The organism is Rhizobium lentis (genome assembly GCF_014200175.1).
In the GTDB taxonomy this organism is placed as follows: domain Bacteria; phylum Pseudomonadota; class Alphaproteobacteria; order Rhizobiales; family Rhizobiaceae; genus Rhizobium; species Rhizobium mulingense.
On sequence record NZ_JACHBD010000009.1, the window covers coordinates 113056 to 320801 of the forward strand.

183 protein-coding genes and 17 pseudogenes (1 of these 200 running past the window's edge) are annotated in these 207746 nt (G+C 60.6%); 101 read left to right on the plus strand and 99 right to left on the minus strand.

Features of this window, described 5'->3' with window-relative positions; translation table 11 throughout:
* Window positions 1-82, minus strand: the 5' portion of a protein-coding gene (locus tag GGI60_RS20985; RefSeq protein WP_183918464.1) for a DUF4173 domain-containing protein. Its footprint begins 1415 nt before the window's first position; only the first 82 of its 1497 coding nucleotides appear in the window; its start codon is at window positions 80-82; its stop codon lies beyond the left edge, outside the window.
* A 380-nt stretch (window positions 83-462) separates the two neighbouring features.
* On the minus strand, window positions 463-651 hold the full coding sequence (locus tag GGI60_RS32120) for a hypothetical protein (protein WP_096763924.1): 189 nt from the start codon (window positions 649-651) through the stop codon (window positions 463-465).
* Window positions 652-826: 175 nt separating this feature from the next.
* On the opposite strand from GGI60_RS32120, the pseudogene GGI60_RS20990 reads away from it, so the two are divergent.
* The 4 genes and pseudogenes from GGI60_RS20990 to catE all read left to right on the plus strand — a co-directional run.
* Window positions 827-1160 (plus strand): annotated as a pseudogene (locus GGI60_RS20990) (DDE-type integrase/transposase/recombinase); the annotation flags it as partial.
* 330 nt (window positions 1161-1490) lie between these two features.
* Window positions 1491-3492 (plus strand): annotated as a pseudogene (locus GGI60_RS20995) (AI-2E family transporter).
* Between the two features lie 423 nt (window positions 3493-3915).
* A complete protein-coding gene (locus GGI60_RS21000) occupies window positions 3916-4422 on the plus strand; it encodes a ferritin-like domain-containing protein (RefSeq protein WP_183918462.1) in 507 nt (168 codons plus the stop codon).
* A gap of 89 nt (window positions 4423-4511) precedes the next feature.
* Entirely contained in the window at window positions 4512-6659 is a 2148-nt protein-coding gene (gene catE, locus GGI60_RS21005; RefSeq protein ID WP_183918461.1) for a catalase C, read from the plus strand.
* 296 nt (window positions 6660-6955) lie between these two features.
* Here catE and GGI60_RS21010 read toward each other — a convergent pair whose 3' ends face one another.
* Window positions 6956-8122 carry a PAS domain-containing sensor histidine kinase gene (locus GGI60_RS21010; RefSeq protein WP_183918460.1) on the minus strand — a complete coding sequence of 389 codons (1167 nt, stop codon included), beginning with the start codon at window positions 8120-8122 and terminating at the stop codon, window positions 6956-6958.
* A gap of 31 nt (window positions 8123-8153) precedes the next feature.
* The gene (locus GGI60_RS21015) at window positions 8154-8942 is read right to left on the minus strand and encodes an alpha/beta fold hydrolase (RefSeq protein WP_096763920.1); all 789 of its coding nucleotides are present in this window, start codon (window positions 8940-8942) and stop codon (window positions 8154-8156) included.
* Window positions 8943-9173: 231 nt separating this feature from the next.
* Between GGI60_RS21015 and GGI60_RS21020 the strand changes: the two are divergent.
* A pseudogene (locus GGI60_RS21020) lies at window positions 9174-9491 on the plus strand (IS6 family transposase); the annotation flags it as partial.
* A 168-nt stretch (window positions 9492-9659) separates the two neighbouring features.
* On the opposite strand, the gene GGI60_RS21025 reads toward GGI60_RS21020, so the two are convergent.
* On the minus strand, window positions 9660-10376 hold the full coding sequence (locus GGI60_RS21025) for an Ig-like domain-containing protein (protein WP_183918459.1): 717 nt from the start codon (window positions 10374-10376) through the stop codon (window positions 9660-9662).
* A 637-nt stretch (window positions 10377-11013) separates the two neighbouring features.
* Here GGI60_RS21025 and rpsU point away from each other — a divergent pair.
* Window positions 11014-11246 (plus strand): annotated as a pseudogene (gene rpsU, locus GGI60_RS21030) (30S ribosomal protein S21).
* Between the two features lie 23 nt (window positions 11247-11269).
* Complete coding sequence (locus GGI60_RS21035; protein WP_183918458.1) at window positions 11270-11464, plus strand: hypothetical protein; 195 nt, start codon at window positions 11270-11272, stop codon at window positions 11462-11464.
* Between the two features lie 320 nt (window positions 11465-11784).
* On the opposite strand, the gene GGI60_RS21040 is transcribed toward GGI60_RS21035, so the two are convergent.
* Window positions 11785-12696: a LysR family transcriptional regulator gene (locus GGI60_RS21040; protein ID WP_183918457.1), complete on the minus strand. Its 912-nt coding sequence runs from the start codon at window positions 12694-12696 to the stop codon at window positions 11785-11787.
* A 97-nt stretch (window positions 12697-12793) separates the two neighbouring features.
* Here GGI60_RS21040 and GGI60_RS21045 point away from each other — a divergent pair, with 97 nt between their 5' ends.
* Window positions 12794-13669: an aldo/keto reductase family oxidoreductase gene (locus GGI60_RS21045; RefSeq protein ID WP_183918456.1), complete on the plus strand. Its 876-nt coding sequence runs from the start codon at window positions 12794-12796 to the stop codon at window positions 13667-13669.
* A 162-nt stretch (window positions 13670-13831) separates the two neighbouring features.
* On the opposite strand, the gene GGI60_RS21050 is transcribed toward GGI60_RS21045, so the two are convergent.
* The 8 genes from GGI60_RS21050 to GGI60_RS21085 form a co-directional block, all read right to left on the minus strand.
* Window positions 13832-14023 carry a hypothetical protein gene (locus tag GGI60_RS21050; protein ID WP_183918455.1) on the minus strand — a complete coding sequence of 64 codons (192 nt, stop codon included), beginning with the start codon at window positions 14021-14023 and terminating at the stop codon, window positions 13832-13834.
* Between the two features lie 219 nt (window positions 14024-14242).
* Entirely contained in the window at window positions 14243-15157 is a 915-nt protein-coding gene (ppk2, locus tag GGI60_RS21055; RefSeq protein WP_183918454.1) for a polyphosphate kinase 2, read from the minus strand.
* A 108-nt stretch (window positions 15158-15265) separates the two neighbouring features.
* Window positions 15266-16918, minus strand: a complete 1653-nt coding sequence (locus GGI60_RS21060; protein ID WP_183918453.1) for a GMC oxidoreductase — start codon at window positions 16916-16918, stop codon at window positions 15266-15268.
* An 84-nt stretch (window positions 16919-17002) separates the two neighbouring features.
* Window positions 17003-18085 (minus strand): ABC transporter ATP-binding protein, encoded by a 1083-nt coding sequence (locus tag GGI60_RS21065; protein ID WP_183918452.1) that lies wholly within the window; start codon window positions 18083-18085, stop codon window positions 17003-17005.
* 7 nt (window positions 18086-18092) lie between these two features.
* A complete protein-coding gene (locus GGI60_RS21070; protein ID WP_183918451.1) occupies window positions 18093-18977 on the minus strand; it encodes a carbohydrate ABC transporter permease in 885 nt (294 codons plus the stop codon).
* A complete protein-coding gene (locus GGI60_RS21075) occupies window positions 18977-19864 on the minus strand; it encodes a carbohydrate ABC transporter permease (RefSeq protein ID WP_183934850.1) in 888 nt (295 codons plus the stop codon). Before GGI60_RS21075 ends, GGI60_RS21070 begins: the two co-directional genes overlap by 1 nt.
* A gap of 103 nt (window positions 19865-19967) precedes the next feature.
* Complete coding sequence (locus GGI60_RS21080) at window positions 19968-21200, minus strand: ABC transporter substrate-binding protein (RefSeq protein ID WP_183918449.1); 1233 nt, start codon at window positions 21198-21200, stop codon at window positions 19968-19970.
* 58 nt (window positions 21201-21258) lie between these two features.
* Window positions 21259-22212: a sugar phosphate isomerase/epimerase family protein gene (locus GGI60_RS21085; protein WP_183918448.1), complete on the minus strand. Its 954-nt coding sequence runs from the start codon at window positions 22210-22212 to the stop codon at window positions 21259-21261.
* A 218-nt stretch (window positions 22213-22430) separates the two neighbouring features.
* Between GGI60_RS21085 and GGI60_RS21090 the strand changes: the two genes are divergently transcribed.
* The 10 genes from GGI60_RS21090 (at window position 22431) to GGI60_RS21135 (ending at window position 30336) form a co-directional block, all read left to right on the plus strand.
* Window positions 22431-23501 carry a LacI family DNA-binding transcriptional regulator gene (locus GGI60_RS21090; RefSeq protein ID WP_183918447.1) on the plus strand — a complete coding sequence of 357 codons (1071 nt, stop codon included), beginning with the start codon at window positions 22431-22433 and terminating at the stop codon, window positions 23499-23501.
* A gap of 96 nt (window positions 23502-23597) precedes the next feature.
* Complete coding sequence (locus GGI60_RS21095) at window positions 23598-23876, plus strand: CopG family ribbon-helix-helix protein (RefSeq protein ID WP_064685089.1); 279 nt, start codon at window positions 23598-23600, stop codon at window positions 23874-23876.
* Window positions 23864-24154, plus strand: a complete 291-nt coding sequence (locus GGI60_RS21100) for a type II toxin-antitoxin system RelE/ParE family toxin (RefSeq protein WP_183918446.1) — start codon at window positions 23864-23866, stop codon at window positions 24152-24154. The genes GGI60_RS21095 and GGI60_RS21100 overlap by 13 nt, the downstream gene beginning before the upstream one ends.
* A gap of 198 nt (window positions 24155-24352) precedes the next feature.
* Window positions 24353-24784 carry an acetyl-CoA carboxylase biotin carboxyl carrier protein subunit gene (locus GGI60_RS21105; RefSeq protein WP_183918445.1) on the plus strand — a complete coding sequence of 144 codons (432 nt, stop codon included), beginning with the start codon at window positions 24353-24355 and terminating at the stop codon, window positions 24782-24784.
* The gene (accC, locus tag GGI60_RS21110; RefSeq protein ID WP_183918444.1) at window positions 24784-26178 is read left to right on the plus strand and encodes an acetyl-CoA carboxylase biotin carboxylase subunit; all 1395 of its coding nucleotides are present in this window, start codon (window positions 24784-24786) and stop codon (window positions 26176-26178) included. Before GGI60_RS21105 ends, accC begins: the two co-directional genes overlap by 1 nt.
* The gene (locus GGI60_RS21115; protein WP_183918443.1) at window positions 26175-26585 is read left to right on the plus strand and encodes an acetyl-CoA carboxylase; all 411 of its coding nucleotides are present in this window, start codon (window positions 26175-26177) and stop codon (window positions 26583-26585) included. The genes accC and GGI60_RS21115 overlap by 4 nt, the downstream gene beginning before the upstream one ends.
* Window positions 26585-27292: a 5-oxoprolinase subunit PxpB gene (gene pxpB / locus GGI60_RS21120; RefSeq protein WP_183918564.1), complete on the plus strand. Its 708-nt coding sequence runs from the start codon at window positions 26585-26587 to the stop codon at window positions 27290-27292. Before GGI60_RS21115 ends, pxpB begins: the two co-directional genes overlap by 1 nt.
* Window positions 27289-28284, plus strand: a complete 996-nt coding sequence (locus GGI60_RS21125) for a biotin-dependent carboxyltransferase family protein (protein WP_183918442.1) — start codon at window positions 27289-27291, stop codon at window positions 28282-28284. Before pxpB ends, GGI60_RS21125 begins: the two co-directional genes overlap by 4 nt.
* A gap of 21 nt (window positions 28285-28305) precedes the next feature.
* Complete coding sequence (locus tag GGI60_RS21130; RefSeq protein ID WP_183918441.1) at window positions 28306-29073, plus strand: 5-oxoprolinase subunit PxpA; 768 nt, start codon at window positions 28306-28308, stop codon at window positions 29071-29073.
* Window positions 29074-29133: 60 nt separating this feature from the next.
* Window positions 29134-30336, plus strand: a complete 1203-nt coding sequence (locus tag GGI60_RS21135) for a pyridoxal phosphate-dependent aminotransferase (RefSeq protein ID WP_183918440.1) — start codon at window positions 29134-29136, stop codon at window positions 30334-30336.
* Between the two features lie 6 nt (window positions 30337-30342).
* Here the strand turns inward: GGI60_RS21135 and nac are convergent, their stop codons facing one another.
* Entirely contained in the window at window positions 30343-31248 is a 906-nt protein-coding gene (nac, locus tag GGI60_RS21140; RefSeq protein ID WP_183918439.1) for a nitrogen assimilation transcriptional regulator NAC, read from the minus strand.
* 233 nt (window positions 31249-31481) lie between these two features.
* Between nac and GGI60_RS21145 the strand changes: the two genes are divergently transcribed.
* The 7 genes from GGI60_RS21145 to GGI60_RS21175 all read left to right on the plus strand — a co-directional run bounded on the left by GGI60_RS21145 (window position 31482) and on the right by GGI60_RS21175 (window position 37377).
* Window positions 31482-32255, plus strand: a complete 774-nt coding sequence (locus GGI60_RS21145; protein ID WP_183918438.1) for an SDR family oxidoreductase — start codon at window positions 31482-31484, stop codon at window positions 32253-32255.
* A complete protein-coding gene (locus GGI60_RS21150) occupies window positions 32252-32959 on the plus strand; it encodes an amino acid ABC transporter permease (RefSeq protein ID WP_183918437.1) in 708 nt (235 codons plus the stop codon). Before GGI60_RS21145 ends, GGI60_RS21150 begins: the two co-directional genes overlap by 4 nt.
* The gene (locus GGI60_RS21155; protein WP_097664939.1) at window positions 32956-33711 is read left to right on the plus strand and encodes an amino acid ABC transporter permease; all 756 of its coding nucleotides are present in this window, start codon (window positions 32956-32958) and stop codon (window positions 33709-33711) included. Before GGI60_RS21150 ends, GGI60_RS21155 begins: the two co-directional genes overlap by 4 nt.
* Window positions 33708-34472, plus strand: coding sequence for an amino acid ABC transporter ATP-binding protein (locus GGI60_RS21160; RefSeq protein WP_183918436.1), 765 nt, complete (start codon window positions 33708-33710; stop codon window positions 34470-34472). The genes GGI60_RS21155 and GGI60_RS21160 overlap by 4 nt, the downstream gene beginning before the upstream one ends.
* 32 nt (window positions 34473-34504) lie before the next feature.
* Entirely contained in the window at window positions 34505-35341 is an 837-nt protein-coding gene (locus GGI60_RS21165) for an ABC transporter substrate-binding protein (protein ID WP_183918435.1), read from the plus strand.
* An 88-nt stretch (window positions 35342-35429) separates the two neighbouring features.
* Window positions 35430-36104, plus strand: a complete 675-nt coding sequence (locus GGI60_RS21170) for a 4-carboxy-4-hydroxy-2-oxoadipate aldolase/oxaloacetate decarboxylase (protein ID WP_183918434.1) — start codon at window positions 35430-35432, stop codon at window positions 36102-36104.
* An 88-nt stretch (window positions 36105-36192) separates the two neighbouring features.
* Complete coding sequence (locus GGI60_RS21175; RefSeq protein ID WP_183918433.1) at window positions 36193-37377, plus strand: hypothetical protein; 1185 nt, start codon at window positions 36193-36195, stop codon at window positions 37375-37377.
* Here GGI60_RS21175 and GGI60_RS21180 read toward each other — a convergent pair.
* The 8 genes from GGI60_RS21180 to GGI60_RS21215 are packed head-to-tail and all read right to left on the minus strand — an operon-like array spanning window position 37374 to window position 45560.
* Window positions 37374-38387, minus strand: coding sequence for a succinylglutamate desuccinylase/aspartoacylase family protein (locus tag GGI60_RS21180; RefSeq protein ID WP_183918432.1), 1014 nt, complete (start codon window positions 38385-38387; stop codon window positions 37374-37376). The two genes, GGI60_RS21175 and GGI60_RS21180, sit on opposite strands and share 4 nt — an antisense overlap.
* Before the next feature lie 30 nt (window positions 38388-38417).
* Entirely contained in the window at window positions 38418-38762 is a 345-nt protein-coding gene (locus tag GGI60_RS21185; protein ID WP_020922890.1) for a RidA family protein, read from the minus strand.
* A gap of 35 nt (window positions 38763-38797) precedes the next feature.
* Complete coding sequence (locus GGI60_RS21190; RefSeq protein WP_183918431.1) at window positions 38798-40108, minus strand: alanine racemase; 1311 nt, start codon at window positions 40106-40108, stop codon at window positions 38798-38800.
* On the minus strand, window positions 40101-41057 hold the full coding sequence (locus GGI60_RS21195; protein WP_183918430.1) for an amidohydrolase family protein: 957 nt from the start codon (window positions 41055-41057) through the stop codon (window positions 40101-40103). The genes GGI60_RS21190 and GGI60_RS21195 overlap by 8 nt, the downstream gene beginning before the upstream one ends.
* Entirely contained in the window at window positions 41054-41995 is a 942-nt protein-coding gene (locus tag GGI60_RS21200) for an ABC transporter permease (protein WP_183918429.1), read from the minus strand. The genes GGI60_RS21195 and GGI60_RS21200 overlap by 4 nt, the downstream gene beginning before the upstream one ends.
* Window positions 41992-42954, minus strand: a complete 963-nt coding sequence (locus tag GGI60_RS21205) for an ABC transporter permease (protein ID WP_183918428.1) — start codon at window positions 42952-42954, stop codon at window positions 41992-41994. The genes GGI60_RS21200 and GGI60_RS21205 overlap by 4 nt, the downstream gene beginning before the upstream one ends.
* Window positions 42951-44465, minus strand: coding sequence for a sugar ABC transporter ATP-binding protein (locus GGI60_RS21210; RefSeq protein WP_183918427.1), 1515 nt, complete (start codon window positions 44463-44465; stop codon window positions 42951-42953). The genes GGI60_RS21205 and GGI60_RS21210 overlap by 4 nt, the downstream gene beginning before the upstream one ends.
* 21 nt (window positions 44466-44486) lie before the next feature.
* Window positions 44487-45560 carry an ABC transporter substrate-binding protein gene (locus GGI60_RS21215; RefSeq protein ID WP_183918426.1) on the minus strand — a complete coding sequence of 358 codons (1074 nt, stop codon included), beginning with the start codon at window positions 45558-45560 and terminating at the stop codon, window positions 44487-44489.
* A gap of 249 nt (window positions 45561-45809) precedes the next feature.
* Between GGI60_RS21215 and GGI60_RS21220 the strand changes: the two genes are divergently transcribed.
* From GGI60_RS21220 to GGI60_RS21240, 5 genes are all read left to right on the plus strand, one after another.
* Window positions 45810-46595, plus strand: coding sequence for an IclR family transcriptional regulator (locus GGI60_RS21220; RefSeq protein WP_183918425.1), 786 nt, complete (start codon window positions 45810-45812; stop codon window positions 46593-46595).
* Between the two features lie 313 nt (window positions 46596-46908).
* The gene (locus tag GGI60_RS21225) at window positions 46909-48261 is read left to right on the plus strand and encodes an LLM class flavin-dependent oxidoreductase (protein WP_183918424.1); all 1353 of its coding nucleotides are present in this window, start codon (window positions 46909-46911) and stop codon (window positions 48259-48261) included.
* Between the two features lie 10 nt (window positions 48262-48271).
* Window positions 48272-49123 (plus strand): ABC transporter permease, encoded by an 852-nt coding sequence (locus tag GGI60_RS21230; protein WP_183918423.1) that lies wholly within the window; start codon window positions 48272-48274, stop codon window positions 49121-49123.
* Window positions 49124-49158: 35 nt separating this feature from the next.
* Window positions 49159-50142, plus strand: a complete 984-nt coding sequence (locus GGI60_RS21235) for an ABC transporter substrate-binding protein (protein WP_183918422.1) — start codon at window positions 49159-49161, stop codon at window positions 50140-50142.
* Window positions 50143-50151: 9 nt separating this feature from the next.
* The gene (locus GGI60_RS21240; RefSeq protein ID WP_183918421.1) at window positions 50152-50922 is read left to right on the plus strand and encodes an ABC transporter ATP-binding protein; all 771 of its coding nucleotides are present in this window, start codon (window positions 50152-50154) and stop codon (window positions 50920-50922) included.
* A gap of 82 nt (window positions 50923-51004) precedes the next feature.
* On the opposite strand, the gene GGI60_RS21245 is transcribed toward GGI60_RS21240, so the two are convergent.
* On the minus strand, window positions 51005-52819 hold the full coding sequence (locus GGI60_RS21245) for a chloride channel protein (protein WP_183918420.1): 1815 nt from the start codon (window positions 52817-52819) through the stop codon (window positions 51005-51007).
* Window positions 52820-53070: 251 nt separating this feature from the next.
* On the opposite strand from GGI60_RS21245, the gene GGI60_RS21250 reads away from it, so the two are divergent.
* The gene (locus tag GGI60_RS21250) at window positions 53071-53505 is read left to right on the plus strand and encodes a MarR family winged helix-turn-helix transcriptional regulator (protein WP_183918419.1); all 435 of its coding nucleotides are present in this window, start codon (window positions 53071-53073) and stop codon (window positions 53503-53505) included.
* An 18-nt stretch (window positions 53506-53523) separates the two neighbouring features.
* Here the strand turns inward: GGI60_RS21250 and GGI60_RS21255 are convergent, their stop codons facing one another.
* The 5 genes from GGI60_RS21255 to GGI60_RS21275 all read right to left on the minus strand — a co-directional run bounded on the left by GGI60_RS21255 (window position 53524) and on the right by GGI60_RS21275 (window position 57554).
* Window positions 53524-54432 carry a homocysteine S-methyltransferase family protein gene (locus GGI60_RS21255; RefSeq protein WP_183918418.1) on the minus strand — a complete coding sequence of 303 codons (909 nt, stop codon included), beginning with the start codon at window positions 54430-54432 and terminating at the stop codon, window positions 53524-53526.
* Between the two features lie 77 nt (window positions 54433-54509).
* Window positions 54510-55199, minus strand: coding sequence for an ABC transporter permease (locus GGI60_RS21260; protein ID WP_183918417.1), 690 nt, complete (start codon window positions 55197-55199; stop codon window positions 54510-54512).
* 15 nt (window positions 55200-55214) lie between these two features.
* On the minus strand, window positions 55215-55940 hold the full coding sequence (locus tag GGI60_RS21265; protein ID WP_183918416.1) for an ABC transporter permease: 726 nt from the start codon (window positions 55938-55940) through the stop codon (window positions 55215-55217).
* 12 nt (window positions 55941-55952) lie between these two features.
* Window positions 55953-56726 carry a transporter substrate-binding domain-containing protein gene (locus GGI60_RS21270; protein ID WP_183918415.1) on the minus strand — a complete coding sequence of 258 codons (774 nt, stop codon included), beginning with the start codon at window positions 56724-56726 and terminating at the stop codon, window positions 55953-55955.
* Between the two features lie 48 nt (window positions 56727-56774).
* The gene (locus GGI60_RS21275; RefSeq protein WP_183918414.1) at window positions 56775-57554 is read right to left on the minus strand and encodes an ABC transporter ATP-binding protein; all 780 of its coding nucleotides are present in this window, start codon (window positions 57552-57554) and stop codon (window positions 56775-56777) included.
* A gap of 162 nt (window positions 57555-57716) precedes the next feature.
* On the opposite strand from GGI60_RS21275, the gene GGI60_RS21280 reads away from it, so the two are divergent.
* The 5 genes from GGI60_RS21280 to mctP all read left to right on the plus strand — a co-directional run bounded on the left by GGI60_RS21280 (window position 57717) and on the right by mctP (window position 62217).
* The gene (locus GGI60_RS21280) at window positions 57717-58181 is read left to right on the plus strand and encodes an Lrp/AsnC family transcriptional regulator (protein WP_010029817.1); all 465 of its coding nucleotides are present in this window, start codon (window positions 57717-57719) and stop codon (window positions 58179-58181) included.
* Between the two features lie 73 nt (window positions 58182-58254).
* The gene (locus GGI60_RS21285) at window positions 58255-59640 is read left to right on the plus strand and encodes a cache domain-containing protein (RefSeq protein ID WP_183918413.1); all 1386 of its coding nucleotides are present in this window, start codon (window positions 58255-58257) and stop codon (window positions 59638-59640) included.
* A complete protein-coding gene (locus GGI60_RS21290) occupies window positions 59637-60308 on the plus strand; it encodes a response regulator (RefSeq protein WP_183918412.1) in 672 nt (223 codons plus the stop codon). Before GGI60_RS21285 ends, GGI60_RS21290 begins: the two co-directional genes overlap by 4 nt.
* Window positions 60309-60554: 246 nt before the next feature.
* Window positions 60555-60752 carry a DUF3311 domain-containing protein gene (locus GGI60_RS21295; protein WP_183918411.1) on the plus strand — a complete coding sequence of 66 codons (198 nt, stop codon included), beginning with the start codon at window positions 60555-60557 and terminating at the stop codon, window positions 60750-60752.
* Window positions 60742-62217: a sodium:solute symporter family monocarboxylate transporter gene (mctP, locus tag GGI60_RS21300; protein WP_183918410.1), complete on the plus strand. Its 1476-nt coding sequence runs from the start codon at window positions 60742-60744 to the stop codon at window positions 62215-62217. Before GGI60_RS21295 ends, mctP begins: the two co-directional genes overlap by 11 nt.
* 67 nt (window positions 62218-62284) lie before the next feature.
* On the opposite strand, the gene GGI60_RS21305 is transcribed toward mctP, so the two are convergent.
* From GGI60_RS21305 to GGI60_RS21340, 8 genes are all read right to left on the minus strand, one after another.
* Window positions 62285-64255 (minus strand): methyl-accepting chemotaxis protein, encoded by a 1971-nt coding sequence (locus tag GGI60_RS21305; RefSeq protein ID WP_183918409.1) that lies wholly within the window; start codon window positions 64253-64255, stop codon window positions 62285-62287.
* A gap of 658 nt (window positions 64256-64913) precedes the next feature.
* The gene (locus GGI60_RS21310) at window positions 64914-65252 is read right to left on the minus strand and encodes a hypothetical protein (protein WP_097580874.1); all 339 of its coding nucleotides are present in this window, start codon (window positions 65250-65252) and stop codon (window positions 64914-64916) included.
* A gap of 91 nt (window positions 65253-65343) precedes the next feature.
* Window positions 65344-66441 carry a substrate-binding domain-containing protein gene (locus GGI60_RS21315; protein ID WP_183918408.1) on the minus strand — a complete coding sequence of 366 codons (1098 nt, stop codon included), beginning with the start codon at window positions 66439-66441 and terminating at the stop codon, window positions 65344-65346.
* Between the two features lie 50 nt (window positions 66442-66491).
* The gene (locus GGI60_RS21320) at window positions 66492-67532 is read right to left on the minus strand and encodes an ABC transporter permease (RefSeq protein ID WP_097606077.1); all 1041 of its coding nucleotides are present in this window, start codon (window positions 67530-67532) and stop codon (window positions 66492-66494) included.
* An 18-nt stretch (window positions 67533-67550) separates the two neighbouring features.
* The gene (locus GGI60_RS21325; protein ID WP_183918407.1) at window positions 67551-69047 is read right to left on the minus strand and encodes a sugar ABC transporter ATP-binding protein; all 1497 of its coding nucleotides are present in this window, start codon (window positions 69045-69047) and stop codon (window positions 67551-67553) included.
* A 104-nt stretch (window positions 69048-69151) separates the two neighbouring features.
* Window positions 69152-70045, minus strand: a complete 894-nt coding sequence (locus GGI60_RS21330) for an NAD(P)-dependent oxidoreductase (RefSeq protein ID WP_183918406.1) — start codon at window positions 70043-70045, stop codon at window positions 69152-69154.
* On the minus strand, window positions 70035-70589 hold the full coding sequence (locus GGI60_RS21335; RefSeq protein WP_183918563.1) for a gluconokinase: 555 nt from the start codon (window positions 70587-70589) through the stop codon (window positions 70035-70037). The genes GGI60_RS21330 and GGI60_RS21335 overlap by 11 nt, the downstream gene beginning before the upstream one ends.
* Before the next feature lie 13 nt (window positions 70590-70602).
* Window positions 70603-71367 (minus strand): SDR family oxidoreductase, encoded by a 765-nt coding sequence (locus GGI60_RS21340; protein WP_011427770.1) that lies wholly within the window; start codon window positions 71365-71367, stop codon window positions 70603-70605.
* 134 nt (window positions 71368-71501) lie between these two features.
* On the opposite strand from GGI60_RS21340, the gene GGI60_RS21345 reads away from it, so the two are divergent.
* Window positions 71502-72443 carry a 2-hydroxyacid dehydrogenase gene (locus GGI60_RS21345; RefSeq protein ID WP_183918405.1) on the plus strand — a complete coding sequence of 314 codons (942 nt, stop codon included), beginning with the start codon at window positions 71502-71504 and terminating at the stop codon, window positions 72441-72443.
* A 10-nt stretch (window positions 72444-72453) separates the two neighbouring features.
* Window positions 72454-73485 carry an L-idonate 5-dehydrogenase gene (locus tag GGI60_RS21350; RefSeq protein ID WP_183918404.1) on the plus strand — a complete coding sequence of 344 codons (1032 nt, stop codon included), beginning with the start codon at window positions 72454-72456 and terminating at the stop codon, window positions 73483-73485.
* A gap of 11 nt (window positions 73486-73496) precedes the next feature.
* On the opposite strand, the gene GGI60_RS21355 is transcribed toward GGI60_RS21350, so the two are convergent.
* A complete protein-coding gene (locus GGI60_RS21355; RefSeq protein ID WP_183918562.1) occupies window positions 73497-74567 on the minus strand; it encodes a LacI family DNA-binding transcriptional regulator in 1071 nt (356 codons plus the stop codon).
* A gap of 177 nt (window positions 74568-74744) precedes the next feature.
* On the opposite strand from GGI60_RS21355, the gene GGI60_RS21360 reads away from it, so the two are divergent.
* The 3 genes from GGI60_RS21360 (at window position 74745) to GGI60_RS21370 (ending at window position 76899) form a co-directional block, all read left to right on the plus strand.
* Complete coding sequence (locus tag GGI60_RS21360) at window positions 74745-75698, plus strand: SMP-30/gluconolactonase/LRE family protein (protein WP_183918403.1); 954 nt, start codon at window positions 74745-74747, stop codon at window positions 75696-75698.
* A 146-nt stretch (window positions 75699-75844) separates the two neighbouring features.
* Window positions 75845-76306 carry a mobile mystery protein A gene (locus tag GGI60_RS21365; protein ID WP_183918561.1) on the plus strand — a complete coding sequence of 154 codons (462 nt, stop codon included), beginning with the start codon at window positions 75845-75847 and terminating at the stop codon, window positions 76304-76306.
* Window positions 76303-76899: a mobile mystery protein B gene (locus tag GGI60_RS21370; RefSeq protein WP_183918402.1), complete on the plus strand. Its 597-nt coding sequence runs from the start codon at window positions 76303-76305 to the stop codon at window positions 76897-76899. The genes GGI60_RS21365 and GGI60_RS21370 overlap by 4 nt, the downstream gene beginning before the upstream one ends.
* Before the next feature lie 87 nt (window positions 76900-76986).
* Here GGI60_RS21370 and GGI60_RS21375 read toward each other — a convergent pair whose 3' ends face one another.
* Both GGI60_RS21375 and GGI60_RS21380 read right to left on the minus strand, forming a co-directional pair.
* Window positions 76987-79074, minus strand: coding sequence for a vWA domain-containing protein (locus GGI60_RS21375; protein ID WP_183918401.1), 2088 nt, complete (start codon window positions 79072-79074; stop codon window positions 76987-76989).
* Window positions 79071-79595: an RNA polymerase sigma factor gene (locus GGI60_RS21380; protein WP_183918400.1), complete on the minus strand. Its 525-nt coding sequence runs from the start codon at window positions 79593-79595 to the stop codon at window positions 79071-79073. Before GGI60_RS21380 ends, GGI60_RS21375 begins: the two co-directional genes overlap by 4 nt.
* Before the next feature lie 243 nt (window positions 79596-79838).
* Here GGI60_RS21380 and GGI60_RS21385 point away from each other — a divergent pair, with 243 nt between their 5' ends.
* Window positions 79839-80750, plus strand: coding sequence for an alpha/beta hydrolase (locus tag GGI60_RS21385; protein WP_183918399.1), 912 nt, complete (start codon window positions 79839-79841; stop codon window positions 80748-80750).
* Window positions 80751-80753: 3 nt separating this feature from the next.
* Here GGI60_RS21385 and GGI60_RS21390 read toward each other — a convergent pair whose 3' ends face one another.
* The 10 genes from GGI60_RS21390 to GGI60_RS21435 all read right to left on the minus strand — a co-directional run bounded on the left by GGI60_RS21390 (window position 80754) and on the right by GGI60_RS21435 (window position 94450).
* On the minus strand, window positions 80754-82757 hold the full coding sequence (locus tag GGI60_RS21390; RefSeq protein ID WP_183918398.1) for a CocE/NonD family hydrolase: 2004 nt from the start codon (window positions 82755-82757) through the stop codon (window positions 80754-80756).
* Window positions 82758-82769: 12 nt separating this feature from the next.
* The gene (locus GGI60_RS21395) at window positions 82770-84401 is read right to left on the minus strand and encodes an ABC transporter ATP-binding protein (protein WP_183918397.1); all 1632 of its coding nucleotides are present in this window, start codon (window positions 84399-84401) and stop codon (window positions 82770-82772) included.
* Window positions 84394-85221 carry an ABC transporter permease gene (locus GGI60_RS21400; protein ID WP_183918396.1) on the minus strand — a complete coding sequence of 276 codons (828 nt, stop codon included), beginning with the start codon at window positions 85219-85221 and terminating at the stop codon, window positions 84394-84396. The genes GGI60_RS21395 and GGI60_RS21400 overlap by 8 nt, the downstream gene beginning before the upstream one ends.
* Window positions 85218-86225, minus strand: a complete 1008-nt coding sequence (locus GGI60_RS21405; protein ID WP_183918395.1) for an ABC transporter permease — start codon at window positions 86223-86225, stop codon at window positions 85218-85220. Before GGI60_RS21405 ends, GGI60_RS21400 begins: the two co-directional genes overlap by 4 nt.
* A 97-nt stretch (window positions 86226-86322) precedes the next feature.
* On the minus strand, window positions 86323-87912 hold the full coding sequence (locus tag GGI60_RS21410; protein WP_183918394.1) for an ABC transporter substrate-binding protein: 1590 nt from the start codon (window positions 87910-87912) through the stop codon (window positions 86323-86325).
* Between the two features lie 118 nt (window positions 87913-88030).
* Window positions 88031-88813, minus strand: a complete 783-nt coding sequence (locus GGI60_RS21415) for a carnitinyl-CoA dehydratase (RefSeq protein ID WP_183918393.1) — start codon at window positions 88811-88813, stop codon at window positions 88031-88033.
* Between the two features lie 7 nt (window positions 88814-88820).
* A complete protein-coding gene (locus GGI60_RS21420; RefSeq protein WP_183918392.1) occupies window positions 88821-90875 on the minus strand; it encodes an acetate--CoA ligase family protein in 2055 nt (684 codons plus the stop codon).
* A gap of 4 nt (window positions 90876-90879) precedes the next feature.
* Window positions 90880-92040: an acyl-CoA dehydrogenase family protein gene (locus GGI60_RS21425; RefSeq protein ID WP_183918391.1), complete on the minus strand. Its 1161-nt coding sequence runs from the start codon at window positions 92038-92040 to the stop codon at window positions 90880-90882.
* Window positions 92041-92049: 9 nt separating this feature from the next.
* Window positions 92050-93540: a carnitine 3-dehydrogenase gene (locus GGI60_RS21430; protein WP_183918389.1), complete on the minus strand. Its 1491-nt coding sequence runs from the start codon at window positions 93538-93540 to the stop codon at window positions 92050-92052.
* 7 nt (window positions 93541-93547) lie between these two features.
* A complete protein-coding gene (locus tag GGI60_RS21435; protein WP_183918387.1) occupies window positions 93548-94450 on the minus strand; it encodes a 3-keto-5-aminohexanoate cleavage protein in 903 nt (300 codons plus the stop codon).
* 104 nt (window positions 94451-94554) lie between these two features.
* Between GGI60_RS21435 and GGI60_RS21440 the strand changes: the two genes are divergently transcribed.
* Entirely contained in the window at window positions 94555-95544 is a 990-nt protein-coding gene (locus tag GGI60_RS21440; protein WP_183918385.1) for a GlxA family transcriptional regulator, read from the plus strand.
* On the opposite strand, the gene GGI60_RS21445 is transcribed toward GGI60_RS21440, so the two are convergent.
* A complete protein-coding gene (locus GGI60_RS21445) occupies window positions 95522-96394 on the minus strand; it encodes a LysR substrate-binding domain-containing protein (RefSeq protein WP_183918383.1) in 873 nt (290 codons plus the stop codon). The genes GGI60_RS21440 and GGI60_RS21445 overlap by 23 nt on opposite strands.
* Window positions 96395-96505: 111 nt before the next feature.
* Here GGI60_RS21445 and GGI60_RS21450 point away from each other — a divergent pair, with 111 nt between their 5' ends.
* Window positions 96506-97411, plus strand: a complete 906-nt coding sequence (locus GGI60_RS21450) for a DMT family transporter (RefSeq protein WP_183918381.1) — start codon at window positions 96506-96508, stop codon at window positions 97409-97411.
* Between the two features lie 165 nt (window positions 97412-97576).
* Here the strand turns inward: GGI60_RS21450 and GGI60_RS21455 are convergent, their stop codons facing one another.
* A complete protein-coding gene (locus GGI60_RS21455; protein WP_183918379.1) occupies window positions 97577-98011 on the minus strand; it encodes a hypothetical protein in 435 nt (144 codons plus the stop codon).
* A gap of 614 nt (window positions 98012-98625) precedes the next feature.
* Between GGI60_RS21455 and fdhA the strand changes: the two genes are divergently transcribed.
* On the plus strand, window positions 98626-99816 hold the full coding sequence (fdhA, locus tag GGI60_RS21460; RefSeq protein WP_004674667.1) for a formaldehyde dehydrogenase, glutathione-independent: 1191 nt from the start codon (window positions 98626-98628) through the stop codon (window positions 99814-99816).
* Window positions 99817-99926: 110 nt separating this feature from the next.
* Here the strand turns inward: fdhA and GGI60_RS21465 are convergent, their stop codons facing one another.
* Window positions 99927-100730 carry a transporter substrate-binding domain-containing protein gene (locus GGI60_RS21465; RefSeq protein WP_183918560.1) on the minus strand — a complete coding sequence of 268 codons (804 nt, stop codon included), beginning with the start codon at window positions 100728-100730 and terminating at the stop codon, window positions 99927-99929.
* A 124-nt stretch (window positions 100731-100854) separates the two neighbouring features.
* Here GGI60_RS21465 and GGI60_RS21470 point away from each other — a divergent pair, with 124 nt between their 5' ends.
* The 3 genes from GGI60_RS21470 (at window position 100855) to GGI60_RS21480 (ending at window position 104223) form a co-directional block, all read left to right on the plus strand.
* Window positions 100855-103227, plus strand: coding sequence for a bifunctional diguanylate cyclase/phosphodiesterase (locus GGI60_RS21470; RefSeq protein WP_183918377.1), 2373 nt, complete (start codon window positions 100855-100857; stop codon window positions 103225-103227).
* A gap of 139 nt (window positions 103228-103366) precedes the next feature.
* Window positions 103367-103951: a cysteine hydrolase family protein gene (locus GGI60_RS21475; protein ID WP_183918375.1), complete on the plus strand. Its 585-nt coding sequence runs from the start codon at window positions 103367-103369 to the stop codon at window positions 103949-103951.
* A 35-nt stretch (window positions 103952-103986) separates the two neighbouring features.
* Window positions 103987-104223 (plus strand): hypothetical protein, encoded by a 237-nt coding sequence (locus tag GGI60_RS21480; RefSeq protein ID WP_183918373.1) that lies wholly within the window; start codon window positions 103987-103989, stop codon window positions 104221-104223.
* A 271-nt stretch (window positions 104224-104494) separates the two neighbouring features.
* Here GGI60_RS21480 and GGI60_RS21485 read toward each other — a convergent pair whose 3' ends face one another.
* Window positions 104495-104947: a hypothetical protein gene (locus GGI60_RS21485; protein WP_246720448.1), complete on the minus strand. Its 453-nt coding sequence runs from the start codon at window positions 104945-104947 to the stop codon at window positions 104495-104497.
* A 226-nt stretch (window positions 104948-105173) separates the two neighbouring features.
* The gene (locus GGI60_RS21490; protein WP_183918371.1) at window positions 105174-106241 is read right to left on the minus strand and encodes an ABC transporter ATP-binding protein; all 1068 of its coding nucleotides are present in this window, start codon (window positions 106239-106241) and stop codon (window positions 105174-105176) included.
* 332 nt (window positions 106242-106573) lie between these two features.
* On the opposite strand from GGI60_RS21490, the gene GGI60_RS21495 reads away from it, so the two are divergent.
* The 6 genes from GGI60_RS21495 (at window position 106574) to GGI60_RS21520 (ending at window position 112792) form a co-directional block, all read left to right on the plus strand.
* On the plus strand, window positions 106574-108214 hold the full coding sequence (locus GGI60_RS21495; protein ID WP_183918369.1) for an extracellular solute-binding protein: 1641 nt from the start codon (window positions 106574-106576) through the stop codon (window positions 108212-108214).
* Between the two features lie 72 nt (window positions 108215-108286).
* Window positions 108287-109405, plus strand: coding sequence for a carbohydrate ABC transporter permease (locus GGI60_RS21500; RefSeq protein WP_183918367.1), 1119 nt, complete (start codon window positions 108287-108289; stop codon window positions 109403-109405).
* A complete protein-coding gene (locus GGI60_RS21505; protein WP_183918365.1) occupies window positions 109405-110316 on the plus strand; it encodes a carbohydrate ABC transporter permease in 912 nt (303 codons plus the stop codon). Before GGI60_RS21500 ends, GGI60_RS21505 begins: the two co-directional genes overlap by 1 nt.
* A 16-nt stretch (window positions 110317-110332) precedes the next feature.
* Window positions 110333-111361 (plus strand): LacI family DNA-binding transcriptional regulator, encoded by a 1029-nt coding sequence (locus GGI60_RS21510; protein ID WP_183918363.1) that lies wholly within the window; start codon window positions 110333-110335, stop codon window positions 111359-111361.
* Window positions 111362-111404: 43 nt separating this feature from the next.
* Window positions 111405-111866, plus strand: a complete 462-nt coding sequence (locus tag GGI60_RS21515) for an RbsD/FucU family protein (RefSeq protein ID WP_183918361.1) — start codon at window positions 111405-111407, stop codon at window positions 111864-111866.
* Window positions 111863-112792, plus strand: coding sequence for a ribokinase (locus GGI60_RS21520; RefSeq protein ID WP_183918359.1), 930 nt, complete (start codon window positions 111863-111865; stop codon window positions 112790-112792). Before GGI60_RS21515 ends, GGI60_RS21520 begins: the two co-directional genes overlap by 4 nt.
* A gap of 140 nt (window positions 112793-112932) precedes the next feature.
* On the opposite strand, the gene GGI60_RS21525 is transcribed toward GGI60_RS21520, so the two are convergent.
* The 5 genes from GGI60_RS21525 to GGI60_RS21545 all read right to left on the minus strand — a co-directional run bounded on the left by GGI60_RS21525 (window position 112933) and on the right by GGI60_RS21545 (window position 118291).
* Complete coding sequence (locus GGI60_RS21525) at window positions 112933-113847, minus strand: SMP-30/gluconolactonase/LRE family protein (RefSeq protein ID WP_183918357.1); 915 nt, start codon at window positions 113845-113847, stop codon at window positions 112933-112935.
* A 14-nt stretch (window positions 113848-113861) separates the two neighbouring features.
* Window positions 113862-114812 (minus strand): ABC transporter permease, encoded by a 951-nt coding sequence (locus GGI60_RS21530; RefSeq protein ID WP_064686536.1) that lies wholly within the window; start codon window positions 114810-114812, stop codon window positions 113862-113864.
* Complete coding sequence (locus tag GGI60_RS21535; protein ID WP_183918355.1) at window positions 114809-115756, minus strand: ABC transporter permease; 948 nt, start codon at window positions 115754-115756, stop codon at window positions 114809-114811. Before GGI60_RS21535 ends, GGI60_RS21530 begins: the two co-directional genes overlap by 4 nt.
* Window positions 115753-117204: a sugar ABC transporter ATP-binding protein gene (locus GGI60_RS21540; RefSeq protein ID WP_183918353.1), complete on the minus strand. Its 1452-nt coding sequence runs from the start codon at window positions 117202-117204 to the stop codon at window positions 115753-115755. Before GGI60_RS21540 ends, GGI60_RS21535 begins: the two co-directional genes overlap by 4 nt.
* Before the next feature lie 70 nt (window positions 117205-117274).
* Window positions 117275-118291: an ABC transporter substrate-binding protein gene (locus GGI60_RS21545; protein WP_183918352.1), complete on the minus strand. Its 1017-nt coding sequence runs from the start codon at window positions 118289-118291 to the stop codon at window positions 117275-117277.
* 277 nt (window positions 118292-118568) lie between these two features.
* Between GGI60_RS21545 and GGI60_RS21550 the strand changes: the two genes are divergently transcribed.
* Window positions 118569-119813, plus strand: coding sequence for a sensor histidine kinase (locus tag GGI60_RS21550; protein ID WP_183918350.1), 1245 nt, complete (start codon window positions 118569-118571; stop codon window positions 119811-119813).
* Between the two features lie 20 nt (window positions 119814-119833).
* Window positions 119834-120556 (plus strand): response regulator transcription factor, encoded by a 723-nt coding sequence (locus GGI60_RS21555; protein WP_097665023.1) that lies wholly within the window; start codon window positions 119834-119836, stop codon window positions 120554-120556.
* 44 nt (window positions 120557-120600) lie between these two features.
* Here the strand turns inward: GGI60_RS21555 and GGI60_RS21560 are convergent, their stop codons facing one another.
* From GGI60_RS21560 to GGI60_RS21580, 5 genes are read right to left on the minus strand one after another with little or no spacing between them, the layout of a single operon-like run.
* Window positions 120601-121326 (minus strand): ribonuclease activity regulator RraA, encoded by a 726-nt coding sequence (locus GGI60_RS21560; protein ID WP_183918348.1) that lies wholly within the window; start codon window positions 121324-121326, stop codon window positions 120601-120603.
* 13 nt (window positions 121327-121339) lie between these two features.
* Complete coding sequence (gene araD / locus GGI60_RS21565) at window positions 121340-123076, minus strand: L-arabinonate dehydratase (RefSeq protein ID WP_183918346.1); 1737 nt, start codon at window positions 123074-123076, stop codon at window positions 121340-121342.
* A gap of 38 nt (window positions 123077-123114) precedes the next feature.
* The gene (locus GGI60_RS21570; RefSeq protein WP_183918344.1) at window positions 123115-123984 is read right to left on the minus strand and encodes an ABC transporter permease; all 870 of its coding nucleotides are present in this window, start codon (window positions 123982-123984) and stop codon (window positions 123115-123117) included.
* 4 nt (window positions 123985-123988) lie between these two features.
* Window positions 123989-124807, minus strand: a complete 819-nt coding sequence (locus GGI60_RS21575) for an ABC transporter ATP-binding protein (RefSeq protein ID WP_183918342.1) — start codon at window positions 124805-124807, stop codon at window positions 123989-123991.
* 56 nt (window positions 124808-124863) lie between these two features.
* Window positions 124864-125868, minus strand: a complete 1005-nt coding sequence (locus tag GGI60_RS21580) for an ABC transporter substrate-binding protein (RefSeq protein ID WP_183918340.1) — start codon at window positions 125866-125868, stop codon at window positions 124864-124866.
* A gap of 143 nt (window positions 125869-126011) precedes the next feature.
* On the opposite strand from GGI60_RS21580, the gene GGI60_RS21585 reads away from it, so the two are divergent.
* Entirely contained in the window at window positions 126012-126704 is a 693-nt protein-coding gene (locus GGI60_RS21585) for a GntR family transcriptional regulator (RefSeq protein WP_183918338.1), read from the plus strand.
* A 175-nt stretch (window positions 126705-126879) separates the two neighbouring features.
* Here the strand turns inward: GGI60_RS21585 and GGI60_RS21590 are convergent, their stop codons facing one another.
* From GGI60_RS21590 to GGI60_RS21600, 3 genes are all read right to left on the minus strand, one after another.
* Window positions 126880-127164: a hypothetical protein gene (locus GGI60_RS21590; RefSeq protein ID WP_183918336.1), complete on the minus strand. Its 285-nt coding sequence runs from the start codon at window positions 127162-127164 to the stop codon at window positions 126880-126882.
* 133 nt (window positions 127165-127297) lie between these two features.
* Complete coding sequence (locus GGI60_RS21595; RefSeq protein WP_183918334.1) at window positions 127298-129301, minus strand: CocE/NonD family hydrolase; 2004 nt, start codon at window positions 129299-129301, stop codon at window positions 127298-127300.
* A 17-nt stretch (window positions 129302-129318) separates the two neighbouring features.
* A complete protein-coding gene (locus GGI60_RS21600) occupies window positions 129319-130899 on the minus strand; it encodes an ABC transporter substrate-binding protein (protein ID WP_183918332.1) in 1581 nt (526 codons plus the stop codon).
* A 122-nt stretch (window positions 130900-131021) separates the two neighbouring features.
* On the opposite strand from GGI60_RS21600, the gene GGI60_RS21605 reads away from it, so the two are divergent.
* Entirely contained in the window at window positions 131022-131807 is a 786-nt protein-coding gene (locus tag GGI60_RS21605; protein ID WP_183918331.1) for a helix-turn-helix transcriptional regulator, read from the plus strand.
* Window positions 131808-132161: 354 nt separating this feature from the next.
* Here the strand turns inward: GGI60_RS21605 and GGI60_RS21610 are convergent.
* The 7 genes and pseudogenes from GGI60_RS21610 to GGI60_RS21640 all read right to left on the minus strand — a co-directional run.
* A pseudogene (locus tag GGI60_RS21610) lies at window positions 132162-132491 on the minus strand (transposase); the annotation flags it as partial.
* A 106-nt stretch (window positions 132492-132597) separates the two neighbouring features.
* Window positions 132598-134286 (minus strand): glycoside hydrolase family 32 protein, encoded by a 1689-nt coding sequence (locus GGI60_RS21615; protein WP_183918329.1) that lies wholly within the window; start codon window positions 134284-134286, stop codon window positions 132598-132600.
* 186 nt (window positions 134287-134472) lie between these two features.
* Window positions 134473-135831, minus strand: a complete 1359-nt coding sequence (locus GGI60_RS21620; RefSeq protein ID WP_183918327.1) for a NosD domain-containing protein — start codon at window positions 135829-135831, stop codon at window positions 134473-134475.
* A gap of 113 nt (window positions 135832-135944) precedes the next feature.
* A complete protein-coding gene (locus GGI60_RS21625) occupies window positions 135945-137087 on the minus strand; it encodes an ABC transporter ATP-binding protein (RefSeq protein WP_183918325.1) in 1143 nt (380 codons plus the stop codon).
* A 10-nt stretch (window positions 137088-137097) separates the two neighbouring features.
* On the minus strand, window positions 137098-137934 hold the full coding sequence (locus GGI60_RS21630; RefSeq protein ID WP_183918323.1) for a carbohydrate ABC transporter permease: 837 nt from the start codon (window positions 137932-137934) through the stop codon (window positions 137098-137100).
* Window positions 137927-138808 (minus strand): carbohydrate ABC transporter permease, encoded by an 882-nt coding sequence (locus GGI60_RS21635; protein WP_183918321.1) that lies wholly within the window; start codon window positions 138806-138808, stop codon window positions 137927-137929. The genes GGI60_RS21630 and GGI60_RS21635 overlap by 8 nt, the downstream gene beginning before the upstream one ends.
* A gap of 68 nt (window positions 138809-138876) precedes the next feature.
* Window positions 138877-140136, minus strand: a complete 1260-nt coding sequence (locus tag GGI60_RS21640; RefSeq protein ID WP_183918319.1) for a sugar ABC transporter substrate-binding protein — start codon at window positions 140134-140136, stop codon at window positions 138877-138879.
* A gap of 169 nt (window positions 140137-140305) precedes the next feature.
* Here GGI60_RS21640 and GGI60_RS21645 point away from each other — a divergent pair, with 169 nt between their 5' ends.
* Complete coding sequence (locus GGI60_RS21645; protein ID WP_183918317.1) at window positions 140306-141322, plus strand: LacI family DNA-binding transcriptional regulator; 1017 nt, start codon at window positions 140306-140308, stop codon at window positions 141320-141322.
* 319 nt (window positions 141323-141641) lie between these two features.
* Here the strand turns inward: GGI60_RS21645 and GGI60_RS21650 are convergent, their stop codons facing one another.
* Complete coding sequence (locus GGI60_RS21650; RefSeq protein ID WP_183918315.1) at window positions 141642-142025, minus strand: type II toxin-antitoxin system VapC family toxin; 384 nt, start codon at window positions 142023-142025, stop codon at window positions 141642-141644.
* Window positions 142022-142222 (minus strand): type II toxin-antitoxin system VapB family antitoxin, encoded by a 201-nt coding sequence (locus GGI60_RS21655; protein WP_183918313.1) that lies wholly within the window; start codon window positions 142220-142222, stop codon window positions 142022-142024. The genes GGI60_RS21650 and GGI60_RS21655 overlap by 4 nt, the downstream gene beginning before the upstream one ends.
* A 203-nt stretch (window positions 142223-142425) precedes the next feature.
* Between GGI60_RS21655 and GGI60_RS32635 the strand changes: the two are divergent.
* A pseudogene (locus tag GGI60_RS32635) lies at window positions 142426-142558 on the plus strand (sulfite exporter TauE/SafE family protein); the annotation flags it as partial.
* Window positions 142559-142680: 122 nt separating this feature from the next.
* Here the strand turns inward: GGI60_RS32635 and aqpZ are convergent.
* Entirely contained in the window at window positions 142681-143406 is a 726-nt protein-coding gene (aqpZ, locus tag GGI60_RS21660; protein WP_183918311.1) for an aquaporin Z, read from the minus strand.
* A gap of 276 nt (window positions 143407-143682) precedes the next feature.
* On the opposite strand from aqpZ, the pseudogene GGI60_RS32125 reads away from it, so the two are divergent.
* Window positions 143683-143844 (plus strand): annotated as a pseudogene (locus GGI60_RS32125) (IS6 family transposase); the annotation flags it as partial.
* 161 nt (window positions 143845-144005) lie between these two features.
* Here GGI60_RS32125 and GGI60_RS21670 read toward each other — a convergent pair.
* Window positions 144006-144884: a LysR family transcriptional regulator gene (locus GGI60_RS21670; protein WP_183918309.1), complete on the minus strand. Its 879-nt coding sequence runs from the start codon at window positions 144882-144884 to the stop codon at window positions 144006-144008.
* Between the two features lie 324 nt (window positions 144885-145208).
* Here GGI60_RS21670 and GGI60_RS21675 point away from each other — a divergent pair, with 324 nt between their 5' ends.
* The 17 genes and pseudogenes from GGI60_RS21675 to GGI60_RS21750 all read left to right on the plus strand — a co-directional run bounded on the left by GGI60_RS21675 (window position 145209) and on the right by GGI60_RS21750 (window position 161501).
* Window positions 145209-146459: a ribulose-bisphosphate carboxylase large subunit family protein gene (locus tag GGI60_RS21675; protein WP_183918558.1), complete on the plus strand. Its 1251-nt coding sequence runs from the start codon at window positions 145209-145211 to the stop codon at window positions 146457-146459.
* On the plus strand, window positions 146456-147796 hold the full coding sequence (locus GGI60_RS21680) for a four-carbon acid sugar kinase family protein (RefSeq protein WP_183918307.1): 1341 nt from the start codon (window positions 146456-146458) through the stop codon (window positions 147794-147796). The genes GGI60_RS21675 and GGI60_RS21680 overlap by 4 nt, the downstream gene beginning before the upstream one ends.
* A gap of 25 nt (window positions 147797-147821) precedes the next feature.
* Window positions 147822-148442, plus strand: a complete 621-nt coding sequence (locus GGI60_RS21685; protein WP_246720458.1) for an SDR family NAD(P)-dependent oxidoreductase — start codon at window positions 147822-147824, stop codon at window positions 148440-148442.
* A gap of 163 nt (window positions 148443-148605) precedes the next feature.
* Complete coding sequence (locus GGI60_RS21690) at window positions 148606-149616, plus strand: 2-keto-3-deoxygluconate permease (protein ID WP_210314560.1); 1011 nt, start codon at window positions 148606-148608, stop codon at window positions 149614-149616.
* Window positions 149617-150101: 485 nt separating this feature from the next.
* Entirely contained in the window at window positions 150102-151673 is a 1572-nt protein-coding gene (locus tag GGI60_RS21695; RefSeq protein ID WP_183918305.1) for a sugar ABC transporter ATP-binding protein, read from the plus strand.
* Window positions 151670-152875, plus strand: a complete 1206-nt coding sequence (locus GGI60_RS21700) for a sugar ABC transporter permease (RefSeq protein ID WP_183918303.1) — start codon at window positions 151670-151672, stop codon at window positions 152873-152875. The genes GGI60_RS21695 and GGI60_RS21700 overlap by 4 nt, the downstream gene beginning before the upstream one ends.
* On the plus strand, window positions 152826-153989 hold the full coding sequence (locus GGI60_RS21705; protein WP_183934851.1) for a substrate-binding domain-containing protein: 1164 nt from the start codon (window positions 152826-152828) through the stop codon (window positions 153987-153989). Before GGI60_RS21700 ends, GGI60_RS21705 begins: the two co-directional genes overlap by 50 nt.
* Before the next feature lie 93 nt (window positions 153990-154082).
* Complete coding sequence (locus tag GGI60_RS21710) at window positions 154083-154850, plus strand: cyclase family protein (protein WP_183918299.1); 768 nt, start codon at window positions 154083-154085, stop codon at window positions 154848-154850.
* Between the two features lie 402 nt (window positions 154851-155252).
* The gene (locus tag GGI60_RS32640; RefSeq protein WP_312865363.1) at window positions 155253-155693 is read left to right on the plus strand and encodes a GntR family transcriptional regulator; all 441 of its coding nucleotides are present in this window, start codon (window positions 155253-155255) and stop codon (window positions 155691-155693) included.
* Window positions 155692-155894: pseudogene (locus GGI60_RS32130) on the plus strand (alkene reductase); the annotation flags it as partial. The gene GGI60_RS32640 and the pseudogene GGI60_RS32130, both read left to right, overlap by 2 nt.
* A gap of 17 nt (window positions 155895-155911) precedes the next feature.
* Window positions 155912-156426 (plus strand): annotated as a pseudogene (locus GGI60_RS21720) (NADP-dependent oxidoreductase); the annotation flags it as partial.
* Between the two features lie 370 nt (window positions 156427-156796).
* Window positions 156797-157459: a class I SAM-dependent methyltransferase gene (locus GGI60_RS21725; RefSeq protein ID WP_183918294.1), complete on the plus strand. Its 663-nt coding sequence runs from the start codon at window positions 156797-156799 to the stop codon at window positions 157457-157459.
* Between the two features lie 734 nt (window positions 157460-158193).
* Window positions 158194-158865, plus strand: a complete 672-nt coding sequence (locus tag GGI60_RS21730; RefSeq protein ID WP_183918292.1) for a transcriptional regulator — start codon at window positions 158194-158196, stop codon at window positions 158863-158865.
* Window positions 158866-158990: 125 nt separating this feature from the next.
* A complete protein-coding gene (locus GGI60_RS21735; protein WP_183918290.1) occupies window positions 158991-159545 on the plus strand; it encodes a hypothetical protein in 555 nt (184 codons plus the stop codon).
* A 293-nt stretch (window positions 159546-159838) separates the two neighbouring features.
* Window positions 159839-160973: pseudogene (locus GGI60_RS21740) on the plus strand (IS3 family transposase).
* 57 nt (window positions 160974-161030) lie between these two features.
* Entirely contained in the window at window positions 161031-161108 is a 78-nt protein-coding gene (locus tag GGI60_RS32795) for an HNH/ENDO VII family nuclease (RefSeq protein ID WP_183918556.1), read from the plus strand.
* A 12-nt stretch (window positions 161109-161120) separates the two neighbouring features.
* On the plus strand, window positions 161121-161501 hold the full coding sequence (locus GGI60_RS21750; protein WP_210314559.1) for an SMI1/KNR4 family protein: 381 nt from the start codon (window positions 161121-161123) through the stop codon (window positions 161499-161501).
* Window positions 161502-162291: 790 nt separating this feature from the next.
* Here the strand turns inward: GGI60_RS21750 and GGI60_RS21755 are convergent.
* The 3 genes from GGI60_RS21755 to GGI60_RS21765 all read right to left on the minus strand — a co-directional run bounded on the left by GGI60_RS21755 (window position 162292) and on the right by GGI60_RS21765 (window position 165559).
* A complete protein-coding gene (locus GGI60_RS21755; RefSeq protein ID WP_183918288.1) occupies window positions 162292-164193 on the minus strand; it encodes a potassium transporter Kup in 1902 nt (633 codons plus the stop codon).
* A gap of 230 nt (window positions 164194-164423) precedes the next feature.
* Window positions 164424-164633 carry a response regulator gene (locus GGI60_RS21760; protein ID WP_183918286.1) on the minus strand — a complete coding sequence of 70 codons (210 nt, stop codon included), beginning with the start codon at window positions 164631-164633 and terminating at the stop codon, window positions 164424-164426.
* Between the two features lie 53 nt (window positions 164634-164686).
* A complete protein-coding gene (locus tag GGI60_RS21765) occupies window positions 164687-165559 on the minus strand; it encodes a LysR substrate-binding domain-containing protein (protein WP_183918284.1) in 873 nt (290 codons plus the stop codon).
* Window positions 165560-165699: 140 nt separating this feature from the next.
* Here GGI60_RS21765 and GGI60_RS21770 point away from each other — a divergent pair, with 140 nt between their 5' ends.
* From GGI60_RS21770 to GGI60_RS21815, 10 genes are all read left to right on the plus strand, one after another.
* Window positions 165700-166461: an SDR family NAD(P)-dependent oxidoreductase gene (locus GGI60_RS21770; RefSeq protein WP_012490214.1), complete on the plus strand. Its 762-nt coding sequence runs from the start codon at window positions 165700-165702 to the stop codon at window positions 166459-166461.
* Window positions 166462-166484: 23 nt separating this feature from the next.
* Window positions 166485-167324 carry a transketolase gene (locus tag GGI60_RS21775; protein WP_183918283.1) on the plus strand — a complete coding sequence of 280 codons (840 nt, stop codon included), beginning with the start codon at window positions 166485-166487 and terminating at the stop codon, window positions 167322-167324.
* The gene (locus tag GGI60_RS21780) at window positions 167321-168394 is read left to right on the plus strand and encodes a transketolase family protein (RefSeq protein ID WP_183918282.1); all 1074 of its coding nucleotides are present in this window, start codon (window positions 167321-167323) and stop codon (window positions 168392-168394) included. Before GGI60_RS21775 ends, GGI60_RS21780 begins: the two co-directional genes overlap by 4 nt.
* Window positions 168395-168417: 23 nt before the next feature.
* On the plus strand, window positions 168418-169425 hold the full coding sequence (locus GGI60_RS21785; RefSeq protein ID WP_183918281.1) for a TRAP transporter substrate-binding protein: 1008 nt from the start codon (window positions 168418-168420) through the stop codon (window positions 169423-169425).
* Between the two features lie 26 nt (window positions 169426-169451).
* Window positions 169452-169982: a TRAP transporter small permease gene (locus GGI60_RS21790; RefSeq protein WP_183918280.1), complete on the plus strand. Its 531-nt coding sequence runs from the start codon at window positions 169452-169454 to the stop codon at window positions 169980-169982.
* Entirely contained in the window at window positions 169979-171238 is a 1260-nt protein-coding gene (locus GGI60_RS21795; RefSeq protein ID WP_012490211.1) for a TRAP transporter large permease subunit, read from the plus strand. Before GGI60_RS21790 ends, GGI60_RS21795 begins: the two co-directional genes overlap by 4 nt.
* A 10-nt stretch (window positions 171239-171248) precedes the next feature.
* The gene (locus GGI60_RS21800; protein WP_183934852.1) at window positions 171249-172751 is read left to right on the plus strand and encodes a sugar ABC transporter ATP-binding protein; all 1503 of its coding nucleotides are present in this window, start codon (window positions 171249-171251) and stop codon (window positions 172749-172751) included.
* Window positions 172748-173758 (plus strand): ABC transporter permease, encoded by a 1011-nt coding sequence (locus GGI60_RS21805; protein WP_183918278.1) that lies wholly within the window; start codon window positions 172748-172750, stop codon window positions 173756-173758. Before GGI60_RS21800 ends, GGI60_RS21805 begins: the two co-directional genes overlap by 4 nt.
* Before the next feature lie 40 nt (window positions 173759-173798).
* Window positions 173799-174776 (plus strand): substrate-binding domain-containing protein, encoded by a 978-nt coding sequence (locus tag GGI60_RS21810; RefSeq protein WP_183918276.1) that lies wholly within the window; start codon window positions 173799-173801, stop codon window positions 174774-174776.
* Window positions 174777-174841: 65 nt separating this feature from the next.
* Window positions 174842-175735 (plus strand): amidohydrolase family protein, encoded by an 894-nt coding sequence (locus tag GGI60_RS21815; protein WP_183918275.1) that lies wholly within the window; start codon window positions 174842-174844, stop codon window positions 175733-175735.
* A gap of 307 nt (window positions 175736-176042) precedes the next feature.
* Here GGI60_RS21815 and GGI60_RS21820 read toward each other — a convergent pair whose 3' ends face one another.
* Genes GGI60_RS21820 through GGI60_RS21835 form a run of 4 tightly spaced genes read right to left on the minus strand, consistent with a single transcriptional unit; the run spans window position 176043 to window position 180061 of the window.
* Window positions 176043-176654: a 2'-5' RNA ligase family protein gene (locus tag GGI60_RS21820; RefSeq protein ID WP_183918273.1), complete on the minus strand. Its 612-nt coding sequence runs from the start codon at window positions 176652-176654 to the stop codon at window positions 176043-176045.
* A 43-nt stretch (window positions 176655-176697) separates the two neighbouring features.
* Window positions 176698-177198 (minus strand): NUDIX hydrolase, encoded by a 501-nt coding sequence (locus tag GGI60_RS21825; protein WP_246720449.1) that lies wholly within the window; start codon window positions 177196-177198, stop codon window positions 176698-176700.
* A 32-nt stretch (window positions 177199-177230) separates the two neighbouring features.
* On the minus strand, window positions 177231-179324 hold the full coding sequence (locus tag GGI60_RS21830) for an ATP-binding protein (protein WP_183918271.1): 2094 nt from the start codon (window positions 179322-179324) through the stop codon (window positions 177231-177233).
* Window positions 179321-180061, minus strand: a complete 741-nt coding sequence (locus tag GGI60_RS21835; protein ID WP_183918269.1) for a response regulator — start codon at window positions 180059-180061, stop codon at window positions 179321-179323. The genes GGI60_RS21830 and GGI60_RS21835 overlap by 4 nt, the downstream gene beginning before the upstream one ends.
* A gap of 216 nt (window positions 180062-180277) precedes the next feature.
* Here GGI60_RS21835 and GGI60_RS21840 point away from each other — a divergent pair, with 216 nt between their 5' ends.
* The 6 genes and pseudogenes from GGI60_RS21840 to GGI60_RS21865 form a co-directional block, all read left to right on the plus strand.
* Complete coding sequence (locus GGI60_RS21840) at window positions 180278-181300, plus strand: ABC transporter substrate-binding protein (RefSeq protein ID WP_183918267.1); 1023 nt, start codon at window positions 180278-180280, stop codon at window positions 181298-181300.
* A gap of 120 nt (window positions 181301-181420) precedes the next feature.
* Complete coding sequence (locus GGI60_RS21845) at window positions 181421-182449, plus strand: ABC transporter substrate-binding protein (RefSeq protein ID WP_183918265.1); 1029 nt, start codon at window positions 181421-181423, stop codon at window positions 182447-182449.
* 68 nt (window positions 182450-182517) lie between these two features.
* Window positions 182518-184740, plus strand: a complete 2223-nt coding sequence (locus tag GGI60_RS21850) for an ABC transporter permease (protein WP_183918263.1) — start codon at window positions 182518-182520, stop codon at window positions 184738-184740.
* A complete protein-coding gene (locus tag GGI60_RS21855; protein WP_183918261.1) occupies window positions 184737-185798 on the plus strand; it encodes an ABC transporter ATP-binding protein in 1062 nt (353 codons plus the stop codon). Before GGI60_RS21850 ends, GGI60_RS21855 begins: the two co-directional genes overlap by 4 nt.
* A 31-nt stretch (window positions 185799-185829) precedes the next feature.
* On the plus strand, window positions 185830-186651 hold the full coding sequence (locus tag GGI60_RS21860; RefSeq protein WP_183918554.1) for an inositol monophosphatase family protein: 822 nt from the start codon (window positions 185830-185832) through the stop codon (window positions 186649-186651).
* A 33-nt stretch (window positions 186652-186684) separates the two neighbouring features.
* Window positions 186685-187000: pseudogene (locus GGI60_RS21865) on the plus strand (hypothetical protein); the annotation flags it as partial.
* A 184-nt stretch (window positions 187001-187184) separates the two neighbouring features.
* Here the strand turns inward: GGI60_RS21865 and GGI60_RS21870 are convergent.
* The 8 genes and pseudogenes from GGI60_RS21870 to soxR all read right to left on the minus strand — a co-directional run bounded on the left by GGI60_RS21870 (window position 187185) and on the right by soxR (window position 192294).
* Window positions 187185-187352 carry a PfkB family carbohydrate kinase gene (locus GGI60_RS21870; protein ID WP_183918553.1) on the minus strand — a complete coding sequence of 56 codons (168 nt, stop codon included), beginning with the start codon at window positions 187350-187352 and terminating at the stop codon, window positions 187185-187187.
* Entirely contained in the window at window positions 187334-188155 is an 822-nt protein-coding gene (locus tag GGI60_RS32645; RefSeq protein ID WP_312862812.1) for an IS6 family transposase, read from the minus strand. Before GGI60_RS32645 ends, GGI60_RS21870 begins: the two co-directional genes overlap by 19 nt.
* A 539-nt stretch (window positions 188156-188694) precedes the next feature.
* Window positions 188695-188789: pseudogene (locus GGI60_RS32135) on the minus strand (cold-shock protein); the annotation flags it as partial.
* Between the two features lie 215 nt (window positions 188790-189004).
* Window positions 189005-189397 (minus strand): ester cyclase, encoded by a 393-nt coding sequence (locus tag GGI60_RS21880; protein WP_210314618.1) that lies wholly within the window; start codon window positions 189395-189397, stop codon window positions 189005-189007.
* An 18-nt stretch (window positions 189398-189415) separates the two neighbouring features.
* A complete protein-coding gene (locus GGI60_RS21885; RefSeq protein ID WP_183918257.1) occupies window positions 189416-190009 on the minus strand; it encodes an alpha/beta fold hydrolase in 594 nt (197 codons plus the stop codon).
* Between the two features lie 488 nt (window positions 190010-190497).
* Window positions 190498-190941, minus strand: coding sequence for a TA system VapC family ribonuclease toxin (locus GGI60_RS21890; RefSeq protein WP_183918255.1), 444 nt, complete (start codon window positions 190939-190941; stop codon window positions 190498-190500).
* A complete protein-coding gene (locus GGI60_RS21895; protein ID WP_183918552.1) occupies window positions 190938-191165 on the minus strand; it encodes a CopG family transcriptional regulator in 228 nt (75 codons plus the stop codon). Before GGI60_RS21895 ends, GGI60_RS21890 begins: the two co-directional genes overlap by 4 nt.
* A gap of 694 nt (window positions 191166-191859) precedes the next feature.
* A complete protein-coding gene (gene soxR / locus GGI60_RS21900; protein ID WP_183918253.1) occupies window positions 191860-192294 on the minus strand; it encodes a redox-sensitive transcriptional activator SoxR in 435 nt (144 codons plus the stop codon).
* 85 nt (window positions 192295-192379) lie between these two features.
* Between soxR and GGI60_RS21905 the strand changes: the two genes are divergently transcribed.
* Together GGI60_RS21905 and GGI60_RS21910 are read left to right on the plus strand one after the other, a co-directional pair.
* A complete protein-coding gene (locus tag GGI60_RS21905; protein WP_183918251.1) occupies window positions 192380-193102 on the plus strand; it encodes an SDR family NAD(P)-dependent oxidoreductase in 723 nt (240 codons plus the stop codon).
* Window positions 193099-194160, plus strand: a complete 1062-nt coding sequence (locus GGI60_RS21910; protein ID WP_183918249.1) for an S-adenosylmethionine:tRNA ribosyltransferase-isomerase — start codon at window positions 193099-193101, stop codon at window positions 194158-194160. The genes GGI60_RS21905 and GGI60_RS21910 overlap by 4 nt, the downstream gene beginning before the upstream one ends.
* Here GGI60_RS21910 and GGI60_RS32800 read toward each other — a convergent pair whose 3' ends face one another.
* Window positions 194161-194418: a GNAT family N-acetyltransferase gene (locus GGI60_RS32800; protein WP_183918247.1), complete on the minus strand. Its 258-nt coding sequence runs from the start codon at window positions 194416-194418 to the stop codon at window positions 194161-194163.
* 27 nt (window positions 194419-194445) lie between these two features.
* Between GGI60_RS32800 and GGI60_RS32510 the strand changes: the two are divergent.
* The 4 genes and pseudogenes from GGI60_RS32510 to GGI60_RS21935 all read left to right on the plus strand — a co-directional run.
* A pseudogene (locus tag GGI60_RS32510) lies at window positions 194446-194670 on the plus strand (LysE family translocator); the annotation flags it as partial.
* A 75-nt stretch (window positions 194671-194745) separates the two neighbouring features.
* Window positions 194746-194868: pseudogene (locus GGI60_RS21925) on the plus strand (IS3 family transposase); the annotation flags it as partial.
* A 460-nt stretch (window positions 194869-195328) separates the two neighbouring features.
* Window positions 195329-195636 (plus strand): annotated as a pseudogene (locus GGI60_RS21930) (hypothetical protein); the annotation flags it as partial.
* A gap of 21 nt (window positions 195637-195657) precedes the next feature.
* Window positions 195658-196338: a peroxiredoxin-like family protein gene (locus tag GGI60_RS21935; protein ID WP_183918245.1), complete on the plus strand. Its 681-nt coding sequence runs from the start codon at window positions 195658-195660 to the stop codon at window positions 196336-196338.
* 407 nt (window positions 196339-196745) lie between these two features.
* On the opposite strand, the pseudogene GGI60_RS21940 reads toward GGI60_RS21935, so the two are convergent.
* Window positions 196746-196916, minus strand: a pseudogene (locus tag GGI60_RS21940) (DAK2 domain-containing protein); the annotation flags it as partial.
* Between the two features lie 1458 nt (window positions 196917-198374).
* On the opposite strand from GGI60_RS21940, the gene GGI60_RS21945 reads away from it, so the two are divergent.
* A complete protein-coding gene (locus GGI60_RS21945) occupies window positions 198375-198926 on the plus strand; it encodes a DUF1003 domain-containing protein (protein WP_183918243.1) in 552 nt (183 codons plus the stop codon).
* A 462-nt stretch (window positions 198927-199388) separates the two neighbouring features.
* Here the strand turns inward: GGI60_RS21945 and GGI60_RS21950 are convergent.
* The 3 genes and pseudogenes from GGI60_RS21950 to GGI60_RS21960 all read right to left on the minus strand — a co-directional run bounded on the left by GGI60_RS21950 (window position 199389) and on the right by GGI60_RS21960 (window position 206490).
* Window positions 199389-199603, minus strand: a pseudogene (locus tag GGI60_RS21950) (hypothetical protein).
* Window positions 199604-199863: 260 nt separating this feature from the next.
* Window positions 199864-200490, minus strand: a complete 627-nt coding sequence (locus GGI60_RS21955) for a response regulator transcription factor (RefSeq protein WP_183918241.1) — start codon at window positions 200488-200490, stop codon at window positions 199864-199866.
* Window positions 200491-200541: 51 nt separating this feature from the next.
* Window positions 200542-206490 carry an AAA family ATPase gene (locus GGI60_RS21960; protein ID WP_183918239.1) on the minus strand — a complete coding sequence of 1983 codons (5949 nt, stop codon included), beginning with the start codon at window positions 206488-206490 and terminating at the stop codon, window positions 200542-200544.
* Window positions 206491-207746 lie beyond the last annotated feature (1256 nt).

Sequence of the window (207746 nt, forward strand, 5' to 3'; positions counted from 1 at the left end):
CCACCAGCGCAAGCAGGGCCACGGGACGGCCACCGCCGCGTTTGATCGGCATCGGCTCTGTCAAAATATCGGCTGTATCCATTGCTGCTCCTCTTGCAAAGGCCGGGTTGAGATCACGATGAGCCTCGTGTCCGATCTCGCTGCGGCAGGCGCGTTTTGAGACCCGTCCGTCAGCCACCAGCCGTCATTACGGAGGCGATCCGGTAAAGCGAAGGGTGCGGGACGGGGCGGGTTGCTGTTCTTGCTCATGGCAGGAAGATGGCGCGCCGGATTGCAGATTTTGTGCAAAAAGCGAGGAGCAATTCAGGAAATTGCCCCTAAGCGCCGCGCGTCCGTTGAGACGCGCAGAGGACGCTGCCACATTAAGCAGCCGCCCGTGAACGCAAGGTCAGGACCTAGGTCGGGGCGTATGTCGGCGCCGCTCGTGTTCCGCAAGCAAGGGGGAAGGAATTAAGAAGGACACTATCGGAATCGCTGTGCACGTCTGGCATTGTGCAGCAGCTCGCAGGCTGTCGCGAAGGGCCCGAAAAGTTTGAGCAGCATCGCTTGTTCCTCGGCATCTATATAGTGACGAGCGCAGAATTCCGTGACGGACCAAACTTTCATCAGATCGTCCGTTTCGATTTGCCTGGGTTCGATGTGTTCAGTCAACGGCGTGTCCTCCGAGCATCAAGACTACGCCCCCGAGGATTTTATAAGAACTAGCTAAAAAGGATTACGAGCAACTATATCTAAGGCGATGTCACGTTGTCTGCAGCTTAACGGTTGGCGGAAAGCAGGGATGAGCTCGCCGACGATCAGCTACAAGAACCGCCGCTTTCCACCGCAGGCTGCCAAGCGATTGCTGGTCAGGCCGCTGAAGAAGAAGGGCCTGTCGCCGAAGCGCATCGTCAGCGACAAACTGCGCTCATATGGAGCAGCAAGGCGCGATCGAATGCCCGGGCGTCGAACATCGCTCACATAAAGGCGTGAACAATCGTGCGGAAAATTCCCATCTGACGCTCCGAAAACGAGAGCGGGTGATGCAGGGTTTCCGATCTGTCGAAGGCTTGCAACGTTTCATCTCGGTCTTTTCCGCAGGCAGAAATCTTTTCGCCCCGCACCGTAAACGCTCAGCCCTGGACCCCCGCATTCATCGGATTCGCGCAATGGCGCAGTGAAAAGCTGTGACCGCAGCAGCTGTCTGAGTTCAAGTGAAGCGCTTCATGCGTCCTCAGTCAAGCAACGTGACAATGCCCTCTCGGCAGCTCGCTCGCACACATTTCCCCCCATGGCCAAGGAGCAAACCTAGACGGGTCAACTATCGTGAAGAAAACCGGCAGTGCTCGTCGTGACATTTGTTGCGGCTTTTTGCTGTACGTCCTCTTTGCCCGTGCGGTCACCTCCGCACACGACGGCATAAAGGCAGTCAAGTGAGGTACGTCGCAACCATTGCCGAGGCCACACTGCGCCCTAATTGCAAAGACTTGGCGAGAGCGACCGGTGCATCGATGTCTTCGAGTAACGCCAAAGATCACGGAGGCGGAATTGGAAAATGACCTCGGCCCCCGTCGCGTCTATTCGACCTCGCCATCCTCCCCTTCACGCATGCCTGCCTTCGCGAGTGTCCTCGCTGTTATTGCTATTCTGTATTTCGGCAAGGAAGTACTTCTTCCTCTAGCAATCGCGGTCCTGTTGACGTTCGCCTTGGCTCCCATTTCCTCTCGTCTTCGAAAGCTTGGCCTGCCTCGTATTCCGGCGGTCATCATCACTGTCGTGCTCGCTTTTCTTGTCCTCGTCCTGTTCGGGCTTGTCGTAGCGGGACACATTGCCGAAGTCGCCCAGAACCTTCCGGCCTACCAGGGCAACATCATTGCAAAAATCCGGTCTCTCCAGGAAAGTGGAACGGACAGCGGTATTGTGCGGCGCCTGACATCCGTCGTTGAAAGCGTCGGTCGTGAGCTCAGCAATGCGGAGGAGCGCCCAGTTGCTCCCGGTAACGCATCAAGACCAAGAGAGCCCGTGCTCGTCGAGATATTCGCGCCGAGCAGACCAATTGAAACGCTTACTAGCCTGATTGGTCCTCTGCTTGGCCCCATCGCCTCATTGGGTTTGATCGTCGTCGTCGTAATATTCATGCTGTTAGAGCGGGAAGAGCTTCGCGATCGCTTTATCCGGCTCGTTGGCTATGGCGATCTGCATCGCACAACAGAAGCCATCCAGGAGGCGGGAAGCCGCGTCGCGCGGTATCTTCTTATGCAGTTGGTGGTGAACTGCGCTTACGGCGTTCCATTGGCGCTCGGACTGTGGGCGGTCGGCATACCAAATCCAGCGCTCTGGGGGATGCTGGCCATCGTCCTTCGATTTGTCCCCTATATCGGCCCTGTCATCGCGACAGTTCTGCCGCTGTTCCTGGCCTTTGCAGTCGACCCTGGCTGGAGCCTTGTTCTCTGGGTTGCGGCCATTTTCGTCGTGCTGGAATTGACCAGCAACAATGTCATCGAGCCCTGGCTCTATGGTTCTCGTACCGGACTCTCTCCGCTGGCAATCATCGTCGCGGCGATTTTTTGGGCATGGCTGTGGGGCCCAGTCGGTCTTGTCCTGTCCACGCCATTGACGGTGTGTCTTGCAGTCCTGGGACGGTACGTCCCGCAGTTCGAGTTCCTTGAGGTGGTTTTTGGTAGTGACCCGGTGCTCGATCCCAAGGAGCGGCTGTACCAGCGGCTCCTTGCCGGCGATCCGGACGAGGCGACCGATTACGCTGAGGAATTCCTTGAGGAGGATTATCTCGAGGACTACTACGGCAAGGTTGCCATTCCCGCCCTTCTACTGGCGGAGAAAGATAGGCGTCGAGGCGTGTTGACCGCGGAGCAGATGGAACAGGTGTTCGGGACCGCCATCACGCTAGTCTCGAACCTTGCGGAAATCGCGCAGGAAGAAGAACAAGAAGAAGAGGAAGAGGAAGAACAGAAGGAGAAGGAATCATCGGCAGGTCGGCCCAGCACCCTGCCGAAAGAAGGCAATGAAAATGAAAGCGAACTCCCTGACGGACGTGGCAAGACCGTCTTCTGCATCGGAGGCAGGGGTCCGCTCGACGACGCGTCGGCTGCGATGCTCGCCCAGGTTCTTCAGGTACAGGGAGCCGAGGTGGTCGCAGCGAGGCATTCTGACATCCCCAATCGGCGCGCCATGAGCCTCGTTCCGAAACAATCGAACGCCATCGTGGTTTGCTTCCTCAACGAGGACTCGGCACGGCACGCCAGCATACTTATTCGTCGGTTCAAGCGCATATACCCGGCCATTCGCGTCGGCGCGGTCCTTTGGGTGGAAAACCAGGAGGCAAGGCAACCGCCTACGCCTCGGGAGGCAGATTTCGTTGCCACGACCTTGACCTCAGCTGCCTGCGAGGCACTCGCCGATGCACCAGCATCATTGGTGACCCCCGCGCGCAAGATTCGTACCAGGCGATCCTCGAAAAAGACAGGCATGACCGCCGCGCAGTCCGGGATTTAGCGGGAAACTCCTGGCGGCGTCAAGCGGCCGGTGAGAACAAGCTAATCATAAGAATAGCACATTCACCGGTGGAAGACTCGCAGCCGTCACGTTCTAGAAAACGATCTCATTGTCCTCCGCAGTGATTAAGTCGCTGCCTGATTCTGTGGAGGTCGCCAATAGCGCTGTCGTCGAGCAAGACCAGATCGTCGTTCTCGAAGTGAGGATTAATGAGGTCGACCGGCAATGGTGGGCTGATTACCGCAACGCACTGGAGGGAGGCTTCGTCAGGAGAGTCGTTATATGGGATGCAAATCAAGAGGTTATGAGGAGCGGCTAACTGGGGGATCGCAGGGGTCGCCAGCGCTGTGGCCCTCAAGGAACTTCGACCAACTTCAAGAGTTAGTCTGGTCCCCACACTCGAAACGGTAATCGGATTCGCCCATGGCTATGGAAAAAACACTCAATGACCTCTTCCTCGACACTCTCAAAGACATCTATTTTGCCGAAAAGCAAATCCTGAAAGCTCTGCCCAAGATGGCGCGCGCGGCGCAAGCGGAAGAAGGCAAGGCCGGTTTCCTGCAGCACCGCGATGAAACTCAAGGCCAGATCCAACGCCTAGAACAGGTGTTCGAGCTTCTCGGAAAGCCTGCCCGCGGTAAGACCTGCGAAGCCATCCAGGGGATTATCGCTGAAGGCGAAGAGATCATGGAAGAATACAAGGGAACCGCAGCGCTCGACGCCGGTCTCATCTCCTCGGCGCAGTCCGTCGAGCACTACGAGATCGCCCGCTACGGCACCCTGAAATCCTGGGCAAGGCAGCTGGGCCTCAACGACGCGATCCCGCTGCTGGATGCAAACCTTCAGGAAGAGATTGCCACCGACCAGAAGCTGACAGCGCTCGGTGAAGCCTCGGCAAATCCCAAGGGCTCGCAGAAGAAGGCCAGCTAAGCCTTGGTCCTCCTAATCAGGCCGCCTTTTGAAGGCGGCTTTTTCATTTGAGCATGCCTTCCCCCAACAGACGTTACGGAGGACTCCCCATGGCCAAGAAGACGACGGCTTCCAAAGCAAGCCCTAAACTGGCGACCGCCACAATCCACGACCAGAAGCTCCATCGAGGTCAAGGCGGCGAACTCCATCAGTTCGCGGAGGACGGTCAACCCCTCCTGACGACCGCTCAGGGCGGACCTGTCGCCGACGATCAGAACACGCTGCGTCTCGGCGCCCGTGGTCCTGCCCTCATCGACGATTTTCACTTCCGAGAGAAGATCTTCCACTTCGACCACGAACGGATTCCCGAGCGCGTCGTCCATGCCCGCGGCTATGGAGCCCACGGGTTCTTCGAAACATATGAATCCCTAGCGAGCTATACGCGAGCCGACCTCTTCCAGCGGCACGGCGAGAAGACACCGGCCTTCGTCCGCTTTTCCACCGTCGCCGGCAACAAGGGCTCCGCCGATCTCGCGCGCGACGTTCGCGGCTTCGCCGTCAAGCTTTATACGCAGGAGGGCAACTGGGATCTCGTCGGCAACAACATTCCGGTATTCTTCATTCAGGACGCCGTCAAGTTTCCCGACATTATTCATGCCGCCAAGCAGGAGCCGGACCGGGCTTTCCCCCAAGCGCAGACCGCCCATGACAATTTCTGGGACTTTATCAGCCTGACACCGGAAAGCATGCACATGGTCATGTGGATCATGTCGGACCGCACGATCCCCCGCTCCTTCCGCTTCATGGAAGGCTTCGGCGTGCATACCTTCCGGTTCGTGAATGCCAAGGACGAATCAACTTTCGTCAAGTTTCACTGGAAACCGAAGCTGGGCCTTCAGTCGGTGGCCTGGAACGAGGCGGTCAAGATCAACGGCGCCGATCCGGATTTCCATCGCCGTGACCTCTGGCAGTCGATCCAGTCAGGCAACTTTCCGGAATGGGAACTGTGCGTCCAACTCTTCGACCAAGAGTTCGCCGACAGCTTCGACTTCGACGTGCTCGATCCGACCAAGATCATTCCCGAGGAAATTTTGCCGGTCCAGCCGATCGGCCGCCTTGTTCTCAACAGAATGCCCGACAACTTCTTCGCGGAAACCGAGCAGGTGGCGTTCATGACCCAGAACGTGCCGCCGGGGATCGACTTCAGCAACGATCCGCTGCTGCAGGGCCGCAACTTCTCTTATCTCGACACGCAGCTGAAGCGCCTCGGTGGTCCGAACTTCACCCATCTGCCGATCAACGCCCCGAAGTGTCCGTTCCACAACTTCCAGCAGGACGGCCACATGGCAATGCGCAACCCGGTCGGTCGAACCAATTACCAACCGAATTCGCGCAACGGGGGGCCGCGGGAGTCGCCGGTCCAAGGCTATCGGCACTTCGCGTCTGAGGAACGGGGTCCGAAGGTCCGGCTCCGTCCCGAAAGCTTTGCCGATCACTATAGCCAGGCACGGCAATTCTATATCAGCCAGACGCCGCCGGAACAGCGGCACATCGCCATGGCCCTGACATTCGAACTCAGCAAGGTTGAAATGCCGGTCATCCGTGAACGCATGGTGGCTCATCTCCTCAACATCGACGAGACGTTGGCAACAACCGTTGCCCAGAAGCTCGGCTTCCAATCCATGCCGAAGCCTGCGGATGCGGCGATGCCGACCCGTCAGGATCTCGAGCCTTCGCCGGCCCTCAGCATCGTTGAGCGCGGCCCCAAGCGATTCGAAGGGCGCAAGCTGGGCATTTTGATCACCGACGGTGTGGACGCATCGCTTTTGAACGGTCTGACCACGGCGATCGCTAAAGAAAAGGCCGTATGCGAGCTGATAGCACCAAAGGTCGGTGGCGTGACGGCCTCCGATGGTACCTGGATCGAGGCCCACCATATGATCGACGGTGGTCCATCGGTCCTCTTTGATGCGGTTGCGTTGTTGACCTCTCCGGCAGCAATGGGTGACCTTGTCAACGAAGCTGCCGCGCGCGACTTTGTCGCCGACGCCTTCCAGCATTGCAAATTCATCGGCTACGACCAGTCGGCACTGCCTCTCCTGGAAAAGGCCGGCGTCGCCAATGCGCTCGATGAGGGTGTCCTTGCCCTGCCAGGCGAGGAAGGCCTTTCCACTTTCGTGGCGGAGCTTGGCAAGCTGCGCGTCTGGGGTCGCGAGCCTTCCGTGAAACTCGGCAAGGCGACCTCACCATCTGCATGATCGACAGATTGAGGGGCGCGGAGACGCCGCGCACCTCAACAACGTCCAAGCCCGCGAATACGAAGTGGGAGGCCGAGAACTGATGTGTAAGCTGTGCCTGCGGCTTGGCGAACAATGCCAGCTATTTTAACGGCGCTAGCGCAATGCGGGGCACGGTAACCCGAACGCAAAGGCCGTTCGACTGCCATTCGCACCAAGTATTCGCATGGAAGCCCTGGCGATGGCCGGCGCCACGTCTTTCCGTGCCACCCTCGAGTCGTTCCCGCCTTTGTCGCGCAAATTTTCTGCTGCCGCTGTTAAACCGGCATCCGGAACAGGAATGCGGTATGGTTGTCGTCGGAGTGGACCTCAAGCCTACCGCCATGGCTTCGAGCAATCTCGTATGAGATGAACAGACCAAGGCCAAGCCCCTGCTTCTCCGCAGAGCTTGTGACCCGGAAGAAGGGCTCGAACAGGTGGTCCTTTACGTGCTTGGGGATCGGTTTGCCCTCATTCGCAACCGTTATCAGGATTTCATTCAGGGCCGATGCCGCGACGACCGTCACCGGCCGGTCGGGGGCCCCATGCGCCAATGCGTTACCCAGCAGGTTGGATACCAGCTGAGCGACCCGGCCGCCGTCACAACGTACCTCGATCTCGATATCAAGCGAGCTCTGGATGTCTCGGCCGGGATGTGCGGTCTGTAATTCGTGGACAACCTGCTCAAGCACGGCCCGCAAGTCGGTCGGGTTCGGATTGATAGCGATGCCTTGCCCAGCTCTGCAGCGCGCAAGGTCGAGCATGTCTCGGATCAGGCTGGACATGCGCTCGGTACTTTGGCTCATCATCGTCAGAACGCGCCGTGCCTTGTCGGTCTGAGGTTCCCGCGACAGAATGTTGAGCCCTCCTGAAATCGACGCGAGCGGATTGCGCAGATCATGGCCCAGGATTGCGACAAACTGCTCCCTTAAGCGAGCCACCTCCTTTTCCGCAAGCAGCCCTTGCTCAAGCTGGAGCCGCTCGGCAATACCTGCATCGATACGCTCTTCCAGAGTTCTGTTCAGGTCCGCGAGCTCTCGGCGGGCTCGGTCGGCGGCGTTCTTCGCGTCCACCAGGTCGCGCTCGTATCGCCGTCGATCCGCCGCCTGAAACAGGGTTATGCGCGTAAACTGAACACCTCCGTCGCTCGATCGGCGTTCGGCCGCATTGGCCAGAACAGGCAGCTTCCGCCCGTCCGGACCGACGAGGTCCAGTGCGACTTCATTGAAGTACCCCTGCATTCGCAACAAAGGAGCAAAGTGTGTCTCGTAGAAAATCTTGCCTGGCACGTTCAGCAGATCGTAAAACCGCTTGCCGAGGAGCTCAAAACTCTGCGTACCCAACCATCCTGCAAGCGTTCGATTGACTTTTACGATCACGCCGTCAGCTGAGAGGGAGACGTAGCCACACGGGGCATTCTCGTAGAGGTCGTCCAGATCCTCCATGGTGCCCTCCAGCCCTCCTTGAGGCCCAGCCTTACACAAAGGCTTTGATCGCGGAAATAACCTGAGCAGGCGCGCTCAAGTTCGGACAATGCCCTGTTGCGTTGATCACGATCATTTCCCCGTTCGGCAGATGGTCCCGCACATACTCCCCCACCCCCTGCTGGGCGATGACATCCTGCTTGCTTTGGATCACGAGCGCCCGTGCCTGGCAGCGTGGAAGGTCCGCTCTATTGTCGGACAGAAAGGTGACGCGCGCAAACGCCTTGGCAATATCCGGGTCGGTACGGCAAAAACTGTTCACAAGCTCTTCGCTGAGCTCGGGGCGATCAGGGTTGCCCATGATTACGGGGCCCATGGCGGCAGACCATCCCATGTGATTATCGTCCAGGAACTCAAGCAGCTCCTCAATCTGTTCCCGCGTGAAGCCACCCTCATATCCTTCTTCGTTGATATAGCGGGGCGATGGTCCAATCAGGACAAGCTCGCTGAACAGATCAGGTGCGTCGATTGAGGCGAGAATGCCGATCATCGCGCTGACGGAATGTGCAACGAATACGCCACCTGTGATATCCAGTGCCTGACCTATCTGGACGATATCAGCCGCGTAGCCTGCAAGGCTGGAATACTTGGCATTCTCATAGGCGCCGAGGTCGGACTTGCCGCACCCGACATGGTCGAAGAGGACGACCTTGTAGTCCTGTTCAAAGGCCGGCGTGACATGCCGCCACATGTTCTGGTCGCAGCCGAAGCCGTGAGCAAAGACCATGGCACGCCGTCCTTCACCCCGCACGGTGACATTGTTCCTTGCGATGACCGACATAATCCCTCCGACTTGGGTACAAGCGCGTGGGCTTCCTGCCACCACACGCAGTGGAACATAGGAACATTATCGGCAGCGTCGAGTGCCTTAACCCTTTGGCCAAAACTCGGTGGTCTGTCCGTATCCCCAAGGTAGAATGATAATGCGAAGCACCGGAATAAGCATGCGGTCGCCTGTTCATACCACGTGGAACCGATGTGACGTTGTCTGCAGCTTAACGGTTGAGGGATAATGGGCGAGGATGAGCTCGCCGACGATCAGCTACAAGAACCACCGCTTTCCACCGCAAATCATCGCCCATGCGGTGTGGCTGTACTTCCAGTTTCCATTGAGCCTGCGGCTGGTCGAAGGAAATGCTGTTGGAGCGGGGCATTGTCGGATCTTACGAAACGATCCGGCGATGGGGCCGGCGGGGCGGCTTATGCCAAGCAGTTGCGTAGAAAGAAGCCGTCGCAAAAGTATATCTGGCATTTGGACGAGGTGGTGGTGTCCATCGGCGGCCGGAAACATTGGCTTTGGCGCGCCGTTGACCAAGACGGCTACGTTCTGGCGCAGCGGAAAGCAGTGACCGCAGCAACTGTCTGAGTTCAAGGGAAGCGCTTCATGCGTCCTCAAACAACGTGACAACGCCCTCTCCAAGAAGGATATATGAGGAACGCGGATGCGAAAACGCCCGCCGATCGTGCGGCGGGCGTCTTGTCTCATTGATGCTTCAGATCAAACACCGACGCCGTCGGGATGAGCGTCCGTGCCGAGGATATTGAGCGTTACCTTGGCAGTGTCCGTATGGCCTTCGCCGTCGGAGATCTTGTAGTAGCGGAGAACTTCCGTGTAGGTCACGCCTGCATCCAGATCGGCCGTCAGGTCGTAGGTGAACGTGCCGTCCGACTTGACATGGAACATGCCATACGTGCCGGCAACGTCGGTTACGGCGTCGGCAGCGGCGCCTACCTTGGTGCTCAGGAACTCGCGCAGGAACATCTTGCCGTTGTCGCCGGCAATGTCGTTGTCCAAAACGTTGCCGCCGATGGCCTGGCCTTCGGTGAAGTGGTAGGTGTCATCGACCGCAACCGGCTTGATCTGAGTCACGCCCTGGATGTTCAGGGTGAACAGGCCCATGTCGGTGTGACCGGCGCCGTCGGAGATCTTGTAGGAAACTTTTTCGACCAGCGTCTCACCATGGGTGAAACCGATCTTGGCGGCGTCGCTCAGAACATAGGTGTAGCTGCCGTCGGCCTTGACGAAGAACGTGCCGTAGTCGCCATGGATTTCGGTGACCTGACCGGCCTGCTTGGCGCCGACCGACTGCTGGTCGAAGGCGCGCAAGAACAGGTGGCCGTTGTCTGAGGAATCGTTGGACAGAAGATTTCCGGAAATTACGTCGGTTTCTTGAAAAGTCGCACTATCATCAGTTGCGTGAACCGGGGAAGCCATTAGTTTCTCCTAAAATTGTATTTCTGTGGGTCATTTTGACCTTCGCGAGCGACTTCTTTTAACAACTTATTAATCATGCAAGTCAATGGGGTATTTAACGCAAGTTTAACATTCATCCATAACGTGCATGAACGTTTTAGGAAGCGACCAATACGTTATTAAATCCAATCAAATTTGAACCAATTTCGACCAATTTACACCCGGTAAACTTGAAGGAACTGCTCCGTGACTATGTGGCGGCCGTGCTCTTCTGACGCAGCTTCTATCCCGGCTGCACACCGTTGCAATCCTTGACACCGGCACCTACCTCAGAGCGCAATCGATCTCACCGGACACAAGCAGTGCCGATACGGGAATGAACGCAAATGGATCGGCGGAATGCGCCATCCGGACGGCCCATGGGCAATCGCAGCAGCAAGATGATTCCGGCTACGGCCGTTGGAGGATTTCTTTTTGAACCCAAAAAATATGGCGACTGCGGCTGCGGTCGTTGATCGGCCGGCGCCAGGGGCGCGATGCTGTCCCATTGCTGGAGCGTGAAGGGCATTCGCCTTCTAAGCCGCCATGAATGCAGGCCTGATTACCTGATAACGCGGCTGACGGAGATCGGCCCACCATCCAAACAAGGAGAATGCGAATGCAGGTACTCGTCAGAGACAACAACGTCGATCAAGCCCTGAGGGCGTTGAAAAAGAAATGCAGCGCGAAGGGCTGTTCCGCGAAATGAAGGAGTGGCGCGCCTATGAGAAGCCCTCGGAACGCCGCGTCAGAGAACAAGCTCAGGCGATCAGCCGGCAGCGCAAGGCCGCACGCAAGAAGATGCAGCGCGAAGGACTCCCGACCGAACGGAAGCAGGTGGTAGTGCGTTAACAGCTTTCCCGAAAGGATAGACAATGGACGAATTGAATAGCCTTGTCATTTCAGAAGAACGCCTCGAGGATTGCCGTGATGTGGTCGAGCCGGATCTGCAAGACCTGATCCAGCGTGCGCTGACATCGGGCTTTTCAAGGGAGGAAATCCTCATAGCCGTCAGCGAACTGGTCGCAGAAGACTTCGCAATGGTCATGGAAACTCCAAGCGTGCATTGAGGAACGAATGGTGACGGTGACGGTGCAAAAGGATGTCTTTGGTGTGGCCGAGAACCGCCTTCCGAAGGGGTTTCGATATTCTTCGGATATCGAACCCCGGATCTGCAGCGTTCCGTTCTCGAAGCGATACCGGCCTGTCGTTTAGAGCCTTCGACTTCCATGGGTTCGAAGGCAACCGCAGGACGGTTTCCTTCGGCTGAAAATACGACTCGACAGAGCATCAGGAAAGCAGAGGCGATATCGTTATTGCTGCCGCCTATTCGTGAGGTCGCCGCAGGTTTCACGGGCATGTTCTCGTGACCGACGCCGGGCAACTTCGTTCAAGCCGGGTTAGCTGACGCCTTGACGAAATCGATGAAGGCGCGGAGCGGTGCCGGCACCAGGCGCCGTCCCGGATAATAGAGAAACGGCCCGGAAAAGCGCTGCCACCACGGTTCGAGAATGGGCTCGAGAAGCCCACTGTCAAAATGCGGGCGCAACCAGTCTTCGAAAATGCTGATCACGCCCGTGCCCGCTATGGCGGCGTCGACAGACAGATCGGTCGCCCCGCCGACCTTGACGATCAATGGCCCTGTTGGTTCGACCCGTACCACTTCGCCGTCCCGTTCATATTCCCAAGGCGTCGTCAGCGCACCGCTGTCAAACCGGCCCAGCAGGCAGGCATGGCCGAGGAGTTCGCTCGGATGTTGCGGCCGGCCATGGCGGTCGAGATAGTCGGGGGACGCGGCAGTGGCAAAGCGCTGCTGGCGCGGCCCGATCGCTATTGCGATCATATCCTGCTCCAGCCGCTCGTCGTAACGAATGCCGGCGTCGCATCCTGCAGCAAGCACGTCGACGAAGCTCTCCTCGGCGACGATCTCGAGGCGGATATCGGGATAGGCGGCGAGGAATGGCGGAACGATGGCCGGTAGCACCAGGCGCGCCGCGCTGACCGGCACGTTGAGCCGCAGAGAACCGGCCGGCCTGTCGCGAAATCGGTTGACCACGTCGAGCGCGGCCTCCACCTCCGTCAAAGCAGGGCCAAGGCGTTCCAGCAGGCCTTTGCCCGCTTCGGTTGGAACGACGCTGCGCGTCGTGCGGTTGAGCAGTCTGACCCCGAGCTCAGCCTCCAGGCGACGCACCGCTTCACTGAGAAAAGAGGCGCTGCTGCCACTGGCCCGCGCCGCTTCGCGAAAACCGCCGGCCCGCGCCACGGCGAGAAAGGCATTGAGATCACTCAAATCTGCTTTCATTGTTCGCTACTCCGCACGGCCTGTACGGATTGTACCCGATTATCACACGCTCCGCCAAGGCGTAGTCTCGGCCTCACCTCTTGAAAGGAGTGAGATCATGTCCATTATCGATGAGGCCGGCAGCTTCAATCTCGGCGACCGCAACGTGAAGCGACTTGGCTATGGCGCCATGCAGCTCGCCGGGCACGGCGTATTCGGCCCGCCCAGGGATCGTGGCGCCGCGCTTGCGGTGCTGCGCGAGGCGGTCGCCAGCGGTGTCAATCACATCGATACCAGCGATTTCTACGGTCCGCACGTCACCAACCAGATCATCCGCGAGGCCCTCCACCCCTATCGCGATGATCTCGTCATCGTCACCAAGGTCGGCGCCAGGCGCGGCACGGACGGATCCTGGATTCCGGCTTTCTCGCGCGATGAGCTGACGCAGGCGGTACAAGACAACCTCCGCAATCTCGGCCTTGACGTGCTTGACGTCGTCAACCTCAGGATCATGTTCGACGTGCATGGCCCGGCTGAAGGGTCGATAGAAGCGCCGCTGACGGTGCTTGCAGATCTCCAACGACAAGGCTTGGTCCGCCACGTGGGCTTAAGCAATGCCACATCGAGACAGATCGCCGAGGGGCGCGGAATCACCGACATTGTCTGCGTGCAGAACCAGTACAATCTGGCACATCGGGCAGACGATCGCCTGATCGACGAACTCTCCCGCGAGGGTACTGCCTATGTGCCGTTCTTCCCGCTCGGGGGCTTTACTCCGCTGCAGTCCTCGACGCTCTCCAATGTTGCCGCACGCCTCGACGCGACACCCATGCAGGTGGCACTCGCCTGGCTGCTGCGTCGCGCGCCCAACATCCTGCTGATCCCCGGCACCTCCTCCGTTGGCCATCTCAGGGAAAACCTCGCCGCCGCCGGCCTCGTGCTGCCCGATGAAGCCATCGAGGAAATGAACCGGATGGCCGATATCGCTGCCTGACGGCATGTGATGGCCGCAGACGGTCTACCGTTACGCCACGCCTCGCGCGGCTAGCCGGCGGACTGCGGATTATCGATGTTTCGGCAAGCCGACTGATCGTGATCCGATGCGCGGCCAGGTCAAAACTTCAAGACGCTTCTGCCTCGGCAAGTCGCTTGATCATCAGGACGACTTTCCGGTGATAAGTTCATAGGCCACGAAGGCCGCCGACATCGTCAGAAAAACCCCGATTGCCAGGGGATAATTGGCCGCCGTATTCGGATCGGTTAACTTGGGAATGCCGATCACGGCGCCGGCCGCCAAGACGGCCGACAATGCGACCTCTTGGATAATCAGCTTCGAACGACGTGTCATGATCGACCTCCTGTTGCCAGATGAGCTTGGTCCATCGCCTCACCCGAGCAAGGCTAGAGCAAACAGAACGGGTATCGAGATAAAATCCACAATTTTTGCGCGGCAAGCACCTGCTGATGGTTGGCAAGCTTGGTGCGCCTCGTGGTTTATACAGAAGGGTCCAGGGACCATGCGACCCCTGGCTTCATGCTCCGGGAGCCGATCCGGCGCGGCTATGCTTCAATAGCGCTCTGGTACCAACATTTCAGCCGGAACCGGCGCCCTAATGTAATCATCATGGCGGATGCGATCCGGCAACTCGATTTCCGGTTTCGGCACATCCTCGTAAGGGATCTGCTCGAGAAGATGGGCGATGCAGTTCAGCCGCGCCCGTTTCTTGTCCACGGCCTGCACCACCCACCAAGGCGCCTCCTTGGTGTGCGTGCGCGCCAGCATTTCTTCCTTGGCTTTGGTATATTCCTCCCAATGGACACGGCTTTCCATGTCCATCGGTGAAAGCTTCCACTGCTTCAGCGGATCGTGGATACGCATTTTGAAGCGGAATTCCTGCTCCTCGTCGGTGATCGAGAACCAGTATTTGATCAGCACGATGCCGGAGCGGACGAGCATGCGCTCGAATTCCGGCACCGAGCGGAAGAATTCCTCGAGCTCGTCGGGGGTGCAGAACCCCATCACGCGCTCGACGCCGGCGCGGTTGTACCAGCTGCGGTCAAAGAGCACGATCTCGCCGGCTGTGGGCAGGTGCGGAACGTAACGCTGGAAATACCATTGATGGCGCTCACGCTCGGTCGGGGCGGGCAGTGCGACGGTGCGGCAGACGCGCGGATTGAGCCTCTGGGTGACGCGCTTGATCGCGCCGCCCTTGCCAGCCGAATCCCGGCCCTCGAAAAGCACCACCACCTTCAGCTTCTTGTGCTGGACCCAATCCTGCAGCCGCACCAGTTCGTGCTGCAGCCGGAAGAGTTCGCGGAAGTAGATCTTTCGCTCGAGCGTCTGCTCGGCAGGTTCCGACATTCCCTCGGCGACCAGATCGTCTAGGCGGTCTTCCTCCATCTGCATTTCCAGCTCCTCATCGAAGCTGTCTGCGATTTCGGCCTTTATGCGGTCGAGTTGGTCCTGCGGTGTTTGAGCCATGGTTTTTTCCTTCCTGTTGTTTTGACAGGAGCATGTCAGTACGAAGGCTATATGACGGCCACTGATCGAGCTGAAACGGTTACGCCCGTCTCTCGTTCCAACTGCAGCTTAGAGCTGCCCCGCCCGATATCGATCGGCAAGGTTTCGGCAGGCGCGGATCGTCAGGGCCATGACGGTAAGCGTCGTGCCCGCGATGCCGCTGCCGGGGAAGGCGCTGGCGTCGGTAACGATGAGGTTTGGGGCATCCCAGACCTGGTTGTAGGGGTTGAGCACCGACGCTTCTGGGCTTTCACCCATGCGCGCACCGCCGGTTTCATGGATGGCCGCGCCCATGCACATGGTCTTGCGGAACCATGTGCGGAACATGAAGCGGCTGAAGGCGTCCGTGTCGGGAAAGGCGCCCTTGCCCATCTCCTTGAGGCCGGTGGGCGAGCCGATGAATTCGAGCTCACCACCGACTTCGCTCACCATGGTGATCAGCGTTTCCTCCTGCTGGCGAAGCAACGCCTGCTCCTCCGCCTGCATGACGCAGCGGATATGCGGCACGGGAATGTTCCAGGCGTCTCTGCGCCTGGCATCGAGGGTGATGCGGTTGTCGGCATAAGGCAGCATGCGGCCGAAGCCGAAGAAGGCGAGACGCGCATCGGTGTCCCCGGAAACAGGCGCCCGGCCGACGCTGCCCTGGTAGTCAAAATCGCCGCGGGCCGCGTCACCCTCGCCGAAACGGGGGATGAAGATCCCACCCGAGGGATTGTAGAACGGGTCGGTCGGAGCGGATTCGTCGGGCGCCCAACCTTTCGCCTTCGAAAAAGATCCGAAGGCGAGGCAGGGAAGCTGATCCATGAAATAGCGGCCGAGAACGCCTGAGCTATTTCCGAGGCCGTCGGGATGTTGGGCCGAGGCCGAATTGAGGAGCAGCCGCACGCTCTCGATCGGCGAGGCCGACAGCACCACCGTCGCGGCACGGGCCATCGATATCTCACCCGTATTGCGGTCGATGAATTCCGCGCCGGTTGCGCGGCCGGTTTTCTCATCCGTCGTGATGCGGCGAACGACGGCGTCGTAGCGGACCGTCAGCCGGCCGGTGGCCTTGGCATCCTTAAGCGGCCGCGGCATGCGTTCGGCGTCCGGCGCGATGTAGCGCCAGGAAACGACGCGCCTCTGCGGCCAACGGCTTTCAACCGCTTGCTTGAAGATCTGTTCGGCGGGCGTCAGACCCGCCGGATTGGCATAGATCCCGTCCGGCAGCGTCGGCACATCGTCCTTGTTGCCGTAGAGCCCGAGATAGGTCTCCACTTCGTCGTAGAACGGCGTGAGCTCGTCATAGGAGAGCGGCCAGTCGACGCCCTTTCCAGAGCGCGACCGGATCTTGAAATCGTCGTCGGTCCAGCGCAGCAGCACGCGGCCGAAACTGTGCAGACGCCCGCCGCCCTGGCGGCCGCGGATCCACAGGAAAGGCTCGCCCTTCGGCGTCGTATAGGGGTTCTTGCGGTCGTTGACGAAGAAGTGGCTGAAGCGCTCTGTAAAGAAGGCCGCGCGCGCCTGGATCGGCTGCCCCTTGATCGTGGCGCGCGCACGCTCCCAGATATTGATGCTGCTGGCGGGCGCCTTCTTGCGCGCCGGGTCGAAATCCCCAGGCCCAACGGCCGGACCGGCCTCCAGAAGCAACACCGACAGCCCTTGCGCCGTCAGTTCTTTGACCGCGAAGGAACCCGCCGCGCCGGAGCCGATCACCAGCGCATCATAGACGATCTCAGACATGTCTTTCCAAATCCTGTTCTGGAGCAATTGCTCAAAGCGGAGGGCAGCGCGCCGGCGATTGCGAGAAAACCAAGGGGCGGCCCATCAGAGCCGCGACCCGTCGGCGCCGAAGAGCGACGCCTTGGCGATATCGAGCCCGGGAGCCACGGCGTCGCCCGGCTGCAGGGCCACATCGCCCATCAGCCTGAGCGAGAGGCTTTGATCGGCCCAGTCGAACCAGACGACCGCGTCAGACCCCATCGGCTCGACAACGGAAACGCGGCCGGAAATGGTGGGCAGGCTACCTGCCGCTCCGTCGAGCACGAGATGCTCGGGGCGAAAGCCGAGCGTTGCCGGTCCTTCCGCCGCTGCTGCTTGAAAGGAATAACCGGAGAGATCGACGGCAAGCCCCTTGCTTCGAAAGATTAGCGCGCCGTGGCCCCGTTCGATCCGGCCCTCGACGAAGTTCATCGCCGGCGCGCCGATGAAACCGGCAACGAAGAGATTGGTCGGGCGGCGATAGATTTCGGCCGGCGAGGCAAGCTGCTGGATGACGCCGTCGCGCATGATAGCGATGCGATCGGCAAGGGTCAGGGCCTCGACCTGATCATGGGTCACGTAGATCATGGTGTTGCCGAGGCGCTGATGCAGCTTCTTGATCTCGACGCGCAATTCGTTGCGCAGCTTAGCGTCAAGGTTCGACAGCGGTTCATCGAAGAGGAAGACATCGACTTCGCGCACCAGCGCCCGGCCGATGGCGACGCGCTGGCGCTGGCCGCCGGAGAGCTCGGCAGGGCGTCTGTCGAGCAGTGTGTCGAGATGGAGAAGCGCGGCGGTACGGGCGACACGGGCCTCGATCTCGGCCTTCGGCAGACCGGCGACGCGAAGGCCGAAGGAAAGGTTCTTGCGAACCGACATGCGCGGGTAGAGCGCGTAGGACTGGAAGACCATGCCGATGCCGCGGTCTTTCGGTTCCTCCCAGCTGACGTTCTTGCCCGAGATCCAGATCTCGCCGGCAACGATCTCCTGCAGGCCGGCAATGGCGTTCAGCAGAGTGGACTTGCCGCAGCCCGAAGGGCCGAGCAGCACCAGGAACTCCTGCGGGGCAATATCGATCGACATTTTTTCGATCACCGTATGGTGGCCATAGGCGATCTTCAGATCCTTGACGGAGACGGCGGATTGCATGGAAGCGTTACCCCTTGACTGCGCCGGCTGCGATGCCACGCACGAACCAGCGGCCGGACAGGAAATAGATGGCAAGCGGGACGATGGCGGTCAGGATCGTCGCCGCCATGTTCACATTGTAGGTGCGCTCGCCCATCGTGGTGTTGACGATATTGTTGAGCTGGACGGTCATCGGCAGATTATCGCGCCCGGCGAAGACGAGGCCGAGCAGGAAGTCATTCCAGATGCCGGTAAATTGCAGCATCGAAACGACGACCACCATCGGCACGGCGATCGGCAGCATGATCTCGAAAAAGATGCGCCAGAAGCCGGCGCCGTCGACGCGCGCCGCCTTACAGAGCTCTTCCGGCACGCTGACGAAATAGTTGCGGAAGAGTAGCGTCACCAGCGGCAGGCCGAAGATGACATGCACGAGAATGATGCCGGCAAGCGAATTGTAGAGCTCGATATTCGCCATCGCCCGGACCATCGGATAGAGGAAGATCTGGTAGGGGATGAGGCCGCCGGCCATCAGCAGGCCGAAGAGCAGGTTTGCCCCGCGCGGCCGCCAGAGCGACAGCGCATAGCCGTTGACGGCGCCGATGAAGACCGAGAGCGCGACCGCGGGAAGGGTTATTGCCACCGAATTCCAGAAGCCACTCCGAATGCCGACGCAGACGGTTCCCATGCAGGCGCCTGACCAGGCGGTCGCCCAGGCGGAGAAATCGAGCTTGGCCGGCAGCGCGAAGATCTGTCCGAGCCGGATTTCGTCCATCGATTTCAGAGAGGTGACGACCATGGTGTAGAGCGGCAGAAGGAAGAAAAGTGCTGCGACGACCAGGAAGGTGTATAGGCCGATGCGCCCGGCGGTGAGCCGTGCCGGCTTCGGGCCGTTCGGATAAGGAGCGGCCATCAGGCGGCTCCCTTCGCTCTGGCGCGCATATGCATCGCATAGCGGAAAGGGGCGACCGCGATGATCACGCCGAGGACGAGCACCGTCGCGCCAGCTGTGGCAAGTCCGAGGTTCTGACGCCCGAACAGATTGTCCATGATGAATTCCGCGGGCACCTCAGTCGCATTGCCGGGGCCGCCATTCGTCATGGCGACGACGATGTCGTAGGTCTTGATCACGCCCATGGCGAGCAGCATGCCGGCCGCCGCCAGCGCCGGCCCGAGCTGAGGCAGGATGATCGAGACATAGATCCGCCAGACCGGAATGCCGTCGATCCGCGCCGCCTTCCATTGCTCGGCCTCGATGCCGCGCATGCCGGCAAGCGCGATGACCATGACCAGCCCCGCACCCTGCCAGATGCCGGCGAGCACCAACGCGTAGATCGCCATGTCGCGATTGACCACCCAGTCGAGCACGAAGCTATCCCAACCGAGCGAACGCATACTCGCCTGGATACCGAGCGTCGGATTGAGCATCCATTGCCAGATCAGCCCGGTCACGACGAAGGACATGGCGTAGGGATAAAGGAATATTGTCCTGAAGGCGCTTTCGAAGCGGATCTTGCGGTCGAGCGCTGCGGCCAGCAGAAAGCCGAGCAGCAGACAGCCGACGACGTAAAGGACGCCGAAGACCAGCACGTTCTGCAGAGAAGCGAGCCATTTGGCGGAAGAGAAGAGCTTCGAATACTGCGCAAGGCCGACATAGGTCGAGGATGGGAAAAGCGTCGAATTGGTGAAGGACAGGCGGATCGACCACGCCATGGTGCCGATGAAGACCACTACCGCGACGAACCATGTCGGCAGCAGAGCGATAGTGGCGGATGAGTTAGGCTTGCGTTTGAAGGACATCGGCCAGAGCTCGTCGACAGATGAAAGGGGCGCGCGCCGCCGCCGCGCGATGGCAGCGGCCGGCAGCCGTAACGTCGGATCAAACCGTCGCCACGGCACTATCCTATTCGAAAATGGCGAAGAAGTTCTCGGCCGCGGAGGCTGGGTCATTCGATCCGCCGCTCCAGAATTCGTCGACGTAGTCGTCGAGCGCGCCGACCTGCTGGGGTGTGAGCACAATCGCCTGGTCCGGCACGATCGCGCCCGCAGCCATCAGCTCCGCCCCCTTCCGGGCACAGACATCGAGCTTCGATTTGTCGACGTCGGTGCGCATGGGCACCGCGCCCTTCTTCAGCGCGAACTCGACCTGGACGGCAGGATCCATGACGACCTCGGCGAGAAGTTTCTGCGCCTTGTCGGTCGCGGCATTGTTGGTCTTCGGGAACCAGAGCGAGTCGGCGATATAGACCATGCCCTTCGACTCCGGCGCAATCATGCAGCCATAATCCTTGCCCGGCTCCTTGCCGGCGACGGTGAATTCGCCCTTGGCCCAGTCGCCCATGAACTGCGCGCCGGCCTTGGCGGTGATCAGCATGGCCGTTGCGTCGTTCCAGTTACGGCCGGCTGCACCGGCGTCGACATAAGCGCGCAGCTTGCCGAGGATTTCCAGGGTCTTCTTCACACCCTCGACGGAAGCCTCGCTTTTATCCTTGTCGACATAGATCTTCAGGAAGCCGTCGATCCCGACCTGCGACAGCAGGATCATGTTGAAAACCTTAGTCTGCTGCCAGGGCTGACCGCCCCAGGCAACCGGAACCACGCCGGCAGCCTTCAGCTTGTCGAGATCGGCGAAGAACGCGTCCCAGCTCTTGGGCTCCTCGGCGATGCCGGCCTTGTCGAAGGCTTCCTTGGAATAGAAGACCCAGCTTTCGCCATGGGCACCCGTCGGCGCCAGATAGACCTTGCCGTCATAGGAAATGAGATCGGTGATCGATTTCGGCAGGACGTCGGCCCATTTGCCGGCGGCAGCCACATCATCGATCGGGTTGAACAGGCCTTGGCCGACGAAATCCGCAGCCGCAAGGCCGATGACGCCCTGTTTGGCGCCAGGCGCATCGCCGGCGACGATCCGGTTCTGGAAGGCGGCATCGGCCGCGCCGAAACCGGCGATCGAGGAATCCTTCCAGACGCCGCCGCGCTTTTCGAATTCGGTTTTGATGACGTTCAAGGCCGCCGCTTCGCCGCCCGACGTCCAGGACGACATCATCTCGATTGTCGGCTTGTCCTCGGCCCGTGCCGAAGCACAGAGGCCGGCAACTGCCGCACCGGCAAGAAAAAGTTTCATCATGATCTTCATTGTTCCACCTCTTGAAAATGCCCTCTTTGCGGGGCGTTTGTCGTCTTCGGAATGATTGTCAGCGATAGATCGGCAGGAGCGCCTGCCGGACGAGCGTCAGCCCATTGGCGATGTCGCGGACGGGATCCGGCGCGGCATCGAGTTCGAGGATCGCCCAGCCTTCATAGCCGCGGTCGCGCAGCAGCCGGATCCAGGCCGGCCAGTCGACCCGCCCGAGGCCGAAGCCGCAGAAATAGGGGCGGTGGCGATCATGGATATGCTTGTCGATCGGGGTGTCGGCGGGCATGGGGCCGATCGCATCCTTCCAATGGGCGATGATCATCCGCTCGTGATGCCGATCGACGAGTTGGACGGGATCGGAGCCGGCAACGATGATATGGGCCGTATCCGGGCACATATGCACATAGGCGGGATCGGTCAGAAGCATCATCAGGTCGACGTCACGCGCGTCGGCAAAAATCGAATGCGCCTCGGTATGCAGCGCCAGCCGCACGCCCCTGGCATAGAGCGTCGCGCCGAGACGGTTCAGAAAGTCGGCAATCACCTTGGCGCGGTCGAAATCATGAAACTGCACCGGCTGGGCGCCAAGCGTCTGGCGAAGCGGGGCACCGATCACCATGATGTCGCTGCCGCAGGGTTTCAAGAAGTCGGCATAACGTTCCGCCTTGTCAATCAGCGCGTGCTGGGCCTCGGGGTCGGTAAAGTCGCCCGCTGCCTCAAGCTCGGCGAAGAAGCCGCTGCAGAGCGTCAGGCCGCGGCTTGTCAGCTCGGCTGCGAAAGAGTCGACGGAGCCATAAGTCTTGATCGCATCCTGCCAGTTGAAGGGAGAGAAGGTCAGCTCGACACCGGTAACGCCGGATGCCTGGACGCTGTCGAGGATCTTGTCCCAGAAGGCACGCGGTTCGGCGCGCGCATAGGCAACGATCGCATCATCGCTATCAACGCCCCAGAAGCCTTGATGAAAGAACGTCACGAGATCGACGCCGAAGCGCAGCCTTTCGGCAGTAGCCATAGTCCACCCATTTCAGGCACGACCTACCGGCGTGCGGAAGGGCAGATCCGCATCCAATAAGTCATGGATTTCAACGCATTAAGAAATGGCAATCGTTTGCCATTAGAAGATGATAGCCAAGCTGTTTTTTTTGGCAAGCGATTTTTGGCAAACGTTTGCTATAAGACAGCACATATTTTAGAGTTTCAGATCGAAGCATCCGATGGAAAGAAATAGACTTGAATAAAAACAAGGATGTAATGGGAGAAGAACCATCAGGGGCCTTGATGGCGGATGTCGCGCGGCTCGCCGGCGTTGCCATATCAACGGTCAGCCGGGCGCTCGCCAACCCCGGGCGGGTCAATGAAAAGACGCGCGCCAAGATCAACGCTGCAGCCAAGCAGCTCGGCTATACGCCCAATGCAATGGCCCGGAACCTCAGGGTCGGCAAATCCAACATCATTATGATCATTCTGCCCGGATCGCTCTATTACGGCGTCTCGCAGATCATTCCGCAGGTCCTGCAGAGCATCAACAAATCGCTGATCCAAGGCGGCTACAATCTGATGATCGCCAACCTCGATCGCGACGAGATTTCCGAGCGGCACATTCTCGACCTTGCCTTCGGCGGCAGCGTGCGCGGAGCCATCATCCTGTCGTCGAAGCTTCCGGAGGTCGATGGGCGCTCGCTGGCAAATTCCGGTCTGCCGATCGTTTCGATGCTGCTCGACATGAGCGACGCGGGCCTGCAGAGCGTCATTACCAACGACCGCGAGGCTGTGCGCGACGTCACCGCCGAACTGATCCGGCTGGGCCATCGGCGGTTCTTCTATCTTGCGGGACCTGAAGGCAATTATCATGACGTCGAGCGCTATGGCGGCGTGCTGGAAGCGCTTGAGGCAGCCGGCCTGTCGAAGCAGGCAGTGCATCGCTCGGGCGGACGTCTCGATTATCAGCATGGTTTCGATATCGGCGTGCAGGCGGCAGACGATTTCGCTGGGTTGGCCGAGAAACCAACGGCGGTCATCGCCACCAGCGATGACATGGCCATTTCATTCGTCAGCCGCATCCGGCGCGCCGGCTTGAGCATTCCCGATGATCTTTCCGTCGTCTCCTTCGACGGCTCCCCGGTCTGCGAATTCTCCTCGCCGCCGCTCTCGACGATCGAGCAGCCGGTGGAAGAGATGGGGCGCGCGGCAGTGGAACTCCTGCTCGACGCCATTGGCCAGAGGCAAAACCCGGCCTCCGTGCGCACCGTCGTCCGCAGCAAGCTCATCCTGCGGGAGAGCATCGCGCCTCCGAAGACTTGACGATGGCAGAACTCCTTCATGAATTCATTCATGGACAAACAGGGCAAGGAAGCCTAAATTAGCGTCAGGTATTACCTCTGGCTAAGGAGTTGCCTCATGGCATCGCCGACCTCGCTCAAGCTCGATGATGAGCTGAAGGGCCGCGTCCAACAATTGGCCGAGGCTCGCCGCCGCTCGTCCCACTGGATCATGCGCGAAGCCATTGCGCAATATGTCGAGCGCGAGGAGAAGCGCGAGACGCTGCGGCAGGAGACGCTTGACGCCTGGAATGAATTTGAAGCGACGGGACTGCACGTCACCGGCGTCGAGGTCGAAAAGTGGCTTTCGACCTGGGGAACTGACGACGAGTTGTCCGCCCCCGAATGCCACAAGTAATCTTCTCCCCGGCCGCAATCCGCGACCTCGAGCGGCTGCGAGAGTTCTTGCGCCCAAAAAATCCGTTAGTCGCCAGGCGGGCGGGCGAAACTATTCTCAAAGGCGTGAGCCTCCTCGGCGCACATCCCCATATGGGACGCCTCATCGAAGACCTGCCCGAGCAATACCGGGAATGGCTCATCGATTTCGGAGAGAGCGGATACGTCGCGCGTTATCGTGTGGATGGCGACATTTTGACGATCCTCGCCGTGCGGCACCAGAAGGAAGCAGGGTTCTGATCCGGGCTCCGAGGTTCCGTCGGCCGGTTGGGAAATTTGCAAGCGTCTGGTGATATGGCCGCCCACAGGGCGCCAAGTGCACTCCATCAAAACTTCGTCTGACCCCATCAGCCGGCGCGTCGTGCTACGAAATTCACGACGCCGGGCGATCTGAAAATTCAGGTCTGCGCGGTGGAATTTGAAATTCCGAGCACGCACATGGACCTCTCGAAGATCAAGACGCTGATCGACTTTGTCGGACGATCGAATATTACCGAGCTGACCGTGACGGAAAAGGACGTGACGGTTCGGATTTTCCGCGCGTCGCCGGGAGAGGTCGCTGTTGCCGAGCCTTCGCAAGACCCTGGATCGAAAATAAGCCTTGTCTCCGATGCGCCTTCGAGCGTCGAGAAAACCTCCTATGCGGTGAAGGCGCCCGTCTTTGGCGTCCTGCACCGGGCGCCGGCGCCCGGCGAGCCGCCATTCGTCGCGATCGGCGACGCGGTGGAGGAAGGGCAGACCCTGTTCATCATCGAGGCGATGAAGGTCTTCAATACGATCGCCGCGCCGCGATCCGGGCGCATCACGCACCTGACCGATATCGACAATGGCGACGTCGAGACCGGCGACCTGCTGGCGGAGATCGCCTGATGCCGGAAACATCTGAACAATCCGCTGCTTCAGGACGCCGTTTCGACACGGTCCTCATCGCCAATCGCGGCGAGATCGCCGCCCGGATAGAGCGCGCCTGCCACGAACTCGGCCTGAAGACGGTCGCCATCTGCTCCGAGGCGGACCGGCAAGCGCCTTACATCAAGACCGCAGACCATTTTCTCTGCATCGGCCCTTCGACCGCGGGCAAGAGCTATCTCAATCAGGATGCCATTCTTCTCGCCGCACGCCTGACCGGCGCGGGCGCCATCCATCCCGGTTATGGTTTTCTGTCTGAGAACGCCGCATTCGCCGACGCCATCGAAAAGGCCGGGCTGACCTTCATCGGGCCGACGGCATCATCGATCGCAACCATGGGCGACAAGATCGCGGCGAAGCGGGCGATGATGGCGGCCGGCGTCCCCTGCGTTCCCGGTCCCGATAGCGCACTGCCCGACGACCCGGCCGCAATCGAGCGCATCGCGCTGGAGATCGGCTATCCCGTCATCGTCAAGGCGTCAGGGGGCGGTGGCGGACGCGGCATGCGCGTCGTGCCGAAGGCCGATCAGCTGCATGAAGCGATCGCGCTGACCCGGGAAGAGGCGCGCAAGGCCTTCGGCTCGCCCTCCCTCTATATGGAAAAGTTCCTCCAGCATCCGCGCCATATCGAGATCCAGGTTCTTTGCGACGATCACCGCAATGCCGTGTGGCTGGGGCATCGCGACTGCTCGATGCAGCGCCGCCATCAGAAGGTGGTGGAGGAGGCGCCGGCGCCGGGGATCGCGCCCGAAATCATCCAGCCGGTCGGCATGGCCTGCGTAGAGGCTTGCCGCCAGATCGGCTACCGCGGTGTCGGCACCTTCGAATTCCTCTATGAGGACGGCGCCTTCTATTTCATCGAGATGAACACGCGGCTTCAGGTCGAACATCCCGTCACCGAGATGACGAGCGGGGTCGATATCGTCCAGGCGCAGATAAGAGCGGCCCAGGGCGACGTTCTGGACCTCGCCCAGAGCGATGTCACCTGCGACGGCCACTCTTTCGAATGCCGCATCAACGCCGAGGATCCCGATACATTCCTGCCGTCGGCAGGCGTCGTCACTCATCTCGCTTTGCCGCAGGGGCCGGGCATCCGGGTCGATACGCATATTCATCCCGGCTACAGGGTCTCGCCCTATTACGACTCGCTGATCGCCAAGCTGATCGTCCACGCGCCGACGCGGGCGAAAGCGATGGCCAGAATGTGCGAGGCGCTTGCCGGCACCGAAATCGAAGGCATCGCCACCAATATCCCCTTCCTGCGCGCCCTATTCGAGGACCACGCATTCGCGCGCGGTGAGACCGATATCCACTATCTCGAGCAATGGCTGAAACTGAGGAGGACGGCGGCATGAGCGCCATCGACTTCAGCGATCCCGCAACCATTGCATTCCTCACCGATGCGCTGACGGCCGCCGGCGTGGGGGGCCTCGAAATCTCCCGGCTGGACCGGAAGCTTCGCATCGTCATTTCAGGGGAGGGCGGCGCGCAGGTAGCCGCACTCCGCGCCCCGGGCTCCCCAACTGTCGTCGTGACGGCGCCGCTGGCGGGGCATTTCTGCGCCGAACATCCGGCCGCCGCCGTCACGCCCCAAACTCTGCCGCGCTCCGTATCCGACGCCGATCTCCTCGGCTTCATCAGGGTCGGGCATGTGCTGCTTCCCCTTCGCGCCCGCCGCTCCGGCGTCTTGACCAGACTGCTCGCCGAGCCCGGCGCCCTGGTCGGCTTCGGTGACCCTCTGTTCGAAATCGAGCTGCCATGATGATCGCCACGACGAACAGACATGCCTCGCCACGCGAAATCGTTCCGGCCACCCAAAACCGGGCGCGGGTTTCCTCGATCGGGGCCAGATCCTTCCTGCTCGAGGCGCCGGGCGATTTCGATCTTGCCGCGCAACGGCGGATCTGGGCCCTGTCTCAGACGGTGAGAGGCTGGGCGGACGTTGCCGAAAATATTCCCGGGATGACCAACCTGCTGGTGATCTTCAAGGAGACGCCCGAAGATCCCGATGCTGTGGTCGCCCGGTTGCTGGAGGCATGGGAGAATGCGCAGAGCATCGATCTCAACGGCAAGACCATCGAGATTCCCGTCCATTACGGCGGCGAACATGCGAGCGATCTTCCGGCCCTTTGCGATCTCTCGGGCTTAAGCGACCGCGAGGTCGTCCGCATCCATCATGAAGCCATCTACCGCGTCTTCGCCTTGGGCAGCGCGCCGGGCTTCGGTTATCTGCATGGCCTCGATCCGCGCATCTACATGCCGCGAAAGACCGTGCCGTCGCTGAAGATGCCGAAGGGCTGCGTGACGATCGGCGGCATGCAGACCGGCGTCGCCATGCTGACCGGCCCCAATGGCTGGAACTCCATCGGCTTTGCGACGCTTGAGATGTTCGACCCCACCGCGCCGTCCCCCGCCATGATGGCGCCCGGAGATACGGTGCGGTTCCTGCCGGCAAGGATCGAGCTATGATCGAGATCTTGGAAACCGGGCCCTTCAACACGGTGCAGGATCTCGGACGTCCCGGCTACCGCGACATCGGTGTGTCGGCGAGCGGCGCGATGGATCCGCTCGCGGTCAGGATCGGCAATAGTCTCGTCGGCAATGACGAGAATGCGGCTGTGATCGAGGTGCAGACCTTCCCGTTCAGCCTGCGTTTCGAGCGGCGCGCCGTCTTTGCCGTGACCGGCGCCGACGGTCATCCTCACCTCGACGGATCGGAACTCATTCCCTGGTGCGCCTATATGGCAGAGCCCGGTCAGGTTCTCGAACTGAAGCAACCCCCGCGGCTGGCGCGCGCCTATATTTCGGTCGGCGGCGGGCTGGATATTCCAGTTGTCATGGGGTCGCGCAGCACGTCGCTGCGCGGCGGCTTCGGCGGCAATGCGGGCCGGCCGCTGGCGAAAGGCGATCGGATCGCGGTCGGCGAGGATGCGGAGATTGCCATGCTGTCGGCCACGGGCCTCGCCGTCGTCGAGCCGGCCGTGGCACTGCGCGACGTCTTCCCGGCGCCCGTCGACGACACCTTGCCGATCCGTGCCCTGCCTGCCGGCGAGCACGATCTTTTCGCCGGCGCCGGCGAAGCCTTCTGGGGCCAGACCTGGCGGATTTCCTCGCGCAGCGACCGCACGGGCTACCGTCTGTCCGGCGAGCCGATCACGCCGACCGCCTCCATCGAGATGCGCTCCCACGGCGTCGTGCCCGGCGTCATTCAAGTTCCGCCCGGCGGCGAACCCATCGTGCAGATGAGCGATGCGAATACCGCCGGCGGCTATCCGAAGGTCGCCGGCGTGATCGAATGCGACCTCTGGCGGCTCGGGCAGGCCCGCATCGGCGCCCGCCTGAAATTCATCCGGTCGACGCATGCGGAGGCGCGCGCAGTCGAACAGGCCGTCGCCCGCTATGTCGAGGATGTCAGGCTGACATCCGGGATGGTCAAGCGCGCCCTGAAGGCGATGGCCTAAGGTAAGCGAAAGGAGGAACTGATGAAGATCGATCTGAATTCCGACATGGGCGAGGGATTTGGTCCCTACCGGCTGTGCGACGACGAAGCGATGATGAAAATCGTCTCCTCGGCCAACATCGCCTGCGGTTTCCACGGCGGCGACCCCGATACGATGGGGCGGATGGTGCGGCTGGCAAAACAGAATGGCGTCGGCATCGGCGCCCATCCCGGCTTGCCCGACCGGCTGGGCTTCGGCCGGCGCGAAATACCCTTTCAGGCGGACGAGCTTCGCCAGCAGATGCTCTACCAGCTCGGCGCGCTGATCGCGATCGCCAGAGCCGAGCGGGTCGCGGTCTCCCATATCAGTTTTCATGCGGCCATGGGCAATATGGTCAACCGCGATCCTCTCCTCGCCGACCTGATGATGGATGCGATCGTAACCGTCGATCCCAGTCTCGTTGTCTTCGTCACCTCAGGCAGCGAGATCGAACAGGCGGCCAAACGCGCGCGCCTGAAAACGCTGGCGCTTTTCCTTGCGGACCGGGCCTATGACGCCGGCGGGAGGCTTGTTGCGCGAGGGCTGCCCGGCGCCGTCATCAAGGACGAGACCGCTGTGCGCGCCCGTGTGCGAAAATTCCTCCTCGACGGCAGCATCGAGACCATCGACGGCGGCGTGATCGCCATGCCGGCGCGTTCCATCCTCGTTCACAGCGACACGCCGGGCGCCCTCGAGCTTGCCGGCATCGTGCGCGGCGAGATCGAAGCCACGGGCGCCACCCTCGCACCTGCCGCCGACCTCGCCGACTGACGCAATCCCGATCGCCCGCCGACGATCTTTATTCCAATCCCTCACCGAAGGACCATTCCGATGTCCGTGATCGCCGACCGTCTGAAAAACGTTTCCATATCCGCATCCGCCGCCATGACCCAGCGCGCCCGGGAATTGGCCGCCAAAGGGATCAAGGTCGTCAGCCTCTCCTCCGGGGAGCCGGATTTCCCCACCCCGGCGCATGCGATCGAAGCGGCCCATGCGGCAGCCCTTGCCGGCGATACGAAATATCCGCCGATGGACGGCACCCCGGCGCTCAAATCCGCCATCATCAGGAAGTTCAAGCGCGACAACAATCTCGACTACGATGCCAGCCAGATCGTCGTCTCGGGCGGCGGCAAGCAGGTGATCTTCAACGCCATGCTGGCGACCTGCAACCCCGGCGACGAGGTCGTCATTCCCACACCCTCCTGGGTCAGCTATGCCGACATCGTCAAATTCGCCGGCGGCGTGCCGGTTGCCGTCCCCTGCAACGAGCAGGCCGGCTTCAAGCTGCGCCCGGAGGATCTGGAGGCGGCGATCACGCCGCGCACCAAATGGCTCTTCCTGAATTTCCCGAACAACCCGACCGGAGCAGCCTGCTCCCGGGCGGAGATGGCCGCCATCGCCGAGGTCATGCTGCGCCATCCCAATGTCTGGATCATGACCGACGACATCTACGAACACCTGGTCTACGACGACTTCCAGTTCTGCACGATCGCGGAGGTCGAGCCGAGACTATACGACCGCGTCCTGACGATGAACGGCGTCTCCAAGGCCTATGCAATGACCGGCTGGCGGCTCGGATTCTGCGCCGGATCGAAAGAATTGATCTCGGCTATCAGCAACGTCAACGGCCAGAATGGCGGCGGCATCGCGACGCTGACCCAGGCGGCGGCGACCGCGGCGCTGGACGGGCCCCAGGATCTTCTGAACGAGCGCGCCGCTATTTATAAGACGCGACGCGACTTCGTTCTCGACAAATTGTCGGAGGTGGAAGGGCTGCGCTGCCATCGCCCCGAGGGCGCCTTCTACATCTATCCCAACATATCGGGGCTGATCGGCAGGACCAGCAAGGGCGGACGCAAGATCGAGAGCGACGTCGATTTCGTCATGGCGCTGGTGGAGGAGCATCACGTCGCGACCGTGCAAGGCGCAGCTTACGGAATGAGCCCCTTCTTTCGCATTTCCTACGCGACAAGCATGGAAAAACTCGCCGACGGCTGCGCGCGGATCGCCCAATTCTGCAAGAACATGCGCTGACAGCTATTAACCCTTCAACCTCGCCGTCAACTCGAGAAGGATGTCTCGGACGGCAAGGGCCGGTTCCGACAGGGGGTTCTGGTCGGAAACGCAAAGCGACAGGGTTTCTTCGATCCGCGGCGAGACGAGCCGGCAGATCAGCGGCTCGCTCGATTCCGAGACGATGCGATCGGCAATCGCCTTCGGCATGATCGTCGCGCCGAGACCGCTGCCGACCGCGCGGGCGAGCGTTCGGACGATCTCGACTTCCGCCACGACCTTCAAATTGGTGCGCGTGCGGGTGAAAGCGGTGTCGACCGCTCGGCGGACGAAATTATAGGCTGGCGGCAACAGCAGCGGTATTCCGTCGAGAGCGTTGACCGGAACGGGTTTCGCATCCGCTTCGATGGCAAAATCGCGATGGGCGACCAGGAAAAACTCTTCGCTGAGGATCGGTTCGAACCGCACGCCCTTGATCGGCCCGGTTCCATGCAGAAGCGCCATCTCCAGCCGGCCGTTCATGATCATCTGGCTGTAGGTCTGGCCGACGCTTTCGGTCAGGTGCAGTAGAATACCGGGATGCCGTTTCCGGGTTTCCGCCAGCAGATCGACCGAAAGCGTCGCCGCGCTGCTGAACGGCACAAGGCCGACCGAGACGCGCCCGGCAAGCGAATTGCCGGCGGCCGATGCATCGGCCTGCGCCTGCTCCATCTGCCGGAGGATGATCTGCGCATGGCGATACACCGCGTGTCCGGCATCCGTCATGCTGACGCCCTGCTGGCTGCGGATCAGCAGCTTGTGGCCGAAATGCTCCTCAAGTGCTGCAAGCTGCTGGCTGAGCGCCGGCTGGGCGATGTGCAAAAGATCCGCAGCTCGTGTGATGCTGCCGCTGTCGACGATCACGATGAAGGATTTGAGGCGTCTGATGTCCATGGGGATCGGGGTACCATACTGATCTCAGGATGGCATGTTTGCAGAGGCGCATTGCTTTTGCAACGCGACGCGGCCTGAAGCGAGGCCGCGAAAAAATACCCACGTCACCGCTTTTCTCTTCTTCGGCAGGCCGCCCCCGCTCCATAACCGTTGCTTATTGCTCCAGAGATAATCGGTCTTAGGCAAGGGGTTAAAGCTTCGCTACTGTCTTCATCAACCACAAGGGAACGACAATGCCATTCTCCGACTACAAGACCGCACTCGTGACCGGCGCATCCTCCGGGATCGGCGCAGCCGTGGTTGAGCGGCTTCGCCGGGAGAACATCGAAGTCCATGCCGTTGCCCGCAGTGCCCAAGCGCTGCAGCAGCTCGCCGAGCGCACGGGCTGCATTACCCATACCATCGATGTGACCGATCGGCCGGCGATCGCCGAGCTCGCGGGCCAGGTGGAGTTCGACATTCTCGTCAACAATGCAGGCGTCGACCGGCCGAAGAAATTCCTGGAAGCCGACGAAGGCGATATCGATCTTCTGGTCGACGTCAATCTGCGGGCGGTTCTGCACATCTGCCGCCTCGTCGTGCCGGGCATGGTGGCGCGCGACCGCGGCCACGTCATCAACATCTCGTCGATCGCCGGCGCCTATAATTTCGGCGGCAATTCCTCCTATCACGCCACCAAGGCCGGCGTGAGCATGCTATCCAACCAGCTGCGCATCGATGCTTTCGGCAAGCGGGTGCGGGTTACCGAAATCTGCCCAGGCCGGGTCGCCACCGATATTTTCAATCACGTCCACGGCGATGACCCCAGCATCCGTGAACGGTTCATCGATGGTTTCGAGCTGCCGCAGGCGGCCGATATCGCCGACGCGATCGCCTTCGCCATAGCAGCTCCCGTCGCCGTCAACATCGGACATATGGAGATCACCCCGACGCTGCAGGTCATGGGCGGACTCCAGACCGCAAGGCCGCAGCCGAAGACGGATCCATCCGGGGAGCCAACGCCGTGAGCGGTTTCGACCTTTCGGCAATCCTCGGAAATTCCGACTATGCCGCCATGCTGCTGCATGGCATCCAGATGACCTTCATCATCTATGCCGGCTCCTGGTCGCTGGCGATGGTACTCGCCCTGCTGCTGCTCGGCGTGCGGCTGTCGCCCTTCCGCTTCGGCAATCCGTTGGTCGCCGCTTACGTATCCTACCACCGCAACGTCCCCACCCTGGTGCAGCTGATGCTGTGGTATTTCGGGATTTTCACGCTGATGCCGAACGGGGTCGCGACATGGCTGGCAAGCCATAACGCCGAGGCAATCTTCGCGGTGATCGGGCTCGGGCTCTGCCAGGCAGCCTATTTCAGCGAAGATCTTCGCTCCGGCGTGCGCTCGGTCAGCGACGGCCAGATGCAGGCCGCGCGCGCCCTCGGCCACGGTTATGTCTCGGCGATGCGCTTCGTCATCATGCCGCAGGGCGTGCGCAACGCGCTGCCGCCGCTCATTAATCACAGCGTTTCCCTGTTCAAGAACAGCAGTCTCGCCGTCGTCATCGGCGCCTCGGAATTGACGCATGCCGTCAAGGAAATCGAAAACCTCAGCTTCCGCACCTTCGAGATCTACCTGATCGGCACGGTTCTCTACCTCTTCTTCTCGCTGATCATCATGAGCGTCGGCGCCTATCTGTCGATGCGCGCCGATCCTGCTAGGAGTGCGCGCGCATGATCCAGGACATGATCGCCATCGTCCGAGACTACTGGCTGCTGCTCCTGATTGGCCAATATCCGAACGGACCGCTCGGCGGGCTCGCCAACACGCTGATCCTTTCGGCGCTGAGCATCACCCTCGCTTTTCCGGCCAGTATCCTCTTCGCGCTCGCACGCCTCTCCAAGTCGCCGCTGCTGCGCTGGCCGGTCACGGCACTTGTCTATTTCACCCGGGGCGTGCCGCTGTTGATGCTCATCCTGTGGAGTTATTTCCTGGTTCCGCTGCTGACCGGCGCCGACGTGCCGAGCTTCGTCACGATGCTGACGACGCTGGTGGTCTACCAGAGCGCCTTCCTCAGCGAAGTTGTCCGTGCCGGCATCGTCGCGCTGGGACCGGGCCAGATGGATGCGGCGCGGGCGCTCGGCCACGGCTACATGGGCGCGATGCGCTACATCATCCTGCCGCAGGCGCTCTACAACATGATCCCGAGCATCATCTCCACCTTCGTCTCGACGATCAAGGACACGACACTCGGCTATGTCATCAACGTGCCTGATCTGACCTTTGCGGCAAGCCAGGTCAACAACCAGCTGCTGACGCAGCCCTTCCAGGTCTTCCTCATCCTGGCGATCGTCTACTTCATCATCTGCTGGACGCTCACCTACTTCGCCAATCGCCTCGAGCGGCGCATCACCCGGCGGCGTGCGGGACTTCTCGTGCCCGCCGCTGCCGTGGTCACGCCGTCGAAAATCGTATCGGAGCAGCTATGACGATGTCCGTTTCAACGCAGGAATCGCAGACGATCAGGCTTTCCCAGGTCTGCAAGAGCTACGGCGACTATCCGGTCCTCAAGGATATCGACGCGCGGGTGGCACGCGGCGAAGTCGTGGTCATTTGCGGACCGTCCGGTTCGGGAAAATCGACGCTGATCCGCACGATCAATCGCCTCGAGGAGATCAACAGCGGATCGATCACACTCGACGGGCAGAACATTCATGCCGCCATGCGGGCAAAGGAACTCAACGCGATGCGCAGCCGGATCGGCTTCGTGTTTCAGAACTTCAACCTGTTTCCGCATCTCTCGGTCGCCGAAAACGTCTCGATGTCGCCGATCCGGGTGAAGGGCATGGCACCCGGGCTCGCGCATGAAAAGGCCCTCAAGCTCCTCGATCGGGTCGGCCTCGCCGACAAGGCCCGGGCCTATCCCGGTCAGCTATCGGGCGGCCAGCAGCAGCGGGTAGCGATCGCCCGCGCCCTTGCCATGGAACCGCCGGTGATGCTGTTCGACGAGCCGACGAGCGCGCTCGATCCCGAAATGGTCGGCGAGGTGCTCGCCGTCATGAAGAGCCTCGCCGCCGAAGGCATGACCATGCTCTGCGTCACCCACGAAATGGGTTTCGCGCGCGAGGTCGCCGACCGGATCTGGTTCATCGATGCCGGCCAGATCATCGAAACGGCGACGCCAAAGGAATTCTTCAGCAATCCGCGCCATCCCCGGGCTCAGCGTTTCCTCGCTGATCTCAGGCACTGATTACCAAGCACCAAAAACAAAGGAGAACAGCAATGAACTGGAAATACCTAAGCCTCACCGTCGCATTTGCCGGCATGGCGGCCGCTGTGCCCGCCAAAGCCGATCAGCTCGACAATATCATGTCGGCAAAAACGCTGCGCTGCGCGACGTTCGCCGACGTTCCCCCCTTCGCCTCGCCCGATCCGAAGACCCGTGAAATGGCCGGTTTCGACGTCGATCTCTGCGGCGCCATCGCCAAGATATTGGGCGTCAAGGCCGAGATCAAGCCGGTTTCGGTCGAGGCGCGCGTACCCGAGGTCAAGCTTGGTCGCGTCGACATCACCGTGGCCAACCTTGCCTATACGCTGAGCCGCGCCGAGCAAATCCAATTCAGCGATCCCTATTATCTCGCCAAGGAAATGCTGATCGTGCCGGCCGACGATGCCGGCAAGACGAAGGCCGATTACGCCGGCCAGCGCATCGCTTCGACCAAGGGATCGACATCCGAAATGTCGATCAAGCTCAACAAATCCGAGCCGCTGACATTCCAGGACACCGCTTCTGCCTATCTCGCCGTCCAGCAGGGCAAGGCGCGCGGCATGGTCGCCAACACCATGACGACGACCAAGTTCGTCAATGAATCGAAGAGCAAGGGCAAGCAAATGCGGATGATCGAGGAGCCGATGCTCTATCAACCGATCGGCATCGGCATGGCCAAGGATCAGCCGAAGCTGACGGCCAAGATCAACGAAATCCTGCACAAGCTCGATGAGTCTGGCGAGATCAACAAGATCTGGGACAAGTGGCTCGGCCCGAATACCGAATACAAGATGAGCCGCACCGACAAGGTCGTGCCGCTCGCGCAGCTGAAATTCGACCCGATCCCGTAGACCGACCGGTCTCGGAACCTCCCGAAGACATTCAACCGAGACAAGACGGCGGGATTTGCCCGCCGTCTACGAACGATGTGAGGCACCCATGATTCATATAAAAGACATCGCTGAACGGCCCAGCAAAGCTGACATCGAGGCCGTTTCGAAATTTTCGCCGGCGACCATCCACGAAGCCCAGGGGCGCCGCGGCGCACTTTCCTCCCGCCTCAAGCCCGTCGACTACCGCATGAAACTGTGCGGCCCGGCATTCACGGTCAAATGCGCGCCACGCGACAACATCATGCTGCAGCTCGCCATCAACTATGCAAAGCCCGGCGACATCATCGTCGTCTCGGCCGGCGAGTACGAAGAGGCCGGCTCCTTCGGCGATGTGCTCGCCAATGCCTGCCTTGCCAAGGGCACCGGCGGTCTCGTCACCGATACCGGCGTGCGCGACACGCTGCAGCTGCGGGAACTCGGTTTCCCCGTCTTCTCGCTCAGCGTCTGCATCAAGGGCACGGTGAAGGAGACAATTGCGGCAGTGAACGACCCGATCATCATCGGCGGCGAAACCATCAACCCCGGCGACATCATCGTCGGAGATGCCGACGGCCTGGTAGTCGTGCGCAGGCAGGAAGCGCGGGAAGCAGCGAGGCTTTCGCAGGCTCGCGAGGATGCCGAAGCCGCCTACATCGCCGCCTACAAGGCAGGGAAATCGGTCATTGAGGTCAGCAATCTGGCGCCGGTGCTGAAAGCCAAAGGCCTCGTCGTCGATATTTGACAGGGAGCGGGCCTGAGCGCGCACAGTCACTCTGGACACTATTATGGACGCATGTTCTATAAAGTGGACAGATTAATCGGAGCGGGCCATGCATCTTTCCATGTGGACTTACCCCTGGGATATCCAGGACCAGGGGCTCGATAGGATTGCCGCCGAGTTTCGCAACCGCGCCGGCCTCAACACGATCAGCATGGCGACTTCCTATCATGCGGGCCGCTTCCTCCAGCCGCGCAGCCCGCGGCAGAAGGCCTATTTTCCCGAGGACGGGACGGTCTACTTTCGGCCGGACGAGAGCCTGTGGCAGGATAAGCTGATCCGGCCGCTGACGGCGGCGAATGTCACCGAGCGCGGCGACATGCTGGAGGCGCTGACCAGGGGACGCGGCGTGACGGGTCTCAAGGTCTCCTGCTGGACGGTCTGCCTCCACAATAGCCGTCTCGGCATGCTGCATCCCGACCATGTGACGCGGAACGCCTTCGGCAATGCCAACTATTACAATCTCTGCCCCTCCAGCCCGGCGGCGCGGGCCTATGCCGTCACCCTCGTGCGCGACATCACCATGAATTACCGGCCGGATATGGTCGAACTCGAGAGCCCGAACTTCATGGGCTTCGCGCATGAATACCACCATGAGAAGGACGGCGTCGGCCTGAATGCCGAAGACGATTTCCTGCTGTCGCTCTGCTTCTGCGACCATTGCACGGCGCGCGCGGCGAGTGCCGGTGTACCGGCCGAAGGCGCGCGCCGAACGGTTGCGCGTTTCATCGCCGAACTCTGCGAACGAGCCGTTCCGGAACGGCAGTTCCCGGAATTTCCGGCAGCAGGCATCGATGCCTTCCGCGACCACCCCGATCTGCATGCCTATCTCGCCTGGCGCAGCGAACCGGTGACCAGCCTCATCGGCGAGATCAAGGCGGCGGCCGATCCGGCGAGCCGGATCGTACTGATCGACCTGAAGGACGGCTGGCTCGGCGGCGTCGATCTTGCAGCCGTCGGCAAGATCTGCGACGGGGCGATCCTCTGCTGCTACGACATGGAGCCGAATGCGATCGGCGATGTCATCCGCACCGGCCGGGCGGCGATCGGCCCGGAAAAATTCCTCGGTGTCGGCTTGCGTGTCTTCTATCCCGAGGTCGGTGAAGCCGCTGTCCTGGCCGCCCGCGCCAAGGCCGCCGTCGACGCCGGCGCCGACGGCGTGAACTTCTACAATTACGGCCTGATCCCGGCAAAACGTCTCGACTGGGTCAAGGCGGCAGTCGACGCGATCAGCTAAGCGGCAATCGGTTCGGCGACTTGGATCAGGCAGTCGCCGGCCTGGCTGTCGCAATGCAGCCGGTGGGAAATGACGATGCCGTCCTCGGCAAAGCGCAGCTCTTCCTCCGGCTGCTCCAGGCGTTCCAGATCGTGATACCATCCGGCCAGTTCGCCGGCCGAAACGATCGCGCCAAGGACTGCGGCCGGCTCGAACCAGCCTCTGCGGTCGGCATAGATGCCCTGGCTGTGCCGGGAGAGCGACAGCAGCTGCAGCGGGCCCGGCTCGGCGAGCGGCGTGCGAGAGAGGACCGGATGCCCGACAATGCCGAGCGTCACGAGCAGCCGGTCGATTGCCGCCGCCGTGAACGCCATCGTCGCGGGCGTCACGGTTGCGCCGCCGCCGAATTCGCCGGAAAGACCGATGACACCGGCCCTTGCCGCAGCTCCCATCGATGTCGGCGCCGCACGCCCATTGTTGGCGATGAAGGCATGCGACGCGCCCAGTGCCCGCATCAGCGCGACGGACCGCTCGAAGCGTGTGGCGTCGGCCTGCCGCTCAATCAACGTGCAGGGCAAGTGCGCCATCGACGTGCCGCCCGAATGCAGATCAAAGACGACGTCGTGGCGCGGGAAGAGTTCGTGTTCGAGGAAATGCGCCAGGCGCGCCGTCGGCACTCCCGCGGGATCGCCGGGAAAAGCCCGGTTGAGGTTGCCGCCGTCGAAGGGCGAGCAGCGTTTGGCCGCCATCACCGCCGGCAGGTTCGCCATCGGCAGGATGGTGACGGCGCCACTTATGTCAGCGACGTCAAGCAGGCGCATCAGCCGTCCGAGCTGCAGTTCGCCCTCATATTCGTCGCCATGGTTGCCGGCCATCAAGAGCAGGGACGGCCCCTCGCCATTTCTGAGGCGAAGGATCGGAACGCGGATCTGATAATAAGGCGAACGGTCGATCGAATAGGGAATGGCGAGATAGCCGGCTTGGCGGCCCTCGCGCGAAAAGTCGATCGGATTGACGAGACCGCTGTGCATGATGTCTCCAGTTCGGGCGCTTGCCTTCGATCAAAGGGCGGCGACCGCGGTCATTTCGACACGCAGGTCCGGGTCGGCCAGGCGGGCTTCGGTGCAGGCACGGGCCGGCGGGTTTTCGATGTCGATCCAGCTGTCATAAACGCCGTTCATCGCCTCGAAATCGGTAATCGCCGGCAGGAAGACGTTAACGGCGAGGAGACGCGAGCGATCGGTCCCCGCTTCCTTCAAAAGGGCGTCGATCTTGCCGAGCACATCACGGGTCTGCTCCTCGATATCAGCCTTGCGGTTTTCCGCAACCTGGCCGGCAATATAGACGAGACCGCCATAGCTGACAGCCTGGCTCATACGCGAGCCCTTCTGATAACGCTGGATCATGCAGGTTTTCCTTTTCTTGGTTTTACAGGGAGAATTCAGCCGAAGCTGGTCAGATAGGCTGCCGTCACCGAATGATCCGGATCGAGGCCATAAAGGATCGCATGCCGGTCAAGGCAGGTGCAGGGATGCGAGATGCCGAACTCGATGACATCGCCCACGGCAACGTCGCTGTCATCGGCAAGCGCCATGAAGGCGTGCTGATCATTGAGGCGGAAAACTCTCGCGCCTTCGAGATCGGCGAGATACGCGCCATTGCGATAGAGTGCCAAGGGCCGCGGCAGGCCTTGGTCCATCGCCACATCCCGCATGCCCATGCCTGCAATCGCAAGCCCTGGCTCCGGCCGCGACAGGACCTCCGCCCAGACTCTGAGCGCCGGACGGAAACCTGCCGCCGCGGAGACGATTTCGCCGCCGATGCGAAAGCCGCCGCGCGCATCGAGACCGGCAAGGCCACGTTCATAGATGCCATGATCGTGAAAGAAAATAGCGCCGCTGCGCAGCACGAGCCGGCAGACTGGGTCAGCGGCGACGGCGGCTGCAAGCCGTGCCACCACGATGTCGAAAAACACCGAACCGCCTGATGTGACGAGGAGCGGCCGTTCGCTGCCGATGCGGGCGCGGATCCTCGGCAGGAAATCGGCCGTCATCGCCATCAGCGCGTCGATACGATGCATCGTTTCTTCCGGATCGGCGGTCGCGGCCGCACCCTCATAGGCGGCAATGCCGCTCAGCCGGAAGGCCGGCGTCTCCGCGGCCAGGATCGTATCGAGGATCGCGGCGGCGGCATCGGCGCTGCGGAGACCAGCGCGGCCGGCGCCGAATTCCACCATAAGGCCGAGAGGCGGCAGATCCGTGCGTTCCAGCCAGGCGGAGGCAAGAGCCTCGATCAGTGCCGTCGAATCCACGAAGACATGGAGCTCCGCATCGGGATAATGGCCGAGCAGGGCCGCAAGCCGGCAGGCGGCCGCAGCCCCGCCGATCTCGTTGGCGAGGATCAGCCGGCGCTGTCCGGCCTTCAGCAGCACGGCGGCTTGGCGGATATCGGCGACGGTCGTTCCCCAGGCGCCGGCCGAACGAAGCATGTCCGCCAGCGCCGTCGACATCGGCGTTTTGGCGTGCGGGGCAATCTCGGCACCATTGCTCTTCACATACGCCATCATCAGTTCGACATTCCCGACGAAGGCCTGCCGGTCGAGCGAGATCAGCGGCAGCGCCATCTTACCGTCATAGGGTTTCCACCCCTGCTGCCCGATGGCAGCAGGCGAAAGCGGCGGATGGCCTGGTGGAAAGCCGCGCGTCCGCTCGTCGATCAGCATGTTTTCGTTTGCGGCACGAAGATCAGACATGGGAGCCTCTCCCGATCTCCGGCGATTCAGCGATGCCGAGGCGATAGGTTTCGTTGGCGGTGGCAAAGAACAAAGCGCGCTGCTCGTCATAAGAAAGCGCAGCGGCGACCGTGCGGAAGACCTGATAGACCTCATCGAACGAAGCGTGCAGCCCTGCGACCGGAAAGTCGCTGGCAAACATCGCACGCGCGGGGCCAAAACAATCGAGGCAATGTTCGATCACCGGCCGCAGGCTTTCGAGCGTCCACGCATGGTCATAGGCGACGAGGTCGGAAATCTTCAAGCGAATGTTCGCTTGCCTGCCGAGCGCCCGCAAGCCGCTGCGCCAGAGCGCCATGCCGTCTTCTGTCCGGTCAAGTGGGCTGCCGCCGTGGTTGAGGACGAAAAGCGTTTCGGGAAAGGCCCGCACGAGATCGAGCGCCTTGTCCATCTGCCAGGGATAGAGCATCAGGTCGAAGACCAGTCCGAGCCGCGTGGCATGGGCAAGCCCCGCCCGCCAGGCAGGATCGGTCATGCGGTCCGGACTAGATGCAAAACGCTTCTCTACATCGGGATGCCAGCTCAGAATATCGCGGATGCCGACGACGTTGGGGTTTTCCGCCTCCGCCTCGAGCAGGCGTGCGGCATCCGGGCCGTCGAGGGGAACGCGCGCGATATAACGGTGCGCCACGCCGGAGCTGCGGTCGAGACTATCCAGCCATCGGCTCTCTTCCAGCGGGTAGGCAACCGACCAGCCGGCCTCCACATGCACCGTCGCAACGACGTTCTGTTGCGCGGCATCGGCGCGATAATCGGCGATGCCGTAATCGTGCAGGATCGGTCCGAGGTTTCCGACCGCCATCTCCTCGCCGGAAACCCGTGCCTTCTCAAGCCAGGGATGGCGCTGCAGGCTGAGATCCCAGAGATGGTGGTGCGGGTCGATCACCGGCCCGTCATAGCACTTCGTCATCGGCGCGCCTCGCGGCCGGAAACGAGCAGCAGGGCGAGGATCAGCGTGCCGAACATGATCGAGCGCCAGCCGGGCGAGGCGTTGACGACGGTGATCAGCGCCGTCGTGGTGACGAGCAGGATCGCTCCCGGAATGGTGCCGGCATAGGTGCCGCGGCCGCCGAGGATGGAGGTGCCGCCGAGCACGACGGCGGCGATCGAGGTCAGCAGATAGGGGTCACCGATGCCGACATAGCCTTGCCGGTTCATCCCCAACACGAGAATGCCCGCAAGCCCGGCGAAGGAGCCGGACAAGGTGTGGACGATCAGCGTATTGCGGGTGACGCTGACGCCGGAAAGCCGGGCGGCGAGCGGGTTTGCCCCGAGTGCGAGGAAACGCGCGCCGATCGGCATGCGGTGGACGAGCAGCAGGACGACGATTGAGACGGCGAGCCACAGAATGATGCCCGAGGGAATGCCAAGCGGCCTCGCCTGGCCGAGCAGAATGACGGCCGGATTGCTGACGGTGACGGCGCTGCCGCCGGCGACGATGACGAGCAGGCCCTGCAGGAAGGTCGCCATGGCAAGCGTCATGATAATCGGCGGCACGCGAAGATAGGCAGCGCCCGCACCGTTCATCAAACCGATGCCGGTGGCGATGGCAAGGGCCGCCGCGATGCCGGCAACGCCGGTCGGATCCCAGGCGGGCGAAATCAGCGGCAGCAGGATCGCCGTGACGGTGATAACAGCGCCGACCGAAAGATCGATGCCGCCCATCAGGATGACGAGCGTCTGCCCGGCCGCGACGATGCCGATCACCGCGGCGAGTTCGAGGAGGTAGCGCAGATGGCCATAGGCGCCGAAACCGCGCAAGGTGAAGCTTGCGACGATCCAGACGAGCGCGACCAGCAGGAAGGTCAGCAGCGGCGGATTGCGAAACGCGGATCTGACGATGTTCATCGCCTTGCCCTCCATACGCCGAGAAGCTCCGGAACGGCGACCGCCCCTACGATGATCAATCCTTGCGCGACATATTGCGCAACCGGCGGGAAGCCGAGAAAGAACATCACGTTGATCATCACCGAGAGCAGCAGGCTGCCACAGATCGCGCCGCGCATCGTGCCTTTGCCGCCGAGGAAGCCGACGCCGCCGAGAACGGCGGCGGCGATCGAGTTCAGCGTGAAGGGCGTGCCGATGACCGGATCGCCCGAGCCGGTCTGCGCCGCGACGAAAAGGCCGGTCAGTGCCGCAAGCAGACCCGACAGCGCGAAGGCTGCAACCTTCACCCGTTCAACCGGGACGCCGGAACGGAATGCGCCGAGCGGGTTGTCGCCGGCCGCATAGATGCCAAGGCCGAGCGGCGTTGCGAGAAAGACCTTCCAGAGCATGAGGATCGCGACCAGCAGCAGGAAGGCGACGGGCGTGTGGCCGGCAAGCACCGTCGACAGCCAATCGGGAATGAACCCGCCCGGCCGCGGCAGCAGGATCAGAGCGACGCCGCTGATGATGAAGGAGCCGGCGAGCGTGACGATGATCGCAGGAAGCCTCAGATATGTGACGATCGCGCCGATGACGGCGCCGATCGAAAGGCCGGCGAGTGCGACCGCCAGAATGCCGGCGGGCACGCCGAGCGCCCCTTGCATCGTCGTCGCCGCGATCACCGCGCCGAGGCTGACCAGCGGGCCGATCGCCAAGGTGATGCCGCCATTCAGCATCAGCAGCGCCTGCGCCATTGTGACGAGCGCGAGCGGGAACCAGTTCTGCGTGAACTTGGAAAAGCCGCCGATGGTCAGGATGCCGGGAAAGAGCAGCGCATAGAGGATGAGGAAACCAGCGACGACGAGATAGAGGCCGGCGAGGCCGCGGTTGCGGCGCAGCTGAATCGAACCGTAGAGCCGGGATGACGAAATCGTGCTCATGCCGCCTCTCCCTGCGTCGTGGCCGCAATACCCATGGCCGCGCCGACGATCGCGCCTTCGCTGATCGCATGCTGCGACAGTGTTGCCGCGACCCGCCCCTCGCGCAGAACCACGACGCGGTCGCAGAGATGCACGAGCTCCGGCGTATCGGAACTGACGAGAATGACGAGCCGTCCTTCGGCGGCGAAGCCGCGCAGCATCAGGTAGATTTCCCGCTTGGTCTCGATGTCGACGCCGCGCGTCGGATCGTTGAGCAGCAGAACGGAGGGATCGAGCGGCAGCCATTTGGCAAGCGCCACCTTCTGCTGGTTGCCGCCGGAAAGCGCCTGCACCGGGCGGGCCGTATCGCCCTTGATGGTCAGCCGCCGGGCGAGATCGGCCACCAGTCCACTTTCCGCCGTCAGGTCGCGCAGGCCCTTGCGGGCGAGCCGTCCGAGCGAGGGCAGGATGAGATTGGCGGCAATGGAATGCGGCAACACCAGCCCCTCATGTTTGCGGTCGGCAGGCACATAGACGATGCCCGCCGCGTTCGCCGCACCGACATCGGCGGGCAGGCCGGGTTTGCCTGATACTTCCGCCCGGGTGGCAGAAGCGGGAATCGCGCCGTAGAGGCCGAGCAGCAGGTCTTCCTGCCCTTGTCCCACCAGCCCGCCAATGCCGACGATCTCGCCGGCGCGGGCGGAGAAAGCGACGTCACGCACCATGCCGGCCGAAAAACCTTCGACGCTGATGCACATCGCACCGGGTGCCGCGGCCGGGCGCGGCGGGAACAGGTCACCGGTCTCGCGGCCGACCATCAGGCGCACCAGACCCTCGCCGTCGATGCCGGACAGCGACTGATCCGCCGTGACGACGCCATCCTTCAGCACGGTGACATGCGAGCAGAGCGCCTGCACCTCGTTGAGGCGGTGGGAGATATAAAGAAGCGCCGTGCCGCGCTCTCTCAGAGTCTCGATCAGCCGGGCAAGAATGCCGGCTTCATGGGCGGAGAGCGACGAGGTCGGTTCGTCCAAAATGAGCACGCGCGGCTTGCGGAACAGCGCCTTGGCGATCTCGACCATCTGACGGCGGCCGAGCGCGAGATCGGCGACCGGCATGTCGAGCTGCTCGGTCAGTCCGACCATGTCGCAGACCTCTCTTACGCCGCGATGCAGCGCTCGATAATCGATGAGACCGAACCGGCGCGGAAAGGCGCCGGTCCCGATGTTTTCGGCAATCGACAGGCTGGCCGTCAGGCTCAGCTCCTGTTGAACCACGGCGATGCCGGCGGCGCGCGCCACCGCCGGGCTGAAGCGCCCGACGGACCTGCCGTCGATAACGATGGATCCGCTGTCCGGCTGGAGAGCGCCGGACAGGAGATTGATCAACGTCGACTTGCCGGCGCCGTTTTCGCCGAGCAGGGCATGCACCCTGCCCGGCAGAAGGGCGATGTCGACGCCCTTCAGAACGGGATTGCCGAAAAATCCCTTGAACACCTGCCGGGCTTCCAGCAGGGGCGTTTCTTCCGTCATGACGGCATTCCTCAATCCGGATTACTTGGTGGCAAGCAGCTTGTCGAAGAGCGCCTTGTCGTAATCCGAGTAGATATAACCGTCAGCCGGGAACTTGTCGGCCCGGGCGAGGTAGCTGCCGATCGTGCTATCGTCGATGACGGGCAGCGGCACCTTGACGAAGGCGGGGACATCCTTGCCTTGCAGCGCCTGCACGGCGGTGTATACGGAAAGTGCACCGAGCCAGTTCGGCTGCATCGTCGCCCAGCCCTTCAAGCCCTTCTCCTTCCACAGTTCCAGGAACTGCCGGGCATTTTCGCCGGTTGTCGGCACCTGGTCGCGTCCCTGGCGCTCGAAGGCGAGGACGGAACCAGCCGACAGCGCCCCGCCGAGCGACAGCACACCGTCGATCTCGGGATTGGCGAACAGCAGGCTGGTCATCGCTTCCTGTGCGGGCGCGACGTTATATTCGGTATTGGTCTCGGTAATCACCTGCAGACCCGGATTGGCGTCGAGGACCGGCTGGGCGCCCTTGCGGCGATCATCGCTGACCGAAATGCCGGCCGGGCCGTTCATGATGATGATCTTGCCCTTGCCGCCGAGCTGGCTGACCATCCATTTCGCGGCGGTGGCGCCCCATTCGTTGGAATCGGTGTTGATCTTCGCCGTGACCTTGTCGGTGTTCACAAGACTGTCGAAGTTGACGACGGCGATGCCCTTGTCGCAGGCATCCGATATGACGCGGTCGAGCGCGTTGGAGGAGCCGGCGATGACGACGATGGCGTCGACATTGGCATCGATCATCGACTGAATATGCTGGATCTGCGTCTGGGCGTTGCCCTGCGCGTCGGTAATCATCAGGTCCTTCACCAGGCCTGCTTTCTTCAACTCATCTACCTCGGCCTTGATGGTGCCTTCGGTCTGCTTCATCCAGGTCGGCACCGAATAGATGTTCGCCCAGCCGATCGTATAGGGCGCCTTCCTGTCTCCCTTGATGCAATTGGCGGCGGCCGAGGCCGTGCCGGCCGAAAAGGCAAGCAGGGTGGCTGCGGCCGCAGCGCCGGCGAGAAGACGGCGACGCAGTGAAACGGAAATGCTTTCTTCAAAATTCTTCATGTCGATCCCCTTTTTGCGGCAGCGCTGGCGGCTTGCCATTTGTTTTTGTCCGCTATATTGTACATATGATCTTTATACCGGACGCGCCGATCTTATGCCGTTTTTTTCACCCCGCAAGAGGGGTGGGAAAATTTCATTTGCGAAGCATGACGGGATCGATTGACAGACGCTGCAGACGGTTTGAAAAGCTTGGCCGGACAAGAACAGAGCCCGACAAGAACAGGGCCTAAGAAGAACGGATTGACAGTGATGGATGCAGTTCAGGACGAAGCAGCCGGCAAGCGCGCCCGAGGGCTCGACCGTGCCTTCGAGATCCTCGACTTCCTGCGCCAGAAACGGCAGGCCTTGAAGCCGAATGAAATCGCCGCGCAGATCGGTGCGCCGCGCTCATCGGTCTACGAACTCGTCAACCTGCTGCTGAGCAATGGCATTCTCGAATTCACCGGCGGCGAGGGGCGCGTCTATCTCGGCCGCAAGCTTTATTTTCTCGGCGCCGCCTATGAGAACCATTTCGATTTCACCCGCGAATGCGAGGCGACGCTGGAACGGCTTGCCGACGAGACACGGGAGACGGCGCAATTCTGCATGCTGGATGGCAACAGATATACGGTCGTGCGCATGCGCGAGGGCGCGCGGCCGTTCCGCATCTCGACGGATGTCGGACAATCGGTGCCGATCCCGTGGACCGCGTCAGGCCGTCTGCTCGTCGCGCATCTGGCGGATGAGGAAATCTTGAGCTTTATTCCGCCGCAGGATTTCCGCCTGCCGGGCGGCGAATGGCTCGAGCCCCAGACCTTCATCGCCGAGGTGCGCCAGGCCGAGCGTGAAGGTCTCTTTACCTTCAACAGTATCGTCGACAGCTTCACCCATTGTTTTGCCGTGCCGGTGCGTGGCGAGGAAGGCCATGCTGCCGCAACGCTCTGCCTCGTCACGCCGCGCGACGACGGCATTGCCAACCGGGACCGCTACCTCGACTGCCTGAAGAAGGCGGCCGCCGGCCTGGAGCATGCCCCGGCCCGGCCAAGACGGGGCTGACGCCTTGTTATAAGCAGGCATATCTGTCGGCGCGCCGGTGCCTCCGCAGGCCTTCAGCGACACCCGCTAAACGCTGCTGCACCCGCCTGACATGGCTACTTAGCGACCGGGCGCAAGACGCCATCTTGCAGCGGACGCCGATCTCCGATTTCCACATTTCCCCCGATCCCGCAAAACTATTCACTCCTCACCCAAATTTTAGAAATTAAGTTTCTCTATAAAATCTATGGAGAACGTACCCTAAGTCCTGACAGCCAAACTGACCTCGGCCCCGGAATGGCGGAGCCGCTGGCGGCAAACGGAGAGGACGAAAATGACACGGAAAATCAGGCTTGGGGCATTTCTTCCTGGTGGCGGGCAGCATGTTGCATCCTGGCGCCACCCCGACCAGCCGGCCGATGGCGCCACCAGTTTCGAATTTCACAAAAAGCTTGCTTTGACAGCCGAACGCGGCCTCTTCGACGCCTATTTCCTGGCCGACGGGCTGGCAGTCGGTTTCGGCGGCGCCCGTGAAGGCGGCAACGCCCGCGTCGCGGGCTTCGAGCCCGTCACGCTGTTCTCCGCGCTCGCGCCCCTGACCACGCATCTCGGCTTCATCGCAACGTCGTCGACCACCTATGAGGAACCTTACACCACCGCCCGCAAGTTCGCTTCCCTCGACCTGATCTCGGATGGGCGCGCTGGCTGGAACGTCGTCACTACGACAGGCGACCTCACGGCGCAGAATTTCAATCGCGATACCCAGCTTCCCCATGCAGAGCGCTATCGCCGCGCCGCCGAGCACGTCGACGTCGTCCGCAAACTCTGGGAAAGCTTCGAGGACGACGCCTTCATCCGCGACAAGGAGACCGGCGTGTTCTTCGACCCCGCGAAGCTGCACGACACCGACCATCGCGGCGAACATTTCAGCGTGCGCGGCCCGCTCAACGTGTCGCGCTCGCCGCAGGGCCATCCGGTCATCGTGCAGGCCGGGCAGTCCGAAGACGGGCGCGGGCTTGCTGCAGCAACGGCCGAGGTGATCTTCACCGCCCACCAGCACATCGAAACCGCCCAGGAATTCTACCGGGATATCAAGGCACGTGCCCGCGGCCTCGGCCGCAACCCCGATCACATCCTGGTCATGCCCGGCATTTCCGCCTTCGTCGGCAGAACCGAAGCGGAGGCGCGAGAGAAGTACGACCGTCTGACGTCACTCATCGTCGAAGAAGATGGGATCGGTCTCCTCAACGGCCTGACCGGCGGCACGCTCGACCTGCACGGCTACGACCTCGACGGGCCACTGCCGCCGGCGCCGCCGACCGAAGGCATGAAGAGCCGCCAGGCTCTCATCCGCCAGATCGCCGACGAAAACAATTTCACCATCCGCCAGCTCTATCAGTGGATCGCGTCGGCCCGCGGTCACTACACCATCGTCGGCACGGCCGAACAGATCGCCGACACGCTGCAGCAATGGTTCGAGAACGAAGCTGCCGACGGCTTCAACATTCTGCCGCCCTGGCTGCCGACGGCCCTCGACGACTTCGTCGATCTGGTCATCCCGGAACTGCAGCGCCGCGGCTTGTTCCGCACGGCCTATGAGGGCAGGACGCTGCGGGAAAATCTCGGCCTGCCTTTCCCGGTCAATCGATGGGCTGCCGGACGTGCGGCTCTCCAGGCAGCAGAGTGAGGAGCGACCCATGGCCTATGAAATCAACCAGACCCTCCCGAGAAGCTTCAGCCGCCTGAAGAGCGGCGAAAGCAATACGCCCACTTTCGCATCGCATGTGCGCAGTGTGCTCGCATCCCTTCTGCCGCGCTACGGTCTGCTGATCGCCTTCCTCGCACTCTGGCAGGTGTCGAGCACCAGGGGCTGGATCAATCCCGCCATCTTCCCGCCTTTGAACGTGATCCTGTCGGCTCTCTGGACCAACCTCGCCAATGGCGCGCTGCTCGATGATATTGTCATCAGCCTGCAGCGGTCCGGCACCGCCTTCGCCTTCGCCGTTGTGGTCGGCATTCCGCTCGGCCTGTTCATGGGCCAGTTTCGGGCTGTCGAGCAAGCGCTCGATCCGATCCTGCAGCTCTTCCGCCAGACCTCGGCGCTGGCGCTCTATCCAGTCTTCATCCTGCTGCTCGGCCTCGGCGAAACATCCAAGATATTCGTGATCTTCTGGGCGACGCTGTTTCCGGTGCTGCTCGCCACGATCGGCGGCGTCAAGGAGGTGGACAGGAAGCTTATCGAGATGGCGCGGACCTATGGCGCCGGACCGCTGACCATCTTCCGCCGCGTCATCCTGCCGGCCTCGGTGCCTGCGATCTTCGTAGGCCTGCGCCTTTCGGCGACGACGGCGCTTCTGCTGCTGATCGCCGCCGAGATGATCGGCGCCAACAAGGGCATCGGCTTCCAGGTGATGAACGCCCAGTACAATTTCCAGATCCCGCTGATGTTTGCGGCGATCCTGCTGCTCGCCTTCCTTGGCCTGGCCGCAAACGGGCTGCTCGTTCTCCTGCAGCGCAGCCTCTGCCGCTGGTCGCAGCCGAACGCCTGACTGCTTCCTCCTATTTTCTTCCGAAAGGACTTTCCATGACCTTCCATCCCCGCAACCTTCTCCTGCCGGCCGTGATCGCTCTCGGTCTTGCCACACCGGCCGCTGCCGCCGACGCAGTGAAACTGCGCTATCTCGCGAGTCAGGGCGGTCTTGCCGCCCATGAACTCGCCGAAGCGCTCGGTTATTTCAAGGACACCGGCATCACGTTTGAGAATGTCGGCTACGCCCAGGGCGGCCCGGCCTCTCTCATCGCTCTGGCATCCGGGGACGTGGAGATCGGCAGCGCCGCCACCTCCGCCGTCTTGAATTCGATCATCGGCGGCAATGATTTCGTCGCCGCCTATCCGTCGAACGGCATCAATGACGAGGTGCAGTCGACCTTCTATGTCCTGGAAGACAGCCCGATCAAAAGCATCAAGGACATTGCCGGCAAAAGCATCGCCGTCAACACGCTCGGCGCCCATCTCGATTACACCATCCGCGAAGCCCTGCATTCCGTCGGCCTGCCGAGCGACTCCGCCAACCAGGTCGTCGTTCCCGGGCCGCAGCTCGAGCAGGTGCTGCGCTCCAAGCAGGTCGATATCGCCGCTTTCGGCTATTGGCAGACGACCTTTGAGGGTGCGGCGCTGAAGAACGGGGGCCTGCGTGCGGTCTTCGATGATACCGACGTGCTTGGCGACATCGCCGGCGGCTTCGTGGTCCTGCGCCGCGATTTCATTCAGCAGCATCCCGAGGCCGCGAAGATCTTCGTCGAGCAATCGGCCCGCGCACTCGACTATGCCCGCGAACATCCCGAGGAAACCAAGAAAATTCTGGCCAAGGCGCTCAGCGAACGCGGCGAGAACCCTGATATTGCGCAGTATTTCCGCGGCTACGGCGTGCGCGCCGGCGGCCTGCCGGTCGAGCGCGACATCCAGTTCTGGATCGACGTCCTGGTTCGTGAAGGCAAGCTGAAGCATGGCCAGCTGGTTGCCAAGAACATCATCTATACGGCCGATGCCAAGCCGGCAAGCAACTGAGGAACCGCAATGAGCCTCGCCCAGGACATTCGCCGCGGAGAGGTGACGATCCGTCACCTCTCCAAATCCTACAAGCTGAACGGCAGCCATCTGCAGGTTCTGAAAGATATCAACCTTCACATCCGCTCCGGCGAAAGCCTCGCCATCGTCGGCGCCAGCGGTTCGGGCAAGACGACCCTGCTCAGGGTTCTCGCCGGACTTGAGGATTCCGATACCGGAGAGGTCCTGGTCGACGGCAAGGCAATAAGAGGCGTCGGCGCCGAACGCGCCGTCATCTTCCAGGAGCCGCGCCTTCTTCCCTGGCTTGATGTCCTTGGCAACGTCGCCTTCGGGCTGGAAACGAGAGGTCTGACCCGCGAGCAGGCGAGGGCGCGGGCTCGTCACTACGTCAAGCTCGTCGGCCTGCAGCAATTCGAGGCGGCTTATCCCCGGCAGCTGTCCGGCGGCATGGCGCAGCGCGTCGGCATCGCCCGAGCGCTTGCCGTTCAACCGGAAATCTTGCTGCTCGACGAACCGCTCGGCGCGCTCGACGCGATGACCAAGATCGGCATGCAGCAGGAGCTCGCGCGGATCTGGCGCGACGAGGATGTGACGACCATTCTCGTCACACACGATCTCGAGGAGGCGATCTATCTCGCTGACCGGATACTGATCCTGCCGCGGGAAAAGGGCGCCGAGCCGCGCCTGATCGACATCGATCTGCCGCGCCCGCGCGACCGCAGCGCGCCGGAATTCGTCCGCTATCGCGAACAGCTGCTGAACCTGTTCGGGCTGCATTGAAGGCGGCAGACGCAAACGCGTGCCGCATGGGACCTGATCATGCGACGCGCGGCAGTTGCGGCAGCGATGAAACCGGCGCGCGCTACTGCAACCTGCTCCTGGGCCCTGCAGCGAGGTAAGGCCGACGGTCCAGTTCTGCGGACCTCAGTGAACTGCGCAGCCGCAGCAGATCCTTGCGCGCGATCAAGCCGCACAGTCTGCCCGAAGGCGGATCAACGATCGGAATACGGCCATTGTCCGTCGACAGCATTAAATCGGCAATGAAGGCGACAGTATCGTCAGGATGCCCGACGGGAACGGAATTATCTGTGACGGTTTCACCAAGCGTCTGGGCCGCGATATCAGGTTTTCCCTGCCAGAGCAGAATATCGGCCCTCGATACGATGCCAGTCAACTTGGCTGCCGCATCGACCACCGGATAGATCCGATGGGTCTTCGGCCGTGAGGCGAAGAAATCGCATGCTTCCCCGACCGTCATGGTAACGGGAAGCGTGTCGACGTCGCTGATCATGATCTCCCTTGCCCGGGAGAGCTCGAACGGATCAACGCCGTATTCGCGGGTGATGTGCTGTCCACGGCGTGCGATTTTTTCGGTGAGGATCGAGCGGCGCAAGAGAAGGACCGTGACGGCATAGGCCACAACCGTTGCGGCGAGCAGGGGAACCAGCGTGCTGACGTCGCCGGTAATCTCCATCGCAAAGAAGGTGCCGGTGAGCGGTGCGCGCATGGTTCCGCCCATCATCGCGGCCATTCCGAGCAACGCCCAGAAGCCGGGATCGTTGCCAGGCATGATCAGCCCGACCAGCCATCCGAGAGCGCCGCCGAAAATCAGGAGCGGCGCGAGCACGCCGCCCGAAGTGCCGGACGATAGGGCAAACAGCCAGATAATCGTCTTCACCAGCAGGATCGACAGCACGGCCGGCGCAAGCAGCCGGTTGTTAAGTAGCCCGTCAATGATGTCGTAGCCGACGCCCATGGCCCTCGGTTCGATCAGGCCACCGAGACCGATGACGAGGCCGCCGAGCGCGGGCCACCACATCCAGTGGATCGGCAAGGCTTCAAACAGGTCCTCGATCTTGTAGAGCAGCGTCGTCAGCAAGCCGGATTGCAGGCCTGACATGATCCCCATCGCCGCGCAGGCGAAAATCCCCCACCAGGGCAAGGTCATCTGGAAATGGGTCGGGAATAGCGGACCGGTGCCGAAGAGCAGCGGACGCCAGCAGATCGACACACAGGCGGCGACCGCGACGGGAATGAAGCTGCGCGGCTTCCATTCGAACAGCAGCAGTTCGACCGCCAGCATGACCGCGGCGATCGGCGAGCCGAAGATCGCCGTCATGCCGGCGGCCGCACCCGCGACGAGCAGCGTCTTTCGCTCGGCGGCACTCATGTGAAAGAACTGGGCGAAGAGCGAGCCGATCGCCCCGCCGGTCATGATGATCGGCCCTTCGGCGCCGAACGGGCCGCCCGTTCCGATCGAGATCGCCGAGGACAGCGGCTTCAGGACCGCGACCTTCGGCGACATCCGGCTGCCGCCGATCAGGATGGCTTCGATCGCCTCGGGAATGCCGTGGCCGCGGATCTTCTCGGACCCAAAGCGGGCCATCAAGCCTATGACAAGCCCGCCGAGCGGCGGCACCAGCACCACCCACAGCGAGCGCGGCACGGCGGCGAGAGAAGCGGGCTGAATGCCGATCTGCCCGAACCAGATGACATTGGTCACAAGCGCGATCAGACTGACGAGGCACCAGGCCGCAAAGGCGCCGGCACTGCCGACGACGATGGACATCCCGACCAGCAGGAGGACCCGCCTGTCGGTGGTGAAATCGCCGGCCTCGCGCCGGGAAAGACCGCCGGTGAAATCATGCGGCCGGTTGCTGGGATGATGCTGCGCCATGGAAGCCTCTGCTGCGGAAAAGGGTTTGCTTGAGTGGGGTCATTATATCGTGATACGATATAAATCAACGGACGAAAGCGAGAAGACGAAAATGTCTCCGACGATGCCTCACTTGACCGGCCGGCGGCTGCCCATTTATTCGAGATCGGCAAAAGAATTCGCGCACAGAAGCCGGTGTCGCGCGTTGCCCCGACACCGAGGCACGGCAGCCGAGCAGGGTCGCTTCACACAAGCGGCAGAGGAGAATGAGTGTGAGGAAACCCCCGCCGCCGCTCAGACAGGAAGATTACGAGGCGCTCGCCGACCTCAGGTTCGCGCTTCGTCAGTTCATGGACTTCAGCGCGTCAGCCGCCCAGTCGGAAGGACTGCCCGTGCAGCAGCACCAGGCGCTGCTGGCGATCAAGGGACAACGCGGCGAAGCGATGACCATCGGCATGCTGGCCGAGCGGTTGATCATCGCGCCGCATACGGCGACCGAGCTCGTCGGGCGGCTGTCGGATGCCGGACTGGTTGAACGCCATGCCGACCCGACCGACAGGCGTCGTCAGACGCTCTTCCTGACCGAGAAGGCCGACGAGCTTCTGACGCGGTTGAGCGCCGTCCACCTTTCGGAAATCAGGGTGATGGCGCCGAAGTTGATCGAGCTTCTGCTCGAGCTCCAGAAGACGGCGCCGAAAGGGGAGTGAACAAAGCCACGCCGCGGCTTACCGTGAAAGTGTTTTTCCGAGACGATGGATATGGGCGGCGCCGATGCCGCAGCAGCCGCCAATGATCGTCGCTCCGGCTTCGGCCCAGGAGCAGGCAAAACGCGAATAGGCATCATCGTCCAGATCGTCGCGGGTATCGTGCAGGCCTTCATTGGCGGCCGATGCGCCCTGTTCGCCTTCGAAGGCGTTGGCATAGACGCCGATTTCGATCCGGGCGTTCGCCTTGCGGAACACGCGCGCCGCCGTCTCGACGGCGCCTCGCATGACTTCGGGCTTGCTGCAATTGAACAGGAAGGCTTCGGCACCTGACGAAACCGCCCAGGAGGCTGCCTCCTCGACGGTTTCACAGGAGCGGAGCTTCGGCTCGCCGCTTTCGATGTCCGCTTCATCATCGGCCAGCGTGAAGGAAATCCAGAAGGGTTTGCCTGATGCCGACACCGCCTCGCGGACGGCCTTGCCCTCGGCGATGAGACTCAACGTCTCGCCGAGCCATATGTCGACGAAGGGGTCGAGGTTTTCGACCAGCACCTTGAGATAATCCTGCACCCGCTCAGGCTGAAAATTCTGCGGTTCGTAGGAACCGAAGATCGGCGGCAGCGAACCGGCAACCAGCACCTTGCGGTCGATGACGGCATCGGCCGCCTCGCGCGCCAAGCGGCCGGCGAGACGGATCAGCGCCGCCCCCTCCGTCTGGAACCGGTCTTCGCCGATATGGAAGGGCACCAGCGCATAGCTGTTCGTCGTGATGATCTCGGAGCCGGCGGCGATGAATTCCTTATGCACGTCGCGGACGATATCCGGCGAATTGATCAGCGCCAGCGCCGACCATTCCGGCTGCTTCAATTCGGCGCCGAGCCGCAGCAATTCGCGGCTCATGCCGCCGTCGAGAATTCGTGTGGTGCTCATGAAGAGATCTCCATTCGGGCTGTCGCGCCGCTACCGGCGGCGGGCTTTAAAAAACAAAGTGAGAAACGTCCGTCCGCTTAACGTCGGACCGGCGCTTGCGCTTCGAGACCTCGAAAGACGCGGGCGATGACGGCGGTCAGGGCGAGATAGAAAAGGGTGACGACAAGCAGCGGCTCATAGACCAGCAGCGTGTCCTGGCGAACCTTGTTGGCCACGGCATAGAGATCCATCACCGTCACCGTAAAGGCGAGCGGCGTCGCCTTGAGCTGCATGACGATCTCTCCGGCTATCGTCGGCAGCGCGATGCGGATGGCGCGCGGCAGCCAGATACGGCGGGTCAGCTTCCAGGGCGACATGCCGAAGGCCCGGCCGGCTTCGAGCTCGCCCTTGGGAACGGCAAGCAGCGCGCCGCGCAAAACCTCCGCCTCGTAAGCCGCATAGTTCAGCGTGAAGCTGACCGCGGCGAAGAAGAAGCCCTCGCGCAGGATCGGCCAGAACAGGCTCTGGCGGATGCCGGGAACCATCGGCAGCAGCGAGCCGACGCCGTAATAGAGAAGCCACAGCTGGATCAGCAGCGGCGTGCCGCGGAAGAAGGTGCAATAGCCGCGGGCGGCGAGCCGCGCCAGCCTGCCGCCGCTGACCTGCGCGAAGGCGAGGCCGATGGCGATGATGAAACCAAAGACCACTGAGATGACCAGCAGCGACACCGTCTGCCAGGCGCCGGTCAGAAGAAGCGGCCAGTAGGAAGAGATCCAGGTGAAACTCATTTGGCGCGGCTTTCTTCAGGCAAGGCGCGGCTGTCCCCGCCGCACCCGCCCCTCGATCAGCTTGAAAGCGAGGTTGGAAACGAGCGTGACCGCGAGATAGAGAAAGGCCGAGGCGAGGAAGAACACGAAGTAATGCTTGGTGCTTGCCCCAGCGAGGCGGGTGGCGAGCGCCAGTTCCTGGTATCCAACAACCGCGACCAGCGCGCTGTCCTTGGTGACCGACATCCACAGATTGGCAAGACCCGGCAGCGCGTTCGGCAAGAGCGCCGGCAGCAGGACGCGGCGGAACCGCAGCATCGGTCCCATGCCGAAGGCCTTCGCCGCTTCGATCTGACCGGTGGGAATGGCGAGGATCGCGCCGCGCAGCACCTCCGTCATATAGGCGCCCTGCACGAAGCCTAGCACGGCGACGGCCGCAACGAAGCCGTTCACTTCGACCGGCGGCAGCTCCAATGCCGCCAGCAGTCGGTTGAGGCCGTCGGTGCCGGCATAATAGAGCCCGACGATCAGGATCAGCTCGGGAACGGCACGAATGACGGTGGTGTAGAGATCCAGCAGCAGGCGGAGCGCGCGATTGCCCGATAGCTTTCCAAGCGCGCCGCCTGTGCCGAGCAGCAGGCCGACCGCGAAGGCGCAGGCGGAGATGGCGACCGTGGAGACCGCACCTGCCAAAAGAACGCCACCCCATCCCGGAGGATAGGGAGACAGCAGGTCCAGAATGCCTTGTTGCGCGGTCGCCATCGCCGGGATTGCTTACTTCGCGCCGTAGATATCGAAGTCGAAGTATTTCTTGGTGATGGCGTCATACTGGCCGTTGGCGCGAACTGCAGCGATTGCCGCATTGAGCTTGGCTTTCAGCTCCGTATCTTCCTTGCGCAGACCGCCGGAAACGCCGGCTCCGAGAATTTCCTTGTCGTCGGCGACATCACCCATCTTGGCGCAGCAATCCTTGCCGCCGTCGCTTTTCAGGAAAGCGTCGAGCGCCAGCGAATCGCCGAAGACGTAGTCGATGCGGCCGGAGGCGAGATCCTGGAACGCCTCGTCGAGCGTCTGGTAGGTCTTTTCGTCGGCAGCCTCGGCAAAGTATTTCTTGTAATATTCAGACTGGATCGTCGACACCTGGATGCCGATGGTCTTGCCCTTTACATCCTCGGCCGTGGCGCCCGGCTTCTGGTCCTTGGGACCGATCAGGGTGCTCGGCGTGTTGTAATATTTGTCGGTGAAGTCGATCACCTTCGAACGTTCCGCCGTGTTCGACATCGACGACCAGATCACGTCGAATTTCTTGCTCTGAAGAGCCGGAATGAGACCATCCCAGGAAATGTCGACGATCGAGCATTTCTCCTTCATCTCCGCGCAGACGGCGTTCATCAGGTCGATTTCCCATCCGTGCCACTCACCCGAAGCGTCCTTGGCGAAGAAGGGCGGATAGGATTCGTTCATGACGCCGAAGCGGACTTCGGCCTGCGCGGCGACGGCGGAAAGCGCAAGTGCGACGCCGGCAAAAAGCGTGGGGAGCAGTTTCATTCGCAGGATTCTCCTGGTTCGTGTGTTGTCGATGATGGCTGGTGTAGATCAATGGGCGCTGAGACGGGTGAATTCCCGGCAGCGGGCGCTGACGGGCGCCCCGAAAACCTGTTCCGGCGGCCCTTCTTCCTCGATCCGTCCCTGATGCAGGAAGAGGACGCGGCTCGAAACATCCCGGGCGAAGCGCATTTCATGCGTGACGATCAGCATGGTCCGGCCTTCTTCCGCGAGATCGCGGATGACCTTCAACACCTCGCCGACCAGTTCCGGATCGAGCGCCGATGTCGGCTCGTCAAACAGCATGACGGCGGGATCGACGCAGAGCGCCCGCGCAATCGCTGCCCGCTGCTGCTGACCGCCGGAGAGAAAGGCGGGATAGGCGTCGCGCTTGTCGAACAGCCCGACCTTGTGGAGCAGGGCTTCCGCCTTTTCGATCGCCTCGCGCTTTGACATGCCCATGACATGCACCGGCGCCTCGATGACATTTTCCAGCACGGTGCGATGAGCCCAGAGATTGAAACTCTGAAAGACCATGCCGAGCCCGGCCCGCAGCCGCTCGATCTGCCGCCAGCTCTGCGGCTTTAGCCGCCCGCCGCGATCGACTTTCAGCACGATGTCCTCGCCGTTGACGGCAACGCGGCCGCGATCCGGCGTCTCCAGGAAATTGATGCATCGAAGGAAGGTGCTCTTGCCGGAGCCCGACGAGCCGATGATCGAAATCACGTCGGACTTGTAGGCCTCCGTCGAGATACCCTTGAGAACCTGTTGCGAGCCGAAGCTTTTATGGAGATCTTCGACGCGAAGAGCAGGAAAGGGCTGATCCGACATGCATGGGTCCGGCTGAACTGAGTTTGCAAAGGATAATGATAAAGGAACGCGGTTTTTTCGCGCAATTATCACCTCTTTTGCATATTTTGTGCAAAATAATCTTCCTCGCGCTTCGAATGCGGCAGAAACTATGAAATGCCGTGACTGGAATTGGACTGGACAATGGAACAGCTGGATCGTTTTGACCGTGACATTCTCGATATCGTTCAGCGCGACTGCCAGCTGAAGGCCGAAACGATCGCCGAACGGATCGGGCTGTCGGTCTCGGCCGTGCAGCGGCGATTGAAACGGCTGCGCGAAGAGGGGATCATCAAGGCCGAGGTCGCCGTCGTCGATCGGAAGGCGACAGGAACATCGATGGTGTTCATCGTTGGCATGGAGATCGAGCGGGACAATTACGACGCGTTGGCGAAGTTCCGCGTCTGGGCGGAGAAGCAGGATCATATCCAGCAGGTCTATTACGTCACCGGCGCAGTCGACCTGATCGCCATCGTCACGGCCCGAGACGTCGAGCATTATGACGACATCGCCGCGCTGATCATGGCTGACAATCCGCAGATCCGCCGCATGCACACCAATGTCGTGCTGCGCGACGTCAAGCTCGGCCTGTTCGTGCCGCTCGAATAGCTCCGGACAAGGCGCTGGACTCGCCTTCGGCAAAGGGCATAATTCCGGGCGCAAATTTCGGGAGGAACGATCCTTGACGTTACGACACCAGATCATCGCATTGGCGGTCGTCCCGCTCGTCATCTCGATCCTTGCGATCACCGCCTTCATCACCTGGCAATCGGCAAACCTCGCCAAGAACAGCATCGACACGTTCGAGCAGAACATGCTGAAGACCAAGGAAGCCGAGATCCTCAATCTGACCAATCTTGCCCTCTCCGCCATCCAGACGATCTACGACAAGGCCGGGGCCGACGACGAAGCCGCCAAGCAGCAGGTGGCTGATATCCTGACTTCGCTCGACTATGGCAAGGACGGCTATTTCTTCGTCTATGATTACGACGGCAACAATATCGTCCACCCCCGCCAAAGCTTCCGACATGGGCACAATTGGATCGATCTCACCGACCCGGATGGCGACAAGGTCATTGCCGAACTGATCGCCACCGCAAAGGCCGGCGGCGGCCTGCACCAGTACAAATGGCAGAAACCTTCGACCGGACAGATCGCCGACAAGCTCTCCTTCGTCGTCAGCCTCGACAAATGGCACTGGGTGGTGGGAACCGGCGTTTATCTGGACGACGTCTTCGCCCAGAGTGCGGCCGCCAACAAGGTGATGCGCGCCAATATCAGGCGAACCTTCGTGATCGTCGCGCTGATCGCCGTGCCTTCGGTGCTCGTTGTTTTCACCACCTGCATGCTGCTGACCTTCCACGAGCGCCGCATGGCCGACAGCCGGCTCAAGGAGCTGACGCAGCGAGTGATCGACACCCAGGAAGAAGAGCGCACCCGGCTCGCGCGCGAGCTGCATGACGGCATCTCCCAGACCCTTCTCGGCGTACGTTATGCGATGGATCTCGCCGGCCGCAAGGTCAGGACCAATGTCGACGAGGCGGCGCTGACCATCGAGCGCGGCGTCGAGGCGCTGAACGGCGCGATCAAGGAAATCCGGCTGCTCTCGCATGATCTGCGCCCCCGCGTGCTCGACGATCTCGGCCTGACGGCCGCGCTGGAGGCGCTGTGTCATCACTTTGCCGAACGGACTGGGATCGAGACGAAGATCGACGCCTCGGGCTTCGCCGGCACGCTGAAGGCGGAAGCCAGCACCGCCCTTTATCGCGTCGCCCAGGAGGCCTTCAACAATGTCGAGCGGCACTCGGGTGCCTCGAAGCTCTCGGTCAAGCTCTGGAGCGACGGCGGCCGCGCCCGCATGACCATCTCCGACAACGGCACCGGCTTCGATGGCGCCAGGGATAACGCGCCCGGCGGCTCGGGCCTCGGCCTGCGCAACATGCAGGAGCGGATGGCGCACTTCCGCGGCCTGCTGCTCATCAACAGCAGCGAGGCCGGCACGACACTGACGGCCATGATGCCGAGATCGGCCAATCTGGCCGCCGGTAAGCAGGCGGAAGCCGCATGACGGAACGCCCGAAAATAAGGGTGCTCCTGATCGACAACCATCCGCTGGTGCTGGACGGGCTGAAAGCCGTTCTCGAAACATTCGCTCATATCGAGGTCGCCGGCATCGCCGGGCTGGCGCAGACCGGGCTCGATATCGCCCGGCAGATCCAGCCGCAGGTGGTGCTGATGGACATCAACATGCCGAAGCTCAGCGGCATCGATGCGATCGAACTGTTCCGGAGCGAACTTCCGCAGACCCGGGTCGTGATGCTCTCCATGCATGACAGTCGCGAGTATATCTCCTCTTCGGTCATGCGCGGTGCCGCCGGTTATGTTCTGAAAGACGTTTCCACAGAGGAGATCGTCGCGGCGATCGAAACCGTCGCGGCTGGCGGCACCTATTTCTCCTCCGGCGTCTTCGACGCGCTGATGGGGGAACGGGTGGAGGAGGGGAGCGATCCCTTGACCCCGCGCGAACGCGATATCCTCGGGCTGATCGTTGCAGGCCGGAGCAACCGCGAGATCGCCGAAATGCTCGGGATAAGCGCTGCCACGGCGGAAACCCATCGCAAGAACCTCAAGAAGAAACTTGGCATCGCCACCACCGCAGGCCTCATACGCTATGCGCTCGACCATGGCATCGTCTCGAAAATCGACGCGAATTCGCGCCTACCCACTTCTGGGTAGAGCCCGGTATTTCAGCTCTGCGCCCATCTTGTGGGGATAAAACGGACGCCCTAGGACTCCATTCGCGGCTTGCCAAGTGCCAGCCGTTGGGAGGAATTCACATGCGTTACATCAGCTTCCGATTGGCCGGAAAAGCTCGAGCGACCCGAACCGGGCCTGCTGCCGCCGCCGGCTGACAGACCTGCCTTCCACGCCGACAACTGGAACATGGCGACCGCGATTGCGGCGCCTGAAAGGTACTCCGACATGGAAAAACCACGTAGCAAGGCAGCGCTCTGGCTGCTGATCATCCCGTATATAGGTCTGCTCTGGCCGCCATTTTATAATCTCCGCGAGCCGTCGCTTTTCGGCTTTCCCTTCTTCTACTGGTATCAACTTCTCTGGGTGCCGATCACCGCGACGCTGACCTGGATCGCCTATCGGAGCGTTCGTCATGGCGACTGACATCAACGGCACGGCGCTTGCCGTCTTCATCTTCTTTTTCGCCCTCGTCACCGTCATGGGCTTCGTCGCCAGCCGCTGGCGCAAGCCCGAGACGCTCGCCCACATCGATGAATGGGGCCTCGGCGGACGCAACTTCGGCACCTGGATCACCTGGTTCCTCGTCGGCGGCGATTTCTACACCGCCTATACGGTCATCGCCGTCCCGGCGCTGGTCTATACCGTCGGCGCCTACGGCTTCTTCGCATTGCCCTATACCATCGTCGTCTATCCCTTCGTCTTCATGGTCATGCCGGTCCTGTGGAAACGCGCCAAGGAATTTGGCTATGTGACGGCCGCCGACGTCGTCCACGGCCAATATGGATCGCGCGGTCTTGAACTCGCCGTCGCGGCGACCGGCGTCATCGCCACCATGCCCTACATCGCCCTCCAGCTCGTCGGCATGACGGCGGTCCTGAAGGCGCTCGGGCTGCACGGCGAACTGCCGCTGGCGATCGCCTTCATCGTGCTGGCCCTCTACACCTATTCGGCGGGCCTGCGCGCCCCGGCGCTGATCGCCTTCGTCAAGGACATCATGATCTATATCGTCGTGATCGCGGCCGTCGCACTCATCCCGTCGAAGCTCGGCGGCTACGCCAATGTCTTCGCCTCGGCCGATGCGGCCTTCCAGGCCAAGGGCTCCGACAACCTGCTGCTCGGCGGCAATCAGTATGTCGCCTATGCCACGCTCGCTCTCGGTTCGGCGCTCGCGGCCTTCATGTATCCGCATACGCTGACCGGCATCTTTGCCTCCAACAGCGGCAAGACGATCCGCAAGAATGCGATCATGCTGCCCGCCTATACCCTGCTGCTCGGCCTTCTGGCGCTGCTCGGCTATATGGGCCATGCCGCCAACCTGAAGCTCGACAGTGCCAATGACGTCGTTCCGACCCTGTTCAAGACATTGTTTTCGGGCTGGTTCTCCGGCTTCGCCTTTGCAGCGATCGCGATCGGCGCACTGGTGCCGGCGGCGGTGATGAGCATCGGTGCGGCCAATCTCTTCACCCGCAATTTCTGGAAGGCCTATGTCGACCCCAAGGTCAGCGATGCGGGCGAAGCCAAGGTCGCGAAGGTGACGTCGCTGGTGGTGAAGGTCGGCGCGCTGCTCGTCATCATCTTCCTGCCGACCCAGTTCGCCCTCGACCTGCAGCTGCTCGGCGGCATCTGGATCCTGCAGACGCTTCCGGCCCTGGTCTTCGGCCTCTACACCAACTGGTTCCGTGCACCCGGGCTGCTTGCCGGCTGGTTCGTCGGCTTCTGCGGCGGCACCTACCTGGTCTGGGACGCCGGCTGGAAGCCGCTGCACCTGATCAGCCTCGGTGGTGAACCCTTCACCGTCTATACCGGACTGCTGGCGCTCGCGGCAAACATCGCCGTTGCCGTCGTGGTCAACGCCCTGCTTCCGGCCAAGGTCCCGGCCCGGGCGTAAGATAAAAACACGAAGGGCAGCAAACGCTGCCCTTCGCTACCTTATTTTCAGCAGAACCCTGTGCGGTTTAAAACTCTTCCCAATTGCCGGCCAATGCTGCGTTCCCCTGGGTCGCATTCCCCTGGAACGACTTGCTCACTCTGGCAACCATCTGGCGGGCCGGCGAGGCCACGGGCTGAGCCTGCTGCGCCGCGGGAGCCGGCTGCGATATGCGCCTCGATGCCACCACCCCGCCAATGTTGAACTGGCCCAGGAGCTGGAACAGCGCATCGGCTTCTTTGGCGAGCTTGTGAGCGGCGGCTGTCGCTTCTTCGACCATCGCGGCGTTCTGCTGCGTGCCCTGATCCATCCTGTTGACGGCGGTATTGATTTCTTTCAGCCCGGTCGCTTGCTCCTGCGAGGCGCCGACGATGGCGCCGACATTGCCGTCGACCTGCTGCACCTGTACCGCAATCTCCTGCAGGGCCTTTCCGGTTTCGCCAACCAAGGCGACGCCGTTTTTCACATGGCCGTTCGAAGCGTTGATCAGTTCCTTGATTTCCTTTGCCGCCTTGGCGGAACGCTGCGCCAGTTCGCGCACTTCCTGGGCGACGACGGCAAAACCCTTGCCGGCTTCACCGGCGCGGGCGGCCTCGACGCCGGCATTCAGCGCCAGCAGGTTGGTCTGGAAGGCGATCTCGTCGATGACGCCGATGATGCTGCCGATTTCGGTGGCGGAGGACTCGATCTTGCCCATGGCATCGACCGCGTCGCGGACGACGCTGCCCGAGCGTTCCGCATTGTCCTTGGTCTTACGCACGAGCTGGCCTGCTTCCTGAGCCCTGTTGCTGGAGTCGGCGACAGTGATCGTGATCTCTTCCAGGGCAGCGGCGGTCTCCTCGACGGAGGCGGCCTGCTGCTCGGTCCGCTTGGCGAGATCGTCCGAAGCCGAGCGGATCTCCTGTGCGCCGGCGGCGATGGCGCTGGCGTTCTCGGCAACCTTCTGCATGGCGGCACGCAGCTTTTCGACCGCGGAATTGAAGTCGGCCCTGAGTTTTTCCAGGGACGGGATGAACGGCGTGCCGATCTGCTGCGTGAGATCGCCATCGGCCAACGCCTGCAATGCACTGCCAAGCTGGCCGACAGCGCGGTCCGTCTCCTCGGCAAGGGTGCGGCGTTCGTCGGCATCCTGTTCGAGCCGATGCCGTTCCGCAACCGCCCGCCTGGCTTCCGCATCAGCTTCCCGCTCCGCCTTTGCCGAAATGGCGTCGCGCAATCCCGCCACGGCGCGGGCAAGCTTGCCGATCTCGTCGCCGCGCGCTTCGAGACGACGGTCGCCATCGAGATTGCCCTCCGCCATCGCTTTCAACGAAAGCTGCAGATTTGCCAGCGGGCCAACGATCGTGCGTGCGGTAATGACCGCCGCCAGGACGGAAAGAAGCGCCGCGATGCCCAGCGCCGTCAGGACGATCGGCTTGAAGCCGCTTGCCGTGCTGCGGACGTCGCCGCCGATCGATTTGTTCAGTGCTTCCTGGTAGTCGATGAATTTGTTGATCGCGCCGAGCCAGGCAACGAAGTCCGGCCGCGCCTGTTCGAGCAGGATCTTGCGGGCAGCCTCGCCGTCACCCTTCTCCTGCAGCGCGATGATCTGTGCGACCAGGGGATTGGTTTTCGCCTGGATGTCGGCGATCTCCTTCAGGATGGACTTCTCCTGGTCCGTCGCGCCGGCCGGCGATGCGACCATATCGGCCATGCGCTTTTCGTTCTCGGCATAGGAAGCCGCGAGCTTTTCGATCAACGCCTCGGCCGCCTTGCGCTCATCGGCAGAGGTCACCAGGGTTACATCGCGAATGGCAATCGCCCGGTCGTGCACGCTGCCGCGAAAATTGATGGCGAACCGCTGCTTGACACTGTTGACGTCGTTGATCGTTTCGAGATTGCTGTTGATCTCCGCGACCTTAACCGTCGAATAGATGCTCAGGCCGGCCATCAGCAAGATCAGGAAGCTGAAGCCAAGGGCGAGACGCACCGCGACCCCGAAATTCTGAATGCTCTTCATTACCACTCTCCGTCGTATGGGAGGTTTTGTTACAGGTGTCTGGACTGCCGGGATCGTTCGTCGCATCTCGTTCAAATGTGGGCCCCGTTGTCCCGAGCACCCGATAGGCACCCGCACGCGGAAGCGACGCCATTCGCATAGCGCCGCACGTGTCAGCTGAGCGCAGCCAGCGCATCAAAGGTGCGAGGCGCCTGCGTCGCGGTAACACAATGTCGATTTCATACGCGATTCGGATGCCCGGCCCGCCGTCATGGCGTAGGTGACGATTCCTGGGAACGTCGCTCCGATAGCTTAAAACTAAAGTTATATATTTTAGAGAATGTAAACGACGACGAGAGGGCATCGTTCTGTTGCGCATTTCGTATATTTCATCGGTATTTCTGCGCAAAACGTCTGATTTTCGTACGCGAAAGAATATTTGAAGTTGCTACATGGAAAGATGCGTATCGACTGTTGCATAAGAGAGTGCCGAATGTTTGCGGACGCGCGAGCCAATGTGATCGAGGTATCTTCTGGCGGATTGGTCTTCGACCGACAAGCTGGAGGGTGGCGCGCTGTATGTCGCGGACGCCAACCTCTACCTCGCCAGGAATGCCGGCCGTAACCGCAGCGTGACGACGGCGTAACGCTTGGTGCCCACCGGCTGCTCCGCCTGATGTCAGGCGACACGCGGAGGATATTCGTTGGCAGCGAACACGTGATGATGCACTTTGCCGGTGAAAAGCTTCAATAGCTCGCCGGTGACCTCGCGGCTCTGAAACCGCACATCGGAGAGAAGTGCTGCGTTCACGGCCTCCATGTGAGGATACCGAATGGCCAGAGCCATGGCATAGACCGGAGCGCCTTCGTCGCGTTCGACCCCGTCCAGCACCCGGATTTCTTCGGCTCCGGGAAATTTCGTCCACAAAGGAACAAGGCGCTGTCTCACAAAGTCGCGAAATTCCTCTTCCCGGCCGGGATGGATTTCGCCTTCAAACAAAGCGTAACGAATGATCATAGGTTCTCTTTTCCAAAACTCGAGGGAGCTGGACCGATGTCGGGTGACTGAGGGAGGGAGGGCGTATCGGTCGATACGCCCTCGGGAGGGCTTATTTGGCCCAGATCTTCTTGTATTGATCGCGATAGCCGTTATCGGGATCGAAGCTGTTCTTCGGTCCGCCGTCGAATTCGACGTTCGCGCTGGTCACGACGTGCAGCGGCGACACATAGCCCGACCACGGGGCGCCGGCGAAAGCGCGGTTCAGCTCGTCGACGAGTTGCCAGCCCTGCAGGTTGAGCGGCTCGGCGACGGTGACGGCCTGGAACTGCTTGGCGCGGATACGCTGATAGGCGCTCTCCGAACCGTCGCCGGCGGCGACATTCACCGGCTTGCCGTCACCGGCAATACCGGCCGAGGCAAGGGACGGTCCCATGAAATCGTAATAGAGGTCGTTGATCGCCAGCGAGTGCGTCCACTTGGCACCGTATTTCTGCAGCAGCGACGTGGTCAGCTGCGGCATGCGCTGGGAGGTTTCGGCGATCGGCGTGTCGACATATTCAAGCACGGTGCCGCCGAGATCCTCGATCTCTTTCTTCATGCGGTCGGCCTTGGCAATTGCAATTGCATAGGTGGAGTCGGTGAAGATGATGACACCCGGCTTGCCGCCGGCATCGGCGAAGGCCCAGTCCGCCGCGGCCTTCGAGACTTCCATCGCATCGGTGGTCACATTGGCGAACACGCCGACCTCCGGAACAGGACCGACGGCAGAGGCGGCGTGCCACGAAACCATCGGAATGCCGGCCGCCTTGGCCGCCTCCATCGCCGGCTTTTGCTCGACGGCGTCGAAGCCGTTGATGATGATGCCGTCGGGCTTCAGCGCCATGGCCTGGCCGAAGGCCGCCGTCCGTCCGCCGATCGAGCCCGCGCCGTCGAGCGCCTTCACCGTCCAGCCCAAGGCGCCCGCCGCCTCCTCAACACCGTTGACCACGCCGAGGATGCCGCCATTCTTCATATCGGCGGCAAGAATGACGATGTTCTTGCCGCTCGCACCTTTCGGGCCGCTCGTCGGGCCATCCCATGCGCTCACCTTGGACGCATACTTCTCGACCACGGCCTTGGCGTCAGCCATCGAATCGGCCATTGCCGGCACGCTGAGCATCAGGGCGACGGTTGCGACCGTTGCCTGCATTAAAGTCCTGCGCTTCATGTTCACTCCTCCATTTTGTTTGTTCTGTAACACCGGCTGAGCCGGCATCCTCATTTTGATGCGGGTGTGATCCTCCTCACAGCTCCGCGCTTGCGCTGGGCGTAACCTGCTATGCCGATGGCAATCAGCAGGGTTACGCCGTTGAACAGCGGTTCGACGAAGAACGACCCGCCGAATTGCTGAATTCCCGATATGCCGACCGCCAGGATGATGACGCCGATCAGGGTGCCCCAGACGTTCACCCGCCCCGGCTTGATCGTCGTCGATCCGAGGAATGCGCCGACAAGCGCCGGCAGCAGATATTCGAGACCGACGCTCGCCTGGCCGATCCGCAGCTTCGAGGCGAGAAGGACACCGGTCAGAGCCGCCAGCAGACCCGAGGTGATGAAGGCGCCCATCACGAATTTGCGGACCGGAATGCCATTGAGGGCCGCGGCCTTGGGATTGGCGCCGATGGCGTAGAGATAGCGGCCGATCGGCAGATATTCGAGAACGATCCACATGCAGATGGCGATCAAGAGCACATAAAAACCGGTGATCGGCAAGCCGAACAGCATGGTGCCGTTCAGCGCATAGAAACCTTCCGGCAACACGCCGACCACCTGCCGCCCGCCGGTGTGCCAAAGGGCAAGCGCGTAGAGAACCGTTCCGGTGCCGAGCGTGGCGATGAAACTGTCGATCTTGGCGACTTCAACGAGCAGGCCGTTGATGAAGCCGGTGAGGACGCCGAGGGCAAGCACGATGACGACCGCGACCGGCCAGGGCAGGCCGTAGACCGTCTGCAGGCTGATGGCGAGAATATGCCAGAGCACGATGCCGTAACCGACGGTCAGGTCGATGCGGCCCGATGCCATCGGGATCATCGCGGCGAGCGACAGCAGCGCGATGATCGCCTTGTCGGAGACGATCGAGCGGACGTTCAGCACGGTCGGGAAGGTATCGGGCAGGAGGATCGAGAAGAGCACGATCAGGCCGACAGTCAGGATCACCAGCCCGTAAACCGGGATCAGGCGTCCGATCTTCTGGCCGGTAGACAGGCCGGCCATTTCACTCTTGGTCGGCTCCAGCGCGGTGGATTCAATGGATTGCATGGCTGTTCTCCCGATGGCTCAAGCCGCTTCCGAGGCGGAGGCGGCGGTGATGACCGCCTCCGTCGTCAGAGCGCTTCCACTCAGTTCGCGGACGATTTTGCCGCGCGAGAAAACCAGCGCGCGGTGGCAGATATGGGCGATTTCCTCGAAATCCGTCGAGACCACGACGACCGCGAGACCGGCCTCCAGTGCCTGGGTGATCAGGCGGTAGATCTCGGCGCGCGCGCCGATGTCGACGCCGGCGGTCGGGTCTTCGGCAATCAGCAGCTTGCGGCCGGTCGCCAGCCAGCGGCCGACGACGACTTTCTGCTGGTTGCCGCCCGACAGCGCTTCCGCCGGCAGATCCGGGTCGTTCGGCCTGAGGCCGACGGAATGGCCGATCGCATGGGCGAGATCGGCTTCGCCGCGCGGCGACAGGAAGGAGAAAAGCCCGCGGCCGACGGCGCCCGGATTGAGATAAGTGTTTTCCCGAATGGAAAGCGACAGCGCAACCGATTCCTCCGTCCGGTCACGGGCGATCAGACCGATGCCCGACGCCATGGCCTGTCGTGGGCTGGAAAGATCCGGCGCCTGGTCATGCAGCAGAACCGAGCCGTTGAAGGGCTCGCAACCGAACAGCGCCCGGCCGATCCGCTCCTGGCCGGCGCCGCGCAGTCCGGCCAGGCCCAGCAGCTCGCCCTGACGGATATCAAAGGAGATCGGGCTCGTGCCGGCGCAGACGAGGTCGAGGACCTTGACGATCGCCTTGCCGGGCTTGATTTCGGTCTTCGAAAAGAGGCTGTCGCCGCTGCGGCCGATGATCATCGTCACCAGTTCGTCGGGGGTGGTCTCGCTGACCGGCTTCTGTCCCACCATGCATCCGTCGCGCAGCACGGCGACGCGATCGGCGATGCGGAAAATCTCGTCCAGCCTGTGGGAGACGTAGATCATGCCGACGCCGCGCTCCTTCAGCGGGCGGATCGCATTGAACAGCCGATCGACTTCGTCGGCGGGAAGGCTCGCCGTCGGCTCGTCGAGCACCAGAACATCGGCTTCGACGGCAAGCGCCCGGGCAATGGCGACGAGCGATTTTTCGGTGCGCGACAGGGCCGAGACCCGCGTGGTCGGATCGAAGTCGCAGCCGACCAGTTTTAGCGCTTCCTTGGCCCGCGCCTGCGTTCTTCCCCAGTCGATCAGGCCGCTGCGCATCGAGAAGCCCTGCGACAGGCCCATATTCTCTCCGACCGTCATCCACTCGATCAGACCGAGATCCTGGTGGATGAAGGCGACCGGCTGCCGCTCGTTCGGTTTCGGCGGGCGATGATGGTAACTCTGGCCGCGAAAGAGGATGTCGCCGTTATCGGGCCTGTAGATGCCGGCAAGCGTCTTGATCAGCGTCGATTTGCCGGCGCCGTTTTCGCCCAGCAGTGCAAGGATCTCGCCCTCGCGCAGATCGATCGATACGTCACGCAGCGCCTGCGTGCCGCCGAAGCTTTTGCTGATCGATTGGAACTCCAGCAGTCTCTTGGCTTCCACTGTGGCTCCTCCCAAAGCTGCAGCTGTCCTTACGAAAAGATGTTATCGATAACATTCCGCAGTAGTCAAGCGGAAAGTGATAGTCCTCAACCCGCGAGATGACGTCAGCCAGCGCGAAATCCGTCGAGGAGTTGCATCATCTCGGCAGAGTCCTTCGGCCCAAGGCCGGCGGCGCAAAGCAGGCGGTGAATCTCCACCACCGTACCCGTCATCGGCAGCGGCGTCTTGGTCTTCAGCGCAAAGGCCTGAAGCGAATCCAGATCCTTCAGCATATTGTCGATCCTGCCCGTCGGCGAGAAATCCCGGGCAGCGAATTTCGCCATGAACTCCTGCAATATCCGGCTGTCTGCCCGCCCACCGGCAAGCGCCTCCGGAATTGCGGCCGGATCGACGCCGCCGGCTTCCGCGAGCTTGACGGCTTCGGCGACCGCCTGGAACAGCACGGCGCAGAACAGCTGATTGATCAGCTTCGTGGTCTGCCCGGCGCCGGAGGCGCCCATCAGTGTATAATTGGCGGCAAGATGCCGCATCACCACGCGCGCCCGCTCGAAATCCTCGGGGCTGCCACCGGCCATGATCGTCAATTTGCCGCCGAGCGCGCCGGGCACGCCGCCCGACAGCGGACAATCCACCCATGCCATGCCGGTTTCTGCACGCAGCCGCTTCGCCATGTCGGCCGTCTCGGCGGGGTCGATGGAGGACATGTCGATCAACAGCTTGTCGGCGATCGCCGCCGCCGCAACCCCCTTCTCACCGAAGACGACGGCGCGCACGATGCTGGCGTGATTGAGGCTGAGAATGCAGAATTCCGACGCCGAGACGGCACTCGCCACGGAGCTCGCCGCGTGAGCGCCCTTTGCCGTCAATGCTGCAACCTTTTCGGCATCGAGATCGAAGACCGATACTTTGTGGCCGGTTTCGATCAGCCGCGTGACGATCGCCGTTCCCATGATGCCGGCGCCGATGACGGCGACATCTGCTCTATAATCATTCTGCATCAAAACCTCCCTTGATGGCTACGCCTTTCAGCCCCTCACAAGCCAGCGCCACAATATCATCCAAAGCCATATCGATCGCCACCGTCACGACACCGGCTTCACCGGTCGGCGGCTCCAGCGTCTGCAACTGGCTGTCGAGCAGAGACGCCGGCATGAAGTGGCCCTGACGGGCCTGCATCCGTGATAGCATCAGCTCGCGCGAGCCCTCCAGGAAAACAAAGGCCAGGCGACCGCCCGCCGCCTGCCTCAGCCGATCTCGATAGCTGCGCTTCAGCGCCGAGCACGAAATCACCAACCCCTGCGACGCCCTTTGCGCGATCTTTATTTCCACGCCGATCTGGTCGAGCCAGGGTAGGCGGTCGGTGTCGGTGAGCGGTATGCCCTGAGCCATCTTCTCGACATTTGCCGCGGGGTGGAGTTGGTCGCCCTCGACAAACCGCATGCCGTTTCGAGCGGCGATGCCCGCCCCAACCGACGATTTGCCGCAACCGCTCACACCCATGACCACGACGGCCAGAGGCAGCGCTTCTTTCTCGATCTCCATCATCGCGTCTCTGTCAGAGGCAGGTCGTGATGCCGCCATCGACATACAGCGTATGGCCGTTGATGAAAGACGAACCGCGGCCCGAGAGGAAAACGGCCGCACCCACCAGTTCCTCGACATTGCCCCAGCGTCCGGCCGGCGTCCGCTTCTCCAGCCAGGACGAGAATTCGGGATTGTCGACGAGCGCCTGGTTGAGCGGCGTCTTGAAATAACCCGGCGCGATCGCATTGATCTGCAGACCGTGCTTGGCCCAGTCGGCGCACATGCCGCGCGTCAGGTTACGCACCGCGCCCTTGGTCGCCGTATAGGGGGCGATGCCCGGACGGGCCAGTTCGCTCTGGACGGACGCGATGTTGATGATCTTGCCTTGACCGCGGGCAATCATGGCCTTGGCGGCTGCCTGGCCGACGTAAAACACGCTCGAAATATTGGTGGTCAGAAGCAGTTCCCATTTGTCCGCCGGAAAGTCTTCCAGCGGCGTGCGAAACTGCATACCGGCATTGTTGATCAGGATGTCGAGCGGGCCGATATCGGCCTCGATCGCATCAATGCCTTGTTTGGCGGCGTCCTTGCTGGTCACATCGAAGATGGCCGCATGGGCCGACAGGCCTTGAGCCTTGAGGCTCTCGACGGCCCGTTTGACGCTCTCGGGCGTGCGGCCGTTGATGACGACCTCGGCACCATGCTGCGCCAGGCCCTCGGCCAGCGCATAACCGATCCCCTGGCTCGAGCCGGTGATGAGGGCAAGCCGTCCGGTCAGATCAAACAGGTTCTTCATGCAAGTAACTCCTCCGGTGTCGCTGCGAATGACGGCTTATACCGCCACTTCAGGTGAAACTCACTTGACATCGCTTTTCCGGATTATATGTTATCGATAACATTATCAACTGCCAAATGCGGGACGGAGACGGAATGTCTGAGGTAGAGATCTTGATGACCGGAGCCTACCCGGAATGGGATATGGCCGATCTGGAGGCGAAGTATCGCGTTCACCGCCTGTGGGAAGCGGCAGACCGGCAGGAACTGATCGCAAGGGTCGGCAGGGATATTCGCGCTGTCGCGACGCGCGGTGAACTCGGCGCGTCCGCCGAGCTGATGAAGCAATTGCCGAAGCTGGAGATCGTGTCCTGCTACGGCGTCGGAACCGATGCCATCGACCTCTCCTATGCCCGCACCAACAGCATTCGCGTCACCAATACACCAGACGTGCTGACCGAGGATGTCGCCGATATCGCCATCGGACTATTGCTTGCCACGGCGCGGCAGATTCCACAGGCCGACGTTTTCGTCCGCGCCGGCCAGTGGGGCAATGTCGCCATGCCGCTGGTGACGCGGGTCTCGGGCAAGAAGGTAGGGCTTGCCGGCATGGGGCGGATCGGCAAGGCGATCGCCAGGCGGACAGCCGCTTTTGGCTGCGACATCGCCTATTTCGCCCGCAATGAGCACAAGGATGTCGGCTATGCCTACCAGCCGGACCTGGTTGCACTTGCCGATTGGGCCGATTTCCTGATCGTCATCGTCCCCGGCGGGCAGGCGACGATGAAGATCATCAATGCCGAAGTGCTGAAAGCCCTCGGTCCCAAGGGCATGTTGATCAATGTCTCGCGCGGGACGACGGTCGACGAAGAGGCGCTGATCGCGGCCCTGCAGAACGGCACCATCCAGGCCGCAGGCCTCGACGTTTTCCTCAATGAACCGAAGATCGATGCGCGTTTCCTGACGCTTCAAAACGTGGTGTTGCAGCCCCATCATGGCTCCGGTACCGTCGAGACCCGCAAAGCCATGGGTCAGTTGGTCAGAGACAATCTCGCCGCGCATTTTGCCGGCGCAGCACTTCCAACTCCCGTCGTGTGAGGGTTTCGATATGAAAGCCATCGTTATTCATGCTGCCAAGGATCTCAGGATTGAGGAGCGCGAGCCGGAGGTTGCGGAAGAGGGGCAGGTGGAAATCGCCATCGAAGCCGGCGGCATTTGCGGTTCCGACCTGCATTATTACAATCATGGTGGCTTCGGCACCGTTCGCCTGCGCGAGCCGATGATCCTCGGCCACGAAATCGCCGGCACGGTCAAGGCGCTGGGTGCCGGTGTGAGCGATCTTGCGGTCGGAAACCGCGTTGCGGTGTCTCCGAGCCGGCCGTGCAATCATTGCCAATATTGCCTGAGGGGACAGCAGAACCACTGTCTCAACATGAGGTTTTACGGCAGCGCCATGCCGATGCCGCATATTCAGGGCGGCTTTCGCCAGCGCCTGGTGGCGGAGCGCTGGCAATGCCACAAGGTCGCCGACGGCATCTCCATTCACGAGGCCGCCTTCGCCGAACCCTTTGCCGTAACGCTGCATGCTGCCAGCCGCGCCGGATCGCTGCTGGGAAAACGGGTTCTCGTCACCGGTTGCGGCCCGATCGGCATGCTGGCGATTATTGCCGCGCGCGTTCTCGGCGCCCGCGAAATCGTCGCGACCGATGTGACCGACAGCGTTCTGGCGATCGCCCGCACCAGCGGCGCGGATCGAACGATCAATGTTGCGACGCATGCCGCCGACCTCGCTGCTTACGGCGCCGACAAGGGATATTTCGAGGTCATGTTCGAAGCATCAGGCAATGAGCGCGCGGTGCGCGCCGGCCTGGAGGCGCTGAAGCCCCGCGCCGTTCTCGTGCAGCTCGGCCTCGGCGGCGATGTCTCCATCCCGCAGAACATGATCGTCGCCAAGGAACTCGAGATGCGCGGGACATTCCGTTTTCACGAGGAATTTGCGCTTGCCGTCGAGCTGATCAACGCGCGGCGCGTCGATCTGAAACCGCTGCTAACAGGGGTTTTTGCCATCGAAGAGGCCGTCGCCGCCTTTGAATTGGCAAGCGATCGCAGCAAGTCGATGAAAGTCCAGATCGCCTTCTGACAAGGCGCCGATTATCGGGCGCCGCGCTCCGTGCTTTCGCGCAGGACGACCCTGTAGCCGGTCAATGTGATCTCGTCACCGGTCGCCTCGCCGCCCGCTTGCATGGCATCCAGGAGCTTGGCCGCGGCCTGGCGGCCAATGCCGTAACAGTCGACATTGATCGTGGTGATGCTGGGATGACAGATTGACGAGATCTCGTAGTCGCCGAAGCCGGCAATGGCGATATCTTCAGGCACGCGCATTCCCCTGCGCTTGCATTCCATGATCGCGCCGAAGGCGGACAAGTCGGAGACGCAGAGAACCACTTCCGTGTCCGGCCAGCGTTCCAGGAGGCTCACCACTGCCTGGCCGCCCTGTTCCATCGTGATCGGCGGCACGCCGAAGGAAATCGCCCGCCCCGGTCCCAAGCCCAGTTCTTCAACAGTCTTCAGGAAACCGCTTCGCCGCTGGCTCCCGCGGGTATCGCGCGCCGTCGTACCGCCGATATAGCCAAACCGCCGATAGCCCTGGCTCGCAAGCGCCCGCACCAGTAGGGACATCGCCTCGCTGTTGGAAAAGCCGACGACATGATTGATCGGCTCTTCCGGAATTTCCCAGGTTTCGACCACCGGAATGCCGGCCTTATCAAGCATGCGCCGCGCCCGGTCGGTATGCGAACCACCTGTCAGGATGATGCCTTCGGGGCGCCGGCGCAGCATCGCTTCGATCAGCTTTTCCTCTTTTTCGGCGGAATAATCGGTATAGCCGAGAAGAAGCTGAAGGCCGGTATTTTCCAAGGCATCGGTGATGCCGCGTGCGGTGTCGGAAAAATTCGAATTGTTGATGGAGGGCACCAGCGCCGCGATGAAGCCGCTGCGCCGAGACGAAAGGCTGCCGGCGGAGAGATCGAGCACATAGCCGAGCGCATCGACGGCCTCCATGATGCGCTTCCGGGTCTCTTCGGAAACGCTCGCATCCTGGCGAAAGGCGCGCGAAACGGTCATGGCCGATACGCCGACATATTTGGCGACTTCGGCCATCGTCAGCTTTTGGGCGTCTACTCCCTTGAGACGCCTGCCTTTCGACTCATCCTCGTCTTTCACCGGCTCCGCTTTCAAACAGCTTCCTAGTTGGGCACTTCAGAACACGATAAAGTTATCGCTATCATCGCACAATCAATATTATTGCAGGACTGCTGCGTTCCACAGTTCGCCGATCTCTGTACGAAGGTCGAAAAACAAGGCAGGATGATATCGATAACAATCTGAAGTGAGGACATCATGTTCGGAGAAATCGAGGGTACGGGGTTCGAAGTGCTGGACCCACGCTTTGAAAGCTGTTTCGTCGGCCATGCCCGCGTCGAGCGGCTTTGGACGGGCGGTCGCTGGCTGGAAGGACCGGCCTGGTTTGCCGCCGGGCGTTATCTGGTCTTCTCGGATATCCCCAACGATCGCATGATGCGCTACGACGATACCAGCGGGCAGACGTCAGTCTTCCGCTCGCCCAGCAATAATTCCAACGGCAACGCGGTCGACACTCAGGGACGGCTAATCACCTGCGAGCATCTGGCGCGCCGTGTCACGCGAACGGATTTCGACGGCGGGATTACCGTGCTGGCCGATCGCATCGCCGGCAAACGGCTCAATTCGCCCAACGACGTCACCGTCAAATCCGATGGAACCATCTGGTTCACCGACCCGAGCTACGGCATCCTCCACGATTATGAGGGCGATTACGGCGAGGAGGAAATCGGCGGGTGCCATGTCTACCGGCATGATCCGGCAACAGGTACAACCGATCGGGTGGCGTCCGATTTTATCAAGCCGAACGGGCTGGCTTTCTCCCCCGACGAAACGGTGCTTTATATCGCCGATACCGGGGCATCGCACCTATCCGGCGGTCCGCGCCATATCAGAAAGCTTGCCGTGTCCGATGACGGAAAGCTGAGCGACCGCGGCATTTTTGCCGAATGCACCGCGGGCTTTTTCGATGGTTTTCGCGTCGACCGGAAGGGAAGGATCTGGACGAGCGCCGGCGACGGTGTGCACTGTTATGATCCGGATGGCACACTGATCGGCAAGATCCACATTCCTGAAGTCGTCTCCAATGTCGCTTTCGGCGGCGACAAACTGAACCGCCTCTTCATCACCGCAACAACCTCGCTCTACGCTGTCTATCTCACAGCCAACGGGTCAAGACTGGGACAGTGCGCATCGTCCCGTTCTGCTCGATAACAGAACCAGCCCACGACCTGATAAATGCACACAAACTCATACCATAAGCTGATTTCTATGCATTGCTTATCAGCCTATAAGCTGATATTCATTTCATAAAATCAGTCTGCGACATGATTTTGTTGTCGCTGCAAGAGGTGTGAATGATGAAGGGCGAGGTGCGACAACGAGCGCGGAAACGGCTTGATGAACGTCTTAGGGCGTTGCAGCCTGCGGAAAACTTCAGAGCGCCCCCCAAAGGTTGGGTTCGCGCATTGAGAGACGCACTCGGCATGACCGGAGCCCAACTCGGTTCCCGGATGGGGATCCGGCCGCAGACAGTGGAAACGATCGAGAAGTCGGAGGCATCAGGAACGATCCAGCTTGGCACCTTGCGCCGCGCAGCCGAGGCGCTCGACTGCACCCTCGTTTACGCACTGGTCCCGAATACGTCACTCGAGATCGCGCTCAATGAACGGGCGAGAAAGATCGCGTTGCGCGAACTTCAGCGGGTCGCGCATACGATGCGCCTGGAGGCGCAGGGAACCAATGACGCCGATCTTGAGTCCCGTGTCCAGGCCTACATCCGTGACCAGCTTTCCGAGCGCGATCTCTGGTCAGAGAAATGACCGACCTCTTCCAAGAACCCGAGGACGCAACACCGCTTGAACCGCAGGAACGCGAGGGTCTGCTTCAGAGCTGGATCACGCATCGAAACGACCTCAATGAGGCCGAACAGGAAAACATCGTCAAGGGCGCGGCCTGGGTCCGCGGACGACGGCACATGTCGGTCGACAGGATGCTGACGGGAGACTTCATACGCACATTGCACCGACGCATGTTCGGCGAGGTTTGGCAATGGGCAGGTCGCTTCCGGGCGAGGGAGCGTAACATTGGTCTTCAGGCTTACCGCATCCCGGTCGAGCTCGCGGCTTTGCTTGCCGACGTGCGATACTGGGTCGAGCATGAGACCTTCGCGACGGACGAGATCGCAATCCGTTTCCACCATCGTCTGGTCGCCATCCACCCGTTCCCAAACGGCAACGGGCGTCATGCGCGGCTGGCGGCCGATCTTCTCGTGGAAAGACTGAACGAAGAGCCTTTCAGTTGGGGAAGCGGGAGCCTCAGCGACATGGGCGAGCTCCGCAGGCGCTATGTCGCGGCGCTTCAGGCCGCCGACAATCACGACATCGGTCCCCTTCTCGAATTTGCCCGCAGCTAAACGCGAAGCTCCTCGTTCCACTGAAATCTTCAAACGCCCAGCAGCAGAGTCCGCCCTACCAGGCGGCCTCCGCTTGCGGTACTTCTCTCAGCGTTGATCGAGCCCGTCAGCCAGCCGGATTAGACCGAGGAAGTCCGATCTGTAGCCGAAGGCATCCGTCCCCCGCGATGCTGCAGCGAGATCGACAATCGCCTGATAGGGATAGGCATCGAGCGCACTGGTGCGGCTCAATTTCTGGCCGAAGGCCGCGACGGCCACCGAGAAGCGAACGTCCTGCGGCGCGGAGTCAACGGTGGCGACCGTATTGCGGTCGTCGACAGGCGTGGTGATGAGGGCGCTCTTGTCCTCGCCCGGCCGCTTGTAGCGCATCTTGACGAAGGCAAGCTCGCCCTGATGCGCGCTGCCCGATGTCTCGGCCGGTACTTTGTCGGGCACGCCGTAACGCAGCTCGTCATTCATGACCGCTGGGCTTCCCTTGGGCGTGATCTCGTAGATCGCCGTGACGCTATGGCCGGAGCCGATATCGCCGGCATCGACGCGGTCATTGTTGAAATCCTCGCGTTTGAGCGCCCGCGTCTCGTATCCGATCAGCCGGTATTCTGCGATGCGTTCCGGGTTGAACTCGACCTGGAACTTGACGTCCTTCGCGATCGGAAACAGCGTTGAACCCGCTTCTTCGACCAGCGTTTTCTGCGCCTCCGCCAGCGTGTCGATATAGGCGGCGCTGCCATTGCCGTTCTGGGCAAGCGTCTGCATCAGGGAATCGTTGAGATTGCCGCGGCCGAATCCGAGAACAGTGAGGAAGATGCCGTCCCTGCGCTTCTCCTTGATGATCCGCTTCAGATCCTCGTCGCTCGACGGGCCGACATTGAAGTCGCCGTCCGTCGCCAGCATCACCCGATTGACGCCGTCCTTGACGAAGGCCTTTTTGGCAAGATCGTAGGCCGCCTCGATACCCTCGGCGCCGCCGGTCGAGCCTCCAGCCTCCAGCCTGTCGATTGCCGAGAGGATCTTCGATTTCTCCGCCACCCGCGTCGGCTCGAGTACCGTGCCGGCATTGCCGGCATAGGTGACGATCGAGACGGTATCGTCGGCCTTCAGCCTGTTGATCAGCAAGCGGAAGGCGCTCTTCAGCAGCGGCAGCTTGTCCGGTTCGTCCATCGAGCCCGAGACATCGATCAGGAAGACCAGATTGGCGTGCGGCGCGGTCGCCGGCGCGATGTCGTAGCCCTTGATCGCCACATGCATCAATTCCGTGTCGTGGTTCCACGGTGTCGGCATCACGGTCACGGTCGCCTTGAATGGCTGCTCGGCATTTTCAGGCCTCGGCCAATCATAGGGGAAATAATTGATCATCTCCTCGACGCGAACCGATTGCGGATCGGGCATTGCCCCGCCGGTGAGCGACCGGCGGACGAAGGAATAGGAGGCGCTGTCGACATCGGCGGAGAAGGTCGAGATCGGATCGGTCGCGACGCTCTTGATCGGATTGGCCGCAGCATTGGCAAAGCGCTCGCGGCTGGAATCGACTTGAACCTGCATACGGCTTTCCGTCGGCGGAGCAGGCGAGGGGGCGACGGCCATCGGCTCCGCCAGCTGCTGCTGGGGAGCAACGGCACTTGATGCATCGGAGCGTTTGTCCCCTTCGGGCATTGTACCTCCCCGCTTATTTAAGAGGGCGGAGATGTCGTCGGAATTGAAATCAGATTTCCGCTCCGCGACCGCCTGCTCCTTGTCCTGCAAGGCTTGAGCGCTGTCGGCCGCCGAGGATTGAGGCAGCCGGTTCTCTTCGGTCACCGCTTCGGAAAGCGCGGGCGCGGCCGGCCGGCCAGTCGGTATCGGCACTTCCTTTTTCGAAACGGTGCCGGCGATGTTTTCCTGGTCGATGATCGGTTGGTTGCGGGTCAGCTCGCGGGTGAGATAGCCGGCGGCGGGAATGACGAGCAGCGTCGCAAGGGCTGAACCGGCGAGGAATTTCTTATTCACAGCAGGGCTCCATATCCAGTTGATGATGGAGCTTGGACGCCAGCCTTTCGCATTTCCTTGGGCTGCCGCTGCATTATTTCCTGCGCTGTCGAAGGCCTGCATCGCCGCGGCAAGGGCGCGCGCACGCGCCTCCGGATCGGCTGCCGGCGGTGTGAGGCGGGAGAGCTTTTCGAGTTCCTTGTCCATCATACCTCTTCCTTGCCGAGCATGGCCTTCAGCCTCTTGCGCGCCTCGTGGACCTGCCAGGACACGGTCGTTTCCGAGCAGCCCATGATATCGGCGGCCGCCGAATGGCTGAGGCCTTCGCCATAGACGAGCAGCACGGCGTCGCATTGGCGTTCCGGCAAAGCGCGCACGGCCGCCCATAATGCGCTCGACAGCTCGTCGTCGTTTCCGCCCGGCGCATCCTGCTGCGGTTCGGCGGCGTACGCGCGGAATGTCTGCTCTTCCCGCGCAAGTCTGCGTCTATGGTCTCGGGCGGCGTTGAGCGTCAGCGTGTAGAGCCATGTCCTGAAGCGGCTGGCGCCGCGAAAGCCGCGGATGGCCGCACCGAGCTTGACGCAGACCTCCTGGGCGATATCGTCAGCGTCGGTGGAACTGCCTGACCATCGCCACGCCGTCGCGTGTACGAAATCATAATGACGCGAGACCAGTTGCCCGAAGGCCTCCCGGTCACCTCCCTGCGCTCGTTCTATGAGCTCCGCATCCAATGCGCACCTACCCCCAAGCTATCAAGCAAGATGCTATTTCGGAAATGAGACGTTTCTCCCGTGGCTTTCCTTGGGTCGACGCCAAAAAAAATCTTGCGAATTTTGCATTCGGCTCAAAATAATCGAGCGCCGCGACATCCTCGGGTCGCTACCGGACAGATCGGTTCCATTGCAACGGCGCAAGATGACGGCAGAGTCGGCCAGGGACATGGATCTGCATGTTCCAAATCGAAAGGACCCTCAATGTCCGCTCCAACGCCTGTCCCCACCGAAAAGGGCATCCTGCAATTTCTCGCAATTTGCGATGCTTTTTATCCGCCGGATGCGATTGAGGCGTCGATCGAGCAGCAGCGGCATTGGTACGATGCTCTTTGCGCGCGTTTCGACCGCCCGCTCCCCCCGGATATGATCTTTGCGGACGGCATGGTTCAGCGCATCCCGATCAGGCGCTACCGTCCGCGCAAAATCGTCACCCGCACCATTCTGCTCTATCTTCATGGCGGCGGTTTCGTCGTCGGTTCGCTTGAGAGCCATCATGCCATCTGCGCCGAGATCGCCGATTTCGCTGGTGCGGAACTCGTCTCGGTCGATTATCGGCTCGCGCCCGAACATCGCTGGCCGGCGCAGGCGGATGACGGCTTTGCCGTGCTGAAACATCTGCTTTCCGCCGGGAGCAAGGTCGTGCTGATCGGCGACAGCGCCGGCGGCAATCTTGCGGCCGGCCTTGCCTTGCGCGCGCGCAATGAGGAGCTATCAGGCGTCGTCGGCCAGGTGCTGATCTACCCGGCGCTCGGCGGCGACCTTGCCGCAGGTTCCTATGTCGAAATGGCTGCGGCGCCTGGCCTGACAACGGCGGATGTCACCTATTATCGCACGATCCTGCAGGCGCCTGACAACAACGAGGTCGCCGAGCCGCTGCAGGCACCGTCACTTGCCGGGCTGCCGCCGGCCTTCATCACCGTCGCGCATTTCGATCCGCTGCGCGATGATGGCCGCCAATATGCCGCCCGGCTGGCGGCGGAGGGCATCGAGGTCTCGTTCCGTGAGGAGCCGCAGATGGTGCATGCCTGGCTGCGCGCCCGCCACATGAGCGATGGCGCCAAGGACGGCTTCCGCGCGGTCTGCGAGGCCGTCCGGCATTATGCAACCGCCTGACGATCACATCAGGTCGCGGGCGATCTTCTTTTCCGCGAAGACTTTTTCAAAGATCTGCACGTCGTCCTCGAAAGCCGTGACGATGGCGCTGATGATCCAATCGGTCGCCGTGCAGGCAATCCGCGCAGTCGCGACGGTGCGGACGAACCAACCGGGGCGCCGCATGTCGCAGGTCCAGGTCGAAATCCCCGTCATCGACAGCGGATCATCGGGCGACATCGACCAGACTTCCTCCCGCAACTGCCGGGTCGACAGGCCGGTCTCAGGATGCTCATAGAGCCCGGTTTCCTCATGAATGCGGTATTTCGTGCGGTTCGACGAGAGGTCACGGACGACCTGTCGTTTGGTCGCGGCGGCGGCATGCTCGATATATTTCGGCAAAGGATCGGGATTGGCCGGCTCTTCGACTTCAATGCTCCTGTGTTCGCCAAGCATCGGCAGCCCAAGACCAAGTGAGGCGATATCGATATCGATCCCCCCGTCTTCCGGCGGCGGCAGGATCATCGGCCAATAGGCGGTGGAAAGCGAAAGGCGGATGCGATGGCCCTTGCGGAAGCGATAACCGCAGGCATCGAGCACAAGCCGGAGCGGCACAGTCTCGCCCGCGGTCAGTGGTTTCGGATCAGCGTTGCCGTCGCGATGGGTGAGGTTAAGGACGCCGAAGGCGACCCGCGTCGCCGTGCCGTCGGGATGAACATCGACGAGCCGGGCGCAAAGATTTCCGCTCGTTGCCCGGGATCGCAGCGCAAGCGTCAGCACCGGCCGGCCGAGATAGTCGTGATCCCGTGCCAGCGGCACCGTATCGAAGACCAGCGAGCCGGCGTCGTCCGAGCGTTGATCGATCGCCATTTCGGCGTCGGGCTTAAGGGTGAAATATTCACCGGACGCCGTGCCGGTATCGAGCGGAGAACTCAGATAGACGGGATGCTCCGGCGCATGCGGAATCGGCATGCCCTCCGTCAGCCTGCCGAACTGCTCCACATAGAAGCATTGCATCTTCGGCGGCGACCAGCTGTCCTTAGCCACCCAGAAACCAGGATCGCTGTCACGCCGCGGCGCCGGGCGGACGGCATCAAGAATATAGGCGCGGGCCTGCGGCAGCCTGTTGATTCCGTTATCTTCGCCACGCAGCCATTTGTTCCACCAGGCGATCGCTTCGGCATGGAAATCGGCGCGCGGTTTCGGCCATGCGAAATGCGGATATTTGTGCACCCAGGGGCCGATCAGCGCCTTCGCCTTCTCGCCCAGACCCTCGACCGCCATGAGGGGTGTATTGCGATAGCCGTCGGCCCAGCCGGCAATCACAAGCGTCGGGATCTCGATGCTCGAAAAGTCTTCTGAGATCGAGCCGTGACGCCAGAAATCATCGCGCCGCTGATGGGCCAGCCACTCCTCCATGAGAAAGGGTTCGCCTGCCAGGCGCTCGAGCCACATCTCCTTCCAGCGCTCGCCGACAAGTGCGGGATCCGGCGGGCGCGACTGGTAGCCAAGCATCGTCGCCGCCCATGAGAGCTGGGCGGAGAGATGGCAGCCGTTCTTATAGTGGATGTCATCATTGTAGCGGTCGACGGTCGAGGCGATCGAGATGACAGCTTTGAGCGCCGGCGGGCGCAATGCCGCGACCTGCAGGCTATTGAAGCCGCCCCAGGAGATGCCCATCATGCCGACCGAGCCGTTCGACCAGGGCTGCGCGGCGATCCAGGCGATCAGCTCGCAGGCATCGGCAAGCTCGCGTTCGGTATATTCGCCGTCGATCACGCCGTCGGATTCCCCCGATCCGCGGATATCGACCCGCACGCCGGCAATGCCGGCGGCGGCGAACACCGGATAGGTCGACTCGTCCCGTGGGCTGGTGCCGTCGCGCTTGCGGTAGGGTAGGAATTCAAAGACTGCGGGAACGGGATCCTGCTCGGCGGCGTCGGGCATCCAGATGCGCGCCGCAAGCCGCGTTCCGTCCTTCAGGGTGATCCATTCATTCTCGATGGTGGTGAAGCCGCGCGACGTCATGTCTGTTCCCTTTCAATGACCGGCGCTTTCCATGCGCCTGGTCGCAAGCACGCGTTCCAGCCAGCCGATTTCCATTTCCGGTACGGATTTCAGAAGCAGATCGGTGTAGTCGTCGAAGGGCGGCGATAGCGCCGTCGATTTCGGCCCGAACCGCACCAGCTTTCCGCGATGCATCACCGCCACGCTGTCGGCGATCGCCCGGACGATCGCGATGTCATGGGTGATGAAGACATAGGAGAGCTGCTCTTCCTCCTGCAGGCGCAGCAGCAGTTTAAGGATGCCCTCCGCAACCAGCGGATCGAGCGCCGAAGTCGGCTCGTCGCAGAGGATAAGCTCGGGCTTGGCGGCAAGGGCTCGGGCGATCGCAACGCGCTGCTTCTGACCGCCGGAGAGTTCGGCCGGGTAACGATCGATGAAGCCGTTACCCATTTCAATCTGATCGAGCAGTTCCTTCACCCGTGCGGTTTTCGCCCCACCCCTCAAGCCGTAATAGAAGGTCAGCGGCCGGCCGATGATGTCACGCACCGTCTGGCGCGGGTTCATCGCCGTATCGGCCATCTGATAGATCAGCTGGATGCGCCTGAGATCGTCGTTCAGCCGGCTCTTGAGAGCCGGCATCAGCGCCTTGCCGTCAAAGACGACGCGACCGCCGCTCGGCGGCAAGAGCCCGGTAATGACGCGCGCCAAGGTCGATTTGCCTGAACCGGATTCGCCGACGACGGCGAGCGTTTGTCCCTTCGGCACATGCAGCGAGACACCATGCAGCACCTTGAATCCGTTGGAATATTCGGCGCTGACATTCTCTACCTTGAGAAGCGCCGCGGACTGGTCGGCGGCTTCCTCCCGATAGGCTTGCCTGACATTGACCAGCGCCCGGGTATAGTCCTGTCGCGGCGCTTCGATGATCTGCTGAACGCTGCCATATTCGACCTGCTTGCCATGGCGCAGAACCATGATGTCGTCGGAAATCTGGGCGACGACGGCAAGGTCATGGGTGATGTAGAGGGCGGCAGTATGGGTCTCCTCGATCGCATGCTTGATCGCCGCCAGCACGTCGATCTGCGTAGTCACGTCGAGGGCCGTTGTCGGCTCGTCGAAGACGATGAGTTCAGGATTCGAGCAGAGCGCCATCGCCGTCATCGCGCGCTGCAGCTGACCGCCGGAGACCTGGTGGGCGAAGCGCTCGCCGAAGGTCTCAGGATTGGGCAGGCCGAGCACGCGGAACAGATAAAGCGCCCGTTTGCGCGCCTCCTCCCTGCTCATCAATCCATGCTTGACGGATGCTTCGATCACCTGATCGCCGAGCCTATGCGCCGGATTGAAGGCGGCGGCAGCCGATTGCGCGACATAGCAGACCCGTGCACCACGGATTTTCCGGATGCCGTTCTTGTCGAGCGTCAGGATATCGATGCCGTCGAGCTGCACCTCCCCGCCGGTGATTTCGGCGCCGCCTCGGCCGTAGGCGAGCGCCGAGAGGCCGATCGTCGACTTGCCCGCGCCCGACTCTCCGATCAGGCCGAGAACCTTGCCCTTCTTGAGGTCGAAGGAAACGCCGTCGACGATCGTTACTCGCTTTGGCGGCTCGCCCGGCGGATAGCTGGTTGCTTCGATCTTCAGATTGCGAACGGAAAGAAGCTCAGGCATCGCCGCGCCCTCCCTTGAGGCTGGATGTACGTTTCAGCAGCCAATCGACGACAAGGTTGACGCAGATGGCAAGCGTCGCAATCGCCGTGCCCGGCACCAGTGCTGCCGAGATGCCGAAGATGATGCCATCCTTGTTGTCCTTGACCATGCCGCCCCAATCGGCCGCCGGCGGTTGAATGCCGAGGCCGAGGAAGGACAACGTCGAGAGGAAGAGGATCGAGAAGGCGAAGCGCAGTCCGAACTCGGCTAGCAGCGGCGACAGCGTGTTCGGCAGGATCTCGCGGAAGATGATCCAGAGCTTGCCTTCGCCGCGCAGCTTGGCCGCCTCGACGAATTCCATCACCGCCACATCGAGCGCCACGGCGCGGCCGAGGCGGTAGACGCGGGTGGAATCAAGGATCGCCATGACCAGGATCAGGACAATCATATTTTGCGGCAGGACGGCAAGCACCACGAGCGCGAAGATCAGCGTCGGGATCGACATCATCAGATCGTTGAAGCGCGAAAAAACCGTGTCGACGATGCCGCGCGAGACAGCGGCGGTGAAGCTCAGGATCACGCCGAGCGAGAAGGAGATGATGGTGGCCGCGGAGGCGACCAAGAGCGTCGTGCGCGCGCCATAGATCAGCCGCGAGAGGATGTCGCGGCCGAGATTATCGAGTCCGAAGATATATTTGTCGTCAGGCAGCTGCCAGACGTCGCCAACGACCTGGGTCTCCCCGTAGGGCGCGATCCAGGGCGCGAAGAGCGCGAAGATAAAGGCGATGGCGATGCCCGCCATGCCGATCCAGGCGGTGATGGGAATGTCTCTTGCTCTCATCGCGGATGCCTCAGCCTTGGATTGGCGACGATCGCGAGGATATCGGCAATCATGTTGAGGAAGATATAGACGGCCGCGAAGATCAGGCCGCAGGCCTGCACGACCGGCATATCGCGCACGGTGACCGCGTCGACCATATATTGCCCCATGCCGGGATAGACAAAGACCACCTCCACGACGACGACGCCGACCACGAGATAGGCGAGGTTCAATGCGACGACATTGATGATCGGCGCCAGCGCATTTGGGGCGGCGTGCTTGACGATCGAGCGGAAGGCGCTGAGACCTTTAAGCTCCGCGGTCTCCATATACGCCGACGACATGACGGAGAGAATGGCGGCCCGGGTCATGCGCATCATATGCGCCAGCACGACGAGCACCAAGGTCGCCGTCGGCAGCGCGATCGCCTTTAGGCGTTCGAGGAATCCCATGCTGTCATAGACGGTCGCCGGAAAGGTGGCCACGCCGAACTTCACGGCGAAGAAGAGGATCAGCAGATAACCGATGAAGAATTCCGGCAGCGAGATCGCCGCAAGCGAGATCACGTTGATGATTTTATCCGGCATGCGGTTGCGGAAATGCACCGAAAACATGCCGAGGCCGACAGCGAGCGGCACTGAAATCACCGCCGCGAAACCTGCCAGAAAGAGCGAATTGCCGAGGCGCTTGCCGATCTGTTCGCTCACCGAATTCTTGCTGGCCCAGGAGGTGCCGAAGTCGCCCTGGACGGCATTGCCGAGCCACTCGACGTAACGTGTCATCACCGGACGGTCCAGCCCGAGGTCCTGGCGGATATTGGCAACAGCCTGCGGCGTTGCCGACTGGCCGAGATAGGTGGTGGCAAAATCGCCAGGCAGGGCTTCGAGCCCACCGAAAATCAGGATGGAAACCGCAAAAAGCAGGACGATGCTGAGCACGAAGCGCTCGAGGATGAGGGCAAGCAACGGAAAACGCTGCCGGAGCCTCAGACCCGGCAAGATATTGCTTGGGGCAGGATTGGTCATGGCAAATGCCTTTGGCTAAAACGTCGGGAGGACCGCGGGTTTTCTCCCCACGGTCCCAGCTTCGTCGGAGGTCGGAGGGGCGATGCGCCCCTTGCCATCAGGCGTCCAGCCAGACGCGGGTTGCGACGTAACCGTTCGACATGTCGTTGCCGATATCGTGGACATACCCCTTCACCTGCTTGGTGGAGGCGTTCACGAAGTCGTTGAACATCGGCAGGATCACGCCGCCTTCATCGCGCACCATCATCGCCATGGTGCGGTACATCTCCTTGCGCTTGGCTTCATCAAGCTCGGAGCGGGCCTGCAGCAGCAGCTTGTCGAAATCGGGACGCTTGAACTTGGTGTCGTTCCAGTCCGCCGTCGAGAGATAGGCGGTGGAATACATCTGATCCTGCGTTGGACGGCCGCCCCAGTAGGAAGTCGAGAAGGGTTGGACGTTCCAGACATTGGTCCAGTAGCCATCGCCGGGCTCACGCTTGACCTCGATCTCGATCCCGGCCTTCTTGCAGCTTTCCTGATAGAGCACGGCCGCGTCGACGGCGCCGGGGAAGGCGACGTCGGAAGTGCGCAGCAGCACCGACCCGCTATGGCCGGATTTCTTGTAGTGGAAAGCGGCTTTATCAGGATCGTAGACGCGCTGCTCGATGCCTTCGGGAAACAGCGCGTAGGTGGCGTTGATCGGGAAGTCGTTGCCGACCTTGCCGTAACCCCCGAGGATCTTCTGCACCATGGTTTCGCGGTCCATGGCGTATTTGAGCGCCAGGCGCAGGTCGTTATTGTCGAACGGCGCCTTGTCGCAATGCATGATGAAGACGTAATGGCCGCGGCCGGCGGTCGAGAGGATCTCGACATTGGGCGCGCGTTTCAACAGGTTGACGGTCTTCGGATCGACGCGGTTGATGTAGTGCACCTGGCCGGACGATAGTGCGGCGATACGGGCGGTGGCGTCGTTCATGCCGATGATCTCGATCGAATCGACATAACCACGGTCGCTGCGCCAATCGTCTTTATTTTTCTCGAAGGTGGCGCGAACGCCAGGTTCGAAGCTCGTCAGCTTGTAGGGACCGGTGCCGATCGAGGCCAGCGAATCGTCGACGCCGCCATTCGGCTGGATGACCAGATGGTAGTCGGAGAGCAGCAGCGGCATGTCGGCATTACCTTCGCTGAGCGTCAGCACGAGGTTGCCGCCGTCGGCCTTGATCTCCTTGATCGAGCCGAGGACACCGAGCGCTCCGGATTCCGACTTCTTGTCGGTGTGACGCTTCAGCGTCGCAACGACGTCGTCGATCGTCAGCTCCTTGCCGTCGTGGAACTTGACGCCCTTACGGATCTTGAAGGTCCAGGTCACCGCGTCTTTCGAGGGCTCCCAGGATTCGGCAAGTGCGGGCACGGCGGCACCCGTCAACGGGTCGGATTCAACCAGCATGTCGCCCCAGCAGCGGCCGACGCAGAACATGAACTGCGACAGGAATTTCGCCGGATCCTTGGAATCGGTGGCGGCACCGCCTTCGAGGCCGAGTTTCAGATGGCCGCCGCGCTTCGGTTCGGCGGCTTCGGCGCTTTCAGTGAAGAGCTTGTCGGCGACGGCAAGTGTGATGCCGGCCGCCATGGCGCGCCCCATGAATTCGCGGCGGCTGAGCCCGCCCGCGGTGACGCGGCTTGCGAGATATTTCGTATAGTCGTTCATTCCCCAGTTCCTTCTTTATGGTGCGTTGACAGAACTTCCGGGCAGGATCGCAGACGGTTTCCTCTCCGCCTCCGGTGCCCGCATCATGCGGGAAAACACTGCGGTTGCTGCCGCCTCCTCATCGTCCTTTCCAAACAGGGTTTCGCTTCTCGGCGAAGGCGCGGGCGCCTTCCAATTGGTCTTGGCTCGAATAAAGCATGTCGACCGTCGCAAACTGCCGCTTGGTGATCTTGTTCATGGCAGTCTGGAACGTCGACCCCTCCGCTTCGCGCACGATTTCCTTGATGGCCGCATAGACGAGCGGCGGCCCGCTTGCGAGCAGGCGGGCAAGCTCCCAAGCTCTCTCCATCAGCCTGTCGGCCGGCAGGACCTCGTTGACGAAACCCCAGCGATGCGCCTCGTGAACGTCGAGCCAGCGTCCGGTCAAAAGCATGTCCATGGCGATGTGATAGGGGATGCGTTTCGGCAGCTTGATCGACGCCGCATCGGCAACCGTTCCCGAGCGAATTTCCGGCAGGGCGAAACTCGCATGCTCGGCAGCGATGATCAGGTCGGCCGAAAGCGCGATCTCTAGTCCGCCGCCGCAACAGATGCCGTTGACGGCTGCGATGACGGGCTTGTTGAGGTCGCGCAGCTCCTGCAATCCGCCGAAGCCGCCCACGCCGTAATCGCCGTCGACCGCATCGCCTGATGCAGCAGCCTTCAGATCCCATCCGGCGCAGAAGAACTTTTCGCCGGCCCCCGTCACGATGGCGACGCGCAACTCAGGATCGTCACGAAAATCCCGGAAGATCAATCCCATGGCACGGCTGGTCGCAAGGTCGATGGCGTTCGCCTTCGGCCGCTCGATGACGACTTCAAATACGCCGTCGTCACGTCGTGTGCGAATATGCTCGCTCAAACCTGTGCTACCTCCTTCGCCGTATGAGGGCATCAACTGCAGCAACACCGCGACCTTCGGGAAGAACCATCAAGGGATTAAGGTCCAGTTCCTCCAGGCGCACCGCATTCGTTACGACATATTCTGCCGTAGCTGCGACAGCGTCGACAACGGCTTCGAGATCGCCTTTCGGCCGCCCGCGATAGCCGTGAATTAATCTAGCAATCTTGAGACGCGAAATCGCAGCATAGATCTCGGTTTTCGTCGCGGGAAGCGGCAGGATGACGGAATCGTCGAGCAGTTCGACGAAAATACCGCCCGCTCCCAATGTCAGCGACAAGCCGAAGACCGGATCGCGGGTGGCGCCGACGATGAGTTCCGCGACAGGAGGACCGATCATCTTCTCGACGAGATAGCCGGCGTCGCAGGCCATTGCCGCCGCCGCATCCGATACTGCCTTCGCATCCTTTAGATTGAGCACGACAGCTCCGGCCTCGGTCTTGTGCGCAATGCCGAGACCCTTGAGAACGACTGGGAAGCCGAGCCGTTCGGCCTGCTCTGCAGCTTGGCGGGAAGAAAAAGCCTGCAGCCCCCAGGGAACAGGGAGGCCGCAGGCGGCAAGCTCGGCCTTCGCCTCGCTCTCCGTGAGCGTCTCGATTTCACCGACTATGGGGGCGACGTCGAGCAGCGGCAGGGGAGGCGGGCTATTCCAAGCTAGACCAATGCCGGCGGCGACTTCCGCCGCAGTGATAGTTTCATCGATACCGGCGAAAGCGACGACGCCATTGGCCATCAGCCGGTTGGCGACCGGCTCCGGCATGTTCTCGGGGAGCGTCGCGAGCAGGCCGGCGAGCGCGCCGGTCGCAGAGGCCGCGGCAATGACGGCATCCGCCGTCGTTGCCCATTCGGACGCATCGCAGCGGTCGCCGCGAGGGAAATCGAGGACGACGAGATTGATGGCAAAGCCGCCTTCGAACATGGCAGTGAAGGCTTCGGTCTGCCGGACAAAATCGCCCCATACAAAGGTGTGATAGTCGAGCGGATTGGAAAGCGTCACCATCTCGCCGAGAACTCGCCGCAGACGCGGCAGCTGTTGTGGCTGCAGCGCAGCGAATTCAACATTGCGGCCAACGGCGGCGTCCGCCATCAGAGAAGCCTCGCCGCCCGAGCAACTCATGGACGAGATCGAATGGCTGGCGAGCGGACCTGCGACATGCAGCAGCTTCAGGGATTCCAGCAAAGCCGGCAAGGTCTGGACGCGGCCGAGGCCGAGGCGGGCCAGCACGGCATCGGCCACCGCATCGCTGCCCGCGAGCGAAGCCGTATGCGAGACGGCCGCATGTTTTGCCTGCTCGGACCTGCCGACCTTGAGAACGACAACGGGCTTCCTCGACCGGCGGGCAATGGCGGCCAGACGTTCAAGTGCAGCAAGATCGCCAAAGCCCTCAACGTGAAGGCCGACTGCCGTCACACGCGGATCCTCCATCAGCGCGCAGGCGACATCGGCGAGCGACGTCTGCGCCTGATTGCCTGCGGTAATCATATAGGCGATCGGCAGCCCGCGGGTCTGCATCGTGAGATTGATGGCGATGTTGGAGGACTGCGTCAGGATCGCGACACCCTGTTCGATCCGCTGCATGCCGTGCTGGTCGGGCCATAACAAGGCGCCGTCGAGGCCATTGATCAGCCCGTAGCAGTTCGGCCCCAGGATCGGCATGTCGCCGGCAGCCTCCACAAGAGCCTGCTGCAGTTCGGCGCCGTTGGCAAGTTCCGCCGTCGCCTCGCGGAATCCGGATGCATAGCAGATCGCGCCGCCCGCGCCCGCCGCAGAAAGGCGACGCACGATCTCGACGGTGAGCGTCCTGTTGACGCCGACGAAGGCGGCGTCCGGGACCGAAGGCAGGTCCGAGACGGAGCGATAACATGGCCGTCCGAGCACCTCATCGAGGTTGGGATGGACGGGCCAGATTGCGCCTGAGAAGCCCATTCGATCGCATTGCTCGATCACCCTGCGCGCCTCGCGGCCGCCGAAGACGGCGATCGTTTGCGGTCTGAGCAGGCGGTCGAGACGGCTGGATGTCATCGGCTCACGCTCCCAGGGGCCGAAGCAGGTCGCGGCTGATGATATGCCGCTGGATCTCGGAGGTGCCGTCCCAGATGCGCTCGACGCGGGCATCGCGCCAGAAGCGGGCAAGCGGCAGGTCATCCATCAGGCCCATGCCGCCAAAGATCTGGATAGCCTCGTCCGTCACGCGGCCGAGCATCTCGGAGCCGTAGAGCTTGGCCGAAGCGATCTGGCGGTCAGCGGCAAGACCGGCGTCGAGCCGCCAGGCGGCCGCAAGCGTCAGCCAGTCGGCCGCGTCGATCTCGGTGATCATGTCGGCGAGCTTGAACGACACCCCTTGATTAGCCCCGATCGGACGGCCGAACTGCTTACGTTCGGCGGCATAGGGCAGAGCCATCTCGAAGACGCGCCGGGCTCGGCCGACGCAGGTGGCGGCAACCGTCAGTCGCGTGCCGTAAAGCCACTGATTGGCGATATCGAAGCCACGGTGAGCCTCGCCGAGCACCTGAGCCTGAGGTATGCGGCAATCTTCGAAGCTGAGCGTGCAGTTGTGGTAGCCGCGATGCGAAACGGAATCGTAGCCCTTGCGGATTTCGAACCCTGGCGTGCCACGATCGACGAGGAAGGCGGTGATTTTCTTCTTGATGCCTTTCGGCGTTTCCTCCTCGCCGGTGGCGGCAAAGACGATGACGAAATCGGCGACATCGGCATGCGAGATGAAATGTTTCGTGCCGTTAAGCACGAAATCACCGCCGTCGCGGCGAGCAGTGCACTTCATGCCGCGCATATCGGAACCGGCATCCGGCTCGGTAATGGCAAGCGCATCGATCTTCTCGCCGCGCACCGCCGGTAGTAAATAGCGCTCGCGCTGCTCGCCCTCGCAGGCCATCAGGATGCCGGAAGGCCGGCCGAAGAAGACCGTCAGGCCCAGCGAGCCGCGCCCGAGCTCCCGCTCGACCAGCGTGAAGGTGACGTGATCGAGGCCGGCACCGCCGACCTCCTCGGGAAAATTGCAGGCGTAAAAGCCGAGCTCGATGCATTTGCGCTGGATCTCGCGGCCAAGCTCCGGCGGGACCATCCCGGTCCGCTCGATCTCGTTCTCATGCGGATAGATTTCGGTCTCGACGAAGGCGCGGACCGTCTCGACGATCATCTCCTGTTCCTGGCTGAGAGCAAAATCCATATCGTCCTCCTACCGCCTCTGGCCGACGTGACGGCCGGCGCCCTCGGGCAGCGCCAGTTCCGCATGGGACGCGGCAATCGCCTTCACCCTGTCGAGCACCGCGGCCGGCGCCGCGACCGCCTTGCCCGCCTTGCTGTCGACATGCAGCAGCATCTGCTCGGCAGTTGCGATGAGCTCGCCCGTCGCCGTGTCGTGCAGGGTGTGGAAGACATGCAGCCGTTTCTCGTCGGCGCTCAGGATCTGGCAGGCCGAATGGATCGCCTGCCCGAGCTTCGCCTCGCCGAGATGGCGGATGTGGCTTTCCACCGTATAATAGCTGTGCCCCGCCTCGACATAGGCAAGGTCGACGCCAACGAGACGCAGCAGCGCATCGGACGTATCGCCGAAGACCTGAAGATAGCGGTGCTCGGTCATATGGCCGTTATAGTCGACCCAGGCGGGGCTCACCTTGGTTTCGACAAGCCGTAGCGACCTCGAAGGATCGGCTGGCATGGCCTCGCCTCCGCCTTCTGCCCAGAGCGTTCGCTCGAAGTCCTTGAGCAGCTTGCCGGCGCCCCAGCCCTTGCCGCCATCGCCGCCCTTCAGCGCCTGCAGAATGCCGACGAGATTTTCGTCGCGGATGCGTTCGAGTTCGCGGATTGAAAGGCCCGCCGCCTGCTCGTCGGATTGCCGGCCGATCTTTTCGATCAGCGCTTCGTCGAGATCGACGACATCGGTGAGCTTGGTCCAGGGCCAGGCGAGGCAGGGGCCGAACTGGGCGAGGAAGTGACGCATGCCGGCCTCGCCGCCGGCGATGCGGTAGGTCTGGAACAGGCCCATCTGCGCCCAGCGCAGGCCGAAGGAATAGCGGATGACGTCGTCGAGCGTCTCGACGGTGCAGATATCGTCGTGGATAAGCCAGAGGGCCTCGCGCCAGAGCGCTTCGAGCAGCCGGTCACCGACGAAGGCCTCGATCTCCTTGGCGATGTGGACGCCCTTCATGCCGATCGGCGGCAGTCTTTCCATCGCCGCCCGGATGGTCGCTGCCGAGGTCTTCTCGCCGCCGACGATTTCGACGAGCGGCAGCAGATAGACCGGATTATAGGGGTGAGCGACAAAGAGGCGTTCGGGATGCCTCATATCGCGCTGCAGATCGGTCGGCAGCAGGCCCGAAGTGGAAGAACCGATCAGGGCATCCGGGCGCGCAGCCGCATCGATCTCGGTCAACACGCCACGCTTGAGGTCAAGCCTTTCGGGCACGCTTTCCTGGATCCAGTCGGCGTCAGTGACGGCTTCCACCAGCGTCTGGCAGAAGCGGAGCCTGCCGCGCGGCGGCAGTGGCGCACCAGTCAGCATGGCATAGGCTTTTTCGGCATTTGCGATCACTTCGCCAACGATACGGCTCGCCTCCGGATGCGGGTCGAAGACGTCGACGTCGATGCCGGCGAGCAGAAAGCGGGCGATCCAGCCGCCGCCGATAACGCCGCCGCCGATACAGGCCGCTTTGCTGATCTTGGTCATGATATCCTCAGCGCTTCGTCAGCTTCAACTTCTTGCGTACATCTTCCGGTCCGATGATCCGCGCGCCCATGCCTTCGATCACCTGCACCGCCTTTTCGACGAGCTGCGCATTGGTGGCGAGCTGGCCCTTGCCGACGAAGAGATTGTCTTCGAGGCCGACGCGAACGTTGCCGCCGGCAAGAACCGCTGCCGCCGGGTAGGCCATGGCATTGCGGCCGATCGAAAAGGCCGAGAAGGTCCAGCTCGGAGGCACGTTATTGACCATCGCCATGAAGGTGTTGAGATCGTCGGGCGCGCCCCATGGAATGCCCATGCAGAGCTGGATCAGCACCGGGTCTTCGATCAGGCCTTCCTCGGCAAGCTGCTTGGCGAACCAGAGATGGCCGGTGTCGAAGGCTTCGATCTCCGGGCGCACGCCGAGATCCGTCATCTTCCTCGCCATCGCCCGCAGCATGGCCGGCGTGTTAGTCATCACATAGTCGCCGAGGTTGAAGTTCATCGTACCGCAGTCGAGCGTGCAGATCTCCGGCAGGCATTCGGCGACATGGCTGACTCGCTCGCTGGCGCCCGCCATGTCAGTGCCTGTCTGATTGAGGGGTAGGGGGCTTTCGACATCCCCGAAGATCAGGTCCCCGCCCATGCCGGCCGTGAGATTGAGGACAACGTCGATATCGGCCGAGCGGATGCGCTCGGTGACTTCCCTGTAGAGATCGTTGCGGCGGCTGGCGGCCCCCGTTTCCGGATCGCGGACATGGCAGTGAACAACGGCCGCCCCAGCCTTGGCGGCGTCGATCGCGGAATCCGCGATCTGCTTGGGAGTGATGGGAACATGGCTGGATTTGGAAACCGTATCGCCGGCGCCCGTGACGGCGCAGGTGATGAAGACATCGCGGTTCATCGCTAGAGGCATGATTTTGTTCTCCCGTCTTGTCAAACATTACGCGACACGATGGCCGGAGATGCTTTGCATTCTCGGAAGCCACTGATACAGTATCGGAACAATGGGAGGCGACCTTGCTGCAGCGATCGACGGAACGGCTCGATATCGATCTACTCGTCCTTCCGGAGACGAACCTGATCCTGATCGCGTCGGTCATCGAGCCGCTGCGCGGCGCCAACCGCATCGCTGGCAGCGAACTCTATCGCTGGCGGCTCTTGACGCCGGACGGAACGCCGGTCCCGACCACCAGCCATATCGCCATCCCGGCTGAGGGCACTTTCCGGGCGACGACAGAGGAGATGCCGCTGTTCGTGCTGGCCAGTTACAACTGGCGACGCAGCGCCACACCGGCGCTGAAGATGCAGCTCTCACGGGCAGCCCGCTACCGCACCAACATCGCTGGCATTGAGTCCGGCACATGGCTGCTCGCCGAAGCAAGCCTGCTCGACGGACTGCCGGCGACCGTCCACTGGGAAGACTACGAGGATTTCGCCCTTGCCTATCCCGAGGTCAGGGCCGTCAAGGATCGTTTCGTCATCGACGGCAAGCGGCTGACGACATCAGGTTCGCTGCCGACCGTGGACCTAATGCTGGAGGTGATCCGGCGGCGGCAGGGTTATTCGCTGGCGCTCGAAGTCAGCCGGCTGTTCCGTTACGAGCAGCCTTCCTTCCACGCCGACGAAATGCTTTCCGCCGCTTCGGCGGGGCTGCGCGCGCACGATTCGCGCGTGACGCAGGCGGTGCATCTGATGGAGGAGCATATCGAGCAGCCCCTGATTCTTGCGCGGCTTGCCCGCAGGGTCGGGGTCAGCGCCCGGCATCTGCAGGATCTCTTCCAGCAGAGCATCGGCGCGCCGCCGCATGTACATTATCTCGCGCTGCGCCTGAACACAGCGCGCCGCAAGGTGATCGAGACGACGGCCTCCTTCGCCGACATCGCGGCCGCGACCGGCTTCAATTCGGCCTCGGCCTTTGCGAGAAGCTACCGGGCGAGTTTTTCAGAAAGCCCGTCGGAGACGCGGCGCCGCCTGCGCCGCCGCATCATACCATCGGCACCGTCATAGGCTGGAATGCGTCGCGCAGCATGTCGGCCAGTTCCCGCACCGCCTCACTGGAGCGAAAACTATTGCGGCGCAGTACGACCTTCGAGGAATCGACCGGCGGAAAGCCATCATCGGCGGTCAGTTCGCGGCAGCTGGGCGGAATGCTGCTGCGGGAAAGCGTCGTGACGGCGAGGCCGGCGATCACGGCATTCTTCAGCCCCGAACCGGTATCGGCGATGAAGGCGATCCGGTAGCTGCGGCCGATCTGCTCCAGCGAGCGCAGCGCAAAATCGCGTGACCAGGTCGAGTTGCGGTAGGTCGCAACCGGCAGGGGATCGATGTCGTGCAGCCGATGTACCATCGACGTGACCCAGACGGTCGGATCGACGCAAAGAACCTCGCCCTTGTTCTGGTCGCTCCAGTCAAAGACGACGGCAAGATCGAGTTCGTCCCGTTCCAGGGCGGCGAGGTTGCGGACCGTATAATCGCAGGAGACGGTAACTTCGACTGCCGGATGGCGAACCGCGAAAGCCGCAAGCGCTGCCGGCAGCACCGTCTGGCTGTATTCCTCGGGAATACCGATGCGCACCGGCCCGTCGAGCGGCTTGCTGCGGATCGTCGCGGCTGCCTCGTTCAGGAGATCGATGACCCTGCGGGCATAGGGCACGAGCTGGATGCCCTGGCGCGTCAGCAGCACGCCGCGGGCGCCGCGCTCAAAGAGGTTTTCGCCGATCGCGGCTTCGAGCCTCTTGATCTGGGTGCTGACCGCAGATTGCGTCCGCCCGATGCGCTGGGCGGCCGCCGAAAAGTTCGACGTCTCGACGACAACAAGGAAGGTTCTGAGAAGGTCACTTTCAATCGGCTCTTGCATTGGCAGCCATAGAAAAGATCGATGACAGCTATCACTACTATTCGTTTGTCTAATGTCAATTCGTGGCGCAGAAATGAGCGGCGTTCGACTTCCTTCTTTGAGAATCTCTGCGTGACCATTGAAAATTCGGCTAGACACCTCGCAGGCAGCGAGCACGAGAAGGGTGTGCTTCTCATCGTTGCCGCGACGCTCGCCTGGAGTGCGAGCGGCGTTTACTCGCGGCTCCTCACGACCGACGTATGGACGGCGATCGCCTGGCGGTCGCTGTTCGGAGGCCTGTTCCTGCTGATCCCCTGCCTTTTCCTCGAAGGGGGCATCTCGCGGCGGCAATGGCGTTCCGTCTTCCATCCGTCCGGTCTTGCGATGATCGCATGCCAGACGTTCAGTCAGGGATGCTTCATCGGGGCGCTCTACATGACCACCGTCGCCAATGTGACGATGATCTATGCGACCACGCCCTTCATTGCGGCTCTGTTCGGCTGGCTTATCCTCGGAGAGAGAGTTGCCAGGCGGACGCTGATCGCCGGCGCCGTGTCCCTCTTCGGCGTCGGCGTCATCGTCGCCTCGTCTATCGGCGGCGGCACCGGCTGGGGCGATCTGCTGGCGCTCGGCATGACCGCGTCCTTCGCGCTCGTTATCATCATTCCGCGCATCGATCCCGGCGTGCCGAGCCTGCCGCCGACCGTCGTCAGCGCCTTCCTGACCCTCGTCATCTTCGCGCCTTTCGGCTCGGTCGGCTCGCTCGACCTGCACAACTGGATCGTCCTTGCCGCCTTCGGCGCCACCAATTTTTCCCTCGCCCTGGTGCTCTTCCTCGCCGGGGCAAAGCGGATGCCGCCGGCCGAGGCGGCACTGATCGGCACTATGGAAATCGTGCTGACGCCCTTCTGGGTCTGGCTGCTGTTTTCAGAACAGCCGCCCGTCGCCACTTATTTCGGCGGCGCGATCATCCTTGGCGCCGTGTTCTGGCATACCGCGATCGACTTCAACCGAGGCCGGCGGTCTTACGCGGGCTAGGGCAACCAGCAAAGCGCGTAGCGGTTTGCCGGGAAAAGCGCGAAGCCAATCCTCCGGCCCACCGGGCAACCGTTTTCGCGGGTCCTGTTCGCGCTTGCCGAGGCGCGTGACCTGCCGGCTGCAGTGACAGGCCGCGAACCCCAGTCTTACAGCGTCATGGCCTTTCTAGCGAAAGAACGCACGAAGCTGAGCGAAAAACCCGCTTGGTCTGGGATCTGCGATCCTTCGCACGCGGCGAGCGACTGCTGAGGCGCTGACGCTTTCACCAAAATGACAGAAGCAGACAAGCTCGTGCAACTGTTCGTCGCTGAGTTCGAAGAACCGTTTGGCTTCTCCATAGCTGTCATTTTCCATTCCGGCCGCCCGCAGAATGGCATCAGCGAACGCAACGGAGATCGGGGTGTCGTCACCCCGCAGGGCAAGCCGATCTGCGATCGGCTGATACTCGGTCTCGTGAAGCGTCTTCAAAAACGGTCTGGGGCTGCGTTCGAGACATTCGGCCCAGCGTTCAATGCGTTCGCGCCGTGTCAGTTCAAGGGGCTTTATGCTCGTGCTGATCTTCGCAACTGTTTTCAGCTGCTCCAGTGCATACTGTTCCATTCCGGCCTCCTATCCTCGGAAAAATAGACGGTCCGCTCCCAAAAACAGCGTGGCTCAGGACGCAGCCGATGTCCAATCACGATTGGAAACGGCGTCTGCCGCTGGCCGAACAGATCTGATTGCCGGAAGAGATGATGACTTTGCCGATTGTCGTCTTGAGGGGCACCCGTGTCGTTTTTTCGGGCTCTGTTTTTCGTCAGGCATGTTTTTCTTGTCACGTTCACGGCGCTGCCGCGCAAGCGAGCGACATGAAGTATGGCAGGCAGCCGCCGGCGCGCCGCCACGGTGGTAAAGGACTGAAATCCTCGGGAACGACCGGACAGTTATCCGGAAAGATATCCAGATGGATCGAAAGGAGGTTCTGTAGCCCTAAATGAGCTCTTTTCGCAGCAGATCTACGGATTGCGGCGGGCGATGACGAGAGCGGCACGACAGGCCAGCCCTATCGTATTCACTCTCTCCTCAATCCAGTCTGTCCCCGCCTATCTGCGAAATTCGAACATCGCCCGATGCGGCGTGTAAATACCGGACTGCAGAGGAGGCAGGCCGGAGGAAGGCATTGCCATCGGCTGCATCGGCTGCAGATCGAGGCACTCAACAAATGGGAGGAATCCATGAGCAAGAATAGAGGCGTCGTCTATCTGAGGCCGGGCAAGGTCGAAGTTCGCGACATCGACGACCCGAAGCTGGAAGCGCCCGACGGCCGCCGCATCGAACACGGCGTCATTCTGAAAGTGATCTCGACCAACATCTGCGGCTCCGACCAGCACATGGTCCGCGGCCGCACGACGGCGATGCCGGGTTTGGTCCTCGGTCACGAAATCACCGGCGAGATCATCGAGAAAGGGATCGATGTCGAGATGCTCGACATCGGCGATATCGTCTCGGTACCCTTCAATGTCGCTTGCGGCCGTTGCCGCTGCTGCAAATCCCAGGACACCGGCGTCTGCCTGACCGTAAACCCGGCCCGCGCCGGTGGTGCTTACGGCTATGTCGACATGGGCGGCTGGATCGGCGGCCAGGCACGCTATGTCACGATCCCCTATGCCGATTTCAACCTGCTGAAAATCCCGGATCGCGACAAGGCAATGGCGAAGATCCGCGATCTCACCATGCTCTCCGATATTCTGCCGACCGGCTTTCATGGCGCAGTGCGCGCCGGCGTCGGCGTCGGCTCGACCGTCTACATCGCCGGCGCCGGCCCCGTCGGTCTTGCGGCTGCGGCTTCGGCTCGTATCCTCGGCGCCGCCGTCGTCATGATCGGTGATTTCAACAAGGACCGCCTGGCGCATGCGGCCAAGGTCGGTTTCGAACCGATCGACCTCTCCAAGAGCGATCGTCTCGGCGACATGATCGCTGAGGTCGTCGGCAGCAACGAGGTGGACAGCGCCATTGACGCCGTCGGCTTCGAGGCGCGCGGCCATTCGGGCGGCGAACAGCCGGCGATCGTACTCAACCAGATGATGGAAATCACCCGCGCCGCAGGCTCGATCGGCATTCCCGGCCTCTACGTCACCGAGGATCCGGGCGCCGTCGACAACGCCGCCAAACACGGTAATCTCTCGCTTCGCTTCGGCCTCGGCTGGGCCAAGGCGCAATCCTTCCACACCGGCCAGACGCCGGTGCTCAAATATAATCGCCAGCTCATGCAGGCGATCCTCCATGACCGCTTGCCGATTGCCGACATCGTCAACGCCAAGGTCATCCCGCTCGACGAAGCCGTCCAGGGATATGAGAGCTTCGACCACGGCGCGGCGACAAAATTTGTTCTCGACCCGCATGGAGAGGTCGCGAAAGCCGCCTGACGAGAAAAGCTTATCGTGCAAGAGTGTGCCGCAGCGCGGTTTTACTCAAAACGGAGATGGCCGGACGAACCGGCCATCTCGCAGCAGTCACACGAAAATCCTGTTGCCGGCTACTGGATGCTGAACGGGAAATACTTGGCATTGATCATGTCATAAGTCCCGTCTTCCTTAATCGTCTTCAACGCCTCGTTCAGGCGTGCAAGGCGCTCCTTGTCGTCCAGACGCACCGCAATCCCGGCACCTTCGCCAAAAAAAGTAACGTCGACCAGATCCGGCCCTTTGAACGCGCAGCAGGTTCCCGCCTTCGTATTGGCGATCCAGTCGTAAATGGCGAGCTTATCCTCCAGGATAATGTCGACGCGCCCATCCGACAGGCCTTTGTACAATTCCGGCGACGACCGGAATACCGTCTTTTTCATGTCGGGATAGAAATGGTTGGCATAAGATTCCTGCGCCGTTGACGAGGTCACCCCGAGTTTTTTGCCATTGAGGGCGGCGGGACTGACGTCAGTGATCGGCGAATCCTTCCGCGCAATGAACACTGATGGGCTGTTGTAGTATTTCTCGGTAAAAGCGACCTTCTGGCGCCGCTCCAGGCTCATCGACATGGATGAAATGATCGCGTCGTATTTTTCGGCAATGAGATCGGGGATCATGTCGTCCCACTTCTCGATGATGAATTGGCATTCGAACTTGCCGGTCTCGCAGAGGGCATTGGCAATGTCGATGTCGAAACCCTGAAGTTTGTTATTCGCATCGAGATAGTTGAAGGGCGGAAACGCACCTTCGACGGCAATTCTCATCGGCATTCGCTCTTGCGCGGCCACCGGCAGCGGCGAAAACGCCAAAACGACACTCACCCCGCCTACCATCAGCGCGCCGCGCAATAAAGTCTGAATGGATATCAGCAACATCGCCGGAACCCCCTGGGCGTGATCGATCTCGCCCCATAGTGCGCCGCAGCCTTTAATTCTACGTGAACGCTTATTTGTTAGCGTTGACGAATGCGCCCGTATCGAGGGGTTCAGGGGTCCAGGCTTGCACATCGTCGTTCCATCCAGCTCCAACACGTTTCAGAAATCCTGGATCGCCTCGGGAAGAATTCTCTTTCTGATCGCCATCAGCGGGCTCGGAGCGATTGGACTCGTCGTGCTATCGGCGCTCTGGGCTGGAGCCGAAAGCGACGCTGCGGCCCTTGATCGCCAGCGTCAGCTGGTGAATGCGCGCCTGCGCGAACAGGTCGATCAGGTCGCCCATGTCATCGGTCAGTTCGGCAACGGCTATCTCGCCCGCGTTTATCCCGCGTCCCGTTCGGCAGGTGTTTCCTCCGGCCTCGATGCGGTTCTGACCGGGGCGGCCGGCAGCGCAATCAGCGAAACCGCAATGTCCGCCTTCGGATATGATCAGGCTTTTGTCGTCGACGAGAAGGCTCAGCTGAGCATGCTGACCGACGCGGCAACGGAAAAACGCTATCGCTGGATGAAGCCTCTGTTTTTGCCGCTCCTCAGGGATAGCCGTCTTACGGCACGCCACAGTCCGACTTTTAGCGACCGAATGCCATCCTCGCTGGAAAGCCGTCGGGCGAGCGCGGTTCGCCCCAACCATGCGCTGGCCAATCTGATGCGGTTGGAAGGCCGGCCGACGATCGTCGGCATCGTCGCCATCAACGAAGCTCCCGATGGACAGCCGCAGCCGAAGCGGCAATTCCTGATCGTCGTACGGTTTCTCGATGGCGCGGCCCTCGACGAGTTGAGCCGGCAGCAGGGCCTCAACGGCGCGCGCTTTGCCCGCACGGCCGATGCCGACGAAAATGAGGTCGCGTTCCAAATCGACGCGACGGCAAATGGTGAACCGATCGGCTTCATCGTATGGCGACCCGATCTTCCAGGTTCGCGGGTGATCGGCCGATTGATGCCGGCGCTTTCGATTGCCGCCCTGGTGATCGCCGTGCTGTTCTCGGTGCTGCTTGTGCGGCTGCGGAGCAGTCTCGGCGAATTGAAGAGAAGCGAGCTGCATGCAAGGCAGCTTGCCTTACATGACGTGCTGACCGATCTTCCCAACCGCGCCCTGTTCGCCATACGGTTCGAGGAGTGCCTGACCCATATGCGGCATTCGACCGAGCGCTCGGCCGTAGCACTTCTCGACCTCGACCGCTTCAAAGCGGTGAACGACACGTTCGGCCATGCCGCCGGTGATGAACTCATCAGGATGGCCGCCGAGCGGATCCGTTCGGTCCTTCGTCCTGATGATACGCTCGCCCGGCTCGGAGGCGACGAATTTGCCCTGCTTCTGCGGGACATCAAGGATGACGATCAAATCCTGCTGTCCATATGCGACGCGATCGTTGCCGAACTTGGCAGGCCCTTCCCTCTTTTGAGGGGCGAAGCGGTCGCCCGCGTCGGCGGCTCAATCGGTGTCACCATCGTGCCGGATGCCGGGCGAAATGCCGATGACGTCATGCGGTATGCCGACGTCGCACTTTACGAGGCAAAGATGGGTGGGAGAGGCCAGTGGCGCGTCTATTCCCCGTCCATGGACGGCGGCAGAAATGCGCGCGACATTCTCAAGAACGAATTGCGCGAAGTTCTGGCCAAAGGCACGGCCCCCTCCGCTGGCAATCCCCAACCCGGCCCGGACGGCAGCAAGCCGGATTTCGGATCGCTTGAGGTCTATTACCAGACGGTGCATCGCGCCGAGGGCGGATATTCGGCTTCCGGCGCGGAGGCTCTCGTGCGCTGGCGTCACAGTCAGCGCGGACTGCTGACCCCTGCGAGCTTCATCCCCGCAGCCGAAGAGGGCGGCCTCATCGACGCCCTCGGGTTCTGGGTCTTGCGCGAATCCTGCAGGGCCGCCTGCACATGGCCTGAAGACATCTTCGTGGCGGTCAACGTGTCGCCGGCCCAGCTGAGAAGACCAAATTTCGCCGAGGAAGTCTTCGCCGTGCTCGAAGAGACCGGCCTGCCAGCATCCCGCCTCGAGCTCGAGCTCACCGAGTCCTCGCTCATCGAGGATAATTCGGATGTCTATACGGTACTGAAATCACTTCGCAGCCGGGGCATTCAAATTTCCCTCGATGATTTCGGGACCGGCTTCTCATGTCTCAGCCATCTGGTGCGTTTCGACATCGATCGCATCAAGATCGATCGTTCCTTCGTCTCGCAGCTCGGCGCGAAAGCCAACGGCGCGGCCATCATCGGCGCGATCGTCACCCTCAGCCGCAATCTCGGCATCTCTACGACGGCAGAAGGGGTTGAAACCGAATATCAACGCGACTTTCTGACCGCACTCGGCTGCACCGATCTCCAAGGCTATTTCTTCTCCAAACCGGTTCCTCTCCGCGAACTCGACGGCTTCGCCAAATCGGACAGCGGCGCCGGCTCACGGACGATCACTTCGGGAGCCATTGCCTAACTAAAGCGCGTCTCAGATCCTTCTTACGCAAAACCGCTGCCCCGTTTTGCACGACATGCTTGAGAGCCTTTGATCTTCCACCACTCGGGAACTTTCGTTCCGGGCAGCGGTTGACGCCCGAAGATGAAAGGAGGATCTGATGGGCGGGATCGGCGAATGGCGGCACCTTTGCGTCGACATGCAGCGCATGTTTGCCGAAGACACCCCATGGCACGTGCCCTGGATGGTTCGGATCTCTCCACAGATCGAGGAGCTAGCCGGCCGGCATCCGTCCCGGACGATTTTTACCCGATTCGTGCCTCCCCAGCATCCGGATGCGATGCCGGGAAAATGGCGCGACTATTACCAGAAATGGTGGATGATGACGGGCGAGCACCTCCCGCCCGAGCTCATCGATCTGGCTTCCTCGCTGCCCTCGCTCGTTCCGCCGGCGCGATACTTCGACAAACGCACCTATTCGCCCTGGATCGACGGCCGCCTCCATGCGATTCTTCAGTCGGAGGCGGTCGACACCCTTGTGATCACCGGCGGGGAAACGGATGTCTGCGTGCTCGCCACGACGCTTGGCGCCATCGATCTTGCCTATCGCGTCATCGTGCTGAAGGACGCCGTCTGCAGCAGCGCCGACGACACTTATGACGCGTCGCTGGAACTGCTGCACGATCGATTTTCCGTCCAGCTGGAACTCATGGAGACGCAAGAGTTCTTGAGCGGCCTCGGCTGAGAAGCTCTTTCGAGCAGAAGCCCTTGGCGAATTTAATGGATATGCGTCGTCGCGACGAAAGCTGGCTTCAAGACAATATCGGCCTGTTCAGCCGAACTGCCTGCGCGAAATACGATCGCGGCGACGTCGCATGCGATGGGGTATCGGAATTCATGCAGCCGACGTTGTCGCATGACGAGGGCGCGCAGCCGCGATTTGCCGTCACCCGTCTGACGGATGGGAGCTCGTACCACCATAAGCACGGCGCCCGTCGGGCGCCGACAAGGGTTTAGGTCACCAACAAGCGGGCAACGCCGGCGAGCGTGTGGCGCCCAGCCCAGCCACATAGGTCAAGCTTCCCGCGATCTTCGCAAGAACTGTTTTCGCAAGAAGATCATGATTGATGTCATCACGCGCGGATCCCGCAACCGCCAGTCCTCTGGCCTCCGAGGAGCCTTCCGTTCGATATGTCGTGATAACCGCCTATTTCAATCCATCCTTCCTGGAATCCACCCACAGGCGGCGCTCTTGATCGTAGGGCAGGATGAGATGGGCCAGTTGCTTCTAGCGGTTCTTCTGCGGATATTGACTACCGGTTCGCACCTCGGCTTCGGCCTCCTCCATAGCGGCGCTGAACAGCTGGAGGGCGAACTCCTTTGCGGCCTTTTCGTCGTCTGCACATAGCTTCAACGGCGCGCACTTCTCCTTCAGATTTCGAATGAGCTTTCGGCGAAGCCTGAAAACGAGATGCGAATCCGTTTTTGCGAGAAGCTCCTGCAGGCAGGTGACGGCAACCACTTCGAACATCAAAAGCCTGCCTTCGACTTCGCCTTGCGAAGGAATGGGAAAACGCTCACCGCCCCGCTTTAAATCTCGCTCTGTCGAAAGCATCTTTGCCTCCAAACCGATGATAGACCTCCGCTCGCTGAAATTCCATATCGCAAGTCCGCGGCCACTCTTGTGTGAAGAGCAGCTTGCAAGGTGTAAGTCGGTCTCGCTTTGACGAAGGTCAAGCAAGCCTCGGCTGTTCGGCCCACGAACCGGGAAGAGCTCTAGGACGCATCGACATTCATCGAAGCCGGATCATCGCGATTGCTGCCTGTCCTGCTGTCGCATTGAGGCTTCGGGTGCGATGTTCACGAAACGGCTTCGGAACTGCCGCCTCCCGGATGGCATTTTCGAGACCGCGGAGGCCATGTGCTATTTTATCGCCAGGCCTTCAGACCGGCAGGACGCCAAAAATTCAATCCCGCCGCAGCGTCTTGCCGGATTCCGCATCAAACAGATGAAGCTTGCCCGGCCGGGCGGCTATCGTCACGACCTGTCCGGGCTCGAAATCGTGACGTTCGGACAGCACCGCGACAAGTTCGCCGGAGCCGTAGCGCAGGAAGACCATCGTCTCATGGCCGGTGGGTTCGGTGACGTTGACGGTCGTTTCCAGGCCGCCCGGGCTAAGGGATAGATGTTCGGGCCGCACGCCGAGCAGCACGGCCTGTCCATCGGATGCCTCCGGCGTGAAACCGAGCGAAATCTCGTCGCCGGTCCCGGTGACGAACACCGCACCTTCGGCCTTGTAGCGGCCTTTCAGCAGATTCATCGACGGCGAGCCGATGAAGGTCGCCACGAACGTATTGCGCGGACGATCGTAGAGTTCCAGGGGTGTTCCGGTCTGCTCGATCTTGCCGCCCTGCATGACCACGATCTTGTCGGCCATGGTCATCGCTTCGACCTGGTCATGGGTGACATAGATCGTCGTGGTTTTCAGCCGTTGGTGGAGCTCCTTGATCTCCTTACGCATCTGCACGCGCAGCTTGGCATCGAGGTTCGACAGCGGCTCGTCGAACAGAAAGACCTGCGGCGACCTGACGATGGCGCGTCCCATCGCAACGCGCTGCCGCTGGCCGCCGGAAAGCTGGCGCGGATAGCGGTCAAGATAGGGCACGAGGTCGAGGGTTTCGGCCGCCGCCTGCAGCCGTTGCTTGATGACATCGGCCGGCTGCTTCTGCAGGCGCAGCGCAAAGACCATGTTTTCGGCAACCGTCTTGTGCGGATAAAGCGCGTAGCTCTGGAAGACCATCGCGATGTCGCGGTCCTTCGGCGGCAGATTGTTGACGACCTTTCCGCCGATCGAGATGGTGCCGCCGGTGATGCTTTCGAGCCCGGCGACCATGCGCAGCAAGGTCGACTTGCCGCAGCCGGACGGGCCGACCAGCACCACAAACTCACCGTCGCGAATTTCGATATCGACGCCGTGCAGGATATTTAAGGCGCCATAGGCCTTGCGCGCCTCCGAAATATTGACCTCAGCCATATGCCTCCCAATCGCTTTCCGGCCACCCCAGGGGTGGTCCCAAGGGATATGCGTCGCTTGACAATATCCACGGCATTGGGCTCGAGGCAATCGTTGCCCGAGAGACCGTGAGACCTCCTCCGTGAAACGTTTCATTTCTTATTGACTTTTGCCGCTTGCCGTCTAATGCTCGATGGTGAGACCGAGAGGAGCGGTTTCAAGCAAGAATTATGAAACGTTTCATTTTCTTGTTTACCAGATAGTTCTGCACGAGACCAGTCCCAAAAATCGGACCGGAACCAGTTCGGCAAGACCGGCTGGCGGCAGCCCAACGAAGCGTGGAGGAGGAAGACATGAAAGTCGAAATATACGATGCACTGATGCGCCGTCAGGCAAGCCGCCGCGACGTTTTGCGCGGAACGGCGAGTGCAGCAGCACTGCTCGGCCTGTCCGGCGCGGTCGGCGGAATTCCGGGCATGGCGTTCGCTGCCGATGATCTGCGCGCCCAGATCCTGCAGATACCGGGGGTCGGCAAGGGCTCGCCGACGGATGCGGACTGGCAGAAGGTCGGCGAACTCTGCCTCGGCCCAACCAAGGCCAACGTCAAGCAGGGCGAATTCGCCGGTGTCGAGCTGACCTTTATGGGGCTCAACAACCAGAACCTCCACAACTTCCTGTTCCGCGGCTTCCTGAAGCCTTGGGAAGCTTATACCGGCGCCAAGATCAACTGGATCGACCTCGCCCAGGCCGACTACAACGCCCGCCTTCAGCAAGCGATTGCCACCGGCACTGTTGATTTCGATATCCTGGAAATGGGCGCACCTTTCGAAGGCGACACCGCCGGGCGCGGGCTTCTGGACGAGATGCCCGATTGGGCTGCAAAGCAGATCGAATCCGACGATCTGGTGAGTTACCTGAAGCCCCCGGTCGGCACTTGGGGTGGCAAGACCTATCGCGTGACGATCGACGGCGACTGCCACACCTTCGCCTATCGCAAGGACTATTTCGGCGAAGGCTCGATCAGCGGCATGGCCGAGCCGCCGAAAACCTGGCAGGACGTCAACGCAGCGTCCAAGGCGCTGATCGGCAAGACCGATCCGCTCACAGGCCAGCCGGCCTACGGCTATCTCGACCCGCTGAAGGGCTGGGGTGGTTTCGGTTTCTATTTCATCGAGAACCGCGCGACGGCTTATGCGAAATATCCTGGCGACCCAGCCTGGCTGTTCGATCCGGAAAGCATGAAGCCGCTGGTCAATAACCCTGCATGGGTCCAGGCTATCCAGGACGTCCTGGATCTGATCGCCGCCAAGGCCTATCCGGCCGATCAGATCAATGCGGATCCCAACACCACCGCCTTCTCGCAATTCCTGGCAGGCACGGGTGCAATGCTGATGTGGTGGGGCGACGTCGGTTCCCAAGCGCGCACCTCGGACACCTCGGTGGTCGGAGATGTCGTCGGCTTCGGCATCAACCGTGGCTCCAACCGGGTCTACAACCGCAAGACCGGGCAATGGGAAGAAAAGTATAACGAAGCACCCAACATGGCCTACCTCGGCTGGGGCATCTATGTCACCAAGCAGGTCTCCAGCGACGAGAAGAAGCGCAAGGCGGCCTGGTCTGCCGCCGCCCATCTCGGCGGCAAGGATCTGTCGCTTTGGACGTCGGCATATCCCTCCGGCTTCCAGCCCTATCGTCAGTCCAACTTCAACTACGACGAATGGGAAAAGGCAGGTTACGATCGGACGTATATCGAGGACTATCTGGGTTCGAACGCCGACAGCTATAACCACCCGAACGCAGCGATCGAACCGCGCATCCCCGGTATCTTCCAATATTACTCCGTCGCCGAAGACGAATTGGCGAAAGGCTTTGCCGGACAATATAAGTCGGCCCAGGAAACGGCGGATGCGATTGCGGCCGCCTGGGAAAAGATCACCGACCAGATCGGCCGTGATAGCCAGCTGAAACTCTATCGGGCGAGCCTCGGGCTCTGATCTTTTGACCAAACGCGCTGGCGGGTCGGGAGCGATTTCGCCAGCGCCCATTTTGTCCGGGCGAGGAATATCATGTCGACAGTCGAAGGCGACCTGCTGCACACGGTCGAAGCCGGCTCCATTTCAGCGAGCCGCCGCTTCTGGGGCCGCACGGCTCTGTGGCTGAGCGCCATATGGTTCCTAGCATCCTTCGTATTGCAGGGTGCCCATGAGCTGGGTTGGACCGAATGGGGTTTTGCGAACTGGCGACCGGTTCTTTACGCCTATTTTCTCTGGGCCGCCGTTCTTTGCGTCACCCGCGTCGTCATTTACGGCGAGGCCGGCAAGAAGGCGCTTTTTGTGCTGCCGGCCGCGCTTTTCGTCGTGTCGATGGTGGTCTTCCCGCTGCTCTTTGCCCTCTGGATCGGCTTCTCCGATTGGAACCTCGCCTCTTCCGCCGGGCGGCGCTTCAACGGGCTCGACAATGTGCGGCGCATGATTGCCGATCCGTTCTATGCCAACGCCCTCCTCAACATGATTCTTTATTGCCTGGCGATCACGGTCGAATATGCGATCGCCTTCGGCCTGGCGCTGCTTCTCAACCAGGAAATCATTGCGCGAAAGTTCTGGCGGGTCACCTTCCTCGTGCCCTTGATGCTGTCGCCGGTCGCGGTGAGCTGGATGGTCGGCAAATCGATGCTGGAGACACGTTTCGGTCCGATCGCGCGCCTGGCCCGCTGGCTCGGCTGGGAAAATCCCTCCTTCTTCGGTGATCCGCTGACGGCGCGGCTTTCGATCATGATCATGGATGCCTGGACCTTCATTCCCTTCATGATGATCATGCTGCTCGCCGGATTGCAGGCCTTATCACGCGAGGTGCTGGAGGCGGCCGAAGTCGATGGCGCCACCAAGTGGCAGCGCTTCTGGCAGGTCATTTTCCCGCTGATGCTGCCGGTGTCGGTTACGGCGGTGATGATCCGCATCATCTTCAAGCTCAAGCTCGCCGACATCATCATCACGGTGACATCGGGAGGTCCGGGCGGCGCGACCGATTCCGTCACCAGTTTCATCTATCGCGAATACCGGGACCGTTCGAATGTGGGATACGGGACGCTGCTCGCGCTCGTCTATCTGGTGATCATCGTCGCCGGCATGACGGGCCTGATGAAGATCTCCGACCGTATCGTGAAGCGGATGACAGGAAGGCTCTGATGGTTCGCATCGATTTCGAAAAATACGGGCGTAGCCAGCGCATTCGCTGGTGGGCGATGCGTTTGTCCGTCTACGGTCTGCTCGTCATCTGGGCGTGGGTCTGCATTTTCCCGCTGTTCTGGACGGTTTCGACCTCCTTCAAGACGGCCGCAGATGTCATGCGCGGTAATCTGATTCCCTGGTTCAACTTTGCGCCCAGCTGGCTTGGTTGGCGCTCGCTCGGGCTCTCTCCCGATAGGATTCTCGAGATATCGACTGTGCGCGACGAGTTCATGCGCCGGCTCTGGAACAGCGTCATCATTTCGGTCACGGCATCCGCTCTTGCGGTCGTGCTCGGATCGCTCGCGGCGTACGGCCTCAGCCGCTTCTCCTACAAGTTCGGCCATATGCGCAATTCCGACATTTCCTTTTTCTTCCTGTCGCAGCTCATCATGCCGCCGGTCGTCCTCGCCCTGCCGTTCCTGGTTCTCTACAAGGAGCTGGCGCTGCTCGACACCTATGCCGGCATGATCGCCGTCTATACGCTGATGGTCCTGCCGATCGTCGTCTGGATCATGCGCGACCAGTTCGCCACGATACCGGTGGAGCTCGAGGAGGCAGCCCTGGTCGATGGTCTGTCGATCTGGGGCGCGTTCGCCCGCATCGTCGTGCCGCTCGTTCTGCCGGGCATGGTGGCCGCCTTCCTGCTGGCGCTAATCCTATGCTGGAACGAATATTTCTTCGCCGCGCTGCTGACCTCCACCAATACCAATACGCTGCCGGTGATGATCGCCAGCCAGACCGGCAGCCAGGGCATCAACTGGTGGTCGATGGCTGCGCTTTCCACCGCCGGCATCCTGCCGCTGGTCATCGTCGGCGTCGTGCTGGAAAAGCATATCATCGCCGGGATGACCGCGGGCGCCGTAAAATAGCTGCGGGATGTTGGAAATGGCGAAGATGCCGACAGTCAAGGATGTTGCCGAATATGCCGGCGTATCCGTGGGCACCGTTTCGCGCGTCTTGTCGGGCGAAGCCGCGGTCAAACCCGTGCTGCGCGAAAAGGTCAATGAAGCCATTTCGGCCCTTGGTTACCGGCCGAACGTGACCGCAAGGGCCCTGCGCACCAGCAGAACCGACGTCATCGGCCTCGTCGTTCCCGACATCACCAATCCCTTTTTTGCCCAACTCGCGGCGAGCATCGAACGTGCGGCGCTCGAATGCGGGCACAGCCTGATGCTGGCAAGTTCGCATAATGACAGCGAGGCGGAGCAGAGCCACGTTTCGGCCTTTCTCGACCGATCGGTGCGCGGCATCATCGTCGTGGCGTCGAGCGACGGTTCGGGCCTGGATCTGCCGGCTTCGGTCCCGGTCATATCACTGGACCGGCGCTTCGGCACCTTCCCCCTGGTATCGACCAATCATGCGCAAGCGGCCACATTGATTGCCGATCATCTCTATGGCCTCGGTCACCGTCGCATTGCCTATATTGCCGGGCCGACCGATACCGAAGCAGGGCGAATGCGCAAGGAAGCCTTCGTCGGCCGCCTGAACGGGTTCGGCAAGAGCGGCGAGCCGGTTGACCTGGAAATCGTCTACGGCAGGTTCGACTACGAGTCCGGCGAACGGATTGCCCGCGAGCTTCTTTCCCGCCCGCCGCAGGGCCGGCCGACGGCAATCGCCGCCGCCAGCGACCAGCAGGCCATTGGTGCATTACGCGCTGCCCGCGACCTCAAGATAGACGTGCCGCGGAAACTTTCGGTCACGGGTTTCGATGACATTTCACTTGCCAATCTCGTGGTGCCGCGGCTGACGACCATACGTCAGCCCGCCGATATGCTGGCGCGCCGAGCGGTCAGCCTTCTCCTTGAGGAGCCGCCAGGCACGGCAGACGAAATGGTCGACGGATCGCTGATCGTGCGCGGCTCGAGCGGCCCATGTCCGCACTTCAAGGCGGACATCACCGGGCATACAAATTGAAGCACGGCCGGTGTTCCGGCCACAAAAAAAGGATGGGAGATCAATGCTCAAGGGAATCAGGGCCGAACTCAACGGCGACATTCTTCAAGCACTTTGCAACATGGGACATGGTGATTATCTCGTCATCTCCGACATGAATTTTCCATCGGATTCGATAGCCCGCCAGACGCGTCTGGGTAAATTGCTGACCATGGAAAACATTCCCGCGCCGCAGGCGATCGACGCGATACTTTCAGTCTTGCCGCTGGACACACCGATCCAGCCGTCGGTGGGCCGCATGGAAGTGATCGGCAAGCCCGATGAAATTCCGCCGATTCAGCAGGAGGTCCAGACGATCGTCGATCGCGCCGAGGGCAAGCCATCGCCGATGTATCCTGTCGAACGCATGGCCTTCTACGACATCGCCAAAAAGGCCTATTGCGTGATCGCAACGGGGGAACTGCGCTTCTATGGATGTTTCCTTCTGACCAAGGGCGTCATTCCGGCGGAGGAGGCTCTCAGATGAGCGAGAAGAGCGGAATCGTCATTCTGGGCATTTTTGCCGCCGACACCGCCTATAAGGCAAAGCGCCTGCCCCACATTGCCGAGACGCTGATGGGCTCCGGTTTCACGCTCGGGCCGGGAGGCAAGGGCTCCAACCAGGCAATTGCCGCGGCAAAGGCCGGCGGCAAGGTGACCTTCATTTCACGGGTCGGCAACGACCCCTTCGGCGACATGGCCCTTGCCGCCTATGCCAAGGCGGGCGTCAAAGCCAATGTAATGAGGATGGAAGGTGTCTCGAGTGGCGCCGCCTTCATCTTCGTCGACGAGGTGAGCGGCGACAATGCCATCATCGTCGCACCGGGCGCCGCTGGCCTCATCGGCATCGAGGATGTCGATGCGAACCGGGCCGAGATCGAAAGCGCGGCCATCTTCATGACCCAGCTCGAACAACCGCTCGAGGCGGCCATGCACGGACTGTCGATGGCGAAAAGGGCAGGGGCCACGACCATCTTCAACCCGGCGCCCGCACGGATGATACCCGACAGCATTTACGGCTTGTGTGACTTCATCGTCCCCAACGAAGTTGAAGCAGCCGAACTGGTAGGCCACTCGATCGAAACCGACGCGCAGGCACGTGCAGCGGCTAGCACATTGGTTGATCGAGGCGCACGAGCAGCGATCATCACCCTCGGCGCACGTGGGGCCTACTACTACACCGCCGGGCAGAGCGAATTCGTCCCCGCACTTCAGGCAGCCAATGTCGTTGACACGACTGGGGCGGGGGACGCTTTTCTTGGCGGCTTCGCGACGGCAATTTCCGAAGGACAAGCGCCGGTCGAAGCCGTCCGTTTCGGCTGCGCGACCGCGGCAATCGCGGTCACACGGCCCGGCACGGCACCCGCAATGCCGTCACGCTCCGAGATCGACGCCCTGCTGCGGTCCGCATGATTCCGAGCGCAGGCCGGTGCCGGCGAAAATGATTTGCCCCTCTCCTGGTCGTCTCAGGGTTAATTGAGACCACCCGGACCTTGATCGAGACGATACGAGAATGCCGATGCCGCCGCAAAACACCGCTTGAAGTTGGACGCTCACGGCGTCTGGGCGCCGGTCGCGGTGACATATACCGAATAGATGGAACGTGTGGCGGCAATGAACAGCCGGTTGCGTCTGGGTCCCCCGAAGGTGAGGTTCGCGACCGTCTGTGGCACGCGGATCTTGCCGATCAGCTTCCCCGTCGGATCGAAGCAATGGACGCCATCACCGGCACTGGACCAGAGATTCCCATTCACGTCGGTTCGGATGCCATCAGGAATGCCGTTGTCGATGTGGCAAAAGACGCGGCTGTTCGCCAGCCTGCTGCCGTCCACCACGTCGAAGGCGCGGATGTGGCGCGGCAGGCTATCATCGTGGCTGGCTGCCGAGTCCGCGACGTAGAGGATCTTTTCGTCGGGCGAGAAGGCGAGGCCATTTGGCTGAGTGAAATCCTTAACGAGGGCAGAAAGTTCGCCGGTTGCCGGATCGAGCCGATAAACGTCGCGGGTCGCCTGCTCTGGTTCGGCCTGATAGCCTTCATAATTCGACATGATGCCGTAGGTCGGGTCGGTGAACCAGATCGTGCCGTCCGACTTCACCACGACATCGTTCGGTGAATTGAGCGGCGCACCCTCGAAACGGTCGGCAAGCACGGTGATCGAGCCGTCAATCTCGGTGCGCGTAACCCGGCGCCCGCCATGTTCGCAGGAGATCAACCGCCCCTGCCGGTCGCGCGTGTGGCCGTTGGTGAAGTTGGAGGGTTGCCGGAAGACGGAGACGCCGCCTTCAGGCGTCCATCGCAGCATGCGCTGGTTGGGAATGTCGCTCCATAGAAGCTGGTTGGCATCGTTGAACCAAACGGGACCCTCCGCCCAGCGGCAGCCGGAATAAAGTTCCTCGAGGCCGGCGCTCGTCACGATCAGCTGCCGGAAGCGCGGGTCGTGGATTTCGTAGATGCTGGTCTCGGCCATGGCGGTCTTCCCGTTTATCGCATGCCGGCCCGGCGGCCGCCGGCAAGCATGATGACGCTGATGATGATTAGGCCGGTCATGATGAGGCGGATGCCTGCGCCGAGCCCGTAGGTGTTGAGCATGGAAACAACAAGGAACATGAAGAGCGATGCGCCCCAGATGCCCGGTACGTTTGAATCGCCGCCGGCGACCGCCGTGCCGCCGATCACGACGACGGCAATCGAGGTCAGCAGATATTCCGAGCCCATGTTGAGCGCCGCGCCGCCGGAGAAGCAGGCGAGCAGGTAGCCCGCGACGGAAGCGAGCACGGCGCAGAACAGGTAGGTGACGAAGCGCGTGCCGTCGACCGGAATGCCCGCCATCCGCGCAGCCGGCATGCTCTGGCCGATTGCCGAGATCCAGCGACCGTAGATCGTCTTCTCAAGCAGGAACCAGGCGATCAGCGAGATGAGCAGAGCGACAATCGCCACGTTCGGGATGCCGAGTGTGTTCGAGGTGGTGAATTCCGCAAGCAAGCTCGGGGGTTTGATGCGCAGTCCGCGGTTCGTCCAGATCGCCGCGGACTGCACGATGAAGCTCATCGACAGCGTGGCGATGATCGGCGGAATTCTCAGCGCCTTGATGAGCACATAGTTGCCGATGCCAACGGCAAGGCCGATGACGATGGCAATGAGCAGCCCCGGCAGGATCATTCCGTTTTCGACATTCATCAGTTTCAGCGCCACGGTACCAGCAAGCGTCATGGTGGCGGGAACCGAGAGATCGATATTGCCTGGGCCGAGCGTGATGACGAACATCTGGCCGATGCCGACGATGACCGAAAAGGCGGCGAAGGTGAGGGCGGCCTGCGACAGGCCGAGCGTGCTTGCGCCGAAGGTGACCATGATCGTCAGGAACCAGACGACGAAGGCGGCCAGCCATGACCAGATCCAGGGTTTGCCGATAAGGTTGAGGCGAGACGTCATCGGCGTTTCTCCCGCTTCTCCAGGCGGTTCAGCATCAGGCGTAGCGCCAGCACGATGATCAGGATCGCGCCTTGAGCGCCGATCTGCCAGTCGGGCGAGATACGCAGGAAGGACAGGAAAGAGCCGGCCAGCGTCAGTGTCAGGGCGCCGATGACGGCGCCGATCGGAGAGACGCGGCCGCCGATGAACTCGCCGCCGCCGAGGATGACGCCGGCGATCGACAGAAGCGTGTAGCGCAGCGCGATGTTGGCGTCGGCAGAGGTTGTGAGACCGACGAGGGCGATACCAGCAAGCACGGCGAAGACTCCGGCGAGCCCGTAGGCTGCGGCGCGGGCTGCGACAATCGACCAGCCCGCGCGTTCGACCGAGCGCTGGTTGCCGCCGATGCCGCGGATCAGCACACCGAGCGAGGAGCGCGTGACGAGAACGTGGGCGACGGCGGCAATGACGATGCTCGCAACGATCGCCATCGGCGCCAGCGGCGGCTTGACGGTCATCATCCAGCGGACCCAGTCCGGCGCCTGACCGCCCGGCGCCGGCAGCAGCATTACGGCAAGGCCACCCCAGACGAAGCTCATACCGAGTGTCACGACGATGGATGGCAGATTGCGCAGATGGATGACGACGCCGAGCGCCGCATAGGCCGCAATCGCGCCGGCGAGGATCAGGATTCCGATGACAGGGGTATCGCGCAGAAAAGTGGCGCTGACACAGGCGACGAAGCTGACAAAGGTACCCATCGACAAATCGAGATCGTTGACGGCCATGACAAGCATCTGGGCGATCGTTGCAAGCGCGATCGGCACAGCCAGATTGAACAGCAGGTTGAGCCCGACATAGCTCATGGCGCGCGGCTGCAGCCAGAAGACGGAAGCGAGCAGCAGGGTCAGCGACAGGGCGGGAATGGCAAGACGCATCGCGTCCGAGGAGAGCCGGAACGTCATGCGGCGACCCCTTCGAAGGAGGCCGCAATGATGTTCTTCTCGCTGACGGTATCGCCGGCGAGTTCCGCGGTAATGCGGCCTTCGCGGAAGACGTAGACGCGGTCGCAAAGGCGGACCTCGTCAATCTCGGTCGAATACCAGATGAAAGTGCGCCCGCGCGATGCTTCCTCGCGGATGATAGCATAGACTTCCTGCTTGGTTCCGACGTCGACGCCGCGCATAGGGTCATCCATCAGGACGACCGGCGCACGTGTCGAAAGCGCGCGCGCAAACAGCACCTTCTGCTGGTTGCCGCCGGAAAGCGACAGGATAGGGTTCGCCATGTCGGGTGTGCGGATTTCGATCCGGCGCTTCCAGTCGGCGCCCTTCGTCTGCTCTGCGTCCGCGAGGATGACCCCCCGTCGGGACAGATCGCCGAGCGAGGCGATCGAAAAATTGCGCACGATGCTCCACAGTTCGAAAATGCCGTTGAGTCGGCGGTCGCCGGCGACGAAGGTGACGAGTGAATCGCGTTCGGGCAGCCAGTTGCCGGCCTGGGCGGCATGCAAGGCGAGGAGAAGTTCGGTCTGCCCGTGGCCGGCCAGCCCCGCCAGTCCGATGATTTCGCCCTTGCGGGCTGCGAAAGGCCGGCCCGCCGTCTGATGCGACAGAATGAGAGGAGCGTCGGACTGTACGCGCGCCGGGCGATCACCGGTGTCTTCCCTCGCAACGGTGCCCATGGCCTCCACAAGGCCATGATGGTCAAATTCGCGCGCCGAACGTTCGGCAACGACGCGGCCGTCCTTCATGACAATGATGCGGTCGGCGGTTTCGAGGATCTCGTGCAGAATATGCGAGATGAAGATGACGGAGCCGCCGGCGGCGACGAAGCGGCGGACATGATCCAGCATCTGGCGGGCTAGGCTTGCGTCGAGCGACGAGGTCGGTTCGTCGAGGATCACCAGCCGCGGCGCAATACCGGCATCGGAAAAGGCCATTGATATCTCGACCATCTGCCGTTCGGCGATCGAAAGGTCGCCGACGGCGCGGCCGCTGTCGATGCCGTGGCCGGGAAAGACGGCGTCGAGGCTTTTCTCGATGATCCTTGCTGCCCGCCTGCGCCAGCCGAAACCGCCGAGATGGCGGTGCATGATGCGCGTATTTTCCGCGATCGAGAGGTTGGGACAGAGGGACAGTTCCTGGAATACGCAGCGCACGCCGCGAGCGCGCGCGGCGTTGATGCCGTAACGCTCCAGGCGCTCGCCATCGCTTGCCACGCTTCCCTCATGCGGCGTCAGCCCGCCATTGATGACGCTGACGATCGTCGATTTGCCGGCGCCGTTGTGTCCGACGAGCCCGACGCATTCGCCCGGCATAACGCGGAGCGTGACGCCGTCTAGCGCCCTGACCGCGCCGAAGCTCACCTTGGCGCCATCGACGGCGATCACCGCCTTCAAAACGTCATCCATGCTTGCCCGCCACACCTGATCCAAGGAGTGCCGCGCAGCCATTTGCGACCGCGCGGCAATCGCCGGGAGATTACTTCGCCGACTCGATGACCTTGATCGCGTCCGCCTGCGTGTACTCGACATTGGCAACGCCGCCGGCCTGGGTATTGGCTAGGTTGGTTTCGAGATTGTCCTGGTCAATCCGCAGGAAGGGCACGACAAGATCCTTCTTGACCTGCTTGCCGTCGAGGATCTGCTGGGCCACCCAGAAAGCGAGCGTCGAGACGCCGGGCGCGATCGACACAGACATTGTCTCGTAGCCTTTGGCGTCCTTCTGCTCCTTCCACCACTTCAATTCATCTTCGCGGTTACCCATGATGATGATCGGCATCTTCCTGTCGGTCGCGGCGATCGCCTGTGCGGCGCCATAGCCATCGCCACCCTGCGTCACCACGCCGGCGATCTCAGGCAGGCTTGGCAGGATGCCCGCAACGGCCTTCTGCGCCACGTCCTGCGCCCAATCGCCATGCACGGAGCCGACAATCTTGAACTGCGGGAACTGCTTGACGCCCTCGTGGATGCCGGCCGAGATCTCGTCATCGACGAAGACGCCGGCAAGGCCGCGGATCTCGAGCAGATTGCCGCCTTGCGGAAGTTTCTTCGACAGATACTCCACCTCGCTGCGGCCCATTTCCTTGAAATTGACGGCGATGCGCCAGGCGCAGGGTTCGGTGACGATGCCGTCGAAGGAAACGACGGTGATGCCGGCATCGCAGGCTTCCTTGACCGCGCCGTTCAACGCCGTCGGCGAGGCGGCGTTCAGGACAATCGCATCATAGCCCTGCAGGATCATGTTCTGGATCTGCGCCGCCTGTTCCGTCGCCTGGTTTTCGGCGGTGGTGAAGGGGTCAGCTGCGGCGACGACGCCGGCCTTGACGGCTTCGCCTGTCACTTTGCCCCAGCTCGTCAGCATGGCTTGGCGCCACGAGTTGCCGGCATAGTTGTTGGAAAGGGCGATCTTCTTGCCGGATGTGTCAGCAAAGGCAGAAACGGGCATCGCGGCGCAAGCAAGAGCGGCCGATGCCAGAAGCATCTTACGAATTGTCATGTCTTCCTCCCTCATGATAGGCCGGTCGGCCGATCGCTTCACTGCTGCCGGCTTAAGCGGGCTTAAGTGAAAATTGTTCTTGCACTGAGCTTCCTCCTCTCAGTAAGGGCAGGATGCGGGAGATCGGCCAGTCTGTACAGGGGCAAGGTGGCAAGTCGTTTGCGGGTTTTGCGCAATAAGCTGCGGGTTTACGCAAGACGGCGGACCATCCGCGGGCGCTTACTGGGAAACGTTCACGACGGGTTGAGGAGCCTGTCATGACGGGGAGGAACTGACAATGCTGCAACCAGCACCCGCAGCCCTGTTCGACCATTATCTCGGCATTTCCCGGCTGCTCGCCGGCCAGCTCGATTTCCGTTCGGCCATCCGCTCCGTCGCCGCCGAGGTCGCCCACATCATCCCGCACGACCATCTCGACGTCTGCGTGTTGCTTGAGGGCGGCAACTACCACACGGCCTACGAGACCGGCATCGAGACCGCCTGGGGCGAGATCGCCGGCGCGCCGGTGGTCAACAGTCCCATTCGTTCGCTGCTTTGGGGCGAGGTCGACTTTCTGCTTGCCGACGATGCCATGACGGATCCGCGCTTCCATTTCGAGGGCGCTTTCAAGCGGCCGATCGTCGAACAGTCGCTGAGAAGCCGCCTGCATGTCCCGATGAAGGTGCAGGGCACGATCATCGCAGCGCTTTCCTGTTCGTCTCACAAAGCGGGCGTCTATACGATGGAGGATATCGAGCGCGCCCGCATCATCGCAGATCTGCTGACGCCCTATTTCTTCGCGCTGCAGGCGGCCGAGCAGGCGCAACGCTCTGCGATCGTGGAGGCGGAGGCCCGCGCCCGTGAGGAGGGGTTGCGTCAAGGCGCCCTGAAACTGACGGAAGCGCTGGAGCAGGAGCGTCAACGGATCGGTATGGACCTTCACGACCAGACGCTTGCCGACCTGACGCGGCTGGCGCGCCGGATCGATCGGCTGTCGCGCAACGGCGAGGTGACGGCCGAGGTACTGGAGCCCGTTTCACGATCTTTGCAGCATTGCATGCAGGATCTGCGGCAGATCATCGAGCAGGCAAAACCATCCGTTCTCCAGCTCTTCGGCCTCGCCCAGGCAATCGAGCATCATCTCGACCGATCGACGCGCGATGCCGGATCGGCGATCGAATGGGGTCTGGTCGATGAAACGAATGGCGCGCTGGAGCAGCTGGAACCGACCGTCAGCGTCGCCCTGTTCCGGATCGCCCAGGAGGCGATCAACAATGCCGTGCGCCATGCTGCGCCCCTGGCAATCATGGTGAGGCTCGAGGCCGACAAGGAACAATTGTCGATCGAAATTTCCGACGATGGAACCGGGCTCTCCAAGGTCCGAGGACGGATCGGCGGCGGCATCGACAATATGAAGACCCGCGCGCGGCTGATCTCGGCACGTTTCACGACGGGACCTGGCCATAACAACCGGGGAACCGCGGTCCGCGTCGTACTGCCGCTAGGGCCCGGTCCAGCGCCGAATGGGCCGGCGGGCGAATAAAACTGAGGAGCAAAGCGAAAATGAAGGTTCTGATCGTCGAGGACGACCCATTGCACCGGTCCTACCTGCACGAGGCGGTCAATGCGGCCCTGCCGGAATGCGATACCGTGATCGAGGCGGAGAATGGAACCGCCGGCGAAAAGCTCGCTCGCGACCACAAGTCGGCGCATATCGTCATGGATCTGCAGATGGCCAATAGAAACGGCATAGAAGCGGCGCGTACGATCTGGAAGGAGCGGCCGGAGACACGCATCCTGTTCTGGTCGAATTATTCGGACGAAGCCTATGTGCGCGGCGTCTCGCGCATCGTGCCGGATGGCGCTGCCTATGGCTACGTGCTGAAATCCGCTTCCGACGAACGGCTGAAGCTTGCGCTGCGTTCGATTTTCATCGAGAGCCAGTGCGTCATCGATCGTGAGGTGCGGGGCCTGCAGCAGAAAAGTCTCGGCCAGACGAACGGCTTCACCGATTCCGAATACGAGATCCTCGTCGACATCGCGCTCGGCCTCACCGACCGCGCCATCGCCAAACGCCGCGGCCTGTCGCTGCGCAGCGTCCAGAACCGCCTGCAGCAGCTTTATGACAAGCTCGATGTCTATCAGACCGCCGGCGATGACCACGAGGACGGCCGCTTCAACCTGCGTGCCCGCGCCGTCACCGTCGCACTTTTGCGCAAACTGCTGAATTACAGCGCGCTGGAACGGGCCGAGGCGGAGCTGCAGGAGTGGCTTGACGGAAAATAGCCGTAGAGGGGCTCCGGGTTTGAATGCGGCGCCTGCTCGGGTGTTCAGCGGCCGTTTTCTTTTCGCCAGGCCTGGTATTTCTGCTGATGTTCTTCCTTGGTACAGGGGTAGAGGCCGATGATTGCTTCGCCGGCCTTGACCCGCTCAAGGACGAAGTCCTCGTAGCTTTCCATATTCGTGCATTCATCCGCGAGTTCATCGGCCAGATGGGCGGGGATGACCATGACGCCGTCCCGGTCGCCGACCAGGACATCACCGGGAAACACGGCGACATCGCCGCAGGAAATCGGGACGTTGATGTCCAGCGCTTCGTGCAAAGTCAAATTGGTTGGCGCCGACGGCTTGGCGTAATAGGCCGGCATGTCAAGCGCGCCAATCCCCTCGGCATCACGAAAACCGCCGTCGGAGACGACGCCCGCCGCGCCACGGAGCGCCAGCCGGGTGATCAGGATGGAACCCGCCGTCGCAGCCCTTGCGTCCTTGCGCGCGTCCATCACCAGCACCTGCCCTGGAGGGCATGTCTCCATCGCGACTCTCTGCGGGTGATTTGGGTTCTGGAAAACCGTGATTGGATTGCGGTCCTCGCGAGCGGGAATATAGCGCAGCGTGAATGCCTGTCCGACCATCGCCTCGGCTTTGGGCGCCACCGGCACGACCCCCTGGATGAACTGGTTTCGAAGGCCGCGTTTGAAGAGGGCGGTGGCGATCGATGCGGTGGAGATCTTCTTGAACTTCGCGCGTGTCGCCTCGCTCAGCACGTAATCGGTCATTCTCATTCCTCCCTCAATAAATATCCGGTTCGCCAGCGCTTTGGCCGAAACCCGTTTCTAGAAAATCGAAGTCACAGCCCTGGTCGGCCTGCGTCACATGGCGGGAGAACATCCAGCCATAACCCCGCTCGAAATGCGGCTCCGGCGCCTTCCATGCATCTCGACGGCTGACGAGTTCGGCCTCGTCGACCAGCATGTCGAGCCGGCGGTTGGACAGATCGAGGCGGACGATGTCACCGGTTCTCAGCAATGCCAGCGGGCCGCCGATATAGCTCTCCGGCGACACATGCAGAATGCAGGCGCCGTAGGAGGTGCCGGACATTCTCGCGTCCGAGATACGCAGCATGTCGCGATGCCCCTGTTTGATCAAAGCCTTCGGGATCGGCAGCATGCCCCACTCGGGAAACCCCGGTCCACCGAGCGGCCCGGCATTGCGCAGCACGAGCACGTGGTCGGGCGTGACGTCGAGATTTTCGTCATCGATCGCCTTCTTCATTTCCGGATAGCTGTCGAAGACCAAGGCCGGCCCCTGATGCACATGATATTTCGGGTCACAGGCAGCAGGCTTCATCACGGCGCCGTTGGGGCAGAGATTGCCGCGCAGGACGGCGAGCGATCCCTCGTGATAGACCGGATTCGAAAGCGGCCGGATGACATCGTCGTTATAGACCTCAGCGCCCATCAGGTTTTCGCCCATGGTCTTTCCGGTGACGGTCAGGGCCGTCAGGTCGAGCCGGTCCTCGAGCTGTTTCATCAGCGCCCGCAATCCGCCCGCATAGAAGAAATCCTCCATCAGATAGTCCTTCCCCGAGGGGCGGACGTTTGCGATGAGCGGCGTCACCCGCCCCAGTAGGTCGAGATCGTCGAGCGTCAGGTTGATGCCGGCGCGTCTCGCCATCGCAATCAGATGGACGACGGCGTTGGTGGAACAGCCGGTGGCCATGGCGACGATCGCGGCGTTGCGGCATGCCGCTTCCGTGACGATCCGGTCGGGCGTCAGATCCTCCCAGACCATCTCGACGGCGCGGCGGCCGCAGGCGGCCGACATCCGCTGATGATTGGCGTCGACGGCCGGAATGGACGAGGCGCCCGGCAACGTCAGCCCCATCGCATCGGCAATCGCGGTCATGGTGCTGGCGGTGCCCATCGTCATGCATGTGCCGGCTGAGCGGGCGATGCCGCCCTGAACGCCGAGCCACTCGGCATCGGTGATGTTGCCGGCGCGACGCTCGTCCCAATATTTCCAGGCATCTGAGCCGGAGCCGAGGATTTTGCCGGCGTAATTGCCGCGCAGCATCGGCCCGGCCGGGAGGTAGATCATCGGCACGCCGGCCGACAGCGCCCCCATGACGAGGCCGGGCGTGGTCTTGTCGCAGCCGCCCATCAGCACGACTCCGTCGAGCGGGTGCGAACGGATCGTCTCCTCCGTCTCCATCGCCAGCATGTTGCGGTAGAGCATGGAGGTGGGCTTCGTAAAACTTTCGTCGACCGACAGCGACGGCATTTCAACGGGGAAGCCGCCGGCCTGCGAGACGCCGCGCTTCACATCCTGCACACGCTCCTTGAAGTGGGAGTGGCAGGTATTGAGCTCGGACCAGGTGTTGAGGATGCCGATGATCGGCTTTTCGCGAAAATCCTCCTCGGCGTAGCCGAGCTGCATCATGCGCGAGCGATGGCCGAAACTGCGCAGGTCATCCGGCGCGAACCATCGCGCGCTTCGCAGCATGTCCGGCGTTTTTCTGTGTGTCATGAGGATACCTTCTCGGGATGGGAAAATCGCATTCGCGGCTATTCCTTCATTCCCCATTTCTGGATGGTGTGGCGCTCGATCGTCTGGAAGACGAGGTTTTCGACGATCAGGCCGATGATGATCACGGTCAAGAGGCCGGCGAAGACTGCCGGAATATCGAGAAGGTTGCGGTTCTCGAAGATGAACCAGCCAAGGCCTCCCTGGCCCGAGGAGACGCCGAAGACGAGCTCGGCGGCAATTAGCGTGCGCCAGGCGAAGGCCCAGCCGATCTTCAGGCCGGTGAGAATGGAAGGGAAGGCGGCCGGCACGAGGATCCGCAGCACATAGGAAATGCCCGTCAGTCCGTAGTTCGCGCCGACCATGCGCAAGGTGCGCGAGACCCCGAGGAAACCGGAATGGGTATTCAGCGCCACTGCCCAGAGAACCGAATGCACCAGCACGAAGACGAGGCTGGAGGCGCCAAGGCCGAACCAGATCAGCGCCAGCGGCAGAAGCGATATCGCCGGCAGCGGGTTGAACATCGCCGTCATCGTTTCGAGAAAATCTGTGCCGATGCGTGTGTTGATGGCGAGCACGGTCAGGAGTGCGGCGAGCACCGTGCCGAGCGCGTATCCCATGAATAGGATCTGCAGTGTCGTCCAGATGCGGGCCGGCAGCGTGCCGTCGGCGAAACGGTCAATCAGCGTGATGATCGTGTCGCTGAGCGTTGGAAACAGAAGGGGATTGTCGAGATAGGAGGCGTAGACCTGCCAGACGATCGCTAGCGTGACGATCAGCAATGTCTTGCGCAGTGCGCCGATGCCCCAGAGCGTTTCGAATGCACTCAGCCTCTGTTCGACCGGTTTGACGTTGTCGTAGGGCTTGGTGGCCTCGACATCGGGCGCAAGGATGATGTTTGCGGATAACATGGTTCTATTCCTTGTGGCCTGGTTCCGAGGAAAACAGCAGGTTATGGATGTCACGCTCAAGGACTGCGGCGCTCCCGTCTTCGTGGCTGATCTTGTCGACATCGACCACTTCCGCCTTGACCCTGCCCGGGTGCGGCGACAGGAGCAGGATCCGGTTCGAGATCTTGATCGCTTCGGCAATCGAATGCGTGACGAAGATGACCGTGAACCGGGTGTCTTCCCAAAGCTGGAGCAACTCGTCCTGCATCTGCCGGCGGGTGAGGGCATCGAGCGCTGCGAAAGGCTCGTCCATCAGGAGGATATCCGGCTGCATCGCCATGCCGCGAGCGATCGCGACGCGCTGCTTCATGCCGCCGGACAGCGTGTGGGGATAGCTGTCGACGGCGCGCGTCAGCTTCACCTTGTCGATATATTCGCGTGCCAATGCTTCGGCGTCGCCCTTCGGCAGCTTGCGGGCGACCAGCAGCGGGAACATGACATTCTCAAGCACCGTCTTCCAGGGCATCAGCTGGTCGAACTCCTGGAAGACCATCATGCGGTCTGGCCCCGGGCACTTCACCTTGCGCCCGTTGATATGGATGGAGCCTGCCGACGGCGTCATGTAGCCGCCGACGGCTTTGAGAAGCGTTGACTTGCCGCAGCCGGACGGTCCGAGCAGCACGAACCTGTCGGATTGGCGGACGGAGAAACTGACGCCCTCGGTGGCGGTGACCAAGAGATTCGGGGTCTTGTAGCGCAGCGTCACATTGTCGACCTTGAGGAGGGGCTCTCTCTCGGCCGCCGGTGCGGTCTCGTTGTCTGTTCGGGCAGTGGCCTGAAGCATTGGAATTACTCCTTGAAGAGGGGAGCGGCGGCTCTGAAGCGCCGCTCCCGGGGCCGTCAATTGCCATTGAGATAGGCGGAATCGGACAGGTAATAGTCGGTCCAGGCCTTCGGCATGGTCTTGAGCGTGCCGATCTTGTGCAGGTGCTCGGCGAATTTCATCGTGCCCTGCGGATCGGTGCGCCATTCGTCCATGCCCGGCTCCTTCAACATGGCGAGCACATCATCGAGGCTGGTCTTGTCGCCCGACACCGTCTTGTAGGCTTCAAGGGCTGCCTTGGGATCCTTCTTGATGAAGGCGACCGCTTCTTCCGTCGCTTCGCGCAACGCCTTGACGATCTTCGGGTTGGCATCGGCAAATGCAGTGGTGGTGAAGAAGGTCGCCTGCGTCAGCGCGCCTCCCAGGATCTCCTTGGAATCGGTCACCCTATGCACGCCTTGCTGCTTCAGCTCGATATATTGGAAAGGCGGCGCCGAGAAATGGTTCTTAACCTCGTGGTTCGGGTTGGCGATTGCCGCAACCGCGTCCGGATGCCCGAGCTGAACGGTGTTTGCATCGAATGTCTTGACCTTGTCCTCGCCGAACATCTTCGCCGCCGCCATCTGCAGCAGAATGGCCTGGGTGGACACGCCGACCGTCGGCACGGCGATCTTGTCGGACGGGGTAATGTCCTTCAGCGACTTGATGCGCGGATCATTGCTGACCATGATCACCGGCTGCGCGGAGCTGGTGATGATCCCCTTTACCTTTCCCCTGGTGCGGTCCCAGAGCAGAAGCAGGTTGCCGGTGCCTGTATTGACGACGTCGACGTTGCCGGCAAGCAAGGCATCCGTCTGAGCGCCGCCGCCGCTGAAGGTCCGCCACTCGACGGTCACATCAGCCACACCCTCGGCAGCCGCATGCTTTTCGATCAGCTTCTGCGTCTCCATGACGTGGCTGGCGAGGTAGAGAATGCCCGGCTGGCGGGTAATCGAAATAGCGGTCTTCTCCTGTGCCTGGCTCGCCGAGGCAAGGCCAAGCGTCACGGCCGCGGCCACAAGACAATGTTTTAGAATTTGCATCTGGTCCTCCCAAAGGATGCGGGCCTCAACCCTCTGCCGCCTTTCCCGAGGCGGATTTTGCCATTGAAGCACTAATGCATCAGTGCATCAACCCAAAAAATGTGGTTTAGTCGATTTGCACGACGCGAAAACAGGGCAGGGACATGAGCGGAATGGTTCGGGAAAGCCAGTTGGATCGGTCACGACAGGTGGCACTGCAGATCCACGAGATATTGCGCGCAAGGATACTGACGGTGGAACTTGCACCGGGAACGGTATTGTCGCGCGCGTCCCTCCAGCTTGAATTCGGAGTCAGCCAGACGCCTGTGCGCGATGCCTTGATGCGGCTTCAGGAGGAGGGACTTGTCGAAGTCTATCCGCAATATGCGACTGTTGTCGCCAAGATCGACACCGATCATGCGCGACAGGCGCAGTTTCTGCGGCTGTCGATCGAACTTGAGGCGGTGCGGCGGCTGACCGAGGAGGCGCCGGTCGAAACGGCGGCGGAGTTGCGCGAGATTTTGGCGCGGCAAAAGGCGGTCGGGTCCCCCGAGACCTATGACATCTTCGACGACATCGACCGCGATTTTCACCGGAAGCTCTACGAGAGGGCGGGCATTTTGCAGCTCTGGGCGAATGTCCGGCGCCAGAGCGTGCATCTCGACCGGTTGCGGCGCCTCAACCTCCCGATGCCGGGCAAGATGCAAACGGTCCTCGCCGACCACGAATCAATTGTCGATGCCATCGCTTCGGGTAAGCCGGAAGCGGCGACAGCGGCGCTCCGAAAACATCTGTCGGGCACGTTGTCGATCATCGATGAGATCCGAGCCCAGTATCCAAATTATATTCGCGGCTGAAGGTCGAACGCGTCAGCTTGGCCATCGCAAGCTTTCGAGAGGAAATGCTCCCGCGCCTATCGGAAACCTCATCATAACCTGCCGAAGACGGACCCCCGACATCGAAAACGAAGTCCATCCTCCCGCTTTCGTTGACGTGGAACCATAGCGATCATTGCTTCGCCACAGCAGCGAATCATTTCGAGTACCTTTCAAACACCTCCGCGTCGCCACGCCCAATCTCGATTCCGATGACGGTCGGCAGGACGAAGCGCGGACTGCCGCGCCGCCGCACGACGCGCAGCAGCGTATCGTTGCTTACCGGCAACATCAGCCGGTTGGCAAAGGTGGCCGCTGGCCTGCCACCCACTGCAAGCCCGAGATGATGAACGATGTGGTCGAGCCTGGCAGCTCGCCGCGCTGAAGGCGCGAGAATGTCCCCGTCGAAGCGCTCGGAGAAGATTTGCCCGCCGCACAGCACTGCGTCGCAGTGGAACCGCGCGCTTTTAGGGCAAGCCGAACGGACTTTCCCACCAAGAGCAGGTCAGGCTGGCGTCGCTGATATCCACTGTGGCGTCACTCGGCGGCAACCTTATTTGCCTGCCAGCACTGACCTACATCAGGTCGCGCGCGATGCGCTTCTCTTCGAACATCTTCCTGAAAATTTCCGTCTCGCCTTCATAGGCAATGACCGAGGCGCTGATGATCCAGTCCTTTGCCGTACAGGATATGGATGACGTCGAGACCGTGCGGACGAACCAGCCCGAGCGCTGCATGTCACATGTCCATGTCGAGATGCCGGACATCGACAGCGGGTCATCCGGCGCGATCGACCAGGTTTCCTCGCGAAGCTGCCGCGTCGACAGGCCAGTGCCAGGATGTTCGAAAAGCCCGGTATCCTCGTGGATTTCATAGCGGGTAAGGCCGGCCGACAGATCGCGCACGACATGCCGCTTCGTCGAGCCCGGCGCGTGTTCGATATATTTCGGCAGCGGATCGGGATCGTCAGGCTGTTTTACATCGATGAGCTCATGTGTCCCAAGCAAAGGCAGGCCAAGGCCGACGGAGGCGATGTCAATCGTCAGACCCGGATCTTCCGGCGGCGGCAGGACCGTCGGCCAATAGGCCGTCGACAGCGACAGGCGAATACGGTGCCCCTTGCGGAAGCGGTAACCGCAGGCATCCAGGGTAAGGCTCACAGTCGTGCGTTCACCCTTGCTCATCGGTGCGGGCGCTGCATTGCCGTTGCGATGAGCGAGATTGAGCACGCCAAAGGAGACGCGGGTCGCCGTGCCATCCGGATGGATGTCGACGAGCCTTGCGCAGAGATTGGCGGTTTCGGCATCGCATCTGAGCGCCAGCGTCACGACTGGGCGGCCGAGATAATCATGATCTTCAGCCAGCAGCGCGGTCTGGAAGGTCAGCGAGCCGGCATCGTCGAGGCGCTGATCGATCGCCAGCTCCGCATCCGGCTTCAGCGTGAACCATTCGCCCGAGGCGGTGCCCGTGTCGAGCGGCGAGCGCAGGTAGACGGGGTGCTCCGGCGCATGCGGGATCGGCATGCCCTCCATCAAGCCGCCGAACTGCTCGACATAGAAGCAGTGCAAGTCGGGCGGCTGCCAACGACGCTTGGCGACCCAGAAGCCCGGATCGAAATCGCGGCGCGTGGCTGGCTTTATGGAATCGAGAATATAGGCGCGCACAGATGGCATGGTCTCCACGCCGTTGCGCTCGCTGCGCAGCCAGCGGTTCCACCAGGCAATCGCTTCGCTGTGGAAATCGGCGCGCGGCTTCGGCCAGGCGAAATGCGGATATTTGTGAACCCAGGGACCAATCAGCGCCTTCGCCTTCTCGCCGAGGCCTTCGACTGCGAGCAGCGGCGTATTGCGATAGCCATCCGCCCAGCCGGCGATGACGATGGCCGGAATATCGAAACTCTCGAAATCCTCGCAGATCGAACCATGCCGCCAGAAATCGTCGCGGCGCTGATGCTGGAGCCATTCCTCCATGAAGAAGGGTTCCTGCTCTAAGCGTTCCAGCCACATATCCCGCCAGTCGTCGCCGACGATGGCCGGATCGGGAGGGCGCGATTGGTAGGCAAGCATCGTCGCCGCCCATGAAAGCTGAGCGGAGAGATGGCTGCCATTCTTGTAGTGGATGTCGTCATTGTAGCGGTCGACCGTGGAAGCGATCGAAATCACCGCCTTCAGCGCCGTGGGCTTCAGGGCCGCGACCTGCAGGCAGTTGAAGCCGCCCCAGGAAATGCCCATCATGCCGACGGAGCCGTTGGACCAGGGCTGCTCCGCAATCCAGGCGATCAGCTCGCAGGCATTGGCAAGCTCCAGTTTGGTGTATTCACCATCGATGATGCCGCTGGATTCACCTGAACCTCTGATATCGACGCGCACGCCGGCAATACCGGCGGCGGCAAAGACCGGGTAGGTGGATTCATCGCGGGGGCTCGTTCCATCGCGCTTGCGGTAGGGCAGGAACTCGAAGACCGCCGGCACCGGGTCGCTCTCCGCGCCATCGGGCATCCAGATGCGCGCGGCGAGACGCGTACCGTCCTTGAGGGTGATCCAATGATTTTCGATGGTGGTGAAGCTGCGCTCAGCCATGATCATATATCGCGGAGTTAGGCATTGAACCATACCCGGCTGCCGATGTACCCGTTCGACATATCGTTTCCGATATCGTCGACATATCCCTTCAGCGTTTTCGAAGAAGCCATGATGTAGTCGTTGAAGACGGGCAGGATCAGACCACCATCATCTCGCACCATCAGCGCCAATTGCCGATAAAGTACCCTTCGCTTGGTCTCATCGAGCTCGGACCTTGCCTGCAGCACCCCCTTGTCGAAGTCAGGGCGCTTGAAACGCGTGTCGTTCCATTCCGCGGTCGAAAGGTAGGAGGTGGAATAGCGCGAATCCTGTGTCGGGCGGCCGCCCCAGAAGGAGGCGCAGAAGGGCTGCTTGTTCCAGACGTTAGTCCAATAGCCGTCTTCCGGCTCGCGCTTGACGTCGATTGTGATGCCTGCCTTGCGCGCGCTTTGCTGGAATAGGATGGCCGCATCCACGGCGCCTGGAAAGGCTGCATCGGAGGTGAGCAACTGAACCGGACGGTCGAGGCCCGATTTCTTGAAGTGGAAGGCGGCCTTGTCCGGATCATACGGCCGCTGCTCGATATCGGTCGGGGCAAGGGCGTAATTAGAATTGACTGGATAGTCGTTGCCGATCGTTCCGTAGCCGCCCAGCACCTTGTCCAGGATCGACTGGCGGTCGATGGCATATTTCAGCGCAAGGCGAAGGTCGTTGTTGTCGAAGGGTGCCGTGTCGCAATGCATCAGGAAGCAGTAAAAGCCCTTGCCGGCGTTCCGCACGATATCGACAGTCGGTGCCCGCTGCAGCATCGGGACGGTCTTCGGGTCGACATTGTTGACGAAATGGACCTGGCCGGAGGCGAGCGCCGCAATGCGAGCGGTGTTGTCATTGATGACGAGGATTTCCACGCTGTCGACAAAGCCTCGGTCGGAGCGCCAATCCCTTGAGTTCTTCTCAAAGGAAGCACGAACGCCGGGTTCAAAGTTCTTCAGAATGTAAGGACCGGTACCGATGGCGGCTGCAGGCTTGCCGACGCCACCCTTGGGTTGGATGATCAGATGATAGTCGGTGAGAAGGAGAGGCAGATCCGCATTGCCTTCCGAAAGCGTCAGGACAAGCTCGCCCGCCTTTTCTTCGATGCCGGTGATCGAGGCCATCAGTCCGAGTGCACCGGACTGCGAATTCTTGTCCGCATGGCGCTTCAGTGTCGCGACGATGTCGGCGACGGTCATCTTGCTGCCGTCGTGAAACTGGACGTCGTTCCTGATCTTGAAAGTCCAGACGGATGCGTCCGCGGATGGCGTCCAGGAAGTCGCCAGTGACGGCAAGGGCGCACCCGTCTTGGGGTCGGATTCGACCAGCGTATCGCCCCAAAGGCGGCCAATGACGAACAAGACAGAAGCGCTGTATGTGGCGGGGTCGAGCGCATCGCTGGTGGCGCCGCCCTTGAGGCCGAGTTTCAGATGACCACCGCGCTTGGCTTCCTGCGCGCGGGCATCGCGCGGCATCAGAAGACCGGAAGTGAGGGCCGGCAAAGCGCCCAGCGCGACTGCGCCGCCGAGGAAGTTGCGGCGGTCGATTTTCAGCTGCAAAGAATGATCCTTTTGATGCGTCATGACAGTTCCCTCTTTTCAGTTTTGTAAGAGGGAGCCTAGAGGCCAGGCAGGCTCGCGCAATTTCGCGGCTTGACGCATCTTTAAGCGAGTTTACGCTAGCCGCCATCAAGACGGAGCTGCCGATGCCTCACCTGGTCGACAACCTCAAGGCTGCCTGTGCCACACAGCGTTCGATTTCGCACCTGTGCCGTGTGATCGATATTAACCGGCAACAATTCAATCGATACATCAACGGCCAGACGAGACCCTCTGCTCATAATCTGGCGCGCATCGCCAAGTATTTCGATCTCGACGCAGCCGACTTTAATCTCGCTCCCAGGCTCTTTCGCGAGCGGCTTCGCAAACCAACCCTAGGGCTTAATCAAAATTCCGAACTCTTAAAGGCGTTCCCCGGAGATCTGACCGCGCTCCGGCGCCATATCGGCTATTTCCAGACCTATCATCGCTCGCCGTCCTGGCCTGGAATGGTTGTCTGTTCGTGCAGCCGCCTTATGGAGCAGGGCGGGCTGGTGCATGTCAAATCAATGGAGCGTCTGCGGGACCCTGGAAACGGCATCCAGCAGTTTTCGAAGTATGTGGGTTTGGCGGCGTTCTATCGAAACCGCATATTCATTACGGAGCGCGTCGTCGGCCCGAATTCCATGTTGTCACAAACGATCCTCCTGCCATTCGACGAGTACCAGCGTGTCTATTTGCGCGGAACGACAATGGGGATTTCGTGGCGAAGGGAAAACCTGCCCTATGCCTCACGGATGATCTGGCGACATGTCGGCGCCGAGCCGGACCTGCGTGAACTTCTCTTGCGATGTGGACCTCTGCCGCTATCGTCGCGCCACCTGCCGCCGACGGTGCGCTCATTCCTTGCGGATCCGTCTGCAGAAGTATATGCGGTGCCGGCAGAGTATTGAGGGCATGCCCCGTTATGCTGCTCGGCATGGCGAAAGTGCCGATCCTACCATTGACCTGATCCTCCGTGGTGCTTTGGTCGCAGCGTCGGATGGAATGCTCGATTTCGCCTACTAGCAATTTTTAGAGTTTGTTGGATTCCCTTGGAGATATCGCCGGGGAAAATTTCTACTGGATCTTCACGACTCGCAGCATCGGGCTGACTTGCGGCCGGCTCTTCATCGTTCGGTCCATGGCTATAACACTGCGCGTCCAGCTCGCTTCTCAGCAAGCCGTCTTTGCTCAGATGCATACGCTTTAGCAGGCTGCTGAAAATCGTTTTGCGTTACCGCACATCATGGCGGTGGGTTTGATTTTTAACCGATTTGTCGGGGGATCTGTGCAGATCGCGGGGAGGCGGCAAGGGCGAAGGTGAAGGTCGCCTTCACCTTGTCCAGTCCGCGTAGCTTGAGCTGCGCCAGCCCGGCGGTCGTCTTGATCCAGCCGAAGATTTCCTCGATCCGCTTGCGGCAACGCAGGCTGACCGCATAACCGGCACTTTGCGCCACCTCCGGCGGCACCGCCGTCTTGCGCACCTTGCCCGTCTTGCTCACCGTCCCATTGATCGCCACATGCGGAACGATCTTACGCGCCTTCAGCCTCTCGACGAACTCTTCCGCGTCGTAGCCCTTGTCAGCGCCCAGCGTCGCGGCTTCGCCAAGACCTTCGCTCAATGCGCTCGTGAAGACGGATCCGCTCGCATGAGGAAGGAAACCAGTCCCCCGGTCATCGTTGACGTGGAAGCATAGCGAATCATTTCGAGTACCTTTCAAACACCTCCGCCAATGCAGAGGATGAGATTTCCAGTCGATCGGGGTCTATATTCACGTAGCCGCGGCGGGTTCCACAAACCGCTCCGCCATCGGCGAAAATCTCGACGATTCCGCGATCATGAAACAGACGAAGGTCCTTCCCGTCGCCAAGCTCCGCCACGTATTGGATCGAGCCATCGTCCTGGGCGAGCCGGATCGAAAGGGTACCGTTGGCGACGCCCACCTCGAAAGCAAGTTCGCCGCCCGCCGTCGCGACAAGCCTGCTGCCTTGCAGCGATCCGGAAAGCCGGATCTCGATCGGACCGCCGGGCAGTGAGTAACCGCCGCTTTGGTTCGCGGCGAGGGGGATGGCGACATAGTGCTCGTCGACCTCAATCGCCGGCAGCATGCAAATTTTCTTCTTGTCTTCACTAAGAGTTAGAACGCGGGGCAAGGACATTTCGCCGGAATAGGCTGAACCCTCCGGCTTGCGGTATTCCCAGTTGAAAAGCCATGCAAAGGCGATCTGGCGCCCTTCGGCTTCGAAACTCTGCATCGCGTAATAGTCAGTCCCGAAATCCAGCAGTTGCAACTCGGGCGTATCAGGCACGAAGCGATCGTTGATAAACTCGCCGATCAGGGCGTAGAGGAGATTGTGGCGCCCTGTCGCTGGTTCGATATGGCCCACAAACCCCATCACCAAAACCCACTTGTCCCCCATCCGAAAGAAGTCGGGGCATTCCACTGCGCGGGCGCCTTCTTCGCGGAAATTGGCGGGCGCGCGGTAAAGCAGCCCCAGATGTTGCCATTCAAGTCCATCGTCGGAGCCATAAAGCAGCACCGCCGGATCGCCATAAACTGATGCGCCAAGGATCATTCGATAGGCATTCGCTGCTTCGTCCCACCAGACTTTGGGATCTCGGAAATCATGCTTCACGCCTTCCGGACGGGTCTCCAGCACGGTCGCGATCCGCTCGGCGTTGATGAGGTCGCGGCCGGGTTCGGCGATTTTCTGGACTTCGCGGTAATCTGCAAAGAGATCGTAGGCGGGCAGGCGCTCGGTATAATAGAACTTTATCTTTCCGTCCCGATCCCTGAACGCGCTCCCCGAGAACGCGCCACCGGTCGCACCGAGACGGGCGAGGTTCTGTTCAGGTCGCAAGAAGACCGGCATGTGAAGCCACGCACATAGGTCGTGGCTGGTCGCATGCCCCCAATGCATCGGCCCCCAGTCCGTGCCGCCCGGATTGAACTGATAGAACAGATGCCAGACATCGCCAACCTTGCACAAACCGTTGGGATCATTCATCCAGTTTTTCACTGGCGAGAAGTGCAGGCGTGGCCGTTGCGCGTCGGCTGCACACCAGCTGTCGATTTCGGGTCCGGTGCGCTCCACCAATTGTTCCCCGAATTCCAAAACAGTGATTCCGGTCGTCGAGACTGACTGTGGATTATAAGCATAGGCCCAGGTGAATTCTGTTCTGCCTTCATCCCATTCGAACTCCACCTCGCCCGCTTCACGATGATGGTAGCTGTAAAATTCCGAAAACTCCGAGAAGCGTTTCACCCCCCACAAGAGCTGGTCACCCTGCAGAATGCGAAATGGGAATTCGTCCGAGCTCGGTTCCTTCGACGTCGCCCAGAATTCAACGCGCGTCCCAAGCGCCAATCGCATTTTCTGCCTTCGCATGCTGTTCCTTCAGAAAGTGAATGGTCTCGACCCGACACCGCCCGGGCGCACGGTCGCTATCCGGGCCGCGGCTGCGGTCCGTGACTGAGGTGGCATTTCAGTTTTCTTCTTTCGCTTGGCGTCCGATCAAGGATGAGGAGCGGTCGCGTTCAAGGTCCGAGGCCGGCGATCTGGGCACGGCAGCCGCTATGGCCATCCTATAACTGGCGTGGCCCGGAACGCATTCATTGTTCTGTCCAACTGAACCTGTTCGTCACTGCCTGAATCGAGCACTGTGTTCCGTACGGAACCCTCTTGGACCTTCACTGCCGTGACTTCGAGCGTCTCTAAATTGCTCGTTGAAAGCAATGCGCCCACTTGTGTTGAAAAGCAGGCACTTTCTGGTGCATCGCTGCTTTGCGATTTTTCAGTCGTGGTCACAATGTGATTATTGGCGATGTAATTTCCGCTGCCGGAAACCAGGTTGATAATCACAGGCTTTGCGGCGATCGGCTTGATATACTGAGTATCGATCGTTTCCGAGATGTGGTTTGCGATCACCGAGTTGTTGCTCCCGTCAATGCGCAAAAGTCCGAACAGATCATCCAGCCCGTTGTCGTATTTCTGCATCGGCGCCCATGGTTCGCGATCTCGCAACAGGTGATTTGAGGAGACCAAATTCTCGCAGCTATTATCGGCGAGAACCAACATTCCGGGATAAAAGGAGTGGAATCTATTTCCGGTGACCGCGGAACGGACGACGCCGGAAAAATAGATGCTGCTGGCTCCTCGAGGGAATACGTTGTTTGAGGATATCAGAACACCCCCATAGTTTTCTGCGAAAATGGAATGGCCCCTGTAGCCGGCTCCAACAAAATTATTCGCTATTCTTGACGCCTGCCCCATGCCTTTCAATTCAATACAGTTGCCGCACTCGGCAATGAAATTGTTATCGATCGCGAGTGCATCTGCATCATGAACCGTAACTCCATGCTCCAGATAGATAAGACCCATCCCGGTTATCCGGAATGAGTCATTGGCGCTGCCGACATAGATTCCGGTTTTGCCGTTCTTGTAGGTATTTTCTGCGTCATGTTGCCCCGAACCATCGTCAATAAAGTGCAGGCCGTCGATGCAGAAGTCAGCAAACTCCACGGAACTTATCCGAGGATTTCCGGTGCGCTTAACATAAAAGGCGGCTCCTGCGGCCTCACCGTCGGCGGACTCAGGAGATGTATCCACGAGTACCCGACTTCCGCCCGGCCACACTTCATGCCAGTGTCTCAGCTCGTTTGCGGGTACGTTGAAACGGATGCTCGAAGACGTAAAACCATGCCCGGAGCCCACGATCTTCAGATAGCTTACGTCGATAACAACTTGAGTGACAAGTCGGTAATCACCGGGCGGTATATAGATAACCGCTCCAGGTTTTCCGCCGTCATTCAAATCGGATACCGGTTGCCCTCTTTTGATATCCGCAATGATGCTGTTTATGACCGCTCCAATATCCTCGTAGGGATTTCCTGCAGGGTACTTCGTTACATCGAAACAGTTTTCACTCGCCATTGTTGATATCTCCCCGGACATTTGTCACCCCACAGCGAGAGTAATGATGTCCTTGATTAGCTTGATGCTCGCAGGGCGCCTGGGCAAATGCGTCCAAGCAGCTTTATGTTTGATCACCAGATGCTGGTGCGGGTGTCCGGTCTAAAAAAGTGAAGTTCTTCCGCATCGACAGCGATGCGCGCAACATCACCGGCGCGGACTGTACTCTTCGGAGAAAACCGGGCGACAGCAGCTTTATCGTTGCCGATGTCGGCGATGGCGTCCGGGTCGCCGGCATCTACCCAAGGTGCGTCGATCTTCAGATGCACCATGGATTCAGAACCCAGCGCCTCAACAAGGGTGACCGAGGCCGAGATCTCGGCCGAAGAAGGTCGGATTGCGGCGTCGTTCATGTGCTCCGCCCGGATACCGATAATGACCCGACGGTTGGACGCACCGTTGAGCGAGGGGCGATATTCGAAAACCCGGTCAGGGATTTCGAAACTGTTGCTGCCCAGGGTCAGCGTCCTGCCATTCACAACGGCCTCGTACAAGTTCATCGAGGGCGATCCGATAAAGGCGGCGACAAAGACGTTGTCAGGGCGGTTGTACAGGTTTTGCGGTGTGTCGACTTGCTGCAGCACGCCGCCTTTCATGACAGCGACGCGATCACCCATCGTCATCGCCTCGACCTGGTCGTGGGTCACATAGATCGTGGTGACATTCAGTTTTCTTTGCAGGCTGGCAATCTCGGCCCGCATCTGCACGCGCAGCTTGGCATCGAGGTTCGACAATGGTTCATCCATCAGGAAGGCTGCCGGCTTGCGGACAATTGCCCGTCCCATGGCAACGCGCTGCCGCTGCCCGCCGGAGAGCAGCGCCGGCTTACGGTCGAGCAATGTCGTCAGTTCGAGGATGCGCGCGGCCTCGTTCACGCGGCTGTCGATCTCAGCCTTGGGCAGTCCGGCCATCAGCAACGGAAACGCGATGTTTTCGCGCACCGTCTTATGCGGATAGAGCGCGTAGGATTGGAAGACCATGGCAATGTCGCGGTCTTTGGGATCTACATCGTTTACGACCCGGTCACCGATCTTGAGTTCACCGCCGGAAATGCTCTCCAGACCTGCGATCATTCTGAGTGCTGTCGACTTCCCACATCCCGACGGACCGACAAACACCATGAACTCACCGTCCTTGATGTCGAAGTTGAGATCATGCAAAGCGTGAAAGCTGTTTCCGTAGATCTTGTTGATATTGCGCAGTTCTACACCGGCCATGCTGGTCTCCTCATCCCTTCACAGCGCCGAACGTGAGCCCGCCGACGATCTGTTTTTGAAGTGCGAGCGTTACGATGATGACGGGCAGCGAATAGAGCACCGCGGCGGCCGTCATCGCGCCCCACGCAAGCCCGTAGACCGAATTGTATTCGGCAATGACAATCGGTGCCGTCTTGGTCGCTTCCGACGTCAGCAGCAATGCATAGAGGAATTCGTTCCAGCTGGTGATGAAGGTGAAGAGCGCAGTGACGGCAATTCCGCCAGTCATCACAGGAAGAATGATTTTCCGAAAGGCTTGGAACCGTGTGCAGCCATCCATGCGGGCAGCTTCTTCGAGTTCCTTGGGCACACCTTCGAAAAATGCCGACATCAGCAATAGCGCCAGTGGCACAGCCGCCGAAGTGTGCGCGAGAACCAGCCCTGGAATGCTGTCAAGCAGACCCATGGACTTCAAAAGCTGGAACAGCGGCACGCCCAGCGACACCGACGGCACCATGCGGGTGACCAAGGCAAAGAGCAGAAAAAGTGTCGTGATCCGGCGACGATACTGGGTGGCAACGTAGGCGGCCGGCACCGCCACCAGCAGCGAGAGCGCAGTCGTCAGCACCGCCACCGTTAGGGAGTTGACGAAAGCCTTCGGCAGCGTCGACGATTGCAAGACTTCCCGAAAATTCTCGAACGATATGACGGCGGGAAAGAAGCTCGGCGGAATCTGCTGGACGTCTGCCGCCGGCTTGATCGAGGTCATCAGCAAATAGATGTAAGGCAGCGCGTAGGACAGCACGAGCACTAAGGCCGCGGCGTTGATCAGGACTCCTCTGGTATTGAGGCGAGGCGCTCTATGCATGGGCGGGCCTCCATATCTTCCGATAGGCAATGCCGGCCAGAAGCATCATCACGAGGAGGAAGAGCGTGCCGGATGCGGACGCCTCGCCGAGATCGCCAAACCGAACCATGCGCTGATAGATGTTCATCGAGAACACTTCCGAGGCATGGCGGGGACCGCCCTGCGTCTGGATCCAGATCAGATCGAACGTCTTGGCGGCATCCACGCCCCGCACGATAACCACGACAGCAATGACCGGCCGCATCAACGGCAGGGTGACATGCCAGAACCGCTTGAGCGCGTTCGCCCCGTCGATTCGGGCCGCCTCGAGAAGGTCGCTGGGGATGTTCGTCAACCCTGCATAGGAGACGAGCGCGACAAAGGAGGTCGTCAGCCATATGTCGGCGAAGGATACGGAATAAATGACGATATCCTCGCTGGAGAGCCACGCAATCTCGTTGGGGTCGCTGATCAACCCCAGTCGAACTAGCCCGTAGTTCAAGATGCCGATATTGCCGACCAGCAGGAACCGCCACAGCAGGCCGGCGACGATCGGCGGCACCATCAGCGGCAGAGCAAAGATCGTGCGGTGCCAGCGTGATTGGCCCGCCATGGCCGAGAACAACAATGCGGCGCAGAAGCCGAAGGTGAACTCGAAGAAGAGTGCGAACACCGAATACTGAAGCGTCCGCAGCGCGCTTTCCGCAACGCGCTTCGAGGTCAAGGCATCGACATAATTTTGCACTCCAACCCATTCGCGGATGTGAGGCGTGATCGTTTCGACCTTGAAGAAGGAATCGAAGATCAGCAGCCCCACGGGGTAGGCGACCAACAAGCCGAGGATCGCAACCGCGGGCGCGAGCATGCAGAGCACAAATCGGTCTTCATCCGACATGTTCGCCTCCGAAGGCTGATGGCGCGGGGGTGACAACGAACCTCCCGCGATATTGAGGAAAAGTCGGACTAGTTGAGGATATCCTCGATCGTTTCCTTGGCTTCCGTGAGCACTTCTCCCACGTCCGCCTTGCACGTCAGCGCCTGCTGCACGGCCGGCAAGACAGCCTCGTCGACGATTTCCTGATATTTTTCGTTCATCGGCCGGCCTTGCGTTGCCGGCGCGCTTAACGTTTCAAGCAGCGGCTTGAAATGCTCATAGCCTGGTTTGCCGGCGTAGCTGTTATAGGCCGAGTTTGTCGCGGCAAGGCCGAGCTTGGCTTCGATGCCCAATCCATTGTTGGCGATCGCGAAAGCGATGAACTTTTTCGCCGCATCCTTATGCTGGGATGCCGAAGGAATGACATTGTACCAAGGACCCGGAATGGCGGCGATGCCTGCATCACCGGCCAACATCGGAGCAACGCCGACTTTGCCGCTGACCTTGGAATCCTCAGGCGTCATTTTGTAGGCGTGCGCCCAGAATTTCATCATCGCTGTCTTGCCCTGATAGAACAGATTTTGCGCCTCGCCCCAGCCGATTTCGTTGACGTTTTCAGGAACCGAATGGTCGGCGCAGTGCGGCGTGATATAGAACTCGAGGGCCTTCTTGTGCGCCTCGTTGTCGATGATGACATTGCCATCCTTGTCAAGGATCACACCGGGCGAGCCCGCCTGCAGCACATGCGCCATCCATTCCTCCGTGAAGGTGCCGATGGTGTCGGTGCCCCAGAAGTCGACCTTGCCGTCGCCGTCAGTGTCGCGCGTGAAGAATTTCGCCATGTCACGCCATTGCTGCCAAGTTTTCGGTGGCGCGAGGGGATATCCATACTTAGCCTGGAAAGCTTCCTTTTCCTCGGGCTTATCGAAGAGGTCCTTGCGATAGAAGACGATCTCGGCATTCGCCCATGCGGGCATTCCGATCATCTTGTCGCCAACCTTTGCGTCGGCAAGCAAAGCCGGCGGCAGATCCTTGCGCACTGCGTCGGTAAAGAGGGGCGAGAGGTCATCGACGTGGTTCGCGAATTTCGCGTTCCAGACGACGTCGATCGTCACGACATCGAATGCCGACGAGCCGGAGGCGATCTCGGCAGAAAACTTGTCGAACACGCCCTGATAGGGAACGACAGTGAATTTGACCTCGATGCCGGTTTCTTGGGTGAACTTTTCGGCCACCGCCTTCTGCAGCATTTCGCCGCCGCCTTCGACAAGAAGGTTGATGGTTTCGGCCTTCGCCACGGCCGCCATGAAGATGAGCGCAAGCGCGCTGGCCCCAAGCAGTTTCCTCATTGATTCCTCCCTTGCTCGCTGGGCACTTGAACTAGCACCCTTGCGTTGCTGGAACATAGTCTCTCTATGACGACGTTGTCAACACACGTTGTCGACGTTGTCATAGAAATATGTCGACGTTGTCAGCTAACTGGTTTAGAACAGTTCCCAGCAAGGAGATCGGCGGGACATGGTCAGCATTATCAGCGTCGCGAAGGCGGCCGGGGTTTCGAATAAGACAGTCTCTCGAGTGATTAACGGGGAGCCCTACGTGACGGAGGAAACACGCGAGCGGGTGGAGAAGGCTATTCGGGATCTTGGATACATCCCCAACATGGCTGCGCGCCTCATACGGTCGAGCCGCTCCAACACCTTCGGCATCATCACAGATTATGTGTCTACCACGCCCTATTCAGTCGACATTGTGCGGGGAATACAGGATTGGGCCAATGCGAACGGGAAGACCATCCTGATGGCGAATACTGGTGGCTCGTCCAAGAGAGAGGCTGAAATCTGGAAAATGTTCCAATCCCATCGGATCGACGGGGTTCTTTATGTGACGATGTATCGTCGCACCGTGGATCCTCAGGCAGGCGACGTCCGAATTCCGACGGTGATGATCAACTGCAGGCCTCAGACGCACGAACTGTTGCCGTCGATCGAGCCGGATGACTACCAGGGCGCGCAAGATCTTACCCGTTATTTGCTTGGCCGGGGCCATCGCAAGATCGGCTACATCCGGCTCAATCCCATCCTCTTGGGTGCGCAGCTGCGCCTCGATGCCTTCCGAAAAACCGCTGCAGAGTTTGGCCTTGCCGAGAGCGACCTGAGCATCCGTCTGGGCATGGAAGGGCCGGTTGGAGCGGAGAAGAATTACGTTTTTGCCGTTGCGACAGAGATGCTGCAACAAAAGGATCGGCCGACTGCAATCATGAGCGGCAATGACGAAATGACGATTCAAATCTACATAGCAGCAATGGCGTTGGGTCTGCGCATCCCTGAGGATGTCAGTATTGTCGGCTTTGACGATTTCCGGACGGTTTCCCTGGCGCTGAAGCCGGAACTGACGACAGCGGCCTTGCCTTATTACGATTTAGGACTGGAAGGGGCGGAATTGTTGAATAGCGTGGTGACGGGAAACAAGGTCCCGAGCAGTCGCGTTATGCCCTGCAAACTGGTCGAGCGGACGTCGGTGCGATCCGTATAGTCTGACCTCAAGAGGCAGGAGCGCTTAGACCCGCGATCAATTCGGCAAAGCGGTGGTTACGGGGATTTGGCGGCGCTTGGCACGTCTTCAGGCTGATAGAAACTGAGCCGTCAGGCTGGCCGGCGAGTCAAGTTCCATAAATACCCCTTGCGCTACTGGCACTGAAATAGCCGGGTCAGCGGTTCTCGCACGAGCTTTCGAGGCCAGCGGGCTTGTTGCCATAGAGTTCACGTCTTCGGCCAGGAATATAGCATCATAGATCGGTCGGAACTCTGCGCTCAGGCGACTCTCGACCAGCATGGGCCCTTCGATACAGCATTTAGTTTCGCGCATTGGCAGGGGTGTGCAGTGAAGCCCCCGCCTTCTCGGCCGCGGCCCGCAGTCGCTTGTCTCTGGTCCATAAGGCTGTTCGCTGATCGAGGAGAACTGAGGCCATCAAGTGGGCATCTGTGTAGCCAATGCCCATACTGAAGATGGCATGGCGATTAATCATCATCATGACTTCATCGTGGGTCGCGACGAGCGCTTCGCGCTGAGCCGCCAAGAAAGCTATCACGCTACTGCGATCCCGAAGGCTGCCGAGTGCAAGCTCTCCGATTACGGCTGGATGGCATAAGAGACGATCGTCCTCGATAATCCTGCGCAGCTCTGGATCGGCCTGCCGGAAATGATCGATCCAGATGGAAGTGTCGGCAAGAATCACTTGGCAGCTGCGCCACGGCGGCGTGGGGCTGCCTCCGCGTCCGGCATAGTTCCGCCCAGCGCGATGAGGCGTTTTCCCGATTCCACACGGACAAGCGTCTCCAACGCTTGGCGGACCAGAGTGGCGGTTTCTTTCGTGCCGGTTAGTGACCTAGCCCTTTCCATGAGGGCGTCGTCGAGATTGATGGTTGATCGCATCGTTGGTTTCCTGATTTATGGTGTTAGGATAGCACCATTTGGTGATAAAATCTACGCCTGATCTCTATTCCAATACGTCCGCCGTCGCATGCAAATCCGCCGACGATTGCCCCATCACGTGAACACGGTAAAGCGTCACGCACAAAACCCGCCAGCAGTTTTGGACAAGCGTCTCGAAGGGAATCAAGCTTTGCTACGGCGACCTGAACAAGTACGATATCGTTCTTCTTTTCCTCGTCGGCTTTTTGGCAGGCAGCATGCCTTTGTCGGGGCGGGTCTTTCGTGTCGCTGCCTGCGCTGATATTGGTCGGAGTGCCATCGGTTGCCGCAAACGCGATAGGTCAAGAACGACCGCACATAGATTTGTAGATTAAAGGCCGTCACGACCGACCGAACCTGACGTTCGCGACAAAACTCGGCACAGTCATCCAAGCCGGATGGTGACAAGCGTCCCTGACCTACGTTGTCGGGGCGGTGCCGATGACAACGCCGGTGGGTTCCGTGCTGAGCCAGCGATAGAGCGTCCCGCCGAGGAGCCCTCCGACAATCGGCGCAAGCCAAAACAGCCAAAGTTGCTGGACAGCCCAACCGCCGGCGAATACTGCGACCCCGGTGCTGCGCGCCGGGTTAACCGATGTATTCGTGACGTCGATGCTTATCAAGTGGATGAGGGTAAGTCCGAAACCAATCGCTAATGGAGCGAAGCCGGCAGGCGCCTTGCCATGTGTTGCGCCCATGATGATGAACAGGAATGTCGCCGTCAGCACCAGTTCTGCGATCAAACACGCGAGCATGCTGTAGTGGCCCGGTGAATGTTCGCCGTAACCGTTTGAGGCGAATCCTGAGGAGAGATCGAATCCGCCTTTGCCGCTGGCAATTAGGTAAAGTACGCCGCCACCGATAATGCCGCCTACGACCTGAGCAATAACATAGGGAAGGATCTGGTTCGCTGGGAAACGCCCGCCCGCCGCGAGCCCAATTGTGACGGCTGGATTGAGGTGACAGCCAGAGATATGACCGATGGCGTAGGCCATCGTCACAACTGTCAAGCCGAACGCCAATGCCACGCCGAGATACCCGATCCCGACATTTGGCAGACCCGCTGCGATAACTGCACTTCCGCAACCGCCAAAAGTCAGCCAGAACGTGCCAATCGCTTCGGCGGCATACTTTTTTGTCGTCATGAAATCCTCTCCTCCAACGGAACAGCGCGTCGCGACCTTGGCGAGCGCCGCTAAGATCTACCGTTTGGAGATTGCGTGAAGCGTGCGGCGAAGCTCATTCTTTTCGATAATTCTCCTGCCCACTGCCCACTGCCCACTGCCCACTCGTCCGATTAACCTAATACCAAGGCCGGTAATTAGGATGCCTTTGACGACGACCGACCCCGCCCTGCGATACCGACAGCCGGCGATGTCACGTTGTCTGCAGTTTAACGGTTGACGGATAATTGGGCGAGGATGAGTTCGACGACGGTCAGTTACAAGAGCCACCGCTTGCCACGCAGATCATCGCCTATGCGGTGTGGCTGTACTTCCAGTTTCCGTTGAGTCTGCGGTGGATCGAGGAAATGCTGTTGGAGCGGGGCATTGTCGTATCGTACGAAACGATCCGGCGATCGGGCCGTAAATGTGGGGCGGCTTATGCCAAGCAGTTGCGCAGAAAGAAGCCGTCGCAAAAGGATATCTGGCCAATTATTGATTTGATCGGGGGTTCGATTCCTTTCAAGGCGGCGGGTGTTGCTTCGGGTCTGCAACAGAGAATGTTGGCGCTCAATGGACGATCAAGCAGCCTCTACCATTTTCGCTTCAATCCATCCGGCCAAGGTTTTAACGCCGAGATTTTGCCGGAGGTGATGAGCGATCCATAACTGCAATCTGTGTGGCCCGAGGATGAAACCGAACGGAGCAACAAGTTGTCCCGCATCGATCTCTCGCTGAACCAGATATTTGGGGGCCATGGCGACACCCGCCCCAAAAGTAGCGGCTTGGAGCATAAGATAAAAATGCTCATATTCCTCCGCAATCTGAAGTTCCGGAATTTCACTTCCAACGGCTGAAAGCCACTCTTCCCAAGCTCCTTTCCGCGTTGCAGTGCCCAAGACCTGCGCCGTTCTCAGATCGGCAGAGGATTTCAAGGGATGGCGCAACAGATAATCCGGGCTACAAACGGGCCCGATTTCCTCGCCAATCATGTCTAGAATCACGACATCCTCGGGCGCGCTATACATTGTGTTCCGAATGGCGACGCTGATACCGTCCCTGGCAAAATCGACTTCTCCATAGTTTACGTTGAGACGGAAATGGATATCCGGATTAAGTGCCTTGAATTCAGGTAGTTTTGGAATCAGCCAGTACTGCATGATCGTTGCCGAGCACGACAAGGTCAGTGGGCCAGCCGAAAGACGCGCTACCGCCAAGTTAAGGGACCGAAACCCTTCGCTGAGAGTATGCGCCATCTCGGCCCCCGCCGGTGTGGGCTCCGATGATTTCGAAAGGCGCCGGACCAGCGTCGTCGCGTACAGGCGTTCCAACTCGCGAACGTGACGGCTTATGGCGCCATGACTCACATCGAGTTCTTGTGCGGCTTTCGTCATACTTCCTAGCCGTATTGTCGCTTCGAACGCGCGAAGAGCATGCAAGGGAAGATTTGCATAGGACATCGATAGCCTCCTTACATACTGCAATAAACAGGATTCCCAGTCAGCATGGATGATGTCAGCTTCACGCACAGCAAAAAAGGTCTGAATTAGCAGACGCTCGACATTTTACACGGGAATATGCCGCCGGCGCAGCGATTGGATAGGCATGGAAGACAACTCAATGATTCATTTTTATCTGATAACGTGATTCAAACTCACATCAGGCGGCTTGCATTGTGCCTGTTTTCAGGGAGCCGCGCGTGTATCATCGCCAGAACGATCATGGGAGTACGGAGGAGGGTCCAGTACGCTTTCGATCGAGGAGGAGATATCGTGACCAATTCAATGCGCCTCGAGGCTGACTATATCCTCGAGACATACATACCACCGGAACAAGCCGCGGAAATAATAGCCGGCGAACAGTCGAGTGGTACGTTTGTCGCGGTACCTGGCGAAACGCCCGAGTTAAAAGCGTTGGCGGCTGCAAAAGTGGAATCCCTCGAGACCATCGCAACGTACAATGCCGTTCCAGCCCTCGACGGTCGATATCCGACTGACGCTGCGATGCCTTTGCATCAGGTGAGGATGACGCTGTCCTGGCCCATTGCAACTGTTGGAACATCCCTTCCCAACATTCTGGCGACGGTCGCTGGCAATCTTTTTGAACTTGCCTGTGTAACTGGTCTCAGGATCGTCGACATTCGATTTCCCCCGCCGTTCTTCCAAAAATACAAAGGTCCTGCGTTCGGGATAGAAGGGACCAGAGAACTTAGCGGCGTTCGGACGGGACCGATGATCGGAACGATTATCAAGCCGAGTGTCGGCTTGACAGCAGAGCAAACCGCTTCTCTGGTCCAAGAGCTCGTCAATGGCGGGATCGATTTCATTAAGGATGACGAGCTGCAAAGCGACTCTTCAGTCTGCCCGTTTGAAGACCGCGTTGATCGCGTGATGCGGGTGATCAACGAGGCCGCAGAACGGACGGGCAAAAAGACGATGTACGCGTTCAACCTGACCGGCGATATGGATGAGATGCGGCGACGTCATGACAAGCTTGTCTCAGCTGGTGCAACATGTCTGATGGTTAGCCTGAACTCAGTCGGCATGGCGGGTTTCGTGGGTTTGAGGTCGTTCAGCCAGCTCCCAATTCACGCCCATAGGAACGGTTGGGGTTATCTGACGCGTCACCGATTGTTGGGTTGGTCTTATGTTGCATGGCAGAAGATTTGGCGGCTGGCCGGCGCGGACCACATGCACGTCAACGGTGTCGACAACAAGTTTTCCGAAGACAATGAATCCGTCATTCGGTCGGCGCGTGAATGCCTGACGCCCATTTCGGAAGACAAGCCTTGTCTGGTCATGCCGGTATTTTCGAGCGGGCAGACCGTTCGTCAGGCCCACGCTACATATGCAGGGCTGCAGTCCGATGACCTGATTGTCACGGCTGGTGGCGGGATCGTGGCTCATCCCAAAGGACCTGCGGCGGGCGTCCAAGCTCTTCGCGATGCGTACCAGGCCGCCACCTCAGGAGAAAGCCTGGAGTCTGCCGCGAGGCGGAGCCATGAATTAAAACTTGCTCTGGAATCGGGCGCATGAATAGAGCGCTTGCATCGCTACCTTCGGGTCCGTTGGTTTCCTTCTACGGCGACGATTTCACGGGATCGTCTGCTGCGATGGAAGCATTTGCCTGGCAAGGCATCAAGACGGTGCTTTTTCTCGATGTTCCCTCGGCAGAACGTTTGGCAGAATTTTCCGATTACAGATGCATCGGTATCGCCGGGATAGCGCGCTCCAAAAGCCCGGCCTGGATGGATGCTCATCTACCCGCAATCTTCGAACGTTTGGGAAAAACGGGCTCTGCCGTCGTGCACTACAAGGTTTGTTCGACTTTCGATTCCTCGCCGCAGATTGGCTCCATAGGGAAAGCGGCCGAACTGGGTGCGGAGCTGTTCCCCGGTCCAATCCCGATGTTGGTCGGTGATCTTGGGATGGGCCGGATTCAGGTTTTCGGCCATCTCTTTGCTCAAGCCAGTGGCCAGTATTATCGGTTGGATCGTCACCCAACAATGGCCAATCATCCATCGACACCGATGCAAGAATCCGACCTGGCCCGACATCTGGCTGCTCAGACGAGTTTGCCCATATCGAATATTGACTTCCTCCGACTGAAAGCGGGTGATCCGACAGAGGTCATCCCCCAGAACGACCCAGACAAGTCGCAAATATACTCAATCGATCTGCTCGATGAGGAGACGTTGCGCGCCGCAGGACAGGCCATCTGGACCGCAGGGAGGGAGCAGAAGTTCGTTATCGGCTCGCAAGGCGTGCAGGCAGCACTCGCGGCTTATTGGCGTTCAGTGGGTCTCTTGACGGATCCTCAGATCGAAACATTGGTCCAAGCGGTGAACAGAATTGCTGTGGTGTCTGGATCGGTTTCGCCCATCACTGCCGCCCAGATCGAGCACGCGACGTCTCATGGTTTCGAGGCCATTCGGCTCGATCTTGGCCGGGTGTCAGACCAGAACGCGTGGAACGCCGAAATTGAACTTGCGGTGACTAAATCCAAGTCCGCTCTGTCTGAAGGTCGCGATCCCCTGGTGTTTACAGCCAAGGGTCCCGACGACCCCGCTGTCCGGCAGTTCAAAGAGAAATTCTACCACGACCGGGCGACGGCTGAGGCCGCCAACGATCTCATAGGAAGCAGCCTTGGACAGATACTCGATCGGCTGATCATCGAAGCGGGCTTAAGTCGTGTGGTTTTGTCGGGAGGAGACACGTCTAGCCATGCTGCGTTGAGGCTCAAAATCGACGCCTTGACCAGTGTCGCAAAGCTGGCTCCTGGCGGTCCGTTGTGCCGGGCTCATTCTGCAGACCCGTCCAGAAATGGAATCGAGATCGCAATGAAGGGCGGGCAGGTGGGATCTGTCGGCTAAAGCCGCAGAAAAAGCTGCGGATCAACTGAGAGCCGCAAGGCTTAACGCGCAGTCAGTCGTGATGGATGTCGGCAATCCCGCTTCGATCGCGGAGGCATTTAAAGCTGTTGAGGCCGAACATGGTCGCTGCGATGTCCTCGTCAATAATGCCGGCATCGCCAAGACATTTCCATTTATCGATTTTCCCTATGACAACTGGACTGCAACGATCAACATCAACGTAACAGGGTCACTGCTGTGCAGTCAGCATGCCGCGCGGCTTATGCAGCGATCGGGTTGGGGCAGGATCATCAACATTGCGTCTGTGGCGGGCGAGCGCGCCGTTGGCCATGGCCGGACCGCATACGGTGTGTCAAAGGCAGCAGTCATCGGCCTGACCAGGCAGATGGCTGCCGAACTTGCGGCATACGGCATCACCAGCAATGCCGTTGCGCCCGGTCCCGTGGACACACCGCTGACCGAGGTTCTCCACTCTGCGGAGTTCAGGGCTACATACACGGCAGCCATTCCGGCGAGGCGTTACGGGAAACCGAGTGAGATTGCGTCAACAGTATCGTTTCTGGCGTCCGAGGGCGCAAGCTATGTGAATGGCGCGGTCATTCCGGTAGACGGTGGCTTTCTCGCAGCCGGGGCGCTCCCGGCTTAAAGCGGGCAGTTTGAAATGAGCATCGGTGGTGTGCGGCCATTTTGGGACGAGGAGCCCTCGGTTTCCGGCACATCGCTCGAAGTAGAATACGCATGAAACCAACGTTCAACAGAAAGCGACGTGCAATACCTGGGAGGTAGGGCGCGCAGGAGGAGTATGCCTCATGGAAATGCAATTTAAACAGGGGCCTTCGTCAGTCCCGTTCTTCAAGACGATGCAAAAATTCCCAGCCGGGATGATGTTGATCCCGCTCATACTGGGTGTCCTCATCAACACTTTTGCTCCGGACGCGCTCAGGATCGGCGGTTTCACCCAAGCATTGTTCAAGGACGGTGCGCTGGCTCTGATCGGGCTGCTGATTTTTGCGACCGGTGCGCAAATCACTGGCAGCCATAGCGGCAAGGCAGCCGCTGCTACCACCGGGGTAGTGCTAGTGTGCAAGACCCTGATCCCGGCGGCGATCGCAGTAATGCTAGGCCTTATATTTGGGCTTGAAGGGTTCTGGGGAATATCGATCCTGGCCTTGCTTGCGATTATGGGCAACAGTAACGGAGCCCTGTGGCTGGCTTTCGCCGGCGAGTACGGCGACGAACGAGACACAGGTGCCTATGTCGCCAGTGCCTTCGATGATGGTCCGTTTCTCGCCATGATCTTTCTGGGCGCATCCGGCCTCGGGCAGATCCCGTTCATGGCCCTCGTTGCAGCGATTGTCCCGTTTGCTCTGGGTCTGATCGTCGGCGCTGTCGATCGCGAGTGGACCCGTGTGCTTGATAGCGTGCCGAGCATCACCATCCCCTTTATGTCCTTTGCCGTTGGAACTGGCATCAGCCTGGGCACAGTACTGACGGGTGGAGTTCAGGGCCTGTTCCTTGGCGTTGGCGTCGTTGTTTTCACAGGCGGGCTCACTTACCTCGGCTATCGGTTTTTGTTGCGCCGTGGTTCGAAGAGCGGCATTGGCTTTGCGGCAGGTACAACGGCTGGTAACGCCGTTGCCGTCCCTATGGCCGTCGCCGTCGCCGACCCCCGCTTCCTGCCCTTCGTCGAATCGGCCGCCGCGCAAACTGCGACAGCAGTTCTGGTGACTGCCATCCTTGCACCAATTGTAGCCTCGTGGGTACTCAAACGCTCAGGCGGGCTCACTGTGCACGATCCGGTGGCCGCGAGCGTGGCGTAACGAGCCTTTGTGGAGGAACAGGTGCCTGGTTTCACTCCTGAAACCAGGTCATCGCACCAGTCAAACGCTCTGCCAGCCAGCGCTTTTCAAAGACCCGATCTTCAGGTTGTGGATACTGGTCAGGAGCAGCAAGAAACGAGGCCTGAACCACGAGCCTTGATGACATTTCATTGACATGTCAATGGGATTTCACTATGAGTTTATAGGGGGGGTTTTTGTCGTAGGGCAGGGAGTGGCTCGGTCCGGCGCAAAGTCTGAGACAATAATGAGGTTGCTACATTGGCACGTCTGGATGTGGCGCAGCTTGGTAAGGTTAGACCGGAAGACGACATCGCGCGAGGTTGCCTTGGCGCCGTTGATGGCCCTGTGACCGCCGCCGACAGGCTCGTCATGCTCGCATGAGAAAAGCCTGACAAAACGGTGACGCCGATTTCGCGGCGGTGCCCAGACAAATGTACATCATTCGTCGGAGGAGGAGCCGCGACATGAGTGCTGAGGTAATTAAAGCAAGTATACCCCCTGATGATTTAAACGGCGAAAAATTTGCCGCCAAAGTCTCGGGCATCGATAAAAAATTCGGCGTGGTGCACGCACTTAAAGGTGTTTCCATTTCGTTTCGTCGTGGCGATGTTCACGCGATCGCGGGCGAAAACGGCGCTGGCAAATCAACGCTCATGAAGATCTTGTCGGGCGTGATCGGCAGCTACGACGGTTATATCGAGATCGAAGGCGAACGCTGTCGCTTTGACAGCATCCGCGATGCTGAAAGGCACGGCGTGTTTCTGGTTCCACAGGAACTCAATGTCGTGCCGGAACTGCGGGTTGGTGAATACCTGTTCCTCAATCGGGAACCTCGCCGCTGGGGCATGGTGGATACGAAGACGCTGTGGGCAGACGCGGTCCGCTGGCTGGCAGTCTTCAAACTCGACCTGTCTCCGTTGCTACGGATGGGCGAGTTGAGCACGCACCAGCAGCAACTCGTCAGCATCGCTCGGGCCATGACCCAGGGCGTGAAACTAATCATCCTCGATGAGCCGACGTCGAACCTGACCGAGCGTGAGACCGAACTGATGTTCGAGCAGATTTCCGATCTTCACACGCACGGCGTGACCTCCATCTATATCTCTCACCGGCTCCACGAGTTCGAGCGCATCGCAAACGCGGTGACAGTTATGCGCGACGGCGCGGTCGTCGATCATTTCCGCCTCCAGGGGCAATCAGATACACCACGTCGCGTCGTTCAGGCCATGGTCGGGCGAGACCTGACGGAAATGTATCCCAAGCTCGCTTTCGTAGCTGGCAAGTCGAAATTATCTCTGCGGGAATGGACCATTCCAAATCGCGGGCCGGGGCGTGCCAATTTCGTTGAAAATCTCAATCTCGATGTCCGCGCAGGCGAGGTCCTCGGGATATTCGGCCTGCTCGGTTCCGGAGCCTTCGACCTGACGCGCTCGCTCTTTGGAGTCCATGAGGCGAAGGTGCGGGGTAGGATGGAGATCGACGGCCGGGCCGTCAACGTCGTCAGTCCCAGAGACGCCATTCGCAGCGGCATCGCATACATTCCGGCCGAGAGAAAACGCGACGGGCTGATTGAAGCTCACTCGATCACGAGCAATATGACCCTGGCTGCACTCGGTCGTCTAACGCACTTCGGGGTTCTTGATCGCTATGCCGAACTGAAGCGCGTGCAGCAGTATGTGACGAGCCTCAAGGTCAAGTGTGGGTCTGTAGAACAGCCCATTTCGCAGCTTTCGGGCGGAAATCAGCAGAAGGTCGTTGCGGCGAAATGGCTGCTCACCGCACCGGAGGTCTTTATACTCGAAGAGCCGACGCGAGGCGTGGACATCAATGCACGCGTCGATTTCTACGCGCTTATCAACGACCTCGCTGCGGCGGGCAAAGCAATCATCATCGTTTCCACCGATTTGCCTGAGGTGCTGGGCATGTCGGACCGTGTGCTGGCCATGCTCGAGGGGAGGATCGTGCGTGAATGGCCCCAGGGCGAGGCAACGGAGGAGGACGTGATGACAGCAGCTGCAGGTGGATCCGGGCAATGAACATGAGCGCGAGGACAGCAGTGACGGCACAAACGACAACGAACAAGGGAGGGACATTCCGGAATCTGCCAGAAATGATGTCTCATGGCGAGCTTCGGCTGCTGCCGCTGATCATCGTTCTAATGGTGGTCTGGATGGTGATGCAGTATCTCACTGGCGGACTCTTTCTCAGTGCCCGCAATCTTACCAATTTGAGTGGCCAGGTCGCTATCACCGCACTGCTAACATCCGGCGCCGTCTTGATAATGATCCCGGGCTTCATCGATCTTTCTCTTGGCGCAACCGTTGCCGCCGCCGCCGTGATAGCCGCAATGGCTGGGGCCCAGTTCGAGCTTGCGCTTTGGCAGACCATCGTGGTCACCTTGGGCTTCGGCTTGGTGATAGGTCTTTGGCACGCTTTTTGGATCGCGTGGATGAAGGTGCCTTCCTTCATCGTGACCCTTGGCAGTTTGCTGGCCATACGCGGCTTATCGCTCGTCATCACCAATGCCGAGACGATATCGCCGAGCCCGGATATCCTTGTGATCTCGGACACGTCCTTGTCGGCAATGCTGAGTATTGTCGTCTTGATGGCCTTCTGGCTCGCCTTTGCACTGCTGCAGTTGCGGGAATGGAGGGCTCGGATGCAAGCAGGCATCAAGTCGTCATTTTTTTCCGTCGTCGGCATACCGGTGGTGTCGGTCGGGATCTTTGCATGCGGTGTCATGGTCGTGGCCGTTAGCTACAGGGGTTTGCCTCTGCCAGTGGTTTTCGTTCTGGCGGTTGTCGCCCTGACCGGCTGGCTGCTGCGTTACACTGCGTTCGGCCGACGGCTGTACGCCATCGGCGGCAATCGCCAGGCAGCCTTGCTCGCCGGAATCAATATTCGGGCACATGTCTCGATAGTATTCGCTTTCATGGGGTTGCTCTACGGTTTGGCCGGGCTTGTTCTGGTTGCGCGTCTCGACAGCGCGCCGCCAGGCGCAATGCAGGGGCTCGAACTTAACGTTATCGCCGCAGCCGTGATCGGCGGAACCAGCCTCATGGGTGGCAGGGGAACCGTGGCTGGTGCGGTCATCGGCGCAATCCTAATGGAAAGCTTGTCCAACGGTATGAGCCTCATGAACCTGCCGTCTGCCTACCAGTCCATCACAGTCGGTCTCGTACTTCTCTTTGCAGTTTACGCAGATATGCGCGGACGCGGCGGAAGATTTGGAGACTGATCGAAGCAATCTTCGACAACATGCTGGCTATCGAATTGTCGCCGATGGAGTGCGACAGAAACTGGGAGAGAGAAACATGACAGACAAAGTGAAGAAGTCCGGCCTCACACGCCGGCACACGCTCGGCATCGCCGGTGCAGGTTTGCTGGCAGCGCTGGTGAACTTCAAGGCCGTTCATGCTCAAGACAAGAAACTGAAGGTCGGCTTGATCATGCCGAATTACGATCAGCTTCGCTGGAAGAACGCCGACCAGGCATTCTTCGAGAAGCAGGCTGCCGAACTGGGTATCGAGGTCCTTGCCCAAGCCTCCAACGCGTCGGAATCGCTACAGGCGAGCCAGGTTGAGAACATGCTCACGCAAGGCATTGATGTTCTCGTCCTTACCCCGGTCAATGCGAACGCGGCCAACGCGCTGATCCGCAAGGCCAAGCAGGCCAGCGTTCCGGTTATCAACTACAACTTCCTGATCAATAAGGGCGACGTTGTCTGCTTCCTTGGCCGTGATGCGGTGGAAATGGGCGAAAAAATTGCCCAGGCCGCTGTAAGCGCCCACCCGAAGGGCAACTATGTAATCGCCGCCGGCGAGGAATCGACCAGCGTTGCCAAAGAGACACGTCAGGGCTTCCTCAACGTGCTCAAACCCTTTCTGGACAAGGGGGACATCAAGGTGGTGTCTGACCAGTTCAACAAGAATTGGTCGACCGACAGCGCGCGTGCGCAGGTTGAGAACGCTCTGACGAAGAACAATAACGATGTCGTCGCCGTCCTTTGCGGCAACGACGGCACCGCCTACGGAGCCGTCCAGGCCCTGCAGGCACAAGGGCTCGGCGGCAAGGTCTTCGTCACAGGTGTCGATGCCGAGCCACGCGCACAGGAACTAATAAAGCAGGGCCTGATGGCGCTGTCCAACTTCACGGCCTTCGACCAGATGGGCGTCGAGGCTGCCAAGGCCGCCTTTGCGGTGGGGCAGGGCAAACCGATCGAAGCCTCCGCCACGGTTAACAATGGCCTCAAGGATGTGCCCTGGATCAAGATCCTGAACTTCAATGTCACCAAGGACAATCTCGATCAGGCTAGCAAGGACTTTCCTTGGTGGTTCGCCAAACAGGGTTGAACCTTGCAGATCCTCAGGTGCCCCACGGCGCCTGAGGTAAACCTGGAAGAGTAAAATGCTTGTCACGGAAGAAGACGCTACGTGGAGACGATCGTGAACAACCAGTTGAATCATGCCGGAAACCAGTCCGGTCTTGCCACCCAGCTCGGAGCGATGCTTAGAAGTATGCGAGTCGTGGATTTGTCGCCGACGCTTGAGCGTGGAATTCCAAACTGGCCGATGCATCCGCCGCTTGTTATCGACAAGGCGAGACTGAAGGCGCGCGATGGATATTACAGCCAGTTGCTGATGATTTCTGAACATACCGGCACGCACGTCGACGCGCCTGCGCATTTTCACGGTGACCTTATGCACATGACAATCGATACCTTCCCACCAGACGTGCTTATTGCGCCCGCAGTGCTCTACGATTTTTCGGACAAGGATCTCCAGCCAGGAGATTTGATTTCTTTGGACATGGTGAAAACCTACGAGGCGGAAAAAGGCGCGCAGGTCGGAGAGGGCGAAATTCCGCTGATCAACTTCGGTTGGATGCAGCGTTACTGGCGAACCGACGATCAGAGCACTTGGTTCGTCAAAAACGCTCCCGGTATCCAGGAGGATGCGATCATCTACTTCAAGGAGAGAGGCATACGGGCAATCGGCTGCGATACCGTTGCTTGCGATATGGCTGTGATCGATGGTGTCGGCCAAGAGACAACAGGGCATACCACCCACTGGTTGCCAAACGGCATTTTGATTATAGAGATGCTCACGAACCTCCATCAGCTTTCCCTGCGCAGCCTCTTTGTTGCCACTCCTATGAAAATCAGGGAAGGTTCGGGGTCGCCAATTCGTCCTGTCGCTTTCTGTGAACCGTGAAACGTGCTCTTATTAAGGTCAGCAGTTGGCAGCTTTTCTTGAGCACGTGTTAGTTTACAGGGCTAATATTCGCGGCGTCTGCAATCGAAGCTGATATTGCTTGCCAGATTGTGAAGGAGAACCTGAATGAAACCCAATTCTAGCCCCGGTTATGAAGATGGCGGCCCGAAGCGTGTTCTGCTGCGTGATGAAGCATACCTGACCATCAAAGAGTTCCTGCTCACCGAAGAGTCTGAAGAGGTCCTATCGGAACGAACGCTTGCATCGCGGTTCAAGCTGGGTCTAGCGCCCGTGCGATCTGCAGTCGAACGTCTTCGGGCGGAGGGATTGCTAACGGCGATGATGAACAGCGGTCTCCGCCTCCCGGAAATCACTGCCCGTGAGATTTTGGATTTCTATGAGATGCGGATGGTGATCGAGGTGCATGTCGTCGCCTCGCTCACAGGCAAACTTTCGGATGATCAATTAAAACAACTGTACGCGATACTGGACGAGCAGGATATCTGCGCAGAAACACGCAATACGAACCGCTACCACCAGCTTGATCTGGACTTTCATACAACGCTTGCCGAGCTGCATGGAAATTCCGAGATGGTTCGGACCCTGCAACAGATGCGCGACAAAATGTACAGGCTTTCTCGGCGCCTGCACCGAATTCATCCCGAGCGGCTGAGTTTGAACGCGCAACAGCACAGGGCGATTGTGGATGCAATTCGCGAAGGCGAGATCGATAAGTCGCGCAAGAGTATGCAGGCGCATCTGGCCTGGGGACGTGCATTCACCCTCGATCCCAACGGGCGGATGGGAGGGGACTGGCAGCGACTAACGGTCGCTGCAGGCTGACCTTGAACTGACGGAGTCGGGTCTCAGCGAGGGTAAGGCCGAACTGTTAGCCTTCGGCCACCACTTTATCGCCAACCCCGATCTAGTTGAAGGCTGAAAACCGGCACTCCACTCGCCCAGATGAACCCGGCCACGATCTATGGCGGTGGCGCCGAGGGCTACACCGATTATCCCGCCGCAATCGTCTCGGCCGACGCCTGATCCGGAGTAGCAGCATCATGAAGGCTCTCATTCTCGACCGCTACGGCAAGAAGCAGGCGCTGCGTCTCGGCGACATGCCCGTGCCCGGTCCCGAGGACGTGCTGGTCGAGGTTGAGACGGCCGGCCTTAACATCCTCGACTCCAAGATCCGGGATAGCGCGTTCAAGCCGATCCTTCCGTACAAGACGCCGCTCGTGCTCGGGCACGATCTGGCCGGCGCGGTGATCACGTCGGCGCGAATGTGCGGCGCTTCAAAGTCGGTGACGCCGTCTATGCCCGCCCCCGTGACGGGCAGATCGGCGCCTTTGCCGAACGGATCGCGGTCAAGGAGAGCGATCTGGCGCTCAAGCCCGCCAACTGTCGATGGCGGAGGCCGCGTCGATCCCGCTGGTCAGGCTGACCGCCTGGCAAGTGCTGGTCGAGCGTGCGCAGATCAAGCCGGGACAGAATTTTGATCCATGCCGGATAGGGCGGTGTCGGCACCTTCGCCATCCAGCTCGCAAAGCATCTTGGAGCCACCGTCGCGACAACGGCAGGCCTGGGTGAACAGCTTCATCTATTTCAGCCAGTTGAACGGCGATCTCGATCGCCTCAGCCAGACCTATCTCGGCCTACCCCTGCAGCCTCTTCAGCTAGGTCTTCCGCCGGTAGCGAGTTATCAAGATCGATCGTCGGCACACGGCGATCGATCTCGATCATTGAATAGTGAAAACCAAAGAAGAATTTAATACCCAAAGCAACGAACATCGGGGACCGACCCGTCCGGTTCGGCAGTAGGAGCTGGCGCCGGCGCGTTCCATCCCACTGCCAGGCGACTGGACGGCCAGTGCTCGATAAGGGTGGGGCGAGGGTTTGCTTCTGTTCAAGCCGAAGGATAGGAGTTGGCATCCCGGATTTGGCGCATGTTGCCGGACTTCGATTGTCTCAGTCGGGTGGATTGTCGCCATACGAGCTTCGGTGCCAGAATGACCAGCATGCTGATGGAACGGACGTTCGCCCTGTCTCAAATAATGACCGGGGTGGCAAAGTCCTGGAGGACAATCATGACACTACCCAGCTACGCAATGAACCGGGCGAGTTTCCCGGAGATGTACGAGCGGTGGCTAGTCGGTCCTCTTTTCCGCCCATGGGCCGAAATGACTCTCGAAGAGCTGGCACTATCTCCAGGCGACCGTGTCCTCGATATCGCTTGCGGAACAGGAATAGCGGCGCGCGTTGCAAGAGAGCGGCTCGGTCACGCCGCATACGTCGTCGGCATCGACATCAGTCCGGATATGCTTGCCGTGGCGCGCACTGTGGAACCAGCCATAGACTGGCGCGAAGGCAATGCAAGCGCCCTGCCTCTTTGCGACGGAGAGCAGTTCGACGTGGTCGTCTGCCAGCAAGGACTGCAGTTTTTTCCTGACAAGCCCGCGGCGGCGGCGCAGATGCGTGGCGCGCTGGCAAAGGTGGCAGGCTGGCGCTGGCCACGTGGCGCCCAGACGATGAAATCCCGTTCTTTCGAGAGCTGCGCCGCGTCGCGGAGCGCCACCTGGGCGCCATCGTCGATCAGCGGTACAGCCTAGGGGATGCTGCCCCGCTTGAGGCGCTGCTGCGAGACGCAGGCTTCCATGAGGTCCGATCAAGGACCGTTTCGCGCACCGTCCGTTTCGGAGAAGGCGCACCCTTCCTGCGATTGAATACGATGGCGCTGGTTGGGATGAGTTCTCTAGCCAAGGAAATCGGCAATCAGGAACGCAAGCGCATCGTGGACGAGATCGTGAGCCATAGTGCGTCCGCGCTGCAGCCATACAGGGATGGATCGGGACTCGCTTTCGAGCTCAGCACCAATCTGGCGACAGCCAAAGGGTGAAGTGCTTCCCTTGTCCCGCTATGGGAACATGAGCCATCCCGGATGGCAGTGGCAAATCTGGGCAACAGCAGGTGACGGCAGTTTCTCCATACAAAGCCGATGTTCCCGAACAGGCCGATGAACAATAAGGGTCGAAGGGAGCCGATCTTCACGAGCCCTGTACACGGAATGTTACGAGCGTTCACGTTCTGGCCAAAAACATCGCATAATGGATCGTCGGGAACCCTGTGAAAATGTCTCGGGGCGAACTTCTGGTGCCGATTTCTTTCAAGGGCTTTGAGCGCATAGACGGCCCTCGGCCCCATTCGATTGGCCACCAATTCTCCTCCCGGAATAGTGCGGTCGATCTGATATGAGCATGCCCATAGACGGATGGTCCGGTAGGCGCTATTCGTGATGTAACCGTACATCACCAAATCATCCCTTATTATCCCAAGGCCTCTCAGATTGAAAAAAGTGCAGCGCAGTTTTGCCGTCGAGTACAAGAACGGCAGGCGAAAACTCGATCCCAAGTCGAACGCGATCTGGGGCAACATGGATCTAAAGTCAGTCGCTCGCGATCTAGAGGAAGAGACATCGCCGCATCTGTCAGATAGTTCTCAGCATGGCACGTCCTACGGCGCAATGTCTTTCCCGGAACCTGACGGCAAGTCGTTGTTGACACCGTCTCTTGGGGCGGCAACAACTGTATCAGATACACAGGAGATGAGCATGGCCGACGAGACTGATACGATAACCAAGGCTGATGGACCGACCGTCGCCGACACGCCTACTGCGCCGAAGAAACAGCGCAAACCCCGCGCCAAGAAAGCGGCGGCACTTGAGACCTCGTCAGCTGACGCTACTGCAGAGCCGGCGGCGGCGCTGACCGGTGCCGGTGGCGGGAAGAGGAGAGGGCGCAAGGCAAAGGTGATCGAAGCTGCGTCGAGTGCTAAACGTACGCGTGTTCGCCGTGCTCCAAAGCCCGCACAGACCACCTCGGCCGCGCCGATAACAGCGATCGATGAGATGGCGGATCTCTTGCAGTTGGAAGAGGAAAATCAGCGGCTGCGCAAGCTTCTGGCTGAAAAGCTTCGCGCTGAAAATGCCGATCTGCGCAAACGGCTCAAGCTCGATTGATATTAGCAGCCAGTCAACCGCCGGCCGCATTTCTATGCTTATCGAGACATACAGTTTGGCGGCGATGCTGTTGCCGGAACTCAAACTCACTGCCTGCTTGCGGGATAAAACGCGAGGTCGGATAGATGGCGTCTCCCTGGAAACTTCTTGCCCGGCTGATCTCACCGGGACGCGGACAAAAGAGAGAAAACGGCTCGACCGAGAAGGTTACGGCGGAGGCGTTGGCTATTGCGGGTCCGACTGAAAAGCCTGCCGAGGAGAGCCTGATTAGCGCTGCTCGACCGGCAAGCGAGGAGCTACCTCGTCACGATCATGCCGCTGCAATCTCCGCAGTGCCTGTGCATTCCGAAAAAGCCGAAAACGATGTCCGCGACAAGATCGACGGCGATGTCGCCAAAATGGTGGAGGTCGCTAATCCGGCTATATCCGGGGGGACTGGTATCGACGTCACGGCTGCACATGATACCCCTAGGATCAAGCGAACTGTGGAGGTCGCACCGCGCAAGCAAAGGAGCCGCGGCAAGGAAGCGGTGGCGATAGCGAATGGTCGCAAGGGTATACACACTGCAAACGAGATGAGCCTCGATGACGAGATCAAGGTGTTGAGGGCTCAGTTGGCCAGAAAGTTAAAGCTGCAAAACGCGCAGTTGAGAAAAATGCTAGACCGGTTTGAACGCTGAGCGTGGCGCGCTGCCTGTCCATTTAACCCAGGATCGATTGCAAGCCTTTGCCGGTTCAGATCCCGTCAAGGCGGTCGAACGTGGCGAGGCTTATTTAAGAGCGCTTACCTTAGCTTTCTCCTTATTTAAATAAAGCCACGCTTGCTTAAATAGCGGCCGAAACCCATACTCGCGTCATGTCTGATTCCGAACCCAATCAGCGGCGCGGCCGCTTTGTCGAAACATCAGTTTGGCCTGCTGCCGGTTTCGTGGACACCGAGTTAAGGTGTTTCCAATGAAACTGGAGCGCATGAATGCAACGAAGGAAGTTCAGCCGCGAGTATAAGCTTGAGGCAGTGAAGTTGGTGCGAGAGCGTGGGGTCAGCGTTGCGCAGGCATCCCGCGATCTGGATGTTCATGAAAATGTCCTGCGCAAGTGGGTAAGAGAATACGGCTCCGACCCTGTGCAGGCTTTTCCTGGTCACGGGCAGATGAAGCCCGAGCAGCTTGAGATCGAGAGGCTTCGAAAAGAAGTCGCCAAGCTGAAGGCGGAGCGCGACATCTTAAAAAAGGCCGCCGCCTACTTTGCGAAGGATGTGATATGAAGTTCGCGTTCATTGCAAAGCACCGCTCGATCTGGCCGGTGGCATGGCTCTGCGAAGCGCTGGGTGTATCGCGTTCCGGCTTTCATGCCTGGTTACATCGGTCACCGAGCCAGCATGCCCGGTATGACGAGGCTCTGCTCGACAAGATCAAGGACAGCTTTAAGGACAGCGACCGCACCTACGGCGCGCGGCGTGTCTGGCATGATCTTCTCGCGGAAGGCTTTTCCTGTGGGCTGCATCGCGTCGAGCGTCTCATGCGCGACAACGCATTGAGAGCAAGACCGAGAAGGCGGGGTTTGCCGAAAGACGACGGTGAGCGCCCGGTCATCATGCCGAATGTTCTGGACCGTCAGTTCTCGGCGGGAAGGCCGAACCAGAAGTGGGTGGCCGATTTTACCTATCTATGGACGGCTGAGGGCTGGCTCTATGTGGCTGCCGTCATCGACCTGTTCTCGCGCCGTGTCGTCGGCTGGTCGATGAATGCCAACATGACGGCCCAGCTCGCACAAATGCGCTGATCATGGCGATCTGGCGCAGAGGCAAGCCGGATGCGCTTCTCCACCATTCGGACCAGGGTAGCCAATACACCAGCGATCAGTTCCAGCGTCTCATGGCCGATCACGGCATGAGCCGGTCCGGCAACGTCTGGGACAATGCCGCGATGGAAAGCTTCTTCTCATCACTCAAGACGGAAAGGACAGCTCGCAAAGTCTACAGGACCAGGGACGATGCAAAGGCGGACGTGTTCGACTACATCGAGCGCTTCTACAATCCGAAGCGTCGGCATTCGGCACTGGGCTACCTCAGCCCGATGGAATTTGAAAACAAGGTCGGATTAGCCTAACTCGGTGTCCGAAAAACCGGCAGCAGGCCATCCTGGGGCGGTTCACATCCGTCAAATATACCTTCCGGAATCAACCGAACCGAATTTAACAAATGGCGGTCCGATTACTGGAAAGCACGAGCAAATGACTTTTAGGAGGAGGTAAGGATGCCCCACGACATCAATGACGTGATAGCAGAACTTAAGGCGCTTGCCATTACGACTCCAAAAACGCCACCGTTACCGAATGACGTGCTCCTTGATCAATATGAAGCGGATATCGGCTTTACCTTTCCGGAGGATTATAGGAAATTCCTTAAGGAAGCGAGCAACGTCTTCGTAGGAACGCTAGAACCACTGATCGTGACAGACACACGCAACGCTCGTGGCGAGCTCTCCATTGCGTTGATAGAAGCGCGTCGCGTTGGTCTGCCCCATGATTTGCTTCCGATCTGCGAGGATAATGGCGATTATTACTGTTTTGCGCCGGATCAATCTATCAGATTGTGGGATCATAACGGGCTCTCAAGCGAAAAATGGCAGGACTAGCAACTTGGATTCATGAGGTTTGGATCGAAGGGCATTGAATACACGGCTGAAAGCGGGAAACTGGCGCCATCAGCCCCAGGGATTCGGTCTTGATGCCGGTCGCGCCTACTCCAAGTTCCACTGCTATGACGAGCCGACAGTTGGCTCCGAGCTCTCCGCGTCGGCGATGCCGTCATCGCCATTCCTTGATTCTTCTTCACGATATCTCTCGCTAGTTGAAAGTGAAGCGGGACCGACTGCCCCCGCTCCTTGCGCTCCGTTTTCATGAGGGCGGGTGGGGAGCTGCGAGGGGTGGGGCGCCAGGGGCACCCCTCGACCCCTATTCTCGCCGGCATCGGCGGCGTCGTCGGCTCAACCGGTGCGGCGTACGCCACGAACGCGTATCAAAACACCTTCCTGACGCACAAACAGCTGGATGAACTTAAAGAAGCGCTGATCGGTTGCGAAAAGCAGGGCGATCTCGCGGCCTGCAGGGCGGAGGTTTTCGGAACGCTACAGCGATCTCGACTTCGAGCAGGAAAAGAAGCTCGACGCCTGCCGGCAGTTTGAGTGCATGCAGAATGTTCTGCGGCAGCGAGCAGACGTCATGTTCAGCGCATTCGAAATAGGGGGTGTGCTGACCATACGGGCGGCGTGCCATGTCCAGACGGCGGAGATTGCCGAGAGGTTCGCCACCGAGCCTGACCACGGCGAGGAAAGGCACGACTGGAGTCGGCGAGCAGCAGGACGACGAGATAGACGACGGATCAGAAAACGTTTCCTAATGAAGCAGCGCTCACGCCGTCGCAGGTCAGATTGTCGTCTGGAGGCCGAGTTCGACCACGCGGCCGGTTGGGAGGCCGAAATAGTCAGTCGCGTTCCCGGCGTTCTGCGCAAGCGCGATGAATAGCCGGTCCTGCCAGAACGGCATGCCCCGCCGCTTCGACGGAAGGATCGTCCGGCGCGAGAGGAAGAAGGACGTCGACATGATGTCAAACTTCAAACCGAGTTTTCGGACCAGAACGAGGGCGCGTGGGATGTTCGGCGTCTCCATGTAGCCGAACGTGATGATCAAGCGGCTGAAGCGCGGATTGAAGCTCTCCAGGAAGATTTTCTCGTCGTCGGGGACGAAGGGCGTCGCCGCTGTCACAACGCTGAGGATGACGTTGTGCTCGTGAAGAACCTTGTAGTGCTTCAGACTGTGGAGGAGGGCGGTCGGCGCGCCCTCGATGTCGCTCGTCAGGAATATCGCGGTACCTGGGACGGTTGGCGGTTGTTTCTGGGCCAGCTTGTCGATGATCGCGGCCAGAGGGATCTCGTCCATCTTCGTACGGGCGGCAAGCAGACGGCGTCCCGACATCCACGTCTGCATGATCAGCCCCATCGTACAGGCGACCGCGACCGGCACCCAGCCGCCGTCCGCGAACTTGGCGACATTGGCGGCAAGGAAACCCGCGTCGATGATCACAAGCGGCAGCACTACCGCTGTGGCGATGATCATTTTCCAATTCCAGATGCGGCGCATGACAACGTAGAGCAGCACCGATGTGATCAGCATCTCGCCGGTGACGGCTATGCCATATGCCGCGGAGAGGCCGCTCGAATTGCGGAACTGCAGCACCAGTGCGACCACGAAGATGAAGAGGAACGAGTTGACCTGCGGCATGAAGATCTGCCCGGAGTGGGTTTCCGAAGTGTGGAGGATCTGGAGGCGCGGGAGCAGGTTCAGGTGCATCGCCTGGCGCACAAGAGAATACGCGCCCGATATCACCGCCTGGCTGGCGATAACGGTTGCCGCGGTCGCAAGACAGACGATCGGAAGCTTCGCCCAGTCGGGATGCATACCGAAGAAAGGATGGGCGGCCATCTCGGGGTTTGCCAGCACGAAGGCGCCTTGCCCAAAGTAGTTGAGTAACAGGCACGGAAAGACAAGCACGAACCAGGCGGTGACGATCGGCCGCCGACCGAAGTGGCCGAGGTCGACGTATAGCGCCTCTGCTCCCGTGACGGCTAGAAACACGGCCCCGAGGACCGTGATAGTGGTGCCGACGTTGGACGCGGCATAGCGAAGCGCATGGAGAGGATTGACGGCCCAGAGAACATCCGGATCGTCGACAATGTGAACTGTCCCGCTCACGCCCAGCACCACGAACCAAAGGGCCATGACGGGACCGAATACGGAAGCGACGCCGCCCGTTCCAAAGCGCTGCACGAAGAATAAGACCGCGATAATCGCCAGGGTGATTGGGACGATCCATCCGGAAAGAGCGGGCGCGACCACCTGGATGCCTTCAACCGCCGACAACACCGATATCGCCGGAGTGATAATGGCGTCGCCCAGGAAGAGCGAGGCACCTGCGACGCCAAGAACAAGAACCCAGGCAGGCCGACTTGAGAGGCTTTCTCTCGCGAGCGTCATCAGGGAAAGCGTCCCGCCTTCGCCGCGGTTGTCTGCCTTTAGGACGAAGGAAACGTACTTGACGGTCACGACGATCGTCAGCGCCCAGACGATAAGGGAGAGGATACCAAGCACGTTCTCTCTATGCGATCCACTCCCCATGGTCGCATGCAGCGCCTCCCTGAAGGCATAAAGCGGACTGGTGCCTATGTCTCCATAGACGACGCCGAGAGCAGCTAGCACCAGGCCACGAAGGCCGCTACTGGTTTTATGTTCGATCTCGGGATCTTGCGATCTGAGTTGGGGATAGGTCAAAGGGCCTCGCGTTGAATTTGCCTCGCTCGATCCGCCGCCGTCGGAGTAGTTAGAAAATGCGAGGCGGTCACCACGATTGTCAAACAAGTTTGTCGATCGGTTTGTGATCCAGAGGAGCCCATCCTGCCCGATCGAATCCGCTCCTCTCAAAAGCGACATCCTGCGCAGCGCCGCCACGACCTGTGCGTGATCGTATGGCTTCGGAAAGAACAGGGTTCTCAATGTCGCTGTCATCGAGGCGGTCCAGCGGTGATGATGATCTCGATCGGCGGCCATCGGTCGCGGATCGCGGCTGCGAGCTTCAACCCGTTCATGGATCTCGGCAAGTCGACGTCGGTGAACACGATCGTAATGCCCCGCCGCGCTTCCAGGATCGCGATTGCTTCGTCCGCATCGCGCGCCTCGACGGGATCGGATCCGCCTTCCTGCCCCATGTCCATCAGTCATCTCTGCGGTTTCAATACCCTGCTTTGCCGAGAGAACAAACCTATTGTTAAATAGCTTGCGACATCAGCCAATCGGCGAACACCTTTGACAGCCGCCGCTGGCTGCCGGCTTTTGGATAGGCGAGATAGTGGCCGATGTAGCGGTTATCGCGGCTGTTGCTGAACGGGCGAACCAGACGCCCGCTGTCCAGCTCGCGCCTTGCCAGAGTGTTCGACTCTAACGCCACTCCTAGCCCGTTTGCCGCGGCGTCGACTGCCAGAAAGCTTCTATCGAAGCTCATGGCGGGCAGGGGCGGAGGTCCGAGATTGTTGAGTTCAAACCAGTCGATCCATTGAATTCTTTTCAGGTCGCTGCGGATGAGGGGAAGACGCGTGAGATCGCGCGGAGTTTCCAGTCGTTCAGCCATTTTTGGAGAACACAGCGGAGAAATGATCTCTTCTCCAAGCGGCACGACGATCAAATCTTCTCTGTTCGATGGTTCGCCGTAGATGATGTCGACATCAAACAGGCCGTCGACGAAACGGGCATAGTTTGTGCTGGCCGCAACCCTCACCTCAACTCCCGCATTTTTTGCAAGGAAGTCGGGAAGGCGTGCAGAAAGCACCTGCGCGGCATAGCTCGGCGCGCAGTGAACCCGCAGGAGGTGAGTCTTGTTGGATGAAATCATCTCAACACCGCGACGAAGCTCTTCAAAGGCGTTGGAGGCATGGGAGAGGAGCGTCTGCCCCGCCAGAGTCAAGGTGACCTTTCGCGTGCTTCGCTCGAAGAGCGAGATGCCAAGGTCACGCTCGAGCTTTGCAATGGCGTGACTTACGGCGCTGGGTGACAGGTGCAGTTCCTCGGCTGCAGCGCGGAAAGATGCCAGCCTGGCTGCGGCTTCAAAGATGCGGACCGCGGAAAGTGAGGCCATCTGTAACATCGGATTAGTGAACCAGATTCACCCACCGTTGTAAACTTCGCGTTTGTCGAACGGCGTCAACTCGATCAGTTTCGAACCCGCAAGCCAACTGACTTGTCAAAGATTTGCCAGATGCTCGGGTCGCATCGGGAGGAGATCACATGCTACTGAATGGGAAGACAGCGGTCATTTCGGGCGCGGCGAGCAGGCGCGGCATCGGCCGTGCGACGGCGCAGCTTTTCGCCGAGCATGGCGCTCGCGTCGCGATCCTCGATATCGATGCCGACGCTGCTGCGGAGGCCGCCGCGGCGCTGCCGAGCGTCAAGTCTGGCAACCATGTCGGCCTGCGCTGCGACGTCGCCGAAAAGTCGTCCTGCGCCGATGCCGCATCCAAGGTGATCGCCTCGTTCGGTTCGGTAAACGCGCTGATCAACAATGCCGGCATCACGCAGCCCGTTACCACGCTTGATATCACCGAAGCCGACTGGCAGCGGATCGTGGCGGTCAACATGACCGGTGTGCTCTTTCTCAGCCAGGCCTTCATCCCCTACATGCGCGACAACGGCGGCGGATCGATTGCCTGCATGTCCTCGGTCTCGGCGCAGCGTGGCGGCGGCATCTTCGGCGGACCTCATTACTCCGCAGCCAAGGCAGGCGTGCTCGGCCTCGCCAAAGCGATGGCTCGCGAATTCGGTCCAGCCGGCATTCGCGTCAACTCCGTCACGCCTGGCCTCATCCAGACGGATATCACCGGTGGCAAGCTCACCGATCAAATGCGCGCCGACATCATCAAGGGCATCCCTCTGAGCAGGCTCGGAGAGGCCGCCGACGTCGCGAATATCTACCTGTTCCTCGCCTCCGATCTGTCCGCCTACGTCACCGGAGCGGTGATCGACGTCAATGGCGGCATGCTGATCCACTGAGGTCTATCTGGAGAGACACCGACATGAGCCAGATCGGCCACAATATTAGCCTGACAGAGCGCGCCCGGCGCATCCGCCGTCACGCGCTGCGCATGGGTGAGGTACAGGGGCAGGGTTATATCGCCCAGGCCCTCGGCGTCGCCGACGTCCTTGCCGTATCCTACTTCCACGCCACGAACTACCGGCCGGAAGATCCCGAATGGGAAGGCCGCGACAGGTTCCTATTGTCGATCGGCCACTATGCCATCGCCCTCTATGCCGCGCTGATAGAAGCCAAGATCATTCCCGAGGACGAGCTGGAGACCTACGGCACGGATGACAGCCGGCTGCCGATGTCCGGCATGGCTGCCTACACGCCCGGCATGGAAATCACCGGCGGGTCGCTCGGACACGGACTAGGCATCGCGGTCGGCATGGCCTTGGCGCTGAAGCGGAAGAAATCCTCTTCCTTTGTCTATAATCTGTTTTCCGACGGCGAACTCGACGAGGGTTCGACCTGGGAGGCCGCGATGTCGGCCGGCTCCTACAAGCTCGACAATCTGATCGGCATCGTCGACGTTAATCAGATGCAGGCCGACGGGCCCTCGATCGGCGTGCTCAATTTCGAACCGCTGGGTCCCAAGTTCGAAGCCTTCGGCTGGTTCGTCCAGCGGGTCGACGGCAACGATATCGACGCGCTCGTAAAGGCCTTCGACGCCGCCCGTCACCACGCCGAGGCCAAGCCCCGCATCATCATATGCGACACGAAGATGGCGAAGGGGGTGCCCTTCCTCGAGGCGCGCGATCGAAACCATTTCCTGCGCGTCGAACCCCACGAATGGGCCGAGGCCCTCAGGATCATCGATGCGGGAGTGGAAGCATGAGGCGCTCGAAGTACATCCGGCCTGCCCATCTTGAAAGCGGCATCGACAAGCCCCGCCTAACGACGTCGGCGATGATCGCATCGATTGCCGGCCCCGATCAGCCGACGAGACCGGCACCCTTCGGCAACGCGCTCGCCGCCCTGGCGCGGAAGGACGACCGCATTGTCGGCATGTCCGCCGACCTCGCGAAATACACGGACCTTCACGTGTTCCGTGCTGCGCATCCCGACCGCTTCTACCAGATGGGCATGGCGGAACAGTTGCTGATGATGTCGGCGGCGGGCATGGCGCGCGAAGGCTTTCAGCCTTGGGTAACGACATATGCCGTCTTCGCGTCCAGGCGGTCCTACGACTTCATCTGCCTGGCGATTGCCGAGGAGATGCTTGATGTGAAGATCGTCTGCGCCCTTCCGGGCCTGACGACGGGATATGGGCCGAGCCACCAGGCGACGGAAGATCTCGCAATGTTCCGCGGCATGCCGAACCTGACGATCGTCGATCCATGCGACGCGAGCGAAATAGAGCAGGCAGTTCCGGCGATCGCCGCCCATAAGGGGCCAGTCTACATGCGCCTGCTGCGCGGCAACGTTCCGCTGGTTCTGGAGGAATACGGCTACACGTTCGAACTCGGCAAGGCCAAGCTCCTTCGGGATGGCAAGGACACGCTCATCATCTCGTCGGGCCTGATGACGATGCGCGCGCTCGAGGCTGCCACGCAGCTTCGAAACGACGGCGTCGACGCTGCCGTCCTGCACGTCCCAACCATAAAGCCGCTCGATGAGGCGACGATCGTCGCCGAGTGCCGCAAAGGCGGGCGGCTGGTGGTCGTGGCGGAGAACCATACCGTCATAGGCGGCCTTGGAGAGGCTGTCGCGGGGACGCTGTTGCGTGCCGGCGTCGCACCGCCGGCCTTCCGCCAGATCGGCCTGCCCGACCAGTTCCTGGAGGCGGGCGCCTTGCCGACGCTTCATGACCAATACGGGCTATCGACCCTGAAGGTGACGGAGGCGGTCAAGACCTGGCTCTCGACCGGACGACATCGGCCGGTTGAGGAGATGCCGGGCGCTTAAACAAGCTTGTGATGGAGGATGAAATGAGCTTGCAGATGAACAGAAGATTTTTCCTGGCGACCGCCACTGCTGCGCTCGCGGCCCCGGCAATCGTGCTTTCAAGCCGATCCGCCAGCGCTGCCGCCACGACCTTGACCCTTGGCCATGGCGCCGCGCCCGGCAATCCCAGAACCGTCGCTGCCGCTAAATTCGCGGAACTCGTCAAGCAGAAGACCGAAGGTCGTATCCAGATCAACGTCGCAGGCGCAGAGACGCTTGGCAGCGACTCCGCGATGCTCACCAGTCTCAGGACAGGCGCGCTGGATTTCACTGCCAACAGCCAGGGCGCAACTTCGGCGATCGTTCCGGAACTCAGCGCGCTCGGTCTGCCGTTCCTGTTCGAAAACACCGACAAGGCCGTCGCTGTCCTGAACGGTCCGGTGGGCGCCGAGCTCAACCGCCGCTTCGAAGCGGTCGGAGTCGTACCGCTCGACTGGTGGGACAACGGCATCCGGCACCTGACGAACTCGAAGCGGAAGGTGACTTCGCCTGCTGAGCTGGCGGGCATGAAAATCAGGACGCCGGCCGATCCGATGACCATCGACATCTTCCAGGCATTGGGAGCAGGCACCGAACAAATCGCCTTCGGCGAGCTCTACATCGCCCTCCAGCAGGGCGTTGTCGACGGGCAGGAGAATCCGCTCGCCAATATCGAAAGCTCGAAACTCCACGAGGTCAACAAATACATCAGCCTGACCGCCCACAAATGGGAATCCACACCGTTCCTGATGTCGAAGATCGCACAGGCCCGCTTGGGGTCTGATTTGGAGGCGGTCAAGGCCGCGGCGAAGGAGGCGGGTGCTCTGCAGCGGAAGCTCTCGAGCGAGAAGGCCGCTGAGGTGCTCGAGAACTTCAAGAAGAACTCCGCCGTCGAGGTCGTGGAAGTCGACCACGACGCTTTCGTCAAGGCGACCGCGTCCGTCGCGGACACCTGGAAGAAGAAGCCTTTCGGCGATTTTGTCACCCAGGTGGAAGCAGCTGCGAGGGGCTGAGGCTCCTCTCACGATCCGGAGGCCCCATGAGCAGGTTTTATTCAGCCGTCGATCTGGTCGCCGGTATCATCGTCTTATTCGCCCGTTTGGTGATCATCGTCAGCGGCATCGCGCTGACGGTGGTCACCACGGCCAACGTCGTGGCTCGATACGTTTCGGCGAGCGGGGGACTGTCGTTCGCCCAGGAGCTGCCGATGCTGATGTTTCCATGGTTCATCATCGCTGGAATCATCATTGCGGCCCATGCGGGCGGGCATATGGCCGTCGAATGGCTCTACGAAAAGCTCGACGGCCGTGCTCGGACGTCCGCCCTGATCGTCGCGAACGCGATCAGCGTCGTCGCATTTCTGGTGCTGGCATACCAGGCGACCATGGTGGCCGAGATCGCCGGGGCTGAGCGCAGCCCCGTTCTGCAGCTTCCGAACAGCATCGGCTACTACTCGCTGTCGATCGGCGCGGTGCTGGTGTCCATCGTCACCATCGCCGCGACCGTCCGCGTTCTCCGCCTCGGCTGGGATCACCGCCTCGAGATCAAGCCCGAGGAGATCGCGCTATGACACTCGTCATGATCATTTCCTTTTGCATCCTCATGGTCCTCGCCGTTCCCGTCGGCTATGGGCTGATCATTGCAGCGGGGCTTGGAGTCCTGTTCAACGGTTACGTTCCGCTCTCGGTGGTCGCCCAGCAGGTCTACGACCAGACCCAGTCCTTCCCGATGCTGGCGCTTCCGTTCTTCATGCTTGCAGGCACGCTGATGCTTGGCGGCGAGTTGGGACGTCAGCTCCTTGAACTCGCCTCGCGCGCCATGCAGCGGTGGCGAGGCGGACCGCTCTCGACCACCGTCGTATCCTCGGTCGTCTTTGGCGGCGTATCCGGTTCGGCCGTGGCGAATGCGAGTGCGCTCGGCTCCGTCCTCATCCCCTGGCAGAAGAAGCACGGGTTTCCGCCGGCGCTCTGCGCCGCCAACAACGCGACCTCCGCTGTCATCGACGTCCTCATCCCGCCTTCGATTCCGATGATCCTTTACGCTCTGATCAGCGGCGTCAGCGTTGGCGACCTGTTCATCTCCGGCATCGTTCCGGGGCTGATCATGGCGGCGAGCTTCGTGTTCGTCTGCTGGTACGTGTCAGTAAGGCGGGGGTATGCCATTGAGGCCGTGAAGGTCCGCAAGCGCGAGCTGGCGCGGCTGGCAGTGCAAAGTTTCCCGGCAATCCTGCTGCCAATCCTGATCATCGTCTTTCTGCGTTCCGGCCTGGCGACGCCGACAGAGGTCTCGGTCCTGTCGGTTGTCTACTCGCTGCTGCTCAGCATCCTCTTCTACCGTGACCTGACCTGGAAACGCTTCTGCGAGAACATGGTGGAGGCGGGCGTCGCGACGGGCGTCGTCATGCTCGTGATCATGGGCAGCGCGGCGGTCGGCTGGGTGCTGACATTTGATCAGGCTCCGCAGCACATGGCCGAATGGGTTTCGACGCACATCTCCAGTCCGATCGTCATCATTCTCATGATGAACCTGATCATGCTGGTGGTCGGCATGCCGCTCGATATGCCGCCGGCAATCCTCCTGCTCGGGCCGATCTTCGTTCCTCTGGCCGATTCCATCGGCCTCGACCGGGTCCAGCTTGGACTGATGATGGTGATCAACCTCGGGATCGGGCTCTACACGCCGCCGATCGGCACCACCCTGTTCATCTCGTCTTCAATCGCAAAGGCGCCACTTGGCACCACGACGAACGAGCTCTGGCCTTTTTTCGGCATGGCCATGTTGCTTCTCCTTGCGGTCAGCTTCGTGCCGGCGCTGACGATCTACTGAGGAGCGTCCGATGAGCGAAACGTCCAAGAACGTCATCACCGTCCGAGGACTTACAAAGTCCTACGGTGCGACCCCGGTCCTCAAAGGCGTCGACTTCTCCGTTGCGCGAGGGGAGGTTCATGCGCTGCTTGGCGGTAACGGCGCCGGCAAGTCGACGATGATCAAGATCATCACCGGCGCGGCCTCGCGCAACGATGGAGAGATCCGCTTCTTCGACAGCGAGGGCAGCGAACGGAGCGAGGCCGAGGGCAGGGCGAAGGTCGCGGTCGTGCACCAGGAACTTGCGCTCCTGCCGCATTTGACCGTCGCCGAAAACATTGCCCTGCCGCATCAAAGGAGAGGTGCGGGCTTGTTTCGGCGTGTGGCCGCAGCGAGACAGGCCTACGATGCGCTGAGAATGATCGACCAGGATTTCGCCGCCAGGTCCTTGCACAGGCTGGTGGGCAGCCTGAGCCTCCACGAAGCTCAGATGGTCGAAATCGCCAGGGCTCTTTCTTCGGGTGCGGAATTGATCCTCCTCGACGAGCCGACTGCCAATCTCACAGCTCTTGAGACGGAGAGGCTGTTTGAGGTCCTGAGGCGGCTCACCCGGGATACCGGTCTGTCGGTCGTGTTCGTCTCGCACCGGATGAAGGAGATCAGGCAGATCGCCAATGTCTGCACGATCATCCGCGACGGCCGGACGGTAGCCGATCGTCAGCCGATGGCAGAGCTGACAGACGCCGGCATCATCGAAAAGATGGGGCAGGTGGCAGCCTCTCATGCACCGGAACGGGCACCGCGGGCCGAATACGGGTCGGGCACCTTCGCTGCGACGGATACTATTACCATCGAGGAGGCAGGTTTCAGGCTGGAACTGTCGCCGGGCACCGTCCTCGGCGTGGCCGGCGCACCGGCTGGACCGGCAGCACTGATCGAAGCGCTGACAGGCGCCGCCCGCAAGAAGCGATGGACGGTTGCGCATGCGGGATGGCCGGACCAGCTCGGATCACCGCGCAAAGCCGCCCGCCTGGGAGCGGGATATGTGACCGGCGATCGCGCACACAAGGGAGTTCTCCACAGTCTTCCGATCATCGATAACGTGATGGCGTCCCGCCGAGTGACCAGAGGCGCGCTCCTCGCCGGCGGCTCTGAAGGGGGCGAATGCCTCGATCTGCTGAAGGCCTTGAAGGTGAAGGCCGCTTCCGTCTGGGATCTGCCGAGCACTCTGAGCGGTGGCACGCAGCAGAAGCTGCTGCTTGCCCGCTGGCTGGGCTTGCCCTCCCGACTGCTGGTGCTCGAGGAACCGACCAGAGGCGTGGATATCGGAACCAAGCGTGAGATCTATCAGCTCATCAGACAGATGGCCGCTTCAGGCACGATGATCGTCTGGTGGTCCACCGAAAATGTCGAACTGCTGGAAGTCTGCGACCGCGTCATCGCCTTCGACACCGAGGGACGGTGTGCCGGCGTGATGGACCGCGATGACTTCAGTGAAGAGAAACTTGTTACTTTGACTGGAATGGCCGCATGACTGGGACCCGGGCACACATCGCGCCGACCGAGGCGCCGGCAACACAAATCAGACAGAGGGAAAGCCTCTTTAGCGCCTACAGGACCGAGATTGCGATCGCTCTGGCCATCGTGCTGCTGGCCCTTGCGGTCGGCTCGCAGGTTCCTCAGGCACTCACCTGGGGCAACTTCGCCAATATCACCCAGGCCGGTGCGCCTCTTATCATCATGTCGCTGGGTGTCCTGCTTGTCGTCATCACCGGCGGTATCGACCTATCTGTCGGCTCGGTCTTCTCCTTGACCGGGATGGTGACGGCGCAGGCGATGGCAAATGGATTTGGCGGCATATCGGCAAGCCTGATCGGTCTCGGCGTCGGACTTGTTTTCGGATCGATCAACGGCTTCCTCGTCACGATCGCCGGTCTGGCGCCGTTCGTCGTAACCCTCATCACCTTTGCCGTTGCCGGCTCGCTCGCTTTCATCGTCACGAACGGGCGCTCGATGCCGATCGGCGATCCTGACTTCTGGCTCCTCAACAGCGGCAGCCTGATACCCGGCGTTCCGAATTACATCCTCTTCTGCGTGGTCCTCCTGATCGCAATCGAGCTCTTCCTGAAGAAGATGGTGGCTGGCCGCTGGTTCTATGCCGTCGGCAGCAGTTCGACGGCTGCCTATCTGCTTGGCATCCCGGTCAAGCGCACGAAATTCATGGCCTATGTCGCGTCCTCGCTGCTTGCATCGTTCTCCGGCCTCCTGACGATCTCCTACATTCTCAACGCAGAATCCACCGCGGGATCAAGCCTGATGCTCCAGGCCATCGCGGCGGTCGTGATCGGCGGTGCAAGCCTGCTCGGCGGAACGGGCACCGCGGTCGGCGCCGTGCTGGGGGCTCTGATGATCACGGTCATCCAGAACGGCGTCAATCTCATCGGCATCAACAGCTTCTGGCAGGGGTCGGTCACCGGCGTCGCCATTCTCATCGCGGTCCTTATCGACCGCTTCAGCAAGTCGCGGCGGGGGGCCGTTTGACATCAACCCGGCAAAGCCGGTCTTTGGAGGAGGAATGAAAATGAAAAGCACGAAACACGCAGTGAGGTTGTTTGCCGGCGTTGCAATGGTGGCCCTTTCACTTTCGGCTGCCGCCCATGCTGAGGAAAAGAAGACAGTGGCGTACCTGGCGCCGTCGCTTGACATCTCCTACTGGCAGTGGGTCGGCTACGGCGTGAAGGAGAAGGCCAAGGAACTCGGCATGGACTATGTCGAGTACACGTCGGAAAATTCGCCGGCCAAGCAGATGGACAATGCCCGCACTGCCGTGACCAAGGGCGTCGACGCGATCGTGATCGGCCCCGTGAGCTCGACGAGCACGCCGCCGCTTCTCGCATATCTGAAATCGCAGAACATCCCGATCGCCTTCGCCGGCATCGGCCCGCAGCCCGGCCAAACCGACTATACGTCGTCGGTTACGGCAAACAACTACGAGACCGGCAAGGCGCAGGGGGAATTCGTCTGCAAGCTTGCCAAGGACCGCGGCGGCAACCAGGTCGGCATGCTCTCATTGCCGCAGGACCGCGAGAACGCCCAGAAATATCTGAAGGGTGCAGAAGAGGCGTTCAAGGCGAGCGGCTGCGATCTGGCGCAGATGCTGGAGACCAGGGGCCTTACCGTCAACGAGGCGGTCACGCAGGCCAATGACATGCTCACCGCCCATCCTGACATCAAGGCCATTTACGGCATGTATGATGAGGCCGGGACAGGTGCCGCGAAAGTGCTGCAGACCCGCGGCCTTACCGGCAAGGTCGGCATTGCGGTTGCAGACGGTAGCCCGACGACGATCTCGTTGCTGAAGTCGAACGCCATCCAGGGCATCTTCTTCCAGGAGGCGGTCGGACAAGGAATCGACGGGACGCAGCAGGTGTTCAACGCAATCTCGGGTGCGCCGGTCAAGAAAGACCTCGCTCTCGTCATGCCGCTGGTGACGGCCGATAAGGTTGACTCGCCGGAAGCGAAGGCCGTCATCGCACGGGTGTTCCCGCCCACCAACTAAGGTGATGCGGACGCCGGCTGTTCTGGCCGGCGTCCTTTTCAGCGTTCTCTTGAAGGGCAGCAGGCATGAAAGACCTCCCGATCATCGATCCGCATTTTCATCTGTGGGATCTCGACAACAACTACTATCCGTGGCTGTCGGACGGCGTGAAACCGTCTGCCTTCGGCGACTATACCGCCATTAACAAGACTTACCTCATCGACGACTTTCTGGCGGACGCCAAAAATCAGAACCTCGTAAAGGCAGTCCATCTCGACGTCGGATACGATCCGAAGGATCCGGCTGGTGAGACGCGGTGGCTGCAGGGCGTGGCTGACAGACACGGTTTTCCTCACGGCATCGTCGGATATGCCGACCTCCGCAAGCCGGATGTCGCCGATCTGCTCGACGAGCACATGTCGTACGCGAACTTCCGCGGCATTCGGCAGTCGATGAACTACCACCAGGATCCTGCCAAGACCTACCTGACCGAACCTGGCATTAGCCGCACGCCGGAGTGGCGCAGAGGTTTCGAGGAACTTGCCCGACGGGATCTCAGTTTCGACCTCCAGCTCTACTATTGGCAAATGGAAGAATTTCTCGATCTTGCCCGCGATTTTCCCGATGTACAGATCATACTGAACCACACGGGCATGCAGGTTGACGGCCCAAGCCATTTCGAGGGGTGGCGAAGTGGGATGCGCATGCTTGCGCAGGCGCCCAATGTCGCGTGTAAAATCTCAGGTCTCGGAATGGGCGATTGGACCTGGACGGTCGAAAGCATCAGGCCCTATGTCGACGAGGCGATCGCAGCGTTCGGCATCGAGAGGTGCATGTTCGCCTCGAACTTCCCGGTCGACAAGCTGTTCGGCAGCTACGACAAGATCATGGACGGCTTCAAGTCCATCACCGCCAGCTATTCTCCAAACGAGCGCCTCGCACTGTTTCACGACAACGCCGCGCGCTTCTATCGGCTATAGCGCTGTTTCGGGGCCGGCGTACATGTCGGCCACTCACCACCTGATCCGGTTGCATCGGAGATGCGGACCAGGACGTCCGCACGCCACTGACACTGAATAGCGGGTCACCGGTTCTGGAACGGCGAGAGCTTTCCGGGCCAGGGTCCGGTTTGTGGCTAGGGGGTTCACCTCTTAGGCTAAAAGGATCGCATAATGGATCGACCGGAACACACAAGCCGAAGTGGGAGGGCGGAAAGCAGTCCTTAGGAGCGGCTTCGTTCACCTTGCGTGGCTGCCGGAATCTGCTGCGGTGGGTGCTCGCGATGCTTCACTGGGCGACGCCCCGCAGCATCGGCGCACTCAGCTTATTGATCTGGATGCTCGGATACACTCTTTCTTCCAACAATTGAAGGGATCGAACAGTGACGCTGATCGGGGTAAATCCGCTGTCCAAGTTGACCTCCGATATCGGTTCCGCAGCAGAAAACCTGAACAACGTTATGTGAGCTATCTGGGGCGGTTTCGGATGGCGATTTTCGAAGCAGATGGCATTTGAAATGGCTGAACGCAGTTGACGCAGTTCTGGCGGCTCGGGCGCCTTTATGAAAACAGCGGCCTCCGAAGTAGCGATTTCGCTGAATTCGAGCTCAATTGGCGGCGTCTTCGCGACAAGCTTATCGACGATCTCGGTCCAGTGATCCCCTTTCAAGCTCCAAACCGCGGAGTTTGGAATTGTAGAGTGGGCCACCGCGTCGATCAAAGTTACGACCGTCATGTGCAGGCTTGTGATAGGAAGGCGCAAAAGCGGGGCAGTACTCTGCTGCTCGATGCGGTCCTGCAAGTCATTGAGCTTTGACAGCAATTTGGCGTCGGGAAAGTATTGCAAATGAAAAGCGCAGCATTCTCTCAGCCATAGCGCATCGATCTTCGTTTGAAGCAAAACGCGGCCCCTCCTTCTAGTGCAAACCCGGCCACAGGCCCTCTCAAGCCGCGTGCTTCTCCATCCGACGCAGTAGGCCTCGCAATTCGGGCTCATTGACGAGAGACGCAGCTTCAGCGGGCCGCATCCAGACGATCGTGCGCTCCCCGCATTCCGGGAAACGCTTCTTGGTGTCACGCGCCTTGAGCAAATGAACCTCAACAAAAGCGGGTACCTGCAGCCCATCCGGAAGCGATTTGATGTAGACGAAGTGACCAAAGATGCGCTTCTTGGCCCGTCCTTTCACACCGGCTTCTTCCCATGCTTCTCTTTCGGCCACTTCATGAGGAGCTAACCCCTCGATTGGCCATCCTTTGGGTATCGTCCAGCGCCCAGTCTCACGGGTCGTGACCAGGAGAACTTCGACGCCGTCGTCGGCGATTGCGCGAAAACACAAGGCGCCGTACTGCTGCGCAGACCCACCATCGAGGATGGTCTTGGCGTGGGCAGCCAGCCGACTCAATTGCGTTTTGACCTTTTTCATGTCGCGAAGTTGGGGCGTCATACGATTCCTGACAAGCTGGAGCGGAACGCAATTCACGTCGGAAACAGTAGTTCGACGACCGTTCCCTTACTCGGCGTCGAGGCAATGCGTGCGTCGCCGCCGCTCTGTCGGACGAAGCCATAAACCATGGCGAGGCCAAGACCTGCGCCACCTTCCGCATCGCGGGTTGTGTAATAGGGCTCGAAAGCCTTGTCGACGGCCTCAGGGGTCATGCCGATGCCGTCGTCCATCACGCTGACGATCACACCTGCTTCGCTGCGGGAGCAGCGGATGAGGATCGTTCCGCCCTCCGGCATGGCTGCGGAGGCGTTGAGGCAGAGATTGAGGATCGATTGTTCGAAGAGCGCCGTGTCGATGAGGACGGTGGGCAGGCCGTCGGATATCTCGAAAGCAAGCCGGCATTTTTCGCCGATGGCAATTTCCAGCACGTCGCCCATGCCGCGCAGCACCGAGCCGAGTTCTACCTCGCCAGGGTGGATCGGTTGCTGGCTGCCGATGGAAAGCATACTGCCGGCCAGCGACCTGCCGCGGTCGGCAGCCTTGCGGATGCGGGCGAGGTGTCGCTTCTGCCGGTCATTGAAGCCGGTCTCCCGCTCAAGCAGGCCGAGGCTGCCGGTGATGATGCCGATCATGTTGCCGACCTCGTGGCTCACCTGATGGGTCATGCGCATGATACCGTCGAGGCGTTGGATCTTTGCTGCCTCCGCCTCCTGCCGGTCCATATCGGTGATATCGCGCGCCAGCAGCACGATGCCTCCGTCGGGTTGGCGCGATAGCGACACTTCCGTTACCCGCCCGACGTCGGAGCGGTGGCGCAGCACCGACCGGTCGGTGAGCAGGCCTGCGTCGTCCTCGGCAGGCAGGAGTGCCGGATCGATTTCTGGCAGCGGCGTCACGAAGCTTCGAATCGGTAATTTCCTGGCCGAACCAGACCACCCGACCAGCTCGATGACACGGCGGTTCATGGTGATCGGCCGGCCGCGCGCATCGAACAGCGCGATGCCCTCGTTCATGCTGCGGAAGGTTGAGCGGATGGTGCGCGCGGCCGCCTCCGCCGTGCGCCGCAGCCGCGTCACGCGCTCGACGCTCTCGCGGAACGCGCGGAAGGCCTCGAGCAGGCGCACCAGCTCGGTTTCTGTCCCGTCATAACGCGGCGCATCGACATCCTTGCGCCCTTCTGCCAATGCGTTCATGCCGTTCGAAAGGGCGACGATGCCGCGTGAGACGCGCATGACGGAGCGGATCGAGACCACGGCCATTGCCAGCACCAGCAGCGAGGCGACCGCGACGATGACCAGGATGCGGCTCAAGGCGTCGGAGGTCGAGACGAGGTCGTCGCTGAGGCTGCGGGCAACGGCCTCGCTCTGGGTTTCCGTCGCATGCGACAGATCGCGCGAGACCGTATGCAGGCGCGAGACGGCGGTGCGGATGGCAAACATTTCGAGGAGATAGCGTGTCTGTGCCTCGAACACCCGTTCGTAAGGCGCAAGCTCGGCGACGGCAATCCGGATGTCCGGCGCGGCGGGTTCGAGGCGCGGGGCGGTTTCGAAGACGTAGCGCCGGCGCAATTCGCCGAGCTGGAAGAGGCTGTCCGAATTGGAGGCGGATTGCACGACGGCGTTCAGCCGACCGCGGAAGTCGACATCCGCAATGCCGCTGCCGGTTGCGATCTCGCCGAGCGCTGCCGCAGCCTCCGCCTTATGCTGCTGGGCGGATTCCGCATCGCCTGCAAGCGCCGTCGTCTGCGTGCGGATCGTTTCCAGCAGCTCGACGATACGGCTGCTCGCAAAACCCTTTGCGGCAGCCCCGTCGTTTTCAGGTTGCATGGCGCGCAGCAACGTATCGACCTGCACGACGACGGATCGGCTTTCGCTGGAAACCCGGTAGGGCGAGGTCGCGTTCATCAAGAAGGGTGCGCTGGAGACGAGATCGGAAACCTGCCGCGACACCAGCGAGGCCTTGGCAAGACTCGAAAACGCCTGCAGGCCATAGGCGGCCATCTCCTGACGAGCCCGCTGCAGGCCGTAGACGGCGATGGTCGCCAGGCTGAAGACAAGCACGCAGATGAAGGCGATGGCAAAGGGCAGGCGAAAGGCGATGGAGGAGAGGAAGGGACGGCTGATCACGGTGCAATCTCGCCGTCATCGGTGTCGAGAACATAGCCCTTGCCGCGGCGCGTTTTGATATGGCGGGGCAGGTCCGGATTGCGCTCGATCTTGCGACGCAGACGCAGCACGAGCACGTCGACATTGCGGTCGATGTAGCGCTCGCTTTCGGCGCCCAGCCGGTCGAGGATCTGTGCGCGGCTGACGGGTGCGTTCGGCGTTTCGGCGAGGATTTCGAGCAGCGCGAATTCGGCGCTCGTGAGCGACTTGGCAGGATCGGTGCGGCAGATGGCGCGGCGGCCCTTAAGATCGACCGACCAGTCGCCGAGCTTCAGGGATGTGGGCTCGTGCTCCCGTTCGCTTTCCCGCTCCGGCTTCAGCGAGGGGATGGTCCGGCGCAGCACGGCCTTGATGCGCGCCGTCAATTCGATGGGCTCGAAGGGCTTTACGACATAGTCGTCGGCCGCCGTTTCGAGGCCGAGCACCCGGTCCGCGGCGCTGCCGGCAGCCGTCACCATGACGATGCCGATATTGGTCTGCGCCCGCAGGCGCTGCGCGAAGGTGCGGCCTGAGGTGCCGGGCAGGTTATGGTCGACGAGCACGAGATGCACCGTTTCGCGCGAAAGCACGATCGCCGCTTCCTCCGCCGACGGCGCGGTAAGCGGCGTCCAGCCCTCCGCCTCCACGAGGTCGGAGATAAGCTCCGCCATGTCCGGATCGTCCTCGACGATCAGAATGCTGATTCTATCATTCAACACATGCACGTCCTCCCGCATCCATTATATGCAGGGCTGTCACGATCTTCAAAGCGGGCTCGTATTATGCGCTTTGTCACATTTGTAACCTTTGTCATTTTTGAGGGGTACGTCGCGGACAAAGCTGTAAGAACCGTAACCATTCTTCCATTGCGCAAGGCAGCAGATGTGACATCCTTATTGCGGAGATTGGAACGCAAGGTCCAATGGGAGGAAATCGTGAGAGGCATCACCGCTTTCAGCGCGGTCGCGGCTTTGTGGCTGGCGAGCACCGGCACCGGCATGGCTGCCCCGTCGCTCACCGTTTTGTGCGGTGTGGACGAGATGTGGTGCGCCGCGATGAAGACGGCCTATGAGGCAAAGAGCGGGCACGAAATTTCGGTAACCCGCAAGAGCACCGGCGATATCCTCAATCAGATCCGCGCGGAGAAAGCAGCGCCGACCGTCGATGTCTGGTGGGGCGGCACGGGCGACACCCATCTGCAGGCTGGTTCTGAAAATCTTCTCGAACCCTACCAGCCGGCCCACGAGCGCGACATGCTGCCCTGGGCGCAGAATTTCTTCGCCATGTCCGGCGGCCGCTCGGCCGGCATCTATGCCGGGGCGCTCGGGTTTGCCTACAATGCCGATCTCTTACGCCAGCTGAAGCTGCCGGCGCCGACATGCTGGAAGGACCTGACCGATACCGCCTATCGCGGCCGCATCCAGAGCGGCAATCCGAATTCGTCCGGCACCGCCTTCACCACGCTTGCGACGCTGGTCCAGCTCTTCGGCGAGGACGAGGCCTTCCGTTATCTCGCCGCGCTCAACCGCAATATCGAGCGTTACACCCCCTCCGGATCCGCGCCTATCAAGGCGGCGGCGCGCGGAGAAACGCTCATCGGCATTTCCTTCATGCATGATGCCGTCACGCAGAAGCAGGCGGGCTTTCCGCTTGTGATCGTCGCACCCTGCGAAGGCACCGGCTACGAGATCGGTGCCGTGAGCATCGTCAAAGGTGCGAAGAACATCGAGGAAGCAAAGCGGTTCGTCGATTTCGCCCTGAGCCCGGAAGGGCAGGGGACCGGAGCGGCGTCCGGCCAGAACCAGGTGCCATCAAACGCGAAATCCAGCCTGCCGCTCGCAGCACCTGACATTTCGATGATCAAGATGGTGGACTATGACTTCGACACCTTCGGCTCGCCGGAAGAACGAAGTCGACTGCTCCGCAGGTTCGATGCGGAAATCGCCGCGACGAACTGATCGAGCCCTTTAGACAAACAGCAATCCGAAATCGTGAACGCGCCGCCGCGAGCAGGCCGAAGGCCTCGCTGTGTCTCGTTCATGGGAAAAATCTAACCCAGGCAACAGGAGGATACCCGCATGAAAATCAGTACCCTTTCCCTCATGCTCTTCGCCGGCACGGCGCTCGGGGCACTACCGGCGCAGGCGGCTGGCGAACTCAACCTCATCTGCTCGGCCGACGTCGTCATCTGCGAGCAGATGAAGGGCGATTTCGAGAAGGCGCATGCGGACATCAAGGTGAACATGGTTCGCCTCTCGTCCGGCGAGACCTATGCCAAGGTGCGCGCCGAGGCCCGCAACCCGAAGACTGACATCTGGTGGGCCGGCACGGGCGACCCGCATCTTCAGGCGGCGGCGGAAAATCTGACGCTGGAATATAAGTCGCCGAAGCTCGATGAACTCAACGACTGGGCGAAGAAGCAGGCTGAAAGCTCCGGCTACAAGACGGTCGGCGTCTACGCCGGCGCGCTCGGCTGGGGCTACAATACGGAAATCTTCAAGTCCAAGGGCTATAAGGAGCCTGTCTGCTGGGCCGACCTTCTGGCACCGGAATTGAAGGGCGAAATCCAGATCGCCAATCCGAATTCTTCCGGCACCGCCTACACGGCGCTCGCCTCGCTGGTGCAGATCATGGGCGAGGATCAAGCCTTCGACTACCTGAAGAAGCTGAACGGCAACGTCTCGCAATATACCAAGTCGGGCTCGGCGCCCGTCAAGGCGGCTGCTCGCGGCGAGACGGCGCTCGGTATTGTCTTCGTGCATGACGCGGTGACGCAGACGGCGGAAGGTTTTCCGGTCAAGTCGATCACGCCTTGCGAAGGCACCGGCTATGAGATCGGCTCCATGTCCATCATCAAAGGTGCGCGCAACCTCGACAATGCGAAGATCTGGTACGACTGGGCGCTGACGGCAGAGGTCCAGTCCCGCATGAAGGATGCCAAATCCTTCCAGCTGCCTTCCAACAAGAGTGCGACCATCCCGAAGGAGGCGCCGCGCTTCGAGGACATCAAGCTGATCGACTACGACTTCAAGACCTATGGCGACCCGGCAAAGCGCAAGGAACTGCTGGAGCGCTGGGATCGCGAAATCGGCGCCGCCGCCAATTGATGTCCTGACAGGCGGCGCCTGCCTCCACAGGCGCCGCCTTCCTACACTCAAAAACAGCGAGGTCAGCCATGAGACATGGCAATCGCAGGCTGGACGTGGTCCTGCTCCTGGGCGTGGTCGCATTGACCCTGTTGCCCTGGTATCGGATCGAGAACGGCTTTTTCGGGCTCGGTTGGCTGCCCGGTTTTCCCCCTTCCACGGAGGCCGCCCCCGGTCTCGTACAGATATTCGCGCATGGTCGGCTATGGCTTGCCGCTGCGCTCGTGCTCCTTCTCCTGGCAGTTGCGGCTCGCGGCATGGCGGACCCGATGCGCCGCGGCGCCGCGCTCGCCTGGATCGGCGCGATCGGCGTTCTCTTCCTCTCGCTCCAGGGCCTGGCCATCGGCTTTTCCGGCTGGAACTGGACGGTGAGCGAAACGCTCTTCGGCCCGCTCTCGAACGGCCAGCCCGCCATGGGGGCGGGTGCGGTCCTCTCTTCCATCACCTTCGTGCTGCTCTTCGCCTTCGGCCTTGCCGAGCGCGGCGCGATGAAGGGCGATGCCTTCGTCGTCAGCGCAATCGCCCTGCTGGTCTTCCTCGTCGCCGTCTTCGTCTTCTACCCGATCGGCAGCATGTTCGTCGGTTCAGTGCAGGATTTCGACGGCTCGTTCAATGCGGATAACTTCGGCCGCAACATCCAGGATCCGAGCATCTGGAGCCTCAACTGTGTAATCGGCGCCGGCCGCTGCGGCGTCGCCTGGCGCACGCTGTGGCTGGCTATCATGACCGGCCTCGGCTCGACCCTGCTCGGGCTTGCCTTCGCACTCGTGGCTACCCGCACGCGCTTTCCCTTCAAGAAGGGCCTGCGGCTGCTGACGATCCTGCCGATCATCACGCCGCCCTTCGTGATCGGTCTGGCGCTGACGCTGCTCTTCGGCCGCGCCGGTGTCGTCACGCAGGGGCTGTCGCAACTGTTCGGCTTAGAGCCCGGCCGTTGGCTCTACGGCCTGACCGGCATCTGGATCGCGCAGGTCCTGTCCTTCACGCCAATCTCCTTCCTCGTGCTGATCGGAGTCGTCGAAGGCGTCAGCCCGTCGATGGAGGAGGCCTCCACGACGCTGCGCGCCGACCGTTGGCGTACCTTCCGGCGAGTGTCGCTGCCGCTGATGAAGCCGGGTCTCGCCAACGCCTTCCTCATCGGCTTCATCGAAAGCATGGCCGATTTCGGCAATCCGCTGGTTCTCGGCGGCAGCCATGGCGTGCTCTCGACGGAAATCTTCTTCGCCGTCGTCGGTTCGCAGAATGATCCCTCGCGGGCCGCCGTGCTCGCCATGGTGCTGCTCGCCTTCACGCTCTCCGCCTTCCTTGCCCAGCGCGTCTGGCTGTCGGGCAAGAACTTTGCCACCGTCACCGGCAAGGGCGATAGCGGGTCGCATATCGCCCTACCGCGCGGGCTGTCGATCGGCGTCCACGCCGTCGTCGTTCCCTGGATCCTCTTCACGCTCGTCATCTACGGCATGATCCTGATCGGCGGCTTCGTGAAGACCTGGGGCCTCGACAATTCGCTGACGCTCGACCACTACGCCAAGGCCTTCTCGATCAGCTTCGAAAACGGCATCGCCTGGACGGGTGTCGCCTGGAACTCGTTCTGGACGACGATGGAGATCGCGCTGGTCTCCGCCCCGCTGACCGCCGCCGTCGGTCTGCTGACAGCCTATATCATCGTGCGTCAAAAGTTTGCTGGTAAAAATGCCTTCGAATTCGCCCTGATGATGAGTTTTGCCATTCCCGGCACGGTCATCGGCGTCAGCTACATCATGGCCTTCAACCTGCCTCCGCTCGAAATGACTGGCTCGGCGCTGATCCTGATCGCCTGCTTCGTCTTCCGCAACATGCCGGTCGGCGTGCGCGGCGGCATCGCGGCGATGAGTCAGCTCGACAAGAGCCTGGATGAGGCCTCGCTGACACTCCGGGCCAACAGCTTCCGCACGATCCGCAAAGTCATCCTGCCGCTCCTGCGTCCTGCCATCACTGCCGCGCTCGTCTATTCCTTCGTACGTGCCATCACCTCCATCAGCGCCGTCATCTTCCTCGTCAGCGCCGAGTACAACATGGCGACCTCGTACATCGTCGGCCTCGTCGAGAATGGCGAATACGGCGTGGCGATTGCCTATTCCTCCATGCTGATCGTCGTGATGATCACCGTCATCGCCGGCTTCCAGCTCATCGTGGGCGAACGGCGCCTGCGCCGTGAAAACCGCGTCGCCGGCCTCGCCACCTCCGCTTCCTCTCGTCAGGAGAAAATCGCATGATCAATCAGAAAGCCGGTTCCGTCGTCTTCCAGAACGTGCGCAAGACGTTCGGCGCCTTCACCGCCATTGCCGACCTGTCGCTCACCATCGAGCCCGGCACGCTCGTCACCTTGCTTGGCCCCTCCGGTTGCGGCAAGACGACGACGCTGCGCATGCTTGCCGGCCTCGAACATCCTTCAGCCGGAAAAATCCTCATCGGTGGGAGGGACGTCACCATGCTGCCCGCCAATGAGCGCGATGTCTCGATGGTCTTCCAGTCCTATGCGCTGTTTCCGCATATGAATGCCCGCGACAACGTCGCCTATGGTCTGGAATCCTCCGGCCTCAGTCGGAAGGAAGCACGGGAGAAGGCGGAGGAGGGAATGGCGCTGGTCGGCCTTGCCGGCATGGGCGGCCGCCTTCCCGCCGAACTCTCAGGCGGTCAGCAGCAGCGCGTTGCTGTTGCCCGCGCACTGGTGCTGGAGCCGCAGGTACTGCTGCTCGATGAGCCGCTCTCCAACCTCGATGCGCGCTTGCGCCGGAAGGTGCGTACCGATATCCGCGAGCTTCAGCAGCGTCTCGGCTTCACCGCGGTTTATGTCACGCACGATCAGGATGAGGCTCTGGCGGTGTCCGATCGCATCATAGTCATGAAGGATGGCGAGATCGCCCAGTCCGGGACGCCGCGCGAGCTTTACGAAGCGCCAGCCTCCTCCTTCATCGCCGACTTCATGGGAGAAGCCAATGTCATCCCCTGCGAGGTGATCCGCATTGAAGGTGCGGAGGCGCTTATCCGCGTGGCTGGTGTGGACCATCGCCTGCCGGGGCGCAGCGCAAAGCCCGGCATGGCGAAACTCGCGGTCAGGCCCGGATCGATCACCATAGCGGCGCCGGGCCAGCAGGGCCTGGCCGGACGCGTTCTCCACAGTGCATATCTCGGCGGACACGTCGAATATGAGATCGAGACCGACGTCGGGACGCTCTTCATCATCGACCATGCCGTCGAGAGAAATCTGCCGCCTACGAGCGATGTAACGCTCGGGTTTGAGAACCGCGGCATTGCGCTGATCAATGCCTGAAACATTTGAAATTCGAATAAAGGATCGCAGTATGATCGTACATGATGCAAACCTGGAGCAGCGTTTCGCTCTCGCAAAATCTCTCGCCGAGAAAGCGGGTACGCTTGCACTCGACTATTTCAACAAGCGGGACACTCTGGTGATCGAGACAAAACGCGACCTTCAGGATGTGGTGTCGATAGCAGATCGAGATGTCGAGACTTTCCTGCGGGAGCGGGTCGCTGCAGCATTTCCCGACGACGGCTTCCTCGGGGAGGAGTTTGGCCATGAAGTGGGAAGCTCGGGCTACACTTGGGTAGTCGATCCGATCGATGGGACCGCGCCCTTTGTTAACGGCATGCCGACGTGGTGCGTTTCGATCGCTGTCCTTCATGACGGCGTCCCAGTCATCGGCGTGATCCATGTCCCGTGCGCCAATGAGCTATATGCCGCTGCTCTGGGCCTCGGTGCAAGCTTGAACGGAGAGATGCTGTCACTTGATCCATCCCGAACAATTCAGAACGCGATGACGGGCATCGGCTGCAATACGCATGTGGCGCCGGAGCGTGTCGGCTCTATCATATCGGCCGTGCTCAAGAACGGCGGCACCTTTATCCGAAACGGCTCCGGCGCGCTTATGCTCGCCTATGTGGCGGCAGGCCGACTGGTCGGCTACTATGAACCTCATATGCGAGCCTGGGACTGCATGGCGGGTTACTGCCTGGTCAAAGAAGCCGGAGGTCAATATCTGTCTTTTTCGGCCGCGGGAGAAGATCTGCTGAAGGGGCAACCGGTCCTGGCGAGCAACGTTTCGGCCTATGCGGAATTGTTGGCGATCCACAATGCCAATGGCGGCAATGGGTCCGGATCGTGAGCGGGGTTAGGGACCGCCTGCTTCGCCTCCGGCCGGTCGCGCCGGGTGGTGCTCGGCGCCAGCATGATGGCGATCAACGGCAAGATCCAGCGGGAAGGCGAGGTGGTTCACCTGGTCGCCCAGCAGCTCTTCGACCTTTCGGCGGATTTGTCAGGGCTTGCCGGGCGTGACGGTACGTTTTATCCGCCAACCGGCCGCGGCGACGCGTTCGCCCATGGCTCTCCCGGAACTCCGGATGCGCGCGAAAAAGCGCCTCCGGGGATTCGGGCTCGGCATAGTGTCTGGCTCGGGATAAGTGCCTGACCTTCACATCGATACGTTGAAGGTGAATAGAAGGAATTTTCATTGATATTCAGTTTAGCGCAGCGACCTGGCCACGCGCGTCAGTCTCACACGATGCCCATCTTCGGGATGAAGCATCCATAAGGCCGAGGATCCGATGTCCTGACGATCGCTTCAATTCGGCATTGACGGTGGCGTCGATTCCCTTAAGCACGGGTGGGCCACCTATTCGATGAATAGCTGAATATCGTTTACCGAATGGTGTCGCGCGGCGTGCTGACAAGCACAGCGGCTGCATGATTGGCGGCGCGGAGCGCGTCCTCCATTCGGGTCCCCTTTGCGATTTCGGCGGCCAGTACGCCGGTGAATTCATCGCCGGCGCCATGCGTGCTGACCAGCTTTACCTTGACGGCTTCGATCGAAAATTCCTCGCCCGGCCTTCGCCGCCCGCTGTGACAATTGCGCCGGCGATGTCACGTGGTTTCATCAGTGATCGAAGAGGCTGTGGATCTGCGAAATCAGGCACGTGCGCCGGTGACGGCCTTCCACCGCGCCATGGCGCGGATTCGATGGATGTGGGTGGCGAGAGCTGAGCCTTTTTGAGGTGGTGCGACGAAGAGATTTCTGACTGCCGAAAAGATCGATACGAAGCGCTGCGCGCCGCCGGCCGATCGAAATCCCTGCATCGTCCTTTCTCGTTTTCGCAGCGGTAGGTGAGAGTTCTCCGCCCGGTTGTTGAGACCTTGTGAGATCGATGTTCGACATCTGGCATGACTTCCCGCTTTGCCGCTCCGTACAAGCGCAGTTTGTCGGTGACGATGCGCTTCGGCATGAGACCTTGCTTCCTTAGCAGCCTGATCAGCAATCGCTTGGCGGCCTTGGTATCGCGGCGGGTCTGGACGATCTCATCGAGAACATAGCCGGCCTGATCGACGGCGCGCCACAGCCAGTGCTTTCGTTCGGCGATGCAAATCACCACTTCGCCCAGATGCCAGATGTCTGCTCGCGAAGGCTTCTTGCGGCGCAGTTGCTTTGCATAGGTCGGACCGAAATTGCGGCCCCATCGGCGGATCGTTTCATACGACACAACAACCCCGCGCTCCAACAGCATCTCCTCAACCAGCCGCAGGCTCAAAGGGAACCGGAAATGAAGCCAGACCGCGCGGGCGATGATCTGCGGCGGAAAGCGGTGGTTCTTGTAGCTGATGGTACCTTCGCTCATCCCCGCCCAGTTGTCCGCCAACCGTTAAGCCACAGACAACGTGACATCGCCGTCGCGAGTTGTTCTGAGGCCCTCGACGACCGCGCTGTTCTTCCGCTTCGACAATGGCAAGATCCAGGAGATAGCACAGCATAGGATTATGGCCGTGCCTTCTCCGCCACGGCTCTTGCTCCTGTTAATTGCTCGTTTTAAAGGATAGTCTTTGGGTCATCGTTCGCTCTCCGGCGCTAAACGTACACAGATTTTTTGCGGCGCGAAAACTATCGACTCCGTTTTCCACAATCCTGTGATAACTACGCTGCTCTGAATACCAGCAAGACGCGTAGGCATCCAAAGGAATGGCAAAGAAGAAAGAACTGTTTGACCGGCAAGCTAGGTATCGAAAACCTCCGCTTGCACCAGCTGGCGCACCGAGGTCATGAAGCCCCCCTCGAAATCCTCCTTCGCAGCCACGGCGCAGCGGTGGTTCGATTCCCATCAAGGCGAAGACGATCCTATTGCCCCGATCTTGCCTTTTCGACGAGACCGGGGATTTGATTTCACAGGACGCTAACGTTCTCAGCCTTCTTTCCCGTCTTCCGGTCTTGGCCCAACTCGTAGCTGACCTTCTGCCATCCGCCAGGGAAGCGCCGAAGAGCATTTACCGTTGGACTGGCGCCCAGCAACGCGTGCTTGGTCCATAGCCATGCGGGAAGACGCAAACCGAGAGCATCGATTCAAGGATTTCACAGGGCCGGAAAACGTTGATTGTGAAGCGCCGGTCGTCGACCACCAAGGAATTCGCGATGTGAACTTTGGCTCGTGATGCCAAGAGGACCGTCCAGGAAAAGCGTGGTCGGTCTGTTCGGTTTACTGGGAGGAAAGCTGAGCCTCGATCGCGGCTTTGTCGAGCACCGACCATACCCGGACAATCTTGCCGCCCTTATATTGGTAAAAGACGTTTTCGCAGAACGACACGCGGTGGCCGTTGACTGGAAGGCCGAGAAACTCGCCGGTTGGGCTGATGTCAAATTCGAGGCGGCTCGCCACCGTATTGTCGTCGCAGACCAGGATGTCGATTTTGTAGTACAAGTCTGGGATCTCACGAGCCTCTTTCTCCCGCGCCTGTCGATACGCATCAAGTCCGACGATCTCCCCATTGTAGGCGACCTCGGTACTGACGTAGTTTGCCAGATTGTCCCAGTCCCGGGTGTTCAGGCAATCAATGTATTCTTGATACAACTCCGAAAGTGGGGAAGTCATCTCGTTCATCCTTGGGCTTCAGTTGATCTGCTCTTGGACCCTGAGGATAGCGCGCGCGAACTCCTCGGGTTGCTCCTGTGGCACGTTGTTTCCGGCGCCAACGACGCGATGCTCGTGGAACCCGACAAACATTTTTGCATGGTCCGACGTCCCTCCGGGCTTCAGGGGGTCGTTGGTACCGTCAATGGTTACAGCCGGCACGGTTATTTCGGGCTTTTGGGCTAGCAGGGCCTCGAACTCCTGCATTGCCATCTCACCTGCCTCGAGGCCGAAAGAATGCCGATAGCAGCTAATCACCACGTCCACGAAGTCAGGATTTTCGAACGCGTCCGCCGACTTGGTAAACGTCGCATCATCGAACTGCCAGCCCGGAGACCACTCGCTCCACAATATGCGGCAGAGATCCCGGCGGTGATGCGACAGGCAATCGCGTCCGCGCTCCGTCTGGACCAGGTGCTGATACCAGAAGACCTTTTCCAATGTTGGGGCCGCAGGGTGCCGTTGCCCCTTGACGTCGATGATGTCGTATGTGTCTCGGCGTCGTGTCTGACCCCACCATAGGCGCCGAACAATGACCCAGTCACGCCTAAAAAGTCCCAATTTGTTCAGCATGTTAACCTGCCCAGACCAGGGTCATTGTTCCGCGCAATTAATGAGCAAGTTCTCTTGCAGAGCTTTTCGGGAGCGGTAAAAGAAATATCATCTGCTGGAAGTGTTGAATATGGTATACAACTTAAACGGCTTGGAAATTATTTTCAGTAAAAGATCGACGGACCTTCTCCCTGTGATCAAACATGCTTTGTACAAATGACTGATATAACTTTTGACTCGGGAAACGTTTCCTTGGAGCTGGGCTTTCTAGAGCTCGATCCAAACGACCAACGCTCAACGCGTTGGAGCGTCCGGTTGGGTATAAAACATTCCACAGGATGTTTTTTCCTACCTCGCTACAGATGTTTGGTTCGATACAGAGATATGGGATCAATTTAGGGTCCGAAATATTGGTAAGTTGAGCTTTTAGCAAAGCCGGTGTAGCGGTCCCAACACCATGGTGTTCACATTCCGGACTAAAAAGATCGCATAAAGGATCGACCGGGAACTCACGATCTACTCGTGGTGATCAGGTGCAAGGCAGAATTGCCCCTTGTAACCGCTGCCGCTGAGAGCTTGCGATCGAATGTCGCCAACTGGCCACCACGCGCCTTGGCTAACGCAAGCAGGTAGGTGTCAGTTACCTGTCCCGATGTTAGGATTTTCGTGGGAGCGATATCACCTGACCCGACAAGGCTCACATCGTCCGGCCAAAAACTGTGACCGGGGAGCGACCGCAATTTGCGGACGATCTCCATCACAAGTGACGGTGAACCGGGAGAGTTGGGATATTTGGGGTTGCCGACGATCCGGATGACACCATTTTCAGTAATAGGGCAGGTAGCCCACGCGGTCTGAGCCATCGCCGCGAACCATTCGTGCGCATCATCATGAGCTACATGGCCCGGATCGATTAAGGCAATCAGCACATTGACGTCGAGCAGGAAAGTCACGGCAGTTCGTCACGCAAGGCGTTCACGATTTCGAGCGTCACTGGCGGCGCATCCGGCCGAGCTGACAGGAGAGGAATGCCATTGCGCTCGCTGCTGCTGGGCGGTCGGCGCAGAGAACGTCGCGCGAGTTCAGAAATGACCTCGCCGACGCTCCGGTGCTGCTGGGTTGCCATCGCTTTTGCGGCGATCAGGACATCGTCGTCGATTGCCAAGGTCGTTCTCACATCCGCCTCATCGCGCATCAAACATCACGCATCATATAAAGTAAGTTGTCGGCCTTCTCAAGGTGGATACCGAAAGCACGCACCATTGAGCCAATCTTCACGGTGAAAACGGCTGAATCACATTCTCAAATCTGTGCACGAACTACGCGTCTTCGAACCTGCTCAATGCGTCAGACGAAAGTAAAGCCCGCATCGTCGAGCATTCTTCCGACATGCAATGTCCATTGATCCGCTCCAGCAAATCCCCGGACTAAACAGCTAAGGGCGGAACAATGGCGGCCGCAGGAGCCTCAGCATAGCGGCGCCCGGGAGGCGGGACGACTGCTCTGGCCCGAGCGTTCCGCATTGAGTGATGCAGCCGGCAGAACGGCATTCTCGTGCAGCAGAAGATCAAAAGATAAGCGTTTTTGTTGTAAAACATACACACCACCAAACGAGCGTCATCAAGCAAATAACGATACTGTCGGTCGCTGAACCGGCCGGCATTGATGCGGTGGTACAAGGCTAGGCGCCGGCGTCAAATCGCAGAAGTTAAAAACGCCTGTAGCGACACTGCCGAGCATGAGCCTGACTTGGGCTATAGCTCGCAAGTCAGCCAGGGCTGACTGGCTCCGCCGCCGAGTTCATGGTTAACACCGTCACTAGCTCCGCCCCAGCCGGAATCGCCCATCGCGAGGAATACTCGCCTTCTCATTCACCCCAGCCAATACCTCGCCCCCGGGCCTTTGCGCCCTGCCACGTCGGCAGGGTTCGCCAAGTTACATCGGTCGATCGACAGGCAACCGCAACCGATGCATTCGCCAAGACCAGACCGCAGGCGCTGTAACTCGGCTATGCGTTGGTCGATGCGTTTTGCCCACACGCTCGACAACCGCGACCAATCCCGACGTGACGGTACGCGATCGGCCGGCAGCTTGGCGAGCTCGGCGCCGATCTCCTCAAGCGTCAACCCGATCCGCTGTGCAAAGACGATGAAAGCGATCCGACGCAATGCGGACCGGTGGTAGCGTCGATGTCCCGAGCCGGCGCGCTCGGATGCGATCAACCCACGCTCCTCGTAGAAGCGCAGAGCTGATGAGGCAACGCCGCTGCGTCGCGACACGTCGGTGATGGTCAGCATCGGATCCATGCATAAATAAAAGCACGAAGCTCTCTTGACTTCAAGTTCACTTGAACTTGTAGCAGTTAGGCGTACCCATTGAAGGAGCACCGCAATGCAGGCGAATATCGATCTTCAAGGACTTCGCGTAGGGATCACCGGCGGCACTTCCGGCCTCGGGCTGGCGCTTGTGCGGCAGCTTGCAGAGAAGGGTGCGAGCATCGCTTTCGTCGCCCGTACCGCCGCGAATGTCGAACGCGTCGCAGCCGAGACGGGCGCGCATGGCATTGTCGCCGACATCGGCAAGAAGGAAGATATCTATCCGATCGCGATGCAGGTCACTGCCAACCTTGGCGGGGTCGACGTCCTGATCAACAATGCATCGAGCCTCGGTCCTGTGCCTCTGGCGCTTCTTGCCGATACGGAGTGCGAGGAGCTGGAAGCGACGCTCGTGGTCAACGTTCTCGGCGTCTTCCGGCTGACGAAAGCCCTATTCGGTGCGCTTGCCACGTCGGCGCGCGAGGGCCGCGGCGGGCTCGTGATCAACATCTCCAGCGACGCGGCGGTCAACGCCTATCCCGGCTGGGGCGCATACGGCGCGAGCAAGGCAGCAGTTGCCCATCTGACCGCGATTTGGGACGAGGAGTCGAAAAGCGATGGGATAAGACTTCTTGTGCTCGACCCTGGGGATATGGACACCCCGCTGCACGCACTGGCGCTACCGGACGCCGATCGGTCGACCTTGAAAGATCCGGAACTGGCCGCTGCCGAGATCATCGAAAAGATGCTCGACGCGCTGCCGGGTCACGCTGCGCTTATCGCCGGAGCCCACGCGTGATCGCCGCTGATCGCCTCGATCGGACATCGGCCAGACTGCTCCTTGTTGAAGCGGACGGCACGATGCGCGACCTGCCGCGGGCTAACCTCGGGGCATTATTCGATCCTGGCGATCTGGTGGTCGCCAACGACGCTGCGACCTTGCCTGCCAGCCTGCACGGCACGCATCTCCAATGTGGAAAGACAATCGAGATCCGCTTAGCCGGCTGGCTGTCACCTTCCGCTCCAGTCCGCTTCCTTGCGATCGTCTTCGGCTCGGGCGATTACCGCACCCGCACGGAAGATCGGCTACCGCCGCCTGCGCTGTCATCAGGCGATCGTCTCCAGCTCGGCCCACTTCAAGCCGTCGTCAAGCGCATTCTCGACCATCCTCGCCTTCTTGAGCTTAGCTTCCAAGGCACCCGAGCAGCCATGTTTACAGGATTGGCGCAGCATGGAAGGCCGATTCAATACGCGCATGGTCCCGAGCCGCTGGCACTGTGGGATGTTTGGACGAGAATTGCCGCCCGGCCGGTCGCGTTCGAGGCGCCATCGGCTTCCTTCGCGCTCAACTGGCGCACACTGCACGCTTGGCGTCGGCGCGAGATCGGTTTTGCAACACTCACGCATGCCGCGGGCATTTCTTCCACCGGCGATCCTGCGCTCGACTCGCGCCTTCCCTTCGACGAGCCGTACCACATCCCTGAATGTACCGTGGCGCAGGTAGCCCGGGCGCAGCTCAGGGGCAGCCGCATCATCGCGATCGGCACGAGCGTCGTGCGCGCACTTGAAGCAGCCGCCAATCCCGATGGCAGCGTGCGTGCTGGCGATGGTATTGCAACAGGGCGTATCGCACAGGGCACTCCGCTCCGCGTCGTCGATGTGCTTCTGACAGGCGTCCACCAGCCCGGCGAAAGCCATTTCGAGCTGTTGCGCGCCTTTGCCGATGATGGCCTCCTCGCCAGTGCCTCCGCCGCTCTAACTGCATGCGGTTACCGTGCGCATGAATTCGGCGATTCAATGCTGCTCAACCGGCAACCGCTGCTTTATCGGCGCGAACCTGCCCCTCGTGCCACATGATCATCGATTCATACGCTGCAGATGGCAGATGGGCTTGGGGGCGCCGAATCGGCGAGCCCGTTCAAGGGCGTCAAACATGATCTTCTTGCCGATGCCCCGACCTTGGTGGCCTGGGGCTACGGCAATCGACTGGAGCAGGATATCGCGGCCAGTGGGTTCAAAACCGCCGAAACCACAGACCGATCCGTTCTCGGCTGCAATAAAGGATATCCGCCCGACCGCTTTGACGTTATGACCCCAAGGCAAATGTGAAAACAAGCTGTTGCACGATTCTTCGTCAGTAGCCCCGGTCCAAATATTCTTTCCGTAATCGGCACGTCGAGGGCTGTTAGCCGCAAAGCAGGCATCGCCTTGGCGATCGGCATCTCGGCGGGATCGTTTCTCTGGGCCTCCATGACCGCGATCGGCCTGACAGCATTGATTGCCGCTTATGCTTCAGTGCTGACGGCCATCAAGATTGTCGGCGGCCTTTATCTTCTTTGTCTGGCGTTCAAAGCCTTCCGCTCGGCCGCGTCCACAAAGCCGATCATGGACCCCGGCCGGGCTGGCGGCGGGGGGAGCCTCGGCACCTTTTCCTGCGGGGGTAGGACACGCAATGACGCAAAGGCGGATGTGTTCGACTACATCGAACGCTTCTACAACCGTCGCCACTCGACACTGGGCTATCTCAGCCCGATGGAATTTGAAACAAAGGTGGGACTAGCTTAACTCAGCGTCCGAAAAAGCGGCAGCAGGCCAGTGGCCGGCAATTGACCGACGCCCGTAGTAAGATAGGAACAGCCCCGGACGCACAATCGGGAATGCGGTAGTCAACCCGCGCATCAGAGCTTGATCACCGACGTCCTTCAGTTCCGCCTCCACCCATACGTGATCATCATCATGAACAGCGTTCGTCTGGACGGTCGGTTTCTCGCGCCTAAAGCATTGACAACGGACATCAGAGCGGTGTTTGCCTCACACCTTGATCACGACGCGTTGTGCCATTTCAAAGAATGCCACTTGTGACGGAGATGGCAACAACGCGCCATTTGCAACCATCAGAATAAGCTTTCATGTGTGGCAGCTCACGACCCGTTGACGACGTTAGCGGTCGTAGACTTGAGCGTACAAAACAAGGTCGGGAACCTGACCTTCAGCGCGCAATAGCATTCGGGAGTCTCTCGTGTGAGGTGTACCAGCCCCCGAGAAGGCAATCGAGATCGACCGTGCGCTCGACCAACGTGAACATCTCGCGCTGCCGTTGATCGTCCTGGGAAGCCAGAACTCGCGGTCCATTATTATTATAGCGAGGCGCTCGAGATGGCTCACGAAACGGGCGACCCGCAGATGGTTTTTCCGTGCTATCATGGGCCTGCAAGGCTCAATCTCGACGTCGGCAATATGGCAGAGGCCGAACCCTACTTGCCCCGGCGTATGGAGTTTGCGACCAGCACGGGCTCGACCGAAGCGCGGGGTGTGCTGCCTTTTTTTGACTGATCCGGGGCGAGGAGGTTGTTCATGTCCACGAGTAGCGTCAACCGCCCGCTGCAGCCGGGCGACCGGGCACCGAATGTTGTACTCGACGCGATTTCGCGCGAAGGCAAGATCGCGCTCGATGATTTTCGAGGCCGTAGCCCGTTACTGATCGGTTTGTTTCGAGGCCTACACTGTCCGTTCTGCCGGCGTCATGTCTCGGCGATGGCGCAACTCAACCCGGCCCTGAAGGAGAAAGGCATCGAATGTCTCGCCGTGGTCAAGACGCCGGTCGAACGGGCGCGGCTCTACTTCCGTTACCATCCTCTACCCAACCTTCTTAGCGCATCCGACCCGGAGGGGGCTTCGCATCGCGCCTTCGGTTTACCCATCCTCGAGCTCACGGAGAATGAAACCGAATGGCCGCACAAGCTCGGAATGGACGCGGTCATGACAATGCGGATCGATCTGCCGGGGGAGTTGCCCGTGCCGATGAACCCGGCTGCGGCGGGCGACTTTCTTGAGAAAAAGGACCGGTATGAAATGACGGAGGCCGACCAGCAGATTATGATCGCCGGTCACATGCCGCTTATCGGCGAGTTCCTGCTCGATCGGGAAGGCACTGTGCGCTGGAGTTTCACAGAAGCCGAAGAGGGAGGCCAAAATGTATGCCGAGCGCCGAGCCCCGAAGAATTGTTGTCAGCAGCTTCCCAAGTCGCACATTAATAAGCTGCTGAAAAACTTGTTCGACGACACCGTCCTGTATGATTCTGTGGGTTTGAACCATCATCGAGACACTTAGGCGCGGCGGCTAAGGTCTGCCGTAAGCTTCGTAGCGATTTCCATTCAATGCCCCGCGGAGTGACCCGGCGCTGGAGTGAGCACCCTCAGCGCATATGCGAGGCCACGTTCGCGCCTTTACGTCGTTCCGACAGGCGCCTCATACGGCAAGTTTCCACCCTTTGTCAGTCATGTTTGGATCAGCCTTCTAGTGACCGCATCGGGGCAAGGACCGGCGTTGCGGCAAAAGACGCCATGGCGAATGCGACGATGCTCGCAGTCTTCAATTTCGCGGATAGGGTCAGCATTACGTCTCCTCTTGTAAAGCCTTGCCCCTGTCTTTAATTGATTATCTAACCATTGTGCTCCCTCGCAAATTTTGCGATTGAGGCGACGATGATCGCAGCCGAAGCCGCACCGGGATCGATGTGCCCGATCACCCGCTCCCCCAGCCGCGATGCCCGCCCCTTGGCCGCCGTCATACGTCTTGTCGCTTCGCAGCCCTGGCGCGCTGCCTGCTCCGCCACGTCGAGCGCTTCGTAGGGGACCACGGCTACCGCTCGCCCGGGCGGGGCTGGACTATCGACCGGTCATCTGTAGAGCTGGCGATCTCTTTGGATCGACCGTTAACATCGCCGCACGAATAGCCGCTCTGGCTTTGCCCGGTCAATTGCTTGCCACTCAATCAGTTGCCGAGGCGGCTGTCGCCAGAGGTATCTTCGTGCGAAACTTCGGAATGGTGGCCCTCAGATCCGTAGCCGGTGAAGTCCCTCTCTATGAGATCGAGCTTGCTCCGTCGGCTGACCGGGTTGGATCGAACCGGTGTGCAAGATGCATGCACCGTATTCATCCTATAGACGGGCGCCCCACAGGGACCGTGGTTTTGTTCGCGCGCTGTGAGGAAGCATATCGACGGTCGCCGCAGATCTATGACTCGCCGCCCTCGGGTGACAGTGTGGGACTTAGGCGCGGAACACCTGGTCAAAACTGGGGTCCTTTGCGAGATCAAATCCGTCTGAAGCTGGATGGATAACCCGCTTTCTCAATGCGTACTGATTGGGCTGTATCCTTCGTCTTTCTTCGCGGTCCTGGCAGCAAGATCGATGCTGGCGGAAGCTTCCGGATCGCCGTCTTGATTGCCTTCTACACCTGCCCCTGCGATGGCCGCAGGTCATGTTCTGGATTTCGAATTCGCACATGATGGTCTCCAAACCCTCTGAGTGACCCGATATCGGGTTTCCAACGATGAGAAGGTCAATCCCGATGTGCACAAAGAGCGGCATCGCTGCGACAGCTCTCGATGGAGCGCTTCCGACGACACGCCGATATCGTAGGCCAGCTGTTCCCGCGGATATTCGATGCAGGTTGTGAAAAGCACGTGCGCCGATCTCGCATTCGGCGACGGCGGCCTTGTTGCAGAGCTTTGAGGACCTCGCCATTCGCTTCTAGCTGTGGAAGAGCGTGTGAAGAAGGATGATTGCGGGAAGGCGACGAACACGGCAGCCGCAATAATCGCGATACGGTGATTGGCTCTTCCAAGGACACGCTTGATCACCCGTCGTTTCGACCGAAGACGATGCCTCGAACAAGAGCGATGTTGGAACGGGGCGGCTCTTCTTCCCGGACGTGGCAGCCTCTCCTGAGTGATGGACGGACGTCCATTTGCCTAGAGCCTTCAGGTTTTCAGCGGGAGACTTTCCTGCCGGCAATCCTGAACGACCTTCCAGCTGACTTTCTGTGCTTCCTTCAATCCGGAGAGAGACTCGAACGCCTATATTTTCTTGAGCGACAGCTTCCATGCTTCGGTGGGAGTGCTGGATGGTGCAGGTCACCTTTAACGGGATCGTGCCCATGGGACTGAATTGAACGCTGCGCAGCAACCTTGCTCCTGGGATCGAGTTAGTCATCGAACCGGATCCTCAGAACGGCCCTTTTCGGCAAAGGTCGAAGCCACCAAACTCCAAGTCCCAGGATTTACCGCAATGAATGACGACCATCCGGAGCGCAAAAGCCCAACAACACCGGCCGCGGAAGGATTAACGCCTGCCTTAACCCGCAACATCGAAGCTATCATGCAGCGCCGCCGGCAGAGCCAAAATGCAGCGTCGGCTCAGGAGCGTTCCGCTGCTCTCATTAGCAAGTTTGCGGGTTCCATGATGTTCGTCTACATTCACATCGTGTTTTATGGCGTCTGGATCATCGCCAATGTAGGATTGCTCCCACAGGTGCCACCCTGGGACCCTTCTCTAGTGATTCTTGCCATGGAGGCTTCGGTCGAGGCGATCTTTCTCTCGACGTTTGTCTTGATCAACCAGAATCGAATGGCTGTACAGGACAATATCCGCGCCGACCTAGACCTCCAGATCAGCTTATTAAACGAACACGAAACGACCCGCCTAATCGCCATGGTCGAAGCCATTGCAAAGAAGCTTGAAGTCCCGACCGAGGCGGATCATGAGGTCGAAGAGCTAAAGAAAGACATTGCGCCGGAAGCGGTGCTGGATCGCATCCAGGCGGAAGGAGAAGACAATTAGAGATGTTTGTGTTTGTGTTGGCGCTGCGAAGCGGGACTCCCGGGCTGATGTTGGGCGGGATCCGTGGGCGAGGCGGGCCAGTTCCACGAGGTCATGATGGGGATGGACGATCTCATGCGTGCCGCAAGATCTATGCCGGAATTTCCGATACGCCGGCCTGGCAGGCGGCGCGCATGCAGACGCTGGCCGGCTCGCTCGGCCGGGTGCCGCTGGTAGCACTGCAGGTCGAACGCCGCCGCAGTTCCAGTTGAGCATGGACGCGAAATCGCAGCGGCGCGAGCGGCGGTTTAAAGCCATGACATGCGCGCGACGAGCTGCGCACCTGTTAACCCGACCGCGTCACTTAAAGCGCACCGCACCCTTCGGCAGCGCGTTGATCCCACCTTTAGAGCGTCAGCGCCCTCTATCGGCCTCTCGTCGCAGTCTTTAGGACGAGCGGTCGGCTAGACGGCGATCGAAAAGTTACTGTCGTCTTCGATCGGGGTGCTCCCTCTGGTAGGCGCAAGGATAGCATGGGATTCTGCACGGTTCAGCGTGTTGGCCAATTCTTCGGCCTCGTCGGCGGTAAGCATGTCCATAACGAAGCCATTGACGAGAGCTTTTCGGTCTGAAACCGTATCGATTACCGTCCAGTAGATGTTGAGGTTCTTCCGCAGGGCGTATCTCTGTTTTTGCATGAATGATACCTTTTCGGTTACTCGCGTTGCGTCATCATGATGAGCGTCCGTCCAATGGCAGGGTTGCGCGGACCCGACGCAGATTCTTGCCCAGCGACGCGATAACGTCCGTCCTGTCTCTGCAAGTTTTTCAGCTGGTAAGAGGATAAAGCCGGGGGCCTTCGGAGCGTATTGCCCAATGAGATAAGCGACTCGCCGAATTGGCGCTGCGACTATCCATTCGTGGCGGACGCCCGATACTTTGGTCTAGATGCGTGAGCCTACCTGACCCACGGCGGCTTCCTCGATAATCCGAGGCCGTCCGCCATCCGGACCAGGTCAACGAGAGATCTCGCCTGCATCTTCTGCATGACGTGGCCGCGATGAACCTTGACGGTCACCTCGCTCAGGCCCACTTGAGCAGCGATTTGCTTGTTGACGCTGCCCGCGACCACCAGGTTCATGATCTCGCGCTCGCGCGGCGTCAAGGAATCATAGCGGGACCGAAGCTCGGCAATGAGCGCGACTTCCTGCCTCCGAGCGCAATCGCGCTCGATCCCGGCATAGGCGGCATCGAGCAATTCCTGCTCGCGCAGCGGCTTCGTCAGGAATTCGATAGCGCCGGCTTTCATCGCCCGCACCGAGATCGGAATGTCGCTGTGGGCACTGATAAAAATGACCGGAAGCTCAATTCCAAGGGAAGTGAGCATGCTCTGAAATTCCAGGCCGCTCCGCCCCGGCAGCCTTACATCGAGAATGATGCAGCCCGGTACGTCAGGGCGCGTGCTATCCAAAAACTCCTGGCTGGAAGCGAATGTCAGTACCTCAAGTCCAACCGAGCGCAGGAGATCGCCGAGGCCTTCGCGGACAGATGCGTCATCATCAATGATGTAGACAATCTCCTTCATCCATGTCCCCAAATTTTGCGCCGGTCGGGCGGCGCCCCGGACATGGATCCATTATTTCTCCTCGGTTGGTAATGTAAACTGAAAAATGGCACCGTGGGGCTCGTTTGGCGTGGCCCAGAGTTGGCCCTTGTGAGCCTCTATGATCGAACGACTGATCGTCAGACCCATGCCCATACCCTTGGGTTTGGTACTGTAGAATGCCTCGAATATATCGCCGATCTTCGCCAGGTCGAGGATAGGGCCGCTATCGCGGACTGCCACTAAAACGGTATTGGGTGCTGCCTTTTCAGTGCTTACGATGAGCTCGCGCTCTCCTTCTGGCATCGCCGCCATCGCGTCGTTGGCGTTCACGATAAGGTTCAGGATCACCTGCTGGATTTGCACTTGGTCCCCTACGATCGGGGGCAAGCCGTCGGAGAGGTTTGTACGAAGCGACACCGCGCTACGTTCTAGGTCCGTGGACACCAGCGCAATCGTCTCGGACACGATATCGTTGAGGTTCAGCCGGTCCCTGCGTTCGGGGGATTTCTTCGCCATTGCCCGAATCCGGTCGATGACCTCGGATGCGCGAAAAGCGTCGCTGATCATGCGCTCGATGGCGCGACGGGCGGAGACGATGTCACGGGGATCTGCGTCGAGATAGCGAAGGCAGGCATTGCCGCTGCCGACTAGCCCGGTGAGCGGCTGTCTGACCTCGTGCGCGATGGAGGCTACAAGTTCTCCCATAGTGGTCAGCCTGCTTACATGGGCAAGTTCTGCTCGCGCAAGCTGAATAGCATCCTCGGCTTGCCTGCGGTCGGTGATGTCACGCGCCAGCGAAAGACGAAACCATTGCTCTTGCTGTCGGAATTTTCCGACGTGAACCTCGACTGGAAACGTTGTTCCGTCCTTACGCCGGTGGAGCGTTTCGAAAGTCGTTGGCTGTCCTGCGTCGACGCGACCCACCAATGTCGCAAGCGCCTTTTCGTCGATAGCTCCGTCAAAGTCGCGCGGGTGCATGCCAATCAATTCCTCCCGGCTGTAACCGAGGCTTTCACAGGCTTGGCGGTTGACGTCTATGACGGTCAGATCGTCGGTATGGAGGAAAAAGGCATCGGTGGCATGGTCGACGAAGGTCCGAAAGCGAGTTTCGCTTGCTCGCAGCCTCTCCTCTGCTCGCTTGCTCTCGGACAGGTCGAGCACGAAGGCCACGGCCTGGCTCCCAGCCCCCGCGAAACTTGCCTCACCGATCATCACGGGTACGTGACCGCCGTCCTTTCGCTGGTACACCTTTTCAAAGGGGCGGACGCTGCCGGTCACTCTCAGCTCGGCCTCGGCTTCGGCGTCACGCTCGCGCCATTCCGGCGGTGTCAGCTCTTTATCGAGCAGCTGACCTGCCAAGAGTTCGTCACGGCTGTAGCCCACCATTCGCAGGAACGCCTCGTTGGCCTCAATAATCCGACCGCCGATATCTCGGATAAAAATTCCGATGATGTTGGCTTCGACAAGCCGGCCTATTCGCGCTTCACGTTCTGCCAGGTCGCGGTAAAGTCCGGTGATTTCGAGCGTGCTGGCGGCTTGCGAGGCGATCAGTTTCAACACCGGAATGCGCCCCGGCGCGAAGACACGGCCCGCCAGGGTGTTTTCCAGATACAGCGCACCGATCAGCTTCGCGTGATTGATCAGCGGCAAACAGAGAATGGATCTAGCCGCGCGATGGCGGATATAGGGATCGGCCGCAAAGGCGTTTTCAACCGACGCATCGTCGAGGCTCACGACTTCCCGCATACGCATGACGTAGTTGAGAACTGATTCCGGCATCACGCCGGTGATGGCCTCATTACGCAACTCTATCAGGAACGCTTCGCCGCGGATCGTCGCCTCAGCGGCAATCCGCGGTTCGCCGCCACGCGACAGGATCAGAAGGCCACGTTCGGCTCCCGCCTGCTCGACGGCCATTCGCAGCACCGTATCGATCAGCTTGTCGACGACGATTTCGCCGGAGACCGCTTGCGACACCTTGATGACGGTGGCGAGGTCGAGATGCTCGATCGGCGCTTCGATCGTGCTTGTTGCAGCCGGCGCCGATTGTCCATCCCGCAGTTGGGGATAGGCTTCTTCGAGCTGCCGCACCTTGCCCTCGGCTCCCCAACTGAGATAACAGCGACGGGCGTTTTGAAGATAGAGGCGAGCAATCTGATCGAAGCCGCGCGCGCGGTAAAAGGCGGAAGCGCGCTCATACGCGATCGCTTCATCGTGTGGCAGCGCGTGCGCGTGCGCCAACTGGATCGCCTGTTCATAGAGGCGCTCGGCATGCAATTCACGGCTTCCCAAGCGGGCGATCTCTGCGCCAAGCAATGTTGCGCGGCTTGCGAAATTCTCCGGAGAGTGCGCGGCCCAAGTGTCGAGCTGCCGGCGGTGAGCGCGTATGGCCTTGCGATAAAGAGCTGTTTCAGTAGTCGATCCTTGCAAAGCAGAGGCCAATGAAAGGCCGGTGTAGAAATGAAATTCCGCCCGCTCGAAAATAGCGGGAGTCATCCAGAGGAGGCTTTCTGCTTTCGCCGCTGCCGAAAGTGCTGTGAGGGTATCCCCGGCAAATACACATGCCTGTAGCTTGCGGATCCAGTACAGGCAACTGCCCGGCTTGCCGTCGGTTTTAAGTTCGAATTGCTGCTCGTCGAACCCTTCATCGTTGAAGCATCCGAAGATCGGCGTCAGCCCGCGAAGCGTTCGGATGAGTTGGAGCTGCCCGCTGATGAAACCGACGGCGACTCCGAAGCCGGCCTGACGCGCGAAGTCCAGACCGGCTTCCGCATCGCGCTGAACCTGCGAGAGGGGCTCGCCAGCGGCCAGAAGATACGTCACAAGGTTATTCCGGCTCAAGACGGCGTAGGTGAGATCGCCGACCTGCTGTGCCGTTTCGAATACGCGCTGCGCAAGCGCACGGCCGGTGCGGACATGACGCGACGACGATTTCGCAAGGTTACCGAAGGCGAGGTAGACTCGTGGTTTCAGGCGTTCCATTCCGGGCTGTTCCGTCAGGTCCAGTCCGAGCAGACCGAACCGAAAACCGGCTTCATAGTTGCCGAAATAGGGCCCGAGCACCGTGCCCACAGCAGTGAAGGCATAAGGCGATGTGTCGCTGTTGCCGTGCTTGAGACTGATGTTGCCCATTCGCCCGATAACGAGGCAGCGCAGATTCTCGTTGGTAAACAGGGCCGGAGTAACAAGTGAAGTCAGAACGTCCATGGTCGCGAGCGCAACCGGGTCCGCCATAGGGGGCGAGTTAAGCAGCGCTTCGATAGGGCGGCCCCCGAGTTGTCGCCAAAGCCGCGCGTATTCCTGGCGCACCTGGCTCCTGGTCGGGTGGGACGACCACGAAATACCGACCCGGTGCAGGTAGTCGAGGCCGAATATGATGGCTTGATCGCTTCGACCCAGGCTCATGAAAAGGTCGACGCGCAGGCGCGTGACGCGGGCCAGATCGGCGAGGCTGGTGGCTCGGCTTGCCAGTTCTGCGAGTCGGGCCTGCGCCTCCGCCGGTGAGCCGGTCAAGAATTCGCATTCAGCCCTGTGGAGTTCGAGGGCGAAAGCGAGTTCGTATCGGCGCTCCCAGGCATCGGCCGGCAGGTAAGCCGCACCCGTGCCGGCATAGGAAAGCGCCGATTCGTATGCAGCCGACGCCTTGGCGCGGCGAGTGGCAAGCAGGTTCAAGTCCGCGAGACGCTCGCGCTCTTCACCGGGCGCGATGAGCGCGCCGCCGCAGTTGAGTTGGCCGACAATCTCGAAAATATTATCCTCGAGTGCCTGCGGCGGCGTATGCATCAGCAGGAGGCGCCCAATGGAAAGATGCGCTGCCGCCCGCTCATCTTCAGGGATCAGCCCATACGCGGCCTCCTGAACACGATCATGCAGGAAGCGGTATGATGACCCCTCTTCAAGCAGCACGAGTCCGGCCCGCGCCGCTGCCCAAAAGGCTGCATGAACAGCGTCGTGATTTTCGCTCCGGATCAGAGCCAGGGTATCAACCGCCGCGTGATTGCCGAGACATGCTAGCATGTTCAGGGCAGCCTGCGTGGTATCGGGCAGGCGCCGCAGCTTGCTTAGCATAAGATCCACGACGTTATCGGTATAGCCTTTGGCTCGTATGCGATCGAGATCCCAATCCCAGTGCGTCTGTTCGCGATTGAATTCGAGCAGGCCTTCCTCCGGCAGCGTGCTCAGGAACTGGAGTGCGAAGAAAGGATTGCCTCCGCTCTTCTTGTGCACTAGCCGCGCAAGCGGCTGGGCACGCTTGCTTCCGCAATGAAGAGCGTCGGCCAGCATCCGGGTCAGATCTTCCAGCCTAAGCGGGGTCAGTACGATTTCATGCACTTGGCCACCGGCCTCCCGGATCGCTGTCAGCCGGCGGATCAGCGGATGGGTGGACGATACTTCGTTGTCGCGATACGCGCCAATGAGCAGCAGGTGACGCATATCCTGCTGGGTGCACAAATCTTCAAGCAGATCGAGCGTTGCTGCGTCCAACCATTGGAGATCGTCTAGAAACAGCGTGAGCGGATGTTCTGCTTTGGCAAACACTCGCAGTAGGCGCCTGATGTTCAATTGGAAGCGGCGTTTGGCGTCCTGAGGCGGCAAATCCGCAATCGCTGGAAGCCGGCCAATGAGAGATTCAAGTTCCGGAACAAGCGTTACCATCAGGCGACCGCTCGCGCCCAATTCTTCGGTTAAAGCAGCGCGCCAGGGCACGAGTTCCGCTTCACTCTTGCCCAGCAGCCCTCGGACGAGGCCTTGCAGGGCCTGCGCTACGCTCGCATAAGGGATGTGACGCTGGTTCTGGTCGAATTTGCCGGAGGCAAACAGCCCACGCGGCGGCACGAGCGCGCGGTGGAGCTCATTCACGACCATGGATTTGCCCACGCCGGCATGACCCGAAACCAGCACCAGCGTCGGCCCAGCGCCCGCGACGACCCGGTCGAATGCGGAGGTTAGGGCGGCGATCTCGCGTTCGCGGCCATAGGGCCGCTCGGGAATTACCAGTCTGTCCGGCACATCGCGTGTCCCGAGCGGAAAATCTGCGATCCGCCCATACTTCTCGCTCTCGACGAGGGCACGTCGCAGATCCGCCTCTAGCCCGGCGGCCGTTTGGTAGCGTTCCTCTGCGTTCTTGGCGAGCAGCTTCATCACGATCGCCGAGATAACGCCTGGTAGCCCTCTTACACGCTCGGACGGCGGCACCGGTCGCCTGGCAACGTGGCAGTGCACCCATTCCATCGGCTCCGAAGCAGTGAACGGCAACTGGCCGGTGATCATTTCGTAGAGCGTGATGCCGACGGCGTAGAGGTCACTACGCGAGTCCACCGATCGGTTCATGCGGCCGGTCTGTTCGGGCGCCATGTATGCGAGGCTGCCAGCAATGACCTCAGGGGGCTCGGCGGACTGGCGCTCACGAGAAAGATGCGACGCCACTCCGAAGCCCGTGAGACGGACTCGCCCGTCCGCCTCGTCCGCCAGTATATTCGCCGGCTTGATGTCCCTGTGAATGAGGCCGCATCCGTGAGCCTTGCCGACTGCCGCCGCAATGCTCTTGGCAAGACGCAAAATGACAGTGAGTTCGCCGGCCATGCCACGGCTGTGCCGTCCCATCAACTGCGGAAGGGGCACGCCGCCGCAATCTTCGAGGACGAGTATGGTACGACCATTTTCGGTTTTGAAATCCAGCGGTTTGGCTGCCCACTGCCGGTCGAGTTCATCTTTCAGGCGATATTCGTGGGCCAGTCTGTCGAGGCTGGTTCGACTGGGATGTTCGGCTGCAAGCTGCACCCTCAGAACGGCTTTTGATGCTCCGTCGCTGCTCCGGATCAGCTCTCGTGTAAAGATGCGATCGCCGTCACTCCAGGAGGATTGTGGCTCGTGGTACCGAAGGTCAGTCGAATTCTGCTGGCCGATGGAAGCGACAGCGCGCTTCCGCCCGAACATGTTCTTCCTGGTCTTCTGCGCATCTTTGACCGTGTCGTCCATGGCACACCGCTCGCTTCGATGCTGCCCGCATACCATCTGAGGCGCAGGCATCGCAGATCCAATCAAGCTTCACCGACTTCCCTCTCATGTCAACGAGCCTATGCTTCGGATTATCGAAGCGGTCGCATCTCGGTTGATCTACCTCCGACTCAGGTTCCGGTGCATGTTGTTAAGTCAGTTTCGCGACGAGCAAAGCTGCGGCAACACGGTTTCATGCTTTAAAAAGCGCCGCGCCGGCAAGGGTGAAGGTCTCGCGGTCAAGCAAAACGCCGGCGCGGCAAGTCGGCCCGTGATGGGAGGGTGTCTCTTTTAGGGCCGTTGCAACATTAACTCTGCCTAGAGTGCCCTCGCTATTATGCCGAAGTATATTTGTTTAGCCTTTTCGCCCGATTCCTAAACCAAACCAATTCTGCCGATCAGGAGGTCGCCCTCTTTCGTGCTGATCACCCAGCCGCGAGCATCCCATTGGAGGCTATCTGCAGCGAGTGGCGCAACCTCTTTAATTTTGCAAGCGGGCCCAACAGGAGCTCAACGCGCTTCAGATGACGCGCAATATGCTCGAACGCCTTCGGGGAAAGCGCAGCAATGCGCCGGGCTGGGCGGACGAGGGTGACATAGATCTCGTCATCATAGGCACCCATGGCCAGACGTGCGTACTGAATCTTCCCCCGGGGCAGTGGCATCTCGTATTGTTAACGAGATTGAGAACGATGTGCTGTTGGTACACTCGCAGTGATCGTAGCCACCGGAATCAAGCGAAGCAGTTGAAATTCCATAAACACCTCTTACGCCACTGAGAGTGAAAAACCGGGGTCAACGGTTCTGGCACGGTGAGAGCTTTCAAGGCCAACGACCGGCTTATTGCCATAGAGTTCACGTTTTAGGCCAGGAAGATCGCATAATGGATCGATGGGAACCAGCCGGGGCGCCAGGCGAAGATTACAAGCGTCAGCAGGTACAAATGAAAGGAATGCAAACGCCTTAAATGGCTTCGAACCGTAAACCATCAGCGCTTATGCAGGCATGAGGTAGCCGAGAGGCTTCCAGTGATCAATCAGCGAGAGGTTCAGCAACGCCTGCGCAGCCGCCATGCAGATTTCAAATGGTCACATCTTGACTTTCAATTAGTCATTGCCGTAATTTCAAATAGTCATCAAGGGAAATGTGGCTGTGGCGCTTTATCCAAGGCTTGTCGAGCAACGCGTGGCCGACGCCATGTCAGACACGCGAGTCGTGCTGGTCGTGGGCCCCCGACA

Coding starts and splice junctions, on each gene's coding strand:
- GGI60_RS21580 (WP_183918340.1), bottom strand. CDS start 125,868: ATGCAAATTCTAAAACATTGTCTTGTGGCCGCGGCCGTGACGCTTGGC.
- GGI60_RS21905 (WP_183918251.1), top strand. CDS start 192,380: ATGCAGGCGAATATCGATCTTCAAGGACTTCGCGTAGGGATCACCGGC.
- GGI60_RS21305 (WP_183918409.1), bottom strand. CDS start 64,255: ATGAAGAGCATTCAGAATTTCGGGGTCGCGGTGCGTCTCGCCCTTGGC.
- GGI60_RS21255 (WP_183918418.1), bottom strand. CDS start 54,432: ATGAGCACCACACGAATTCTCGACGGCGGCATGAGCCGCGAATTGCTG.
- GGI60_RS21885 (WP_183918257.1), bottom strand. CDS start 190,009: ATGCTGAACAAATTGGGACTTTTTAGGCGTGACTGGGTCATTGTTCGG.
- GGI60_RS21480 (WP_183918373.1), top strand. CDS start 103,987: ATGGATATGCGTCGTCGCGACGAAAGCTGGCTTCAAGACAATATCGGC.
- GGI60_RS21695 (WP_183918305.1), top strand. CDS start 150,102: ATGAGTGCTGAGGTAATTAAAGCAAGTATACCCCCTGATGATTTAAAC.
- GGI60_RS21310 (WP_097580874.1), bottom strand. CDS start 65,252: ATGATCATTCGTTACGCTTTGTTTGAAGGCGAAATCCATCCCGGCCGG.
- GGI60_RS21490 (WP_183918371.1), bottom strand. CDS start 106,241: ATGGCTGAGGTCAATATTTCGGAGGCGCGCAAGGCCTATGGCGCCTTA.
- GGI60_RS21575 (WP_183918342.1), bottom strand. CDS start 124,807: ATGCTTCAGGCCACTGCCCGAACAGACAACGAGACCGCACCGGCGGCC.
- GGI60_RS21145 (WP_183918438.1), top strand. CDS start 31,482: ATGCCATTCTCCGACTACAAGACCGCACTCGTGACCGGCGCATCCTCC.
- GGI60_RS21115 (WP_183918443.1), top strand. CDS start 26,175: ATGAGCGCCATCGACTTCAGCGATCCCGCAACCATTGCATTCCTCACC.
- GGI60_RS21690 (WP_210314560.1), top strand. CDS start 148,606: ATGGAAATGCAATTTAAACAGGGGCCTTCGTCAGTCCCGTTCTTCAAG.
- GGI60_RS21680 (WP_183918307.1), top strand. CDS start 146,456: ATGAATAGAGCGCTTGCATCGCTACCTTCGGGTCCGTTGGTTTCCTTC.
- GGI60_RS21735 (WP_183918290.1), top strand. CDS start 158,991: ATGGCGTCTCCCTGGAAACTTCTTGCCCGGCTGATCTCACCGGGACGC.
- GGI60_RS21040 (WP_183918457.1), bottom strand. CDS start 12,696: ATGAAAGCAGATTTGAGTGATCTCAATGCCTTTCTCGCCGTGGCGCGG.
- GGI60_RS21290 (WP_183918412.1), top strand. CDS start 59,637: ATGACGGAACGCCCGAAAATAAGGGTGCTCCTGATCGACAACCATCCG.
- GGI60_RS21700 (WP_183918303.1), top strand. CDS start 151,670: ATGAACATGAGCGCGAGGACAGCAGTGACGGCACAAACGACAACGAAC.
- GGI60_RS21330 (WP_183918406.1), bottom strand. CDS start 70,045: ATGCAGAATGATTATAGAGCAGATGTCGCCGTCATCGGCGCCGGCATC.
- GGI60_RS21600 (WP_183918332.1), bottom strand. CDS start 130,899: ATGACGCATCAAAAGGATCATTCTTTGCAGCTGAAAATCGACCGCCGC.
- GGI60_RS21345 (WP_183918405.1), top strand. CDS start 71,502: ATGTCTGAGGTAGAGATCTTGATGACCGGAGCCTACCCGGAATGGGAT.
- GGI60_RS21280 (WP_010029817.1), top strand. CDS start 57,717: ATGGAACAGCTGGATCGTTTTGACCGTGACATTCTCGATATCGTTCAG.
- GGI60_RS21385 (WP_183918399.1), top strand. CDS start 79,839: ATGTCCGCTCCAACGCCTGTCCCCACCGAAAAGGGCATCCTGCAATTT.
- GGI60_RS21545 (WP_183918352.1), bottom strand. CDS start 118,291: ATGACAATTCGTAAGATGCTTCTGGCATCGGCCGCTCTTGCTTGCGCC.
- GGI60_RS21230 (WP_183918423.1), top strand. CDS start 48,272: ATGGCCTATGAAATCAACCAGACCCTCCCGAGAAGCTTCAGCCGCCTG.
- GGI60_RS21170 (WP_183918434.1), top strand. CDS start 35,430: ATGATTCATATAAAAGACATCGCTGAACGGCCCAGCAAAGCTGACATC.
- GGI60_RS21375 (WP_183918401.1), bottom strand. CDS start 79,074: ATGATGGACAAGGAACTCGAAAAGCTCTCCCGCCTCACACCGCCGGCA.
- GGI60_RS21050 (WP_183918455.1), bottom strand. CDS start 14,023: ATGACACGTCGTTCGAAGCTGATTATCCAAGAGGTCGCATTGTCGGCC.
- GGI60_RS21065 (WP_183918452.1), bottom strand. CDS start 18,085: ATGCAATCCGCCGTCTCCGTCAAGGATCTGAAGATCGCCTATGGCCAC.
- GGI60_RS21390 (WP_183918398.1), bottom strand. CDS start 82,757: ATGACGTCGCGCGGCTTCACCACCATCGAGAATGAATGGATCACCCTG.
- GGI60_RS21955 (WP_183918241.1), bottom strand. CDS start 200,490: ATGAAGGAGATTGTCTACATCATTGATGATGACGCATCTGTCCGCGAA.
- GGI60_RS21295 (WP_183918411.1), top strand. CDS start 60,555: ATGGAAAAACCACGTAGCAAGGCAGCGCTCTGGCTGCTGATCATCCCG.
- GGI60_RS21410 (WP_183918394.1), bottom strand. CDS start 87,912: ATGAACGACTATACGAAATATCTCGCAAGCCGCGTCACCGCGGGCGGG.
- GGI60_RS21070 (WP_183918451.1), bottom strand. CDS start 18,977: ATGGCCGCTCCTTATCCGAACGGCCCGAAGCCGGCACGGCTCACCGCC.
- GGI60_RS21780 (WP_183918282.1), top strand. CDS start 167,321: ATGAGGCGCTCGAAGTACATCCGGCCTGCCCATCTTGAAAGCGGCATC.
- accC (WP_183918444.1), top strand. CDS start 24,784: ATGCCGGAAACATCTGAACAATCCGCTGCTTCAGGACGCCGTTTCGAC.
- GGI60_RS21100 (WP_183918446.1), top strand. CDS start 23,864: ATGCCACAAGTAATCTTCTCCCCGGCCGCAATCCGCGACCTCGAGCGG.
- nac (WP_183918439.1), bottom strand. CDS start 31,248: ATGGACATCAGACGCCTCAAATCCTTCATCGTGATCGTCGACAGCGGC.
- GGI60_RS21935 (WP_183918245.1), top strand. CDS start 195,658: ATGTCCACGAGTAGCGTCAACCGCCCGCTGCAGCCGGGCGACCGGGCA.
- GGI60_RS21015 (WP_096763920.1), bottom strand. CDS start 8,942: ATGTCGGTCATCGCAAGGAACAATGTCACCGTGCGGGGTGAAGGACGG.
- GGI60_RS21045 (WP_183918456.1), top strand. CDS start 12,794: ATGTCCATTATCGATGAGGCCGGCAGCTTCAATCTCGGCGACCGCAAC.
- ppk2 (WP_183918454.1), bottom strand. CDS start 15,157: ATGGCTCAAACACCGCAGGACCAACTCGACCGCATAAAGGCCGAAATC.
- GGI60_RS21615 (WP_183918329.1), bottom strand. CDS start 134,286: ATGCGAAGGCAGAAAATGCGATTGGCGCTTGGGACGCGCGTTGAATTC.
- GGI60_RS21775 (WP_183918283.1), top strand. CDS start 166,485: ATGAGCCAGATCGGCCACAATATTAGCCTGACAGAGCGCGCCCGGCGC.
- GGI60_RS21315 (WP_183918408.1), bottom strand. CDS start 66,441: ATGAAGCGCAGGACTTTAATGCAGGCAACGGTCGCAACCGTCGCCCTG.
- GGI60_RS21190 (WP_183918431.1), bottom strand. CDS start 40,108: ATGTCTGATCTTCGTGCCGCAAACGAAAACATGCTGATCGACGAGCGG.
- GGI60_RS21240 (WP_183918421.1), top strand. CDS start 50,152: ATGAGCCTCGCCCAGGACATTCGCCGCGGAGAGGTGACGATCCGTCAC.
- GGI60_RS21625 (WP_183918325.1), bottom strand. CDS start 137,087: ATGGCCGGTGTAGAACTGCGCAATATCAACAAGATCTACGGAAACAGC.
- GGI60_RS21525 (WP_183918357.1), bottom strand. CDS start 113,847: ATGGCCGAGACCAGCATCTACGAAATCCACGACCCGCGCTTCCGGCAG.
- GGI60_RS21180 (WP_183918432.1), bottom strand. CDS start 38,387: ATGCACAGCGGTCTCGTCAATCCGATCGACTTTTCGCGCGAGGGCCGC.
- GGI60_RS21395 (WP_183918397.1), bottom strand. CDS start 84,401: ATGCCTGAGCTTCTTTCCGTTCGCAATCTGAAGATCGAAGCAACCAGC.
- GGI60_RS21825 (WP_246720449.1), bottom strand. CDS start 177,198: ATGACGCCCCAACTTCGCGACATGAAAAAGGTCAAAACGCAATTGAGT.
- GGI60_RS21560 (WP_183918348.1), bottom strand. CDS start 121,326: ATGACCGATTACGTGCTGAGCGAGGCGACACGCGCGAAGTTCAAGAAG.
- GGI60_RS21535 (WP_183918355.1), bottom strand. CDS start 115,756: ATGACGTTCCGGCTCTCCTCGGACGCGATGCGTCTTGCCATTCCCGCC.
- pxpB (WP_183918564.1), top strand. CDS start 26,585: ATGATCGCCACGACGAACAGACATGCCTCGCCACGCGAAATCGTTCCG.
- GGI60_RS21095 (WP_064685089.1), top strand. CDS start 23,598: ATGGCATCGCCGACCTCGCTCAAGCTCGATGATGAGCTGAAGGGCCGC.
- GGI60_RS21670 (WP_183918309.1), bottom strand. CDS start 144,884: ATGTCCTATGCAAATCTTCCCTTGCATGCTCTTCGCGCGTTCGAAGCG.
- catE (WP_183918461.1), top strand. CDS start 4,512: ATGGCCAAGAAGACGACGGCTTCCAAAGCAAGCCCTAAACTGGCGACC.
- GGI60_RS21135 (WP_183918440.1), top strand. CDS start 29,134: ATGTCCGTGATCGCCGACCGTCTGAAAAACGTTTCCATATCCGCATCC.
- soxR (WP_183918253.1), bottom strand. CDS start 192,294: ATGGATCCGATGCTGACCATCACCGACGTGTCGCGACGCAGCGGCGTT.
- GGI60_RS21260 (WP_183918417.1), bottom strand. CDS start 55,199: ATGAGTTTCACCTGGATCTCTTCCTACTGGCCGCTTCTTCTGACCGGC.
- GGI60_RS32645 (WP_312862812.1), bottom strand. CDS start 188,155: ATGAGCGAAGGTACCATCAGCTACAAGAACCACCGCTTTCCGCCGCAG.
- GGI60_RS21000 (WP_183918462.1), top strand. CDS start 3,916: ATGGCTATGGAAAAAACACTCAATGACCTCTTCCTCGACACTCTCAAA.
- GGI60_RS21800 (WP_183934852.1), top strand. CDS start 171,249: ATGAGCGAAACGTCCAAGAACGTCATCACCGTCCGAGGACTTACAAAG.
- GGI60_RS32640 (WP_312865363.1), top strand. CDS start 155,253: ATGCGGATGGTGATCGAGGTGCATGTCGTCGCCTCGCTCACAGGCAAA.
- GGI60_RS21025 (WP_183918459.1), bottom strand. CDS start 10,376: ATGGCTTCCCCGGTTCACGCAACTGATGATAGTGCGACTTTTCAAGAA.
- GGI60_RS21075 (WP_183934850.1), bottom strand. CDS start 19,864: ATGTCCTTCAAACGCAAGCCTAACTCATCCGCCACTATCGCTCTGCTG.
- GGI60_RS21405 (WP_183918395.1), bottom strand. CDS start 86,225: ATGACCAATCCTGCCCCAAGCAATATCTTGCCGGGTCTGAGGCTCCGG.
- GGI60_RS21225 (WP_183918424.1), top strand. CDS start 46,909: ATGACACGGAAAATCAGGCTTGGGGCATTTCTTCCTGGTGGCGGGCAG.
- GGI60_RS21845 (WP_183918265.1), top strand. CDS start 181,421: ATGAAAATCAGTACCCTTTCCCTCATGCTCTTCGCCGGCACGGCGCTC.
- GGI60_RS21855 (WP_183918261.1), top strand. CDS start 184,737: ATGATCAATCAGAAAGCCGGTTCCGTCGTCTTCCAGAACGTGCGCAAG.
- GGI60_RS21365 (WP_183918561.1), top strand. CDS start 75,845: ATGAAGGGCGAGGTGCGACAACGAGCGCGGAAACGGCTTGATGAACGT.
- GGI60_RS21540 (WP_183918353.1), bottom strand. CDS start 117,204: ATGGATGACGTTTTGAAGGCGGTGATCGCCGTCGATGGCGCCAAGGTG.
- GGI60_RS21155 (WP_097664939.1), top strand. CDS start 32,956: ATGATCCAGGACATGATCGCCATCGTCCGAGACTACTGGCTGCTGCTC.
- GGI60_RS21430 (WP_183918389.1), bottom strand. CDS start 93,540: ATGACCAAGATCAGCAAAGCGGCCTGTATCGGCGGCGGCGTTATCGGC.
- GGI60_RS21215 (WP_183918426.1), bottom strand. CDS start 45,560: ATGAAGAATTTTGAAGAAAGCATTTCCGTTTCACTGCGTCGCCGTCTT.
- GGI60_RS21675 (WP_183918558.1), top strand. CDS start 145,209: ATGCGCCTCGAGGCTGACTATATCCTCGAGACATACATACCACCGGAA.
- GGI60_RS21205 (WP_183918428.1), bottom strand. CDS start 42,954: ATGAGCACGATTTCGTCATCCCGGCTCTACGGTTCGATTCAGCTGCGC.
- GGI60_RS21210 (WP_183918427.1), bottom strand. CDS start 44,465: ATGACGGAAGAAACGCCCCTGCTGGAAGCCCGGCAGGTGTTCAAGGGA.
- GGI60_RS21265 (WP_183918416.1), bottom strand. CDS start 55,940: ATGGCGACCGCGCAACAAGGCATTCTGGACCTGCTGTCTCCCTATCCT.
- GGI60_RS21340 (WP_011427770.1), bottom strand. CDS start 71,367: ATGAAGAACCTGTTTGATCTGACCGGACGGCTTGCCCTCATCACCGGC.
- GGI60_RS21035 (WP_183918458.1), top strand. CDS start 11,270: ATGGACGAATTGAATAGCCTTGTCATTTCAGAAGAACGCCTCGAGGAT.
- GGI60_RS21725 (WP_183918294.1), top strand. CDS start 156,797: ATGTTGCCGGACTTCGATTGTCTCAGTCGGGTGGATTGTCGCCATACG.
- GGI60_RS21770 (WP_012490214.1), top strand. CDS start 165,700: ATGCTACTGAATGGGAAGACAGCGGTCATTTCGGGCGCGGCGAGCAGG.
- GGI60_RS21505 (WP_183918365.1), top strand. CDS start 109,405: ATGGTTCGCATCGATTTCGAAAAATACGGGCGTAGCCAGCGCATTCGC.
- GGI60_RS21435 (WP_183918387.1), bottom strand. CDS start 94,450: ATGCCTCTAGCGATGAACCGCGATGTCTTCATCACCTGCGCCGTCACG.
- GGI60_RS21320 (WP_097606077.1), bottom strand. CDS start 67,532: ATGCAATCCATTGAATCCACCGCGCTGGAGCCGACCAAGAGTGAAATG.
- GGI60_RS21595 (WP_183918334.1), bottom strand. CDS start 129,301: ATGGCTGAGCGCAGCTTCACCACCATCGAAAATCATTGGATCACCCTC.
- GGI60_RS21175 (WP_183918433.1), top strand. CDS start 36,193: ATGCATCTTTCCATGTGGACTTACCCCTGGGATATCCAGGACCAGGGG.
- GGI60_RS21220 (WP_183918425.1), top strand. CDS start 45,810: ATGGATGCAGTTCAGGACGAAGCAGCCGGCAAGCGCGCCCGAGGGCTC.
- GGI60_RS21495 (WP_183918369.1), top strand. CDS start 106,574: ATGAAAGTCGAAATATACGATGCACTGATGCGCCGTCAGGCAAGCCGC.
- fdhA (WP_004674667.1), top strand. CDS start 98,626: ATGAGCAAGAATAGAGGCGTCGTCTATCTGAGGCCGGGCAAGGTCGAA.
- GGI60_RS21360 (WP_183918403.1), top strand. CDS start 74,745: ATGTTCGGAGAAATCGAGGGTACGGGGTTCGAAGTGCTGGACCCACGC.
- GGI60_RS21080 (WP_183918449.1), bottom strand. CDS start 21,200: ATGAAGATCATGATGAAACTTTTTCTTGCCGGTGCGGCAGTTGCCGGC.
- GGI60_RS21195 (WP_183918430.1), bottom strand. CDS start 41,057: ATGACGAAGTGCTATGACGGGCCGGTGATCGACCCGCACCACCATCTC.
- GGI60_RS21515 (WP_183918361.1), top strand. CDS start 111,405: ATGCTCAAGGGAATCAGGGCCGAACTCAACGGCGACATTCTTCAAGCA.
- GGI60_RS21235 (WP_183918422.1), top strand. CDS start 49,159: ATGACCTTCCATCCCCGCAACCTTCTCCTGCCGGCCGTGATCGCTCTC.
- GGI60_RS21425 (WP_183918391.1), bottom strand. CDS start 92,040: ATGGATTTTGCTCTCAGCCAGGAACAGGAGATGATCGTCGAGACGGTC.
- GGI60_RS21790 (WP_183918280.1), top strand. CDS start 169,452: ATGAGCAGGTTTTATTCAGCCGTCGATCTGGTCGCCGGTATCATCGTC.
- GGI60_RS21630 (WP_183918323.1), bottom strand. CDS start 137,934: ATGCATAGAGCGCCTCGCCTCAATACCAGAGGAGTCCTGATCAACGCC.
- GGI60_RS21550 (WP_183918350.1), top strand. CDS start 118,569: ATGCTGCAACCAGCACCCGCAGCCCTGTTCGACCATTATCTCGGCATT.
- GGI60_RS21245 (WP_183918420.1), bottom strand. CDS start 52,819: ATGGCGCAGCATCATCCCAGCAACCGGCCGCATGATTTCACCGGCGGT.
- GGI60_RS21645 (WP_183918317.1), top strand. CDS start 140,306: ATGGTCAGCATTATCAGCGTCGCGAAGGCGGCCGGGGTTTCGAATAAG.
- GGI60_RS21445 (WP_183918383.1), bottom strand. CDS start 96,394: ATGCAAGAGCCGATTGAAAGTGACCTTCTCAGAACCTTCCTTGTTGTC.
- GGI60_RS21465 (WP_183918560.1), bottom strand. CDS start 100,730: ATGTTGCTGATATCCATTCAGACTTTATTGCGCGGCGCGCTGATGGTA.
- GGI60_RS21765 (WP_183918284.1), bottom strand. CDS start 165,559: ATGTTACAGATGGCCTCACTTTCCGCGGTCCGCATCTTTGAAGCCGCA.
- GGI60_RS21655 (WP_183918313.1), bottom strand. CDS start 142,222: ATGCGATCAACCATCAATCTCGACGACGCCCTCATGGAAAGGGCTAGG.
- GGI60_RS21860 (WP_183918554.1), top strand. CDS start 185,830: ATGATCGTACATGATGCAAACCTGGAGCAGCGTTTCGCTCTCGCAAAA.
- GGI60_RS21760 (WP_183918286.1), bottom strand. CDS start 164,633: ATGGACATGGGGCAGGAAGGCGGATCCGATCCCGTCGAGGCGCGCGAT.
- GGI60_RS21635 (WP_183918321.1), bottom strand. CDS start 138,808: ATGTCGGATGAAGACCGATTTGTGCTCTGCATGCTCGCGCCCGCGGTT.
- GGI60_RS21125 (WP_183918442.1), top strand. CDS start 27,289: ATGATCGAGATCTTGGAAACCGGGCCCTTCAACACGGTGCAGGATCTC.
- mctP (WP_183918410.1), top strand. CDS start 60,742: ATGGCGACTGACATCAACGGCACGGCGCTTGCCGTCTTCATCTTCTTT.
- GGI60_RS21585 (WP_183918338.1), top strand. CDS start 126,012: ATGAGCGGAATGGTTCGGGAAAGCCAGTTGGATCGGTCACGACAGGTG.
- GGI60_RS21640 (WP_183918319.1), bottom strand. CDS start 140,136: ATGAGGAAACTGCTTGGGGCCAGCGCGCTTGCGCTCATCTTCATGGCG.
- GGI60_RS21085 (WP_183918448.1), bottom strand. CDS start 22,212: ATGGCTACTGCCGAAAGGCTGCGCTTCGGCGTCGATCTCGTGACGTTC.
- GGI60_RS21335 (WP_183918563.1), bottom strand. CDS start 70,589: ATGGAGATCGAGAAAGAAGCGCTGCCTCTGGCCGTCGTGGTCATGGGT.
- GGI60_RS21605 (WP_183918331.1), top strand. CDS start 131,022: ATGCCTCACCTGGTCGACAACCTCAAGGCTGCCTGTGCCACACAGCGT.
- araD (WP_183918346.1), bottom strand. CDS start 123,076: ATGACACACAGAAAAACGCCGGACATGCTGCGAAGCGCGCGATGGTTC.
- GGI60_RS21850 (WP_183918263.1), top strand. CDS start 182,518: ATGAGACATGGCAATCGCAGGCTGGACGTGGTCCTGCTCCTGGGCGTG.
- GGI60_RS21805 (WP_183918278.1), top strand. CDS start 172,748: ATGACTGGGACCCGGGCACACATCGCGCCGACCGAGGCGCCGGCAACA.
- GGI60_RS21960 (WP_183918239.1), bottom strand. CDS start 206,490: ATGGACGACACGGTCAAAGATGCGCAGAAGACCAGGAAGAACATGTTC.
- GGI60_RS21370 (WP_183918402.1), top strand. CDS start 76,303: ATGACCGACCTCTTCCAAGAACCCGAGGACGCAACACCGCTTGAACCG.
- GGI60_RS21750 (WP_210314559.1), top strand. CDS start 161,121: ATGCCCCACGACATCAATGACGTGATAGCAGAACTTAAGGCGCTTGCC.
- GGI60_RS21185 (WP_020922890.1), bottom strand. CDS start 38,762: ATGATCCAGCGTTATCAGAAGGGCTCGCGTATGAGCCAGGCTGTCAGC.
- GGI60_RS21530 (WP_064686536.1), bottom strand. CDS start 114,812: ATGACGTCTCGCCTCAACCTTATCGGCAAACCCTGGATCTGGTCATGG.
- GGI60_RS21455 (WP_183918379.1), bottom strand. CDS start 98,011: ATGGAACAGTATGCACTGGAGCAGCTGAAAACAGTTGCGAAGATCAGC.
- GGI60_RS21165 (WP_183918435.1), top strand. CDS start 34,505: ATGAACTGGAAATACCTAAGCCTCACCGTCGCATTTGCCGGCATGGCG.
- GGI60_RS21350 (WP_183918404.1), top strand. CDS start 72,454: ATGAAAGCCATCGTTATTCATGCTGCCAAGGATCTCAGGATTGAGGAG.
- GGI60_RS21160 (WP_183918436.1), top strand. CDS start 33,708: ATGACGATGTCCGTTTCAACGCAGGAATCGCAGACGATCAGGCTTTCC.
- GGI60_RS21570 (WP_183918344.1), bottom strand. CDS start 123,984: ATGTTATCCGCAAACATCATCCTTGCGCCCGATGTCGAGGCCACCAAG.
- GGI60_RS21945 (WP_183918243.1), top strand. CDS start 198,375: ATGAATGACGACCATCCGGAGCGCAAAAGCCCAACAACACCGGCCGCG.
- GGI60_RS21400 (WP_183918396.1), bottom strand. CDS start 85,221: ATGAGAGCAAGAGACATTCCCATCACCGCCTGGATCGGCATGGCGGGC.
- GGI60_RS21785 (WP_183918281.1), top strand. CDS start 168,418: ATGAGCTTGCAGATGAACAGAAGATTTTTCCTGGCGACCGCCACTGCT.
- GGI60_RS21815 (WP_183918275.1), top strand. CDS start 174,842: ATGAAAGACCTCCCGATCATCGATCCGCATTTTCATCTGTGGGATCTC.
- GGI60_RS21130 (WP_183918441.1), top strand. CDS start 28,306: ATGAAGATCGATCTGAATTCCGACATGGGCGAGGGATTTGGTCCCTAC.
- GGI60_RS21105 (WP_183918445.1), top strand. CDS start 24,353: ATGGACCTCTCGAAGATCAAGACGCTGATCGACTTTGTCGGACGATCG.
- GGI60_RS21880 (WP_210314618.1), bottom strand. CDS start 189,397: ATGACTTCCCCACTTTCGGAGTTGTATCAAGAATACATTGATTGCCTG.
- GGI60_RS21060 (WP_183918453.1), bottom strand. CDS start 16,918: ATGTCTGAGATCGTCTATGATGCGCTGGTGATCGGCTCCGGCGCGGCG.
- GGI60_RS21810 (WP_183918276.1), top strand. CDS start 173,799: ATGAAAAGCACGAAACACGCAGTGAGGTTGTTTGCCGGCGTTGCAATG.
- GGI60_RS21270 (WP_183918415.1), bottom strand. CDS start 56,726: ATGAAACTGCTCCCCACGCTTTTTGCCGGCGTCGCACTTGCGCTTTCC.
- GGI60_RS21420 (WP_183918392.1), bottom strand. CDS start 90,875: ATGACATCCAGCCGTCTCGACCGCCTGCTCAGACCGCAAACGATCGCC.
- GGI60_RS21200 (WP_183918429.1), bottom strand. CDS start 41,995: ATGAACATCGTCAGATCCGCGTTTCGCAATCCGCCGCTGCTGACCTTC.
- GGI60_RS21620 (WP_183918327.1), bottom strand. CDS start 135,831: ATGGCGAGTGAAAACTGTTTCGATGTAACGAAGTACCCTGCAGGAAAT.
- GGI60_RS21510 (WP_183918363.1), top strand. CDS start 110,333: ATGGCGAAGATGCCGACAGTCAAGGATGTTGCCGAATATGCCGGCGTA.
- GGI60_RS21555 (WP_097665023.1), top strand. CDS start 119,834: ATGAAGGTTCTGATCGTCGAGGACGACCCATTGCACCGGTCCTACCTG.
- GGI60_RS21500 (WP_183918367.1), top strand. CDS start 108,287: ATGTCGACAGTCGAAGGCGACCTGCTGCACACGGTCGAAGCCGGCTCC.
- GGI60_RS21010 (WP_183918460.1), bottom strand. CDS start 8,122: ATGGAGGATCTGGACGACCTCTACGAGAATGCCCCGTGTGGCTACGTC.
- GGI60_RS21275 (WP_183918414.1), bottom strand. CDS start 57,554: ATGTCGGATCAGCCCTTTCCTGCTCTTCGCGTCGAAGATCTCCATAAA.
- GGI60_RS21795 (WP_012490211.1), top strand. CDS start 169,979: ATGACACTCGTCATGATCATTTCCTTTTGCATCCTCATGGTCCTCGCC.
- GGI60_RS21475 (WP_183918375.1), top strand. CDS start 103,367: ATGGGCGGGATCGGCGAATGGCGGCACCTTTGCGTCGACATGCAGCGC.
- aqpZ (WP_183918311.1), bottom strand. CDS start 143,406: ATGACGACAAAAAAGTATGCCGCCGAAGCGATTGGCACGTTCTGGCTG.
- GGI60_RS21520 (WP_183918359.1), top strand. CDS start 111,863: ATGAGCGAGAAGAGCGGAATCGTCATTCTGGGCATTTTTGCCGCCGAC.